At 39.4% G+C, this 180,036-nt stretch carries 181 protein-coding genes and 7 tRNA genes (1 of these 188 only partly in view); 107 read left to right on the forward strand and 81 right to left on the reverse strand.

Going from position 1 to position 180,036, the window contains the following annotated elements:
- The 14 genes from CVT14_RS00335 to CVT14_RS00400 all read left to right on the forward strand — a co-directional run.
- Nucleotides 1–970, forward strand: partial view of a DUF5309 family protein gene (locus tag CVT14_RS00335; RefSeq protein ID WP_107849404.1) — the 3' portion only. The gene continues 14 nt to the left of window position 1, outside the view; only the last 970 of its 984 coding nucleotides appear in the window; its start codon lies beyond the left edge, outside the window; it ends in the stop codon at nucleotides 968–970.
- A gap of 2 nt (nucleotides 971–972) precedes the next feature.
- Complete coding sequence (locus tag CVT14_RS00340; RefSeq protein WP_103615265.1) at nucleotides 973–1,356, forward strand: hypothetical protein; 384 nt, start codon at nucleotides 973–975, stop codon at nucleotides 1,354–1,356.
- Nucleotides 1,357–1,470: 114 nt separating this feature from the next.
- Complete coding sequence (locus CVT14_RS00345) at nucleotides 1,471–3,189, forward strand: hypothetical protein (RefSeq protein ID WP_107849405.1); 1,719 nt, start codon at nucleotides 1,471–1,473, stop codon at nucleotides 3,187–3,189.
- The gene (locus CVT14_RS00350; protein ID WP_107849406.1) at nucleotides 3,189–4,109 is read left to right on the forward strand and encodes a hypothetical protein; all 921 of its coding nucleotides are present in this window, start codon (nucleotides 3,189–3,191) and stop codon (nucleotides 4,107–4,109) included. The genes CVT14_RS00345 and CVT14_RS00350 overlap by 1 nt, the downstream gene beginning before the upstream one ends.
- Before the next feature lie 12 nt (nucleotides 4,110–4,121).
- Nucleotides 4,122–4,637 carry a hypothetical protein gene (locus tag CVT14_RS00355; RefSeq protein WP_107849407.1) on the forward strand — a complete coding sequence of 172 codons (516 nt, stop codon included), beginning with the start codon at nucleotides 4,122–4,124 and terminating at the stop codon, nucleotides 4,635–4,637.
- Entirely contained in the window at nucleotides 4,630–5,016 is a 387-nt protein-coding gene (locus CVT14_RS00360; RefSeq protein ID WP_103567420.1) for a DUF1353 domain-containing protein, read from the forward strand. The genes CVT14_RS00355 and CVT14_RS00360 overlap by 8 nt, the downstream gene beginning before the upstream one ends.
- Complete coding sequence (locus tag CVT14_RS00365) at nucleotides 5,003–5,356, forward strand: hypothetical protein (protein ID WP_107849408.1); 354 nt, start codon at nucleotides 5,003–5,005, stop codon at nucleotides 5,354–5,356. Before CVT14_RS00360 ends, CVT14_RS00365 begins: the two co-directional genes overlap by 14 nt.
- Entirely contained in the window at nucleotides 5,346–5,528 is a 183-nt protein-coding gene (locus tag CVT14_RS00370) for a hypothetical protein (RefSeq protein WP_103567418.1), read from the forward strand. The genes CVT14_RS00365 and CVT14_RS00370 overlap by 11 nt, the downstream gene beginning before the upstream one ends.
- A 143-nt stretch (nucleotides 5,529–5,671) precedes the next feature.
- On the forward strand, nucleotides 5,672–6,040 hold the full coding sequence (locus tag CVT14_RS00375; protein ID WP_103567417.1) for a hypothetical protein: 369 nt from the start codon (nucleotides 5,672–5,674) through the stop codon (nucleotides 6,038–6,040).
- Entirely contained in the window at nucleotides 6,037–6,597 is a 561-nt protein-coding gene (locus CVT14_RS00380; protein ID WP_107849409.1) for a putative peptidoglycan-binding domain-containing protein, read from the forward strand. The genes CVT14_RS00375 and CVT14_RS00380 overlap by 4 nt, the downstream gene beginning before the upstream one ends.
- Nucleotides 6,597–6,863 carry a hypothetical protein gene (locus tag CVT14_RS00385; RefSeq protein ID WP_107849410.1) on the forward strand — a complete coding sequence of 89 codons (267 nt, stop codon included), beginning with the start codon at nucleotides 6,597–6,599 and terminating at the stop codon, nucleotides 6,861–6,863. Before CVT14_RS00380 ends, CVT14_RS00385 begins: the two co-directional genes overlap by 1 nt.
- On the forward strand, nucleotides 6,853–7,503 hold the full coding sequence (locus tag CVT14_RS00390; protein ID WP_103567414.1) for a hypothetical protein: 651 nt from the start codon (nucleotides 6,853–6,855) through the stop codon (nucleotides 7,501–7,503). Before CVT14_RS00385 ends, CVT14_RS00390 begins: the two co-directional genes overlap by 11 nt.
- Nucleotides 7,500–9,341 carry a hypothetical protein gene (locus tag CVT14_RS00395; RefSeq protein WP_107849411.1) on the forward strand — a complete coding sequence of 614 codons (1,842 nt, stop codon included), beginning with the start codon at nucleotides 7,500–7,502 and terminating at the stop codon, nucleotides 9,339–9,341. The genes CVT14_RS00390 and CVT14_RS00395 overlap by 4 nt, the downstream gene beginning before the upstream one ends.
- A 375-nt stretch (nucleotides 9,342–9,716) precedes the next feature.
- A complete protein-coding gene (locus CVT14_RS00400; protein ID WP_107849412.1) occupies nucleotides 9,717–11,027 on the forward strand; it encodes an Ig-like domain-containing protein in 1,311 nt (436 codons plus the stop codon).
- Between the two features lie 43 nt (nucleotides 11,028–11,070).
- Here CVT14_RS00400 and CVT14_RS00405 read toward each other — a convergent pair whose 3' ends face one another.
- The 4 genes from CVT14_RS00405 to CVT14_RS00420 all read right to left on the reverse strand — a co-directional run bounded on the left by CVT14_RS00405 (nucleotide 11,071) and on the right by CVT14_RS00420 (nucleotide 14,849).
- Nucleotides 11,071–12,489, reverse strand: a complete 1,419-nt coding sequence (locus CVT14_RS00405; RefSeq protein WP_107849413.1) for an alanine/glycine:cation symporter family protein — start codon at nucleotides 12,487–12,489, stop codon at nucleotides 11,071–11,073.
- A gap of 88 nt (nucleotides 12,490–12,577) precedes the next feature.
- Nucleotides 12,578–13,093: an ATP-dependent DNA helicase RuvA gene (locus tag CVT14_RS00410; protein WP_107849414.1), complete on the reverse strand. Its 516-nt coding sequence runs from the start codon at nucleotides 13,091–13,093 to the stop codon at nucleotides 12,578–12,580.
- A 38-nt stretch (nucleotides 13,094–13,131) separates the two neighbouring features.
- Entirely contained in the window at nucleotides 13,132–14,298 is a 1,167-nt protein-coding gene (locus CVT14_RS00415) for a replication-associated recombination protein A (RefSeq protein WP_234403099.1), read from the reverse strand.
- Between the two features lie 20 nt (nucleotides 14,299–14,318).
- On the reverse strand, nucleotides 14,319–14,849 hold the full coding sequence (locus CVT14_RS00420; protein ID WP_107849416.1) for a pyridoxamine 5'-phosphate oxidase family protein: 531 nt from the start codon (nucleotides 14,847–14,849) through the stop codon (nucleotides 14,319–14,321).
- 79 nt (nucleotides 14,850–14,928) lie between these two features.
- On the opposite strand from CVT14_RS00420, the gene CVT14_RS00425 reads away from it, so the two are divergent.
- On the forward strand, nucleotides 14,929–15,222 hold the full coding sequence (locus tag CVT14_RS00425) for a hypothetical protein (protein ID WP_107849417.1): 294 nt from the start codon (nucleotides 14,929–14,931) through the stop codon (nucleotides 15,220–15,222).
- Nucleotides 15,223–15,229: 7 nt separating this feature from the next.
- Here the strand turns inward: CVT14_RS00425 and ung are convergent, their stop codons facing one another.
- Nucleotides 15,230–15,916 carry a uracil-DNA glycosylase gene (ung, locus tag CVT14_RS00430; protein ID WP_107849418.1) on the reverse strand — a complete coding sequence of 229 codons (687 nt, stop codon included), beginning with the start codon at nucleotides 15,914–15,916 and terminating at the stop codon, nucleotides 15,230–15,232.
- A 63-nt stretch (nucleotides 15,917–15,979) separates the two neighbouring features.
- Here ung and CVT14_RS00435 point away from each other — a divergent pair, with 63 nt between their 5' ends.
- From CVT14_RS00435 to infC, 3 genes are all read left to right on the forward strand, one after another.
- On the forward strand, nucleotides 15,980–16,555 hold the full coding sequence (locus CVT14_RS00435; RefSeq protein ID WP_107849419.1) for a YbaK/EbsC family protein: 576 nt from the start codon (nucleotides 15,980–15,982) through the stop codon (nucleotides 16,553–16,555).
- A 339-nt stretch (nucleotides 16,556–16,894) separates the two neighbouring features.
- Nucleotides 16,895–18,715 carry a threonine--tRNA ligase gene (thrS, locus tag CVT14_RS00445; protein WP_107849420.1) on the forward strand — a complete coding sequence of 607 codons (1,821 nt, stop codon included), beginning with the start codon at nucleotides 16,895–16,897 and terminating at the stop codon, nucleotides 18,713–18,715.
- Nucleotides 18,712–19,230, forward strand: a complete 519-nt coding sequence (infC, locus tag CVT14_RS00450) for a translation initiation factor IF-3 (protein ID WP_087586816.1) — start codon at nucleotides 18,712–18,714, stop codon at nucleotides 19,228–19,230. The genes thrS and infC overlap by 4 nt, the downstream gene beginning before the upstream one ends.
- A gap of 1,308 nt (nucleotides 19,231–20,538) precedes the next feature.
- Here infC and gdhA read toward each other — a convergent pair.
- The gene (gene gdhA / locus CVT14_RS00455; protein ID WP_107849421.1) at nucleotides 20,539–21,897 is read right to left on the reverse strand and encodes an NADP-specific glutamate dehydrogenase; all 1,359 of its coding nucleotides are present in this window, start codon (nucleotides 21,895–21,897) and stop codon (nucleotides 20,539–20,541) included.
- 169 nt (nucleotides 21,898–22,066) lie between these two features.
- Nucleotides 22,067–22,639: an SMI1/KNR4 family protein gene (locus CVT14_RS00460; protein ID WP_021088708.1), complete on the reverse strand. Its 573-nt coding sequence runs from the start codon at nucleotides 22,637–22,639 to the stop codon at nucleotides 22,067–22,069.
- Nucleotides 22,640–22,739: 100 nt separating this feature from the next.
- Between CVT14_RS00460 and CVT14_RS00465 the strand changes: the two genes are divergently transcribed.
- Entirely contained in the window at nucleotides 22,740–23,669 is a 930-nt protein-coding gene (locus CVT14_RS00465; protein ID WP_103606595.1) for a PQQ-binding-like beta-propeller repeat protein, read from the forward strand.
- A 41-nt stretch (nucleotides 23,670–23,710) separates the two neighbouring features.
- Here the strand turns inward: CVT14_RS00465 and CVT14_RS00470 are convergent, their stop codons facing one another.
- The 6 genes from CVT14_RS00470 to glmM form a co-directional block, all read right to left on the reverse strand.
- The gene (locus tag CVT14_RS00470; protein ID WP_004317286.1) at nucleotides 23,711–25,150 is read right to left on the reverse strand and encodes an acetyl-CoA carboxylase subunit A; all 1,440 of its coding nucleotides are present in this window, start codon (nucleotides 25,148–25,150) and stop codon (nucleotides 23,711–23,713) included.
- A gap of 116 nt (nucleotides 25,151–25,266) precedes the next feature.
- Complete coding sequence (locus CVT14_RS00475) at nucleotides 25,267–25,812, reverse strand: hypothetical protein (RefSeq protein WP_021088832.1); 546 nt, start codon at nucleotides 25,810–25,812, stop codon at nucleotides 25,267–25,269.
- Nucleotides 25,813–25,821: 9 nt separating this feature from the next.
- The gene (locus CVT14_RS00480; protein ID WP_004317437.1) at nucleotides 25,822–26,256 is read right to left on the reverse strand and encodes a CopD family protein; all 435 of its coding nucleotides are present in this window, start codon (nucleotides 26,254–26,256) and stop codon (nucleotides 25,822–25,824) included.
- A gap of 9 nt (nucleotides 26,257–26,265) precedes the next feature.
- Complete coding sequence (locus CVT14_RS00485; protein WP_087583388.1) at nucleotides 26,266–26,628, reverse strand: NINE protein; 363 nt, start codon at nucleotides 26,626–26,628, stop codon at nucleotides 26,266–26,268.
- A complete protein-coding gene (gene lspA / locus CVT14_RS00490; protein ID WP_107849422.1) occupies nucleotides 26,618–27,070 on the reverse strand; it encodes a signal peptidase II in 453 nt (150 codons plus the stop codon). Before lspA ends, CVT14_RS00485 begins: the two co-directional genes overlap by 11 nt.
- Nucleotides 27,063–28,403, reverse strand: coding sequence for a phosphoglucosamine mutase (gene glmM, locus CVT14_RS00495; protein WP_021088803.1), 1,341 nt, complete (start codon nucleotides 28,401–28,403; stop codon nucleotides 27,063–27,065). Before glmM ends, lspA begins: the two co-directional genes overlap by 8 nt.
- Before the next feature lie 157 nt (nucleotides 28,404–28,560).
- On the opposite strand from glmM, the gene rpsT reads away from it, so the two are divergent.
- From rpsT to CVT14_RS00515, 4 genes are all read left to right on the forward strand, one after another.
- Entirely contained in the window at nucleotides 28,561–28,830 is a 270-nt protein-coding gene (gene rpsT / locus CVT14_RS00500) for a 30S ribosomal protein S20 (protein ID WP_107849423.1), read from the forward strand.
- Between the two features lie 14 nt (nucleotides 28,831–28,844).
- A complete protein-coding gene (gene prfA, locus CVT14_RS00505; protein WP_107849424.1) occupies nucleotides 28,845–29,912 on the forward strand; it encodes a peptide chain release factor 1 in 1,068 nt (355 codons plus the stop codon).
- Nucleotides 29,913–30,224: 312 nt separating this feature from the next.
- A complete protein-coding gene (locus CVT14_RS00510) occupies nucleotides 30,225–30,644 on the forward strand; it encodes a TOBE domain-containing protein (RefSeq protein WP_021086663.1) in 420 nt (139 codons plus the stop codon).
- 360 nt (nucleotides 30,645–31,004) lie between these two features.
- Nucleotides 31,005–32,570: a flavocytochrome c gene (locus CVT14_RS00515; RefSeq protein WP_107849425.1), complete on the forward strand. Its 1,566-nt coding sequence runs from the start codon at nucleotides 31,005–31,007 to the stop codon at nucleotides 32,568–32,570.
- Nucleotides 32,571–32,597: 27 nt separating this feature from the next.
- Here CVT14_RS00515 and CVT14_RS00520 read toward each other — a convergent pair whose 3' ends face one another.
- On the reverse strand, nucleotides 32,598–32,825 hold the full coding sequence (locus CVT14_RS00520; RefSeq protein WP_107849426.1) for a winged helix-turn-helix domain-containing protein: 228 nt from the start codon (nucleotides 32,823–32,825) through the stop codon (nucleotides 32,598–32,600).
- A gap of 1 nt (nucleotide 32,826) precedes the next feature.
- Nucleotides 32,827–33,192: a diacylglycerol kinase gene (locus CVT14_RS00525; RefSeq protein ID WP_107849427.1), complete on the reverse strand. Its 366-nt coding sequence runs from the start codon at nucleotides 33,190–33,192 to the stop codon at nucleotides 32,827–32,829.
- A 53-nt stretch (nucleotides 33,193–33,245) separates the two neighbouring features.
- Here CVT14_RS00525 and CVT14_RS00530 point away from each other — a divergent pair, with 53 nt between their 5' ends.
- On the forward strand, nucleotides 33,246–34,004 hold the full coding sequence (locus tag CVT14_RS00530) for an exodeoxyribonuclease III (protein WP_021088740.1): 759 nt from the start codon (nucleotides 33,246–33,248) through the stop codon (nucleotides 34,002–34,004).
- Here the strand turns inward: CVT14_RS00530 and CVT14_RS00535 are convergent.
- Entirely contained in the window at nucleotides 34,001–34,558 is a 558-nt protein-coding gene (locus tag CVT14_RS00535; RefSeq protein WP_021088756.1) for a manganese efflux pump MntP family protein, read from the reverse strand. The two genes, CVT14_RS00530 and CVT14_RS00535, sit on opposite strands and share 4 nt — an antisense overlap.
- Nucleotides 34,559–34,666: 108 nt before the next feature.
- Here CVT14_RS00535 and CVT14_RS00540 point away from each other — a divergent pair, with 108 nt between their 5' ends.
- Both CVT14_RS00540 and CVT14_RS00545 read left to right on the forward strand, forming a co-directional pair.
- On the forward strand, nucleotides 34,667–35,416 hold the full coding sequence (locus CVT14_RS00540; RefSeq protein ID WP_021088817.1) for a DUF4197 domain-containing protein: 750 nt from the start codon (nucleotides 34,667–34,669) through the stop codon (nucleotides 35,414–35,416).
- Nucleotides 35,413–36,291, forward strand: coding sequence for a DMT family transporter (locus CVT14_RS00545; RefSeq protein ID WP_107849428.1), 879 nt, complete (start codon nucleotides 35,413–35,415; stop codon nucleotides 36,289–36,291). The genes CVT14_RS00540 and CVT14_RS00545 overlap by 4 nt, the downstream gene beginning before the upstream one ends.
- Here CVT14_RS00545 and CVT14_RS00550 read toward each other — a convergent pair.
- On the reverse strand, nucleotides 36,288–37,013 hold the full coding sequence (locus tag CVT14_RS00550) for a class I SAM-dependent methyltransferase (protein ID WP_107849429.1): 726 nt from the start codon (nucleotides 37,011–37,013) through the stop codon (nucleotides 36,288–36,290). The genes CVT14_RS00545 and CVT14_RS00550 overlap by 4 nt on opposite strands.
- Before the next feature lie 45 nt (nucleotides 37,014–37,058).
- On the opposite strand from CVT14_RS00550, the gene CVT14_RS00555 reads away from it, so the two are divergent.
- On the forward strand, nucleotides 37,059–37,451 hold the full coding sequence (locus CVT14_RS00555; RefSeq protein ID WP_107849430.1) for an acyl-CoA thioesterase: 393 nt from the start codon (nucleotides 37,059–37,061) through the stop codon (nucleotides 37,449–37,451).
- Here the strand turns inward: CVT14_RS00555 and CVT14_RS00560 are convergent.
- Nucleotides 37,442–37,801: a Fur family transcriptional regulator gene (locus CVT14_RS00560; RefSeq protein WP_107849431.1), complete on the reverse strand. Its 360-nt coding sequence runs from the start codon at nucleotides 37,799–37,801 to the stop codon at nucleotides 37,442–37,444. The two genes, CVT14_RS00555 and CVT14_RS00560, sit on opposite strands and share 10 nt — an antisense overlap.
- 145 nt (nucleotides 37,802–37,946) lie before the next feature.
- On the opposite strand from CVT14_RS00560, the gene CVT14_RS00565 reads away from it, so the two are divergent.
- Genes CVT14_RS00565 through CVT14_RS00580 form a run of 4 tightly spaced genes read left to right on the forward strand, consistent with a single transcriptional unit; the run spans nucleotide 37,947 to nucleotide 41,946 of the window.
- Complete coding sequence (locus CVT14_RS00565; protein ID WP_107849432.1) at nucleotides 37,947–38,855, forward strand: metal ABC transporter solute-binding protein, Zn/Mn family; 909 nt, start codon at nucleotides 37,947–37,949, stop codon at nucleotides 38,853–38,855.
- A 2-nt stretch (nucleotides 38,856–38,857) separates the two neighbouring features.
- Nucleotides 38,858–40,351: a nickel/cobalt transporter gene (locus CVT14_RS00570; RefSeq protein ID WP_107849433.1), complete on the forward strand. Its 1,494-nt coding sequence runs from the start codon at nucleotides 38,858–38,860 to the stop codon at nucleotides 40,349–40,351.
- Nucleotides 40,348–41,130 carry a metal ABC transporter ATP-binding protein gene (locus CVT14_RS00575; RefSeq protein WP_021086647.1) on the forward strand — a complete coding sequence of 261 codons (783 nt, stop codon included), beginning with the start codon at nucleotides 40,348–40,350 and terminating at the stop codon, nucleotides 41,128–41,130. The genes CVT14_RS00570 and CVT14_RS00575 overlap by 4 nt, the downstream gene beginning before the upstream one ends.
- A 9-nt stretch (nucleotides 41,131–41,139) precedes the next feature.
- Nucleotides 41,140–41,946, forward strand: a complete 807-nt coding sequence (locus tag CVT14_RS00580; RefSeq protein ID WP_103642187.1) for a metal ABC transporter permease — start codon at nucleotides 41,140–41,142, stop codon at nucleotides 41,944–41,946.
- Between the two features lie 9 nt (nucleotides 41,947–41,955).
- Here CVT14_RS00580 and CVT14_RS00585 read toward each other — a convergent pair whose 3' ends face one another.
- Genes CVT14_RS00585 through tig form a run of 13 tightly spaced genes read right to left on the reverse strand, consistent with a single transcriptional unit; the run spans nucleotide 41,956 to nucleotide 51,959 of the window.
- Nucleotides 41,956–42,267 (reverse strand): type II toxin-antitoxin system RelE family toxin, encoded by a 312-nt coding sequence (locus tag CVT14_RS00585; RefSeq protein ID WP_021088842.1) that lies wholly within the window; start codon nucleotides 42,265–42,267, stop codon nucleotides 41,956–41,958.
- Nucleotides 42,264–42,503, reverse strand: coding sequence for a hypothetical protein (locus CVT14_RS00590; protein WP_035169753.1), 240 nt, complete (start codon nucleotides 42,501–42,503; stop codon nucleotides 42,264–42,266). The genes CVT14_RS00585 and CVT14_RS00590 overlap by 4 nt, the downstream gene beginning before the upstream one ends.
- 52 nt (nucleotides 42,504–42,555) lie before the next feature.
- Entirely contained in the window at nucleotides 42,556–43,881 is a 1,326-nt protein-coding gene (locus CVT14_RS00595; RefSeq protein WP_021088746.1) for an MATE family efflux transporter, read from the reverse strand.
- 38 nt (nucleotides 43,882–43,919) lie between these two features.
- Nucleotides 43,920–44,057, reverse strand: coding sequence for a hypothetical protein (locus CVT14_RS10615; protein ID WP_021088738.1), 138 nt, complete (start codon nucleotides 44,055–44,057; stop codon nucleotides 43,920–43,922).
- Entirely contained in the window at nucleotides 44,048–44,266 is a 219-nt protein-coding gene (locus tag CVT14_RS00600) for a VOC family protein (RefSeq protein WP_021088729.1), read from the reverse strand. The genes CVT14_RS10615 and CVT14_RS00600 overlap by 10 nt, the downstream gene beginning before the upstream one ends.
- Nucleotides 44,267–44,280: 14 nt before the next feature.
- Nucleotides 44,281–45,006: a TerC family protein gene (locus CVT14_RS00605; RefSeq protein ID WP_021092554.1), complete on the reverse strand. Its 726-nt coding sequence runs from the start codon at nucleotides 45,004–45,006 to the stop codon at nucleotides 44,281–44,283.
- Entirely contained in the window at nucleotides 44,999–45,586 is a 588-nt protein-coding gene (gene purN, locus CVT14_RS00610; protein ID WP_107849434.1) for a phosphoribosylglycinamide formyltransferase, read from the reverse strand. The genes CVT14_RS00605 and purN overlap by 8 nt, the downstream gene beginning before the upstream one ends.
- Nucleotides 45,568–46,971, reverse strand: a complete 1,404-nt coding sequence (locus CVT14_RS00615) for an NAD(P)H-hydrate dehydratase (protein ID WP_107849435.1) — start codon at nucleotides 46,969–46,971, stop codon at nucleotides 45,568–45,570. The genes purN and CVT14_RS00615 overlap by 19 nt, the downstream gene beginning before the upstream one ends.
- Before the next feature lies 1 nt (nucleotide 46,972).
- Complete coding sequence (locus tag CVT14_RS00620; protein WP_107849436.1) at nucleotides 46,973–48,478, reverse strand: YifB family Mg chelatase-like AAA ATPase; 1,506 nt, start codon at nucleotides 48,476–48,478, stop codon at nucleotides 46,973–46,975.
- Nucleotides 48,475–48,993 carry a peptide deformylase gene (gene def / locus CVT14_RS00625; RefSeq protein ID WP_107849437.1) on the reverse strand — a complete coding sequence of 173 codons (519 nt, stop codon included), beginning with the start codon at nucleotides 48,991–48,993 and terminating at the stop codon, nucleotides 48,475–48,477. The genes CVT14_RS00620 and def overlap by 4 nt, the downstream gene beginning before the upstream one ends.
- 1 nt (nucleotide 48,994) lies before the next feature.
- Entirely contained in the window at nucleotides 48,995–50,029 is a 1,035-nt protein-coding gene (locus CVT14_RS00630) for a GGDEF domain-containing protein (RefSeq protein ID WP_107849438.1), read from the reverse strand.
- Nucleotides 50,030–50,037: 8 nt separating this feature from the next.
- The gene (gene clpP, locus CVT14_RS00635; protein WP_004317374.1) at nucleotides 50,038–50,628 is read right to left on the reverse strand and encodes an ATP-dependent Clp endopeptidase proteolytic subunit ClpP; all 591 of its coding nucleotides are present in this window, start codon (nucleotides 50,626–50,628) and stop codon (nucleotides 50,038–50,040) included.
- Entirely contained in the window at nucleotides 50,628–51,959 is a 1,332-nt protein-coding gene (tig, locus tag CVT14_RS00640) for a trigger factor (RefSeq protein ID WP_107849439.1), read from the reverse strand. Before tig ends, clpP begins: the two co-directional genes overlap by 1 nt.
- Nucleotides 51,960–52,096: 137 nt before the next feature.
- Between tig and folE the strand changes: the two genes are divergently transcribed.
- Nucleotides 52,097–52,669: a GTP cyclohydrolase I FolE gene (folE, locus tag CVT14_RS00645; RefSeq protein WP_004317386.1), complete on the forward strand. Its 573-nt coding sequence runs from the start codon at nucleotides 52,097–52,099 to the stop codon at nucleotides 52,667–52,669.
- Entirely contained in the window at nucleotides 52,666–53,973 is a 1,308-nt protein-coding gene (fliI, locus tag CVT14_RS00650) for a flagellar protein export ATPase FliI (RefSeq protein ID WP_004317323.1), read from the forward strand. The genes folE and fliI overlap by 4 nt, the downstream gene beginning before the upstream one ends.
- A 726-nt stretch (nucleotides 53,974–54,699) precedes the next feature.
- Here fliI and CVT14_RS10620 read toward each other — a convergent pair.
- The 6 genes from CVT14_RS10620 to CVT14_RS00675 form a co-directional block, all read right to left on the reverse strand.
- On the reverse strand, nucleotides 54,700–54,858 hold the full coding sequence (locus tag CVT14_RS10620) for a hypothetical protein (RefSeq protein ID WP_021088704.1): 159 nt from the start codon (nucleotides 54,856–54,858) through the stop codon (nucleotides 54,700–54,702).
- A 148-nt stretch (nucleotides 54,859–55,006) separates the two neighbouring features.
- A complete protein-coding gene (locus CVT14_RS00655; protein WP_107849440.1) occupies nucleotides 55,007–56,740 on the reverse strand; it encodes an ATP-binding protein in 1,734 nt (577 codons plus the stop codon).
- Complete coding sequence (locus CVT14_RS00660) at nucleotides 56,740–58,407, reverse strand: fatty acid--CoA ligase (RefSeq protein ID WP_021088766.1); 1,668 nt, start codon at nucleotides 58,405–58,407, stop codon at nucleotides 56,740–56,742. Before CVT14_RS00660 ends, CVT14_RS00655 begins: the two co-directional genes overlap by 1 nt.
- Before the next feature lie 8 nt (nucleotides 58,408–58,415).
- A complete protein-coding gene (locus CVT14_RS00665; protein WP_107849441.1) occupies nucleotides 58,416–59,648 on the reverse strand; it encodes an OmpP1/FadL family transporter in 1,233 nt (410 codons plus the stop codon).
- A complete protein-coding gene (nfo, locus tag CVT14_RS00670) occupies nucleotides 59,645–60,496 on the reverse strand; it encodes a deoxyribonuclease IV (protein ID WP_107849442.1) in 852 nt (283 codons plus the stop codon). The genes CVT14_RS00665 and nfo overlap by 4 nt, the downstream gene beginning before the upstream one ends.
- Nucleotides 60,493–60,963, reverse strand: coding sequence for a hypothetical protein (locus tag CVT14_RS00675; RefSeq protein WP_107849443.1), 471 nt, complete (start codon nucleotides 60,961–60,963; stop codon nucleotides 60,493–60,495). The genes nfo and CVT14_RS00675 overlap by 4 nt, the downstream gene beginning before the upstream one ends.
- Before the next feature lie 65 nt (nucleotides 60,964–61,028).
- Here CVT14_RS00675 and CVT14_RS00680 point away from each other — a divergent pair.
- A tRNA-Glu gene (locus CVT14_RS00680) sits at nucleotides 61,029–61,103 on the forward strand.
- Nucleotides 61,104–61,314: 211 nt separating this feature from the next.
- Here the strand turns inward: CVT14_RS00680 and CVT14_RS00685 are convergent.
- Together CVT14_RS00685 and CVT14_RS00690 are read right to left on the reverse strand one after the other, a co-directional pair.
- A complete protein-coding gene (locus CVT14_RS00685) occupies nucleotides 61,315–63,732 on the reverse strand; it encodes a GGDEF domain-containing phosphodiesterase (RefSeq protein ID WP_107849444.1) in 2,418 nt (805 codons plus the stop codon).
- Entirely contained in the window at nucleotides 63,725–64,588 is an 864-nt protein-coding gene (locus CVT14_RS00690; RefSeq protein ID WP_107849445.1) for a cytochrome-c peroxidase, read from the reverse strand. Before CVT14_RS00690 ends, CVT14_RS00685 begins: the two co-directional genes overlap by 8 nt.
- 168 nt (nucleotides 64,589–64,756) lie before the next feature.
- On the opposite strand from CVT14_RS00690, the gene CVT14_RS00695 reads away from it, so the two are divergent.
- The 7 genes from CVT14_RS00695 (at nucleotide 64,757) to CVT14_RS00725 (ending at nucleotide 66,468) form a co-directional block, all read left to right on the forward strand.
- Nucleotides 64,757–65,251: a type II secretion system protein gene (locus tag CVT14_RS00695; protein WP_413784370.1), complete on the forward strand. Its 495-nt coding sequence runs from the start codon at nucleotides 64,757–64,759 to the stop codon at nucleotides 65,249–65,251.
- A 130-nt stretch (nucleotides 65,252–65,381) separates the two neighbouring features.
- Nucleotides 65,382–65,864, forward strand: a complete 483-nt coding sequence (locus CVT14_RS00700) for a type II secretion system protein (RefSeq protein WP_107849447.1) — start codon at nucleotides 65,382–65,384, stop codon at nucleotides 65,862–65,864.
- A gap of 166 nt (nucleotides 65,865–66,030) precedes the next feature.
- Nucleotides 66,031–66,108: transfer RNA gene (locus tag CVT14_RS00705), tRNA-Pro, on the forward strand.
- A gap of 9 nt (nucleotides 66,109–66,117) precedes the next feature.
- A tRNA-His gene (locus CVT14_RS00710) sits at nucleotides 66,118–66,194 on the forward strand.
- A gap of 6 nt (nucleotides 66,195–66,200) precedes the next feature.
- Nucleotides 66,201–66,277 (forward strand) — tRNA-Arg (locus tag CVT14_RS00715).
- Nucleotides 66,278–66,292: 15 nt separating this feature from the next.
- A tRNA-Arg gene (locus tag CVT14_RS00720) sits at nucleotides 66,293–66,369 on the forward strand.
- 14 nt (nucleotides 66,370–66,383) lie between these two features.
- A tRNA-Leu gene (locus tag CVT14_RS00725) sits at nucleotides 66,384–66,468 on the forward strand.
- 1,700 nt (nucleotides 66,469–68,168) lie between these two features.
- Here CVT14_RS00725 and CVT14_RS00730 read toward each other — a convergent pair.
- From CVT14_RS00730 to CVT14_RS00750, 5 genes are all read right to left on the reverse strand, one after another.
- On the reverse strand, nucleotides 68,169–70,610 hold the full coding sequence (locus tag CVT14_RS00730) for a molybdopterin-dependent oxidoreductase (protein ID WP_103607230.1): 2,442 nt from the start codon (nucleotides 70,608–70,610) through the stop codon (nucleotides 68,169–68,171).
- A 20-nt stretch (nucleotides 70,611–70,630) separates the two neighbouring features.
- A complete protein-coding gene (locus CVT14_RS00735; RefSeq protein ID WP_107849448.1) occupies nucleotides 70,631–71,200 on the reverse strand; it encodes a hypothetical protein in 570 nt (189 codons plus the stop codon).
- 166 nt (nucleotides 71,201–71,366) lie between these two features.
- Nucleotides 71,367–72,968, reverse strand: a complete 1,602-nt coding sequence (locus CVT14_RS00740; RefSeq protein WP_107849449.1) for a flagellar hook-basal body complex protein — start codon at nucleotides 72,966–72,968, stop codon at nucleotides 71,367–71,369.
- Between the two features lie 5 nt (nucleotides 72,969–72,973).
- Nucleotides 72,974–73,681, reverse strand: coding sequence for a flagellar basal body rod modification protein (locus tag CVT14_RS00745; protein ID WP_103601812.1), 708 nt, complete (start codon nucleotides 73,679–73,681; stop codon nucleotides 72,974–72,976).
- Between the two features lie 8 nt (nucleotides 73,682–73,689).
- On the reverse strand, nucleotides 73,690–75,090 hold the full coding sequence (locus CVT14_RS00750) for a flagellar hook-length control protein FliK (protein WP_107849450.1): 1,401 nt from the start codon (nucleotides 75,088–75,090) through the stop codon (nucleotides 73,690–73,692).
- 161 nt (nucleotides 75,091–75,251) lie between these two features.
- Here CVT14_RS00750 and typA point away from each other — a divergent pair, with 161 nt between their 5' ends.
- Nucleotides 75,252–77,054, forward strand: coding sequence for a translational GTPase TypA (typA, locus tag CVT14_RS00755; RefSeq protein WP_004317297.1), 1,803 nt, complete (start codon nucleotides 75,252–75,254; stop codon nucleotides 77,052–77,054).
- Nucleotides 77,055–77,930: 876 nt separating this feature from the next.
- Here the strand turns inward: typA and CVT14_RS00760 are convergent.
- Genes CVT14_RS00760 through CVT14_RS00780 form a run of 5 tightly spaced genes read right to left on the reverse strand, consistent with a single transcriptional unit; the run spans nucleotide 77,931 to nucleotide 80,963 of the window.
- Nucleotides 77,931–78,353, reverse strand: a complete 423-nt coding sequence (locus tag CVT14_RS00760; RefSeq protein ID WP_107849451.1) for a Sua5 YciO YrdC YwlC family protein — start codon at nucleotides 78,351–78,353, stop codon at nucleotides 77,931–77,933.
- A complete protein-coding gene (locus CVT14_RS00765) occupies nucleotides 78,331–79,233 on the reverse strand; it encodes a DMT family transporter (RefSeq protein WP_107849452.1) in 903 nt (300 codons plus the stop codon). The genes CVT14_RS00760 and CVT14_RS00765 overlap by 23 nt, the downstream gene beginning before the upstream one ends.
- A gap of 5 nt (nucleotides 79,234–79,238) precedes the next feature.
- Nucleotides 79,239–79,916 (reverse strand): DUF799 domain-containing protein, encoded by a 678-nt coding sequence (locus CVT14_RS00770; protein WP_021088701.1) that lies wholly within the window; start codon nucleotides 79,914–79,916, stop codon nucleotides 79,239–79,241.
- Nucleotides 79,906–80,310 (reverse strand): DUF4810 domain-containing protein, encoded by a 405-nt coding sequence (locus tag CVT14_RS00775; protein ID WP_107849453.1) that lies wholly within the window; start codon nucleotides 80,308–80,310, stop codon nucleotides 79,906–79,908. Before CVT14_RS00775 ends, CVT14_RS00770 begins: the two co-directional genes overlap by 11 nt.
- Nucleotides 80,295–80,963 carry a CsgG/HfaB family protein gene (locus CVT14_RS00780; protein ID WP_021088791.1) on the reverse strand — a complete coding sequence of 223 codons (669 nt, stop codon included), beginning with the start codon at nucleotides 80,961–80,963 and terminating at the stop codon, nucleotides 80,295–80,297. The genes CVT14_RS00775 and CVT14_RS00780 overlap by 16 nt, the downstream gene beginning before the upstream one ends.
- Before the next feature lie 165 nt (nucleotides 80,964–81,128).
- Here CVT14_RS00780 and CVT14_RS00785 point away from each other — a divergent pair, with 165 nt between their 5' ends.
- Together CVT14_RS00785 and CVT14_RS00790 are read left to right on the forward strand one after the other, a co-directional pair.
- Nucleotides 81,129–81,908 carry an acyl-CoA dehydratase activase gene (locus tag CVT14_RS00785; protein ID WP_107849454.1) on the forward strand — a complete coding sequence of 260 codons (780 nt, stop codon included), beginning with the start codon at nucleotides 81,129–81,131 and terminating at the stop codon, nucleotides 81,906–81,908.
- A complete protein-coding gene (locus tag CVT14_RS00790) occupies nucleotides 81,895–83,052 on the forward strand; it encodes a double-cubane-cluster-containing anaerobic reductase (protein WP_107849455.1) in 1,158 nt (385 codons plus the stop codon). The genes CVT14_RS00785 and CVT14_RS00790 overlap by 14 nt, the downstream gene beginning before the upstream one ends.
- Nucleotides 83,053–83,165: 113 nt before the next feature.
- Here CVT14_RS00790 and CVT14_RS00795 read toward each other — a convergent pair whose 3' ends face one another.
- From CVT14_RS00795 to mqnP, 24 genes are all read right to left on the reverse strand, one after another.
- Entirely contained in the window at nucleotides 83,166–83,831 is a 666-nt protein-coding gene (locus tag CVT14_RS00795; RefSeq protein ID WP_107849456.1) for a hypothetical protein, read from the reverse strand.
- 113 nt (nucleotides 83,832–83,944) lie between these two features.
- Nucleotides 83,945–84,607 (reverse strand): hypothetical protein, encoded by a 663-nt coding sequence (locus CVT14_RS00800; RefSeq protein WP_107849457.1) that lies wholly within the window; start codon nucleotides 84,605–84,607, stop codon nucleotides 83,945–83,947.
- Complete coding sequence (gene purF, locus CVT14_RS00805) at nucleotides 84,604–85,941, reverse strand: amidophosphoribosyltransferase (RefSeq protein ID WP_103573969.1); 1,338 nt, start codon at nucleotides 85,939–85,941, stop codon at nucleotides 84,604–84,606. Before purF ends, CVT14_RS00800 begins: the two co-directional genes overlap by 4 nt.
- Nucleotides 85,942–86,218: 277 nt before the next feature.
- The gene (dapB, locus tag CVT14_RS00810; RefSeq protein WP_012001050.1) at nucleotides 86,219–86,989 is read right to left on the reverse strand and encodes a 4-hydroxy-tetrahydrodipicolinate reductase; all 771 of its coding nucleotides are present in this window, start codon (nucleotides 86,987–86,989) and stop codon (nucleotides 86,219–86,221) included.
- Between the two features lie 345 nt (nucleotides 86,990–87,334).
- Nucleotides 87,335–88,273: an NAD(P)/FAD-dependent oxidoreductase gene (locus CVT14_RS00815; protein WP_009295038.1), complete on the reverse strand. Its 939-nt coding sequence runs from the start codon at nucleotides 88,271–88,273 to the stop codon at nucleotides 87,335–87,337.
- Nucleotides 88,274–88,282: 9 nt separating this feature from the next.
- Nucleotides 88,283–88,729, reverse strand: a complete 447-nt coding sequence (locus tag CVT14_RS00820) for a hypothetical protein (RefSeq protein ID WP_004318021.1) — start codon at nucleotides 88,727–88,729, stop codon at nucleotides 88,283–88,285.
- Complete coding sequence (trxA, locus tag CVT14_RS00825) at nucleotides 88,729–89,043, reverse strand: thioredoxin (protein ID WP_107849458.1); 315 nt, start codon at nucleotides 89,041–89,043, stop codon at nucleotides 88,729–88,731. The genes CVT14_RS00820 and trxA overlap by 1 nt, the downstream gene beginning before the upstream one ends.
- Before the next feature lie 73 nt (nucleotides 89,044–89,116).
- Entirely contained in the window at nucleotides 89,117–89,458 is a 342-nt protein-coding gene (locus tag CVT14_RS00830; protein WP_107849459.1) for a YraN family protein, read from the reverse strand.
- Between the two features lies 1 nt (nucleotide 89,459).
- Nucleotides 89,460–90,722: a homoserine dehydrogenase gene (locus CVT14_RS00835; protein WP_103573262.1), complete on the reverse strand. Its 1,263-nt coding sequence runs from the start codon at nucleotides 90,720–90,722 to the stop codon at nucleotides 89,460–89,462.
- Complete coding sequence (locus CVT14_RS00840; protein ID WP_021085635.1) at nucleotides 90,719–91,927, reverse strand: LL-diaminopimelate aminotransferase; 1,209 nt, start codon at nucleotides 91,925–91,927, stop codon at nucleotides 90,719–90,721. Before CVT14_RS00840 ends, CVT14_RS00835 begins: the two co-directional genes overlap by 4 nt.
- A gap of 9 nt (nucleotides 91,928–91,936) precedes the next feature.
- Nucleotides 91,937–92,719 (reverse strand): hypothetical protein, encoded by a 783-nt coding sequence (locus CVT14_RS00845; RefSeq protein ID WP_103643462.1) that lies wholly within the window; start codon nucleotides 92,717–92,719, stop codon nucleotides 91,937–91,939.
- The gene (locus CVT14_RS00850) at nucleotides 92,713–93,654 is read right to left on the reverse strand and encodes a phosphatidylglycerophosphate synthase (protein ID WP_107849460.1); all 942 of its coding nucleotides are present in this window, start codon (nucleotides 93,652–93,654) and stop codon (nucleotides 92,713–92,715) included. The genes CVT14_RS00845 and CVT14_RS00850 overlap by 7 nt, the downstream gene beginning before the upstream one ends.
- Nucleotides 93,647–94,327, reverse strand: coding sequence for a 23S rRNA (guanosine(2251)-2'-O)-methyltransferase RlmB (rlmB, locus tag CVT14_RS00855; RefSeq protein ID WP_103567913.1), 681 nt, complete (start codon nucleotides 94,325–94,327; stop codon nucleotides 93,647–93,649). Before rlmB ends, CVT14_RS00850 begins: the two co-directional genes overlap by 8 nt.
- 100 nt (nucleotides 94,328–94,427) lie before the next feature.
- Entirely contained in the window at nucleotides 94,428–95,243 is an 816-nt protein-coding gene (gene rsmI, locus CVT14_RS00860) for a 16S rRNA (cytidine(1402)-2'-O)-methyltransferase (RefSeq protein ID WP_021089463.1), read from the reverse strand.
- 3 nt (nucleotides 95,244–95,246) lie between these two features.
- Nucleotides 95,247–95,447, reverse strand: a complete 201-nt coding sequence (gene rpmE, locus CVT14_RS00865; protein WP_021089480.1) for a 50S ribosomal protein L31 — start codon at nucleotides 95,445–95,447, stop codon at nucleotides 95,247–95,249.
- Between the two features lie 81 nt (nucleotides 95,448–95,528).
- Nucleotides 95,529–96,185 carry a 16S rRNA (uracil(1498)-N(3))-methyltransferase gene (locus tag CVT14_RS00870; RefSeq protein WP_021089484.1) on the reverse strand — a complete coding sequence of 219 codons (657 nt, stop codon included), beginning with the start codon at nucleotides 96,183–96,185 and terminating at the stop codon, nucleotides 95,529–95,531.
- A complete protein-coding gene (locus CVT14_RS00875) occupies nucleotides 96,186–96,587 on the reverse strand; it encodes a hypothetical protein (RefSeq protein ID WP_021089444.1) in 402 nt (133 codons plus the stop codon).
- Nucleotides 96,584–96,787 carry a hypothetical protein gene (locus tag CVT14_RS00880; RefSeq protein ID WP_021089441.1) on the reverse strand — a complete coding sequence of 68 codons (204 nt, stop codon included), beginning with the start codon at nucleotides 96,785–96,787 and terminating at the stop codon, nucleotides 96,584–96,586. Before CVT14_RS00880 ends, CVT14_RS00875 begins: the two co-directional genes overlap by 4 nt.
- Complete coding sequence (locus CVT14_RS00885; protein WP_107849492.1) at nucleotides 96,787–97,368, reverse strand: 6-pyruvoyl trahydropterin synthase family protein; 582 nt, start codon at nucleotides 97,366–97,368, stop codon at nucleotides 96,787–96,789. The genes CVT14_RS00880 and CVT14_RS00885 overlap by 1 nt, the downstream gene beginning before the upstream one ends.
- The gene (locus tag CVT14_RS00890; protein ID WP_107849461.1) at nucleotides 97,368–98,123 is read right to left on the reverse strand and encodes a 7-carboxy-7-deazaguanine synthase QueE; all 756 of its coding nucleotides are present in this window, start codon (nucleotides 98,121–98,123) and stop codon (nucleotides 97,368–97,370) included. The genes CVT14_RS00885 and CVT14_RS00890 overlap by 1 nt, the downstream gene beginning before the upstream one ends.
- Nucleotides 98,123–99,091: a GTP 3',8-cyclase MoaA gene (gene moaA / locus CVT14_RS00895; RefSeq protein WP_107849462.1), complete on the reverse strand. Its 969-nt coding sequence runs from the start codon at nucleotides 99,089–99,091 to the stop codon at nucleotides 98,123–98,125. Before moaA ends, CVT14_RS00890 begins: the two co-directional genes overlap by 1 nt.
- A gap of 132 nt (nucleotides 99,092–99,223) precedes the next feature.
- Nucleotides 99,224–99,730, reverse strand: coding sequence for a DUF6115 domain-containing protein (locus CVT14_RS00900; RefSeq protein WP_103597884.1), 507 nt, complete (start codon nucleotides 99,728–99,730; stop codon nucleotides 99,224–99,226).
- A 9-nt stretch (nucleotides 99,731–99,739) separates the two neighbouring features.
- A complete protein-coding gene (locus tag CVT14_RS00905; RefSeq protein WP_021089439.1) occupies nucleotides 99,740–100,261 on the reverse strand; it encodes a hypothetical protein in 522 nt (173 codons plus the stop codon).
- The gene (gene mqnP / locus CVT14_RS00910; protein ID WP_413784371.1) at nucleotides 100,258–101,118 is read right to left on the reverse strand and encodes a menaquinone biosynthesis prenyltransferase MqnP; all 861 of its coding nucleotides are present in this window, start codon (nucleotides 101,116–101,118) and stop codon (nucleotides 100,258–100,260) included. Before mqnP ends, CVT14_RS00905 begins: the two co-directional genes overlap by 4 nt.
- A gap of 102 nt (nucleotides 101,119–101,220) precedes the next feature.
- On the opposite strand from mqnP, the gene CVT14_RS00915 reads away from it, so the two are divergent.
- Nucleotides 101,221–102,435 (forward strand): FAD-dependent oxidoreductase, encoded by a 1,215-nt coding sequence (locus CVT14_RS00915; RefSeq protein WP_107849463.1) that lies wholly within the window; start codon nucleotides 101,221–101,223, stop codon nucleotides 102,433–102,435.
- 2 nt (nucleotides 102,436–102,437) lie between these two features.
- The gene (gene miaA, locus CVT14_RS00920; protein WP_021089434.1) at nucleotides 102,438–103,313 is read left to right on the forward strand and encodes a tRNA (adenosine(37)-N6)-dimethylallyltransferase MiaA; all 876 of its coding nucleotides are present in this window, start codon (nucleotides 102,438–102,440) and stop codon (nucleotides 103,311–103,313) included.
- A gap of 87 nt (nucleotides 103,314–103,400) precedes the next feature.
- Here the strand turns inward: miaA and CVT14_RS00925 are convergent, their stop codons facing one another.
- Nucleotides 103,401–104,393, reverse strand: a complete 993-nt coding sequence (locus CVT14_RS00925) for an iron-sulfur cluster assembly scaffold protein NifU (protein ID WP_004318029.1) — start codon at nucleotides 104,391–104,393, stop codon at nucleotides 103,401–103,403.
- A gap of 16 nt (nucleotides 104,394–104,409) precedes the next feature.
- Nucleotides 104,410–105,600, reverse strand: a complete 1,191-nt coding sequence (locus tag CVT14_RS00930; protein ID WP_021089468.1) for a NifS family cysteine desulfurase — start codon at nucleotides 105,598–105,600, stop codon at nucleotides 104,410–104,412.
- 316 nt (nucleotides 105,601–105,916) lie between these two features.
- On the opposite strand from CVT14_RS00930, the gene CVT14_RS00935 reads away from it, so the two are divergent.
- From CVT14_RS00935 to aqpZ, 32 genes are all read left to right on the forward strand, one after another.
- Nucleotides 105,917–106,576: a hypothetical protein gene (locus CVT14_RS00935; RefSeq protein WP_021089499.1), complete on the forward strand. Its 660-nt coding sequence runs from the start codon at nucleotides 105,917–105,919 to the stop codon at nucleotides 106,574–106,576.
- A complete protein-coding gene (locus tag CVT14_RS00940; protein ID WP_021089474.1) occupies nucleotides 106,576–106,758 on the forward strand; it encodes a hypothetical protein in 183 nt (60 codons plus the stop codon). Before CVT14_RS00935 ends, CVT14_RS00940 begins: the two co-directional genes overlap by 1 nt.
- An 89-nt stretch (nucleotides 106,759–106,847) precedes the next feature.
- Entirely contained in the window at nucleotides 106,848–107,606 is a 759-nt protein-coding gene (locus tag CVT14_RS00945; protein WP_021089490.1) for a hypothetical protein, read from the forward strand.
- Nucleotides 107,606–110,986 carry a hypothetical protein gene (locus tag CVT14_RS00950; protein ID WP_021089503.1) on the forward strand — a complete coding sequence of 1,127 codons (3,381 nt, stop codon included), beginning with the start codon at nucleotides 107,606–107,608 and terminating at the stop codon, nucleotides 110,984–110,986. The genes CVT14_RS00945 and CVT14_RS00950 overlap by 1 nt, the downstream gene beginning before the upstream one ends.
- 24 nt (nucleotides 110,987–111,010) lie before the next feature.
- On the forward strand, nucleotides 111,011–114,754 hold the full coding sequence (locus CVT14_RS10700) for a hypothetical protein (RefSeq protein ID WP_199907312.1): 3,744 nt from the start codon (nucleotides 111,011–111,013) through the stop codon (nucleotides 114,752–114,754).
- Between the two features lie 3 nt (nucleotides 114,755–114,757).
- The gene (locus CVT14_RS00960; protein WP_107849464.1) at nucleotides 114,758–116,128 is read left to right on the forward strand and encodes a thioredoxin reductase; all 1,371 of its coding nucleotides are present in this window, start codon (nucleotides 114,758–114,760) and stop codon (nucleotides 116,126–116,128) included.
- A gap of 18 nt (nucleotides 116,129–116,146) precedes the next feature.
- Entirely contained in the window at nucleotides 116,147–116,971 is an 825-nt protein-coding gene (locus CVT14_RS00965; protein WP_107849465.1) for a 3-deoxy-D-arabinoheptulosonate-7-phosphate synthase, read from the forward strand.
- A 3-nt stretch (nucleotides 116,972–116,974) separates the two neighbouring features.
- On the forward strand, nucleotides 116,975–118,333 hold the full coding sequence (locus CVT14_RS00970) for a thioredoxin reductase (protein ID WP_107849466.1): 1,359 nt from the start codon (nucleotides 116,975–116,977) through the stop codon (nucleotides 118,331–118,333).
- A 115-nt stretch (nucleotides 118,334–118,448) separates the two neighbouring features.
- Nucleotides 118,449–118,916: a type VI secretion system lipoprotein TssJ gene (gene tssJ, locus CVT14_RS00975; protein ID WP_021089458.1), complete on the forward strand. Its 468-nt coding sequence runs from the start codon at nucleotides 118,449–118,451 to the stop codon at nucleotides 118,914–118,916.
- 1 nt (nucleotide 118,917) lies between these two features.
- Nucleotides 118,918–120,312 carry a type VI secretion system baseplate subunit TssK gene (gene tssK / locus CVT14_RS00980; RefSeq protein WP_021086322.1) on the forward strand — a complete coding sequence of 465 codons (1,395 nt, stop codon included), beginning with the start codon at nucleotides 118,918–118,920 and terminating at the stop codon, nucleotides 120,310–120,312.
- A gap of 9 nt (nucleotides 120,313–120,321) precedes the next feature.
- Complete coding sequence (gene icmH, locus CVT14_RS00985) at nucleotides 120,322–121,086, forward strand: type IVB secretion system protein IcmH/DotU (protein WP_021086306.1); 765 nt, start codon at nucleotides 120,322–120,324, stop codon at nucleotides 121,084–121,086.
- Nucleotides 121,087–122,367: a type VI secretion system domain-containing protein gene (locus CVT14_RS00990; RefSeq protein ID WP_021089465.1), complete on the forward strand. Its 1,281-nt coding sequence runs from the start codon at nucleotides 121,087–121,089 to the stop codon at nucleotides 122,365–122,367.
- Nucleotides 122,368–122,447: 80 nt separating this feature from the next.
- The gene (gene tssB, locus CVT14_RS00995; RefSeq protein WP_012001089.1) at nucleotides 122,448–122,933 is read left to right on the forward strand and encodes a type VI secretion system contractile sheath small subunit; all 486 of its coding nucleotides are present in this window, start codon (nucleotides 122,448–122,450) and stop codon (nucleotides 122,931–122,933) included.
- A 2-nt stretch (nucleotides 122,934–122,935) separates the two neighbouring features.
- The gene (tssC, locus tag CVT14_RS01000; protein ID WP_021089502.1) at nucleotides 122,936–124,384 is read left to right on the forward strand and encodes a type VI secretion system contractile sheath large subunit; all 1,449 of its coding nucleotides are present in this window, start codon (nucleotides 122,936–122,938) and stop codon (nucleotides 124,382–124,384) included.
- Between the two features lie 8 nt (nucleotides 124,385–124,392).
- Nucleotides 124,393–124,782, forward strand: coding sequence for a hypothetical protein (locus CVT14_RS01005; RefSeq protein ID WP_012001091.1), 390 nt, complete (start codon nucleotides 124,393–124,395; stop codon nucleotides 124,780–124,782).
- Entirely contained in the window at nucleotides 124,782–126,500 is a 1,719-nt protein-coding gene (tssF, locus tag CVT14_RS01010) for a type VI secretion system baseplate subunit TssF (protein ID WP_021089462.1), read from the forward strand. The genes CVT14_RS01005 and tssF overlap by 1 nt, the downstream gene beginning before the upstream one ends.
- Nucleotides 126,497–127,393, forward strand: coding sequence for a type VI secretion system baseplate subunit TssG (locus CVT14_RS01015; RefSeq protein WP_021089453.1), 897 nt, complete (start codon nucleotides 126,497–126,499; stop codon nucleotides 127,391–127,393). The genes tssF and CVT14_RS01015 overlap by 4 nt, the downstream gene beginning before the upstream one ends.
- 77 nt (nucleotides 127,394–127,470) lie before the next feature.
- The gene (tssM, locus tag CVT14_RS01020) at nucleotides 127,471–130,959 is read left to right on the forward strand and encodes a type VI secretion system membrane subunit TssM (protein ID WP_107849467.1); all 3,489 of its coding nucleotides are present in this window, start codon (nucleotides 127,471–127,473) and stop codon (nucleotides 130,957–130,959) included.
- Nucleotides 130,960–130,968: 9 nt separating this feature from the next.
- On the forward strand, nucleotides 130,969–131,886 hold the full coding sequence (locus CVT14_RS01025) for a hypothetical protein (protein WP_103569546.1): 918 nt from the start codon (nucleotides 130,969–130,971) through the stop codon (nucleotides 131,884–131,886).
- A gap of 64 nt (nucleotides 131,887–131,950) precedes the next feature.
- Nucleotides 131,951–132,472 carry an Hcp family type VI secretion system effector gene (locus CVT14_RS01030; protein ID WP_012001093.1) on the forward strand — a complete coding sequence of 174 codons (522 nt, stop codon included), beginning with the start codon at nucleotides 131,951–131,953 and terminating at the stop codon, nucleotides 132,470–132,472.
- A 178-nt stretch (nucleotides 132,473–132,650) separates the two neighbouring features.
- Nucleotides 132,651–133,142: a hypothetical protein gene (locus CVT14_RS01035; protein ID WP_234403097.1), complete on the forward strand. Its 492-nt coding sequence runs from the start codon at nucleotides 132,651–132,653 to the stop codon at nucleotides 133,140–133,142.
- Nucleotides 133,139–133,696: a hypothetical protein gene (locus CVT14_RS01040; RefSeq protein ID WP_223228990.1), complete on the forward strand. Its 558-nt coding sequence runs from the start codon at nucleotides 133,139–133,141 to the stop codon at nucleotides 133,694–133,696. The genes CVT14_RS01035 and CVT14_RS01040 overlap by 4 nt, the downstream gene beginning before the upstream one ends.
- Nucleotides 133,696–134,136 (forward strand): hypothetical protein, encoded by a 441-nt coding sequence (locus CVT14_RS01045; protein WP_107849469.1) that lies wholly within the window; start codon nucleotides 133,696–133,698, stop codon nucleotides 134,134–134,136. The genes CVT14_RS01040 and CVT14_RS01045 overlap by 1 nt, the downstream gene beginning before the upstream one ends.
- Nucleotides 134,126–134,761 carry a hypothetical protein gene (locus tag CVT14_RS01050; RefSeq protein WP_107849470.1) on the forward strand — a complete coding sequence of 212 codons (636 nt, stop codon included), beginning with the start codon at nucleotides 134,126–134,128 and terminating at the stop codon, nucleotides 134,759–134,761. The genes CVT14_RS01045 and CVT14_RS01050 overlap by 11 nt, the downstream gene beginning before the upstream one ends.
- Complete coding sequence (locus tag CVT14_RS01055) at nucleotides 134,758–135,309, forward strand: hypothetical protein (protein WP_223228991.1); 552 nt, start codon at nucleotides 134,758–134,760, stop codon at nucleotides 135,307–135,309. The genes CVT14_RS01050 and CVT14_RS01055 overlap by 4 nt, the downstream gene beginning before the upstream one ends.
- A complete protein-coding gene (locus tag CVT14_RS01060; RefSeq protein ID WP_107849471.1) occupies nucleotides 135,306–135,857 on the forward strand; it encodes a hypothetical protein in 552 nt (183 codons plus the stop codon). The genes CVT14_RS01055 and CVT14_RS01060 overlap by 4 nt, the downstream gene beginning before the upstream one ends.
- A complete protein-coding gene (locus tag CVT14_RS01065) occupies nucleotides 135,857–138,685 on the forward strand; it encodes a type VI secretion system Vgr family protein (protein ID WP_199907313.1) in 2,829 nt (942 codons plus the stop codon). Before CVT14_RS01060 ends, CVT14_RS01065 begins: the two co-directional genes overlap by 1 nt.
- 61 nt (nucleotides 138,686–138,746) lie before the next feature.
- Entirely contained in the window at nucleotides 138,747–139,406 is a 660-nt protein-coding gene (locus CVT14_RS01070) for a hypothetical protein (protein ID WP_087583045.1), read from the forward strand.
- On the forward strand, nucleotides 139,375–139,563 hold the full coding sequence (locus CVT14_RS01075) for a hypothetical protein (protein ID WP_087583044.1): 189 nt from the start codon (nucleotides 139,375–139,377) through the stop codon (nucleotides 139,561–139,563). The genes CVT14_RS01070 and CVT14_RS01075 overlap by 32 nt, the downstream gene beginning before the upstream one ends.
- Nucleotides 139,564–139,613: 50 nt before the next feature.
- A complete protein-coding gene (locus CVT14_RS01080) occupies nucleotides 139,614–140,096 on the forward strand; it encodes a hypothetical protein (RefSeq protein WP_107849472.1) in 483 nt (160 codons plus the stop codon).
- The gene (locus CVT14_RS01085) at nucleotides 140,086–142,134 is read left to right on the forward strand and encodes a hypothetical protein (protein WP_107849473.1); all 2,049 of its coding nucleotides are present in this window, start codon (nucleotides 140,086–140,088) and stop codon (nucleotides 142,132–142,134) included. The genes CVT14_RS01080 and CVT14_RS01085 overlap by 11 nt, the downstream gene beginning before the upstream one ends.
- Before the next feature lie 97 nt (nucleotides 142,135–142,231).
- A complete protein-coding gene (gene aqpZ / locus CVT14_RS01090; RefSeq protein WP_103574900.1) occupies nucleotides 142,232–142,939 on the forward strand; it encodes an aquaporin Z in 708 nt (235 codons plus the stop codon).
- Between the two features lie 128 nt (nucleotides 142,940–143,067).
- Here aqpZ and CVT14_RS01095 read toward each other — a convergent pair whose 3' ends face one another.
- From CVT14_RS01095 to ccoG, 6 genes are all read right to left on the reverse strand, one after another.
- Nucleotides 143,068–143,295: a hypothetical protein gene (locus tag CVT14_RS01095; RefSeq protein ID WP_004318043.1), complete on the reverse strand. Its 228-nt coding sequence runs from the start codon at nucleotides 143,293–143,295 to the stop codon at nucleotides 143,068–143,070.
- Nucleotides 143,296–143,316: 21 nt separating this feature from the next.
- Nucleotides 143,317–144,699 carry an efflux transporter outer membrane subunit gene (locus CVT14_RS01100; RefSeq protein WP_107849474.1) on the reverse strand — a complete coding sequence of 461 codons (1,383 nt, stop codon included), beginning with the start codon at nucleotides 144,697–144,699 and terminating at the stop codon, nucleotides 143,317–143,319.
- Nucleotides 144,689–147,814 (reverse strand): efflux RND transporter permease subunit, encoded by a 3,126-nt coding sequence (locus CVT14_RS01105; protein WP_107849475.1) that lies wholly within the window; start codon nucleotides 147,812–147,814, stop codon nucleotides 144,689–144,691. Before CVT14_RS01105 ends, CVT14_RS01100 begins: the two co-directional genes overlap by 11 nt.
- 10 nt (nucleotides 147,815–147,824) lie before the next feature.
- Nucleotides 147,825–148,982, reverse strand: a complete 1,158-nt coding sequence (locus CVT14_RS01110) for an efflux RND transporter periplasmic adaptor subunit (protein WP_107849476.1) — start codon at nucleotides 148,980–148,982, stop codon at nucleotides 147,825–147,827.
- Nucleotides 148,983–149,089: 107 nt separating this feature from the next.
- The gene (locus CVT14_RS01115; RefSeq protein ID WP_107849477.1) at nucleotides 149,090–149,716 is read right to left on the reverse strand and encodes a TetR/AcrR family transcriptional regulator; all 627 of its coding nucleotides are present in this window, start codon (nucleotides 149,714–149,716) and stop codon (nucleotides 149,090–149,092) included.
- A 30-nt stretch (nucleotides 149,717–149,746) separates the two neighbouring features.
- Nucleotides 149,747–151,072: a cytochrome c oxidase accessory protein CcoG gene (ccoG, locus tag CVT14_RS01120; RefSeq protein WP_107849478.1), complete on the reverse strand. Its 1,326-nt coding sequence runs from the start codon at nucleotides 151,070–151,072 to the stop codon at nucleotides 149,747–149,749.
- A gap of 143 nt (nucleotides 151,073–151,215) precedes the next feature.
- On the opposite strand from ccoG, the gene rpsU reads away from it, so the two are divergent.
- The 29 genes from rpsU to CVT14_RS01265 all read left to right on the forward strand — a co-directional run bounded on the left by rpsU (nucleotide 151,216) and on the right by CVT14_RS01265 (nucleotide 180,034).
- Complete coding sequence (gene rpsU / locus CVT14_RS01125; protein WP_009294994.1) at nucleotides 151,216–151,428, forward strand: 30S ribosomal protein S21; 213 nt, start codon at nucleotides 151,216–151,218, stop codon at nucleotides 151,426–151,428.
- 103 nt (nucleotides 151,429–151,531) lie between these two features.
- Nucleotides 151,532–152,164, forward strand: a complete 633-nt coding sequence (locus CVT14_RS01130; RefSeq protein WP_107849479.1) for a DNA-binding protein — start codon at nucleotides 151,532–151,534, stop codon at nucleotides 152,162–152,164.
- Entirely contained in the window at nucleotides 152,161–152,778 is a 618-nt protein-coding gene (locus CVT14_RS01135) for a UPF0323 family lipoprotein (protein ID WP_103607312.1), read from the forward strand. Before CVT14_RS01130 ends, CVT14_RS01135 begins: the two co-directional genes overlap by 4 nt.
- 2 nt (nucleotides 152,779–152,780) lie before the next feature.
- Nucleotides 152,781–153,962, forward strand: coding sequence for a glutathionylspermidine synthase family protein (locus tag CVT14_RS01140; RefSeq protein ID WP_107849480.1), 1,182 nt, complete (start codon nucleotides 152,781–152,783; stop codon nucleotides 153,960–153,962).
- 2 nt (nucleotides 153,963–153,964) lie between these two features.
- Nucleotides 153,965–154,900 (forward strand): D-2-hydroxyacid dehydrogenase, encoded by a 936-nt coding sequence (locus CVT14_RS01145; RefSeq protein ID WP_107849481.1) that lies wholly within the window; start codon nucleotides 153,965–153,967, stop codon nucleotides 154,898–154,900.
- The gene (locus CVT14_RS01150; protein ID WP_021089461.1) at nucleotides 154,900–155,658 is read left to right on the forward strand and encodes a hypothetical protein; all 759 of its coding nucleotides are present in this window, start codon (nucleotides 154,900–154,902) and stop codon (nucleotides 155,656–155,658) included. The genes CVT14_RS01145 and CVT14_RS01150 overlap by 1 nt, the downstream gene beginning before the upstream one ends.
- Before the next feature lie 16 nt (nucleotides 155,659–155,674).
- Nucleotides 155,675–156,172, forward strand: a complete 498-nt coding sequence (locus tag CVT14_RS01155) for a YajQ family cyclic di-GMP-binding protein (RefSeq protein ID WP_021089472.1) — start codon at nucleotides 155,675–155,677, stop codon at nucleotides 156,170–156,172.
- A gap of 270 nt (nucleotides 156,173–156,442) precedes the next feature.
- Entirely contained in the window at nucleotides 156,443–157,234 is a 792-nt protein-coding gene (locus CVT14_RS01160) for a DUF2314 domain-containing protein (protein ID WP_021089487.1), read from the forward strand.
- Nucleotides 157,235–157,285: 51 nt separating this feature from the next.
- Nucleotides 157,286–158,578: a hypothetical protein gene (locus tag CVT14_RS01165; RefSeq protein WP_021089481.1), complete on the forward strand. Its 1,293-nt coding sequence runs from the start codon at nucleotides 157,286–157,288 to the stop codon at nucleotides 158,576–158,578.
- A gap of 3 nt (nucleotides 158,579–158,581) precedes the next feature.
- The gene (locus tag CVT14_RS01170; protein WP_021089476.1) at nucleotides 158,582–159,898 is read left to right on the forward strand and encodes a hypothetical protein; all 1,317 of its coding nucleotides are present in this window, start codon (nucleotides 158,582–158,584) and stop codon (nucleotides 159,896–159,898) included.
- A gap of 190 nt (nucleotides 159,899–160,088) precedes the next feature.
- On the forward strand, nucleotides 160,089–161,453 hold the full coding sequence (locus CVT14_RS01175) for a coproporphyrinogen III oxidase family protein (protein WP_021089448.1): 1,365 nt from the start codon (nucleotides 160,089–160,091) through the stop codon (nucleotides 161,451–161,453).
- Nucleotides 161,453–163,087 carry a multidrug ABC transporter permease/ATP-binding protein gene (locus CVT14_RS01180; protein WP_107849482.1) on the forward strand — a complete coding sequence of 545 codons (1,635 nt, stop codon included), beginning with the start codon at nucleotides 161,453–161,455 and terminating at the stop codon, nucleotides 163,085–163,087. The genes CVT14_RS01175 and CVT14_RS01180 overlap by 1 nt, the downstream gene beginning before the upstream one ends.
- A gap of 107 nt (nucleotides 163,088–163,194) precedes the next feature.
- Nucleotides 163,195–163,584 (forward strand): NAD(P)H-quinone oxidoreductase subunit 3, encoded by a 390-nt coding sequence (locus CVT14_RS01185; protein WP_012001119.1) that lies wholly within the window; start codon nucleotides 163,195–163,197, stop codon nucleotides 163,582–163,584.
- Nucleotides 163,566–164,078 (forward strand): NuoB/complex I 20 kDa subunit family protein, encoded by a 513-nt coding sequence (locus tag CVT14_RS01190; protein WP_012001120.1) that lies wholly within the window; start codon nucleotides 163,566–163,568, stop codon nucleotides 164,076–164,078. The genes CVT14_RS01185 and CVT14_RS01190 overlap by 19 nt, the downstream gene beginning before the upstream one ends.
- Nucleotides 164,075–164,839 (forward strand): NADH-quinone oxidoreductase subunit C, encoded by a 765-nt coding sequence (locus tag CVT14_RS01195; protein ID WP_103603159.1) that lies wholly within the window; start codon nucleotides 164,075–164,077, stop codon nucleotides 164,837–164,839. The genes CVT14_RS01190 and CVT14_RS01195 overlap by 4 nt, the downstream gene beginning before the upstream one ends.
- Nucleotides 164,836–166,065, forward strand: coding sequence for an NADH dehydrogenase (quinone) subunit D (gene nuoD / locus CVT14_RS01200; RefSeq protein ID WP_107849483.1), 1,230 nt, complete (start codon nucleotides 164,836–164,838; stop codon nucleotides 166,063–166,065). The genes CVT14_RS01195 and nuoD overlap by 4 nt, the downstream gene beginning before the upstream one ends.
- On the forward strand, nucleotides 166,062–166,292 hold the full coding sequence (locus tag CVT14_RS01205) for an NADH-ubiquinone oxidoreductase subunit E family protein (protein WP_021088253.1): 231 nt from the start codon (nucleotides 166,062–166,064) through the stop codon (nucleotides 166,290–166,292). Before nuoD ends, CVT14_RS01205 begins: the two co-directional genes overlap by 4 nt.
- The gene (locus CVT14_RS01210; protein WP_107849484.1) at nucleotides 166,289–166,999 is read left to right on the forward strand and encodes a hypothetical protein; all 711 of its coding nucleotides are present in this window, start codon (nucleotides 166,289–166,291) and stop codon (nucleotides 166,997–166,999) included. Before CVT14_RS01205 ends, CVT14_RS01210 begins: the two co-directional genes overlap by 4 nt.
- Nucleotides 166,996–169,296 (forward strand): NADH-quinone oxidoreductase subunit G, encoded by a 2,301-nt coding sequence (locus tag CVT14_RS01215; RefSeq protein ID WP_107849485.1) that lies wholly within the window; start codon nucleotides 166,996–166,998, stop codon nucleotides 169,294–169,296. The genes CVT14_RS01210 and CVT14_RS01215 overlap by 4 nt, the downstream gene beginning before the upstream one ends.
- Complete coding sequence (gene nuoH, locus CVT14_RS01220; RefSeq protein WP_004318044.1) at nucleotides 169,289–170,284, forward strand: NADH-quinone oxidoreductase subunit NuoH; 996 nt, start codon at nucleotides 169,289–169,291, stop codon at nucleotides 170,282–170,284. The genes CVT14_RS01215 and nuoH overlap by 8 nt, the downstream gene beginning before the upstream one ends.
- Nucleotides 170,285–170,292: 8 nt before the next feature.
- Nucleotides 170,293–170,931 (forward strand): NADH-quinone oxidoreductase subunit NuoI, encoded by a 639-nt coding sequence (gene nuoI, locus CVT14_RS01225; protein ID WP_107849486.1) that lies wholly within the window; start codon nucleotides 170,293–170,295, stop codon nucleotides 170,929–170,931.
- Nucleotides 170,924–171,460, forward strand: a complete 537-nt coding sequence (locus CVT14_RS01230) for an NADH-quinone oxidoreductase subunit J (RefSeq protein WP_107849487.1) — start codon at nucleotides 170,924–170,926, stop codon at nucleotides 171,458–171,460. Before nuoI ends, CVT14_RS01230 begins: the two co-directional genes overlap by 8 nt.
- Entirely contained in the window at nucleotides 171,457–171,759 is a 303-nt protein-coding gene (nuoK, locus tag CVT14_RS01235) for an NADH-quinone oxidoreductase subunit NuoK (RefSeq protein ID WP_004317991.1), read from the forward strand. The genes CVT14_RS01230 and nuoK overlap by 4 nt, the downstream gene beginning before the upstream one ends.
- Nucleotides 171,760–171,762: 3 nt before the next feature.
- A complete protein-coding gene (nuoL, locus tag CVT14_RS01240) occupies nucleotides 171,763–173,601 on the forward strand; it encodes an NADH-quinone oxidoreductase subunit L (RefSeq protein WP_107849488.1) in 1,839 nt (612 codons plus the stop codon).
- Nucleotides 173,601–175,112 (forward strand): NADH-quinone oxidoreductase subunit M, encoded by a 1,512-nt coding sequence (locus CVT14_RS01245; RefSeq protein ID WP_107849489.1) that lies wholly within the window; start codon nucleotides 173,601–173,603, stop codon nucleotides 175,110–175,112. Before nuoL ends, CVT14_RS01245 begins: the two co-directional genes overlap by 1 nt.
- On the forward strand, nucleotides 175,109–176,599 hold the full coding sequence (gene nuoN, locus CVT14_RS01250) for an NADH-quinone oxidoreductase subunit NuoN (RefSeq protein ID WP_107849490.1): 1,491 nt from the start codon (nucleotides 175,109–175,111) through the stop codon (nucleotides 176,597–176,599). Before CVT14_RS01245 ends, nuoN begins: the two co-directional genes overlap by 4 nt.
- Nucleotides 176,600–176,621: 22 nt before the next feature.
- Nucleotides 176,622–178,991, forward strand: a complete 2,370-nt coding sequence (locus CVT14_RS01255) for a tetratricopeptide repeat protein (RefSeq protein WP_107849497.1) — start codon at nucleotides 176,622–176,624, stop codon at nucleotides 178,989–178,991.
- 6 nt (nucleotides 178,992–178,997) lie between these two features.
- The gene (locus CVT14_RS01260; protein ID WP_107849491.1) at nucleotides 178,998–179,726 is read left to right on the forward strand and encodes a HEAT repeat domain-containing protein; all 729 of its coding nucleotides are present in this window, start codon (nucleotides 178,998–179,000) and stop codon (nucleotides 179,724–179,726) included.
- A gap of 235 nt (nucleotides 179,727–179,961) precedes the next feature.
- Nucleotides 179,962–180,034 (forward strand) — tRNA-Lys (locus tag CVT14_RS01265).
- Nucleotides 180,035–180,036: the final 2 nt, after the last annotated feature.

The raw sequence follows: 180,036 nt of genomic DNA on the forward strand, positions 1-180,036 counted from the left end.
TACTGGGTTTCAAGCCCCAGCAACAAAAAGAGAAGGGCTAAAGCCTTCGGTATATGACAAAATAATTTTAATAGGTGCTGACGAGACGCCTATACTTAAACTTATTGGCACTTCAAGTGTTAAAGGTATAGAGCACTCTTGGCTAACTGACAGCTTGGCTGCCCCAAAGAAAAACGCACAACTTGAAATATCTGACTTTGACGATCAGATCAAATCAAGCGTGCAAAAGACTTCAAACGCAGTGCAAATTTTCACTTCAAACGTTAGCGTTTCAAGAAGCATGCAAGCAGTGGCTACTTACGGCGGTAAAGAGTTAGAGCGCGAGACAGCTAAAAGAGCAAAAGAGCATAAGCTAGACATGGAGTATGCTATCTTTGGTCTTGGTCGTGATGCTGATGTTAAAAAGAGCGTGTTTAAAGCACCGAACGTTAGAACTGACGCAACAGCTGGCGAAATGGCAGGCTTATTTTATTTCTTGGCTAAAGGCTCAGCCGCATTTGCAAGTGGTAAGCGTGGCAATGTTGTAGCATTTGATAGCTCAGGCGATTGGAAAGGCACTCCAGCAGCACTAACTGAAACCGTGCTATCACAGCTACTTCAAAATATTTGGGATGCAGGCACAACTCCAAAAGATGTATTCATTGGCGCTGATCTAAAGCCAGCTATTAACAAAATAGCTACTCGTCAATTTGGTAACGAGAAAAGCATCAACTCTAGCGTTGTTAGCCTTGACACTGATTTTGGTAGGGTAAATTTTAGACTTCACCGCTTCTTAAGCCCTAAATACGGCTTAGGCGATTGTATCATTGCGGGCGACTTTGACTACATGAAAAATGGACTACTCGTGCCAACTGAACTAAAAGACGTGACTACTTCAAAAACAGCTATCCAAAAGAGATACTACACAGAAAGTTGTATCGAAGTAAGAAACGCAGACGCATTTGCAATAGGCGTTGGCTTAAAGGCTTAGTAATGCTTTGCACTGAAGCCAAAAAACATTTGAGCTTTAAAACGACAGCAGGGGTTAAGCTCCCTGCTGATGATATGCTTGGCTCACTATTCTTGGAGGCTATGCTTTTTTGCTGCGATAAGTGCGTACCTAACATCCTTATTAGGCGAGTGGGTAGTGAAGAGACACCATATAGAAACTTAAAAGAAGATACTTTTATTTGCGTGCCAGACGTGCCAAATTTTAGCAATCCAAAAGAGCACCTACAAATAGACGAGCCTTTGAGTTATGCAGTGATTAACTACGTAGCTTTTTTAATAAACAAAGACACTTATTATCGCACATTAGCACTTGAAGCGATAGCAGACTACAACGCAAACGAAATGAGCGACTATGACCGAATATGATCTCTATAAGGTTTTAAAAAACGCAAAGGATTTAAGCAAAATAGATCTCTTGCGTTTTTTTAAAGAATTTGCAGAAAGAATAAAAAAGATAAAAGACACAGCAAAGGCTAAAAAATGGTAACAATAGAAGAATTGAAGCTTGGGAATAAAACATTAGAAGCACTTAAATTTTTGCTTTTGCAGATCAATGAGCTTGATGTGATCCTCAATGAACTTAATTTTGAAGAGCTAAGAGAGGCTAATAACCAAGCCAAAACGCAGATAGAAGTATTAAATAACATAAAAACATTAGTGCTAAACACCGAAAAATCAATAGAGCAGGTAAAAGTTTCAATCGATAGTAGAAGCGAGGAAATAAATACTACCAAACGAGAAATAGAAGATGCAAAAACAAACATTATAAAAGCCAAAGATGATACCACTCTAATATATGAAAATATTTCAAGTAAAAGCGAAAGAATAGAGCAAAAATATAATGAGATTGGTGAGATAAAAAAAGGGGTCGATAGGAAGTTTGATGATATAAAAACCATAGAAGAACAAAGCCGAGATATGGCTAACGAAATAACTAATAATAAAAATACTATACTGAAAAAAATAGATGAAAATATAAATACTTTAAATAATACTATTTCTAAGATCAATATTTTAAAAAATGAGACTTTACAAGAGATAGCCACAACAAAAGCTGGTATAGATACAAAAGCCAATGAAGCCCTTAATACAGCTACATCATCTCTAAATGAGATTAAGACTATCCTTAATGACTTTAAAGGCAAACAAACTGAGCTTAACACTCTTAAGGCAAGCCTAGAGACCTTAAAGAGTAGCTTAGAGAACCTAAACAAATCAGGCGTTATCAACGATACCGCAGCAGGCATAGCTCAAACTTACTCTAGCAATAAGATAAATAACTTGTTGCAAGGGGTACTAAGAGAGAGTGATGCCAGTGAGGGCAACACAGCTGGTAAGCTTGTAAAAAGAAACGCTCAAGGTAATATCTATGCAACCAATGTCTATCTCAATGCTACAACTAAAGCCGAAGTGAGTGATATAAAGAACTCTTTAGCTACTGATAAGTGGAGATTTATAGTAAGAGATACTGGAGAGGGTCTGCTTAGGTCTATGTCTATCAAGGATTTTATAAGCTCCCAAGAGGTTGATGCTTATACTAAAGAGCAAGCAGACCGTTACTTTATCAAAAAAGGCGATGTATCAAATGAAAATGAAGCAAATAAGGTTGTTGTGAGAGGGCAAAATGGTTTTATATCTGTTGGAACGATAGCCTCATACACCTCCATAACGTCTCCTGCGTATGATATATTCCTTGAAAAAAATAACTATGACTATACTTTTGGTGTGTTTTTCAATAATTCACTATATAGAGTTAGAGCTCGTGACATTAAAGGATATTTAGATAATTATTATGCTGATAAGAAAATCACAGAGAAAGGCTTAAATGATATTAGAGCAAACATACCCCCTAGGAACAAACCAAATGGCTATGCAGGACTAGATGCTAAGGGAAAAATAACTCTTGACCTCTTGCCCTATACTGAGAATATTGTGGAGCTTTCTAATGAGATGAGTATTGACCCTCGGAAAGGTAAAAACTTCATAATAACCTTAGACAGCACACGTGGAGATTTTTCTTTTTGGCCAACTCAGTTTGGCGTAGGACAGGGTGGTGTTATAGTTGTTAAAGGGGCTAATAGAATAGAAAGCTGGAATAGCAGTATAAAATGGAGAGAAGTGCCAACTGATTTAGGAGAAACTGAAGTCTTTTCTTACTTCATAGCTAGTGCAAGCGAAGTATATATGGGGAGGGCATAATGAGCTTTATGATAGGTTGTGGCGGTGGCTATACAGATGGTAAGCCTGCTTTGATGACCCCTAAATATTTTAATACTCAAGCTAGCATAGAGCTAAACCTTGCAAAAGGGGAGCAGCATACCTTAACAAAAGAGGTGCTTAAAGCAAAGGTTGGGAACACTTATGAGTATAGTGGTGTTAAAAGGCGTCGCCTATACATCTCTTTAAACTATCGCTTTTTCTCAGAGGGAAGTACATTATGGCTTTTAGAAAATGGAGATTTTAGTAAGTCCGTAATTCTAGGCTATATATGGAGAAGTGAAGATAAACTTCGCTTCTTGTATAAGGGAAGCTCTAAAGAACTATCTAGCTCTATCGCAAGTGATAGAATGCAATATCCCCTCAAAGGCTATAATGTTGGAGCATCTGTGCTTCTTTCTGTAAAAGGAATATCTGCTTATGCAGAAAAAGATATGCTAGAAGTTTCTTTTTCTGAGGATTTTCTTAATGACACTAACTCTACTTTCTCTTTGGTATTTAAAAGAGGAGATAAAGGGGGAGATGATTACTTCAATACAAGAGGGAATAGCCTATATGCTAAGGGAGAGTATAACTCCTATGATAATCTTACAGCCCCTAACTTTGTTATCCCTAAGTCAAAGCGAAACGTAGAGTTTATTATAGGGGATTGGAGTGACACCTTAGCTAATAAGCGTTTTAGGGCACAGACTACCTCTTTAGGTGGCTCAGGATTTCTACAAGGGACTATCACGCTAACACCTGCTGAAAACTCAACAGGGAGTAGAGGGGCTTACAAAACGAGTGTATGGGTTTATAAAAAAGATACTTACCTTGTAATGAGAGCCACAGAACAGGCGACAGGAGGCAATAAAGAGTTTATAAACTTAACAATGTCTTCTCTTTCACTTTTAAGCCTTTAAAAGGAGGGATAAATGGAACTATATAGTTTAAAGGATGACCTTGTAGCAGAGACCCCTTACATCATAACAGATAAGGGTACGCTTTATACAAAGTTTTTAGATGATAAAGAGCTAAAAGAGCTAGGGTATCTAAAGGTATCCTACAAGGATTATCCAGCAAATGTAGATGAGTTTAAAAAGGTGGTGCAGTCTAGTGAAGTCAAAGGAGACACTTACGTAATATCTTATGAGATAGTAAGCAAGAACCTAGAGGAACTTACAGCACTTTTTAAAGAAAAGACCCAAGAGCTCCTAGATGCTAAGGCAAGGGAGAAAGGATACGATGACATCCTCTCTGCTTGCTCTTATGCAGGCTATGACAATGACTTTAGAGCAGAAGGAGAAGCCTTTGGCATTTGGAGAGCTAGGGTGTGGAAGTATGGCTATGGCTTGCTAAATGCTATTGCTGAGGGTAAGCATAAGATGCCTAAGAGCTTTGATGAGATTTTAGCAGAGATGCCAACACTTGAGGAGGTGCATAATGGCTGAGAAGTTACAAAGAATAGTAGTTAAGCCCTTTGGTAAGGATAACTTTGAGACAGCTAGTCCGTTTAAGTATAAAGACATAGACATACCTGTGGGCTACATAACAGATGGTGCAAGTATCCCTAGAATATTTTGGTGGATGTTTGAGCCTTATAGTCCTGAGTATCTAACAGCTTCTGTGATACACGATTACTTAACAGATGATGCATTAAGACTTTATATAAAGCTAGGCAACAATAGTGACTTTAAAGTGGCTGATGATACCTTTAGGGAACTCTTGGAACTTCTAGGGGTATCTAAATGGAAGATACTGCTTTTCTATTACAGCGTAAGAGCCTATCACATAATCAAATATGGGAGAGATACAAGTGCTAAGTCCTAGTTTATATCTTAGTGGCTTTTTGCTGCTTACTACACTCTTTCTTGGGTATAGGTATCAAAGCCTAGACAATGAGTTAAGTGTCACAAAGGAGAGGCTAAAGTCTAGTGATGAGATGAACCAAAAGCTAAAAGATGAGATAAACGAACAAGATAGGCTCATCTCTCTTAAGCTTGATACCATTGAAAGGGTCAGTAGGCAAAAACAGATAATAGAAATAAAGGCTAGTAAAGTCAAAGAAAGGGTGCAAAATGAGGACAAAAAGGATATGTCTGGTGCTCTTAGCATCAGCGTTTCTTATGTGCTTGATGGGTTGCGAAAGCAAGCAGGTAGTGCTAAATAAGTATGACAAGATACCAAGCTACCTTCTTGAAGCTCCTATGATAGCAGATAGAAATGTAACAAACCAAAGCGAAGCAGGAGTGCTGCTAATAGATGTTTATAGTGGTTATGAGAAGTGTATAGGACAGCTAGAGGACATAAAAAAGTATGAAGCAAAAAGAGATAAACAATAAAAACATAAGGGTGTGTAAATGGAACGAATAATAAAGAGAACAAAAGCCTTTTGGCTAAATAAAATGGTTGTAGTAGAAATAATATTATCCGTCCTAATAATGTATGTTTTTACCTATAAATTTTAAAAAAAAGGGGCTAGGTAATGGATGATCTTATGGATAGGCTAGGCTTTTACTTTTGGGTGATAATAGTTGGCTTTGTAGGCGGCGTGTTAAGCATTGCAGGGGGTAATGCCAAGGTTGCAAGCGATGGTAAGGCTATCATAAATTTTTTCGTTGGCACTATTAGCTCGACTTTTATATGCTGGGTAGCTTACGAGACGGCATTTTATTTCACAGAAAAAGGGAGCTTTAGTCTCGCAGTCGGTGGCTTTTTTGCATGGAGAGGCACAGCTTGGGTTAGTGCCGTGATCGACAAAGCAATAGACAAAAAGATAGACCACTTAAGTGATAACAACTATGACTATACGCCAAGACCGCCTCGCGACTACGATATAGGAGATGAAAAATGAACTACACAAACTACACACAAGCTTTTAATCTTTTAATGAGCTTAGAATTTAGTCGCCCTGAAAAAGCCCTACATAAAAATCCAACAGAAAATGGGCTAACTTTTATGGGCATTTATGAAGCCGCTCACCCAAACTGGCAAGGCTGGGGGCAAGTTAGGGCAGCTATCAACGCATATGGTGATCTTAAAAAGGCTAGCATCGCTTTATATAACAATGATGCGCTTGTAAATTTAGTGGCAAGTTTTTACAAGAAAACATACTGGGACGCTCTATGCCTAGATGATGCCAATAGCCAGCTAAAAGCAAATGAGCTTTTTTGCTTTGCGGTCAATGTCGGAGTAAAAAGTGCCGTGCGTGTGCTTCAAAATATGCTAGGGCTTACAATCGACGGCATAATGGGGGCAAATACACTAAAAGCGCTAAATGCTTATGATACGGTGGCATTTGATAGTGATTTTGATAGGGCAGAGATCGCCTATTATCGAAATTTAATAAGAAAAAACCCACGCCTTGGTGTATATGAGCGAGGCTGGGAGAATAGAGCGAGGAGTGTGTAATGGCTGAAAGAAATTTAGGCGACGAGATCGACGAAATAAAAACACAACTACAAACAATTACAAATAAGATCAGTAGCCTTGAAGATGAAGCTAGATCATTGCGAAGTTTTACAAACGATCTAAACAACACAATCAATGGCTTTTCATCAAGGATTAGACGAATAGAAACAAATGGATTAAAAAGTGCCGTAAGCGACTTGCGCGATGATCTTGATTTGCAAAGAATAAAAGTAACTAGACTGGAGAGAAAAGACAATGGATTTTAAAAACGCATATTTAGAAAGAACAAGAGAGTTATTAAAATTAAGCATTGGTGCTGATACGCCATATCAAGAAACACTAAAATATCTTGATGATTGTTTTGAAAAATATGAAATACCAAATCAGCATAGAATAAATGTGCTTTCTCAAATGCTCCCTCTTATTACAACACAATTTACGATCACGGCGATGCAAACTGGGCTGGAGCTAACACAGCAGGATTTGAGCTTTGAGCTATCATTAAAAAACCTTGAAAAGCAAGCAGCCGCAATGGATGCAAACATAGAGGGCATAAAAGAGCAAACAAGAAACACTAAACTAAAGAATGACGAGCTAGAGGCTCAAGCGGCGGATAAACTAGAAAATTTAAAAGAGCAGAATAATCTTTTGCGTGCTCAAATAGCAAAACTTGCAAAAGAGCAAGCACTAGCAGAGAGCCAGCAGCGCGCAGTAGATAGGCAAGTAATCGACAATAGGATAATCAAATCAATGTCAGTGCTTGGAAACTTCATCGCAGAAAATCAAGCTGGCGGTATGATAGTGCCGTCTGATATGACAAAGTATTTGTTTAATATGGTGCATGCGCTAATTAAAAACGATATAACGATCGATGAAAACAAAAACTTCACGATGACAAAGAAATGATCGGCTTAAGCGATATATTAAATTTAACAAACTCAGATACTGGCGATGACTATGAGTTTATGGCTGGCGGGCAGTTTGATTTTTACCAGGCAGGCAGCCTTGGCTACTCTGCTTTTAACACACCTTCGCCTGATCTAAGGAGCTTTTTTATCGCACAAGCTGGCAATTTAAGTGGCGCACTAATTGGGCTAAATGAGGATTTTGCCGAATACGTGCTAATGCCGATGATAGTCGCTATAAACCAGCCTGATTATGATACGAGCATAAATTTACTTATTGATAGCGTGGAAGCGGTAACAAAAATAAAATTTTCTACTCCTAAAAGCTCAAATAGGGATAACCGCTTTGGCAGGATAGACGGCAACGGCTTTGCTAGTTTGCAAAGAGGCGACTACGCAAGCCTAAAAGAATTCGTAAGTGAGCTAAGAAACGACAGCTATGCCGAAAATCTAGCTGAGGACGTTGGCAGAATGTATGGTGGTGTAGTAGGTCAAGCTTTGGCTGGCATGCTATATGATGGCATTGTGAATGGACGCTTCAACGCGATGAATGTAGCCGAGGCGATGTACCAAAATATGAAAAGTACGCTAACCTCAGTTGCTATCCAGAACACACTTTCAGCACTTGGCACGACCATATCCCCGCTTGGTATAGCTCCGATAGCTGGGCTAATCAACGCCCTTGTAACAGAAGTTTTTGAGATGGCGGTAGGGCTTGATAATAGTTTTGGTTTTGGTGGTGATCTTAATGCAGTAGTAGGCAATACAGCATTTTATGATCGCCCTATGAGTTTTGGTGAGTTTATGCAAGATACGTTTAGCGGGTGGTTTGGTATCCCTGACGCAGTGATAGGTCAAACTGACTACAACGGCAACATAACTGGCGTAAGAGTTGGCAAACAATTATATGGGTATAAAATGGAACAAACATTTAATGATGCACTACACGGCAGACCTGGCACTAAAATGCTAACTAGCCTTGACCCAGCAAGAGCAGCGATGCAAAATTTCGCACGTAATAAACTAGACAGCATAAGATCGCAAAGCTCACTAATGACAAATATGCGCATGGATAGTCTAGGTAGGCTAAACTACGAGATAAACACTCGCACATCGCTACAAAATGCAGGGTTTGACACAACATTATCAGATGTGGCATTTAGTGCGACACAGCAGATAACAAAGTCACTGCTTGATAAAGTAATAGCCTTTGATTTGAATGCTTTTAATATCGCACCAGCTGGAGCGTCAGAAAGTAATCACGCTAACGCTAGCACAACAGCAGAAAATACATATAGCGGCTCAGATGCTTGGGCTGCAACGGCAACAAAGTTGGCTTCAATAATGAAGAGTGGTCGTGAGGGGCTGGGGGTGTCGGTTGATAAACACGGCAATTTTAGTTTTTCAAATACCCCAGCAGGCAATATGGTAGAAGCAATGGGCTTAGTCGGCTTTGGTGGGGCAAAAATAGACTATGGGTTAGCGATGAGAGTAGCAGCTGAACTCGCAAAACAAAAAACAGCTATCGAAAAACAAAAAGCAGCAGAAGCTGCCGCTAGCAAAAATGGAGGAAGTGGTGGTAGAGACTTTAGTCACAGCGTTGGAAGTGCCAGCCACACTGCTTTTGACGATAGAAACTTTAGTGATAAATTTTCTGGTAGGGACTGGGGTGGAAATAAAAAACAAGCAGGTGGGCGTAGTGCTGCTAGCCGAGAAAGGCAGGCAAATAAAAATGGGGGCGGTCACAGCAGAGGGTCGAGAGATTATAGCGGTAGCAGAGCTGGGGGCAGAAGTGCAAGAAGTAGAGAAAGGCAGGCTAACAAAAACGGACGAAGATAATTTTTTTGTAAAATAAAAAGCGTGTTTAAAACCAAAAAATGTATAAAAAAATGTATAACTAAAAAATCTAAAGTATTTATTTATAGGGCTATATAAAGATTTTTTTGGCGTCATTCGGGGCCACCATTTTTATATAAAATTCCCCAAAACACAAAAAACTAAAAAATAAAATTTAAAAATATTTTTTGTAACTCTGCCATTTTTAAATTTTAAACTAAATCCCTAAAATACGGCAAATTTTTACTAAATTTAACTCAAAAATTTATAACTTCATATTTCTAAAATGTCACAACTGTACCAAAGTACAATAGCAAAGAACTAAAATATTTACTTATAATTGCAGCATAAAATCCAAAAACATAAAAAGGAAATGTTATGAGTAAAATTAAAGGATTAATAAAATCAATAATCGGCACGGATGCCATCGTCGCAGTTGATGCTAATGGAAATCAAAGATCTCTAAAAGCTGGTGACGTGATCTATGACAACGAGGTCATAAAAGAGCAAGATGGCGTAAAGGTTGAGTTGCAGCCTCTTAATAGTGAAAATGAAAAACCTGTCGATGAGACCAGCAAAGAGATCGCCTCACTTCAGGAACAACTATTGAATGGTAAGAACATCGCTGATCTTGAAGAGACTGCGGCTGGTGGCACTGCTTCAACTGGAGGCGGCGCAAGCACAAATGGCGTGAGCCTTGGCGCTGCTGGCTTTGCGCAAGGCGGTCACTACTCAAATGTAAATGCAAATTTTGGCGATCTAAGCTCTCAAGCAAATGCTAGCGCAGAGGCTTTTACAAATGTAAGCGGTGGCGCAAGCGAGGAGGGCTTTAGTCTTGATACACTTGCAGCTGCGATAGATAATGCATATAACAATATATTGCCACAGACCCTAGAAGTATCTGTCACGGCAGTCGATGATAACGTAGTGACTGGTAATACAGATCAGGCAGTAAGCAGCAACCTTGACATCGAGGGCAATATCTTAGAGCATGAAAATTCACAAAGAACAGGTCTGCATATCACAAATGATAACACTCCAACTTTGGTAGGTAAGGCTACTTCAAACGCTACTATAAGTATATTTGATGGCGAAGGTGAGAGCGCACCGCTACTTGGTACGACAACTACCGATAATGATGGCAACTGGTCATACACACCAAATTCGCCTTTAGCTGATGGAGATCATAAATTTACGATTGAAGCTAGCAAAGTAGCTACAAACGGCGAAGAGCTAAAAGCTACAAGCACGCAAGAGATAACTGTTGATACAGACAATAGCACCTTGTCTATCACAAAAATATCTACTGATGATTTTTCGAACCTAAAACACTATAACACAATGTATGATAGCAATAAAGAATATGACTTCTCACCGACCATCGAGGGCAAGGCAGAGCCATTTGCTGAAATAAATTTAGTTATCACAAAAGCTGAAGTTATTTATAATACCTTTGACTATTCTTGGGTAGAAAAACCGGCTCATGTGGTTGAAAAACTAAGTGCTAAGGCTGACGCTGAAGGCAACTGGAGAGCTGAGAGTAGTGTGTTGGATACTCTTGACACTAACGAATACACAGTCCAAGCATCATCAGTAGATGAGGCTGGCAACAAATACTCTGAGCCACAAGCAACGACATTTTATATGCCACTTGAGCCTATAACTGTCGCTCCAACAGACCACCTATAATATTAAATTTAATGTGGAGAGATCTCTCCACTCACTCTTAAATTTACTTCAAATACTCTTTTACGTCGTACTCTTTGCCAGCGTCGTGATCTTTTAAAAGTTTAGCCACGACAGGACTTAGAAGTATTATGGCGATCAAATTTGGCACAACCATAAGACCGTTAAACATATCTGCTAAACTCCAGACAAAATCGACCTTTTGCAAGCTGCCTAAAAAGACAAAAACAACAACTAAAATTTTAAAAATTTTAACCGCTTTTGCACCAAAAAGGTAGCGCACGTTGATCTCAGCGAAGTAATACCAGCCAATGATCGTCGTAAATGCGAAGAAAAATAGGCAGATCGCCACGAAGCTATAACCGCCAGTTTTGCCAAATATATGTGACGAGAACGCCTCTTGCACCAAGGTGATGCCAGTAAAGACTGCCTTGCCGTTTTCAAAGCTTATGACGTTTGCGGTTAGCACCACAAAAACGGTTATATTTAAGATGACAAAGGTGTCTATAAAGACGCTCATTATGCCAAGGACGGCTTGATCGACCGGGTGTTTTACGTTTGCAGCAGCGTGTGCGTGCGGAGTCGAGCCCATGCCAGCTTCGTTGCTAAAAAGTCCCCTTGCGATGCCGTATCTCATAGCAGCTGCGATGCTAGCGCCAGTTGCCCCGCCCCAAGCAGCCGAAGGATCAAACGCAGCTTTAAAGATTAGTGAGATCGCCTCTGGGATTTGGTGAAAATTTAAAGCGATGATAACCACGCCAACGATGATGTAAAGTAGCGCCATTAGTGGCACGATCTTTTCAGCGACCCTTGCGATCGCTTTTACGCCACCTATGAAAATTAGTGCGCAAATGAGAGCCAAAAACGCCCCTGTTAGCCACTGTGGTATGCCAAAAGCGCCGCTAAAGCCGTCTGATATGGAGTTTGCTTGAACCATATTGCCGATAAAGCCAAGTGCGATGATGATAGCGATAGCGAAAAATCCAGCTAGAAATTTCGCCCATTTGCCCTTTAATCCACGGCTTATATAAAATGCAGGACCGCCTATCGTATGGCCGCTGTCATCTTTGGTGCGGTAAATTTGAGCGAGGCAAATTTCAGCAAAATTTGTAGCCATGCCCAAAAAGGCTGCGCACCACATCCAAAATATGGCCCCTGGACCGCCCATGATAAGAGCTGTCGTCGCACCTACTAGGTTGCCAGTGCCAACTTGCGCCGCGATCGCCGTTGCGACTGCTTGAAACGAGCTCATACCAGCCTTGCCAGCAGCCTCGCCGTGAAGTGAGAAATTTCCAAAAAGCTTGCCTAAACCCATCTTAAATTTAAAAATCTGAACAAAGCCAAGTCTAATGGTGAAAAATAGTCCAGTGCCGCAAAGTAGGGCGATAAGGAAGTATGGACCCCAAAGAAATGAATTTATACTTTCAACGCAGTTATTTAAAATTTCAGCAAAATTCGTAGGCATTTTTTAACTTTCGTGATTAATTTGGATTTGAGAAGTATATTTGAATAAATATAAAATTTAAATTAACTACTAAAAAATCATGGCCAAGCTAAATTTTTACAAAAGCACCCTGTAAAACCATGCGTGAATAGTAATAAAAGCTGTAAAATTGCCTATCGTCATAGCTTAGCTCGTCTTGATCAATGATCTCGAGATACTTTGGCTCTAGCATTTGCTCCATTTTTGTAAGCGGCTCTGCATGATCCATTTGTTCTATTTTTTCGCAAATTTCAAGCATAAATTTAAAAAAGAGTTCAAGCTTACGTGAGATAAATTTAGCTGTTTCGCCTTTTTCGCCTAGTGCACTTTTATAAATTCGCACCAAAAAAACGAGCGCAAATGGCGTTGCGTGCCAAAATGTCTCTTGATATTCACACTCACCAAAGATTTCATCAAGCAGCTCGCTAAGCTCTTTTTCATCAAATTTAGCCTTTTTCACAGCCTTTGTAAGTGTGTTTAAAATTTGCGCAAAAAGCTCCGCCGTGCCGTAGCTGCAGCTTAGCCTATCCCACGGCACATCTTTTATCTTTAAATTTACGATATATGTTAAATTTTGCTCGTTCATGCGCGTACCTTTTTAAATCAAAAGAGTAAAGCCTAAATTTAGCCCTTTGACCTTATCTTTTCTAGCCACTCATTTAGCGTTTTTTCAAAGCCTATGCCCTTGCTTTTGTAAAAAACGAGCGGTTTTTCTAGGTATTTTTGCTCGACCCAGCCGCCAAAATCATGCGGATAAAGGTAGTCTTTGCTCTCTTTTGTGTGATTTTTTAGATATGGTGGGATCTTTAAAATTTCTTCGCTTTGCACGTATCTTAGGGCGGCATTTATCGCGTTGTAGCTGGAGTTTGACTTTGGTGAGCTGGCTAGATAGACGGCGCACTGAGCCAGTATGATCCTAGCCTCTGGAAAGCCTATCTCTTTTACGATGCTTAGCGTGCTGGCAGCTAAATTTAGCGCATTTGGGTTTGCATTGCCGATGTCTTCGCTGGCAAATATCGCCATCCTTCTAGCGATGAAGTCAGCGCTCTCGCCAGAGTCTATGAGCCTTGCGAGGTAGTATATGACGGCGTTTTCGTCGCTTCCACGCAGGCTTTTTATAAAAGCACTTGCTAGCTCGTAGTGCGTGTCGTCCTCTTTTGCTCCCTCTTTTAGGGCGTTTTGTCGAAGTGTTTTTAAATTTTCTATGCTCACATTTTCATCAAGCGTGATGGCAAATTCGAGTAAATTTAGCATAGCTCTTGCGTCACCACCGCTACTTTTAAAGAGATACTCCTTTGCCTCCTCGTCAATGCTAAATGAAATTTGCTCTCTTATCTTGCCAAGAAGCTCCTCAAAATCGCCACTGCTAAGCGGTCTAAACTCAAAGAGCATCGAGCGGCTTCTGATGCCTGAGCTTAGCGTGAAAAAGGGATTTTCCGTGCTAGCGCCGATGACTAAGGCTTTGTAGTTTTCCATGGGGATGAGTAGCGCTTCTTGCTGGGTTTTGCTAAGCCTGTGGATCTCGTCTATGAAAAAGAGCGGCTTGTTTAGGGCATTTTCGTAGTTTTTTAAAATTTTGCGAAAGTCATCTATCTTTAAATTTCCGCCGTCAAACTCGTAAAAGTCGTAGTTTGCCCCGCTTGCCACGGCTCTTGCAAAGCTCGTCTTGCCACAGCCTGCTGGACCATAAAATATGGAGTGCGGGATCTTGCCTGTGGCTATAAATTTTAAAAAGGCCGCCTTAACCGCCCTTTGACCGCAAATTTCATCCAAGTTTTTTGGTCTAAACATCAGTGCAAGCGAGCTCAAATTTACTCCTTTACCGCTTTTGGCAAAATTTTGGCCTTTGCGCTAAGGTTCTCTATCTTTAGCTCGTAAATTTTCATATTTTTTAGCCCATACTCTGCCGCCACGTCAAAGGTACTCATCGCGTAGGCGGTGTATTTTTGGCTGAGAATTTTTAAAATTTCATATCTTTTTGCATCATCTGTCACTTCGTAAGCTCTTGTTTTTGCGATGGCGCTTTTATACTCAGTCGTAAAGACTTTGCCGCCAAGCGCCTTGCCGTCGTCCTTTATCGCCTCTAGCTCGCTATCATTTAGGTGCGGGACTTTATTAAAGCTAACGCAGACAAACTCCACTTTTCGCCCATTTTGAAGTAGTTTTGCCTTGCTACCAGCGGTCGCTCCGTGCACAAAAATGCTCTCACCAACTCTAACAGGCGAGATAGGCACGCTAAAAATTTCTCCCTCATCATTCACGCATGAGATCACGCCGTATTCGCAACTATCGATAATGTTAAGCGCCTCGTCAGGGCTTAGTTCTCTATCTTTTCGTCTCATTTTTCATCCTTTTTTTGCAAAATATTTTAAAATTTAAGTGCTTAAAGGCTAGTATAACGCAAAAATTTCAAGGAAAAATATGAAAAAGTTTGTCATTTTTGCCCTTTTTCTGGGCGTAAATTTATTTGGTGCAAATGAAGTTTGCAAGGAGTATGTAAAGCAAAGTAGGCTCTATCTTGATGAGCTTTACGCCAAAGAGAGCAAGAAGCTTGCAGGTGATGAGAAAGCGCTAAGGCTTTTTGAGCTTAAATTTGATGAGTTTAAGCAAAGGCAAATCGGCCAAGAAGCGATGATAATGCAAAATAACGATGAGAAATTTTGCAAAAGCGAGCTAGAAAAGGTAAATAAGCTTCTTACTGAGCTTAAAAAATAGCTCAAATTTAAGCGTTTAAGTCCCACTCGATGGGCGTTTTGCCGTGGTTTGCTAGGTAGATATTTGCCTTGGAAAAGTGTCTGCAGCCAAAAAATGCCCCGCGCGCTAGCGGACTTGGGTGCGCTGCTTCTAAGATGAGGTGCTTGCTGGCGTCTATTAGCGGCGCTTTTGCCTTGGCTGGGTTGCCCCAGAGCATAAAGACTACGTTTTGTAAATTCTCACTTATCTTTCTTATAACTGCGTCTGTAAAGCCCTGCCAGCCAAAGCTAGCGTGAGAATTTGCCACTCCAGCACTTACGCTTAAAGTGGAGTTTAGAAGCAGCACGCCTTGTTTTGTCCACTTTGTAAGATCGCCGCTATTTGGCTCTTTTATGCCAAGATCGGCGTAAATTTCTTTATAGATATTAACAAGGCTTGGTGGTACCCTCACGCCGCTTGGCACTGAAAAGCTTAGCCCCATGGCTTGATTTGCACCGTGATATGGGTCTTGACCTAGGATGACTACTTTGACGTCGTGAAATGGCGTTAGATTAAATGCGTTAAAAATGAGCCCACTTGGTGGATAGACGACGCCAGTGCTCTTTGCTTTTAAGAAATTTTCTTTGATGCGTGCGAAATTTTCACTCAAAAACTCATCTTTTAGCACCTCTTTCCAGCTTGGCTCGATCTTTACGTCATCTAAATTTATCTGCATTTTCCTGCCCTTTTTTGGTTTTAGCGGTATAATTTTAACTAAATTTATCCAAAGGAAAGAGCTGTGTCAGAGCAAATTTTTAATAAAATCCACGATCTTCTTAGCAAAAATGGGGCTAAATTTAGAGTGATAGAGCATGAGAGCGCGAGGACTTCAGAGGAGGTCGCTAAGATAAGAGGCACTAAAATGAGTCAGGGTGCAAAGGCGCTGGTCTGCTCTATAAAAGGCGTTAGCGAGGAGAAATTTAGGCACATTTTTAAAGATGAAAATATGCTAGATGGCTACTTGTTAGATGACGAAAAGCCAGCGATGAAGGCTGGTAAAATTTACTTGCTTGCGGTTTTGCCAGCTGACGAGCAGGCTGATCTTGACGCGCTTACGCAAAAATTTGATGGTAAAAGAGCAAGCCTTGCTAGCCCAGAGGAGGTTACAGCGCTTGCTGATTGCGTATTTGGCTCGGTTCCGCCATTTAGTTTTCATAAAAATCTGCACCTTGTCGTGGATGAGAGTTTGCTGGAGCGAAACGAGGAGATCGCCTTTAATGCAGGGCTTCTTGATAGATCAGTCGTTTTAAACGCAAAAGACTACGCCAGGATAGTAAAGCCGGTGTTTGTTAAATTTGCAAAAGAAAAGTGCTAGGCTAACCACTTCCTAGCACTAAATTTGTCGGGAGAAAAATGAATTTAAGTAATGCAAAGACGAGAAATTACTAAATTCATTTCAGGAGCAAATATTATCAGGGATAATCTTAAAGTATAATAAATTATATTGATAAAATATGCATATTTTAGGGATATTTATCTTTATATAAAAAAATATATTTTAAAATCTAAAAATTTTGGCTCAAATTTTACTAAATTTAAAAAGAATTTATAAAAATTTGCTTAGCAATTATTAAGTTTAGCTTAAAGCCCATTTCGATAAAATCCTTAATCGTTCTTTTATCGTAAAAAAGACAATTTGATATAAGGAAAAACAATGAGCGATATCATCGCATACAAACTAAATGGCGAAATAGTCGATACTCAAAGTATCGCAGGGCGTGAGAGTAGTGCTGAGCCTATCTATTTTGACAACTCAAAAGAGGCACTACACGTTATCAGACACTCCTGTGCGCACCTCATGGCACAAGCTATCAAGTCACTCTATCCAAAGGCAAAATTCTTTGTCGGACCAAACGTAGAAGATGGATTTTATTATGATTTTAGAGTTGATGATGAGGGCACGAAGCTAGGCGAGAGCGATCTAGCAGCGATCGAAGATAAGATGAAAGAGCTTGCTGAGAAGAAATTTGACATAGTTAAAACTTGCTCAACCAAAGCTAATATGAGCGATAAATTTAAAGATGACGACTTAAAACAAGAGGTCTTAAAAAGAATTCCAGATGGCGAAGTGAGCAGCTACGCACAAGGCGATTTTGAAGATCTTTGCCGCGGACCACATGTGCCAAATACTAAATTTTTAAAATTCTTCAAGCTTACACGCGTGGCTGGCGCATATCTTGGCGGCGATGAGAACCGCGAGATGCTAACTAGAATTTACGGCACAGCTTACGCAGACAAAGAGAGCCTAAAAGAGCACATCCGCATCATCGAAGAGGCTAAAAAGCGCGATCACAGAAAGCTTGGCGTCGAGATGAAGCTATTTACATTTGATGAAGAAGTGGGTGGCGGTTTGCCTATCTGGCTACCAAATGGCGGACGCTTAAGATCAAAACTAGAGCAGCTCTTATACAAAGCTCACCGCGACCGCGGCTACGAGCCAGTGCGTGGTCCTGAGCTTTTAAAGGCTGACGTGTGGAGAAGAAGCGGCCACTACGCAAACTACAAAGAAAATATGTACTTTACAACGATCGATGAGACAGAGTATGGCATCAAGCCGATGAACTGCGTTGGTCACATCAAAGTTTATCAAAGTGACATCCGCTCTTACCGCGATCTCCCGCTTAAATTTTTTGAATACGGCGTCGTTCACCGCCATGAGAAAAGCGGCGTGCTTCACGGACTTTTCAGGGTGCGTGAATTTGCACAAGATGACTCACATATCTTTTGTATGCCAAGCCAGATAAAAGAAAATATCCTAGAAATTTTAAAATTTGCTGGCACGATAATGGAAAATTTTGGCTTTCATTATGAGATGGAGATTTCAACCAAGCCAGCCAAAGCTATCGGTGGCGATGAAATTTGGGAAACTGCTACAAAAGCGCTAAAAGAAGCTCTTGATGAAAACGGTTTTAAATACGGCATCGACGAGGGCGGCGGCGCATTTTATGGACCAAAGATCGACATTAAGATAACTGACGCACTTAAGAGAAAGTGGCAGTGCGGCACGATCCAGGTTGATTTTAATTTGCCAGAGCGCTTTGATCTAGGCTACATCGATGCAAATAACGAAAGACAGCGCCCTGTAATGCTTCACAGAGCCTTGCTTGGCAGTTTTGAGAGATTTATAGGAATTTTACTTGAGCACACTGCTGGTGAGCTGCCATTTTTCATAGCTCCAACGCAAGTCGTCATCGTGCCTATTAGCGACGCGCATTTAGACTATGCAAAAGAAATTTCACGCGAGCTAAGAAAGATCAACGTCGATAGCGAGATCGCAAGTAAAAATGAGAGTTTAAATAAGAGAATAAGAACGGCAGAAAAACAAAGGGTGCCTATGATAGTCGTGCTAGGAGACAACGAAGTAGCGAACAAGAGCGTTGCATTGCGCGACAGACAGGCTAGAACGCAGAGCGATATGAGCTTGGCGGAATTTATAAATTTAACGAAGGAGAAACTTAGTGAGGTACATTTTTGAGTAAGGAAAATGAAGTATTGCTCAATGAGGACATAAGGGCGAGAGAGGTAAGATGTGTAGGGGATGATGGCACAGCATACGGTGTCATCTCAAGAGAAGAGGCTTTAGAGATCTCAAATAAGCTCGGGCTTGATCTAGTGCTTATAGCGCCAGACGCGAAGCCACCAGTTTGCAAGATAATGGACTATGGTAAATTTCGCTATCAGCAAGAGAAAAAGCAAAAAGAGGCCAAGAAAAAGCAAAAAACCATCGAGATAAAAGAGATAAAACTCTCTGTCAAGATCGCCCAAAACGATATAAACTACAAGGTTAAACACGCAAGCGAGTTTTTGCAAGATGGCAAACACGTTAAATTTCGTGTATTTTTAAAGGGTCGCGAGATGAGCACCCCAGAGGCTGGCGTAGCCATGCTTGAGAAGGTCTGGGAGATGATCAAAGATGAGGCTGACCGCGACAAAGAGCCTATAATAGAAGGTCGTTATGTAAATATGCTTGTAACTCCAAAAAAGGGTTAAATTCTTCACAAAGAGCAGGCCAGGGCTTGCTCTTTTACTAAATTTTTAATACAAAAACTTATAAATAACTATTTCTCAAAAAATCTCATTTTTATATCTGCTAAATTTACGCTATGGCGTTTGCGGTTGATGTGGTTTGTGAGTTTGTAAATTTAAGTGTTTGCGTGGGTGTTTTAAACCAAATTTTGTCTAATTGCAGGCTAAATTTGGTAAGAAATTTGATTATTTGTAGCTTAAATTTAGCAAAATTTAATCATTTGCTATCGCTTGCGTGAGTGCTTTGCTGAAATTTGACCAAGCAAACGCAGCCTATTATAGTAAATTTAAACTTCTTGTGAGTTTATAAATTTATGGTGCGTGTGCGAGTGCCGTGAGCTAAATTTCATCTAATAGGTTGCTGAACTTGATGAGAGAAATATAGCTTTAATAAGTGCCCTTTGCAAATCTTTTGGCTGCTTTTATTTTATTTGGAGCTAAATTTAGCAAGAAATTTCTTTGTTTATAGCTTAAATTTATAAAATTTTAATTTTTGCTTGCTGGAATTTGTTCTATTTTTTATCGCTCGCATGGATGCTGTGCTGAAATTTGACTGGGTAAAGCCACCTTGTTGGAGTAAATTTGATAACTTCTTTCGAGTTGTAAATTTATGGTGCATGTGCGATTTTAGGCTAAATTTAGTAAGAAATTTGCTTGTTTGTGTTTTAAATTTATAAAAGAGATTTTAGTATGGAGCGAGCCTAAATTTGACAAGCCGTTTCTTGTCAAAAAAAGTACTTTTTTATCTGCTTGAGAAATTTTAGGTTTTGCTCGCTTTTTGGTAAGATTTTGTCATTTACCTTACTATGTCGAATTTGCAAGTGCTATGAAAATTTTTCGCTAGAAATGCGTCTGCTACAAAGCTTTTTATCTTCAAGTAGCCACGCATAGAACGCACCACTCGTGCAATCAAGCAAAAACATCCACAGCAAAAACTTTCAATTCTACTATAAGAGCCCCGCCGCTCCACCATTTGCCGTCATATCAGATCTTTTAGCAAAATTTCTGCTAAAAGATCTAAAAATAGCGATCTACTCACCATCCTGATGAAAATTTAGCCAAGCTTCAGACCCACACCCACATTCGCCACGCCAGCAAAAATTTGTCAAAACGAACGCTGCACAAAATACTTCAAGCTAGCGTAAATTTGATAGCTTGCTAGTAAAATTTGCCGTGCAAAAGGCAAAATCCTCTTTTAGCTAAACCAAGCCAGCCTTATATTGATTTACGTCCAAATTTAGCTTGGACGTAAATTTACAAAGTCAAATTGGCTTACACATATCCTTGATCTATCATCGCATCAGCCACTTTTCTAAAGCCAGCGATATTTGAGCCAAGCACCAAGTTGCCCTCATCTCCAAACTCTTTACTTGTTTCGTAGCTTAGTTCAAAGATGTGGTTCATGATGCCATGAAGTTTGCGATCGACCTCCTCAAAGCTCCACGAAGTCATGCCAGCATTTTGCATCATCTCAAGTCCGCTTGTGCCTACGCCGCCAGCATTTGCTGCTTTTGCTGGAGCAAAGTGAAAGTCTTTTTGCGCAAGCATGAAATTTATCGCATCAAGCGTGCTTGGCATGTTTGCACCCTCAGCCACGAAGCGGCAGCCATTTGCGTAAAGCACTTTTATGTCGGCTAGGTGAAGTTCGTTTTGTGTCGCGCATGGGAAGGCTCCGTCGCATGGCACGTCCCAGACGCCGTTTCTGCCCTCTTTATATTCGCTCACGCTTACATATTTTGCGTTTGGTCTAAATTTGGTGTATTCGCTAAGGCGAGCGCGCTTCACTTCTTTTAGCTCTTTAAGCACCGCTAGATCGATGCCCTCAGCGTCATAGACATATCCGTTTGAGTCAGAGACGGTGATAGGCAGTGCGCCTGCTTGATAGAGCTTTTCGACTGTGTAGATGGCGACGTTTCCGCTACCGCTGACGCTGCATTTTTTGCCCTCTAGATCAAGTCCAGCTTTTTTTAGCATGTTTTGAGTGAAATATACTAGTCCGTATCCAGTGGCCTCTGTGCGCGCTAGGCTGCCGCCCCAGTTTAGCCCCTTGCCAGTTAGGATGCCATCAAATCTGCCAGTTAGCTTTTTATACTGGCCAAACATATAGCCGATCTCTCTAGCGCCCACGCCGATGTCGCCTGCTGGCACATCCACGGTGTTGCCGATGTGGCGGTAAAGCTCGCTCATAAATGCTTGGCAAAAGCGCATTATCTCGCTCTCGCTCTTGCCCTTTGGATCAAAGGTGCTGCCGCCTTTTGCGCCGCCGATATTTACGCCAGTGAGCGAGTTTTTGAAAATTTGCTCAAATCCAAGAAATTTTAGCACGCCAAGATCGACGCTTGGGTGGAGCCTTAGACCGCCTTTGTATGGGCCAACGGCTGAGTTAAACTGCACGCGGTAGCCGTTATTTACCTTTGGTCTGCCATCATCGCCCGTGTATGTCACGCGAAAGATCACCGTGCGCTCAGGGATGACGATGCGCTCTAGGATCGCGTGTTTTTGGTACTTGCTCTCTCTTTTGATAAGCGGCTCTAGGCTGTTTAAAACCTCAGTCGCAGCTTGGACAAAGACGCCTTGACCTGGGTTGGTCTTCTTTATCCACTCCATCGTTTGTTCGATGTACTCGCTCATTTTTGCTCCTTTTTCCTTTTTTTGTAGTTAAATATTAACTCGGCTAGAAAAAATTTTTATTTAAAGATATTTTAATATTTTTATTTTGGGCAATGAGTGTTACATATCGAAACTAAATTTATAAAAAGTGGTTTTTGCTTTGGTTGCTAGGATAAATTTATAAAATTTACTAAATTTGCGCCATCTCTTGCCAAAAATCAAGTGCCACGCCGTCTGCTTGGACAAAATTTAGGATTTGCTGGGCTGATGGCAGGGCTTCATCATTTAGCCTTGCTATATAGGTGCTAGCAAGCGCTATGAAAAATTTTTCAAAGTCGCTCGCAACGCGCCTGCTACAAAGCTCTTCATCTTCAAGTAGCCACGCATAGACCGCACCGCTCGCGCAATCAAGCAAAAATATCCAAGGATCACCCACGGCAAAAACTATCAAATTTGCTGGACGAGCCTCACCACTCCACCATTTGCCACCAAACTCATCTACGCTGTTTAGGCGCACTAGTTCGCTCGCGTAGTCGCCTCTACAGCCAAAGCTGACATTGCAAATTTCAAAGTTGCCAAGGTCAAATTTGCTTAAAAGCTTTGTAAATTTAGCTGGGAAATTTACGCCAAGGCTATTTTGCACTTGTATAAACTCCAAATCATCCTTTTGCGGCAAAAGCCTCATACCAGTTATACCATCTTGCTCTAGCGGCAAGAAAATTTGATCTAGTTTTCTAGCGATCTCATCTAGTTTTAAAAACATATCGGTCCTTAAATTTGATAAATTTTGGCAAATTTTATCAAATTTAGCCCAGTGCGCTTTGAAATTTGGGTTATAATCGCCATAAATTTAAGGAGCTAGCGTGGTTAGATCATATCCTCTTGATATGCCTGGCGTGGAGTTTCGCGGGCACGGCGTAACTGGCATTTACGAGATGAACGAGCGCATTGCATTTGTGCATTTTGCTTTTGGGGTGCCTAGCGAGTTAGAGATAGCTCAAAAGCTAACGCCAAACTACGTGCTACTAGATACATTTTCACGCGACTTTAGCGAGCATAAAAGATCAACGCTTGCTTATAAACAAAGCGAAATTTTCATAGCCAGCAATGCGCGTTGCTACCCAGAAAATGGCTACTTCGTGCTAAATACTAGATACTACAAGGGCTACATAAACTCCCCTGCAAAGCTTATAAAGATAGATAACGGGCATATGAGCGAGCTCGGCGTTGCTAATGAGCCCATAAAAGAGATATATAACGACGCTAAAACGTATGAATTTGATGGTTTTTGCGTGCGAATGAGCTCGCCATTTATGATGGAGTGCAAAGAAATTTTGGGTGGTGCAGTGTTTAATTGCGAAGCAAAAGATGAAAATTTAAACGCTAATTTGCCGCCCAAAGAGCAGGGCGCAAGGATAGGCAAGACCATCTGGCGGCTAAAGCTTGGCGCATATCTCTACACGCCAGTTTGCCTGAATGATGGGGTGCTTTACTTTGGCACCGCTGGCAAGGGCGGAGATCTATACGCCGTGGATGCAAAAAGTGGCGATGTGGTGTTTAAGTTTAAAACCAGTGGCACGGAGCATTTTGTTTGGGTCAAGGATCAAATTTTACTCGCAAACCGCAAAAATAAGCCAGTTTTGATAAGCGCCAAAGATGGCTTACTTTTAAAAGAGATAGAGTTTGAGAAATTTAGACTTAGCGCAGATCAGATCATGCTAGCAAGCGGTGGCAGGCTCTATGCCGTGGCAAATGACGGAGCTAAAATTTACGCAGTTTGTGCGGAAATTTAGCTTTGGCGAAATTTATCGCCAAAGCCGTAGCAGAGATAAATTTATCTCTTCTTCTTATATCTTTTTATCGCCTCTACGATGACCTCTTCTAGGTCGTCATTTGGCTCTTTGTTCATATCATCATAGGTGTTTTCAAGGATAGTTTTTAAGTTTTTCTCGACGTAGCTAGTATCGAAAAATCCTCTTCTAAACTCCTTACTTTTGCTGATCGTTAGCAAAAATGGGATGATCGTTCGCACACCCTCGATGGTAAATTCTTCAAGTGCTCTTTCAAGCTTATTTACCGCTAGATCGTAGTCAGTCGCCTTGACGATTAGTTTTGCGATAAGTGAGTCGTAAAATGGCGGTATGGTGTAGTCTTTATAGACGTGGCTATCGACGCGCACAGATGGGCCAAGAGCTGGGTAGTAGCCCTCGATCGTGCCTGGTGCTGGGATGAAATTCTCCCAGACATTCTCAGCTGTGATCCTCGCCTCTATCGCGTAGCCGCGTGGTTTGATGTCGCTTTGCTCGATCTCTAATATTTCACCCGCAGCGATCCTTATCTGCCTAACGACTAGGTCGTGGCCGGTAATCTCTTCGGTGATGCCGTGCTCCACTTGGATACGAGTGTTCATCTCCATAAAGTAAAAGTTGTTGTAGTCATCTAGCAAAAACTCGATCGTTCCTACGTTTGAGTAGCCCACAGCCTTTGCAGCAGCGACCGCAGTCACGCCCATGATCTTTCTTAAATTTTCACTAATCGATGGGCAAGGTGCGATCTCGATGATCTTTTGGTGGCGCCTTTGGATAGAGCAGTCACGCTCGCAAAGGTGGATGATGTTGCCGTAGTTATCGCCTAAAATTTGAAACTCGATGTGGCGAGGATTGACAACAAGCTTCTCCATAAAAACTTCGTCGTTGTTAAAGTATGCTTTTGCCTCTCTGGTGCATGATTCAAAGGCATCTTGCATATCTTCTTCTTGCCAGACCTCCCTGATGCCACGGCCACCACCACCACCGCTTGCTTTTAAGATGACTGGATAGCCGATGCGTCTAGCGTGCTCTTTTATGGCGTCCATGCTCTCATCATTTAGCTTTTCAGTGCCTGGAACTATCGGTATGCCGTTTTTCTTCATCAGATATCTAGCGATGTTTTTATCGCCCATTTTCTTGATGACTTCAGCCTTTGGACCGATGAAAATGAGCCCAGCATCCTCAACTGCCTTTGCAAATTCGTAGTTTTCGCTTAAAAAGCCGTATCCTGGGTGTATCGCGTCAGCCCCGCACTCTTTAGCAAGCTTTACGATAGCTTTGGCGTCAAGATAGCCCTTGATCGGATCTTCACCCACTTGATAGGCCTCATCAGCGATCCTGACGTGTAAGCACTCGCTGTCTGGTGCTGTGTAAATTCCTACGCTTTGGATGTGTAAATCCCTACAAGCTCTGACTATCCTAACTGCGATCTCACCACGATTTGCGATAAGAATTTTATGTATCATAGGCTATCCTTTTTGAGTTTTTCTTATCATATAACTATTCGTTTTATTTTTAGATAAATTTGTTAAGTCTGGTTTTAAAATTTGAGTGTAAAGGCTAAATTTACACTCAAATTTCTTTATTTGCTGATGATTTGTGGGAAAGGTGTGGCTAGGGCTTTTTTGCTAAAGTCTTGCGACTCGATCGTGAAATTTGTAGCAAATCTTTGAATGCCCTCTTTTTTATAAGCACGCCTTTGGATGGTAAAAAGGACTAAATTTCCGCCTTGTTTGGTGTAGCGATATATCGAGTGCTCGGCTGTTGGAGTGCCATTTAGGTTTGAAAATATCGTGATATCAAGATAAATTTCATTTGCGAGCGAGCCCTTTTTATAAGCCACTTTTAGCCCTTTTGCTTTTAACTCTTTTAGATCATTTATCTTTTGCTCGACCGCTTGCTCTGGTGTAGCGTCAAATTTAAGGGTATTTAGCGAGAGCATGTAGCTAAAACTATCTATCTTCTCGCCAGGGAGCAAGTACTCCTGCGTGAATAAATTTGGCACAGGCTTGGCTGAGCCTGCTAGAGAGTAGAGTCTGTTGTCAAATTTTATCTGCATCGGCTCAAAATACTGAGTTGCTGCGAGCAAGAGCGCCGGCAAAGCGATAAATGCTAAAAATTTCTTCATCAAATTCCTTTAAAATGGATTTACTATCATTACCCAGATGATGATGAGCATCGCGATAGTTGGCACTTCGTTGTAAGCTCTAAAGAAGATGCCACTTTTGTTACAGCGCTTTTCTTTGAGCTGCTTCATGTAGCGTCCAAGGTCTAGGTGATAGATAGCCATTAAGATGACAACTAAAATTTTGACATGGATGTGACCAGTTTTTATAAGATCAGGCATCGCGATAAGTATCAAAATGCCAGTGACAAATGAGCCGATTAGTGCGACCCAGCCGATGTAGTGATACATCTTATACTCCATCACCTCAACCACTTTTACAAAGTCTGGCTTGTCCATATTTTCTACGTGATAAACGTAGAGCCTTGGCTGATAAAACAGCACTGCCATCCACGAGATGAAAAACAAATAGTGGAGGTATTTTAAGTAAAGATAATATTCTGCCATAACGTCTCCTTATCTAAAAAGTATCTCTTTTCTAGCTTCAAATTCAGCCTTGCTGATCGCACCACTCTCAAAAAGCTCGTAAAGCCTTTTTAAGTCGTCCTCTTTATCTTTTAGTTTTAGTCTCTCTTTTAGCTCGACTTTTTGTAAATTTTTCTCGACATAAGCGCCAACCAAAAATGCATCTATAAGCCACCAAATGCCCCAAATTATTAAAAATGGTATGCCTATAATGAAATAAAACGTAGAGTAGCCAACGAAAAATAGTCCCATCATCAAAAAGCCAGTGATAAATTTACCAAGGTAAATTCTATGTGCTCCAAGCCAGCCAGTAAGTAGCCAAAGCGCGTATGCGACGTAGATATTATTTCCCACTCTCTCTCCTTTTTATAAAACTTTGCCAAAGTATCATCACGACACAAAGATCAATCATCACATCAGCGAAGTTAAAGACCGCAAAGTTAAACCACTTGTGCCAAAAGACGTAATCCACGACGCCGCCATGGATAAATCTATCTGTGATATTTGAGCTGCCAGCTCCTAGCAAAGCTCCAAGCCAAATGGCATGCGAGCAAAGCAGTTTTTTTTCAACGACTAGATAGACAAAAACGCCTAAAATGAGGGCGATCTGGATAAATTTAAGCCACTCATCTAAAAAGGCAAACATCGAAAATGCAACGCCCTTATTATATGTAAGAACTAGCGAGAAAAACTCGCCCTCCCACGAAAAACCATCTATAAATATCATCTTTATCGCTTGATCAACGATAAAAATGAGAAAAAACGCGATAAAAAATTTAATTAAGTTTTTACGCATTTAGGGCTTTTACAAAAAATTTCTCAACTTCATCCATGCGTTTTTCAACTAAAGTTTGATTTTTACCTTCAAGCAAAAGTCTGATCAAATTTTCAGTACCAGAGTATCTAAAGAGCGATCTTATGCCCTCTTTTGCGAGGTTAGCCTCAAGCTCTTTTAGCCCCTCTATCTTATCAAGCGGCTTTTTCTCTGTGATTTTTAAATTTAGTAAAATTTGTGGATACGGCTTTAGCTCACCAAAAATTTCACTAGCTTTTTTGCCTTTTTTAAGCATCATCGCGACAACTTGCATCGAAGTAACAAGGCCGTCGCCAGTCTTAGCATAGTCGTTAAATATGACGTGACCGCTTTGCTCGCCACCAAAATTTATGCCATTTTCTTTCATCATCTCAAGCACGTATTTATCGCCTACGTTTGAGCGAAGTAGCTTGATCTTGTGAGCTTTTAGATAGTCATCAAGTGCGGCATTACTCATCACCGTAGCCACGATGGCTCCACCTTTTAGTGCCTTTTGTTCGTGTAAAAATGCTGCAAGTGAGCCAAGTATCGCATCTCCATGCACAACTTCGCCGTTTTCATCGACAACGACAAGTCTATCAGCATCGCCGTCAAATGCAAAGCCGATGTCAGCACGAAGCCTTTTTACCTCGCTTGCTAGATCTTCTGGGTGAAGTGCGCCGCAGTTTTGGTTGATGTTGCTACCATTTGGTTCGTTGTTTATGACGATGACATCAGCTCCAAGCTCGCTAAATACAGTTGGCGCGACCTTGTAAGCAGCTCCGTTTGCCACATCTAAAACTACTCGTAAATTCTTTAAATTTAGCTCTTTTGGGAATGAATTTTTGATCTGGACGATATATCTGCCGATAACATCGTCGATCCTCTTGTTTGCACCGATTTCTGTCATCGTTTTTTGGGCATTTGCGATAAGCTCATCGTCGTAGAAGATTTTTTCTATCTCGGCCTCTATCGTCTCATCAAGCTTGTTGCCAAAGCTATCAAAAAATTTGATGCCGTTATCGTAGTATGGGTTGTGTGAGGCGCTTATCATTATGCCAGCGTCACAGCGCATATTTTCTGTTAAAAATGCGATCGCAGGTGTTGGCATAGGGCCTATTTGAAGGACGTTGTAGCCAACTGCAGTTAGCCCTGCAACGATGGCAGTTTCTATCATATAGCCACTTTTTCTAGTATCTTTTCCGACTAAAATCACATTTGTCGCTGAGGTCTTTCTAAAGTAAATTCCAGCAGCCATTGCAAGGCGCATAGATGTTTGAGCTGAAAGCTTTTCGCCAGCCTTACCACGAACTCCGTCTGTTCCAAAAAGTTTCATCAATTTATCCTTTTTATTATAAAATGGTGCTATTTTATCAGAAATTATCAAATTTAAAATCTAAAATTTTATTTGTTTTAAAGCTGACTTAAATTCAGTTACAATTAAATATATTTTTCATATAATCACGGACTAAAATTATCAAAAAAGGTATATTATGGCAAACCATAAATCTGCTGAAAAAAGAGCTAGACAAACTATAAAAAGAACAGAAAGAAACAGATTTTACCGCACTAGACTTAAAAACATCACAAAAGCAGTGCGTGTAGCTGTAGAAGCTAAAGATCTAAATGCTGCAAATGAAGCTTTAAAAGTTGCTAACAAAAGCATCCACAGCTTCGTAAGTAGAGGCTTTTTGAAGAAACAAACTGCTGCTCGTCGCGTTAGTCGCCTTGCTCAATTAGTAAATACTCTAAAAGCTGTTTAATCTATTAAATTTTAATGTTTGCTGATAAACTTCATCCATTTTTGGATCGCTATGATGAAATTTCTACGCTTCTAAGCGATCCAAATATAGCAAACGATATCGAAAAGATGACAAAGCTCTCAAAAGAGCAATCATCTATCGAACCAGTCGCAATTGCTGCAAAAAAATATCTACAAATTCTAAACGACATCGACGAGAACAAAGCCCTACTTGAGGACTCTGAGCTTGGTGAGCTTGCAAAAGATGAGCTTAAAAATTTAGAAATTTCAAGAGAGAAGCTTGAAGAAGAGATCAAAATTTTACTTCTTCCAAAAGATCCAAACGATGACAAAAATATATTCTTAGAAATTCGCGCAGGCACTGGTGGTGACGAGGCTGCACTATTTGTTGGAGATCTTTTTAACGCTTACATCAGATATGCAGAACTTCGTGGATATAAATTTGAGATCGTTAGCCAAAGCGAGGGCAACACTGGCGGCTTTAAAGAGATCATCGTGCTCATAAAGGGCAAAGGCGCTTATTCAAGGCTAAAATTTGAAGGTGGCACACATAGAGTTCAGCGTGTGCCAGAGACTGAGAGCCAGGGTAGGGTGCACACCTCGGCTGTGACTGTGGCCATCATGCCAGAGGTCGAAGACAGCGAGATCGAGATCAATCCAAACGATATAAGAGTTGATGTTATGAGAAGCTCGGGTCACGGCGGTCAGTCGGTAAATACAACTGATAGTGCCGTTAGGATCACGCACATACCAACAGGACTTGTTGTCACAAACCAAGATGGCAAGAGCCAGCACAAAAACAAAGAAGCCGCGATGAAGGTCCTAAAAGCTAGACTTTACGAGATGCAAGAGCAAGAGAGGCTTGCTAAAGAGACTAGCGAGCGCAAGAGTCAAGTCGGCACTGGAGACCGCTCAGGCAGGATAAGAACTTATAACTACCCGCAAAACCGCATAAGCGATCATCGCATAAATTTAACACTTTACCGCCTTGATGCGATCATGGCAGCGGGATTATTTGACGAGATCATCGAGCCGCTTATCACTCACTATCAAGCAGAAGCTATGCTTGAAGCTGGCATCTAAGCGCAAAATTTATAAATTCTTACTAAATCACTAAAAATCAAAAATCTACAAACTAAGATCTAAAGTCATCTGATCTTGAAACAATCTTAGTTTGTCTGTTTTATAATAAAAAATAATATTTATTCAATATATTTTTCAAAAATATTTTAAATTAAATTTTTAGATTTTAGTTCATTTTATGCGATATTTTGGGCTTTGGTAAATTATAAATCTTTACTTGTGATATTAAAAAATTTTATTAATTGATCATAAGTTCGCATTAATAATAATACTCTATAATACCCAAACATTAAATCAAAATAAGGAGAAAATATGTCACTAAGTGCAAGAAATCAACTAAATGTTGAGATATCAGAAGTAAGAACAGGTGCGGTAAATTCGTTAATAGCTGGCAAACTAGCAGGTGGCGAGGTGCTAAAAGCAACTATTACAGTTGATAGCGAAAAAGCTCTTGATCTTAAAGTTGGTAAAAAAGCTATATTCTTATTCAAAGCTTCAAGCGTTATCGTTTCAAAAGACGACAGCATCAAGCTTAGCGCAACAAATCAAATAAAAGGCGTTGTTAGCGAGATAAAAGACGGCGCTGTAAATGCTGAGGTTATCATTGATGCAAATGGCAGCAAAATTTCAGCTATCATCACAAGAGAGTCAGTTCAAAATTTGGCTTTAAAAGCAGGCGACAAAGTAACTGCTATCATCAAAGCAACTCAAATCATAGTTGGTGTTAAATAATTTTTCGGAGCAAATTTGCTCCGACTCTCTCTTTAAACTAATATTTAAATTTAAGCTAATACCCAAAATAAACCCAAATTTCCTTTATAAATTTAGTTAAACAAAAATTTGATTAATATTTATTTTTCTCAAATTTAAAAAATAAATTCTCCAAACTTTATGCCAAATTTACTTTAATTGCCTATATAGCGTAAATATAAAGTCAAATTTGAATAAAAATAGTGTCAATAAATATTACCAAACTACGCTCTAATCGCACTTAGCTTTAATAAAGTTTAATTTAAAAAACTAATTAGACTATTTTAATAAAAAAGTCGTATAATCTAGTTAGTGAATATCTTACTTCAAAGGAGAGAGAGCATGAAAAATTCAGGTTTATCTAGAAGAGATTTTGTGAAATTTAGCGCTATCGGAGCCACAGCACTTGGCATGGGCGCTACAAATTTAATGGCAAGCCCAATGAACGAAAAAGATGTCAAATGGGACGAGGAGTATGACGTAGTCATCATCGGCTCAGGCTTTGCAGCTCTTGCTGCTGGCGTCACATCAGCCAAAAAAGGCAACAAAGTCGTCTTGATCGAAAAGATGGGCCGCACAGGTGGCAACTCTGTCATCAACGGCGGTATCTTTGCCGTTCCAAATAGTGACATGCAAAAGAAAGCTGGCATCAAAGATAGCACAGAGCTATTTATCAAAGACTGCTTGAAAGCAGGCCGCGGCATCAACCACGTTGATCTTTTGGCAAAGATCGGCGAGAGAGCGCAAGACGCATACAAACTCACACTTGATTGTGGTGCAAAATATATCGATCAGATCACTCACGCAGGTGGTCACTCAGTGCCAAGAAGTCTTCAAACAGAAGTTGGCAGCGGCGCTGGCATCGTGCTTCCTATGACTGCGACATTTGAAAAGTTAGAAGGCGCATCGATCAAAAAAAGGACAAAATTTGATGATTTTGTCTTTGACGACAAGGGTGCAGTTGTGGGTGTCATCGTCAGAGAAAACTACAAATTTGATGGCAATTTGATGAGTGACGACGTCGAAAACAAAGGCGGCGATACAAAATATATAAAAGCCAAAAAGGGCGTTGTGCTAGCAGCTGGCGGCTTTTGTAGAGATAAAATTTTTAGACGCCTTCAAGATCCAAGGATCACACCTGAGACAGACTCGACAAACCAACCAGGCTCAACAGCAGGCGCGCTTCTAGCAGCATTTAGAGCGGGCGCTTATCCAGTTCAGCCAAGCTGGATCCAGTATGGACCATGGGGATGTGCCGATGAGACAGGCTTTGGCGTGGGATCGATGTTTAACGTAAATGGCGCTTTTCCGTTTGGAATTTCAGTCAATCCAAGAACTGGCAAACGCTACATGAACGAGCTAGCTGACCGCAGGACAAGAACTGAAGCGATGTTTAAAGTCATCCATGAAAAGGGCGAAGACGATAAAAATTTCCCTATCAACTTCTGCGATTCAAGAGCACTTCCTCACATGCTTCCAGCTCACTATGAAAAGGCTATCGCAGCTGGAATTTGCAAGAAATTTGACACACTTGATGCTTTGGCAGCTGAGTATAAGATCCCAGTTGATGAGCTCAAAAAAACAGTCGCAAGATACAACGAATTTGTCAAAAAAGGCATTGATGAGGACTTTGGCAAGCCAGTTGTTGAGACTACGACAAAGGGCATTGATATCTCAGTTCCGCCGTTTTACGCAGAGCGTGGCACGCCAAAAGTTCACCACACAATGGGCGGTCTAAATATCAACACAAAAGCCCAAGTCATGAACTCTCAAACAGCTATGCCTATACCAAATTTATATGCAGCTGGCGAGATCACTGGTGGCGTTCACGGAGCAAGCCGCCTAGGATCAGTGGCTATAACTGATTGCTTGACATTTGGTATGATCGCTGCTGAGACTATCGGCTAGAAAGAGGTGGCAGGCATTTGCTTGCCACTATAAATTTTTAAATCTATAAACTCCGTTTTTTACTCGCTCTAAAATTTTCTTCTCTTCAAGTAGCTTAAACGTGCTTATCACGGTTGGTTTGCTCACATTTAGCTTCTCGCAAATTTCTGAAATTTTAAGCACGATAAAGCCATTTTCATCGCTTAGCTCGCAAAGTAAATTTATGATCTCTACCTTTTTCTCGCCAAGAAGCGCCTTATAAATTTGCTCTTTCACGCTAGCTCCAAATTTTATAGCACACAGCCACGCACCAAAGCGTGCCACATAAGAAATTTGCGATCATCACAGCCGCACTTCCAGCGTCCTTTGCCGCTTTTGCTAGGGCGTGATAGTCTGGGCTTGCAAGATCAGTCACTCGCTCTAGGCCAGAGTTTAGGCACTCGCAAACTAGCACAAATGCCATGCTAAAGATCAAAAATAGGTTAAAAATAAGGTCAAATTTCCAAAAAAATAGCGAGATCGTAGCTACCAAAAATATGCAAATTTCTATCCGAAAGCTCTTCTCGTTTTTAAAAATTTCAGCCAAACCCTCTCTTGCGTAGCCAAAATTTTTAAAAAATTTATACGTTGGCTGGTTTCTCATAACTTTCCTTTTTGTGATTTTTGGCATAATTATAATTAAAAAAAGGATGAAATTTGAAACTTATTAGCTGGAACGTAAATGGTCTGCGCGCAGTCGTGGCAAAAGATGGCTTTGGCTGGCTTGATGAGGTTAGGCCTGATTTTTTGGGACTTCAAGAGATCAAGGTCAAAGAAGATGACGTGCCAAAAGAAATTTACAACCTTGGCTTTAAAGATATCAGTGTCAACTCAGGCGCAAGGGCTGGCTACTCTGGCGTGATGAGCCTTGCTAAATTTGACGTGCAAACGCAAAAAGCGGCCTTTTTTGACGACACGGAGGGGCGAGTTTTGGAGCATAGATTTGATGATATCGTGCTTTTTAACATCTACTTTCCAAACGGCCAAAAGGACGATGAGAGACTAGCTTACAAGATGGACTTTTACGAGAAATTTCTAGCTTACTGCAAAGAGCTTGTAAAAAGCGGCAAAGAGGTGATATTTTGCGGCGACGTAAATACCGCTCACCGCGAGATCGACCTTAAAAATCCAAAGGCAAATGCCAAAACTTCTGGCTTTTTGCCTATCGAGCGCGCGTGGATAGATGAGGTGCTAAAAAGTGGCTTTATAGATACATTTAGAGCTGTAAATGGCGACGTTGCGGACGCTTACTCGTGGTGGAGCTACCGCTTTAACGCAAGGGCGAAAAATGTCGGCTGGAGGATTGATTATTTCTTCATCTCACAAGGGCTAAAAGATAGGCTAAAAGACGCCTTTATCCTGCCAGAGATCACTGGCAGCGACCACTGTCCAGTTGGCATAGAGATAGAAATTTAGAGCACTCCCTCTTCTAGCAGGTGGGTGATTAGGATTTTAAAGCCTAAAAATATAAGTATCGCTCCACCTAAAAATAGTGCCTTTTTCTCTAAAATTTCACCCATAAATTTACCGATGTAAAAGGCGGCTAGGCTTAGTACAAAGCAGACTACGCCGATGATGAGCGCACTCTCAAATATACTAACCGCCTCAAAGCTAAGTGTGACACCGATGGCGAGTGCGTCGATGCTCGTGGCAAATGCACCCACAAAAATGGTCTTAATATCCATGCTTAAGGACTCGCTAGCCTCGCTACTACAGGCCTCTTTTAGCATTTTAAAGCCAAGAAAACAAAGTATAAAAAATGCGATGAAGTGATCGATAGAGCTTATAAATTTAGCAAAGCTAATGCCTAGAAAATAGCCAAGAAGCGGCATGAGAAACTGAAAAAAGCCAAGCATAAAAGCGATAAATAAAATTTTGCCAAAGCCAAGGCTTTTATACCTTGCGCCGTTTGCCATATTTAGAGCCGCGCTATCCATGCTAAGAGCGAAGCTAAGAAGTAAAAGCTGCATAAATTCCCCTCAAAAAAGGGTGAATTCTAGTGCAAAAATATTAAATTTATTTTAAGCGTTTAGATATTTTTTGTATGATTTTGCTTTAAATTTAAAAAAGGAGAGAAGATGAAAAGATCTCTTGTTATTCTTTGTGGCGCGCTTGCTTTAAATTTACAAGCCGCAAGCATGGATGATATGATAAATAAAGGCGTCAAAATCGCCACTCACGCATCAAGCGGCGACTACAAAAGTCTAGTTAGCGAGGCACTAAATGCTGCTGTGAGCGAGCTTTCAAAAGAGGGCTTTATAAACAACGCCACAGCTAAAATCCCACTCCCAAAAAGCCTTGAAATGGCGTCAAATTTAGCCAAAAAAGTGGGCGGCGAGAAGTGGGCGCAAGACCTTAGCAAGTCGATAAACAACGCTGCGACCACGGCCGTGCCAAAGGCTGCTGAAATTTTTAGCGAGAGCATAAAAAATATGAGCGAGGCTGACGTGAAAAAGCTCTTTAACGGCGGTAGCGACAGCGTTACGAAGTATTTAGAGAAAAGCTCCAGCCAAAAGCTAAAGGCGGCATTTACACCGATAATTGAGAAAATGATGAGCGATAATAGCTTTGCGACTGCCTATAATGGGCTAAATTCTTTCATCGGCGGCTCAGTAAAAAACAACGAAACGATAAAATCAGTCAAAAGCCTAGCTAAAAATTTAGGCGCAAGCGAATATGTGCCAGATGACGGCGAAGACCTAAACGCATATATCACGAGAAAGACGCTAGATGGGCTATTTAACGTGATGAGCGAGAAGGAAAAGGGGCTAAGAAGCGGCTTTAGCCTAGATAGCGGCAAAAAGGTGCTTGACTCGATCTTTAAATGAGAAATTTAAGCGCTCAAAACAAAGCTGACATCGCTCTTATCGTAGTTGCCATCGTTTGGGGCGCTACGTTTTTACCCATGGCAAACGCGCTAAAGACAAATGGCGTCTTTGTCATGCTTTTTTGCCGGTTTTTTCTCTCATCTATCTTTATGGGCTTTGTCGCGCTTAAATTTGCTAAGAAATTTGACAAAAAGAGCGTCATCTACGGCGTTATCCTTGGTGCGGTGCTGTTTTTGTCATTTGCCACGCAGACTTACGCCCTAAAGCTTACATTTAGCTCGAGCGTCGCCTTTATCACGGGGCTTGAGTGCGTGATAGTCCCTTTTATGGCGGCGGTGTTTTTTAAAAATAAGATAAGTATTTTTGCAATTTTAGGCGCACTCGTCGCTATCTTTGGGCTTTGGCTCTTAAGTGGCGCCACGCTCGCACTTGGGGCTGGCGAGGCACTAGCGCTTGTTTGCGCCATATTTTACGCACTTTACACGACGCTAAATGGCCACTTTGTAAGAAAGAGTGAACTTTATATGCTTGTCTTTGTGGTCTTTCTCACAAATGCCCTGCTCTCGCTTATCTTCGCGCTTTTTCAGGGCAGTATCGTGCCAAATTTTGATAGAGAATTTTTCATAGCGATATTTATCACGACGGTGATTGGCACCATTTTTTGCTACTTTGTCCAAACGATCGCCCAAAGATATACGACCGCTAGCAAGGTGGCCTTGTTTTTCTGCCTAGAGCCAGTCTCTGCAGGGTTCATTGGCTACTTTTTTGCAGGCGAGATACTTAGTATCTGGCAAATTTTTGGAGCCGCGCTCATCATCTTTGGCGTCATTTTTAGCGAATTTGGCAAGCAAATTTGCTCTAAATTTAAGCCCTAAAAGACAAAAAGCTTCATTTGAGAGTCAATTTTCTCATCTATAAACTCGCCGTCAAATCTCTCTTTTAACATCGCTAAAACCGCCTTTTCATCGTAGTTTTTAGCTCCGTTTATCTCAAGGTGCCAGCAGATATTTTCAGCAGCTTCTTGCACGCTTCGTCTAGCGATCCTAGTTTCGTTTAAAATTTCACTCTTATAAGCGATGCCTTGCTCATTTAGCCACGCTTCAAGCCTATCTACTACGTTTTTTTGCGAGAGCGTGCGGCCAAATTTTTCAAAAAATGGCTCAAGTAGGTCAGAGCTTCTAGGCTTGTCCCAGCCAAGATAGAGCTTTTGCTTGGCGCAGTTTTGAAATTTATCAAAGTCCCAGTCGTTTGCAATCGCTGGACTCATCGTGCAAATAGCGATATCAAAGTGCCCTTTAGGCTTAAATTCTCTCCACGAGCAAACCTCGCTACTTAAATTTGTCACGCCAAATTTCTTTGCATCTTCGTTTAAAATTTCTATCATCTTTTCTGAGCTATCAATGCCTGTTATATGTTTAGCCGTTTTTGATAAAAATATACTCCAAACGCCCGTTCCACAGCCTATATCTAAAATTTCTTTGCCGTTAAAGTCTATCCCCCAAGCCAAAGCTTTGCTATAAATTTGCTGCTGGATAGCGCTGATCTTGCCGTCAAATCTTTGGTAGTTTGACGCCTTTTTATCCCATAAATTTTGCATTTTAGCTCCTCTTTTTGGTTATAATTTTAGCAAAAAAGGTCAAAAATGAGAGATTTTATATATCACGTCACTATCCCGCCACAAGCCATCGACATGCACGGACATATGAATAATGTCTACTATTTCACGCTTATGCAAGAGGCCGCATTTGCCCACTCTGCCGCAGTTGGCGACACGGTCGAGGCGCAGTATAAAAGGGGTGAAATTTGGCTCATTAGAAAAAATGAAGCAAAATATATAAAGAGTGCAAAGCTGATGGATAAGATAGAAATTCACACCTACACGCAGGCCGATGGCAAGGCCACTTCGAGCAGATATTTTGAGTTTAAAAAGGATGGCGAGCTAATAGCAACTGGCAAGACCGAGTTTGTCTATATCGATCTAAAGACAAACCGCCCAAAAGCGATCCCAGCTGAGATCATAGCGCTTTACTCATGATCACACTCGTCGCAAACGCCCTTTATCACGGCACTTTTTATATTTTTAGCGACGTTTAGGTGGGGCATATCGATGTTTGTCACCTTGTGGCAGACGTCGCAGATGAAGTAGGCTTTGGCTTCATTTGCCAGCTCGTAGTAGCTCTTGTGGTTGTTTTCGGTTTTTATGATGAGATTTTCTTTCTCGAAAATTTCCATACTTCTATAAAAGGTCGTCTTGTTTGCATCAAGAATTTGCAAAATTTCATCATAGCTTAGCGGTGCTTTGGCGTTTTGTAAAATTTCAACAAGCTTTATGCGAAACGTCGTAGCCTTGATATTGTGCTCTTCTAGGAAATTTCTCGCGTTCATCTTTGCCCTTTTTATTTTGCGTATATTAACGCTAAAAGATTTAAACTATATTTAAAAGAAAAGGCTAAATTTAGGCTTTTGAACTTTAAGTTGCAACCAAGTTGCATTTTGCTAAACTTCGCAATTATTTTTTAAAGGAGAGATAATGAGAAAAATTATCGTTTTATTAGCTGTTTGTGCTTTGTCTCTTTTTGCAAAGCCGGTTGTGACTACTAGCATACTGCCAACGAAATTTTTCGTCGAGCAGATCGCTGGAGATACGCTAGATGTAAATACGATGGTTGGCAAAGGGGCTGATCCCCACACCTACGAGCCAAAACCAAAGCAGATGAAGGAGCTTGAAAAGAGTGAGCTTTACTTTGCTATCGGCATCGAGTTTGAGGATGCGTGGCTGGATCGCTTCTCAAAGACATTTAAAAATTTACGCATCGTAAAGACGCAGGAAGGTATCGAAAAGATCGCTATGAGCGAGGAGCATGAACATGAAGAGCACCACGAGCATAAGCACGATGGAGAGCATAAGCATGAGCACCATGACCACGAGGGAGAGCACCATCACCACCACCACGACGGCCTTGATCCGCACATCTGGCTTGACCCTATCTTGGTAAAAACTCAAGCTGATAACATCGCAAAGGCGCTAATAGAGAAATTCCCGCAAAATGCAAAGCTTTATGAGGAGAATTTGGCTAAATTTAAAGCTAGCCTTGACGAGCTTGATGGCTTTATCAAAAATGAGCTAAAAGATGTCAAAACTCGCGAATTTATCGTATATCACCCATCTTGGGGCTACTTTGCAAAGCGCTATAACTTAGAGCAAATAGCCATTGAAATAGAGGGCAAAGAGCCAAAGCCAGCTGAGCTAAAAGAGCTTATAGAAGAGGCTAAAGAGCACGGTATAAAGGTCATTTTCGTGGCTCCACAATTCCCAACAAAGGCTGCAAATTTGATCGCAAAAGAGACTGACTCAAAGGTCGTCACGATAGACCAACTACCTGAAAACTGGCTAGCCGAGATGAAAAAAACGGCTGAAATTTTCGCAAAAAGTCTATAAAAATGTTAGCACGCCTGATCGTCATTTGCCTACTAGCCATAAATGCCTTCGGGTGTGCTCTATGCTCGCTTTACAGCCCAACTGCTCACGTTAGTGCGAAATTTGTCGCACACGAAAATAACATCACGCAGATAGCTTTTACTTGGACCTTTTCGCAAAATTTCTCAGATCTTATGAAGCAAAATTTTGACCTCAATCAAGATGAAAAGATAGATGATAAAGAGCTTAGAAAGATCCGCTTAAATTTGCTAGACTACCTCGTGCCAAGGCACTATTTGACGCAGATTGAGTATTATTACAAGGACGAAAACGCCACTAAAATAGAGCCAAATTTAAATGAATACAAGCTCTACTTTGACGAGGGCAGGCTTAAATTTGATGTTAGTTTTAAGACAAATTTAGTGATCGCTGACGGTCTTGTCGTGTCGGTTGATATGGAGGATAAAGAGGGCTATTTTAACTTCAAATTTACGCAAAATAACGCATTTTTGGTGGGTGAAAGCTTCTGGGCGATACCAAATTCAAACTCAAATTTGATATTTTTTACATTTTCAAGCAAAGAAGCAGCCAAAGCTCACAACCAAAAGCCAGCGCTTAAAGAGCTGCTAAAAGAGCCAGTAGCCAGCGTGAGCGATGAGAATTTAAGCCAGATAGATAAGATCGATGAGGCGAAATTTGACATCGTCTCAAAAACTAGCCTAAGCTTGCTTGATAGGCTAAAGCAAATTTTAAGAAGCGTGGATTACAAAAGTCCGCTTGCGCTGCTACTCTTGGCACTTATCTCATTTGGCTATGGCTTTTTGCACGCTGCTGGAGCAGGCCATGGCAAGGTGCTAACAAGCTCATATTTTGCCGCAACTGGAGGCAGCTACAAAAGGGCGTTTTTATTTGCACTAAAGATCGGCTTTTTGCACGTCGTGGGCGCATTTGTCTTTGTCTTTGCTAGCTTTTTACTGCTTCGTGAAGTAAGCAGCGACCTCACAAGAGATACTGCTAGCATAACGACTGCATTTTCAGGCGTCGTGATCTTTTTTGTGGCGATTTTTATGCTCGTTAAAAAGATCAAATTTTACCTTTCAAACAAAAATGAGACTAAATTTTATATTTTTAGATCAAATCTAAGCCAAAATTTGAGTAAAAATACAAAATTTAAAAGTGAATGTGGCTGTCAAATTTGCTCAACCAAAAAGCCAAAGAGCAAAGAGGAGTGGCTAGTAGCGGCTGCTGCGGCTCTTGTGCCCTGTCCAGGCACGATACTAGTTTTTGTGCTGGCAAATGAGATAGGTAGCTACTTTGCAGGCATGATAAGCGGCGTATTTATGGCGCTTGGCATGAGCGTGGTGATATTTGTAGCGGCAGTTTTTGGCTCAAAGATCAGCACGAACATTAAGCTAAAAAAGTTTAAAATCTACGCAGAATTTGCAGCCCTTGGCATCATGCTTTGGCTTGGACTTTTCATTTTTGTCACGACATTTACGCAAAAGAGTCTGTTTTGAAAGATATTATAAAAATTAGAAATTTAAACTTTAGCTACGATAAACAAGTCGTTTTAGAGGATATAAATTTAGACTATAGTAGCGACGAGTTTTTAGCGATAATTGGTCCAAATGGCGGAGGCAAAAGCACGCTTTTAAAGCTCATTTTGGGCCTACTTAAGCCTCAAAGTGGCGAGATAAAGCTCTTTGGTAAAGAGCCAAGCGAGGTTAGTAAATTTATAGGCTACGTGCCGCAAAATTTCCTCTCAAATCAAAGCTTTCCGATGATGGTTTTAGAAGTCGTTTTAATGGGGCTAATCGATAAAAAAATCTTTGGCTTTTACTCAAAAGATGAAAAAGCTCTAGCACTAAGCGCCCTTGAAAAGGTCGGCATGAGGGAGTTTGCAAACGCAAGGATCGGCGAGCTAAGTGGCGGTCAAAGGCAGCGCGTCTATATCGCTAGAGCGCTTTGCGCAAACGCAAAAGTACTCATCTTAGATGAGCCAACAGCCAGCATCGATACAAAAGGGCAAGCTGAAATTTATGAAATTTTAAAGGGGATAAACGCAAACGGCGTGGGTGTGGTTCTAGTCAGTCACGACCTAAATATCGTGCTAAATTACGCTACAAAGATCGCTTACGTGAGTAAAAATTTACACATTCACAAAACGCATGAAAACCTTGCAAAGAGGGAATTTATCGAGCATCTAGCTAGAACGCACAGCCATTTTTGTGATGTCGAGATCGCACTTGGCGAGTGCGGTTGTGAAAAAACAAAGAGCAATGTTTTTAAATTTTAAAGAGAGAAAATGAGTGAAATTTTAGAGTTAAATTTTATGCAAAATGCCTTTATTGCAGGCATTTTAGTAAGCATAATATGCGGCATGATAGGCTCGCTTGTGGTGATAAACAAGATGACTTTCATCGCTGGAGGCATCGCACACGGCGCGTATGGCGGCATAGGGCTTGCATTTTTCTTCTCACTCGAGCCACTTTTTGGAGCGAGCATATTTTCGCTACTTCTAGCGCTCATCATCGCCACGATCACGCTAAAAGACAAGACAAACATCGACTCCGTAATAGGCGCTATTTGGGCGATTGGCATGGCTATTGGCATTATATTTATCGATCTAACGCCTGGCTATAACGCTGATCTTATGAGCTATCTTTTTGGCTCGATCCTTGCAGTTAGCGGCACAGATATCGCATTTATGAGCGTTTTAGACCTCTTGTTTTTGGCGCTCATCGCGCTTTTTTACCGCCAGTTTGTGGCGATCAGCTTTGATGCGGAGTTTGCAAAACTTCGCGGGGTAAATACGACATTTTTTCACTATTTGCTAGTTTGTATGATGGCGCTTTGCGTGGTGGCTACGATCCGCGTGGTGGGGCTAATACTTGTCATCGCTCTACTTACCATACCGCCTTATATTGCGCAAATTTTTGCCAAAAGGCTGGGGCTAATGATGCTAATCTCAACTATTTTTTCTATCATTTTTTGCTTTATCGGCCTTGTGATCAGCTTTTATTTCAACCTCACAGGCGGAGCTAGTATCATCTTAGTCGCCTCGCTTTGCTTTTTTGCATTTAGCTTTAAATTTAAAAGTTTGAGGAGTTAAATTTAGCTCTTAAGAAGGTTTTTCTGCTTTTTCTTTGAGCTTTAAAAGTAGTTTTACGTTTTTGTCTAAGTAAGCTTCATCTCTTTTTACGATATTTAAAAGCAGGATTATTAGTTCGTCGTCTTTTAGCAAGCAAATCAAGCGATAATCGCCAACTCTATAACGCCAAAGTCCGCTTAAATTTGCCACTAGAGCCTTTCCGCTATCACGCGGGTCTTTTAGGGTTTCTAATTTTTCGAGAGCCTTGATGATTTGCTTTTTAACAGAACCATCAAGCTTGTTAAAATTTACCTTTGCTTCATCGGTAATGATAACTTTCATAAGCAGTTTTCTTTTTTGAGTTCATCAAGCGTTGTGCCTTTGCTGTTATTTGCTACAAATCTAGCATAAATCTCTTCAGCCTCTTTTGCATCTTTTATATCCAAAACATTATCGATCAACTCATCATCTATCTCTACTACTTTGATCTTTTCGCCAAAAAGCTGTTTCATAGCGCTGATGATTTCGCTTGTGATTATAAAGCCATTTTGCCCTTGAAGCATTACTGTGTTAGTCACTTTAGCCCCTTAAAATTTATATTTTGCGAGATTATATCATAGATGTTTGCAGCTAAAATTTATTAGCTCTTTTTAACCTAAAAAGCGTCCAAGCCAAAAAGCAAATCGCCGTAAAATAGACGCTAAAAAAGAGCGCTAGCCACATAAATTTGATCTCAAGTCCTAGCCAAAAAACTACCACGTAAAAGAGCGAGCATTGAAGCACGAGCTGTCTAAAGCCATTTAGCAAAAAGATCGCTACTGGGCGTTTTACCGCTTGTAGGGTGCTGCCTGAGATGTTGATCGTGCCGTAAGCCATGTAGGCAAGTGAGTTGATGCCAAGGTAGAGCTTTGCCACTTCTAGCACGGCTGGCGTGCTGTCAAAGAGCTTGATAGCGCTCTCGCCAAAAAGCCTTATAAAGATGTAGGCAAAGGCGCAGTAGATGAGCAAAAAAAGAAGCGATAGTTTGTAGCACTGCATCGCTCTTTGAAAGCTCTTAGCGCCGTAGTTTCTTGAGATGATGCTAAGCACTCCTGCTGCCATGCCGATGGTTGGAAGCACTAAAATTTGCTCGATCCTTAAGGCTATGCCATAACCTGCCACTGCATTGACGCCGTAAAAGCTCACAAATTTTAAAAGCACAAGCGAGCCAAGCGACATTGAAAGGTAGTTTAGACAAGCTGGCAAGGCTTGCTTTAGTATCTTTGCCCAGACGGCGAAATTTGGCACGAAGTAGCCTAAATTTCTAGGCTCTATCATCTTGCTTTTTCTAACTTTAAAAAAGAGATAGATCATGCCTAAAAACTGCACGCTAGCTGTTGCTAGTGCAAGACCTTTTACGCCAAGAGCAAAGATAAAAGCAAAAAGATAGCAAAAAAATGCATTGATAAAAAGGCCGCAAAATAGCCAGTTGCGGTAGCTTTTAGTATCGCCAAGTGCGACAAGTATGCCATTAAGCGATTTTATAAGCAAGAAAAATGGAGCTGCAAGAAAGATGACGCCAGCGTAGTCAAGTGCCTCTTTGATGTAGTGATGATCAGCACCTAAAATGACTAGTAAATTTGGTGCTAGTAAGTAGCCACAAAGCCCCATAAATAGGGCAAAAAGAAGCACAAAAACGATGCCATTTGCCGCATAAAGTTTAGCCATTTTTGGTTTGTTTGCGCCTAGGCTGTTGCCTATTAGCGCGGTGAGTGCCGAGCCAAAGCCAAGACCGATGCCTACGACACTTAGATAGAGCAAAAAGCTCATCGCCATGCCAGCAACTGCAAGGGTAGAAATTTTAGCGGCGAAAAATGTGCCAGTGACGTTGTAAAGCGTGTTAAACATCATGCCCACGCCAGCTGGCAGCGAGAGCGAGATGATTAGTTTATTTAGCGGGTCTTTTAGTAGGTCCAAGCTGCCTTCTTGTTAAATTTCATATGAGCTAAGCCCTATCAAATTTCTGCCACAAATGTATAAATTTTCATTGCTTTAAATGCTCCGTTTCGCTTCACGACGCCAAGCTCTATTTTCACATCTTTTGCAAGAAACTCCAATCGCACCTCCTCTATGTCATTTTTAGCTAAAAACATATATCAGCGCTACCCTTTGTTGGATGCTTTGCCGCAGGTAAAAACTCGCCCTTAAACCTATGTAAATTTATCTTTTTTGAGCCAAAATTTAGGCTAATGTGACCGTCTTTCTGAGCTGGTCGCATGCCTAAAATGTCGCAGTAAAATTTAAGCGCCTCTTTAACGTCGCTTACGACTATAACGATGTGATCTAAATTTTTTATCTGCATTTTGGCTCACATTTTTATTTTTGATCTCTTGATGCCCTTTTTCTAGCGTAGATATTTAGGCACTCAACCGCTAGCGAGAAGCCCATCGCAAAGTAGATGTAGCCTTTTGGCACATGCACGCCAAAGCCATCAAGCACGAGCGCAAAGCCAACAAGCACCAAGAATGCTAGTGCGAGCATTTTTATCGTTGGGTTGTTATCGACAAATTCTGAGATCGCCTTTGAGGCAAACATCATCACGCCAACTGCGATGATGACGGCAAGTATCATGATATCGATGTGCTGAGCCATGCCAACTGCAGTGATAACGCTATCTAGTGAAAAGACTATGTCTAAAATGCCTATTTCTAGGATAGTCGCAAAAAATCCTGGATGAGACTTGCTCTCGTGAGCCTCTTCATGCTTGCCAGTGACGTTTGCGTGGATCTCCATTGATGATTTTACTATCAAAAATAGACCGCCTATTATGAGCACTAGATCGCGTCCAGTGATGCTAAGCTCGCCTATGCTAAAGAGCGGCTTTGTAAGCTTCATGATCCAAAATAGCGAAAGTAGCAGGATGATCCTAGTGATCATCGCAAAGCCAAGCCCTAAAATGCGGCCTTTGCCCCTTTGTTCTGGTGGCAGTTTGCCTACTAAAATAGCGATAAATATGATGTTATCTATGCCTAAAACTATCTCCAAGCCAGTTAGCGTAAGTAGCGATATCCACGCCTCTGGCGAACTCAACCATTCAAACATTTACTTCCTTTGTTAAAATTTTTATTATGCTTTGGGGCAAAATTTCATGCTCTATGGCGTGAATTTTAGACTCCCAAGCCTCCAAGCTCATACCGTCCTCTCGCTCAAACGCCCTTTGCGCGATCAGTTTGCCCCCATCAAGCTCCTCGCTCACGTAGTGCACGCTCACACCGCCTATCATCATATCGCTCTCAAAGCTCTCCTTTATCGCATGCGCGCCCTTAAAAAGCGGTAGGATAGATGGGTGAAGGTTTATGGCTTTTATCTGCGTCGTAAAAACTGGCGTTAGTATCCGCATAAAGCCAGCAAGCACCGTTAGATCGGCCCCGCTTTTTAAAATTTGCTCCACCAAAACAGCGTCAAATTCCTCACGTTTGTCAAATTTAGCGCTCTCTATTATCGTCGTTTCAAGTCCAAATTTCTTAGCTCGCTCGATGCCAAAAGCACCAGGCTTGTTGCAGATACAAAGGCAAACTTCGATCTTTACGCCGTTAAAAATTTGATTATGAACTTTTTTAAGTATCGCTTCTAAATTTGAGCCACTGCCGCTAAAAAGCACGGCTATCTTTTTCGTAAGCATTTTACTCCTTTGATGATGTCTGTTGGCTCCAGCGCGTAGCTGTTTTTGTCAAAATTTCTAAGACTAAGCGCATGAGCTAAAGTGGCTGAGATGGCAGCATTTAGTGGCTCATAGCCTTGAGCCAAAAGTGCTAACACAAGGCCGCTTAGCACGTCGCCGCTGCCGCCTTTTGCAAGCGTGCTTTTACCATAAGGCATGACGTAAATTTGCCCATCTTTGGCGATTATGGTGTTTGCACCTTTTAGCACAAGAACGGCATTAAATTTCTCGCTCCAGGCCCTCGCGTAAGCGTGTCTGTTTTCTTGCAAGGTTTGCACATCTATATCGGCCATTTTGCAAATTTTTAAAAGCGAGCAAAACTCCTTTGGATGAGGCGTCAAGACGCAGTTTTCGCTTAGTAGGTCAAGCACTTTTGGGCTGTAAAAGATATCAGCGTCAAGAACGAGCTTTTTGCCCTTTAAAATTTGCACCTCAAGCTCTTCTACGCCCTTTTTGCCAAGCCCCATGCCAAGGGCTCCAGCGTTAATTTTCTCACTTATCTTGCTAGCTTGCATGATGTGCGTTGGTAAATTTAAACCTTGCTCGCCTATCACGCTAACTAGCCCAGCCCCAAAGGCAAATGCCGCCTTTGCACAAAGCTTGCTAGCTCCTATGTGCTCGCCAGATATGATAAATGCGTGGCCAAAGTCGCCCTTATTTACGCACTGTTTTTTTCTATTTGGAAGCATGAGGTCGCATTTTTCAAGTAGATGATAGTCGCTCTCGCACTCGTAGTTTTGTGCGCTTATGCCAAGAGTAGCGAGCTTTATCTTGCCCACGTAGTCTTTTGCCGCGTCACTATAAAGAGCTAGCTTTCTAGCTCCCATCGTGATAGTAGCGTCTGCTTTTACGCAAGCGCCAAGCACCTTACCCTCGCTACTTAGTCCGCTTGGCACGTCGCAAGCGATGATGTAAGCGGGGCTAGCGTTTATTTTTGAGATGAGCTCTATGTGCTTATCGTCTAAATTTCTATTTAGCCCTGAGCCAAAAAGTCCGTCTATGAGGCATTTTGCGTTATTTAAGCTATTTTCTATATCTTTGCTCTCTCGCACGCCAGCAAATTTAGCACGTTCGAGCTGTTTGGCGGCTAGTGGCTTTAAATTTTTACTAGCTAGGATAAATTCACATTCAAACTCGCCCTCTAGCATCCTTAAAGCACAAAGCACATCAGCGCCGTTGTTTCCGCCACCGCAAATGCCAAGCACCCTCTCGCCTTTTTTAAATTTCTTGCGGATGAAATTTGCTATGGCTGCGGCTGCATTTTCCATCAAAAGCTCTTCGCTAAGGTCAAATTTCTCGCTTGCTCGCTCGTCTAAAACTCTCGTGTCTAAATATAATTTTTTCATTCTATGCCCTAAAACTAAGCGCCTCTAGGATGTGGGGCTTTAAAATTTGCTCGCTCTCATCAAGATCGGCGATGCTTCTAGCTACTCTAAGCGTCCTTTTTATGCCCCTTTGAGAGAGGTTGTACTTCGTGGCGGCCTTTTGTAAAATTTCACTCGCCTCGGCGTTTAACGTGCAAAATTTAGCCACCTGCGCGTCATTTAGCTTGCCATTTAGCTCATCTTGACCCCGCTTTTTTTGAAAGATAAAGGCTTTTAAGACCATCTCGCTCATCTGCTCTGAGCTTAAACTTGTCTTGTCGCCTGGCGAGCTCTCGTCCATCGCGACTTTTAAGTCTATGCGGTCAAGCACTGGGGCTGAAATTTTGGCTTTGTAGTTTTTTATCTCATTTTCGCTGCATTTGCAGTTTAGGTTGCGAGAAAATAAATTTCCACAAGGGCAGGGATTTTGAGCGGCTACGAAGATAAATTTAGTCTCATAAGTCACTTTTGAATTTACCCTTGCGATGTGGATTTGATTGTCCTCAAGTGGCTCTCTTAGGCTTTCGATCACCTGTTTAGCAAAGTGTGGGAACTCATCAAAAAATAGCACTCCGCCATTTGCAAGTGCTATCTCGCCAATCTTTGCGACGTTTGAGCCACCGCCAAATATCGAGCTTTTAGTCGAGGTGTGATGAGGCGAGCGAAAGGCTCTAGTGCTTGTAAATTCGCTATCTTGCAGGTTTAGCGAGCGGTAGGCGGCGGACTTTAACACCTCTTCTAGGCTTTGTGGTGCCATGATATAGACGAGGCGTTTTGCGCACATGCTCTTGCCGCTGCCTGGGCTGCCTTCAAATAAGATATTGTGCATGCCAACGGCTGCGACGACGCAGGCTCTTTTAGCTCTTTCTTGACCCAAAACGTCCTTAAAATCAAGCTCGAAGCTTAAATTTGGAACATATCTTTTGCCGCCAACTTCTATCACATTTGAAAATAGCTCGTGCGTGGCGCTAAAATGCGTGCTTTTAGCAAATTCTGCGTCGCTAAAAAACTTTATCGCCTCTTCTAGTGTGCTAACGCCATAAACCTCTAAATTTGGGATCATCGAGGCTTTAGCAGCCATCTCTTTTGGCACTAAAATTTTAGCCTTTTGCACCTGCGTGCTTAAAAAAAGTAGGATTGAAAACAAATTTGCCGTGCTTTTTACGCTCCCGTCTAATCCAAGCTCGCCAAAGACAAAAATTTTCTCCAAGCTTTTTGCCTTTTGAAGGGCGATGAGAAGGGCGATGCTGAGGTCAAAGTGTGAGCCACTTTTTGGCAGGTCTGAGGGGGATAAATTTATGGTTATTTTCTGAGCAGGAAAGGCAAAGTCAAGCGCTAAAAGTGCCGCCTTTACACGCTCCGTGCTCTCTTTGATACTGGTGCTTGCAAGACCCACGATACTAAAGCCAGGAAGCCCACGAGAAAAGATCGACTCAACATCAATGATCTTTAGTCCGTCGCCGTAAGTAGCACATTTTAGGGACTTCATGATGTCTTTTCTTTTTTTTGCTTTTTGTATTCCTTGTCGAATTTTTTGCGTTTGTTAAAGCCTATTTTTTCTATAAAAAGATGTCCGTCTAGGTGGTCATTTTCATGCTGGATAGCGATCGCTAGTAGCCCATCAGTCTTTAAGGTCTGCTCTTTGCCAAAGCGGTCTTGAAATTTGATGCTAACGACCTCACTTCGCTTAACGTCCTCGTAGTAGCCAGGCACGCTAAGGCAGCCCTCTTGATAGACGCACTCGCCCTCACGTAGCTCAAATTTTGGGTTTATGATCTCGATTAAATTTTCTTTATCTTGCACGCCCTCTTCGTTGGCTAAATTTATGATGAAAATTCTCTTTGCAACGCCTATTTGTATGGCCGCAAGGCCGATGCCTTCTTTTGCGATCATCGTCTCATACATATCATCAAGAAGTTTGTGAAGCTTCTCATCGAAGACTTCAACCACTTTTGAAATTTCATAAAGTTTTTTATTTGGATAGGATAAAACTTCTAGGATCAAACTAATTCTCTGCTTTCTCGTCTAAAAATAGTGGCTCATTTAGGTCTTGGTTGTTCTCTAGCTTGTCAAGTGCGTGAGAGAGCAACTCTTCGGTGCTTTTCGTCTTTGAGATCATGCTTGAGACGATCTGCACTTCGAGCTTGCACTCTTCGTTGTCGATCTTCCAAGGCATAGATGAGAGCATGTTTAAAATTCTAGCGCACGCTTGCTTTGTGCCGTTTTCGTCGGTGTATTTCATCACCATAGCAAAACAGCCATCGCCGTAGTGTGCGACTATATCACTTCTACGTGAAGTCCTTAAAAGAAGCTGCGACATGCTTTTAAACATATTGTTTCGCTCTTTTAAATTTTTAACGCGATTTGCAAATTTGTCTTTTATCTTGACTAACAAAAATGAGGCATTATAGCCGTAGCGCCTAACAGACTCGATCTCGCTGCTTATGGTCGCTACTAGAAATTTCTTGTTATAGACCTCATAAGTCGTATCGTAGATCGACTGCTCTTCGATCGCCTTAAACATCTTGCCGACCTCTTCATAGCTCATCTTGATGACGTCAAGGTGCTTATCCATGAGGTCGTTTAGCTTGATGAGGTCTTGGTTAAAGGCGCTTAAAACATTTTGAAGCGCAAGGACATTTGTGTTGTTTTTAAGCCCATCCATACGCTTTTGCACTAGGCCTCTCATAACGCCTAAATTTTTGTAGATGAGCACGACTGCTTGAAGCATGCTCTTTATCTGGATAAAGCCTTGTTTTACCTCTTTTTCGATAGAGATGTTGCCATTTGTCGGCACTGAACTTTCAGAATTTGCCACGATGATATCGCCGATCTCTTTTCTAAACTCATCTGACTGCCCATCAAGCATCTTTTCAAAGTAGATAGAGTAGTTTGTCGGCGTAGATGGGACGTTGTCGTCACTTAGCTCGTGCAAAACGTCCTCTGAAAATTTATAGATATTTACCTTTTCTTTTTTGACAGCTGGTTTTGTTTCGGCTGCTTTTCTTTTTGGATCTGGTGCGTTATCTATCTTTATCACTTTGGACCTTATTTAAAACTTTTCTCCAAAATTTTATCGACAAGTCCGTACTCTTTAGCTTCAGCTGAGCTCATAAAGAAGTCACGCTCAGTATCTTTTACGATCTTGCTTAGTTTTTGACCTGTATTTTTTGCCAAAATTCCATTTAAAATTTCTTTCAAACGTAAAATTTCGCGAGCTTGTATCTCGATATCAGTCGCTTGTCCTCTAGCACCGCCGAGTGGTTGGTGTATCATGATGCGAGAATTTGGCAGCGCATATCTCTTGCCAGGTGCGCCACAGCTTAGTAAAAATGCACCCATACTAGCGGCCTGACCGATGCAGATAGTGCAAACATCTGGCTTTATGTAGTTCATCGTGTCATAGATGCTAAAGCCACTTGTTATCACGCCGCCTGGTGAGTTTATGTAAAGGTAGATGTCTTTGTCTGGGTCTTCAGCCTCTAAAAATAGCAGCTGAGCGACGATAGAAGCAGCCATGCCGTCCTCTATCTCGCCACTTAGCATAACGATCCTGTCTTTTAAAAGACGGGAGTATATATCATAGCTTCGCTCACCTCTACTAGTTCTTTCAACTACGACAGGAACGTAATAGCTCATTACTCAGCCTTCTCTTTTTTGCTTGCTTTTTTCTCGTCTTTTTCTTTGTTAAAAAGCTCGCTAAATAGCTTCTCTTCGATCATCGACATCTTTATGGCTGGTAGCATGCCTTGGTTGCGGTACATCTCAAGGTGTGCTTTTGGATCTTGACCGCTTCTATATGCCTCAAAATAGATCGCTTGAACGACCTCTTGATCGCTCACTTTCACGCCTCTTACGCGAGCTAACTCATCGATGATGAAAGTTAGGCGAACGCTATTTTCAGCATCTTTTCTATACTCGTCACGTTTTTTAGCTAGAGCATCTTTGTCTTCTCTAAATTTCTTCATATCGTCTGGAGTAAATGAGCTCCATGCGTTTCTAAACTGCATATCGATCTCTTGCTCGACGATATTTTTTGGCACATCAAATTTAAATTTCTCAACCGCAGCTTCAGCAAATTTTGGTTTTAGCTCTTCGTTTATAAGTTTATAAATTTTCTCTTGGCGAATTTGCTCTTTTATGCGCTCTTCAAGTAGCTCTTCAGTTGGTTTTTCTTCGTTTGGAAGGATAGTTTTTAGCATCTCTTCGTCTAGCTTCTCAGGGATCTTTCTCTCTTGAATTTCGTGAAGTTTGACTTTAAAAACAGCGTCTTTGCCAGCTAAATGTGCAGCGCCGTAGTTTTCTGGGAATTTAACGTTTATATCTTTTTCTCCGCCAGCTTTTATGCCTACCATGCCATCTTCAAAGCCTGGGATGAATTGATTTGAGCCGATCTCAAGCACGTAGTTTTCAGCCTTGCCACCTTCAAATGCAACACCATCAACAAAGCCCTCAAAGTCAAATTTAGCAAAATCGCCCACTTTTAGGCCTCTTTTGCTATCTACTTTTTCAAGCGGAGCTATCATTTTTAGAAGCTCAGTTTTCTTCTCATCGATATCTTTTTTCAAAACGCGTGGGTTTGAAAACTCAGGTATCAAGCTCTCATAACCGCTCACATCGACACTTGGCTTAAATGAAACTGTTAGCTCAACGTCGATCTTGTCATCTTTTTTGTCAAATTTTGAAACGATAGGCTCGCCGATAAGGTCGTCATTTTTTTTGCCTGCTTGTTTGATAGCCTCTTCGACTACATCTCTTAAGACATCTTGCTCAGCGTCGTTTGTTAGCTCTTTTTCGTAGCGTTTTAGCACAACAGCGACTGGCACATGGCCTTGTCTAAAACCATCTACTTTCATAGTTTTTGCCGCTTTTTTTGCTAGTTTTTCTACGCTAGACTTTATAGCATCTGCACTTACAGTTGTGCTTGCTAGGGTATTTACGCTATCTAGAGCTTTGATTTTGATTTCCATCGAATTCCTTTATGAATACAAATTTTTAGCCCAAAATATAGCAGAATTTTCCTTATTTCATTGTAAATTTGTAAATTTTTATAGATATAAAAGGCGTTTTAACGTAGAATTTGGCGATAAAATTATGGAGAAAATTTATGCAAGAGAGTTTTGAAAATTCAGTTAAAAATATGCTAACTATTATCGGCGAAGATCCAAACAGAGAGGGGCTTATTAAAACCCCAGAACGCGTTTATAAAGCTTTTAAATTTCTAACTAGCGGATATGATCAAGACCCAAAAGAGGTGCTTGGTGACGCGCTATTTACTAGCTCAAATAACGAAATGGTTTTAATGCGAAACATCGAGTTTTACAGCCTTTGTGAGCACCATTTGCTGCCAATAATTGGCCGTGTGCATGTCGCATACATTCCAAACGGCAAGGTTGTTGGCCTTAGTAAAATTCCACGCATGGTAAATATCTATGCCAGACGCTTGCAAATTCAAGAGCAGATGACCGAGCAGATCGCAAAGGCGCTTGAGGACGTGATCGCTCCAAAAGGCGTTGGAGTAGTCGTCGAGGCTAGGCATATGTGCGTTGAGATGAGGGGCGTGGAGAAGATAAACTCAACTACCACGACCTCGGCGCTTAGAGGCTGCTTTATCAAAAATGCAGACACAAGAAGGGAGTTTTTTTCGCTGATAAATTCGCCTAGGGAAACGCATTTTTGAGCTTAGAGCGTATAAATTCAAGGCTTAAAGAGGGCGTGAAGCTCTCAAATACCTTCGGCGTCATCACAAAGATCACAGCTACTACGATAGAGATCACTGGACTTCGTCCAAGTATCGGCGACATCGTGCGCATAGTGGCAAAAGACAAGAGCAAAAACGGACTTGGCATGGTCACGCAGATAAAGACAGACGGCGCTTATATTAGCCCATTTGGCTTTGTCGAGGGCTTTAGGATAGGCGACTTTGTCTATGAGAGTGATCAGGGTATGAGCATACCTGTGGGGCCAAATTTACTAGGCCGCGTGGTCGATCCATTTATGAAGCCCATTGACGGCAAAGGGGCGATTGATACGACTGAATATATGCCGATCATGAGAGCGCCGATAGATGCGATGAAAAGGGGGCTTATAAACGAGCCTTTTAGTGTTGGCATAAAGACGATAGATGGGCTACTTACTTGCGGCAAGGGGCAAAAGCTGGGGATTTTTGCAGGTTCAGGCGTAGGCAAATCAACCCTTATGGGGATGATCGTAAAAAACACTCTTGCGCCCATAAAAGTAGTCGCACTAATAGGCGAGCGTGGCCGTGAGGTGCCAGAATTTATCGAAAAAAACCTAGGTGGCGACCTGGAGGGCACGGTCATCATCGTAGCGACCAGTGATGACAGCTCACTCATGCGAAAGTACGGCGCATTTTGTGCGATGAGCGTGGCTGAGTACTTCAAACAGCAGGGCAACGACGTGCTTTTCATCATGGATAGCGTCACACGTTTTGCGATGGCGCAGCGTGAGATTGGCCTTGCGCTTGGCGAGCCACCGACCTCAAAGGGCTATCCGCCAAGCTCGCTCACACTCTTGCCACAGCTAATGGAGCGCGCCGGCAAAGAGGAGGGCAAGGGCAGTATCACAGCGTTTTTCACCGTGCTAGTCGAGGGCGATGATATGAGCGACCCGATAGCTGACCAAAGCCGCTCTATCCTAGACGGCCACATCGTGCTAAGCCGCGAGCTAACGGACTTTGGCATCTACCCACCTATCAATATCCAAAACTCGGCCTCGCGTGTCATGGGCGACGTCATCGGCAAAGAGCACAAGCTAAATGCGATGAAATTTAAGCGCCTTTACTCGCTTTTAAAAGAAAATGAGGTCCTGCTTCGCATCGGCGCATATCAAAAGGGCAGCGACAAGGAGCTTGACCTTGCTATCTCAAAGAAAGAATTTATGGAGAGCTTCTTAAAACAAAGCTCGGAAGAGGCCTTTGCGCTTGAAGAGGTCGAAGAGCTGCTTGATAAGATCAATCAGTAAATTTTTGTATAAATTTGACTACTAAAATTTCATAGCCTTTTATTAAAAAGATCGGTAAATTTTGCTTTTTTTGGTGCGAAAGTGTTGTTATAAAAATCGCAGAAGTAAATTTGAAATTTATAGGGTTTTGCTAGGTTAAATTTCACGGAGTGGGCGATTTTTTGTGTTAGGTAAAAAACGATAAAGTGTTATAAAAAAGCAGTCACGCCCACGCTTCAAATGGCAGATAAAATTTAAAATTTTTGGTTTTTTGGATAAAAAATACCATTTTACAGAGGCTAAGGTAGTAAATTTATGCTAGTGCCTATAAGTTGGCATCTGCCAAGCTGTAGTTTTTCGCTCAAATTTAATTTCACACTTTGACCCGCAGGAAACATCTTATGTAAAAATTTATCTGACTAAACGTAAGTTGCAGAGCAGATAGAATTTTAAAATTTAAAGCAAGTAAGCGAGCGAAATTTATACAAAGAACCTATGAGTGACAGCATCCTGTCGTAGTTTTTTGCTAAAAATTAATTGTGAAAATCCCACATTTAGTTTGGCAAGTACCGATGTTTTAGACTTTGCTTTGTGACGCAAAGCGTATATTTAAAAAAAGCGCAAAAGAAAAACCTCTTTCTGCTTTTGCCAAAGATCGAATTCGCTTCACATTTTTTATAACTTTTAATTGTAGGCTTCTTTTAAATTTAATAGATAAAAAGCAAATTTGATATCCGCACTTTGTTTTTATGGCTGCGTAAAGCCTGCAACATACTTTAAAAATCTAAGAGCAAAATTTATCTTTTCATTCTCATCAAAGCTCGAATTTAGCTCACTTTCCCTGTCACTTCTAAGGACATGCTCCGTATAAAAATAAAATTTAACACTCTCGGTACTTATCTGCATTTTTCATCGCTAAAGCTTAAATTTATCTCGTGCTTTTCATGTTTTTAGCGGTAAAACTCGTCTAAATTTTTTATTGAGTGAAGCAAATTTATTATCAAACCAGCGATTTTTTGTAGCGCAAAGTCAAATTTATAAATTAAGGGAAAAGCTAAGAGCCAAATCCCATCTTTTTATCCTCGCCAAAGCTTGAGTTTAGCTCGCGCTCTATCGTGGTTTTGAAGTCCTCAAAGGTAAAGATCCCATCATCTTTTATAGCCACTTTCAATGCGGTATTTTTTAGCGCAAGGACGATCTGCGCGCCACTTAGGTTAAACTCAGCCAGCCTTTCTACGCTAAAGCCATCTTCAAAGCTCGCATTTTCAGGCAAAATTTTACGCCAAATGGCGAGCCTGCCGTTATAATCAGGCTTTTTAAACTCGATCTTATAGTCAAATCTTCTAGAAAATGCCACATCAAGGCTTTGCAAGAAATTTGTCGTGGCGATCAACACACCCTCAAAGCGCTCGATCTGCTCTAAAAAGATATTTTGCATTTGATTATGCATCTTCTCAGCCCCACTTGAGCTCTCCACTCTCGTGCTTAAAAACTGATCAGCCTCGTTTAGCAAAAGCACTGGCTCGCTGCCACTTTTTTTGCAAATTTCTTTGTAAGTGTCAAAAATTTTCCTTACATTTTGCTCGCTCTCGCCGACATATTTGCTTAAAATTTTTGAGCAGTCAAAGCTTAGAATTTGCTTCTTTAGGCTCTTTGCAAGCCCAACGGCGCTCATGGTCTTACCAGTGCCAGGCTCGCCATAAAAGATGATTTTTGCGTCTATGTTTTTTCTAGTTTTTATGCCCCAGCTGCTAAGTCTAGCGAGCACTTTTTTATCGACTTGCTTTAGTATCGTGCTTAAAAGCTGCTTTGTTTTTTCGTTTAGCACGACGTCTTCTAGGCTCGTTACTGGCTCTATTAGCTCAAAAATTTCTTGCTCTTTTACCAGGCTTTCGATCTTGATTTTCTTGCTGTTTTTGTCATTTTTTGGGTGCATTATGCTTTGCAAAATTTCTTCGTTTATAAAAAAGCTCTTGCTTACGTTGCCATAAGCGTTTAAAACCTCGTCGTAGTCGATTAGAGCGCCCTCGATGAGCCTTGAGCCATCCTCTAAAAGAGTGCGATTTTTGATGCGTTCAAGCTCATCTTTGCTTATTAGCCCAACTAGCGTGTTTAGGTCGCGACCATTTTCAAAGTCGCCCGCGTACTCCTCTTTTAAAAGGGCTAAAAATATGATCTGTTCTTTTTCATCAAGCGAATTTTCTTTAAAAATTTGCTCTATTTTTAGGCTGATCTTGCTTAGTTTTACACGCTCGTTTATGCGCTTTGTTAGCTCAGAAATTTGCTCGTTTATGCGCTTTTTAGCGTCATTTGAGCCATCACCAAAAATGGCAGCCTTTGAGTAAAGCTCTATCTTTAAAAACTGATCTTTTAAATACTCCAAATGATCTTCATAAGGCGCAAGCTCTGGTAAATTTATATCAGCGTTGCCATCTTCTAGAATTTTTAAAAATGTACTAGAGAGTGAAATTTCAGAGTGAAGGAGCGAGAGTAGCCCTTGGTTAGAGCTTTTTTGCGAGTTCTCTGGCATTTTAAAAAGTCCGTAGTTTTGCACTATCCAGCCACTATCCAGCAAATTTTTTATAAATTTAAGGTATAAAAGCTGCTTGTCGTTTTGCGTGCCAAAAACAGCTCCAAGTAGCTCAAAAACGCTCATACTAGCTGTGCCTTGCACGTAGGCTTTGCTTAGGTATTTTAAAATTTCTCCCTCTTCATCGCCGCATTTTATAAGCTCGTAAATTTTACTTTTTTTGAGGTCTTGGTTTAGAAAATCAAGCAAATACTTCACTAAATTTTATCCTTTATCTGCTCTTTTAGCACGCGTTTTAGCACCTTGCCAGTTGCGTTTCTAGGCAGCTCCTCGGCAAAATAAATGCTTTTTGGAATTTTGAAATTTGCTAAATTTTTCTTTAGATGCTCTCTAACCGTCTTTTCATCAAGATCCATACCCTCTTTTACCTGTATGAAAGCTACGACCTCTTCGTCTGCATGCACGTCCTTTACACCGATGACTGCTGCAGCCTCGACGGCTTCAAGCTTATAGATCACCTCTTCGATCTCGCGTGGATATATGTTTATGCCCTTTGATATGATGAGGTCTTTTTTGCGATCAACGATGTAGATAAAGCCCTCTTCATCGATCTTGCCAAGGTCCCCTGTCTTTAGCCAGCCATTTATGATGGTTTCATCAGTCACGCCTGGCATGCCGTAGTAGCCTTGCATGACGCAGTCGCCTTTTACGATGATCTCGCCGATCTGGCCGACTGGTAGCTCCATCATCTCATCATCTACGATCTTGACCTCATAGCCATTTAGCGCGGGACCCACGCTTAGAAGCTTTTGCTTGTCAAATAAATTTGCCGCTACGACTGGCGAGCATTCGCTAAGGCCGTATCCTTCAACTAGCGTTGCACGCGGGAATTTCACTCTAAAATCATCGATCGTTTGCTTAGCAAGCGGAGCAGCGCCACTTACAAATAGCCTTATGCGGTTAAACCATCTAAAATACCAAGGAATTTTTGCCTTGCCGATGGCTGTATAGATGGCTGGGATACCCAAAAATACAGTGACTCTTTTAAGCAGCGTCTGCTTTAGCACATTTGAAAATGGAAAGACCGATCTTACAAGCACCATCGAAGCGCCTGCATATATCGGTAAAAGTACCATAGCTGTGAGCGTAAAGCTATGAAACATCGGCAAAAATACGATAAATCTATCGCTTTTTTTAACCTTAAAACGCTCATGAGCGCCGATGACGTTTGAGAAGATATTTTTATAGCTTATCATCGCGCCTTTTGGCTTGCCTGTAGTGCCTGAGGTGTAGATGATGTGCATGAGATCGTCTATTTTAGGGTATTTTGTGATGCTTAGGGTGTATTTGTGATTTAGCGCTTCGCTGAAATTTACATTTTTTACAACGCCGTTATTTTCGTAGCCCTTGCTCATATCCTCTTTTGAAATTTGTGGTGTTGAAGATAGATAGGCACTCTCGCCATACTCCTCATCAACGCTTACATAGTCGTCTTTTGAGGCACTTTGAAGTTTTTTTGGCGTTTGCCCGATCCAGATGATTTTTCTTAAAATTTCAAGCTCGTTAAGTGCGATTAGCTCCTTTGCAAGTGAGCTAGAGGCGAAAAGCACCCTTGCGCCGCAGTCGTTTAAGATATACTCAAACTCATTTGTTTTTAAAAAGGTGTTCATCGGCACTGCCACCGCACCGATAGCGGTGATAGCAAGGTATGAGATGATAAATTCTTTCGAATTTGCCACCGCCATAGCCACTTTGTCGCCAAAATTTACCCCGCAAAGCTGCAAGTAAGCCGCCACTTTATCGACGTTTTGCTTTAGTTCGTGGTATTTTAGCTTCTCTTTTTCATCAAAGATCGCTATCTGGTTTGGACTTTCTTTTGCTACTTTGGTCAAAATTTCATAAAAATTATTATAAGAGTATTGCATTTTTAGCCCTAGAAAGAGTATTTAAACGTCATTGCAGCTATCTGAACGCTACTTGCGTCAAATTCGCCAGACATTGAGCCAGTGCCAGTTTTTATATCTGTCGCACGCTTTTTGTCTCTGTGCTGATAGAGATAGCCTAGTCCTAGCTCTAAATTTGGCGTAAATTTATAGTTTGCCCCAAACGAATATGCCTGAGAAGTTGTGTTTGGAAGCTCTAAGCCAGTGTGTTCGCTGCTAGTTATATCCTCATCGTATGAAAAGCCAGCCATTAGTCTAAGTTTTTCATTTACGTCGTAAGCAAGGCCTATCCTATATGTGTTTGTATCTTTTGCGTTTTTAACGACTGGATCGTCCATAAACATTTTAAAAGCAGGATGGTGTGAATGAATAGCCGTCTTATCATCATATTCAAAGTCATAATCTTTAAATTTAGACCAGTAAGTCCTCTCAAAAGCTAACAAAAGGGTAAAGTCGCTAAATTTATATCCAGTCGCAAGCACTAGCTGAGCAGGCAGCGGGATCTCAACTCTTGTTTTGCCATGATAGCTTATAGGTGCTAGAGCTCCGTTAAAATCAGCATCAGCGCTACCTTTAAGCTCTAAATTTACCTTCGAGCGGTAAGTCACCGCAAAGCTTAGATCCTCGATAGGTCTATATGTAAGAGCGACGTTGTAGCCGTAGTTTATACCATCGCCTTGTATCTCTCTGTAGCCAAAACGTCCAAAATCGCTTGCTATCTTGCCTTTGCTATAAACGCCTCTAGCGCCCAGAGCAATGGCAAGTTTGTCATTTATGCGGTAAGCTACGGTTGGATTTAGCTCGACAACTTGTAGTTTAAACCTCTTGCCAGTAAAAGCAGTCTCTGGATCCTCCCACGAGATGCCAACAGCAGCAGGCACGGCAAGGGCTAGTCCAAATCTCCAGTTTTCATAAATTTCTGGCGTTACAAAGCTAAATGTGCCAGCTAGTGAGTCAAATTTCTTTGAGCTGTAGCTCTTGCCATCATCGCTTTTAAAGTCGATGGAATTTATATGAAACCAACCGAGCGTGCTTTCAAAATGGTGAAGCCCGTCTAAAAACATCATATTTGCAGGGTTAAAATAAGCCGCATCAGCCCCAAAACTAAAGGCTACGTTACTAGCAGCAAGCCCTAAAGAGTCAGCACTTTGCTCAGGGACCTTATAACCCCCGGCATTTAATAAAGAACACGTCGCAACAATGCTTAAAAGCACTCTTTTCATAGCTTTTCCTTTTCTAGGTTTCTTAAAATTTTGATCTCATCTTCCCAAATACTCTCGTCAATCGTCTCTAAAATCAAGGGAATTTCGCCTATTTTATCATCATTTATTATATTTTCAAAAGCGCCAAGCCCAAGCTCGCCCTTGCCAAGGCTCTCGTGTCTGTCTTTTTTTGAGCCAAGCCCAAATTTAGCGTCATTTAGGTGCATGCCAGATAGAAATTTATAGCCGATGATCGCGTCAAATTCGCCCATCGTCTTAGCGTAAGCCTCTTTGCTTCTTAGATCGTACCCAGCGGCAAATGCGTGGCAAGTATCGATGCAAACGCCAACTCTGCTCTCATCATCCACTCGCTCGATCAAATACGCCAGCTGCGTAAAGTCAAAGCCTAAATTTGAGCCTTGTGCGGCTGTGTTTTCGATGACAAGCTTTACGCCGCTTGTTCGTTTTAGCGCTTCGTTTATGCATCTTGCGATGTTATCTAGGCACTCATTTTGGCTTATTTGCTTTAGGTGTGAGCCTGGGTGAAAATTTAAAAGCTTTAGTCCAAGCTGGCTAGCTCGCTCTATCTCGTCGATAAAGGCTTCAAGGGACTTAGCTCTTGCCTCTTTTTCTGGATGGCCTAAATTTATGAGGTAGCTTGCATGTGGCAAGACGTGATCGGCGCTTATGCCAGAGGCTTTTAAATTTGCTTTAAATTGCTCTATCTCGCCCTCGCTCAGCTCCTTTGCGCTCCACTGGCGCTGATTTTTTGTAAAAAGCGCAAAGGCATTTGCTCCTATTTTTGCAGCGTTTATCGGTGCGTTAGATACGCCTCCAGCCGCGCTTACGTGAGCTCCAATGTATCTCATTTTAACTCTTTTATTATCACTTTTATTTTATTTTTGCTATCGATAAATTTGACGTAGTTATCGCAAACTTCGTATTTTATAAAATAAGAACTTAGATCTTGTCTAAAGCCGCACTCTGTGGTGTTTAGATCTTTGCCGTCATAAATTTTTTGCCTTTGCAAAATCTCTTCAAAAAGGCTCTCATAGTGCGGCGCTAGAAAAAATTTCTCGTTAAATTCAGTCTTTTTAAAACAAGCGCTATTTACGCAAATTTTGTCCTTTATATTGATATTTGCGGTATTTACGCCAGAGCTATAAATTTGCAAATTTAGATCATTTTTGTATGTGTGAAAAAATCCAACATCATTTATCTTTATCATCGGAGAAAATAAAGTTACCTGAAAAGCTTGCGATCTTTGCGGTGTTTTAGTCGCAACACAGCCTGAAAAAATGAGAGCAAATAATAAAACAAGTGAAAATTTCTTCAACGATTTGTCCTTTTATGTAAATTTAAGTTAAAAAGTAATATAATCCCAACTTCATAACCGACAGTGGCCCATTCGTCTAGCGGTTAGGACATCGCCCTTTCACGGCGGTAACACGAGTTCGAGTCTCGTATGGGTCACCACTTCTAAAAGACAAAATCTTATCCACATAAGCTTTAAAATCTAGTTAATCCAAATTTTCAGCTTTTTTAAAGACAAATTCTTAAATTTAATTGTTGTAAAAAAGATCAAATTTCACGTCTAGCAAAATTTAAAAAAGAGGTTTTGCGCGAGTATAAAAGCAAAAAGCAGTTAAATTTAGCCTTTTAATAGGCTTTAAAGTAACTGCAAAATTTACATCTGATGTGGCTTGCCTAGCAAAAATCCCTGCGCATACGAAATTCCAAATTTCTTTATATACTCTAAAATTTCTTCATTGCTCACAAACTCAGCCACTATCTTATAGCCTTGTCTTCTAGCAAAGCTCACGATAGTCTCAACCAAAACTCTTGCGTTTTCATCGGTTGGTAGCTTTTTGATGATCGAGCCATCTATCTTGATGTTATCTATATCAAGCTCTAAAATTCGGTAGTAGTTAGAGTAGCCAGAGCCAAAGTCATCGATTGAGATTTTACATCCATATTTCTTAGCTCTTTTTATAAATTCATTTGCCATGCCGTAGTCGCTAAGCTCTTCGCTCTCTAGCATCTCAAAGCAAACTCTACTTGGATCTGGGCAGCTCTCTAGCTTTTCGTCTAAAATTTCTCTCACGCCAGGATCAGTTAGATCCGAGCTTGAAAGGTTGATAGAAAATGTATAGTCTGGATATTTTTTAACTAGATCAAAGGCTAGAGTGATCACTTTTTTTGTTATCTGAAGATAAAGTTGCGTTTTCATCGCGATCTCTAAGAACTCGCCTGGGTAGCGGATCTTGCCGTTTTGATCGACTATACGAACCAAAACTTCGTAGTATTTTGCCTCTGTCTCATTTTCATGCACGTTAAAAATTCCCTGACACTCGACTATCACCTTGTCGTTTTCTAGGGCATACTCGATGAGTTCGGTTATGAGTTGGTTTTTATAGTATCTCATCTCGATCGCATCGTTTTCTAGGTAGTAGTAGATCTCGTTGCCACTATCACTTGCTTGTTGATTGGCTAGGATCGACTGCATTAGGCGGTTTGTTTGCGGTGTGTCATTTGATAAAGATACGCCAAGAGTTATCTTGATGCCAGGTAGGTTTTCAAATTTACCATCTATCTCGATATTCATCCTGCTAAAGTTAAAATACTCTTTTATAAAGCCAATATCTCTAACGATGTCATCGCCTTGATACCAGATGTAAAACGCATCATCTTGAAACCTAAATAGCTCAGCATTTATAGAGTAGGTATCAACACAGAGCTTTAGCGTATTTGCCACCGCTTTTAGCATGGCTTCGATGACCTTGTTTTGGTAGAAAAATCTTAGCATCTTATAGTTTTTGATGCTTATGCTGATCAAAATTCCATCTTTTTTCGCCTCTATCATCTCAGTTAGGGCAAAGTAGTTGCCAAAGCCAGTTAGCTTGTCGATTGAGGATTGAATTTTTATCTGCTCATTTTTTTGAGTTAGCTCTTTAAGCATGCTAAGCTCTTTCGTCCTATCAAGCTTTATAGCCATGTAGCCCTCTAGCTTGCCTTCAAAGAAAAATGGCGCAAAACGCACCTTCTCATAGAGCAGTTTGCCACTTTTTGTCCTGCTTATTAGCTCGTCGCTCTCCCATGAGATGTGCTTATTTATAGCATTTCTTATCTCAGCGTAAAAGCTCTCTGGGTGCATATTTGATTTTAAAATTTTAGGACTTTTGCCGACAACATCTTTTAGTTTATAGCCAGTTTTTGACTCAAATGTTTTATTTACATATAAAATTTTATTGTCATTGTCGCAAAAGACTATCGAGCTGTGTCCTGCATCCACTGTCGTTTTTAGTAGTTTTATCTGCTTTAGCTGTTTAGTTAGCACCCTTGCTTGGTAAAAGGTCAGTGCGCAAAATAGCACGAAGCTGATAAGACAAAGCACTTGCATTATCACTATATTTCGTATCATTATGCTGTAAGAGGCTAGGGTATCATCTCTAAATTTTCTTAGCTCTTGTCCAAGTTTTAGATCAACAGAGTCTTTAGCTATGGAGCTTAGGTTTTTTGCAAATTCAAGCGCGTAAGTTGCCTTATTTAGCACCAAGATCGCTTTTGTGTCGTTTTTGTAGGTATCTTTATATTTTTGTATCTGCTCTTTTGTTTGATTTAGCGTCTCAGGGCTGATTATGGCTGAGCTTTTTATCGCGTGAAATATCACATTAAGTGCATCTAGCTTCTTCTCTGATGCTATTTCAAACTCACCTGATAAGATATAAGCAGCCATTGATGAGCTAGCGTAGTTTGACCTATCTACAAGCCTTTGTTTTTTTAAAAAGTCGTCGTTTATGACCTTTAAAGTTTTGGCATTTTTCTCTTGGTAAAAGACATGTATGATCTCGTTTAGCTCATCAAGTCTGGTTAAATTTTGATCAAAACTTTTTAAATTTTTATTTACATCGTCGTAATTTAGGCGAAGTACGTTATTTTCTAAGCTAAAGCTTAGCTCGTTATCTAGCAAGATAAGGCTTAAGATCGTATCGTTAAATTTACTAACAGCAGTAACTGCTCTATTTGCCATATAGATGTAAGCTGAGCTAAAGAAAAAGATGATCGCTAGGACGATTAAGATGATATTTGCTTGTCTTTTATTCATTTAGTATCCTAGGTCTGCGTCCATTTAGTGTTAGCAAAAATTTATAAATTTGCTCCAGCTCTTCGCTACTTAGTGTGTGGATCAGCTGATGATAGCTCACAAAGCCTATGACCTCTTTTAGATCGCTCATTTCGCCACTGCTTAGATATGGAGCTGTTCTTGCTACATTTCTAAGCGAAGGCACACGCATGAGGCGTCTGCTCTCACCTGCATCTTTTAAGCCCACGTTTTGCATCAAATTTCCGCCTAAATTTCTACCATTGTGGCATGCCACACAGCCTACTTTATTAAAGAGCTCAAAGCCATTTTTTGCCTCAGCATTTATGGAGTCATCATTGCCAGCTAGATACTCATCAAATGGCGAATCAATACTTAAAACAGCCTTTTCAAATTCCACCAAAGCATCTACTATATTCTCGTAGTTTATGCCATCATCGTATGCGTCATTAAATAAAATCGCATACTCGCCTATGCTTTTTACCTTTTTTACTATCTCATCTTTGTTTGAATTTAGCTCATTTCTAGAATTTATCGACTCTTTTACTTGATCTTTTAAGCTTCTTACTCTGCCATCAGTAAAAAATAGAAAATTTAAAGCTGAATTTAGCACGCTAGGCGGGTTTATGACGCCCTTTTGGCTGGTGTAAGATGAGTTTGTGCCACTTAAATTCCAGTATAAGTTGTGGCAAGTTTCGCATGAGTAGTTTTCGGTGGTGCTTAGTCTTTTGTCAAAAAAGAGTTTCTTGCCGATGTAGGCTTGTTTTTCGTCATATTTTGATGAAAGCACTGGCTCAAATGATGAATTTGCGCTCAAAATACAAAAAGATACTACCATCCAAAATAAAACTTTTTTCATAAAATCTCCATATTCTTGAGCGTCATTATAGCGGAATTCTTTTTTATAACTACCAAATCGGCTAATTTGTAAAAAATTTAGCTTTTATTTGCCTTTTGAAAAAAATGTTGTATAATCCGCGAAAAATTACACAAATTTCAAGGAGGAACCATGAAAAAAGGTTTTACAATGATCGAGTTGATCTTCGTGATCGTGATTTTAGGCATATTAGCCGCAGTCGCTATACCAAGACTAGCTGCAACAAGGGATGATGCAGAGATAGCTAAAGCCGCTACAAACATATCAACTTTACTAAGTGATATCGGTGCATATTATACTTCGCAAGGTAAATTTGCTGATGATATCAGCACAATGACAAACGTACCATTAGAAGTTGATGGAGCTAATAAAAAAATTGGTCAGATGACAGTTGCTAGTAAAAAATGTATAAAATTTACTTTAGCTGGGCCTGTAACAGACGCTGGTGATACCAAAGGAAAACCTGCTGTTATAAAAGTCGAGAATGGAACGGATAGTACCGCTGGTCTTTGCCCTAAGGTACTAAGCAGTAGTGCTGTTACAAAAATAAAAACTAGTAAATTTAAATTTGTAAATGCTTCTGGCGTTGAGAAAGAAAGTGCGGAAGGTGAGTATCCAGTTAGCGGTCTTAGCGTAGCTTTCTAATTTTTCAAACTCAAACTTCTTGGCAAGGAAGTTCCTTGCCATCTCTCTTTAAATTTCACTTAAAAATTTATTTTTCATTTATAAAAAATCTAGCTATAATCTCCCAACTTCAAATTTCAAGGATGAAGTGGTGAAAAAAGCTTTTACAATGATCGAGCCAATTTTTGTAATAGTCATCATAGGTATATTAGCTGTAGTTGTTATCTCCAAGATAAGTGCCACAAGAGACGACGCGAAACTGACAAAAGTCATGTCAGAGATAACGGTCGCCATACAAGATATAAATACCTACTACATATCAGAAGGCAAGCTAGCCATTGATACCAAAAACAACAGAGTTGATTTTAGAGCGATGACAAATGCTGGAGTTATAGACACTTCCGGCAACCTTGGCTTTTTTGTTAATGATGATGAATGCTTTTTTATATCAAGTTTTTTAAATGCTGGCCATGATGATGAAAACTACCTAGAGGTAAATATTGGTGAAAATGGCTTATGCAAAAGGCTTTGGGAAACTCCAGAATTTAAACAGCTTGGACAAACTATGCTAAGATCAGCTGGAGGAACATCACCAGATTTTATCAGTTTTGGCGCAACTCGCGTTATTTTTTAACTATATAAATTTACTAAAACTTCAAAAGTCTGAAATTTACACTTAATTCTTGAAATTTTATAAAAATAAAGTCCAAAACTAATTTTTTCTTGACAACAATAACATTTTTAGATACAATGCGACTTTTTAATGAGGTAGTGGCATAAACTTACAAACACGACTCAGGCGGGGTGTAGCGCAGTCTGGTTAGCGCATCTGGTTTGGGACCAGAGGGCCGAAGGTTCGAATCCTTTCACCCCGACCATGTTAAATGGTGAGTGTAGCTCAGTCGGTTAGAGCATCAGATTGTGGTCCTGAGGGTCGTGGGTTCGATTCCCATCACTCACCCCATTTTGGGCGCTCGTAGCTCAATTGGATAGAGCGACAGACTTCGGATCTGTAGGTTATGGGTTCGACTCCTATCGGGCGCGCCACTTAAAAGACTTTATGCGCTCATAGCTCAGCTGGATAGAGCAACGGCCTTCTAAGCCGTAGGCCTCAGGTTCGAATCCTGATGGGCGTACCACTTATTATTGTTGTGCGGATGTGGTGAAATTGGCAGACACGCCAGACTTAGGATCTGGTGCCCCACGGCGTGGAGGTTCAAGTCCTCTCATCCGCACCATCTTTTTAAATTCCGTTTCAAACTTACAAAAACTCGATTTTCATTTAAATTTATCAAATTTACTTATTTAAAATTTAGTAGAAATTTTCATTTATCAAATGACCTGCATTAAATTTATAAAATTTATATATCAAATTCTTAAATTTACACTTTTGGTAATAAAAATTTAGAAGCGAGTGTAGTAACGTTGCTGGCTGTCGCTTTTAGTAACGCTTAAAGACGCGCGCTGTTTGGCTTGATGAGCATTTTGAACCATTTTTGACGAATTTTATAACATACTTTTGACTTAAACAAGATCGATTGGTTGCAGACGAAGCACTATTACTAAATTTGAGTGCAAATTTTAAAAATCTAGGGGTCAAATTTAGTCATTTTGGGCGTAAATTTAAAAACGTTAAGGCTGTGATGCATTAGATAAGCATATTCTTGTGCGATTTGTGGCAATTAGTCGTAAAGTCTAAAAACATAAAAATTTAGGGCTAAATCTAGTTTTTGGGTTTAAATTTAAAAATTTTGACGCTACGATTTCAAATAATAAAATAAGCCAAATTTGAAAGGCGGGCGGTAAATTATCGGGTAAAGACGGCTTTTGTAGGTTGTATGAAGGCAATGTCTATCAAATGTAGCGTAAAATTGGTTGCGTTTGATATAGCTTGCCAAATTTAACTACAAAACCAAATGAGATAAAAATTTATGGCTAAATTTGTTTGTTGTGGCTTAAATTTTAGAAGCTGTGATGTTTAAAAAGAGAGTAAATTTACAATGAAAGCGCTAAATTTGAGCTACCAGAATTATGGTTTATGTTCTGGCAATGTCCTAATGGCTCGTGATAATGGTGGATAGTTGCATTTGATACGCGCTTACTGAATTTGACTATAAATAGAAATTTACGTCTAAATTTAACCATTTCGGGAGCTAAATTTAAAAAGATAAAACAGGGTAAATTTACAAAAAGAAGTAATAAATTTGAACTACTAGAAAATGCTGATATTATGTGCGGGGGCATTGCTTGTGGCTATCGACAACGCAGTTGGTTATAGTTGATGTATTCTCATCAAAATTTTTTAATAACATAGAATTTACGACCAAATTTAACCATCTCTGGAGCCAAATTCTACTCATAAATTTATATCTTGAGCTAAATTTAAAGAGTAAAAACATGGTGGATTGTGAATTTGGGCTATTAAAAATAGTTATCTTTTGTTGGTTGCAGTGTTTTAAGAACTAGCGACAATGAAGCTAACTATGATTGCTCTTCTCTCATTAAATTTGACGAGAAAACTTAGCAGCACGAAAATTTACGACGAAATTTAGTCGCTTTGGACTTAAATCTAAAATTTACTAACAAATTTTTAGTCAAATTTACACTGACTACGAAATTTACTCTGCAATCATCTTGATCTAAAAGCACATCTAGGTAGCATTTTGCCTTTTTTAAGTATTGGAATTTGGCTGCTTCGTAGCCTTTGGTTAGGCGATAAAGTGTGCTTAAATTTTACGAAAATATAAATTTAATAGCGATCATTTTGATTTTATAGATAAATTCTAGCGCCAGTTGTTTTCAATAAGTGATATTTAACGCCTTAGGGCAGGTTGATTGACTAATTATGGATCAAATTTAAGCCACAAGATGATTTTGATTAAAAACAGCAAATGATCAAATTTAGCCCCCCCCCAAGCGAGGGCTAAATTTATAAACTCTACAAAGATTGTAAAATTTTTGGTTTAGAAAACGCAGTGATCGGTTTGATCTCGCCTTTATATTTTTCTAAATTTACAAGGATCGTGTGTCCGCAGTTGCTTTGAGCGATGCTAGATGTGCCTTTGTCACGAGTTAGGACATTTACGCAACCATGCTTGCAAAGGCTCTTTTCGCCTAGCACTTCAGGATCGTACCACGCACCCTCGCAGATGGCGATGACGTGCTCTGGGATGATGTCAGTGACAAGCGCGCCGACCAAAATTTCGCCCCTGTCGTTAAATACTCTCACCACGTCGCCAGTTGCGATGCCTTTTGCTTTGGCGTCATTTACGTTTATGAGCATTGGCTCTCTTGCGCATACTTCAGCGTAGTTTCTGATTATTGAGTTATTTAGCTGTGAGTGGAGGCGGTATCTTGAGTGCGGAGTCGTGACGCTAAATGGATACTTTTTGGCTTTTTCGCTGCCAAGCCACTCAAACGGCTCGATCCAAGCAACGTGCGGCGCAAAGTCTTTGTAGCCAAATTTGGCGATAGTTGGAGAGTAGAGCTCTATCTTGCCAGATGGCGTGCCTAGGCGGTTTTTGTGAGGATTTTCTCTAAAAGCGCTAAGCCTTGTGTAGTATCTGCTCGCTTCGTCATCTTGCTCAAATCTAACATATCCCTCTTTCCAAAACTCATCAAAGCTTGGCATCTTGACATTTATGCCCTTAGCTTGCTCGGCTGCGTCTGCGTAAAATTCTTTCGCCCAGCCAAGCTCATCTTTGCCCTCTGTAAAGACCTCTTCTCTGCCCCAGCGTTTGCAGATTTGTGAGCAGATCCAGTAGTCACTCCTGCTCTCGCCCATAGGCTCTACGACAGGCTTGTAAGCTACGATGTATTCGTTTGTAGGCACGCTTTGGTTGATGTCGTTTCTTTCTACTTCAAGGGCTACTGGCAAGACGATATCACTTAGTTTTGCTGTGCTTGTCCAAAATGGCTCAGCGGTTATTACAGTGTCAAATTTACGCCACGCTTTTACGGCGTTATTTACGTCTTGATGCCTTGTAAACATCGATCCAGACGCCATGTAAGCCACTCTCATGTGTGGTAGCTTGATCTTTGAGCCGTCATAGTCTATCTCTTTGCCAGGGTTTTGCAAAGCCTCGATCGATCTTGAAGATGGGATGGTGACGTTTTTAAATTTCTTCCAAGGAGCGCCATCTACGTTGTCGTATTTCTCGCTTATGCTAGTGCTGATGCCTTTTAGTGACGGAGCGATCTTGTCTGTAGCGCCATTTGAGTGGTAGAGGTTAAACTCGAAGCCAAGTCCCTCTTTGCCTATCTGACCTAGCATCGCGCTAAGTGTTACGATACCCCAAAAGCTCATCTCGCCGTGATCTTGTCTTTGAAGTGATCTGCCTGCGATGATGACGCTTGGCTCTTTTGCAAGTGCTGTTGCAAATTTTGCGATATCCTCAGCTTTTACGCCGCAAATTTTGCTAGCCCAGTTGATATCTTTGACTACCTTGTCGGTTGTGCCAAGCAGGTAGTCTTTAAATTTATTAAAGCCAACTGTGTATTTTTTGATAAATTCCTCGTCATAAAGCTTGTTTTCATATAGATAGTGGCACATGCCAAGCATCATTGCTACGTCGGTATTTGGACGAACGATGATAGCTTCAGAGTCAAGGTATCTTGTGGTGTCGTTTTTAAAGACGCAAACGCTATAAGTTTTTATGCCTGCCTCTTTTATCTTTTTGATGCCAAGATAGCCATCATGTGTTGGTGGCTGCCATGAAATTTGATCAGTTACAAGTGGGTCAGTGCCCCAAAATACAACATTTTTAGCGTTTTTAGCGATAGCCTCCCACTTTGTCGGAGCATCATAAACGGCGCTGTTGCCTAGGACGTGAAGCATGATAACAAGGCCAGCTCCAGTTGAATAATCGCCACTCTCTTCGACGTATCCGCCAAGCACTTTTAGCATCCTGTGACCAACAGTCCTGCCCCAGCTGATCTTACCGCTGCCGCCCCACCAGTAGCACTCACCGTAGATGCTCTCAGGGCCATATTTGTCGAAATTTTCTTTTAAGGCTTTTGCTGCTAGATCAAGTGCTGTCTCCCAGCTAACGCGCACAAATTCCTCTTTGCCACGAAGCTCGCTCTTTGCTGCGCCTTTTGCCTTTAGGTAGCTCTTTCTCACGTATGGATAGAGCACGCGGCTTTCGTTTTGGATGAGGTCTGGCAAGCTGTTGTTCATGGTATTTGGGAATTTATCACCCTCAAATGGATCAACAGAGACGATTTGGTTTGAGTTGGTATTTGCCCAAAATAGCCCAAATCTATTTGCGCCAAAGGTTTTGTTTTGGTCAAAAATGGTCTTAGTCACGCCCTCTATCTTGTTTGCTTGCGCTGCTGTGGCAGCAAGTGCAGAAAATTTTATAAAATCTCGTCTTTTCATATTTTCTCCCTTATGAAAATTTATTTTACTTTTTTGGCATTGTGTTGTAAGTATTTAAGCACTAAATTTAGGTCGGTTTCGTCAAGTGCGACAAATTTCGCGTCTACCATGCCTTGTAAATTTGCTGGCCACTGCGCCGCTGTAAAGCTGTTTGGTTCGTGCAGCCTGTGACAAGCAGAGCAGGTCTCTTCATAAATTTTCTTAGCCTTTGCGTAAAGCTCTTTTTGGTTGCCACCAAGTGCGTCATTTGGCACTTCATAAACGCCATCAGCTTGGTACCAAACCTCGCCGTAGTCATCTTCAAGATCTTTTACTTTTTTAAAATTTGCCTCGCTCTCGTTATCAAAAGCTACAAAAACTTCAGGATCTTCTACGCTTCTTTGAAGCTGAGCTAAGTAGTTTGCCGACACGACGCCACTAACCTTGATCTTGCTCGTTTTATCGCCTTTTTCTAAGACTTCAACTGGCGTTAAAATCTCGATCTTACCGATCATCTTGCCATCAAGTGTTATGTTCGCATCTTTTGCGATCACATCAGCACCAAAGGCAAGACTACATGCTAGCACTGGGGCTAAAAATAGCATTTTCATTTGACAATCCTTTAAAAAATAAATTAAATGAATTTTATAACCAGCACGCTTAAAATTATATTGCTATATTTAGAGAAAAGTGAGTATTTTAGGGGATTTGAAAGAGATAAAGTAAATTTAAAGTTATAAAAATAGGGCGATTACTCGCCCAAATTTACTTTAAGGATTATTTCTTCATCTGGATAGCAGTTTGTATCATCTCATCGCTTGTTGTGATGCTTTTTGCACTCGCTTCGTAGGCCTTTTGCGTGACGATCACCTCGCTTAGTGCTTGACCAAGATCGACGTTACTCATCTCAAGCTTGTTTGCTAAAATTTTCGCCCCATAAACGGTCTCGCCAGCTTTGTTTTTGTAAAAAAATGGCTCGCCAGAGTTGGCTGTGGCTTCATAGAGATTATCGCCAACCTTTGCCACGCCTTGGTCATTTATAAAGTGATAAAGCGCCACTTTTGCCACGGGGAATGCTCGAGTGTTGTCAAAATTTGCCATGATGTTGCCACGATCATCGACGCTATACTTTGAAAGTAGCCCCTCAGCGTAGCCATCTCTTTTTATGTTGAAATCTTTTCTAGCGTTTGCTGAGCTTGTCATGCCGTTATAAACGTCCGCATCGCCGTCGCCTTCGAAGTTTAAATTTACGCCGCCAACGCTTGTTAGTGTATTTGCCACAAGCCTGCCGCTGCCATTAAATGTAAGCGAGCCCATTGCGGTATTTTGCACGGCTCCGCTAGCGTCAGTTATCGTTGCCACCGCGTCCCAGATAGTCTGGTCGCCAGCTTGTGGGATCTGCTTGGTTAAATTTATAGTGACCAAGCTCTTTGTGCCGTCTGCGTTGTAGATATCAGAGGTTAGTTTTTCTTTGTTTGGCACTTCAACGAGCGAGGTGACTTCAGCATTTACCTCTAAATTTGCAAAATCCATAAATTTAAGGCTCTTGTCGTTTATCTGCCAAGTGCCATCACCCTCGAGCGTGGTTGAAAACTCGCTAAATTTACCATCGCCATCTTTTACTTTTACGACCACGCTGTCGCCAGCTTTTGCGCCAAGTGATGTGGTGCTTAGCGGGATCTGCCCGTTTAGTGAGATCGTCTTGTTTGTATTATCAAGCGTGTAGGCGTATTCGCTAGCATCAAGGGCTGTTGTTTTTTTATCTGTTATGCGGGTTGAGTTTAGATTGCCTTTTAGGCTGATGTTTGTAGTAGCCTCAGCTGGCATAAATAAAAAATGAGGCAGTGTTATGCCCTTTTGTGAGCCAGGATCGCCAAGACTTAGCTCCTCTTGCGAGACCGTGTAAGCTTGTGGGGCGCTTGAGGTTTGACCATATTTTTTAAGAGCGGTTGCGCTTGGCGTGGTCGGAGTGAAATTTGCAAGCGTGCCAAGGAGTAAATTTCCCCTAGTATCTACTAAATTTCCAGCCGCGTCTATGTCAAAAGTGCCTGTTCTTGTGTAGTAGTTTTTGCCTGTCTTATCAACAACGCCAAAGAAGCCATCTCCGCCTATAGCAAGGTCAAAGTTGTTATCAGTGCTTTGAAAGCTACCATTTGACATATCAAGTGCAGTCGTTTGTTTGGTAGCTCCAAGCCCCACTTGATCGCTAGTTGGGCCACTTCCTGCTGAGACTAGGTTTTGGTTTATTAAATTTTTAAACTCAGGGATTGAAGCTTTGAAGCCGACATTATTTATGTTTGAGATGTTATTTGACCAAACATCCATGCCAAAGCTTTGCGTCTTGATGCCGCTAACCCCGTTGTAAAAACCTCTCATCATGGCTTTTAGCCCTCGTAATATTCAGATACTTTATCCATTGAAACGTATTCGCCAGCTACCTTCATCATAGCCTTGCCATCTACAAATTTCACCGCCTCGACTGGGTAGTTGCCTACTTGCGTTTTATACTCTTTGCCATCTTTGCCAGTGTAAGTCGCTGAGATAGTATATGAGCCATTTGGCACTTGGTTGCCAGACGCGTCTTTGCCGTCCCAAGCTAGGTTATGAACGCCTGCATTTGTCTCGCTTAGATCGGTTGTCCTTACGACTTGACCATTTGCGTTTTTGACCTCGATTTTGCCATTTGCAAGATCTGTCTTAAAGTAAAGCGCAAATTTTGCATCTTTTTTCTCATCTGTTAGTGTGACTGCATTTGAGCCAGTTGAGACCATCTTGCCAAGGGCTGAGATAGCGTAGGCGTTTGCGTTTGATTTTAGCTGATTTACTAGCTCTTTCATCGCTTTGTTTGTATTTTCTTGCATCTCGACTGATGCTAGCTGGCTAGTTTGCGTTAGCATCTTTTCAGTATCCATAGGGCTTGTTGGGTCTTGGTGCTGAAGCTCGGTTAAAAGTAGCTTCATAAATGCATCTTTGTCAAGCTGTGAATTTGGGTTTGTGCCTGTGCCTTTTGCCGCGTCTATTCTAGAGTTAGCCTTTTTCTCGGCATTTTTTTGTTGCGTTGTTTGTGTAGTTATATCTGAAACTGAAGCCATAATCTCTCCTAAATATATCTTGGTATTACTAGCTCAAGCAAGCTTTGTTCCGCTTGAGCGTTTTCGCTCTCGTCGCTTTGATTTGAGCTATATTTGTTCTTTGCTTGTTCTCTTTTTTCTTGTCTTTGGTTTTGATCTGAGAAATTCATCTCAAGCTCGGTAAATCCCATATTTACAAGGCTGTTTTTAAACTCAGCTTGGTTTTGTAAAAAGAGGTTCATCGTAGCCGTTGTAGAGTTAAAATTTACATGCAAATTATTGCCGCGATTAACCATCGTGATCTCGACTTCGCCTAAATTTAGTGGGTTAAGTGTGATGTTAAAGCGAGTGATCGGTGCTTTGTAGTTTTGCACCTGCTCTTTTAGCGTAGAAGAGAAATTACTAAGCGTCTCCTTTATCTCCGCCTTTGTCTGAAGCTGGTGTTTAGCGCTATTTGCGATGTCTTTTACCATTTGATTTAGCTCTGATTTATTATCGCTGCTAAAGGTCTCCTCGCTTGGCTCAGTCTCGCTCATCTGCTCTCTTTCTGGAAAGAGTAGCGACTCAAGAGTTGGGGCTTTTTGCGCCTTTTGCTCGTGTAAATTTACCTTTACTTTTGGCTCTTTTGGCTGCTCCTCTGGCTCAACATCCACTAGCTCATCATCAAGCTTTACTTCACTATCATCTAGTTTTTTAGGCTCTTCTTTGACTAAATTTTTAACTTCATTTGTTGGATTTGCCACCACCTCTTTTAGCAAAGTATCAAGCTTTACGACCTCTTTTGGCTCGTTTTTGATGATAGTTTGCTCGACTTCGTTTTTTAGCTCTTTTAGGTAAAAAGGCTTGTCCTCAGTCTTTATCGGCGTGAAAAATTCCTGCTTGCCCAAATTTTTAAACATATCGTTTAGTTTTGGCACATCTTCGTTTGAAATTTCTATATTTTCAAGGCCAAGGTCAAATTTCTTAGCAAGGTCGATAAGATCGCCAACGCTTTTAACGTTGCTAAGCTCTTCGACGTTTTGGGGCACACTTAAGAAATTTGCTATTTTGTCGCTGAAATTTGGAAATTTGCTTACTTTTTCATTGCCATTTAGAATTTCTAAAACTTGCAAAAGCTGCATGAAATTTGCATTTTCATAGAGCTCATTTTTTGTATCTTCGTCCAAATTTTCTTCAAGTGCGGCTGAAATTTTTGCCACGCTTTCGTTTTGCGCCTTTTCTATCGTCTCTTTTTGGATATCAACAGTTTTTACTATCTCTTTGACATCCTTTTCGGTGATCTTTTGACCGCTATTTGCCTTGCTCGCAGCCGCATCCAAAACCATCGACAAAAACTCGCCGTTGTTTTGAGACTTCTTCGCAGCCGCAGGCTTTTTAGTAGCCGCTGGAGCTAGCAAATCTACGTTGTTTTTCGCTGTGTAAGCTTGCATTTAATCCCTTTAAATTTAAAAACTTAACGCTTACATGCAAAATCTATTCCAAAAATTAATTTCTTGATATCAGCTTAAAATTTATAAAAATTTGGCTATAATCTGCCCCTATTTTAAAACTGATAAAGCGAAAAATATCAAACTAATAAACGGAGAAAAATTTGGAAAAGATACGAAATATAGCCGTCATCGCGCACGTCGACCACGGTAAAACAACAATGGTTGATGAGCTTTTGAAGCAGTCAGGAACATTTAACGAGCATCAAAACCTTGGCGAGCGTGTAATGGATAGCAACGACATCGAAAGAGAGCGTGGCATCACGATCCTTTCTAAAAACACCGCCATTCGCTACAAAGATACAAAGATCAACATCATCGACACCCCGGGCCACGCTGACTTTGGTGGCGAGGTTGAGCGTGTTCTTAAGATGGTTGATGGCGTTTTACTACTTGTCGATGCGCAAGAAGGTGTTATGCCACAAACTAAATTCGTCGTCAAAAAGGCGCTATCTCTTGGACTTCGCCCAATCGTCGTCGTAAATAAGATAGACAAACCTGCAGGCGATCCAGACCGCGTTATAAATGAAATTTTTGACCTTTTTGTCGCACTTGACGCAAATGATGAGCAGCTAGAATTTCCAGTAGTTTATGCCGCTGCTAAAAATGGCTACGCAAAGCTAAAACTAAGCGATGAAAACAAAGATATGCAGCCACTTTTCGAGACTATCCTAGCTCACGTACCAGCTCCAAGTGGTAGCGACGAGAACCCACTTCAGCTTCAAGTTTTCACGCTTGATTATGACAACTACGTCGGCAAGATCGGCATTGCGAGGATTTTTAACGGCAAGATAGCTAAAAACCAAAATGTTATGCTTGCAAAGGCTGATGGCACGAAGACAACTGGTAGAATTTCAAAACTCATTGGCTTTATGGGACTTGACAGGATCGATATAAACGAGGCTGGCACTGGCGACATTGTAGCGATCGCTGGCTTTGACGCGCTTGACGTTGGCGATAGCGTCGTTGATCCAAACAACCCTCATCCGCTTGATCCTCTTCATATCGAAGAGCCAACACTTAGCGTTGTATTTTCTGTAAATGATGGCCCACTTGCAGGCACTGAGGGCAAACACGTCACATCAAATAAGATCGATGAGCGCCTTGCAAACGAGATGAAGACAAATATCGCGATGAAGTATGAAAACATCGGCGAGGGCAAATTTAAAGTAAGCGGTCGTGGTGAGCTTCAGATCACCATTTTGGCTGAAAATATGCGCCGCGAGGGCTATGAGTTTTTACTTGGCAGACCTGAGGTCATCGTAAAAGAGATAAACGGCGTAAAATGCGAGCCATACGAGCTTTTAGTGATCGACGCGCCTGATGATACGACAGGCACAGTCATAGAAAAACTTGGCAAAAGAAAAGCTGAAATGGTCTCTATGAACCCAACAGGCGACGGCCAAACAAGGATAGAATTTGAGATCCCAGCTCGCGGCCTTATCGGCTTTAGAAGCCAGTTTTTGACTGATACAAAAGGCGAGGGCGTTATGAACCACAGCTTTTTGGAGTTTAGGCCACTAAGCGGCACCGTCGAGCACAGAACAAACGGCGCACTAGTTTCTATGGAAAACGGCGTAACGCTTGCTTATTCGCTATTTAACTTGCAAGATCGTGGCGTGCTATTTCTTGATCCGCAGGCAAAAGTCTATGTGGGCATGATCATCGGCGAGCACAGCCGTCCAAACGACCTTGATGTAAATCCAATAAAAGGCAAAAACCTAACGAACGTGCGTGCAAGCGGTAGTGACGATGCGATCAAGCTAGTACCGCCTAGAAAGCTAAGCCTTGAGCGCGCGCTAGAGTGGATCGAGGATGACGAGCTAGTCGAGGTTACGCCTATAAATATCCGCGTTCGCAAGCGCTATTTAGACCCAACAGAGCGCAAAAGAAAAGCAAAACTATAATCAAAATTTGCTAGTAAATTCCCTTTGGTGCCAGCCAAAGGGGCTAGCAAGTAAAATTTAATCCAAAAACCAAATTTAATAATCAGCTTGTAAATTTATCTATTTATGCCAAGTGGAGTGGGCTAAATTTAGCCAAATTTAGGGCTTGGCTGCTTTAAATTTAGAAAGACTGTTTTTTTGGGTTCTGGCGCTTCAAATTTGTAAATTTATGCTTGATAAGTAAATTTGTCTGATCTGATGTAGTCACGAGAAATTTATAGAGTAGTTTGCGTTTTACAAAGACTATTTTTGCCCGTGAAAAAGCAACTAGCTGTGGTGACTGAATTTGCAAAACGGCTAAATTTAGGTTTTGAAGGCTGTTAAATTTGCTTATTTGACTATCTCTGCATCTAAATTTTGATAGTGGCTAAAATTTTAAATTTGTGGCTTGACTGATTTTTCTTGCGTAGTTGTAGTTGTGTTGCGTCGAATAGCTACTTTACCCGCACAAATGAGCTAAATTTAATGAAATTTAGTCCTTTCTTGCTCTAAATTTGTAAATTTATGCGAGTTGGCAGAGCCTGAATGACTTAAATTTGGTCTTAGTGGGCAACTTTAGATATTGGCTCAAATTTATATCAGCCAGTGCTTGGCTAAAGCATCTGGCAGACTTTAAATTTCAAAATATAGTCTAGGGTGAGGTTTATAGCAAGTGAAGGGCTAAATTTAGTTTGGATATTTGTAAATTAAATTTATATAATTAGTAGATTAAATTTAGACCTTGTCTAAAAAACTAGCTTTTAAAACCGCTCTTGTTAGCTGTGAAATTTAGCAAATTTATCATTTCAAACTACAAAAACCACCTAAATTTAAGAAAAGTGCATGGCGCAAATTTAACTAGCGGATCTTTTTTAGTCTGCTCTTTGAAATTTTATAAATTTTTGATGGCATATCTTCAAAAAAGTGCTCATCAACAACTTCATCAGCCACACTTCTAGCCCAAGTTTCATCAAATTTCATACCATTTTTGTTTGCGCTGCTTGAGTAGAGCCAGTCAAATTTGCTTAAAAATTTCTCATGCTCGCACTCTTTTACGACCCTGATCGCCTTTAAATTTGGATATAAAAATGTCGTTTTTCTTGAGTGGCGGATGAAATTTTTATACTTTTTTGGCGCTCTAGCAAGCTCACGTAAAACGCTAAATTTAGCCGTCGTGATGAGGCAAGGTTTGCCCTCGCTTCGCATTTTAGCGTGGTTTATCTCTTTGTAGTCTTTGCTTAAAAAGCCAGCCGTCGTGTCAGTTTGCGCTAGGTATATCATCTCTCTTCTTTGAAAGTAAAAATATGCATGATATGATGAGAGCAAAGCCTAAAAAGTCCCAAAAGACAAACTTTGTCCCAAGCCAAAAGTAGCCAAAAAATGCGGCACTTAGTGGCTCTATGCAGGCTATCATGCTGGCCTTTGAGGCGCCTATGAGCTTAACTCCAGTCATATAAAGGCTAAATGCAAATATCGTGCCAAGCGTGATGACGGCGAGAAATGCCAGCCACTGTGCCGTGCCACTAAGCCCCGCAAACTCCCACACTCTAATATAAAGGCAAAGCACCACGCCACCTATCACCATGCCCCAGCCAAGCGTGAGCGCGACTGAGTATTTGGCATTTAGCCTTGCGGGAGCTAGGTTATAAACGCAGACGCAAACAGCACTTACTAAGCACCAAAATAGCGCTTCTGGCGAGATGACAAGGGCTGAAATTTGCGCGTGCGTGGCCAAGAAAAAGACCCCAAGCATCGCGCAAAGCAGAGCCAAAATTTCAAGCGGTCTTGGCGCTCGCCTCTCTTTTAGGCAGATGATGGCTAGGATGAGAACTGGCGCGGTGTATTGAATGACGGTCGCAACTGCGGCGTTTGAGAGCTCGATCGAGTAAAAGTAAGCATACTGCGTCATCATAAGTCCAAGCAGGGCGTATGTGAGAAGCTCGGTCATCAGTTTTACGTCAGTAACTGGCGCAAAAACGGCCTTTGGAGCCTTAAAAGCGTAGTAGAGCACGATAAAAGCGCCAGCTAGCAAGAGCCTATAAGGCACTAGAAAATCAGCGCTAATGCCTTGCGAGAAGAGATACTGCCCACAAACTCCGCTAAATCCCCAAAGTACGCCACCAACTAGCGTAAGAAGCACTCCAAGTTGATGGCTGGACATTAAATTTATCTATCTTTATGTAGCTGGGCGTCTTTGCCGTAGTGAGGCGAGTATGGCCCATAAAGTATGCAGTCGTGGCAGTTTCTAGAAAAGAGGTAGGCATCAGCTCTTACTGCTAGGTCGTATGATCTGTCTGAGATGGTGTTTGCTACCTGCGTGATGACGGCCGAGACTAGCATGCCAAGCAGGCTGTTTTGCCCGCTGCCGCTATCCTCTGCAGCTGCTGCCTCGCCTTGCCAGAGCGTCGCGCCACTTTTTATATCGACTAGCTTTGCTTCAAGCACTACCTTTGTCGAGCTTGAGACCACGACGTAGCTCGTGCCATAGTCTTTTATGTTGATGTAAAGCACGCTATCGGCGTGAAAAATTTTATCAAGCTTATTCAGTGGCACGGCTGCGATCTCGCTTGGCTCGGTTATGCCATTTTGCTTAAATGTATCATTTACAAGAGCCACTGGAAATACATAGTATCCAGCCTCGCTAAGTGGGGCTACTGAGTTAGCTAGAACGGCTGCTGAGCCGCTTACTTCGGTGCTATCGTTTGTTGGCATGAGCACTAGGATGGAGCGTGGCTTTTTTTGCAAAAAGGCTGAGTAGTCGTATGGCTCAGGCTCTTTGAAAGAACAACCCGCAAAAAATATCGCAAGAAGCGTCACAGCTATAAATTTCAGGCTATTTTTCATCTTTCGCTCCCTCTTTTTTGCTCTGCTTTTTTGGGGTTAAATTTTTAGAGCCTTTTATGAAATTTATATACTCCCTTGACTCTGGGAAATTCTCTACTTCTTTGTCAAAATTTGCATTTGCAGCGCCTAAATTCCCATTATTTAAGTATAAAAGTCCAAGGTGTGCGTATAGCCCTGGCGCAACCTTGTAGCCCCTTTTGGTTGAGTTTTGCACTAAATTTTCTAATCGTGAAATTTGCTCGGTTGCGTCGCCATCTTCGTTTAGATAGCTATATAGCGAGCTACTATATGTGCCGTCCCAGTAGTAAAGCGACCTTGGACCACTTGCGTTGCTGCACCCTGCAACTAAGAGCGCAAGAGCGCCAAGGCAGGCAAGCTTTATTTTACTTGCCATGCTCCGCTTTCTATGCCATTTACTAGGTTATTTACCGCTTCAACTATCGCTAGGCTTAGCACCTTGCCATTTAGCGTAGAGTCGTATCCAGCGGTGCCGCCAAAGCCGATTATTTCTCTGTTTGAGAGGGTGTATTCGCCAGCGCCACTAACTGAATAGACGACCTCAGCTGTTTTGGTATCGACAACGTTTAAATTTACCTTTGAGTAGGCGGTTTGCTTTTTGCCTTTGCCAAGTATGCCAAATAGCTGGTGATCGCCTGTTGTTTTGCGGCCAAATTCGGTCACATCGCCAGTTATGACGTATCTTGAGCCTTTTAAATTTTGAGTCTCTTTGCTTAGCTCGCTCTCTTGTTTGAGGACTGACATATTTGATCTCTCAAGCACTGAAAATCTACCGCTTTGCTGTAAATTTGTGATTAGGATGCTTTGAGCTTGGTTGCCAAGTCTATCCTCGTTATCACTAAAAACGCCATTACCGTAGTTTGATTGATTATTAAAGCGGCCAATAGAAACTGAGACCTTTTTGCCGTTATAGACTGAGCCATAGCTTGCTACTTTTGGAGTTTCGACCACTCTTGAGCTCTCGCTTGCGCACCCTGCAAAAAGCGCTGCGATCACTAGAGCTGCACTAAATTTTAAAACATTTTTCATCTTTATCCTTTGTGACAAAATCGTGTGTATATTACTAAATTTCCTTTTAAATAGCTTTAAAACTAATCTAGCTCTAAATTTAGTCTTATTTATTGACAAATTTGTCTTAAAGTGAGTAAAATCACGCCAGTTCTAAGTTTTAGAAAGACCTTTTTTGGATACAAAATGCACTCAATCGGTATTGATATAGGCTCAACTTCTGCAAAAGTTGCCGTCATAGAGGCAAGTAGCGGCGAGATAAAGGAGCTGTTTTTACTCCCAACTGGCTGGAGCAGCGCAGATACGGCCATGCTTATAAAAGAGCGAGTTTTATCTTTAAACCTTGGCGAGCTATATTTTACTGCGACAGGTTACGGCAGAGTTTCGGTGCCATACGCTGATAAAACCCTTACAGAGATCACCTGTCACGCGCTTGGGGCGCACTACTTTTGCAAAAGCGACTGCACAGTTATAGACGTGGGCGGACAAGATACGAAGGCCATCAAGCTTGAAAATGGCTCAGTGACGGACTTTACGATGAATGACAAGTGTTCAGCTGGCACTGGTAAATTTCTTGAAGTGATGTCAAACCGCCTTGGAGTTAGGTTTGATGAGCTTACACGCCTTGCTAAAAATAGCGACAAAGATATATCCATAAGCTCGATGTGCACGGTCTTTGCGGAGTCTGAGATCATAAGTCTCATCGCTCAAAACGTATCACGAGAAAATATCGCAAAAGCGGTGATCGTCTCAGCTATAAATAAAATTTCAAATTTGGTCAAAAAACAGGCAAATACGAGCTATTTCTTAAGCGGCGGCTTTAGTAAGAGCGAGTATGTGAGAGAAAATTTAGAAGTGTGCTTGCAAGCTAGCGTCAGCACGCACGAAGATGCGATCTACTGCGGTGCGATAGGCGCTAGCCTTGCAGGGATAAGAAATTTAAGGAGAGAAAATGGCGATAAATGAGAGTATGAGTTTGAGCGAAATTTTCGCTACCTATGATGGCGCTAAGAAAAATTTAGCCCAAAACGTCGAAGCAGTCAAAAATAGCGGCCAAAAGATCGCGGCTATCTTTTGCACCTACACGCCAAGGGAGGTCATCCACGCAGCAAACGCTTATAGTGTGAGCGTCTGCGCAACTGGCGATAACGCCGTGGTCGAGGGCGAAAAGTACCTGCCTAAAAACCTCTGTCCGCTCATAAAAGCAAGCTACGGCTTTGCAAAAGCGAATAAGTGCCCATTTGTGCGAAATTCTGATATCGTTATCGGTGAGACGACATGCGACGGCAAGAAGAAGATGTATGAGCTAATGGGCGAATTTAAAGATGTGCATGTCATGCATTTGCCGCATTTCAAGAGCCAAAAGAGCTTGGAGATTTGGCAAGATGAGGTCAGGGAGCTAAAAGAGCGTTTGGAGGCTAAATTTGGCGTGAGCGTAAGCGATGAGGAGCTTAGAAGCTCTATCAGGCTATTTAACAAAGAGCGCGAGCTAATGGGGGAAATTCAAAATTTCATGAAGCTAACACCGCCACCGATGAACGGCAAAGAGCTACACGCACTGCTATATGGAAATGGCTTTATCTTTGACAAAGAGGAGCAGATAAGCGACCTTGAGATCATCGTAAGTAAGCTAAAAGAGTGCGTGAGAGATAAAATTTCACCCGTGCATAAGGACGCCAAACGCATCATCATCACAGGCTGTCCAAGCGGCGGGGTCTATGATAAGATCGTGCCAGCCATAGAAGAGGCAGGTGGCGTCGTGGTAGCTTACGAAAACTGCACTGGCACTAAAAATTTTAGCAACCTTGTCGATGAAAATGACGATCCAATTAGCGCCATAGCAAAGCGCTACATGGCGATACCTTGCTCGATCATGTCGCCAAATAAAGATAGAGAAAATGTGCTTCAAGAGATGATAAAAGAGTATAAGGCGGACGGCGTGATCGACGTTGTGCTGCAAGCCTGTCACACCTATAACGTAGAAACTACCAATATAAAAAGGGCGTGCAACGACGTAGATACGCCTTATATGGCGCTTGAGACGGACTTTTCTACAAGCGACGCTGGGCAGATCAAGACAAGGCTCGAGGCATTTATAGAGATGCTTTAGGATAAATTTAAAAGAGCAGGGGGGGCTAAATTTAGCTTTAAATTTAAAATAGCTGACTTGAAATGCAGTGAAATTTACAAGTCAGCTAAAGCGAAAGAAAATACTTTATTTAATTACTTTATCTTTTCTAAAAGCAACCAGCTTGAATAACCACCGTGGATATATCGCATGTGCTTATAATCATAAAGAACCGAATTCCACTTCTCATCACCATTTTTCATTTTGTCGTTATACTCTTTTGTCTTTTCTTTGTTACCTAAATATTTATACATATCGCGTAGATCTCTACATATATAGGCACTTTTTAGTTCATTGCAGCCATATTCAAGCATTTTTACGTCTGCTTTTGACTCAGAAAGGACTTTTGCATAATCAAATTCTTGATTTTTTATTTTTGTGTAATCATCACTTCTTTTTGAAAAATAAACTATTTTATATTTAATTAAATCAATAGCTGGTATATTGCATGCTGGAGCAAATTTTTTATCGTAGCAGTATTCTGGAATGGTTTTTTCGTAGAATTTTACAACTTTTTTAAGGTCTTTACTCTCTAAAGCTTCTAATTTTTCTAGCGAAAGACAACCTAAATCATTGCCTTTATCAAAACACCAATATTTCGCATTATCAGTGCTAATCGGTCTAGTATTTATTTCTATAAGCTTTTTATCAGCGCTATAATCATAATTTGGCTTTTCTCTACTACTCCCAAAGCCCCAAGCATATACGCTACTTGTGGCTAACACGCTGGCTAATACTGAAGCTAAAATTTGCTTTTTCATCTTGATATCTCCTTTTTGATTTAAAAAGGCATTCTACCCCCCCCCGTACTTAAAATAAATTTTAAAAGGGTGCTGGCCCATGAAAAAGTATAAATTTAGCGTGTAAGTGCTTGCTAAAATGTGCAGAGCATGTCAAGCAGTCTGCCAAGCTTTTGCATATCGTTTAAGAAAAGCTGGTTTGATTTTTGTGTAAATTCTTTAGCTTCTTCTAGGATTTTGGGCTCAGATATGCTATAAGCAAACTCCTTTTTTAGTATCTTTGCACCCTTTTTATAAACAAATTTTGCATCAATTAAACTTGCAAAAAAGCTATCGTCTCTTAAGTAGTAGTTGGTGTTCGCATTTACAAAAACTGGCTTTTGAGCCAAAAACTCGCCACAAACGCCATTTGGTGATCTAAATTTAACACTCTCAACCACATCAGGCCTTATCTCATAAAACCTTATCTCGCTAGATTTTTTAAGAGCCAAAACGTCACTAGCTTTGTTTAAATTTATAGAGGCATTATCTGCTTCAATGACGTTTATAAGGCCTTTTATAAGAGAGTAGGCACTTGTCGTTTTGTTTTGATCAAGAAAATTTATCATGCCAAAAAATGGCATACTGGCATTTTTATCAGCCAAATTTGGCATGCTCTTTATGAGTAGTTGCTGCTTTTTGCCATTTAGCTCAAAGTAGCTCACCATGATGGAAATTTCATCCTTTTTACTAGGCGTCTTTTGCGAGCAGCCCACAAAAAAGAGCACCCCAAGCAGTAAAACTACTAAATTTCTCATTTTATAAAATAATCACCATCAAAGCTAACAAGCGAGTATTTTCTCTCATTGCCGATACTCTCTTTAAGCTCATCAATGCTTAAAAACTCCAAACTGTCAGCTCCGATGTACTCTCTGACCTCTTCGACGCTTTTTTTGGCGCTTATTAGCTCCTCAAAGCTTGGTGTGTCTATGCCGTATCGCTCAGGATACTTGAGCTCAGGGCACGCAACTCTGAAGTGAATTTCTTTCGCCCCTGCGTGTCTTAAGAGATCGACCACCTTTTTAGAAGTGGTTCCACGAACGATGCTGTCATCGATCACTACGATGCTTTTACCAGCTAGCACGCTCGACATAGGGTTTAGCTTTAGTTTGACCTTTAAATTTCTCATCTCTTGACTTGGCTCGATAAAGGTTCTGCCCACATAGTGATTTCTGGTGATGGCTAGCTCAAATGGGATCTTGCTCTCATTTGCGTATCCAAGAGCCGCTGGCACGCCACTATCTGGCACTGGCACTACAAAGTCAGCCTTTATCTTGCTCTTTCTAGCAAGCACCTCGCCCATCTTTTTTCTCACTTCATAGACGCTTTTGCCCTCTATCACGCTATCTGGGCGCGCAAAGTAGATGTACTCAAAGGCGCAAATTCTAGGCTCTGGCTCGAAAATCTGCAAGCTTTGAAACTCGCTTTTGCCATGCTCAAAAACTATCATCTCGCCAGGTCTAACATCTCTTATAAATGTTGCTCCCACAAGATCAAACGCGCAAGTCTCGCTAGCTACGATATATCCGCCGTCCTTTAGCCTGCCAAGGCTTAGCGGCCTAACACCCCAGCGGTCTCTGATGGCAAAAGTCTTGTGGCGTGACTGCACGAGCAAGCAGTAAGCACCTTTTATCTTGTCAAGTGCTGCGATGATGCGGTCTTGCAAGTGTTCGTCGTGGTTTCTTGCGATGAGGTGGATAATGTTTTCGGTGTCCATATTTGTCTGAAATATCGCGCCATCTTTGATGAGTTCGTCTCTAACCTCGTCTTTATTGACCAAATTTCCGTTGTGAACGATCGAAATTTGACCTAGGGCGTAGTTGGCGGCTATTGGCTGGGCGTCACGGCCTGAGTTTTTGCCAGCTGTTGCGTAGCGATTGTGGCCGATCGCCATGTCGCCTTTTAGAGAGCTCAAGATCTCCTCATTAAAGACCTCAGTGACTAGACCGTTGCCCTTGTGAGTGGAAATTTCGCCGTCGTTACAGACGCTGATGCCACTTGCCTCTTGACCGCGGTGTTGCATAGAAAATAGCGCATAATACGCCGTTTTCGCCGCATCTTTAGAATTTATGATACCAACTATCGCACACATCTTTTATCCTCTTTTCATCTTTTTAAATTTCATCTTTACAGTTAAATTTGATCTCACTTTTAACGCCTAAACACTTTTTGTAAGTGGCGTGTTATCCAAAATTTGGCACATTCTTCGTTATTTGCACCATTTATAACAATCCAAATACGCTAAAACTAAATTTCATCATCTCAAATCAAACTCGTCAGCTCTTAAATTTTGGCGCTTTTCGCGCTTTGGCAGGTAGAATTTATCGCCAAATTCTAGCTTGTAGCTCTGCGCGTCATCAAGGCTAAATTTAATCATCAAGCCCCAAACTATCATCTATTGAGTAAAGACCGCTGCTTTGATCTTTTAGCCAGATGGCAGCCTTGATCGCACCTTTTGAAAAGGTCGCTCTGCTAGTTGCGGTGTGGTTTAACTCGATAAATTCGCCGTCATTGTAAAAGCCAACCGTGTGACGACCGACCACGTCGCCTCCACGAAGCGCCATAACCGCGATCTCATCTTTGCTTCTTGCGCCCACCATGCCAGCTCGTCCAGTTACTAAAACATCTTTTAAATTTAGATCCCTTGCCTCTGCCACGCAGCCAGCCAAGGTCATCGCAGTACCGCTTGGAGCGTCCTTTTTGTGTCTGTGGTGCTGCTCGACGATCTCGATATCAAATTCTCTTAAAACTTTCGAAGCTATCCTTGCTATGCGGTTTAACACTGCTACGCCTAGACTCATGTTTGTTGCGTAGAGTATTGGCATAGTGCCTGATGCTAGATGAAGTAAGTTTTTCTCGTCGTCATTTAGCCCAGTCGTGCCGATAACTAGTGGTTTTGGGTTGGTCCTAGCGTAGTTTAGCAGTGCTACGGTCGCCTCTTTTTGGCTAAAGTCGATGATGACGTCGCACGCTTCAAAAAATTTAGCAAAGTCGTTTGTCAAAAGCTCACTGCTTAAATTTTCAACCTCATTTTTTTGGCTAAAAGCGACGCTTAAAGTGGCGTCTTTTTCATCTTTTAAACAAGAGATAATGCTTTGAGCCATCTTTCCGCTAGCGCCGTAAAGTCCTATTTTTACCAAAATTTATCCTTTGATTTTTGGTTGAAATTTAACATAAAATTTATTATAGAGAGATTACGAAATGGCTTTTGAAAAAGAGCTACTTTAGGCAAGAATTTAATAAAAAATTATCATTGTGGTAACTGCTGCGATCAGAAAAATGGATATTGATTATATTAGAGCATACTTTTTGCCTATTTTATGCAAAAGAGGTTATGTTCTACCCTAGAGTTATTTTCTTAATGCAATTTTTGAAAAAATGTTCTGATAAGCCTAAAAAATCAAGCACTTTTAAAATGTAAATTTTTGCTAAAAGGTTTATTTTGAAAGAGAAATTTAGCCAAAAAATTTGGCTAAATTTGAGTATTAATGCAAGCTTTCTATGTAGCTCATAGCGCTAAGTGCAGCCACAGCGCCGTCACCTGCTGCTACGATGACTTGCTTTGGAGCGTCCTCTCTGATGTCGCCTGCCACAAAGAGCCCTTTTAGGCTAGTTTGCATTTTAAGGTTAGTCTTTACCTGTCCGCCATCAGCCATTTCGCAGATAAATTTGCCGTTTTCATCTTTTAAAATTTCGTTATTTACATTTAGTCCGACAAAGGTGAAAATGCCCGGCACATCAAGCACGCGCTCGCCATTTTTGGTATCAAGCACGATCTTTGTTAGACCCATCTTATCGCCAAGCGCCTCTTTTACAGTCGCACTTGTTATAAACTCGATCTTCTCATTTTTTCTAGCTTTTTCAACGGTTGTTGGCGCTGCTCTAAACTCGTCACGTCTATGCACAAGATAAACTTTTGAGCAGATATTTGCTAGATAAAGTGCCTCTTCAACAGCTGTGTCGCCACCACCAAGGACGGCTACCTCTTTGTTTTTGTAAAAGAAGCCATCGCATGTTGCGCATGTGCTAACGCCTTTGCCAAAGAACTCGTCCTCGCCTTTAAAGCCAGCACGTCTTGGGGTTGAGCCAGTCGCTACGATGACAGCCTTTGCCTGCTCGCTCTTGCCGCCTTCAAGTAAAATTTCAAAGCTGCCGTCACTATTTTTTCTAACGCCAACGACGTTTGCCCACTTATGAACTAGTCCAAATGCGCTGCACTGCTTCCACCAAGTGCTCATAAAGTCAAAACCGCTCTCGCCAGGGGCTTTTTGGCCTGGGTAGTTTTCTATCTCTGAGCTAGAGGTGATCTGACCGCCAGGCTCGCCTTTTTCAAACATTACAACATTTTTTAATCCGCCTCTAGTGGCGTAAAGTCCGGCGCTTAGTCCTGCTGGACCGCCTCCGATGATCGCTAAATCAAGCATAAATTTCCTTTATTCTAAAACATTTATGGACGAATTTTGTTTGTAAATTTCGCCCCTTTGATGAACTATCTCAACACTGCTAGGTAGCTTCGTGATGCTTAAATTTCGCATAAGCTCTAGGACCGTATTTATATCTGAGCTTATGTATTTTAGTGTTGAGTTTGACTCATATCTTTTTTGAAAGATATCGATCGCCACAACTGTTTCATTTTTGGTTGGTAAAATTTCGTCTAATTTTGATTGATTTGAACTGAAGATTAAAAGCGTGTATTTTGGCTCTTTTGGAGTGAAAATTTCGCTTTTTTCGTAAAAAACTAGCTTCGCAAAATCAACAAATTTATATTGTGAAAAACGATAGTTGCTATACGCAAATGCAGCCGCTATCATAGCTGCACCAAAAAATGAACCAAATATATAGGTAAGAGGAAGCAGACTTCCTCTTCTTTTTTCGCTCATTAAAGAAGCGAATTTAGTTTGTCAGTTAGGGCTTGTTTTGACTGCGCACCGACCATTTGCTCAACTAGCTCGCCATTTTTGAAAAATAGCAATGTTGGGATCGATCTGATGCCAAACTCAACTGCAAGATCTTGCTCTTCATCAGTATTTACCTTGCAAATTTTCGCTTTGCCCTCGAAGTCTTCAGCAAGCTCTTCGATCACTGGAGCTAGCATACGGCAAGGTCCGCACCATGGAGCCCAGAAATCTACTAGAGCAACGCCTTCTTTTGTTACATCAAAATTTTCTTTTGTGAGTTCGATGTATTTTCCCATTTGTTCTCCTTATTTTCAAGATGTGGCAATTATACAAAATCAAATTTAAATTTTAGCTAAATAATAAATTTTATTATAAACTAATATTTTCTATCAACTCAAAGCCTTCGTTTTTCACAACTAGCAGATCGAGCTGAAAGTCCCTGTTTGGCTCATTTTTCATCATATAAAAATTTATAGTTTTTAAAATTTTCATATATTTTGCCTTGTCTAGGCGATACTGGGCTTCGTATCCTCCGCTAGTTGCTTTTACTTCAATAAAATGTAAAATTTTATCGCTACTTAGTGCGATGATGTCGATCTCGCCAAATTTAGAGTGAAAATTTCTCTCCAAAATGACAAAACCAAGCTTACGCAAAAACTCGCAAGCCCTATCTTCGGAGCTCTTACCAAAGAGGTATTCTTTTAGCCCCAAACTACTCCTCGATCCTCATCATAAATGGCTCTTCTTTTATATACTCTTGCTCTTTTAAAAGCTCCATCGTTCGCTTCGCATCAGCCTCCAAGCTCGTGTGCGTCGTGAAAAATAGCACGGCATACTCGCTCTCATCTTTTGGCTTTTGCAGCAAGCTATCGATTGAAAGATTGTTTTCGCTCATTAAATTTGTTATCTTTGCTAGCACGCCCATTTTGTCTTCGACTTTTAGCCTAAAGTAATACTTCGTCTTTATCCTGTCGCGATCAAGAAGCTCTAAGGTGTTTAGCTCAAATGGCGCTTTGTATCCAAGCATCGGCGACTTGCTATCTCTTGCGATGTCGATGAGATCGCTAATTACCGCGCTTGCTGTCGCGTCGCCGCCAGCTCCAGGCCCATAATACATAGTCTCGCCAACGACCTCGCCAACGACGCTGATCGCATTTGTCACGCCGCTTGCCTTTGCTATCATTTTATTTTGCGGTACAAGCGCTGGATGCACGCGTAGCTCGACCTTGCCCTCGCTTTTTTTGGCTATGGCTAGAAGTTTTATTGAGTATTCAAAATCTTTTGCGAAAAATATATCCTCTGGCGTGATGCCTTGTATCCCCTCGATCAAGATATCCTCTGGATCGCCGTGCACGCCGTATGCGATGCTAGCAAGGATGAGAAGCTTGTGAGCCGTGTCAAAGCCACCCACGTCAAAGGTAGGATCGGCCTCAGCGTATCCAAGCTCTTGTGCTTTTTTAAGCGCGTCTTTGAAATTTGAGCCCTCATTCATCATCGAGGTTAGGATGTAGTTGCTGGTGCCATTTAGTATGCCATTTATGCTTAAGATGTGGTTGGCGCTAAGCCCCTCTCTTAAGGCTCTGATGATCGGTATACCGCCAGCTACGCTTGCTTCAAAGCCAAATGGCGTGTTTTTGGCTAAATTTTGCAAAGCATATCTGTGATAGGCAAGAAGCGCCTTGTTTGCAGTGACGACCGCTTTTTTGCGCTTTAAAATTTCGCTCACCACTCTAAAAGGCTCTTCAACACCGCCCATAAGCTCGACAAAAACGTCGATATCATCGCGGTTTATGACGCTATTTATATCGTCAGTCAAAGGGATGCCAGCGTCTCTTTTTTTATTTAAATTTCTAACCACACCGATGACTGGCACTATCTCTTCGCCACATCTTGCTGCGATTAGCTTTTTGTTTTTTAGTAAAATTTTCGCAACCGACTCACCAACGGTTCCAACGCCCAATATCGCTACATTCATTCAAATTCTTTCAAATATTTTTTTATATTTCTTGCTGCTTGTCTTATCCTATTTTCATTTTCGATAAGAGCTAAGCGCACATAGTCGTTTCCGCCCTCGCCAAAACCAATGCCCGGACTAACAGCAACTGAAGCCTTTGTAAGAAGCTGCTTTGAAAACTCAAGACTGCCTAAGTGGCTCACCTTTGGTGGAAGTTTCGCCCAGATAAACATGCTGGCATTTGGCTTTTTAAGCTCCCAACCAGCCTGAGCAAAGGCCTCTATCATCACATCTCTTCTTTTTTCATAAATTTGGCGTATCTCTTCAACGCAGCTTTGATCGCCGTCAAGCGCGACTGTGGCTGATACTTGTATCGGCGTAAACATACCGTAATCAACCCATGATTTTATCTTTTTAAGTGCGGCACAAAGCCTCTTGTTTCCACACATGAAGCCAACTCTCCAGCCAGCCATGTTGTAGCTTTTTGAAAGAGTATAGCACTCGACTGCGACATCTTTTGCGCCTTCTACTTCAAAGATGCTTGGAGTTTTGTAGCCATCAAATGTAAGATCGGCGTAGGCGATATCTGAGATGATGTAAAATCTCTCTTGCTTTGCGATGCTTACAAGGCGCTCGTAAAAGCTCTTTTGTACGGTCACGGTCGTTGGATTGTGAGGGAAATTTACGACTACATATTTTGGCTTTGGTGAGCTTGCGTGTATCGTCTGGATTAAGTTTTCAAAAAATTTATTCTCGTCTAGCTCAAATTTATCATTGTAGTGAAGTGGCATCTTTGCGACGCTTCCGCCAGCAAATAAAAACGCTTGCGTGTGTATCGGATATGCAGGATCAGGCACGATAGCCACGTCGCCTGGGTTTATTATGGCTTGAGCAAGATGCACAAAGCCCTCTTTGCTGCCCATTGTGGCTACTGCTTCAGTTTCTGGGTCTAAATTTACGCCGTATTTGCGCTTATACCAGTTGCAAATGGCAAGGCGGAGCTTATAAATTCCAGCACTGGCTGAGTAGCCGTGGGTCTTGTCTTTTTGTGCGCTTTCGCATAGTTTATCGACGATGTGCTGCGGTGTTCTGCCCTCTGGGTTGCCCATAGAAAAGTCGATGATGTCCTCGCCAGCTCTGCGTGCTGCCATTTTTATAGCATTTACTTCGGCAAAAACGTAGTTTGGCAAACGCTCAATTGTATTAAATCTTATCTCATCAAACACTGTTTGCTCCTATTTTATAAGCTTGATAATTATCTCGTTTTTAATGTTAGTTATGTCGTTATTATCGCTAATTAACGCATATTTTGCGTCATTAGCTAAATTTATGGTGTAGTTAGTTTTTATCTCGTTTTCTCTTTTTAGATCGATTTGGTTTAAATTTTTATCATAAATTCTAACAAGTGGCACCCATTTGTTTGGCTCGTTTGAGATGATATTTAGGCTACTTGCGCCTGCCACGTCGACGATATAGACGCCGCCACTCTTTACAAGCGGGCTCTCTTCGTTAAAATTTACTTTTGACGCATCAAGGCTCATATTTTTAGCGTCCAAATAAAGCGCTAAATTTCCATCAAGCCTATCAAATCCCATGATCTTAAAGCCACTTTTACTAAGCGTGAAATTTAGTAAATTTGGATCTATGCCGCCACTTTTTAGAGCTAAAATCCCATAAGAAATTTCACTGCCATTTTTTAGAGAATTTACTCTTGCCACGCTTATATTTGCATCTTCAAGAGCTAAATTTATCGATTTTACAAATAGAGCTGAGGGGACTTTTTGCGTGCTTATAAATTTTAAATTTAAGCTATTTGAGCTAAATGAGAGAGCATCGTAGTTTGAGCTTTGCTTTAGCCTTGAGACTAGCTCGCCGACGTTTAGCGAGCCGTTAGTGTCTAAATTTTCTAAAGAAATTTGCAGATCTTTTCCGCTGCTTAGTGCATTTGCGCTGCTATTTAGATCAAAAGCGTATGAAAAAACGCTAAAAAGAAGAAATATGGCTAGTTTTTTTACCAAGATTTACCCTTATTCATCTCGACAAACTCGTCATAAGTTAAAAATTTCATATCGCCATTTTCTACTAAAAATCTAGCTGGACGGCTTGGGTTATATCTTGTCACTTTATCGCCGATCTTAAGCTCGATGTTGCCATTTCCGCAAACGACTAGCTGTCTTTGGTCTAAATTTATATTGACACTTTTGCTTGTGTCGCTTGATGTTTTTTGTCCATTTTCAAGGTTGATGATGCCTATCCAAACGCGTTGTTTTGGTGTGATGATCGCTTCATTTAGTGGCTTTGTCACGTTTTGCTCTACTTTTGGAGCTGGTTGGGCTGCCATGCTAGGTTTTAGGGCATTTTGATCAACACTAGCAGGACTTACAGTCACGTTTTGCTCAGCTGGAGCTGAAATTTTCACGCTTGAAGCGTTTGCATCGATCTTTGGAGTGTTTTGAGAGATCGTTACGTTTGTGTCGATTATATTTTTCTTCACTTCATTGACGATACTTGATTGCGAGTAGCTCACGCTTGTGTTGTCTTCATTTAAGCTTGCTATGAAATTTTGGACATATTTGTAAGCGTCAAAGTAGTAAGCGCCGCCAGCGATGATAGCTAAAATGATGATCCAGAAGAAAAATCCAGCCCCGCCACCACTGCTTTGCCTTTGGATAGAGACATCTTCAGGCGTGTAAGAAGAAATTTTTGGGCTAACTTTTGTTTTTTTGCTCTCATCAGGCATATTTTCTTGCATGAAAGCGTCGTATTCAGCGAGAAGTTCGCTAAGATCGACACCGTACTCACGCTGTAAAATTTTGGCATAGCCTCTCATGTTTAAGCGTGATAATTTTTCAAAATTTTTGTCAAAAATGTATTGTAAAAAAGTGGGTTCAATGTGCGTTTTACGCGAAATTTCTTTTATGCCTATCTCTTTTAAATTTTCTAATTCATTCATCTATCATCCTATCACAAATTATCGCAAAAGCTGCACTTACATTTAGGGAGTCCCAGCCATCTTTTAGCTTGATACCGACGCACTCATCGCACTTTGCTAGAGCTTTTTGCGGTATGCCTTCGCCCTCTGAGCCCATCACCAAAGCCCTTTTGCCAGCAAATTTCATCTCTTTTATATTTTTGCCGTTGCTTGCCGTCGCGTAGAGCTTAAAACCACACTGTTTTAGCTCGTTTAGCAGGCTAAGTCCATCTTCAAAGATCGCTATTGGTATCTCGTAAGCAGCACCGCTACTTGACCTTAAAACGCCTTGCATATTTACACTTTTTGTAACGATGACAAGTCCTTCGCAGCCTAGAGCATAGGCGCTTCTAGCGATGGCACCGATGTTTCCGACGTCACTTATGCCATAAAGCACGGCGATGAAATTTAGCTTTTTGAGCTCACTAAAGTCTGAAAACTCAAACTCGCTAACGCTTGCTAAAAAGCCTTGATGGTTGCCGCCATGCGCCATCGACTGAGCTTTTTGATTATCCACGCGGATGATCTTCTTGCCAGTACCACAAATTTTAGAGAAGAGTTTTTTATCACACTCTTTTGAGAGATAGATCTCTTCTAGGATCTGTGGGCGCTTGTTCAAAATATGTAAAAATAGCTGTTTTCCGTATATTATCATGGTTGCTTATGGTAGCTAAAGTCAAGTAAAATTTAACTTATTTTGCTTCTAAATTTGAGTGAATTTTTGAAACTTTTTAGCAAAATTTGAGCTTTTAAATTTATGCTTTTATGAGCTCGTCGTAGATCTTTTTGACGTCCTTGCCAGTTATTTTGCTAAGCAGTTTTGCCTTTGCTTTTGGGGCTATGTCAAGCGAGATGATCTCATCTTTTGTGATGTTTTGAATGGACGCATTTGCACTTTTTGAGATGACAACAGCCCATTCGCCGTTTAAATTTGCCTTTTCTAAAATTTGGGCTAAATTTTTGGCTGTACCTTTAAATTTAGTCTCAAATTTTTTGGTGGCCTCTTTTATAGCAAAAATTTCTCTCTCTGGTTCTAAATTTGCGATGCTTTGCACTAAGCTTAATATGCGTTTTGGGCTTTCATAGATCACAGCTGGATAGGCTAAATTTAAAGCATTTTGTATAGCTAAAGCTCTCTCTCTGCCAGTATTTGGTAAAAAGCCTAAAAAAACAAACTCTTTATCGCAAAGTCCGCTGGCGACTAAGCTTAAAAGTGCAGCGTTTGCTCCGCTTAAAATTTCATATTTGATATCATTTTTTTGAGCGTATCTTACTAGGCTAACGCCTGGATCGCTTATACCTGGCATGCCAGCGTCACTCATGTAAGCTATATTTTTGCTTAAAATTTCATCACTTAAATTTGCAAAAAATTCATCTTCGTTGTGGGTGTGAAGCGGGATAAAATTTGAGATATTTATATTTGCGTCAAAGCGTTCGTTTAGTAGATTTACAAGGCTTTTGCAAACTCTTGTATCTTCGCAGATAGCTATCTCGCATTCACGCAAAATTTTGATCGCACGAAGCGAGATATCTTCTAAATTTCCTATTGGAGTAGGAACAAAGTAGAGCAAGGCTTATTTTTGAGCGTATTTTTTCTTAAATTTTTCAACACGGCCAGCGCTATCAACTATCTTTTCGCTGCCTGTGAAAAACGGGTGGCACTTGTCGCAAATGTCAATTCTGATTTCGCTTTTGTTTGACTTTGTCTTAAAAGTGTTGCCACACGCGCAAGTTACGGTGCACTCTACATATTCTGGATGGATCTCTTTTTTCATCATCTTTCCTTTATTATTTTGGGCTATTTGTTACCTTAAAAGTTGCTGATTATATAAAAACTAATCTAAAAATCAAATAAATCAGGCAAGAAATTTTGCCGCTAAAGAAATGACTGCGGTCTGTGATCTTAAGATATTTTTTGTATTTAGGCCGTAGATATTTTTAAATTTAGCCGTCTCATCCTCGCTAAATCCGCCCTCTGGACCGATTATTAATATCTCATCATCTCTTTTTTCATTTAAATTTTTACCGCCAAAATTTATAGCTGAAATATTTTTATAAACGCTCATTAGCTCGTCTAAATTTTTATAAATTTCAAACTCTATTAGCGACGTTCTCCCGCACTGCTCGCATGAAAGTGCGTTTATGTAGTTTAGCTTTTCAAGGTCGATCTTGAAATTTGCTTGAGAAAATTTAGTATAGACAAAGGCGATCTTGCCAACGCCAAGCTCATTTAAAAATGGCAGCGCCTTTTCGATCGTCTTTGGATCAACTACCGCCCAAGCGATGGTAAAGTCAAATTTGTTTTCGCAGTTTAGGCTGGCAAATACGAGGCTTAAATTCGCACTTCTGCGCTCTATCTCATCGATCTCGTAGATGTACTCTTTGCCGTCACGTAAATTTCTAACACTTATGCGCTCACCTGTCTCAACCCTTCTAGCTTTTAGGTGCAAAAAGGCCTCATTTACTATTTTTAAGCGCTCTTCGCCAGCGTTTTTATCATATAAAAATTTCATCTAAATCCCTGCAATGATGATCAAAATAATGTCGCAAATGCCTTTAATAAGGGCAAATTTTTTAAATTTCTCTAGCTCGCCAGCAACGGCATATCTCTTTAGTCTTTTGTATCCAACGGCGCTAAGTGCGATTAAGACTATTAAGATAAGAAGCATTTTTATGGCATTAAATTTTGGCTCGTAACTATAATATGCCCACAAAATAAGCCCAGTTAGCACCAAAAAGCTAAGCAACATATGATAAATAGGCAAAAAATACCTTATACGAAGCACGTAATTTTTAGTTCTCACTCCAAACTGAGTAAGCGCTAGATAAAGCGCCGCTAAAGCAAGTAGCGCATAAAAAAATGTCACGTGAAATGGCAAAGTATAAGCATAAAGCGAGCTTAAGTGTTCGTTCATTTTTTATCTTTAGGAGGCTCGTTTTCTTCGACGACCGGCTCAGGTGGCAGCTGCTCGTCGATAGTTACATTCGCATCAGGCTGAGCTATCGTAACATCACTAGGGACTGGCTCACTAACGTCACTTTTGGCCTCTTCTTTATCTCCACATCCCAAAAATACGCTAGCTATAAGCAAAAAAGAGGTTATAAATTTTTTCATTAAACGTCCTTTGGATTTTCTATTTTTATCTTATTTATCATCTTTTCAAGCAAATTTTTATCTTCCCACTCGTCTATAATGGCCTCTGAAAATTTGATATCACTAAGCCTTATCTCACCCATTTGTGGGTTTGTTACGTCCTCTTTGAAGCACTGCGCATAGCCAGTGTCGGTCTCGTGCACGATGACGCTGTGAAGCTTTACTTCGCGCTCGCCGTTGTTCATCACGCTAAGCTCAAGTATCCGCTCGATCATGACAAAAAATATACGGCAAAACTGCTCTGCGCTGGGATTTAGCGGGATCTCGATCCACCTTGCAGAGTGCTTTTTAAGGTCGTTTTTGTATTCGTCGCTATCGCCTGAATATATGGTCGTGGCGTGGTCAAAGCTATCGATGATCGTCTTTATGTTTTGCTTCATCAGCCCAAAGTCATAGACCATGCCAGCGTTATCAAGAAAATTTGAGCTAAGTAAAATTTCTGCTACGTAGCTGTGACCGTGGATGCTCGTCCTGCAGCGCTTTGAGCTACAAAATCTCACGATATGTGCATTTTCAAATCTAAAAAGTTTTCTAATAATCATCAAACACCCTCTTTGTCGCCCCAAAGCCTGATGTGGATACGCTCTGAGTAGTTAAATCCATGCTTTATGGCAAACTGCGCTGTTTTTAGAGCATTTTTGCTTAGCTCGTCCTCATTTGCGCCCATCGCCATGCACCAAACTGGCAAATTTGCTCTATTTTTTATATATAAAATTTCCTCCAGCTCGCTTTTATCAAAGCGCGAGAGGACAAATTTTAAAAAGCTGCTTTTTGCGTTATTTTTGATAGCCAAGATGGCATCTAAATTTATGCGTTTTTGCTCGCTAACTCCGCTATTTGCTAGCTTTACGCCAAGTGCAAAATGGCAGTTTTTATAAATTTCAAATTTATCAAAATCAACCAAGATCGTGCCATTTGTCTCAAAATGCACCTCGTAATTTATAAGCAAATTTCTTACCAAATTTATGAAATTTTCATTTTGATGCCAGATGAGTGGCTCGCCGCCTGTTAAAACGATGATCGGCTTTTGCTCTAAGCCTTTACAAAGCCCATCAACTAGGCTTAAAATTTCATCTGCGCTATATCTTTTGTGGTGAAAATGTCCCTTAAAAACGGCTCTTATGCTATCGCATCCCAAAAGCTCTTCGCCTGTTTTTAAAGACCTTGTCTTTACGCCAAAGCCAGAGCAGTTTAGGTTGCAGCCCAAAAAGCGTAAAAACACAGCGAGCCTGCCCTGATAAGCGCCCTCGCCTTGGATGCTTAAAAATGCCTCAACTAATTCTAGCTCTTTGCTCATCAACCACCAGTTTGGTAAAAGGCCCTTGAAGAGGTTTCATTTTCAGCTCCTAGAGCCCATTTGTTCTCTTTTGGCTTGTTAGCAAGTACTTGCCTTAAGATCTCGCTTGCTGCGACGACGTCGCCATTTGCAACTGCTTTTTTGATACTTAGCGCATCTTCAAAGTAAAGGCAAGGTATCAAAAGCCCCTCAGCACTTAGTCTGATGCGGTTGCAACTCTCGCAAAAGTCGTGTTTATGTGGGTCAATGATGCCAAATTTATAGCCGTCATCAAGCCTATAAATAGACGCAGGTGCGTTTGGTAACTTTTCATCTTTTGTGACATTATATTTTTGCGAGATGATATTTAAAATTTCATCGCTTTTTAGCCCTTTTAGATCCTCTTTGGCGTGCGAGTTTTCCATATATTCGATAAATCTGATCTGAGAGTTTCTAAATTTAGCAAACTCAAGCAAATTTACGAGTTCATCGTCGTTAAAGCCTTTTAGAGCGACCGTGTTTATCTTGACCTTTAGCCCAGCATCAAGTGCTGCTTCAAAGCCAGCCAAAACCTCGTGTAAGACGCTCTTTTGAGCGATAAATTTAGCCTTTTGCTCATTTAGCGTATCAAGTGACATATTTATGCGCTTTAGACCAGCGTCTTTTAGCCTTTTGGCAAAGTGTGGCAGCATAAAGCCATTTGTCGTAAGCGCTAGATCGATGTCTGGCTTGTAATCGCTTATCATCTTTATAAAGACGTCCAGATCCTTGCGCACGAGTGGCTCGCCGCCTGTGATCCTGATCTTTTTCACACCCTCGTCGATAGCTACTTTGACAAATAAAAATAGCTCTTCAAATGTCAGTAAATTCTCTTTTGGTGTCCAACTAAATGGCGTCGTAGGCATGCAATATCTACATCTAAAATTGCAGCGCTGCGTCACGGAAATTCTTAAATAATCAACAACCCGACCATATTTATCTATTAGCATAAAGCACCTTTTTTAAGCTTGGTTAGAGCTTTTTAATTTTCAATTATATGTTAAAAGATTTAAATTTAAATAAAAATTTAAGCTAATTTTTGTAGTTTAAGAGTAGTTTTGTCTTTTAAAATTAGCCCAAATTTAGGCTAATTTATGAAATTTAAGCACAAATTCAACTCTCCCCATACCCACGTGAAGATCTTTAGCGATCATGGCTGCACTTTTGCCATCTTTAAACATCTTTAATATCTGCTCTTCTTCGTTGATGACGCTTGGGGCGATTTTATTGATATCTCTTGTTCGCTCCTCGAGGTTAAACATCCTATCTTTTTGCTCGTTTGCAAAGTCATCGATCACTCGCTCTATGCTCTTTATGGCGCGGATTATCGGCACGATTTTTTCATTTATCTGCTCGTTTATCTGCTCTTTTAGCTCATCTTTTACATCTTTTAGCTGCTCGTCATCATCAGGCTTAAAGCTTGCAAGTGCGGCTAGCTGTTTTTTGAGATTGTAGTTTTCTTGTATGGTGCTCTCTATGGCACGCTCATACCTTGCAAATTTCTTATTTGTCTCGCTATCTTTTATAAATATCAAAGCTATTATTATCGCTAAAACGATGCCAAAACCTAAAAAAATGTAAATTTCCATATTTTTCCTTTACGAATTTGCCCTAAGCTCTCTTATCATCACACGCTCTCTAGCCGTCACGTAAGCGTTCCAGTCGGCCTCGTCCTCTTCGTGCATGTTCTCTATCTTTGCTAGCCTCTCATCCTCCGCCCTTAGATAAAGGCTCAAATTTCTCTTTGGAAAGATAGGCATCGCGATCCTTGCGTAGTAAATTTCATCTTTTTTAAATTTATCTTCGCTTATTTTTATATGCGTAAAGCCGATCTCATCGATATCTGCGCTCTCTTTTAGTGGCAGATACTGCTTGTGTTCATTTTTTATATAATCACTAAGCGCATCGATCTTTCTATGAAGCTCGATAACAAGCGTTAGCAAGACTTGGTCGCTCTCTTTAGTCTCGCCGCGTGATTTGGCTCGCTTTAGCCACGCGCCAAGTGCATCTTCGTCACCTGGCAAGATAGAGTTAAATTCTCTTAAAAATTTCTCATCTCCACTTCTGTCGCACTCATAAACCATGCTAAGAGGCGCTTTAAAAAGCCTTACTTCGCTCATAATACACTGATCCAAACAAAGATGAAAAATAAAATTCCCAAGTAGCCATTTAGCGTGAAAAACGCCCGATCTATCTTGCTAAAGTCGCGCCTTACGATCCTGTGCTCGAAAAATAAGATCACGCCACTTACCACAATGCCAAAAAATGCCATCGCTCCAAGTCCAGCCGCCCAAGCAAAAAGTAGCCAAAGTATAAAAGCTAGAGCGTGAAAAATGGCTGATAAAAACAGTGTCGCCTTGTCGCCATAAATGGCTGGTATGCTAAAGAGCTTGTTTTCTTGGTCAAATTTAATATCTTGAAGCGAGTAGAGCAGGTCAAATCCAGCCACCCAAAATGTCACACCAAGGCAAAGTAGCACGCTCCAAAGCGGTATATCAGCGCTTACTGCGACCACGCCAGCGATAGGAGCAAGTCCAAGACTAAGGCCTAGCACCAAGTGCGCTAGCTCGCTAAATCGCTTAAATAGCGAGTATCCGCCAAGCACGGCAAGGATGGGGAAGCTTAGCCAAAATGCGAGCGAATTTACAAAATAAGCGCAGATGATAAATATAAGCGCGTTTGCTGTGATGAAAAGCTGCATATTGCCCTTGCCGATGCGTCCATCTACGCTTGGACGGCTTGCAGTTCGTGGGTTTAGCTTGTCGATGTCCTCGTCTTGGTATCTGTTAAACGCCATGGCAAAATTTCTAGCGCTGACTGCGCAAAGAGTGCCTAAAATAAGCAGTTTAAAGCCAAACCAAGCTGAGCCATTTTCTATCTTGCTCGCAACTATCATCGCCACAAAGATAAATGGCAGGGCAAAAACCGAGTGCTTAAAAACGATGAGTTCTGCGATATCTTTTAGCTTTTTGATCATATAAATTTCCATATTTTTAAAAAGTGTCTGATTTTACACCATTTTGCTTTAAATCTAAATTTATATTATCATTGCGAGAGTAATTTAAAATGAAGGGTTATGATGAGTAAAATAGCGATTATTGGAGATGGTTTTAGTGCGTTATTTACGGCGCTTGAGCTAGCTAAAAAGGGCGAGGAAATTTTAGTTATTAGTAGCCAAAAAGATGAGTTTGAAAGCGGAATTTTAACCCCATTTAACACCCCAGCGCTTGCAAGAGATGGAGCGATATCTAGCTCGTTTTTGGGGCTGGTTAGCAAAAAAAGCGAGCTAGATATAGCGCTTTGCTTAAATGAAAACTTTAGAGCATGGATGGCAAATTTCACGCTTAAATCAACAAAGGCTCACGACAAAAAGATGAGAGTTTTGTTTAAAAAATTTGGACAAAAGAGCTTTGAAATTTTAAGAGAGCTAAACGAAAAATATCCGCAGGTAAATTTTGATGAGAGCGGCGTTTATCTCATCTTTAGCGAGGATGAGAGCTTTAAAAAGAGGCTTGATGAGACAAGGGTCGCTGATAGCGAGCAAGAAATTTTAAGCGTGGATAGTGAGCTAGCAAATTTTGGTCTAATAAATAAAAACATAAAAGGGGCGCTAAATTTAAGCAAAAACGCAAGCATCGACACAGCTGAGCTAAAAAAGGCGCTTATTAGCGAGCTAAACGAGCTTGGAGTGCAGTTTATAAACGATGAAATTTATGAGCTAAAAACGCAGGGGCAAGCCGTGCAAAAGGCTGTTGGCAGGACTGGCGAGTACGAGGCTGATAGTTTTGTTGTGGCTAGTAGAAATTTGGAGCTTTCAAGCAAGTTTGGGACAAATTTAAGTGCCATTTTGGCTAAATTTTACACGATCGATCTTGTGCTAAGTGAGGGTCAGATCCCTAAAAAACCGATAATTTTAAATGATATGTTTGCCAAAATTTATCCAACCAAAAATGGCGTCACTATCATCACAAATTTACAAGTGGGCGCGATCGATACGCTCGTTAAAACAGAGAAGATCAACGCATTTTTAAACGAGCTAAAAAGACACCTTGGCATAAGCGAGCTAAAAGAGCCTAGTTTTAGAGCAAATTTCGTGCTTCTTAGCTCAAACGACAAACCAGCGATCGGACGCGACGAGACATATGAGAATTTACTCTATAACCAAGCGTACGGGCTAAACGAACTAAGCTTTGCACCGCACTTTGCAGGCGTTTTGGCTGATCTTTTAAAAGAGGGCAAAAGTAACGAGCAAAGTGATGAAATTTTGCTATTTAGCTCACTTTATGAGGGCTAAGTTTGTTTGGCGAGCTAGCACTAATTGGTACCACAGCAAGCGGCAAGAGCGACCTAGCCTTTGAGCTAGCAAAGGAATTTGGCGGCGTCATTTTAAGCCTTGACTCGCTTGCGCTTTATAAAGAGATAGATATCGCCAGCGCAAAGCCAAAGCCCTGGCAGCTAGCAGCTGTGAGGCACTTTGGGGTGGATGAAATTTATCCTGATGAGGATTTTAGCGTTGGGGCATTTTTTGAAATTTACAAAAATGCAAAGGAATTTGCGCACTCACAAGGCTGCCCGCTCATCATCACAGGAGGCAGTGGCTTTTATCTAAAGGCGATGCTTAGCGGTCTTGCGCCAGACGTGCCAAAATGCGAGCTAAATTTAAGCAACGAAGAAATTTACGAGCTAGCTTTACAAAACGACCCTGAGTTTGCAAGTAAATTTAGCCAAAACGACTCTTACCGCCTCGAAAAATGGTATCAAATTTATAAATTTAGCGGCAAAATCCCAAGCATCTGGCTAAAGCAAAATACCAAAGAGAGCGTCATAAAAGAGCTTGCGATATTTGAAATTTTGTGGGATAAAGAGGAGCTTAGAGCTCGCATCGCAAAGCGGACGAAAAATATGCTAGATGAGGGCTTGATAGATGAGGCGAAGTTTTTATTTGACAAGTATAAAAGCGAGCCAAAGCCACTAAAATCGATAGGTCTAAAAGAGTGCAAGCAGTTTTTGGAGGGTGAAATTTCAAAAAGTGAGCTAGAAACGCTTATCGCCACGCACACAGCCCAGCTTGCTAAGCGTCAGAGAACCTTTAACCGCTCGCAGTTTGAGAAGAAATTTGTGGGCGATTTGGCGCAGACTAGAAGTGAAATTTTGAAATTTTTAAAAGGCTAAATTTGAGCTTGGTTAAATTCAGATTGTCTAGGTGGTAAATTTAATTTAGTAGAGGCGAACAGCTCCAAAAGAAGCCGTTCGATAAATTTATATAGGCATGACCCTGATTTTTGGGCTTAGGCTCTCTTGTAAGACATTTTCTATCGCATAAAGCGTGCCGGTCGAGCCACTTGAACAGCCTGAGCAAGCGCCAAGATAGCGGATATAAACGTCGATATTTTCGCCATTATCGTTTCTGATGTCTATGATCTCTAAATTTCCGCCATCCATCATAAGCATCGGGCGGATCTCTTTATCGATGATCGACTCGATCGCTTTTAGCTGGCCAACCATCGTCATGCTCTCAAAGCTAACGTCGCTAAGCGTGTTGTTTGCTTGAGCATTTGCCTGAGCTTCTAGCCTCTCTTGCTCCATCTCAGCCCTAGTATCGCGTAAGATATCAACAAGGTAGTAGTCCTTTTTCTCGTGTCCGCCAGGTCTAACGCATGATTTACAAAATGCGCCTGCTTTGGTGTATTGTGTGATCTCCTCAACCGTATGAAGGTCGTTTAGTCTTATCACCTCTTTGATCGTGCCAAGGCTCACTCTAGCGCACTCACAAACGATGATCTCATCTTCAAAGTGCTCTGGGTCTATGCCCTTGTAGCTTGCAGCAGCTGCCTTGATGACGTCGTATGCCATAACCGAGCAGTGCATCTTTTGAGGTGGCACAGCTGGGGTGTCTGGGTTGTCACGCATAGCTCTTTCGACATCTAAATTTGTTATCTTGACTGCTTCATCGACTGTTTTGCCGATGCAAAGCTCAGCCATCGTATCAGAGCTAGCTATAGCCGTACCACAGCCAAAGCTTTTAAATTTAGCGTCTATTATCTTGTCTGTTTTCTCATCAACGAGCCAGTAGAGCCTGACCGCATCGCCGCAGCTCTCTGCGCCAAAGTCAGCGATGATAAGTTTTGCGTTTGCTTTTTTGGCGTCCTCTTCGGTTAGTTCGCCCATGAATTTAGGATTATTCATCCTATCTTGCACTACCTTTGAGTATTCATCCCAGATAGAGCCGCCGATTAAGTTATTTTTTGCCATGTTTTTCCTTTAAATTTTATAATCCACTCTTATGCCACTCTGGGGCGTATGCAAATGTGCTTGATATGCCTCTTAGCCTATTTACGGCCTTTGTTATCTGCTCGATCGCATAGTCGATCTCTTCTTCTGTGTTAAACCTAGAAAGTGAGAGTCTAAGTGCGGTGTGAGCTAGCTCTTTGTCAGCTCCGATCGCCTCCATGATAGGATTGCTCTCTAGCGTCTCGCTCGCACAGGCTGAGCCAGTAGAGGCCGCTATGCCAGCTCTGTTTAGGTCCCAAAGCATAGCCTCGCCCTCGACGCCTTTGATAGATGCCAGGATGGTGTTTGGCACGCGCTGCTCTTTTTTGCCAACGACGCTAACGTCAGGAATTTGTAGTAGCGCGTCTTCAAGTTTGTCACGCAAACGACGAACGTGCGAATGCTCGTAATCCATAAATTTATTTGCTAGTTCAAGCGCCTTGCCCATGCCAACGATGCCTGGTACATCAAGCGTACCGCTTCTGCGTCCGCCCATGTGCTCGCCGCCGTGAAGCAAACTGCTTAGTGGCATACTATTTTTTATAAATAACGCTCCAACGCCCTTTGGTCCGTGAAATTTATGTGCTGAAAAGCTTAGAAAATCAACGTCTAAGTCTTGAACGTCTATCTTTATCTTGCCGACTGCTTGCACGGCGTCAGTGTGAAATAATGCGCCGTATTCGTGGGCAACTTTGGCAAGCTCTTTTATAGGAAAGATCATGCCAGTTTCGTTGTTTGCGCTCATTATGGCGACAAGTGCGACGTTTTCGTCCATGACGGCTCTTAGCTGCTCTGGAGTGACGATACCATCGCTATTTACGTCTAAAACCGTAAGATCCACGCCATGCTTTTCTAGAAATTTACAAGTTGCTAAAATAGCTGGGTGCTCGACTGCGGTGGTGACGATGCGTTTTTTCTCGCCAGTTGCTATTTTGTCAAAGTAGATGCCTTTTATGACCCAGTTGTTGCTCTCGGTTGCGCATGAGGTAACGACGATGTCATCGCTATCTTTTGCATTTAGTCCGGCGTAGAGCTGATCAAGCGCTGTTCTTAGCGCTGGGTGGGTTTCTGAGCCAAATTTGTGAAGTGAGTTTGGATTGCCGTATTTTTCGCAAAAAAACGGCTTCATAAGTTCAAAAGCTTCTGGATCAACCATCGTTGTGGCGTTATTGTCTAAATATACTCTCAAATTTAAAACCTTAATTCGGATAAAAAATATCCCTTTTATTTTTGATGGGATATTATAACAAAAAAGTTAAAAGCAAGTTTAAAAAAATGCTTTAGTTTTTTCAATATTTGGCTCATTTTGATAGTAAAAAATATTGAAATTCTTTATCAATATTTGGCAGATACGCCATTTGCGAAATTTCGCCTAAAAGAGCCTATTTTACTCTTAATATTAATTCTTTTTCTTAAGGATTAAAATTTAAAAGCGAGGTAATTAATCGTAACGTAAATATTACGACAATAAAATAAGCAAAATAAAATTTCTAAAAGGATATAGGATGAAATTTGTTGCAATTATACTTATACTACTAACAAGCATATTTTTAATAGCTTGCTCTGCAAATCAAGCAAGCAATAATATAAGTAACTCTGAACTAGAGAATTTAGCTAGTAAATATGGTGGAGTTTATGTGTTTAATCAAAAATTTGTTGAAGAGATAGAGAAAAGAGAAGCGGAGAGAAAAGAGCTAAGCAAATCGCTTGGAGATAAGATAAGATCAAATCCTAGAAAAATAAAGCAAGGGGATAAGATTATAATAGTATATAATACAGACACAACCCTCATTGATAAACAGTTGCCACGAACTCTATCTAACGGCAAACGATACTACACTCTTTGGACAACCTACGAAAACGAAACTGGCAAGAAAGTTAAAATTTCAAAAGAATTTACGGATAAGATTAAAAATTTTATAGGGCTAGAAAATTACAAAAATGCTGGTGCTAGCATTGATATGAGTTATTTTTATATAGACAAAGACAATATAGCAATACCCATTAGGCTAACTCTAAATTTTTACAACGTTTCAAAAAGCTATGGATTGTATGGAGATGAAGGAAGAGGTATTTCTTTTTCTAAAGAAAGACTTATAAATATAGCAGGAGATAATGTATTTTACTTTGATAGCTCTAAAAACACTTTCGTTAAGGAAAAATAGTGGAAAATAGCAATAACAACCCTAAAAATAAATCTGTAAAACAAATAATCTCTGATATAAAAGATCATGCTGATATGGTTGACGCCTCTTACTCATTTTATGAATTTATAGACAAAAATGAAAAATGTAGCAAGTCAGATGAATTTTATAACTATAAAATACTTAAAAAGCCTAAATTTTAACAATCTACAAATAAAGCATAATAAATTAATAATATTATAAATATAATGACAATAAAATAAGCAAAATAAAATTTCTAAAAGGATATAGGATGAAATTTATAGGCATTATACTTCTACTACTAACAAGCATATTTTTAATAGCTTGCTCTGCAAATCAAGCAAGCAACAAGATAAGTAACTCTGAACTAGAGAATTTAGCTAGTAAATATGGTGGGGTTTATATATTTAATCAAAAATTTGTTGAGGAGATAGAGAAAAGGGAAAAAGAAATAAAACTATCAGAAACAAATATGAAAGCAAATAAAGACAACTATAGAAATGAGCTTAATAAGGAATTTAAAAATACAAATTCTTTGTTATATAAACAATGGCAGCTTAAAAAAGATGAATATGCAAAAATGGTCTATAAAAAATATGGTATGAAGGATGATTATTTTACAGCCAAAGGAATTTTTATAGAAGATATGGTTAGAGAGAAATTTCGTAGTTTAGATAGAGTTCTATCTAACGGCAAGCGATACTATACGCGCTGGACAACCTACGAAAATGAAACTGGCAAAAAAGCTAAAATTTCAAAAGAATTTGCAGATAAGATCAAGGGTTTTATAGGGCTTGAAAACTATAACAAATTTAAACCACACATGCTTTTATCAGAATTTTATATAAGTAATGACGAAATAATACCTATATCAATATCACTATATTATGATGTTGTTAAAAAAAGCTATGGAATATATGGTGATGAAGGAGCTGGTATTAGTTTTAGCAAAAAATACATAGTTGATATAGGTGGAAATAATGTATTTTACTTTGATAGCTCTAAAAACACTTTCGTTAAGGAAAAATAGTGGAAAATAGCAATAATAACCCTAAAAATAAATCTGTAAAACAAATAATCTCTGATATAAAAGATCATGCTGATATGGCTGATGCTTCTTACTCATTTTATGAATTTATAGATAAAAATGAAAAATGGAGTAAGTCAGATGAATTTTATAACTATAAAATACTTAAAAAGCCTAATCCTAGGTGGGTCTATGCTGATAATATAAAACAAGGTTTTATTAACCCAGAAACAGAATCAATGACAGCCTATGCTCTTTGTGTAGAAGCTAGGTTTATGAAGGATAAAGAGATAAAAAAACCACTTCAAGAAGGTGAAGCTGAGCCGGAAAAGGTAAAAATAGATAACAATATAAAGAATTTTATATATATAGATCATAAGACCAACGAGCAGGAGCTGTTTTATAAACCAACCTCCCTATCTCACCGCACAAAAACATTTGTAAATAGATATGAGCTGATATCTCATCAGCAAAATACCGCAATATCTGGCTTTTCTTACACGATATTTAAGGATACAGAGCCTACTATGAGTAGCGACAAGCCAAGATATATCATAGCATTTAGGGGCACGGAGGTTGGCGGTGCTGAGCTCTTAAAAGACTTGGTGCTTACTGACGTGTTTATAGCTGCATTTGCTGGACTACCTCAGATCATATCGCTCTTTACGATGATAGGCGATATAAAAAAGGCTATCAGAGAGGATAGTGGTAGTGACGAGAAAACGCCTAACTTTAACGTAAGTATATGTGGTCACAGCCTTGGTGGACATCTATCTCAGGTATGTTGCTTGTTTTACAAGAGTTTAAATGTAGATGAGCTTTATACATATAATGCCCCTGGTATAGGTGGTCTTGCTATCAGTGCTTTGCATTTTGTATTTAGGGTGGTTAGGCTGATAGTTAAGCTGATCAAATTTTGCGTACATAAGCTGCTTGATCTTTTTGGATTTACCAGAAAGGTCATAGACAAATGTGTAGATAAGATATATAACGGCTCAAAAAGTACTGATACTCTAATAAGCGAGTGCAAAGAGCACAAAGACGAGCTAGACCCTAACTTGCTAGAGGAGAGTGCTGCTAGTTGCAAAACTATATACAAAGACCGCATACCATTTGAGATACATCACTGCGAGACTATAAAAAATACTGTGACTTGCGAGGAATTTGACATAGGCAATGACTTTAATAGAGCCATAGAGCCTACTGTGTCGGTGATAGCTGATCTAGGCTATAAACTAGGGCTTACCCCAAATGATAGGATAAACTACAAAAATACGCCTAGGCTTCATCTGCTTCATATAGGCCAACTCGACGGCAATTACTATAAAAACTCACACTATATGACTAGTATAATATATGCCATATATCTATATGACTACCTTTTAAAAGAATATAAAAATTCTAAGAAAAAGGCGCTAAGTGAGGACATATCCTATGCGCTAACGTATCTTGATAAGCTATCTGCCATACTAGTAGACAACATAGAGGGCAATAAATACAAGCTCAGCGATAAAAACGAAAATATAAAAGATGGTAATCAAAACTATATAAGTATCATTTTGGGAGAGCTTTATCACATACTAGAGAGCCTTGGAGATGAGGAGTATCAAGAGATAATAGACAAATACTCTGCCGAAAGTGAAAATAAGCTAAGTAAAGTAACCTTGGTGGATATGCTGATGGATCTGGCAGATAAGCAAATTTATGCAAGGATAATAGACAAAAACGATATGGACGATAGTTCAAATATACCTTTAAATCAGATAAGATCGCTGCAAAAGATGTATCCACTGGAATTTATACATAATGAAAATGAGCTAATAAAAGATAAAACTGATATCACAAAAGCCTACACCTACGGCTCAAATCTTACAAAGTGCTATTTGCCAAAAGAGAAAGAGAAAGATAGCTTGTTTATAAAGGCCAAAAAGGCTCAGTTTAAAAATGCTATGTTTAGCGATAACTTTACTAGCATTTATATAAGAGACAATGGGGCTAAAGAGAAATTTAGCCTAGATAGATCAAGCTCTACGGCGTTTGCTGACACTGAGAATAAGCAGCTTTATATATTTTTAAACGATAAGGATGTCGTGGACTGCGATGAAATTTATAATAAGATAGAAGATAGGCTAAATATAGAGGATATTAGGTCTTATACGCCAAACGTCTTTTTAAACTCTATGCCATTAAACACCGCCACAGAGCAATCGGACTATCCACTATACTTTAAAAAAGAAGAGGATGGGGAAGAGTCAAATTCTAATGCTCTAAGCTTCTCTCATCAGCCAAGAGATGAGGAAAAAGACAAAGGAAGACTAAGTGTTAGCTATAAAAACTCACAGGCTAGCATACTAAACTACTCTTTACTAAACAAGAGCCTAAACATAGATCTAAAACCAACAAACAAAGAGACCAAAGAGTCGCTTGAGAAGGCAAATAAGAGGCTAAATTTAGAAAAGAAAAGTAGCACGGTAAGTGCTGGCGGCACTGCCTTTGCTAATCCAATAATAGAAGATGACGTGGTAGTTTGCCCACATGGTGGCCATGTGATATTAAAAAGTAGAGCAGGCAAAAGCATAAGATCGGACGATCAAGGTGTGATACTTGATGTTGATTTTATCAACTCACCCATAGTTGGCTGCTCAGCTAAAAACCCTTGCACAAAGGTGGCATACGTGCCAAGAGCGGCTCTTAGTCTAAAAAGTATGAATAACCACTATGCTGTTATGCAAGACCTAGTGCCAGCGTGCCTAAGCAACACCAGCTCACCGCTAAGGTGCATAAAAAAAGAAAATAGGATAAAGCTAGCTCATAGCATAGGTAGTCCAACATCTGAAAACGATAATGCAGCGGTGCTAAATCCAAATTTAAATAAGCCAGTGATAAGACTTCATGTGAAGGCTTTTGCTTCTCAGAGTGATAATCTTTTAGTGGCTACGTACTATCTATTTGATAAAAAATTTGAAGATAAAAATGGTTTTAGTAAGATCAAGCTTAACTTAGATGAGGGAAGAGACGTAGAGGATAAGAATTTAAAAGCTCTATTGGCGGATAATTATGACGATAAGCGTTATGATATAAAAGAATTTAAACTAAGATACGGGGCGGATAAGCTAAATTTGGTATTTGTTGCTCCAAAGAATTTTAGCGCACTTGATAAAGAGAACTATAAAAAAGCAAATAGTCCTGAAAGTGGTGTGGGATTTTATGCTAGTTTAGACGAGTTTAACAGCTCTAGCACAGATAAAAACAAGCAAACTTATACAAATGTATTTTTAACTCCAACTGGCGCTAAAAGTATAGAGCTTGAGATAGCTAAAGGGCTAGATAGTGGATATGAAAACGACATAAACACAACTAGCTTTACAATGCTTGTTAGTTGATAAATTTAAAGAGAAGGATCGTTCTTGAGATTAGATAATACGAAAATTATTAGAAGCATAGAGGAATTGCTTTTCGAGTTTGGTGTTAATGGTGAGACATACAAAAATATAACCTTTTATTGTCGTGATTTAAATCATTTCTATAATACAAATATACTAAACGGAGATGCCTTATATAATAAGATATTTACTAAGCTATATGATCAAAAAAAAGCGGGCAAAAACGTTAGCATAAAGACTTATAAGTACTTTGATAAGCTTAGTTTATTTAAAAATGAGCGTGGTTTTGAAAGAACTGATGAAATAAAAGTCGCAAACAGTAGTATAAATTTAGAGGTGCTTAGTCAAGAAAAGGATATTATAGAAGAATTTACTAAAGAGTTAGCAAACCTAGCGAATTCATTTAGGGATAAAGATGATAAGGTTAAAAATTTCGAAGAAGCATCTAGTGAGCTAGTGAGCAACTATAAAAAATTAGATCAACAAATTAACTCATTGTTGGACAAGCTACAAAACGCACTAATAGAAAAAGTCATCATAATACTAAACCATGAAAATTTTGATAAGGGAAAAGAGAGCATAGAGGCAATCAAGAGCGGATTTACAGAAATCAAAGAAAATCTTGAAAAGGCTTCAAAGGATGGCAAGCTTTACATAGCAAAAGAGATATTTAAATTTCTTTTTAGCCTTATTGATATAACTGATTTAAGGTCTACCTTTAAACCACTAACACTACTGCTTGCCGTGCCAGATGCTCTTTCTGCTATAAAAAATGTAAGTGAATTTCTTCAAAAAAGAGGATTTTATGCTTTTTCTGGTCCGGTTATGAGTTTGCTAGCTACTAAGTTTGGCTTTACACTAGGGCTATTAAATACAGTATCGTTTAATAATATCTTAGTTTTTACAAACGACGATCAAAAGCGTGGAGCATTTATAGACTTTTCAGGGTTTGATATAACAGCGACTAAGACAAAAAGTAACTATGACGAGTACATTGGAATTTGTTCTGATTTTTCATTAGAAGGCGATGAAAAAAGTCTATTTGATGCAAGGATAAGCAAATATGAAAATATAGATAAAAAGAATAATATATCAATATGTAAAAATGATAAGGATAATACTGAAGAGAGCTTACTTAAAAGGATAGAAGAGTGTGTGATCGCAAATAGAGCAAATTTTGTCTATATGCAATATCCATTTTTTAACTCTTTAAAATTTGCAAATCTTTTAAGAGACAAATCCTTAACCACAAAAGACAACACTCATAATACAAATAATAGTAGCGGTATCTCTAAAAACTATCTTGTTATTTCAAATGCCCCAATAAGAGAAAATGCAAAGCTAAACGAACACCTTTTACAAAACGTATTAAACTATAAGATAGTAGATAGTCTAAATAGAGCAGATGATAAGAAGATAACCGATCCTAAACAACTAAAAGGCATAAAAGACTATAGTCAGTACTCTATACAAATAGACGCCAAAAACGATGAAGATCTATATCTGTTAAGCTTAAGTCCATTTACAAGGGTTAGCAAAGAGAAGATCGAGAAATTTAAAAACAATATTTCAAAGAATTCCATATTTGACACACCAATGGGTAAAGAATTTTTTGGAAACACAGATAGATTCTTTGAATTTACACAAGCTACCGACTATTTAAGTCATATAGATAAGCACTTTAAAAACGCTAAAGATATGGAAGAGATAATCAAAAATGAGAAAGAATTTTTAAAGGCAAATATAGAGGAATTCAAAACCTTCTTTTTAAATTTGAATTCAAATACGGAACGAGATCGCATTGTTTATGCTCTGGGTAAACCAACCTCAATACCAATCGATGATAGAGGTATGATGCAACTACTAGCAGAGGAGTCTAATGATGCAATTAAGATAGAAACAGAATACTATTATCCAGCTACAAAAGTATTTTTATTAACGATGGGATATTTTATATTAAGACAAATATTTGATAATTCCATAATTAAACCAGAGCCTTATCTTGAGGGTGAAGCCATAAATTTATACGGCGAAACGCTTCTAGTTTTATCTAAAAATACCTATTATCTAAAAGAAGATAGAACAAAAGTTCCTATATATTTCTTTAAAAAAGAAAAAGAGGCAAAAGCTAGAGAAAAGGATACAATCTGTATAGAAGAGATAGTGGAAACAATAGAAAAAAGTCATGTGGCGGATGATGATCATATATTGGATGATGATACATATAGTGAGTTAAAAAAGATACTTGAGGAGCCAACAGCCATAGACACACATGATATTAGTAATGAGGAATTTGCAATTGAATTCAAAAAAGAATTTTCTTTAAGTGACGAAGAATATAAAGATCTTAAAGAGACACTTGGTAATCCTAATAATATAGATACGAGCAGTATAGAGGATGAAAAATTTAAAAGATATATAAAACAGATAAATGATGATGAGTATAAGGATATGATAGATTTTTCATTAAAGTCTATAATGAACGATATATTATCCGATATATTTCCATTTTATGGATTTATGATAGATAAATGCGGTGAAACTGTATGGAAAAGTGTTATAAGGACAATGTTTTACGTAGGGAAAGACGCTACTCCTCTTAATGTCGTTAAAGGTATATTTATGGCAACGGGTGGAGAGCTTAGATTGGCCACACTAATAAAAGAAAAACCTTATTTGATATTCATCGGCAAAAATGATAAAAAAAATCTAAAACTTCATGAAAGTCGCGAATTTTTTAAGATGCAAAAGCTAAAAAGCAATGACTACCTTTTTTCTTACTTTGGACAAAAAGCAGAAGACAAAGCTCAACGTCTAAATCAAGAAAAATTAGCACAAGAGTATAAAGGCACCACAAGAAAACTTATAACTTTAAGGATAGGTATAGAATTTGCAAAAAATGCAGGAAAAGCAGTAATATCCAATCTCGCAAAAGCTGGCTTTAATTTTTTTCTAGATAGTGCTTATACTTCATCTTATGAACAACAAAAAAGATCTTATGAACTAATACTTCATAAGTATTTCACAAATAAATTTAATGACGCTTATGCTGTTAAGAATATATCTTATGAACCTTATTCAAATGAAACAAGTGAATATACCTACTATCCTATAGAGATATACTCATCTTTTATAAATATAGATCTAAAAAGAACTATCATAGGAGGAAGACTATCTAGTGGAGGACTAGACTACCATAACTTCTTCTACTATGATATAAACACTACTACAAACAAACTAGACTCTAACCTATCTAAAGATATAAGTCTAGATACTATGATATCTTATCTATGTCTAGATGAACTAAGAACAGATAATAAAACTGATGAAGAGTTCTTTAATAACCTTAACAAAAGAAACAAAAAACTAGCATATTCACCAAAAGAGCTTATGCTACAAGGAGTTAAAACATTGCTAACAATAAGTCCATCAAACTCAATAGATATAAAACAAAGAGGTGAAATTTATGAGATGTATAAAGCAAATAAAAGCACCTCAAAACAAGCCCTACCAATAGACAAATACAACGAAGCTATGGAGATACTAGAAGACTTTAAAAATGGAAATTTAAACACCTTTGGCTCAGAAGTAGATAATAAATCAAGAAGACTACTAAAAGCACTAGATGTTATAGGAAACAACAATGTCAAGGGTATGTATGTGGGGTGTAAAAAAGCAAACGCCGATAGTGATCGTACAATCCCTCCTCGCCTAATCGGTCGTCTAGCCACCACCATAGTTATGGAAGATGGTCTATATATAGGATAAGAGATGAAGAAGATTGTATTTATAACTTTAGCTATCTTAGCAGTCGCAGTAGTAGCAGTAATAAGTAAAGGAAAATTACAAGATAAAGGAAATTTAATGGATAACACTAATACATATACGGTTATAGCGCCCAATGAAAAGGAAGTCTGGCTTGATAAAAATACAAATCTAATAGTACCAAAGCCAGATAGTAAAATAGATGTTAAAGACAGAATTGCAAACAAAGAGGCCTCCGAATTAGTTATTCAAGCCCGCTCCATCCTAGACTCATCTTTATATAAAAACTATAAGCCCCTATACTATAACCCTAAACCAAATTCTCTAGGTCAGACAGACTATTTAGCATTTAAACCATGGCTAGACATTAGCTATAAACCAAGCTCTACTAAACTATCACCTTGGACTAAATCAGAAAAAGCCTACTATGAAAGTCTAAAAGATAAGAGAGATAGATATATCTATCTAGTAAAAAGAAGCAATCTAAAATGCACTATGATAGATATACCAGATGATGCCATAGGTAGAGTAGATAGCAATGGCAAACTAACAAAGCCAGAGTATGCTGAAATTTATGATGAAGTAGATAGAAATAAAAATACACTTAAATCAGAACTCTTTATAGGAGAGTGGGGAATTTGTGCTGGAGTATTAGGAGATAGTGAATCACTAGGTAATGGAAATGAAGGTGGATTTAAAGCAAGAGAATTTCAAGCAGTATTTCTAGCAGCCCAACTAGGAGTAGTGGAAGCACTACATGTACTAGCAGATTGCTTTAAATACTATACATATACAGTTGGAGTAAATAAAAATTTAGATACCTACGAAAAAATTATTAAACTATATAAAAATCCCCCACTAGATGAATATGGAATGATACCTTATCTTGATGAGATAGTGGGAAGCTATTTTGTGATGGATTTTAATAGGGGCGGGGTTGTTAACAATCCAGACGGCTCAATCCATAGGCATTTAAGAAAATTGGTAGAAGATGAAGGTAAACTACTAGACCCTAGAGACCTAGATGCAAACGAGACTACAAGGGAAGAATTTGTAAAATATTCAAAAAAAGTATTAGAAGATTATAAGGAAAAGTTTGACGAAGTTGGCTATCCAAACACATGGGACGATCACGATTTAAGTCTCTACATCGACTCCACCCTCCTAGAAGCTAAAATAATGTCCCTAACCCCACCAGAGGGATATCCTAATGCACCATACTACAACACACCAGAAGAGCTAACAAGACTATATGAGGCTGGTAAATTAGATAAAAAGCTAAACCCTTTAACACCAGTGATGTATAGAGATAGCTTCCCAGAAGATCTTAGGCAAAAGATATTAAGCTATGCTAAAGAGCATAATATAAAGGATTAGAAAATAAGCTTAATATATATGGCTCCAAACGGAGCCACCTACGAACAACAAAAAAGATCTTATGAACTAATACTTCATAAGTATTTCACAAATAAATTTAATGATACTTATGCTGTTAAGAATATATCTTATGAACCAAATTCAAATAAAACAAGTGAATATACCTACTACCCTATAGAGATATACTCATCTTTTATAAATATAGACCTAAAAAGAACTATCATAGGAGGAAGACTATCTAGTGGAGGACTAGACTATCATAACTTCTTCTACTATGATATAAACACCACTACAAACAAACTAGACTCTAATCTATCTAAAGATATAAGCCTAGATACTATGATATCTTATCTATGTCTGGATGAACTAAGAACAGATAATAAAACTGATGAAGAGTTCTTTAATAACCTAAACAAAAGAAACAAAAAGCTAGCATATTCACCAAAAGAGCTTATGCTACAAGGAGTTAAAACATTGCTTACAATAAGTCCATCAAATCCAATAGGCATAAAACAAAGAGAGGGAATTTATGATATGTATAAGACAAGTAAAGGCACCTCAAAACAAGCCCTGCCAATAGACAAATACAACGAAGCTATGGAGATACTAGAAGACTTTAAAAATGGAAATTTAAACACCTTTGGATCAGAAGTAGATAATAAATCAAGAAGACTACTAAAAGCACTAGATGTTATAGGAAACAATAATGTAAAGGGTATGTATGTGGGGTGTAAGGAGAGCTGGAAAGAAAAAGAAAATTTAGAAGAAAAAAATATCCCTCCTCGCCTAATAGGTCGTCTAGCCACTACCATAGTAATGGAAGATGGTCTATATATAGGATAAGATATGAAGAAGATAATATTTATCATCATAGCTCTTTTAGCAGCAGGAACACTATTAATAATAAACAAAGGAAATTTAATGAGTAAAGAAAATTTAATGGATAATACTAATACATATACGGTTATAGCTCCAAATGGAATGGAAATACCATTTGATAAAAAGACAAATTTGATAATTGCTGAAAAAAATCCAAATATGCAGCTAGCTCCAGACCTTGCAGCCAAACTAGTCCTAGACTCCCGCTCCATCCTAGACTCATCTCCATATAAAAACTATAAACCCCTATACTATAACCCTAAACCAAATTCTCTAGGTCAAACAGACTATCTATCATTTAAACCATGGCTAGATATTAGCTATAAACCAAGCTCTACTAAAATATCACCTTGGACTAAATCAGAAAAAGCCTACTATGAAAGCTTAAAAGATAAAAGAGATAGATATATCTATCTAGTAAAAAGAAGTAATCTAAAATGCACTATGATAGATATACCAGAAGATGCCATAGGCAGAGTAGATAGTAGTGGCAAACTAACTAAACCAGAATATGCTGAAATTTATGATGAAGTGGATAGAAATAAAAATACACTAAAATCAGAACTCTTTATAGGAGAGTGGGGAATCTGTGCTGGAGTATTAGGAGATAGTGAATCGCTAGGTAATGGAAATGAAGGTGGATTTAAAGCAAGAGAATTTCAAGCAGTATTTCTAGCAGCCCAACTTGGAGTAGTAGAAGCGCTACATGTACTAGCAGATTGCTTTAAATACTATACATATACAGTTGGAGTAAATAAAAATTTAGATACCTACGAAAAAATTCTTAAACTATATAAAAATCCCCCACTAGATGAATATGGCATGATACCTTATCTTGATGAGATAGTAGGTAGCTATTTCGTGATGGATTTTAATAGGGGTGGGGTCATTAATAATGCAGATGGCTCTTTTCATAAGCGTTTGAGGAAACTTGTAGAAGACGAAGGAAAACTACTAGACCCTAGAGACCTTGACGCAAACGAGACTACAAGAGAAGAATTTGTAAATTATATTAAAAGCCATATGAGTGAATTTCAAGAAGAATATGGGAAAGGTGCTTTTCCTAATAGATGGAGCGAAAAAGATCTTTCTCTTTATATTGATTCTGCTCTCCTAGAAGCAAAAATAATGTCCCTAACTCCACCAGAGGGATATCCAAATGCACCATACTACAACACACCAGAAGAGCTAACAAGACTATACGAGGCTGGTAAATTAGATAAAAAACTAAACCCTCTAACACCAGTGATGTATAGAGATAGCTTCCCAGAAGATCTTAGGCAAAAGATCCTGAGCCATGCTAAAGAGCATAATATAAAGGATTGATTAACGCTCATTAAAGTTTTATTTAAGAACATTGATTTTAAAATAAGTTTCTTCTAAAATAACTTTAGATAGAATTACATAAAAATAATATTATTAACGTGAGGTAAAGGAAACCATGAAGAAAACGTTTAAATTTCTTTGTTCTTTAATTTTTATGCTATTTATCGCAGGATGTGCAAAAGATCTGATAATAAGCAACACTCCAAATTCAAACTTAAACTACCACGGTGACAACGTACCGGTCACTATCATCGCTTATAAGCTAAGAGATGTGGCAAAATTTCAGCAAGCTAGCATAGTTGATCTAGCTGAGAAAAATGGCGACATACTTGGTCAAGACAAGATAGACTCGATAAAAACGCAAATTCAGCCAAATACAAACAGATACGCTTTTACAAATGTCGATCCAGACGAAGTGCCATACGTAGGCATTTTGGTGCTTTATGCTGATCAAAGCAAGACAAATATCAAAGCTTACAAATCAACAAAAGAAGCAAAAGAGAAAAATATAGTTTTTGAGATAACTAAAAATGGCGTAAATACCATAGACGCTAGCAGCTCTAAGATCCAAGCAAGCAAATAAAATGTCTGATAAACTAAAAGTTGTCTGGTACAACGGGATGAACGTTGATAAGGTTCATTTCGAGCAGCAAGAGAGGTATTTTGAGAGAAATTTAAACCTAAAAACCGTCTCGTCTTTATCAAATTTATATGGAGTTTTAGAGCTTGAGATCTCAAGTGAGCTTTTGCTTCAAGGCAAGATAGGGCTAAATAAAATTTCTTGTATCTCGCAAGATGGTACGATATTTAACGCCCCAGATCAAGATGACCTACCAGAGCCTCTTGAGATAAGTCCTAGCGAGCTAAATTCTGCTGTCATAGTGCTAAAACTACCAGTTAGCTCAGGACTTGTTGATGTTAGCTTGCAAAACAACCTGCCAAATCTAAAATTTACTGCCAAGCAAGCGCTCATTAGCTCAAGAGTGCATGATGAAGCTAGCAACGATATCCTGAACGAGCTAGATGACAAAGACGACTTTGAACTTTCGTCTGCTTTTACGCAGGATAAAGAAAATTTGATCCTAGCAAGCCAAAGATCGGCTCTAGGAGTGCTTGGCTCAAAGACGCCTTATGAGCTTAGCGTGCCTATTTGCAGGATAAAAAACATTGACCTCAACAAGCAAATAACGCTTGATGAGAAATTTATCCCAACTTGCATCGATATCAGTAAAAATTCCTTCATAACCAGCTTTATAGATGAGTTTAGCTTTGCTACAAAGCAGCATCAAGAGAGCTATACTGGGCTTTTAGGCGGTATAGATCAGGCTAAAAATAGGCTTGATATTTCAACATATTTGACGCTAAATATGCTAAAAAAATGGCACTTGATATTCTCATATCTTTTCAAAAGAGATAAAATTCATCCAGAGTATCTATATGAAAAGCTGGTTGATTTTCAAGCTGATCTGCTAGCCCTAAGTCACGATGATAGTTTTAGCGAATTTATCGCTTATGATCACAACAACTTAAGTCAAACTTTCGTACCGTTAATAAACAATCTTAGACTTTTGTTCTCGCATATCTTGTCGCCAAAATACGTCATGGCACAGATCGTTAAAAACAATCACGGCTTTTTTGACTGCGTCTTTGATAACCCAAGCATCATAGAAAACTCAGAAATTTACTTTGCTATCCATAGCGATACAAAAAATGAGTACCTGCTTAAAAATTTCAAAGAGCAGTGCAAAATCCACACCCAATCAAACATCAAAAGTATCGTCTCATCACAGCTTCGCGGCATAAATGTAGAGCAAATTTCAGCTATACCTAGTACATTGCCAAAGCTAAATGACTATATCTACTACAAGATCGATAAAAAAGATGAAATTTTCAAAAGCTTCGCAAATCAAAGCGTTATTAGCGTCTATATAACAGCAAATTTATCAAACGCTGACATTAAGATGTGGGCTTTATTATAAGGATAAAAAATGAGTGAAAATCAAAATGACATTTCAGTTTTAAGCCAAACAAAGCTTCTAGGGCTTGGCGCAAATCCTGCCCTAGATCATGTGCTACCACTGCTTCTTTTGGCAAACAGAGTATCAAAACTACAAAATTTTTCACAAAGTGAGATGCAAAATTTACGTGAAAAGCTGATAAATGATATATTAAGCACCACTTCAAAGATCTCAAATTTAGGCATTTATGAAGAGGATGACATCATTAGGCTTAGATATTGCCTTTGCGTTTTTATCGATGAGAGCTTGCTTAAAAATGAAATTTTTATGAATAGTTTTTGGGCGAACAACACCCTAACTACAAGATTTTTTAATGAAAATTTAGGTGGTAACAAATTCTTTGGCATCATGGATAAATGGTTTGAAAATGTTGGCAAAAACAAGGACTTTTTAGAGTTTATCTACGCATGTTTGGTGCTTGGCTACAAGGGTAAATACGAAGCGCAAGAAGATTGCAACGAGAAAATTTCATACCTTTGTGAAAATATAGCCTCAGCCGTTTCACCACTTATCAAAGCTGATGAAAATGTATTTGAAAAGAGCTATTTAAAAACTAAAAAGAGAAGCTTTTTTGAGATATTTTCACTAAGGCATTTGAAATTTTATTTTATCCTTATAGCGCTTGCAGCTATCGCGGCTGCGTTTTTATATAGCACCTACTCGATGGATCAAAACAACGTTAAAAACGACAGCGTTCTAAACAATAAGATAGAAAATTTTATGGACAAAAAGTAAGTGCAAGATAAGTTTTTCAACAAATTTAACGAAAACTTTTCAGAAAACGAACTCTACATCAGTCTTATAGACGAGATGTCAAAGTATAAGACTTTGACTCACGATACGATAAAATGGGACTTTGTCTTTAGCTCGTCTTTAAAGGCATTAAGCGAATTTAGCCTCGATGTAAAGCTTTTAAATTTCTTAGCGATCTCTGCTATAAATTTAAATCAAAAAGATAGCTTTAAAACCCTGATCGAGGCCTTTTCATTTTTTCTAACAACTCTAAAACAAGAGCCAAATTTATTAGCAAAAAATGAAAAGCAAGTGCCTGCTAAAAAAAAGATATTTGCCCAAACGATAGAGCTTTTTACGCAAGCGCATAGGGATGGTATAAATTTAGACGAAGCAGATGCAAGAGCTTTTAATGAGCTTGTACCTGAGCTTTCACGCGAGCTTAGCACGCACTTTGACACGCTTTATATAGAAGAAAAAAGCGAGCAAGCTCAAAAAGTAGAGGAGCCAAAACAGCCGCAAAAGGTAGAGCCAAGCTACTCACAAAGCGTCTCTTTTGGCAGTAGCGACATTAGCACATTTAGCGATAGAGAGTTTAGGGAGTATTTTGTAAATTTATCCATCTCGCTTTTAAAAAATGATATAAAAAATTTGACCGCTTACTCGCTTATTTTTGAGGCGATGTGGGGCAGGATCAAGGCTTTGCCAGTTAGCAGCGAGCAAGTGACGCAAATACGCTATCCTGATGAAAATTTGATCTTACTTTTTAAAAATATGAAAGAAGCAAACCTTGGTAATTTAGAGAAATTTATAAGAAATTTAGCTCTTAATCCATTTTGGATAGATGGCGTTAGGATATTTTATGAGTTTTTAAGATCATCTGGACTAAGCGAGCAAGGCGAACTAGTTTCTAGTATGACTTTAAATTTTATAGAAAAATTCCCAGATATGAAAAAGCTCAAATTTCAAAGTGAAGAGGCATTTTTTAACGAAGAGAGTGCTAAATTTTTTAGTAAAAAAGAGAGCGCAAATTTTATCTCTAGTGACGAAATGAAAAAAGATATGAGCTTTGAAGAGCTGATAAAAGCCCTTGATAGAAGCAAATATACAACAAATTCGCAAAGTGAGCTTAGCTTTTTGTTAGAGCTTTCCAAAATTTTTACAAGCCAAGGCATGGACAACAATGCAAAAGTTGTATATTCGCAAATAGTTAAATTTATAGAAAACACCGAGCTTAAGGATTATTTGTCAGATATTTATATAAAGGCAAAAACATTTTTGTGATAAAATATGTTTTTTTAAAACTTCTTTAATTTTATTTAATTATAATTCTTAAATCATTTACTCAAAAAAAGGATGTTATTATGGCAGAGAATTCAATCCCACCAAAAGAACGTATAAACATTGTTTATAGAACCAAAACAAACAACCAAGAAGCAGATGTTGAGCTTCCATTAAAGCTGATGGTAGTTTCAAATTTAACTGGTGAAAACCAAACTCCACTTGAAGATCGCGAAGTTGTCTCTATAAATAAGATAAATTTCGATCAAGTTATGAAAAGTTTAGACATTCATACTGAATTTTCAGTGAAAAATAGACTAAATTCTGGTAGTGAAGATCTAAATATCGATCTAAATTTTGAAAGCATTCAAGACTTCAATCCAGACAATATCATCAACCAAGTACCTGAGCTAAAAAAGCTATTACAGCTTAGAAAAGCTTTAGTTGCGTTAAAAGGACCTATGGGCAATATGCCTGATTTTAGAAAAGCAGTTTTAGAGGCTATTAAGGATGAAGATAGTAGAAAACAGCTTCTTTTAGAGCTTAAAGACGAAAAAGATAAGGAATAAAAATGTCTGAAACTAAAGTAAAAACTCCTATCATTGAAAGCATAATGCAAAGGAGCAAATATACAAAAGATGATGAAAGTTATAGCGTAGTAAAGCAAGGAGTTGCCGAGTTTATCTCAAATATCATCACAACAAACAACGCTGAAGAGAAGATAAACAAGCTAGCACTTGATGAGATGATAGCCCATATAGACACGCTTTTATCAGCTCAGATGGATGAAATTTTACACAACAAATCTTTCCAAGAGCTAGAGTCTACTTGGCGTGGCATTAGATTTTTGGTTGAGAGAACAAATTTCAACGAAAACGTAAAGATCGATCTTTTAGACGCTACAAAAGAGGAAATTTTGGATGACTTTGAAAACAATCTAGATATAACTCAAAGCACACTTTATAAGCAAATTTACTCAGCTGAATATGGTCAATTTGGTGGTGAGCCAGTTGGTGCTATAGTTGCTGATTATGAGCTAGATAAGTCAAATCAAGACATGACTTTCTTAAACAAAATGTCATCAATTGCAGCGATGAGCCACTCTCCGCTTCTAACTTCGCTATCTTCTAAATTCTTTGGACTTGATAACTTTGGCGAACTTGAAAACATAAAAGATCTAAAGAGCCTACTTGAAGGTCCTCAATACACAAGATGGAGAACTTTTAGAGAGAACGAAGACGCAAAATATACAGGTTGTATGGTAAATAGATTTCTTACTAGATCTCCATATATCCCAGAAGATAACCCTATAAAAAGCTTTAACTACCGTGAAAGCATTGATAAGCACGATGATATGCTTTGGGGTAATGGCGCTTATGCGTTTGCTACAAGACTTACAGAGAGTTTTGCGGACTATAGATGGTGCGGAAACATCATCGGACCAAAAGGTGGCGGCGCTGTAAAAGACCTACCAACTTACACTTATGAAAACTACGGAAGCGTTCAGACAAAAATTCCAACCGAAGTTTTGATCACAGATAGAAGAGAATTTGAGCTTGCAGAAAACGGCTTTATCACACTTACGCTAAGACGTGATAGCAACAACGCAGCATTTTTCTCTGCAAACTCAGTGCTAAAACCTAAAGTTTTCCCAAATACTCCAGAAGGCAAAGCTGCCGAGACAAATTTTAGACTTGGCACACAGCTTCCATATGTATTTTTGATCTCTCGTTTGGCTCACTATCTAAAAGTACTTCAAAGAGAAGAGATCGGTACTTGGAAAGAGCGTAGTGACGTTGAGCGCGGCTTAAATGAGTGGCTAAGACAGTACATCTCAGACCAAGAAAACCCACCAGCTGATGTAAGAAGTAGAAGACCATTTAGAAGCGCAAAAGTCATCGTTAGCGATATAGCTGGCGAGCCAGGCTGGTATAAGATAGAGCTTCTAGCTAGACCTCACTTTAAATTTATGGGGGCAAATTTCGAGCTTTCTTTGGTTGGTAAGCTGGATAAAGAGTAAATTTAAGCATGTCGCTGATAGATAAAATTTTATATGAATTTAGTGATGAGTCAAAATTTCGTCCCTACTTCAAAGACCTAGACAGCGACATCAAAGATCATATCGATACTATCTTAAACTCAAGGCTTGGAAACTACGGCCGTTTAAATGATAGTATCATCGATCTTTGGTCGGTCGGGGTCGAGATAAACGAGCTTGGCCATAGACTTGGCATGGCGATATATGAACTAATCACCTCAAACGAAAATAGAATAGAAATAACTTCTATCGGCTATGATGACTCGCTAAAGCCTTGGCGCATCATCTTTAACATAAACTATAAGCATAAAAACGACAATTTCAAAGAGTATTTGCTAAAGGTTATTTTTAAAAACAATAGATATTGTGAGATTTTATAATGGATTATAATGAAAATAATTTAGCTTATTTTCAAAAAGAGATGGCGTATCTTGATGAAACAAGAGCTCTTTTTATAAAGAATTTCCCAAAAGTTGCACCATTTTTAGATACTAAGAGCAAAGATCCTGATGTTGAGAGTATCATAGAAAATATGGCTATTTTGACATCAAGGATTAGGCAAGAGCTAGATGAAAATATTCCCTTAATAGCTGAGTCTTTGATAAATATCTTAATGCCAAGCTACACAAATCCTTTCCCCTCAGTTTGCATGCAAGAATTTGCTCTAAGAGATGACTTTTCAGAAAAAAAAGAATTTATACCAAAGGGCAGCATCATAGAGTCAAATCCAATAAACGGCGTGGCTTGTAAATTCCAGACGATATATGACGTAAATTTGCTTCCTTTAAAGATATCAAAAGCTTTCATGTCAAACAACAAAAGCGACTATCTTTTAAATTTAAACATATCTATCACCAAAGATGAACTTAGCACCAAAGAGCTTGATACCAGCTTTTTAAATTTATACCTTGGCGATAACATATACTTCTCTTCAACTCTTTTGATGTGGCTAAAAAACTACTTAAAATTTATAGTCATAAGCTTTGAAGATAGCGATGAGGAGATAAAACTTGGAGCTGACAAGCTTAGCTTGGATGAATTTGATGAAGCTTTGATAAAGAGTGATGAGTTTGGTTTTGAGGCGTTTGAGCTTATAAAAGAGCTTTCATATTTTTCATCTAAACTAAATTTCATCCGTATAAATGGACTTGGTTTTTTAAAGAGATTTGACGCAAAAAGCTTTAACATCAAATTTGTCTTTTCAAAAGATATGCCAAATGGCTATGTGCCAAGGCTAGAGTATTTCTCTCTCTTTGCCACGCCAGCGATAAATTTGTTTGCAAAAGGCGCTGAGCCTATACAAAATAACAACAAACGAAGCGAATATAGAATTTTCATCGACCGCTCAAACATAAACGCTTACGAGATAGTCTCTATCACAAAGGTTGTCGCTCACAGTAGCAATAATGAAAAAAGGATACTTAAAAACTACAAAAGCTTTGAGAGGTTTGAGTTTTTAAATAGCCAAAGATCAAAGGATTATTACTTTGTAAGCAACAAAATAGATATGAAGCTAAACTCTTACAAAGAAATTTCATTTTTTAAAAATGACACCAAAGAGCAGACCGTGAGCATCGAGACGCTTTGCTGCAACGGCGACTTGCCAACTAGTCTAAAACTTGGCGAGATAAACAAAATCCAAAATCACCAAGGTGTAGTAACCAAAAATTTAACTATCCCAACTAGTGTAAAACGTGTAAATGTAGATGGAAATTTACTCTGGAGGCTGGTTAGTATCTTGTCATTTAGCTATCAAAGCATACTAAACAAGGGCTCTTTTCTAGCACTGCTTAATGCCTTTATGCTGCCTGATGATGAGTTTTTGAAGAAATTTTCTAGCTCGCTTCATGAGATAAAGACAAAACAGATCCACAGGGTCGATGGCGGCTTTGCAAAAAGAGGAGTGCTTTGTATATTTTATATAGATGAGAGCGAGTTTGAAAGCCTTGGAAATGTCTATGTTTTAGGTATAAATTTGGCTAAGTTTTTATCAAAATTTGCTTCTATTAACTCATTTTGCGAGCTTAAGATCAAGTGCGTAAAGAGTAAAATTTTATTTGATTATGGGTTTTTAAGTGGCACGAAAGAGCTAGTATGAGCGAAGAGATAAACCAAGCTTCATTTTTTAAACTGATAAAAAACATCCTAAAAGATAGGGATAGAAGCGAGATATTTTTAAAAAATAGCTCGAGTTTTGCCTACCCGATCAAAGAGCTCGAGAGCTTAGATGAGCAGGAGCTTACAAAGATAATTGTAAATTTTATGGGTCTTTTAGGAAGCGGCTCGCACCTAACAAGCTACATTTTAGAGAAAATTTCAAAGACTAATGACAATAGCTATGAGTTATTTTTTGATTTTTTTGACAACTACTTGCTTTGGCTATTTTTTGACAGCATTAGTCTAAAAAATTACGCAAGATCTTTTGAAGATGAGCTTGATGATAAAATTTCAAAGATCTTACTTGATATGCTTAACATAAAAGAAAAGCTGCTGGCAAAGAAATTTCTGCCATTTTCGCCACTTGCAGTTAGCCAAAGAAGGCCAAAAAAAGAGGTTGAATTTGCGCTTCAGAGCCACTTTGGGCTAAAAGATAAGCTTTTTATACTTGAAAATTTACCAAACCAAATTTTCATAGCACCATCAAATTTAAACTCTTTAGGCCATAAAAATAGGACACTTGGTAAAAATTTCATCCTTGGCAAAAAGCTTTTTGAAAAACAAACTAAGATCGCAGTCTTTATAAACGGCATAGAGTACGAAGAGGCTGTAAATTTCTTCCCCAAAAAAGATAAATTTAAAGAGCTTCAAGAGACTCTTTCTTATTTTACTAATGATGAATTTGTTTCTGATTTATATTTGAAGATAAATTACTCTCACAAGATGCAGTTTAAGCTTGGGTCAAAATATACAAGTAGTCAAATTGGCTTTGGTTCAAGGCTTAAAAATGATAAAAAAATGTCAAATTTTATAAAATTTAGACTTTGTTCATAAAATTTAACTCCAAAATCAAAAAAATCTGATATAATTACATAAAAGAAATATATTTATTTGTAAAAGGATTTGCAGCTATGGCATTTATCGACTACTTACGCAGATTTTTCACATTTTTTAGGTTTAAACACAGTGTTGTTTTAGTAACTTCTATCGCTCTTAGTGTTTTGTTTTGGCTCTATGCCCCACTTGTAGCATTTAACGATATATACAGCTTTGCTAGCGTTAGCTCACGAGTTAGCGTGCTAGTTGCTTTTTGGGCAGTTATATTGTTTTTTGTCTTGCTTAGACCGCTGATGAACTATTTTGCATCACGCAAAGATGAGAAAAACGACAAACTAAAAGAGATAAAAAAAGAGTCAATGGATAGTTTTGGCAAAGCAAAGAGAAATTTCTTACTTTCGCTAAAAGACGCCAAAACGACTTGGAAAAAAGATATAAATTTCAAAAAATTGCCATTAATAATGATAATAGGCAACGAGGGCGCTGGCAAAAGTGCTTTTATAAACTATTCAAATATCGAATTTCCTCTATCTGATAGCCTAGATACTTATAAAAAGATACACCAAAGTACGACAAATTTTAACCTTTATGTATCAAAATTTGGAGCACTATTAGATACTGAGGGCATTCACTTTGCGCAAGAGAGCCTCTATCAGCCAACTGCGACAGAAGAGCTTCCTGAAGATGATGTAGAGAAAAACAGAGACTATCTACTTAAAAAAGGCGTTTGGAACGAGTTTTTACACTTTTTAAAGAGAAATGACTTTAACTCAAGACTAAGCGGCGCCGTGCTTATCATCGATACGAAAAAATTTCTAGAAGGCACTCAAGAGTATTTTGACGAGCTTATAAGATATATGGTAAAGAGGATAAATGACTGTGAGAAGCACCTTGGCATTAAATTTCCTATCTATGTGGTCTTTAGTAAGCTTGATCTTATAGATGGTATGGGTGATTATTTTAAATTATTTAATGAAGACGTGGCAAACAAAGCACTTGGTATAAATTTAGACTCAAATTTCACCGCCCAAACACTTGAGACAGAGCTTAAGGGCTTAAGCGACTCACTATTTAAACACCTAATGAGCAAAAACTCGATCTCGCACATGCTAGAAGATAAAAAACGCTCATATTTGTTCTTAAAACAGCTTGAAAATTTCTTCGTGCTGGTAAAAGATTTTGTTACAAAGCTAAGCTCTCAAAATGCCCTTAAAAACACATCTGTTATAAACGGAGTTTATTTTGTAAGTGCATATCAAGAAAACATCCCTATAAACTATCTTACAAATACAATTTGTGATAAATATAGCATCAAAAAACCACTTCTTAGAGCGGTAAATAATTACAGCAAACAAAGCTATTTTGTAAAATCATTTTTAAAAGAGATCGCTTTTAAAGCAAATGTAACGAAATTTGGCGCTCAAAATAGATTTATTAAATTTATAAATTTCGCCCTAGTGGCTGCACTTTGTGTGGGAGTTTATTTTGGCTCTAGTTATATTTTAAATATCAAAAATACAAAAGAGCAAATTGCGGCTAACAACGTAGATAAAATTTCAAACTATCTTGATAACAAAAAGTATAAAGATCTTACCGCTACACAAAAGATCGAGCTTTTAAATCTGCTAAAACAAAGTCTAAACGACTATCCAAGGATCTTTAGCGGTGATACTAAATTTGAGTACATCACTCTTGATACCTCTTATAAAGGTTTTACGCCTGTTAAAGCGCTTTATTACGACCTTAGCGCTGACTTTTTCAAAAATACAGTTTTAACTGAGATGGAAAATATCCTAAAAACAGAGAGCGATCCAGATAAGCTTATAAAAGCCTTTTATATGTATGATTCACTTTTTGATAAAAACTATACAAATGTAGATCTATTTAAAATTTGGATAGCTGCAAACTGGGATAAATTTGAAAAATATGGTGTTGCTAAGGACGAGTTTTTAGCACACATCGAAGCTATTTTAAATGCTAAAAATTTAAGCATTTCAGCAGATCAGAGCGCCCAAAGTGCAGCAAATACCAAGCTAACACCTGTTCAAAGAGCAAAAAGGCTCTACTCGATACTTGAGTTTATATCATTTAAAGATGAAAAATCATTCTACGACATCAAAAAAGAGGTTGAAAATTTAAACCAAGTAGTTCAAGAAAAAGAGGCGTTTAATCCATTTAATAAAATTTATACAAAAGAAAATTTAAGAGACTTCTTGGCTAAACTTAGCTCAAACATCGATGAGACCGCAGGCATCGAGTCGTGGCTAATGGATACCAACTCATCTTTAAAAGATATCAGCTCAAATGAGAAAAAAGAGCTAAGTATCGCAGTTGTAGAGCTTTACTTGCAAAACTATGCTGATAAATGGAACCAAATTTTAAGAGCGATCGAGCCAAATGAATTTGCTACTAAAAAAGAGGTCATAGATGAGCTTGAAATTTTGTCAAAAAGAGAAAACCCACTAAATTCTCTTATAAAACTAACTAATCAAAATACAAATTTAAATGATGAAAATTTACTAAAATACATCTACTCTCTAGGTTTTGCTTCAAGCGAGATAAAACGTGTATTTACAGACTTTAGCACTAAATTTACAAACTATCATGCGCTAAATTCTGACGGATCGCTAGATCTTATCAGCAATGACGTCACAAATGTATATAAAAAAGTTAGCGACTATAACTTTGAGATGCTTCAAAGCAGTGACGACAAGATAGTTTATGCGATAAATGGCATAAAAAATGAGAATGATCCATTTATCGTGCTAAATAATGACGCTAAAAAGCTTCCAGATGAGCTAAACGAGTACTATCAAAAGCTATCAAAGCTTGCTTGGAAACAGGTAGAAAACGGAGCTTCATCGCTTTTAGCAACAGCTTATAAAGATGATGTTCTTGATGACTTTGAAAGTCTTATAAAACCTTATTACCCATTTAATGAAAACTCAGCAAAGGCCGTTAGTATCGAAGAATTTAAGAGATTTTTTGGCAAAGACGGAACTTGGAATAGCTTTTATGATAAATATCTAAAACAAATTTTAAGCAAAACAGGCAGTGGTTATAAGGTAAGACCAAAATATGCAAAAGAGCTAAGATTTAATAAAAGTTTCCTTGAAAATATCGCTTATATCGATAGAATTTCAAATTTGATGCTTGATTCAAATGACGAGCTAAAACTAAACTATAACTTAAAAGCGGTTGATCTATCGGCAAATTTCAGCCATATAAATATAGGCTACGGAAATAACTCTTTGGCGTATGATCACACGATCCCATCAAATTTACTTGTCTCAAGTAAAAGCTTTGATATCTCAACACAGTTTAAATTTAATGCAGTTTCAAATGCAGGCAGTGATAAAAAAGAGATCAGCTTTGATGGCGAGTGGGGCTGGTACAAGCTCTTAAAGGCTTCAAATTTCAGCAGCATTGGCGTTAGCACGCTTAACTTTGATGGTAAAAAAGAGTCATATTTTGGCTTTGAAGTTACTCCAAATGGTGGAGAGCTTTTAGAGCTTATGAATATCATACCAACTATTGATTTACCAAGAAAGATGCTTTATTAAGGAAAAGATATGCAAGAAATAGCAGCGGTTATACAAAATTTCGATAAAGCCTCGAGCTTTTTGGCGCAGTATGTCATTTTTGATGAAAACGGCGGAGACATAGGCTCGCTAGATACGGTTAAATTTCCATGCAGCGATACAAGTGGCTCTATAGCTTCAAAGCACGCTCATATAGGCTTTGAAGAGGGTGTTTTTACCATTTGCGGATACGAAGGATGCGAGATATTTTATAGCGATTCTTATTCGAAGTTGCCTGATGATTATGAAAGTGTGATAAATCCAGGAGATATTTTTAGGATAGGCGAGCTTAAATTTATATTTATAGATCCTTCTAGGATAGACGAATATGTCGGCAAAGCCCACAAGATCATAGAAAATACCAAAAATTTTGATGAGCTTGATAATAAAGAATTTGAGCCAGTTGGGAAAATATCAAATGTTGATTTTAAAGAAGAGCCAAAGATAAATTCTCTCATAGATGAAGAAAAAGATATCACTTTAAATGAGAATGTTAATGATGTGCCTTTAAATTTAAATGAGAGCGCTCAAAATTTCGATGAAGAAGATATAAATAGTCAAAGGATGCTAACAGCAAAGAGCATGGATGAACTTTTGATGAATTTGGTTGAGAGCATAAAAGTGCAGCCAAACATGAGCCCTATAAGCGAGCAGAGCAGGACGTTAAATACAAAAGATATGGAAACTATTATAAAAACGCTGCCTCTAAGTGACAACACGACGCTTGTGAATGCTGTTTTGCTTAAGCTTATTTGCAAAGAGCTATATAGTCAAATGTACGATATAGTCGAGAATAATTCGTTTTTCAAATATCTCTCTGGTGCTGTAACAAAAAGCACCAGAGAAGATAAAGAGGCGTTTAATTATTTATTACATAAAGCACTTGAAAGCTATATGTTAAAAAAGTAATGTTTTTAATAAAATAGAAAGTTAATAAAAGTTAAAATAACCAAATTTTTTAATAGGAGTAAATATGTCACAACCAGTGTATATTAAGGTGAAAGGTTCTACTCAAGGACTTATCTCAAGTGGTGCTTCAACAGAAGCTAGTATCGGTAATCGCTATCAGTCAGGTCACGAAGATGAGATCATGGCACAAGAGGTTTCTCACATCGTAACTGTTCCAGTAGATCCACAAAGTGGCCAACCATCAGGACAAAGAGTACATAAGCCATTTAGCTTTACAACATCTTTAAACAAAGCTGTTCCACTTCTTTACAATGCATTAACTCAAGGCGAGAGACTTCCGGAGGTTGAGATCCACTGGTATAGAACATCAACTAGTGGTGGCGCTGAGCACTTCTTCACTACAAAACTAGAAGATGCAACTATAACAGATATCACTCTGGTAAGCCCAAATGCTCAAGACAAGCTAAATAGCGACAAAACTGAGCTTTTCAAAGTTTCAATGAACTATAGAAAGATAGTTTGGGAGCACGTAGCTGCAGGTACAAGCGGAAGCGATGACTGGAGAGAAGCTACTAAAAAAGCTTAAAAAATAACCTAGGGATCCTCCCTAGGGATATCAATCTTCTCGTTGGAAGGACACAAATGAGCCCTTTTTATCATTATCTTTTAAAATACCATGATATGTGAAATGCGATATGAAACACTTAGCTATGATCATATTTCTCATAACATCTTTATATTCACACGAAGCAAACTGCACGGATATGTTTGGACTCATTTTCAGTAAAAATTTAAGTGACGCTGAAGCAGCTAAGTACATCAAATACTACATAGATGATCTTGGATGCGATGCTAATATGACTATTGAAATTCCAGATCTTTCAATAAGATCAAATTTATTAGAGTATGCTTATGATACAAATAAAACAAAAACTTTTGATACTCTTTTGGCAAAAGGAACAGCTGCTAATGCAAGCTTAGCAACGTCTATAGGTATGAGCTTTGCATTTTTCTTTAGAGAAAATGGTGTCGGTATAGACAACAAAAAAGCAAGCCCTGAGCTACTAGAATTTATAAAAACTCAAAAATATAAAGAATTTAAAGAAGAGAAATTTAAGCTAATCAAAAAACTATTAGAACATGGACAAGATCCAAAAGACTATAAAGTTTTAAAGATTATTCTGAAAATTATAAATGAAGAAAAAGATTTAGAGAATTTATTAAATAATGGGAATAAAAAGGAATTAGTACAATGAGGCAATTAGCAATAATCATATTTCTTATAACATCTTTATATTCACAATATTCACATACAATAAATTGTGCTGATATGTTTAACATAATAGCTGATAAAAATATAAGCGACAATGATACAAGAAAATATATTGAGGAATATATTAAAAAATATGGATGTACGACAGATATAACTTTAAAAAATAAAAAGCTTTCTAATAGAACATATGATTTACTCGAATTTGCACATGATTATAAAAAAAATGAGACTTTCGATCTGCTTTTGGATAATGGTGCTAAGCCAAATATGCAATTAGCTACATCTATAGGATTTGACTTTGCATTTTTCTTTAGAGAAAATGGTGTCGGTATAGACAACAAAAAAGCAAGCCCTGAGCTACTAAACTTTATAAAAACTCAAAAATATAAAGAATTTAAAGAAGAAAAATTTAGGCTAATCAAAAAACTATTAGAGTATGGACAAGATCCAAAAGATTATGGCTTCTTAAAAAATATATTAATGCTCATAAATGACGAAAAAGATCTAGAAAAAATATTAAATAGAAAGAATAAATAATGGATTTTTTAAATATAAATAAAAAGAAGTTAGATATAAAAAATGAAAATAATGAAATAGCAGGCGTTGATAAAAAAAGTAAATATGGAGATGCAACAAGAGCGACAAAAGCCGCTGGTGGTGCATTTAGTACTATTGCTGGACCTGGCGGCTTTGTTTATAAGAAAGTTGCTGATATGGCCGAAAGGCAGATTGATATCACAAAAGATAAAGACTACAGAGAATTTAAAGAAATTAAAAAAATGGATCAAGTGGAGTGGTTTAAAAATTACCGTAACCTCACTGACGCCGATATCGAAATGTTTGAAAAGGCATTACAAGAAGAAGAAAACGAAAAAAGATTGAAAGAGCAACAAATGGACAAAAACATAACATCACCAACATCATCACTAACTAAGCCAGTTTATCTAGTATTTCATGGACAAACCAATGAAATTTAATAAAAATATAAAAGAAAATATAATAGGTAATTTGCTTAAGAGATACTATGAAGCTCATGATAAGAAGCTTACTATTTTTATTTTGGTAAGTTATTTTATTTTTTCTTTAGGTATCTTTATATTGCCAAGTGATTTGTTAAGCAAGTTTCAAATATGCCAAGAATTTGTAAATTTTATGAAGCAGTATTTTATTAATATAGAAATTTTTAGCGGAGTTAGCTCTTTTAAAGAAGAGATAGAATTTTATGTAAGTTACATGTGGATAGTTGGTTTATTGTGGGCTTTGGAAACTATTTTTTATACGATATGTCGCTTCTTTATTTTTTTTAACAATGAAACATCAGAAATGATAAAAAGACTTGATTTTAAATGGCTGATTTTTGGATTTTCATTTAGTATTTTTGCTATTTATGTATATTACACTGGCTATATAGTTACAGATGGCATAAGCTTTTTTGCTTGGGACTATAGCGTAATGTTTCAAAGCAAGCTTGAAATTTTTATAGTTATCTCTCTTTTTCAAGCTCTTTTTTCAGGGTTTGGGGTTTATTTATTAGCAGTATCGACATCTATGCTTTTTTATAAGATTTTTTGTGTCAATACACAAAAAGGAAGGATACTATGAGGCTTCTAGTAATAATATTATTCATAACATCTTTATATTCACATGAAGCAAATTGTTTAAATATGTTTGCTGTGATATTTGACAAAAATACAACCGATGAAAATACAGCTAAAGACATAGAATATTACATAGATAAGATTGGTTGTGATGCTAATATTACTTTAGAAAATGATAAATTGCATTATGAACCAAATCTACTTGACAGTACTTATGCAATGAATAAGCCTAAAACACTTGATTTACTTTTACAAAAAGGTACCTTCCCTAGTAAGTGGCTAACAAGAGACATCGCAACAGAATTCCTAGTCTTTTTTAGAGAAAATAGCGATGGCATAAAAGATAAAAAAGCAAGCCCTGAGCTACTAGAATTTATAAAAACTCAAAAATATAAAGAATTTAAAGAAGAAAAATTTAAGCTAATCAAAAAGCTTTTAGAACATGGTCAAGATCCTTATCATTATGGCTATTTGAGGGTTATATTAAAGATAGTAGGAGATGAAAAAGATTTAGATAGACTACTAGAGCAATATAAAAAGGATAATAAATGAGCATATTGATTTCATTTATTATTAATATAGCAATCATCAATTTACATTATCTTGGATGCGTAAATTCATTAAACATTGTAGCAAACAAAGATATAAGCGATGAAAAAACAGCAATGTATATGAAAACATATATAGAAGATTTTAAATGTAGTCCAGATATCGGTGTAAAATCAACAAAACTGACATCTACTTGGATTGATTTATTGTCTCTTTCTTATGTAGTCGATAAGCCAAAAACCTTTGATTATATTTTGTCTAAAAAACCTACTATAACAAGAGAATTAATTGGTGAAATAATTTCAGATTATATAATTTTTTTGGCAAAAAATGGCATTTCAGTATCTAAGAAAACACCGAATACTTTAAAGTCTTTAGAATTTCTAGAAACAGAGCAATATAAAAGATATAAAGAAGAAAAAATGACTTTGATTAAAAAAATATTAGACAATGGAGCTAAATTGGATCTATTTAAATATTTGCTTGAGACACTAGAATACATAAATGATGACAAAGAATTAAGAAATTTGCTTGAAAGTAGGAATAAATAATGGATTTTTTTAATACAAGCAAAAAGAAACTAGATATAAAAAATGACAATCTAGAAGTAAAAGACTTTAACAAAACTACTTATGAAAATGCTAAGGATACAATGAAGTTATTCGGAAGGACCCTTGGTTTAGTATATGAAAAGGCTGCAGATATAGCTGAAACTGGGGTCGATATTATTAACATTAGACATTATAATGAATTTAAATTTTATAAGGGAATGGATATGGTTGATAAATTTAGGGAACTACATAATTCAACCGATACCGATATCGAAATGTTTGAAAAAAGATTACAAGAAGAAGAAAACGAAAAAAGATTGAAAGAGCAACAAATGGACAAAAACATAACATCACCAACATCATCACTAACTAAGCCAGTCATGCTAGCATCTGGCAACTCGGTGGCAACAGACGGCTTTGTAGATTATGGCGTATCTAACGATGCCTTCTCTACTCTTCAGATAGCAAACGATAAATTTATAGTCACAAGGGCTGATATAAATGAGAGTTTAGAGGATATATTTAGCATAGAGTGCTTTGCCTATATAAATTTAGTCAAAAATCCGCTTTATGAAAATTTAGAGAGCATTTATAACGATAACGCTCAAACTGGCATATATAGATACCTTGATAAAGGCATGAAGCTAAGCATAAAAAGACCATCTTCTACAAACAAGAGTATCATCCCAAGCAATAATGGCAGCGACTATATCTACTTTAGCGGCATAGTAAGCGATGTCGAGTATCTAGGCGTTGATGACGATAGTAGTACAAATATAGACAAAAAATATTTCTTCAAATTTAAACTCACATCTTCGCTATATAGACTAAGTATCAATAGAGCAAATAGAATTTACACAGATCAAAGCGTGCTTGAAGTAGTAAAAGAAATTTTGTCTTTTAACAAGCAAAGGCTAACCAAAGAGCTAGACTTCTCAAATATCAAAAATAGCTACAATAAAAAAGAATTTATAGCGCAGTACAACGAAAGTGACCTAGCCTTTATAACAAGACTTTGTCATGATAGTGGCATATATTTTTACGAAGATAATGAGAAAATTTACTTTCATGATACCTTTATCCTAGCTTATAGCAACCAAGCTGAAGGCCTAGCACAAAGCGAACCGAGCAAAGGTAAAGAGGCTAGAAAAGTAAGCTTTAATGTAAATTTAAACAACAACCTTGCAAGCGAACACATAAATAAAATCACAAAGAGCGAAACTCTAAAAGCAAATAGCTTCACCCACTCTTTTCAAAACACAGCCTATCCAAACGTACTAGAGAGCAAAAACGAGAAGATATTTGACGAGCAGGTAAATATCTATGATAAGCATATAAATTTAGATGAGTATTCATTTAGTGATACGAGGTTGCTTGAGGTCAGCACCTATCTTAAAAAGCTAAGAAGCGATATGCTTTTGAAAGAATTTGTCGCTAGCTCAAACGTCTTTGCTCTAAATTTAAACGACAATATCTCAGTCGCCATAGATCAAAGTAGCGGCGAGTATGAGTTTAAAATAATAGCTATAAAACACACTTATATAGACGAAAGCGTTTTAGAAAATACTCTAAATTTAGGTGACAATGTCCCTTTAAAAGATAAGAAATTTATAAGCTCATATACAAATGAACTAAGCATCATCCCAAGCAGTGTGAAATTTGTACCAAGTTACAAGCAAAAGCCAAAAGCGCCTGACATCACTCTAGGCCTTGTTGTAGGACAAGATGGGCTAAATAGCCAAACAAACACCATCCATACGGATAGCTACGGCAGGGTAAAAGTAAGACTAAATGCCTTTAGCACACAAGAGCAGATAGATAAAGACGACACCATAAACGCAAGCTATCATAAAAGTGCCTATCTAAGAGTGATCACACCTATCGCAAGCAACAGCTCTGGCTTTTTTGCGATACCTAGGGTCGGCGATGAGGTGATCATCTCATTTTTGCAAAACGACATAGATAACCCAGTGGTAAGCGGTAGCCTCTATAATGCCTCAAATATGCCACTAGTAAATGTAGATAACAACTACCACCAAACATCGCTTAGCTCAAAAACGATAGGTGCAAACGAGACCGGCATAAACGAGATCACTTTGTCAAACTTAAAAAACAAAGAGCAAATTTATGTAAAAGCCGAGAAAGACTACGACGAGCTAGTAAATAACGATTTTTCTCAAACGATACTAAACGACAAAAGCTCTCAAGTGCATGGTAGCTACACTGAAAGGGTCAAAAAAGCGCATATCCAAACGATAGATCTTGCTAAAAACGTAAATGTCGGAGGCGAATATCTAACGACGGTCGGACTTTCAAAAGATACGGTAGTAGGCGTCTCAAACACGTTAAATGTAGCTGTTGATGATACAACTAGAGTTGGTCAAGATAGACATGAGTTTGTCGGTAATGACAAATTTGTCGAGATAAAATCAAACCTCAACACAACCATACACAACGATGAGACTAAAGAGATAAAAGGTACCAAAGAGCAAAACATAGACGGTAGCTACAAGCTAAACTCTCAAAAGGGCATAAATGAGTTTTCTAACGAGCACATCGTGCTTCAGGCAAACAACTACATCGACATAAATGCTAAGTCAAATTTCACAACAAAAACAGCCGCGCAGCACACCGAGATGGCTGACTCAAAGTTTAGCGAGATCGAGACGACATACGAGGTCAATGCTAAAAATGAGATCATCCACCAAGTAGGCAGCACCAAAGTAACTATAAATGGGGCAAGTGTTGTGATAGAAGTTGGTGGCATAAAAGCGATATTTGACAGCATGGGACTAAGAGTCATCGGCGGAGATATCAAGGCGTTGTAAAAATATAAAAAGCAAAGAGGTCTTAAAATAGTATAGAGTAGCTAGGCAAGCAAGGATAAAATTGAGAGATTATGATAAAAGACCGATAGTTATAAAAGACTACAATTCAATATTTATGTTTTTATTACATATCCCATTAGTAGCTATATTGTTAGCATTTGGGGTATTTAAAGGCGCAACGTTTTTGATATGCTTAATGATATCGCATATATTTTTTATTTACATTCGTCCATACCTTTTTTATGGACGTAAACGAATAGTAAAATTAACTAATGAAAAGATAGAATTTCTACAAGATGGTCATTTAATAGAGAGTATAAATTTATGTGAAAAATTTGAAATTTATAAGACTTATGACGACTATTATCATAAATCTCAAAAGTATAAAGGCATCCAAGAGAAACTAAGAAAGTGGCTTTTGCCTATTGCCTTAATATCAGTGCTTAAAATTTTTAAATTTGTAAAATGGCTATTTTATTTGGTAAAAACAAAGGGTTCTTACTATAAAAGCTATGATGCAGTAATTATATTTCAAGAGGATAAAGTGCTAAATATACTCGCTACTTCAAGATTTGAGAGAGCATTAATAAAAAAGTACTTTCTAAACAAGTTTAAAATAGATATAGATGAGTTAGAATTTTATAAAGAGTTAGGTCATAATTACGAGAGTATTAAAATAGGAGAACAATTTGGACAATCTAAATCAAGCAAAAAGAGATAAATTCTTAAATAATCTTGACGCAGCTAAAAATTTACTGACTGTGACCGGTGATATTGCAACATCGGTTTCTCCTTTGAAAAATATAAGTAGCGCTAAAGGTCTTATTTTGATGCAATTAATTACCAGAGAAATTATGGTTGATAATGACAAGAAATAAATTTATCTCATAATAACTAAAGTAAAATTTTCGAATAAGGAGTGAAACTCATGGACAGTAATCAAGAAAAACCCATTTTAGTAATAAAGCGAACAAGAATATTTGGCTCAGTTTTTAACGCTTTTATTGGATTTTTAACCATTTTTATCTCTATATTTTTATTGCTATCAGAGGAAGTAAGGTTAGCTATCTTTGGTGGAATACTATTGCTACTAGCTTTTTTTGCGTATATATTACCTCTTATGCTCCAGAGTGTTATTTTTTATGATAATTTTTTTATTGCAAAATATAAATTTTGGTCGAAAACTATAAAATATACTGAAGTAAAGTATCTTTGGTATTATAAATATTTTACGAATAAATTCTTTTTCATAAGATTAAAATTTGGTGTTAAATTTTTAGAGTGTTTGGGTTCAATCATAATAGATATATACTCTTTTGATAAATGTGATTTAAAAAAAGTAATAAATATTTTTCAAAATAAAAATTTATATAAAGAATTTTGGTATACAGGTAATTTAAATGAAATTTGATAATAACAATACTGCCGACTATACAATAACTGTAGTCAATTACGTTGATAAAAATACTAGCAAAGAAAATTTTGATAATAGTAGAACCTATGCATTAGCAACATTTAGTGGGTATTTGGCTTTTACAAGCGGCTTGCTTGACTATGGAATAAAAATAGCAAATATTGCTGCCAACACAACACCATACGGAAAGATATTTTCAGTAGTTGATGGTGTTATAAACGGAGTATTTGACAAAAATGGTAATCCCGATAAAAGTATGGAAGACGTTATTGGAACTGTTATTACATCATATTTAACCAGTGCAGCATTAGGTGCTACTACTGGTATCTTATTGGGTCCTATCGGTTCTATAGTCGGTGCTACAGCAGGAGCAATTATTGGTGGTTTCTATGGCAGTGATGTATTTAAATTTTTTAAGCATAAATTCTTAACAATAATAGATATATCCAAGTCCATTGAAAAAGAAGGCACCATAAATCCAAATGACTTATCGTTTGAAGCAGCTCTTGATCTCTTTTCTATACTAAATTTACCACACTCTTGGTCTAATAATGATAAATACAAAAGCTTACCAAACTATGAAGATAGCAAACAAACCTTGCTTGAATTTCAAAAATCATTAAATGATTTTGATATAGGGATTTTTGAACCATTTTGTAAAAAAATAAATTATATGTTATCTAAGAGTTTCTCCTTAAATAATATCTATGTAGTTAGCATAAGCTCTGACGGAACTAATAACATCTCAAAGATAAATAAGGCATTAAAAAAGCGAGAAGAAAATTCTGAGTTTAAAGCAGGTAATAAAGAAGAAATTTTACTGATATGCCCCTATCATTCAGCGCAGATCATAGCACCATATCAGCCTAAAAATACAAAACTTACCATCATCTTGGCAGATAAGACATACCTAGACTGTATAAATTTAAACCCACAAGGAAGTAAAGATGAAAGTAAGCTTATGCTAACTAACTATAAATTTAACCCATACGAAGCAAACAGCAAAGAAGAAGATATAAAATTTGTAGATTCAGCGACAAGCGGAGATGTCACGCTTTACAAAGATAGCAACAATAAATTTATATCACAAGATAAAAAATACTCTTATGATGGCTCCAAAGTAACTTTAAATTTCTTTAATAATCTAAACTTTAACCTGCTAAATTTTGCTAAAGAAAATGGCTTTAGCCTAAGAAGCGATAAATCCTCAGCCATGTTTGATGTAAGACTAAAACTAGCAGATAAAGAAGAGAGCAAACCAACTACAAATAATGGAAATTGTAATCTCATAGTAAAAAATCTAATAATCACTGATGAAAATTTAAATAGTAGCGATATCAAAGAAATTTATTTGCATAACTGCGAAGACAAAAGGGTATATCGCTCATGCTCACTTGAGAAAAATGATAATGAAGAAGCAGATAAAAACTCATACACGGCTAAATTTAATATAAATCTTATTCTAGACAAAGACCAAAGTGTCTTTAAAAGAACAACTAAATTTATATTAGCCTACCGTGATCTAAGTAAAGACTACTCAACTAGCGATATCCATAGCATGAGTGATAATGGCGTTATATCACTTGAGGCAAAGAAAAAAGCAGAAGGTAGTATCACATATGATCTAAAAACTTCACTTATTGAGGTGGCAAATAATATAACCGGCGTAGTCGTAGATATACAAAACATAGATCAAACAACCATACAAGACACTATAAATTTAAAAGCTGTCTATAAGCCAAATAAGGGTGATGATAATTATAAAGAGGTGAATTGGTCTTATAAAATTATCAAGCAAGGCGAGTATAACAAAGAAGTAAAGTCAAATTTTGTAGCAAATGACATAAAGCTGGAGGGAGAGAAATTTAAAGGCAAAGAGATAAGCTTCACTCCACAAACTGATATAAAAGATCAAAAGCTACTGGATAAGCTAAAAGAAGGCGATAGTACATTAGTGTTTTTTGCATATCTAAAAGCACCAAGATATACGACGAGATATGGTAAAACTCATGGAAGGGTTGATATAAAAGCCTAGACTTTCAAATTTATACAAAACTTTACCTTTACAATATTTTGTAATGTCACACGTTTCTGCTAAAATCGCCCCTTTTAATTTACCTAAAAGGGAGAAAATGAAGAGATATTTAGCCGAGTTTTTTGGCACATTTTGGTTAGTTTTTGGAGGTTGCGGTAGCGCGATATTTGCAGCAGCTTTTCCAGAGCTTGGTATTGGATTTGTAGGTGTTGCGTTTGCTTTTGGTCTTACAGTTCTTACGATGGCTTATGCAGTTGGTCACATCAGTGGCGGACACTTCAACCCTGCTGTCTCAGTTGGCTTGCTAGTTGGCGGAAGATTTGATAAAAAAGACTTCGTGCCTTACGTCATCGCACAAGTTATCGGAGCGATCGCAGCTGCTGCTGTGCTATATCTTATCGCTTCAGGCAAGGCTGGATTTGACGCTACTGCAAGCGGTTTTGCTAGCAACGGATACGGAGAGCACTCACCAAATGGCTACAGTCTAGTCTCAGCACTAGTTGCAGAGATAGTTCTAACTGCGTTTTTCCTTATCATCATCCTAGGTGCTACTGATGAGCGTGCTCCAAAGGGCTTTGCACCGATCGCTATTGGCCTTGGTTTGACGCTGATCCACCTTATCTCGATACCTATCACAAACACATCGGTTAATCCAGCTCGCTCAACTGGCGTTGCGATATTTCAAGGCACTTGGGCACTAGAGCAGCTTTGGCTTTTCTGGGTTGCACCTATCGTTGGAGCGATCATTGGAGCTATCATTTATAGGATTTTAGGCTGCACATGCGGTTGCAAAAGCGCAAAATAATCAAATTTTATACTTCAGGGGGCGATCTTCGCCCTTTCTACTCTTTCAAATTTAAATAAGTAAAAAGAAATTTATAAGATATTTTGAGGGATCATCTAAGAAATTTAATTCTTAGATGAAAAGAGGATTTAGGCCTTTTTTGTCATCGCCCTAATAGGTATAACAAATATCGCTGCGATAAGGTAAAAAACGATACCAAAGACAGCTGCCATCATAAATATCTCGCCGATATCATAAAAGCTTGACTCAAGCCTAATGGTATCCACGTAATTTATCGCAAACCATAATGCTACGCCAAGAGCGATAGCAAAAACAAAAAATCCCCAAGAAAATAAAAAATTTAAAATCTTAGTCATCAACTTTTCTCCTTTTTGAGTTTATTTATCTACTTTAAATCCGCCGCCAAGTGCTCTGTAAACTTCAACCGCGCTATCTACCTCATCAAGCTTAGCTGAGATATCTTGAAGCTTTGCTTGAAGCAAATTTCTCTGTGCATCAAGAAGCTCTAGGTGGCCGATATAGCCAGCATTATACTGATCTTTAGCAAGCGAATAAATCTTTTGCTGCGATTGTAGCAAATTTTTTACCTGATCCAAAGAGAGCTTTGCGTTTTGCCTTGATATAAGGGCATCTCTAACCTCGCCAAGGGCCGATCTAACAGTCGCTTCGTAAGTGATAGCTGCGATTTGCTCGTTTGTCTCAGCAACACGGACGTTGTTTTTTGTCCTGCCATAGTCAAATATTTTTTGCGCTAAAGAGCCACCTATATTCCAAGTATTGGCATTTCCTACAAATATATTTTCAAAATCAATACTTGTAAAGCCCAAAAGTCCAGTAAGTGAGATTGTAGGAAAATAATCAGCCTTTGCCACGCCCACAAGGGCATTTGTAGCTTTTAGATCTGCTAGTGCCTTTGCCACATCACTTCTTCTAAGCAAAACATCTGAGCTGATGCCAGCCTTTATCTCAGGTGAGCTTGGTAAATTTTGCGCACTAGCAATGGCTCCTTTTAAAATTTCGTCATTGCTCTTGCCAGTTAGGATGGCTAGCGAAGTAAGCGCTTGCGACTTTGAGTTTAGCACTGAAGTTAGGCTAGTCTTTGCCCTTTCAACCTCAGCTTTACTTTGCAGATAGGTCATCTCATTTATGCCGCCAAGATCAAGCTGCGTCTTGCGAAGCGCTAGCGTATCTTCGTAGGTTTTTAGTGTCTCTTTTAGCACCGCTTCTTGCATGTTTAGTGACACTAGAGCAAAGTAGCTTTTTGCCACACTTGAGCTAAGGCTTAGTCTGGCGCTATCGTAGTCAAATTTACTCGCATTTAAATTTTCATTAGCTGCAAGCACGCTATTTCGCACTCTACCCCAAAGATCTATCTCGTAGTTTAGTCCTAAATTTATGCTCGAGCTTCTATAACGTGTTTGAGGCTGCTTGGTGTAGGTTTCACCACTGCTTTTTGCTTTGGTATAACTTGCGTTTAAATTTACTCCCGGTAGCAAGTCAGCCTCAGCAACGCCAAGGCTTGCCTTTGCCTTCTCTAAATTTAAATATGCAATGCGTAAATTTGTATTTTTCTCAAGCGCACTTTCGACTAGAGAATTTAAGTTTTCATCGTGAAATTCTTTCCACCAAAGATCTCTTATATCGCTTGTCTCGAAAGTGTATGTTGAGGTGAAATTTGTATCCACATTTGGCATATCTGGGCGAAACGAGCAACCAGCCAAAAACGCCGCTGTTATAAGTATAAACGCCTTATTTCTCATCTTTTTTTGCTCCCTTTTTCCAGTATTTTTCATTTAAATTTTCAAGCAAATAGTAAAACATTGGCACGAAAAATATCGCTATCGTGGTAGAAGCGATCATGCCGCCAACTACGCCAGTTCCTAGTGAGTGACGAGATGCAGCGCCTGCGCCCGTGCTTATAACCATCGGGAAAACGCCTAGAGTAAATGCGATCGAGGTCATTACGATAGGTCTAAAGCGAAGTTTGGCCGCATTTACAGCTGATTCAAATATGCTCTTTCCACTCTCGCGCTCTTGCATAGCAAATTCTACGATCAAAATAGCGTTTTTGGCCGCTAGACCGATGAGCAGCAAGAGTCCGATCTCAAAGTAGATATCATTTGTTAGCCCTCTTATCCAAACAGCTAGCAACGAGCCAAATACCGCAAACGGCACGGCCGTGATAACAGCAAGTGGGATGAGCCATCTTTCGTACTGAGCCGCAAGGATCAAAAAGACAAAGACCATACCAAAGATAAAGGCGACTGTGCCTGTTCCTTGAGAATTTACCTCTTGATACGCAGTTCCTGCCCAGCTTATAGCGTAGTCCTCGCTGCTTAGTGTGTCATTTACGACCTCTTGGATCGCTCTGATCGCATCGCCTGATGTGTAGCCAGGTTTTGGATCGCCCATGATCTTAGCCGCTGGAAAGAGGTTAAATCTATCAACGATATCAGGTCCGATCGATCTTGTAAGCGTCGCTACTGAATTTAATGGCACCATGCCACCATCATTTGAGCGGACGAAAATTTTTCTTAGATCCTCAGGGTTGTTTCTAAAGTTATCGCTTGCCCTTGCATATACGCGGTATGATTTACCTGCAAGGTTGAAGTCATTTATGTAGTAAGAGCCAAAGCTAGCTGCTATCGTGCTAAAAATTTCGCTCTCGCTTACGCCAAATAGCCTTGCTTTTTCTTTATCAACCGTTATCTTAAACTGGCGGTAGTTTGTCTCAAGCGTCGTTCTTACACCAGTTAGCTCAGGTCTTGCATTTGCTGCTGCAGTTACCTTTCTAGCGTCCGCTTCTATCTCGTTGTAGCTCTTGCCGCTCTTGTTTTGTAGATACATTTCAAAGCCACCAGTCATCGATAAGCCCATGATAGGAGGTAAATTTACAACAAAGGTCATTGACTCTTTTGAGCCCCAAAGCATGCCGTTAAATTGCCCAGCCAAAGCATCTGCGCTATCTGCAGCGCCTTTTCTCTCGCTCCAGTCTTTTAGTTTAATAAAGCTAATGGCTGAGTTTTCTCTAAGTGAGCCAGCTAGCATATCATAGCCTGCAAATCCCATGGTAAATTCGACATTTGGGTTGCTCAAAATGGCGTTACTAATAGATTTTACCTCTTCTTTGGTCTTTAGCATATTTGTTGAAGGTGGAAGCGAGGTGATAACCAACAAAGCGCCCTTATCTTCTGAAGGCACAAGCCCTTTTGGCACCTTTTGAAAAAGGCCATACGTCGCAAATCCCATTATGCCAATGACTATAAAGCTAATGATGACGTGTTTTAAAATTTTTGCCACGCCTGCTGTAAAGAGCCTAGTGCTAAAGTCAAAAAAGTCGTTAAATTTCTGAACTATCCAAAATGGCTTGCTCTCTTGCCTTTTAAGCATAACACCACAAAGTGCTGGCGTAAGAGTAAGAGCAACAAAGCCAGAGATACAAACAGAGACGACAAGTGTTAGCGCAAACTGCTTTTGTATAACGCCTACAAAGCCCTCCATAAAAGATACTGGCACGAAAACAGCACAAAGTACTAGCACGATAGAGATGACTGGAGTTTGCACCTCCTCCATCGCCTTAAATGTCGCGTCTTTTACGCTTATATTTTTATCTTCGTGCAAAATTCTCTCAACGTTTTCTATAACGATGATGGCGTCATCCACGACGATACCGATGGCAAGAACTAGGGCGAAAAGCGTGATCAAATTTATACTAAAGCCCATGATATAAAGTCCGCCAAATGTACCTATGATAGAGACTGGCACGGCGAGCATCGGTATGATGGTGGCTCTAAAGCTCTTTAAGAAAAAGTACATTACGATAAGAACAAGTAGCATCGCCTCGATGAAAGTTTTGATAACCTCGTTGATAGAGACGGTGATAAATTCAGTTGGGTTGTAGGCTATGGTGTGCTCTAGGCCAACTGGGTAGGTTTTCTTTAGCTCTTCAAGCTTTGCAGCTACTGCCTCTGCAGTTGCTAGTGCGTTTGCATCGTTTTGCAAAAATAGCAAAAGTGGCACTGCTGGCTTGCCATTTAGCATAGCATCTGATGCGTAGCTAGCAGCTCCAAGCTCGACTGTGGCGACCTCTTTTAGTTTTACGACGCTGCCGTCCTCACTCTTTATCAAAATTTCGCCAAACTGCTTTGGATCTTTAAAACGACCTTCAGAAACGACCGAGTAAACATAGGGATTTTCACCTTTTGATGGTTGCTCGCCGATCTTACCAGCGGCGTATTGTGAGTTTTGAATTTTTACTTGAGAGATGACGTCGCTTGGAGTTAGTTTAAACTGAGATAGTCTGTCTGGCTTTAGCCAAATTCTCATTGAGTACTCTTTGCTGCCAATGAGCGCTGTATCGCCGATACCATTTACTCTTTTGATCTCGTCAGCGATGTTTAAATTTACATAGTTATATAGCTCCACTAGGTTCATATTTGGGTTTGAAAAGCCAACTACTTGAAGGATCGAGCCACTTCTTTCGCGCACCGTTACACCCATGTTTTGCACCTCTTGAGGCAATCTTGAAAGGGCAGCTTGCACGCGGTTATTTACATCGATCGTAGCTTGCTTTGATGATGATCCGATCTTAAAATATACACTTATATTCATAGTGCCTGCTGAGCTTGATGTGCTTTGCATATAGAGCATATTTTCAACACCATTTATCTGATCTTCAATGGCACTTGCGACTGAGTCAGCGATCGTCTGTGCATCAGCACCGCTATATGTCGCAGTTACAGAGACAGTAGGCGGTGTAAGACTTGGATACTCCTCTATAGGAAGCCCCTTGATACCCATAAAACCTGCTATAACTATGATGATAGATATAACAGTTGCAAATATCGGGCGGTTTATGAAAAATCTTGAAAACATCTATCTGCCTTTACTTGCTACTTGTAGCGTTTGCATCTTTGTTTAAGAAATTTGCGCTTAGGTCTTTGTCAGTTTCAACTGGTGCGCCAACTCCGATTTTAAGGAAGTTATTAACTATTATCTTATCGCCCTCTTCAAGGCCCTCAGTCACTACGACCATATCCTTTGTTTGGTAGCTAGTTTTTACATTTTTTTGGCTTACTTTGCCATCTTTTACAACTAAAACATAAGTGTTCGTAGCGCTTTGCTGAAGGGTAACTTGCGGGATATTAAAGGCATTTTTTTGAACAAATCCGCTCATCTTTATATGACCAAACGCACCTGGTAAAATTTTACCTTCGCTGTTATCAAAACTAGCCTTTGCCAAAACGCTGCCAGTTGCGGTATTTACGACGTTATCTATAAATGTCACTTTGCCAGTGAAATTTTCATTGTTTAAATTTAAGACAGCCTCGCTATTTAGTTGCTGCCAAGCGCCGTTATCTAAATTTGCTTTTCTACTTAGATTATCCACGTCTGCGATGTAAAAGTCAGCCTCGATCGGATTTATCTTTGTTAGTCTTACAAGCTGGGTTTGGCTTGCTGTTACAAGTGAGCCAACATCTACTTTATTATCGCCAACAACGCCGTCAAATGGAGCCGTGATAGTTGTATAGCCAAGATCGATCTTGGCATTTTTTAAAGTTGCTTTTGCGCTTACTAAAGTTGCATTTGCGATATCGTAAGCAGCAACAGCTGCGTCGTAGTCTTTTTGAGAGACGGCATTTTTCTTATAAAGGGCAGAAATTCTTTTAAACTCAGTCTCGGCATTTTTTAAATTTGCATTTGCAACGCCAACGGCTGCGTCAAGTGAGTCGTAGCTAGCTTGATATTTCTCTGGATCTATAAGAAATAGCTTCTCTCCAGCCTTGACCTTATCGCCAGGCTTAAAAAACTGCTTTATGATCGTGCCGCCAACCTTTGGATATATGATGACATCTTGGTTGCTAGTAACCGTGGCTGTGTAGTCAAAGCTAATAGGCACATCCGCTTTTTGTGCAACAAATATATCAACATGAGATGTCGGCATCTGGCGGCCTGCAGCAGCCTTTTTGTCGCCACTTTCAAAGCAGCCAGAAAGCAAAAAAACGGCAACTGAAAGCACAAGAAAACTCTTAAATTTCAACATAAAAACCCCTCTTAATTTTAAATTTTAATCCCAAGTTTAGTTTTGTAATTTTCATTACAAAATTTTAAATGCCGTGAATATAACCAAAAATAAATTAAAAGTCAATTCTACTTCTTAATAATGCCATTTAAAAACAGCTCCACGCACAAAGCAACGTGCTCTTCACGCTCTTTTTTGCTTAGTTTTGGCTCTTCGTTTATCATAAGCGAGTCGAAGTAATAAAGACCAATTACATTTTTCATAAAGCACTTTGCGGCAAATTTGACTGGAAATTTTGGATTAAGCTCGGCTTTTACCTCATCTCTTTCAAAGAAATTTATAAGTACAAGGTCGATCTTGTTTAAAATTTGATCTAAAAACACCCTGCCAAGTTTGCCGCCATTTTTAGAGCTCTCGCTTATCATAGTCCTGCTAAGCAAGACGCTTTTTTTTGTGCAGACGATGGAGAAGATGATGGTTGCAAATTTGGTTAAAAACTCCTCCAAGCTATGAGAAATTTTAAGATCTATCTTCTCATCGATCTCTTTTATAAAGTCATCTATCTCTTGCTCGATGATCGCCTTAAAAAGCCCCTCTTTATTCTCGAAAAATGTGTAAATACTAGCAAGCGAGCCCCCACTTATCGCCACGATATCGCTAAGGCTTGTCTTTTCGTAGCCATTTTTTAAAAATAGATCAAGCGCTGTTTTTACGATGAGTTCGTATCGTTTTTTGCCTTTTTCTGAGATCGCCATTTTACTTCCCGCTAAATTTTCGCCATTTTATCATCTTTTAGGATAGATAAAGGTGCTGGCTCTTTGCACGCTGATAGTTGGCTCGTCAGTCGCGTAAGCTTTTATATTTATATGTTTTAAAAGATCTTTTTCGCTCGTGTTTTCATTTTTTGATTTTAGAGTGACGATGACCTTTTGTTTTGCGCCAGCTTTTAGCGTAAAAGGCCTATTTGGACGCGAAATTTCTATACTTTTATCATCTATCTCAAAGAAAAATGTATGCTCTTTATTTTGGGTGTTTTGCACCAAAAAGACGTAAGAATTTTCAACTTCATCTTGATCTAAAACCTTGTAAAGTTCGCTAGTTCTATTTATATTTAAAAGCATGCTCTCTTTTTTACCACTCATCAGCGCCGCAGCTACTAAGACAACGCATAAAATGACAAGATAAGCAACCGTTCTAAATCTAAAAATTTTCACCTTTTTATTTTCATTTTGAGAATTTATGCTTCTCCACTCTATAAGCGAGCTTTCGTTAAAATGCCCCATCACTTTAGCGCACGCGTCGCTACACTCAAGGCAGTTTATGCACTCAAGTTGCATGCCTTTTCTTATATCTATATGCGTTGGGCATATCCTCACGCAGGCCTCGCATCCAGTACAAAGTGCGCCTTCTTCTTTTGGCTTTTTAAATTTCTCTTTGCCATCAAATATGACGCCGCCTCGTTTTTGATTGTAGATGACTTGGATCGTGTCGCTATCAAACATAACTGACTGCACCCTCGCATACGGGCAGACATAGACACAGAAATTCTCTTTTAAAATGACCACGTCATAGACTAGCCAAGCAGCTATGCTAAGCCAAAATGCAAGTAAAATTTTATGTTCGCTTGGCTCGCTTATATAGGCTAAAAACTCAAATGGCGGCACAAAAAACCACATAAAATTTGCAGCTATGATAAGAGCTAAAACGCACCAAATTCCAACAGCTAATGCACGCTTAAAAATTTGACCTTGTGGCTCATTTTGTTTGTTTTGGATATTTTTTCTGATCTTTAAAATTTTAGTCTGCAAAAGGTCACGAAAGAGCGTTCTAAAAATGGTCTGCGGACAGCTCCAACCGCACCAGACACGCCCTGCAAGCGTTGTTAGAAAAAATATAGTCAAAAACAAAGTGATAAACAAAAATGGCAACAAATATAGCTCTTGCATATCAAATTTTGTAAAAAATAGATCGACTCTGCTCTTATCAAAACTTAGCAAAAATAGCTGCGCGTCATTTATCCTGATAAATGGCAAAATAAATACAAATAGCGTGATACAGGCAAAAAAAATGTAACGCCTCTTGGCGTAGCTAAAATGAATGTCCTTTGACATGGTGAGCCTTTTTTGAAATTTCAAGATTATAAATTTTGGGTTATTAAAAAAGTATTAAATATTTTAAATTTGCCTAAAAGCTTAAATTTATGAAAGTTAAACTATACTCACGGCTTATTTTAATCTGAAAGGTGGTGAGGACGTTGCCTGGTATTAAGGTACATCCTAACGAGTCATTTGACGAGGGTTACAGAAAGTTTAAAAAACAAACTGACCGTAATTTAGTCGTTACTGAAGCAAGAGCTAGACGCTTCTTTGAGCCTAAAACTGAGATCCGCAAGAAACAAAAAATTGCAGCTCGCAAGAAAATGCTTAAACGTCTTTATATGCTTAGACGCTACGAGTCAAGACTCTAAAACCAAGACAAAGAGGGCTTTGCTCTCTTTGTTTAACTCTTCTTTTAGCCTTATTTTTTTATAATCAAAGCAATTTTTTTATTTTATTTTAAACGGAAATCCGATGCAAAAGCTAGCTGTAAATGAAGCTGCAGAAATTTTAGGCATAACAAAAGAAGCAGTCTATAATAGAATTCGCCGAGGCTCATTAAAAACGGTCATTGAAAATGGCACAAAATTTGTCATCCTTGACGAGGAACCAAGTAGCGAAAAACCCACAAAAACCGCCTCAAAAAGCACAAAAACTAAATCCCAAAACGACGAGTTTGTAAGCTATTTGCTAAATGAACTAAATGAGCTAAAGAGCTTAAATTTAAACTTACAAGCCGATAAAGATAGGCTTTTTAAAGAAAAAGAGCAGATGCTCATCGAGCGCAAAAATGAAATTTTGCAAATTTACAAGGATAGGGACGAGAAGCTCATGCAGTTTCTAAATGCTATGCAAAGGCCGCTTTTAGCGCCTAAAAACGAAAGTGCCTCAAGCGAAGTGGCGATAGATGCGCAGATAGAGGACGAGTCAAAATGGATAAATTTAAGCGAATATCTAAAGGAGTTAAATTTAAAGCCAAAAGCGACAAAAAAGATCAGTGAAAAGATAATAAAAGCGATACATCACTCCAAATTTATCAAATTTAAACGCGGCGTGATACTTGTTAGAAGACATAAAAATTTAAAAGAGTTGATAGGAGAGATATGAAACACATTAAAAAGATAGCAACATATGCTGCGGTTGGAGGATTTGGTGCCATTATAATGGCTGGACTTGCAGGTTGTGGGAGCGACGATGGCGGTAATGAAAACGCACTAAACGAAGTTGCGCAAAAAAACGGTGCCTTTGTCATCATCGAAGAGAGCGCACCTGGCGTTTATAAAATCTTAGAAGAGTATCCAAGCACCGAAACTAGGGTCGTGCTAAAAGATATAAACGGTACTGAGCGCGTGCTAAGCAAAGATGAGATCGATAAGCTTCTAGCGCAAGCAAACGCAAAGATCGACAATAACACTTCAAATTTGACAAGAACTAGCGACGCACAGCTAAGTAGCGGCGGGCTAAGCCTTGGCGAGACGATCCTTGCCTCAGCAGCTGGCGCGATACTTGGTAGCTGGATAGGCAGTAAGCTCTTTGGCAACCAAAATTTCCAAGCAAATCGCCAAAGCACATATAAAAATCCAAGTGCCTATACAAGAAGTGTGGATAGTTTTAACAAGCAAAAAGCGGCAAATTCTGCTGCAAGAAGTAGTGGTGGCAAGAGTGGATTTTTCGGTGGTGGCTCAAAGTCAGGCTCTAGCTCATCAAGCTTTGGAGGCTGAAAATGATAAATTTAAAAAAGATAGAACCATTAAACAACGAATTTATGGAAAAAATCGGCTTTGCATGGCATACAGATAACGACAACAGCTCGTATATCGCAGATGAGATCGTGCAAGTAAGCGAAAAAGAGGCAAATGCCTACTACGAGGCGGCAAACGAGCTATATGATATGTATGTAAATGCCGCTCAGCACGTGATCGACAACAACCTTTTTCACGAGATAGGCATACCATTTAACCTTGTCGATATCATAAAAAATAGCTGGGAAAATGACGTTCATTGGCACCTTTACGGCAGGTTTGACCTAGCTGGAGGGCTTGATGGTAAGCCTATAAAGCTCATTGAGTTTAACGCCGATACGCCAACGGCAGTCTTTGAGACGGCGATCATCCAGTGGGCTATGCTAAAGCTAAATCACATGGACGAGGCTGCCCAGTTTAACGACCTTTACGAGTCGCTAAAGCAAAATTTCAAACGTCTCATCACGCTTGGCGACGAGGATGCGGACTTTGACGATCTTTACGAGGGCTGGGGGATACTCTTTAGCAGCATCGCAGGCAGTATCGAGGATGAGCAGACCGTAAAACTACTGCAATACATCGCAAAAGAGGCTGGCTTTAAAACAGACTTTGCCTACGTTGATGAGGTCGTTTTTAACGATGACGAGGGCATTTTTAAAGGCGATGCAAATTTCGAGTATTGGTTCAAGCTGGTCCCTTGGGAGAGCATAGCGATCGATGAGGGCGAGCTGGCTCTCATACTTTCAAACATCGTCAAAAATCAAAAAGCTATCATCATAAATCCAGCCTACACGCTGCTTTTCCAAAGCAAAGGGATCTTAAAAATCCTTTGGGATCTTTATCCTAATCACCCGCTCTTGCTTGAAACCTCAAATGAGCCACTAAAAGGCAAAAAATATGTGAAAAAGCCGGTATTTGGTAGAGAAGGTGCAAACGTCTCGATATACGATGAAAACGGCGCACAAATAGCAAGCAATGATGGCGAATACGACTCAAACAAAGCCATCTATCAAGAATTTTACGAGTTTAATCAAGATGAGAGGGGCGAGAGCTATCAAGCAGGGGTATTTTACGCTTATGAGGCGTGCGCGCTTGGATATAGAAAGGGCGGCAAAATTTTAGATAACTACTCTAAATTTGTAGGACATTTCATTAAGGATTAAAGATGAAGATCGTTTGTTTAGACGCAGCAACACTTGGAGAAAACGTAGATCTTAGTGTTTTTAAGAAATTTGGCGAGTTTATCAGCTACCAAAAAACTAAAAGCGATGAGGTCGTGCCTCGTCTAAAGGGCGTTGATGTGGTCATCACAAACAAGGTCATCATCGACAAAGCCGTGATGGACGCGACAAATTTAAAGCTCATCTGCATAAGCGCAACTGGGATGAATAATGTCGATCTTGAGCATGCAAAAGCTAAAAATATAGCCGTTAAAAACGTCGCTGGCTACTCAACCGCAAGCGTCGTGCAGCACACATTTGCCTTGCTTTTTGAGCTAACAAATCGCATCAAATTTTATGATCGCTACGTAAAAAGTGGCGAGTGGGTGAAGAGCGAAATTCTCACCTATCTTGGCGCAGATATCAGCGAGATCGCTGGCAAAGAATTTGGCATCATCGGACTTGGCGAGATAGGACGCGGCGTGGCGGCAGCGGCACGTGCATTTGGCGCAAACGTGAGCTACTACTCGACAAGTGGAGCAAATAAAAATAGCGAGTTTGCGCAAAAAAGCCTATATGAGCTACTAAGAAGCAGCGACATCATCAGCATCCACGCACCGCTAAATGAAAAGACTAGAAATTTACTGGGCACAAACGAGATAAATTTGCTAAAAGATGATGCGATAGTGTTAAATTTAGGGCGTGGCGGCATAGTGGATGAAGTAGCGATGGCAAGGGCGATAGATGAGAGAAATTTACGCTTTGGCACCGACGTTTTAGAAAGCGAGCCAATGAGCAAAAATAGCCCATTTTTAAATGTAAAAAACAAAGAAAATTTACTCATCACGCCGCACGTAGCATGGGGCAGCTTGGAGGCTAGAAAGACGCTCATCGCAAAGATCGTCGCAAACATCGAAAATTTCATAAATGAGAGCAGATAATGGGCTATGATATAAGCTATCACGCCATTAGCGAAGATGAAATTTCAAAGTGGTATTTTGAGGCACTTGAGCTTGCAAGGGCTGGTAAATTTGACAAGGTTTTAGCACTTGCTAGCAAGGCTGGCGTAGAGGAATTTTACGCGCAAAAGTACAAAGATACACTAAGCGCTGCGTTACAGTATGAAGACGATGAAATTTTTAACAAAACTCACGGCTTTTGTATCGCTGTCACGCAAGGTTTTTTTAGAAAGTATTTCTACACTCGTGGCACATCGCTAAGCTCTTTGGCGCGGCAAAATGAGAAATTTAAAAACTACGTCAGCAACTGGCGAGAAATTTTACCAAGCGATTTTTTGGATAAATTTAGTGGTGAAATTTATAATGAGATCACCGAAAACTACTGTTGTGGCGCTTATGTAAACGCTAAAAACGTAGCTAAACTAAAGGCTGACTATGAAGCAGGTGGTGAGATAAAAGATGCGATTGATGGCTTTTACGCTCAAAATTTACCTGCATTTTTAGATGCGCTAAACTACGCATGCGAGCTAGAAATAGGTCTGCTCGAGGCCACTGAGGTCGTGGAGCCAAATCCACTTGATCTAAACAAATCAAGCTCATATTCAAACCTCTTTAACTGCGATACAAAGGGAGCTATCATCTACGCACAGACTGCTGTGCAGCAGATTAGAGAGGCAGTAGAGCAAGAAGAGACTGGCAAAAAGTCGATTTTTGAGAAGATCAAAGGGCTATTTAAATAAATTTGAAAGGATAAAAATGGCAACCGAACATAGCTTTGATATAAGTGCCGAGGTCGATATGATGGAGGTTAAAAACGCTCTTGAGACGGCTAAAAAAGAGATCGCTGCGAGGTATGATTTTAAGGGGCTTGCGGCTGAGGTAGAGCTAAATGAAAAAGAGAAATTTATAACGCTTCTTAGCTCAAGCGATAACAAAATCGACGCGCTAAAAGACATCGTCATCTCAAAGCTCATCAAGCGCAACATCCCGCCAGTAGCGATCACAGAGACAAAAAGAGAGCCAGCGAGCGGTGGAAATTTAAAGGCTACGCTAAAGCTAAACGACACGCTTGACGGCGAAAACTCAAAAAAGATAACCAAAGCGATCAAAGACTCAAAGATCAAGGTGAGCGCGCAGATCAGGGGCGAAGAGATCAGAGTGACAAGCAAAAGCATAGACGATCTGCAGGAGTGTATAAAGCTCGTTAGGGGGTTAAATTTAGAGCTTCCGATAAGCTTTAAAAACCTAAAATAGCGCACATTTTCGCTTCATTATGCGTTGTTGATTCAAATTTTTGCTCGGTCATTACCCGCTCGGTAACTCCCATCACAAAAATTTAAATCGCCTAGCCTAATTTTGCGAAAAAGACGCTTGATTTTCATGTTTAAATTTGGTAAGTTGCTTGGATAAATTTGTGAAATTTTACATGGTTTTTATATCTAAAATTTGGCGTATTCGTGGGTGAAATTTCGCCTTATCGTTTTATTTAAATTTGATCTATCTAAATTCTAAAAAGGAGTAAAAATGGGCTTTTTTGAAAAAATTCTTGGTAAGCAAATAGACCTTGGCGAGCAGATGCCGATCTATTTTGTAAGTAGCGACGAAGACTACATGCAGCGCGCATTTGAGCAAGCCAGAGAGAGCTTTAAGTATTTTTGGCGTGAGCTTTACTGGGAGCGCCGCAGGATCGCGCCTATGCTTGATTATGCGATGGTAAAAATTTGCTTTTTAGACGTCATAAACGGCGAAGAGGTGGGCGAGCACATGTGGGTAAATGATGTTGAATTTGACGGCGAGACGATATATGGCACGCTCGTAAATGAGCCAGATAGCGTGCAAAACGTCAAAGTTGGCGATCAAATAAGCGCAAAATTTACCGATATGAGCGACTGGCTCTTTGCGATAGATGGACGTGCTTATGGCGGATTTAGCGTGCAGGCGATGCGCTCACGCATGCAAAAAGATGAGCTAGCCGAGCATGATGCGGCTTGGGGGCTTGATTTTGGCGATTTTAAAGATATTTTGGTGGTTTTCGAGCAAAAAGAGCATCCAGAAAATTTGATAGAGCATCCGATGAGCAAAAATATGCGCGGCCAGGTGGAGCAGTATATAAAAGCGCATCCAAGCATGGTCGCAGACACCGACGAGCTTGGTTTTACGCAGCTTCACCATGAGGCACTTGCTGGGAATTTAACGATCGTAAATCTCTTGCTAGAAAACGGCGCTAGCAAAAACGCCCGCACAAAAAGTGGCAAAACTGCAGCCGAACTTGCTAAGCAAATAGGCTGGAGCGAAATCGCAAAGGTGCTTGGATAGTTAAATTTGTAAATTTTAATAGGCGTTTTAAATAAAAAAAGGTTTTGAAATATGAAAAGCTTTGAGAGATTAGTTGAAGATAAAAATAGAGTTATTAAAGATTGCGACAATTTTATTAAAGAACTCAAAGACATTTCATTGCAAACTAGTGGTATTTCAACTTTAATTAAGTTACTTTCAGAGAAGAAAGAAAAATACTTAGAATTAAAGTATGATAATTATAAAGAATCAACACTATCCGTAGAGAATCTTGATGAAAAAATTTATAGGCAAATTGTTATATTAGAAAAACAAGGTATTCCTGAAAGTAATACCACAAAAAAACAATCATTGGATAGATTTTTTATAGAGTATAAAGATCAACAAAAGTTAAAATTTATTATAGAAAAATTTAACTTTATAAAAAATCACTATAAAAGCATAATAACATTTTTGGGATTGACTCCTTTTATAATATATTTTGTGCTTAACAAAAATATAGGTTATATTCCGATGCTTGAAAGTGGCGATATTTTTTCACTTTTAGTTTCGCTAGCTTTAGCGGGCCTTAGTTTACTATTTATATTATATATTATGCCGATAATACAAATAGGTATTATTTTTTGTATGCGAGATATTAAAGGTATCTTGTCAGTTTTTCTTTTTTCGATATTTTTATCGGTATTATTAATTATTTTGATACTAAAAGACATTAGTTGGGTTTCAAAAAATTCAGAATTATGTTTTATTGTTTTTTATGCTATTGATGTTCTTGTTATATACATTGGTTTGTGTGTTAAAACAGAAAGTCATAAATTAATGATTTTTAAAACTGAGCAGTTTTGGCTACTAGCTCTTCATGGTTTTATATCTATATTTAGCCCATTTGTAATATTTTTATCGATTTATATCAGAGTAAGTAATGATTCTATAGAGAGTATAGTTATAGCTTTTATACTATTGGCAATAATATTACTTATTTTTCTAGTGTTAGAAAAAAATTTGTATTATTTTAGGTTTTGGTTTTATGCTTTTATTGCTATTAATTTTATATTGCTTTGCCTAATAAATGACAAAGTTATCCAAATTTCTGATCTTGGAAATATTAAATACAAATATTTAAGTATTGAAAAAAGCATAAAAGAGACTTTACCGGTAGAAATTTGCAACAAAGATTGCAATGTCAGCAAGACATATTATAATGAAAAAGAAGCAGATAATATCATAAAAATTTATAATATTAAAGCACTTTCAACCCTTGGAAAATTTTATTATTTGGAAGCAGATAATAACACAACAGATAAAAAAGTAAAATTCAAACTTGATGCTAGTAAAATTACACCAGGTCCTATATTAGAAAGGTAAAATTTGAGCTATCAAGACATTTTAGATGAAAAAGATGAGAGCGTAAAAGAGGCTAGTAAATTTATAAATTTCATTAAGGCTAGATTTTTAAACTCTCATATCATAGGCAGCAAACAAGGTAGGCTAATAGCACTTTTAGAAAGCGAATGCGAGCTTTATTTAAAGCTAAATAGGACAAATTACACTGAAATTTCAAAGGAGTTAAAGGAGCTAAAAGAGCGAATTTGCTTCGTGATCTTAGATATAAAAGATGAGATCACAAAGGATTTTGAAGACAAAAACTATGAAATTTATAAAGACGTAGCAAATAGCGACGAGGAGCGCCTTGAAAAGATAAAAAATGAGCTGCTTTTTAATTCGTATTTTGAGAGCCGTCTTGGCGAGCACTCGGCAAATTTAAAGGCAAATTTCATAAAAGAGTGCGCTACAAATTTCTTTAAGCACTCAAATTTCATCGTCCCAGTCGTCAGCATGCTTTGCTACTTTTTGTATTTTGGCTTTGAGATCGGCTATTTTCCGAGTTTAGATAGCTCAGAGATGATATTTACAGGCATCTTACTATTTTGTGCGACCGCGATCGTGACGGCTTTTGAGATCGCTATCTTGGTCTTTGTCTCCTACCTTTACCAAAATGACGATAAAAAATATAAATTTAAAAAGCCGAAATTTCTATTTTTTTATAGCTCAAATTTCATCTATTTTTTAACGCTCATCTCATTTGCTATTTTAGCCTTTGCAGCATTCAAGCTAAACTACAGCTGGGGTGCCATTTTATCGCTACTTTTGCTCTCTTATACTGGGGTAAATTTGGCAGTTTTCTTTAAAGATAGATCAAATTTCATCATCTATCTTTTGTCATTTCTCATGCTTTTGCTCTTTATCATTTCGGTTGTCGTCTTAAAAGATGGCGGATTTTTGGCACTTTGGATACTCTTTTGCTCGTTTATGCTCTCTTTTGTGCTAGGCGTTGCTAGCATCAAAGAGACAAAGGATTTTTCATTTGTTTTTTACGCTGCGCTTTTGCTTATGATCGTTTCAAACTCGCTTTTGTTTATCAAATACACAGCAAAAACCTTTAACATAGGCGATGTGGATTATAAATTTTTGCTTGTAGATAAAAGTGCGTTAAAAGCGCTACCTAGCTCACTTTGCGAGACAAAAGGCAAAGAGCAAACGCCTTGCGAGATAGATGAAAAGGCGGTTAAAATTTATGACGTGAAGTCACTTTGCAATATCGGTAAATTTTACTACTTGCAGACAAAAGATGGAGTGAAATTTGAGCTTGACTCAAGCAAGGTCATTTCAAGGGTAAAAGAGTAAGTAGGTTAAGCTTAAATTTATAGAGCAAAAGCGAGCTAGATATGTAAAAATCGCAGGTTTATAAAAATAGAAAATTTAAAAAATGATTGCATTTTTTACTCAAAATTTACGTTAATGCAAGGCTAAATTTATTAAAATTTGGCTATCCTAATGGATTAAATTAAAACTAACTTATTTAAGGCGATTAATTATGATTTTTAAAAATATTGTTGAGAGTTTTGCTGTAAATTACGCTCATAATTCTATACAAAAATCGCTATATAACGAATTTAACATAGACATTTTAAACACGACTTATACCAAAACTCCAAAAAAAGACAAAAAATATATGCTCTACGCGCACGTGCCATTTTGTCACACATTTTGCCCGTATTGCTCGTTTCACAAGTACCACTACGAGCAGGAGCTTGCGAAAATTTACTTTGAAAATTTACGCGAGGAGATGAGGCAGATAAAAGAGGCTGGCTTTGACTTTACATCGCTTTATGTGGGCGGTGGTACGACGCTTATAAACGAGCCAGAGCTTGAAAAGACGCTAAAACTCGCAAAAGATCTCTTTAGCATAGAGGACATCTCAGCAGAGAGCGACCCAAATCACATCTCACCAGAGAGTTTAAGCCGTTTCTATGGGCTCATCAACCGCTTAAGCGTAGGCGTGCAAAGCTTTGATGATGAGACTTTAAAAAGGGTTGGCAGATATGAGAAATTTGGCTCAGCTAAAGAGACAAAAAGAAAGCTTGAGCAGGCTATCGGCAAGATACCAGTCATCAGCCTAGATCTCATCTTTAACCTACCAAATCAAACAAAAGAGCAGCTAATAAACGACATAAACACTGCAAAATCGATCTCTCCACAGCAAATCACCTTCTATCCGCTAATGAAATCAGAGCTAACAAGAGAGAACATCGCTCGCGCACTTGGCGTCTCAAACGTCGATAATGAGCGCGAATTTTACAAGATCATCGTGAGTGAATTTGCTAAGGGCGGATATAGACAAAGCAACGCTTGGGCATTTTCAAATGAAAAAAGCGCAGACCTTCGCGACGAATATGTAGGCTCAAATTTAGAGTACGTGGGCGTTGGTAGTGGCGCATTTAGCTTCTTAAACGGCGAGCTTGTGATAAATGCCTTTAACCTACTTGACTACGGCAGAAAGGTCAAAGAAAGACAAAGCCCAGTCATCGCAAAATGCGCATTTAGCAAAAAAGAGAGACTAAAATATACATTTTTAACAAGGCTTTTTGACGGTGCTGTTGATATCAAAGCCTACAATGAGCAAAACAACGCAAACATCAACAAAGACCTATTTGTCGAGCTTAGCTTGCTAAAACTAGTAAATGCGATCTACGAAGAAAATGGCGTTATCAAGCCAACATTTTTTGGCAAATACATCTGCGTCGTGCTCATGCGTGACTTCTACGCTGGCATGGACAAGGTGCGCGCGATATTTAAGGATGACGCGAAGATCAAACGCAGCAAAGTGCTTCACATCATGAGTGAAAATACCGAGCAAAAATTTGATCAAAACATCATCCAGCCACGTGCTGCCATGTAATGCTTGCGAATTTAATAAAAAGCAATCTTCTTTCAATAATCAAAATAGTGATCCTGACGCTCGCCTTTAGTGGGCTTGGCGTCTGGACGCTCTCTTTTATAAACAACGAACTTGTAAATTTAAAAGAATTTAACGCTCCTTTGGCGGTTAAATTTATAGTTGTTTTGCTCCTCTTTTTTCTAAGTGCCATTGCTGCAAACATCTCACTTACAAATTTTGGGCATAAATTTATCTACGAGCTTAGATATCAAAGCGTAAAGCAAATTTTAGACACGCCAAATAGCGTGATAAACGAGATCGGCAAGGCAAAGATCATAGCAAGTCTAAACAACGACATAAAAACGATCACATTTGCCTTTATGAGCGCTACTGGCTTCATACAAAGCCTAGTTTTCATCATTTGTGCTAGCATCTATCTTTGCGTGATCGCGCCAAAAGTTTTTATATTTCTAGCCGTTTGGATCGGTGCGACACTTTTTATAAACACGCTTTTTATGAAGAAAATTCACTTCTATTTTAAAGACTCAAGGACGCAAGATGACGCGCTGCAAAGGCACTACGACGACATCGTTGAGGGACACAGAGAGCTTAGTCTAAACAGAGCAAGAGCTCAAATTTGCTTTGACGAGCTAAATTTAACTGGCGACAAGAAGCGCCAAAGCATGGTAAAGGCTGACGTATTTCACGCACTAAGTGATAATTTCACAAATGTAATGCTTCTTGGCGCGGTCGGTCTTTGCGTATTTTTGTGCGTGGCATTTGGCTGGGCGAGCCTGCAAACAGCACTTAGCATAAGCCTTACGATACTCTTTTTAAGAGGCTCATTTATGAGCATGGTTGGCTCCATACCGGCCGCACTTAGCGCAAAGGTGAGCTTAGAGAAGATCATGAACTTAAATTTAAATGAATTTAAAGAAGGCTTTAAATTTGACGATAGCCTAAGCGATGAGTGGCAAAGCATCAGGCTAAAAGATATAAATTTCAACTACGACCACGGCAAATTTAGCCTAAATGATGTAAATTTAGAGATCAAACGCGGCGAGATAACATTTATCATCGGTAAAAATGGCAGCGGCAAAAGCACGCTTATAAACATTCTTTGCGGACTTATCCGCCCAAGCAGCGGCGAAATTTACCTTGATAGCACAAAGATAGATGAGGCAAATTTACAAAGCTACCAAGCAAAGATAAGCGCTATTTTTGCTGATTTTTATCTATTTTCACAGACACTCTCGCATGATGGTTTTGCCAGCCAAAGTGATATAGATGAGCTTTTAGCCATGCTTGAGATCGACAAAAAGGTAAGTGTCATTGATAATAAGCTTAGCACTACGCAGCTCTCAACTGGTCAGAGAAAGCGCCTAAGCCTGCTAATAGCCATATTAGAGCGCCGCTCTATCCTTATCCTCGATGAGTGGGCGGCCGATCAAGACCCATTATTTAAGCGTAAATTTTACAAAGAAATTTTGCCGTTTTTACAAAGCAAAGGCATAAGCGTCATCGCCGTAAGCCACGATGATAGCTACTTTGACGTGGCAACTAGGATCATTTTAGTAAAAGATGGCTTTGTGCGCGAGCTTGATGAGGCTGAGCGCATAAGTGCTGCAAAAGACGCCGTTGAGAAGATAAAATAAGAGTATTTTTTACACAAAAAGAGATTTGAGTGCGCTACTCTTGAGCTATTTCAAGATCAAATAAATTTAAATTTAGTAGAATTTTGAAAAATTAAAAAAGGCGAAGTATGTCACACTCAGAGCTTGACAGCACCTATCTTGGCGCTTTTATCATACTTTTGTTAGCTACTTGTTCGTTTAGCTTGATAACATTTTTATCTTCAAAAATAAGCAAAAAGCTAGCCAATCGCAACACCGAGCGCCTAAAAGTGGGCTTTTACGAGTGCGGACCGACAACCGTAAAACAGCCAAATAAGATAAATATCCACTACTTTTTTTATGGAATTTTATTTATTTTATTTGACGTTGAGGTCATTTTTATGTATCCGTGGGCGGTGGATTTTAGGCTGCTTGGGCTATTTGGGCTCATCGAGATGTTGCTTTTTGTAGCGATCTTACTCATCGGCTTTGCCTACGCTTGGCAAAAAGGAGTCTTTAAATGGCAAAGCATCAGATAAACTACGCTGCAAATGGCGGTCTGCCAGTAGTTTTAACAACCGTTGATAAGCTCGTGCAGTGGGGCAGGAGCAACTCGCTTTGGGCGCTTAGCTACGGGCTTGCATGCTGTGCGATCGAGATGATGGCAAGTGGCGCTAGCAGATATGACTTTGATAGATTTGGCACTATTTTTCGTGCTAGTCCAAGGCACTCAGAGGTGATGATCATAGCTGGCACGTTAACTAAAAAGCACGCTGAATTTACAAGGCGCCTTTACGATCAGATGCCTGAGCCAAAGTGGGTCATCTCGATGGGTAGCTGCGCAAACACTGGAGGCATGTTTAACACCTACTCAACCGTTCAAGGTGTCGATCGCATAATACCTGTTGATATCTACATCCCAGGCTGTGCCCCGCGCCCAGAGACGCTTCAGTACGCACTTATGATGCTTCAAAAAAAGATAAGAAAGCAAAGTGCATTTAGGGCGCAAAAGCCAAGAAAGCTTGAAATATGAGAGAATATAAGCCAAAAAACGACCTGCAAAAAAAGCAGTACTACAGCGAGAAATTTTATATCGCCAAGCAGACGCCAAAAGAAGCAGCAAGTGGCTCTAAATTTGACGAAGAGCTCGCGGTTTTAGAGCGAAGCGGAGTGCAAATTTTATCTAGCTACGTGGAGTTTGACCAACTTGTTCTCTACGTAAATTCTAGTGAAAATTTTAAAGCACTTGAAGCGTTAAAAGGCTTTGGCTACGAGCAGCTTTGTGAGCTTGCTGCGGTTGATTATATAGCTCAAAAAGGCGGATACGAGGTATTTTATCAGCTTTTAAGTGTTAGCAAAAATAGGCGCACGCGAGTAAAGTGCTTTGTAAAAAAGGACGAAATACTAAAAAGCGTCTGCGAGCTTTATAAAAGCGCAAACTGGGCTGAGCGCGAGATGTATGATCTAAGCGGTGTTCTAATCAAAGATCATCCAAATTTAAAGCGTCTTATAATGCCTGATGACTGGCACTCGCACCCGCTTTTAAAAAGCTATCCGCTAGTTGGCGACGAGGCTGCTAAATGGTACGAGGTGGATAAAATTTTTGGACGTGAGTTTAGAGAGCAGATCGGCGAAGAGAACCGCGACCCAGCCTTTGTGGATGAGAAAGATACCTTTGGATTTTCAAGAGTGTTTGATGAAAATGAAGAGTACGAGTATCAAGAAGAAGGCGGCGTGAGATTTGTCAAAAAGGCTAAATTTAACCAAAGCCAGATAGTAAAGGAAAGACCTTGAGCCAGGCACCAAACCGCTTAAAACCATTTTTTGAAAATTTAGAATTTGAGCAAAATGACGGCAAGATGATACTAAATTTTGGCCCGCAGCACCCAAGCGCACATGGCCAGCTAAAACTCGTGCTTGAGCTTGACGGAGAAAAGGTCGTGCGCGCTATGCCAGAGGTTGGCTTTATGCACCGTGGCGTTGAAAAGATGGCTGAAAATATGACCTATCAGGAATTTATCCCAGTAACTGACAGGGTCGATTACATCGCATCGAGTGCGAATAACTACGCATTTTGCGCGGCCGTGGAGAAGCTTTGCGCCATAGAAGTGCCTCGCCGTGCGCAGATCATTAGAGTGATGCTTTTGGAGCTAAACCGCATCAGCTCGCACCTTTTATTTTTAGCTACGCACGCCCTTGACGTGGGGGCTATGAGCGTCTTTTTATACGCATTTAGAGAGCGCGAATATGTCCTTGATCTCATAGAAAAATACTGCGGCGCAAGGCTAACGCATAGCTCCATAAGGATCGGTGGCGTGCCGCTTGATCTGCCTGATGGCTGGTGCGAGGAGCTGCTTAAATTTTGCGAGAAATTTCCAAGCGACATCACGCTTTACGAAGATCTGCTAAGTGAAAATAGAATTTGGCAAGCAAGGCTAATAGATGTGGGCGTAGTTAGCAAAGAGCTAGCCCTTAGTAGCGGCTGCTCTGGCGTCATGCTAAGAGCAAGTGGCATCGCGCACGACATCAGAAAAGAAGAGCCATATCTCATCTACGACGAGCTAGAATTTGACGTGCCTTACGCCACCAAGGGCGACTGCTACGCAAGATATCTACTTTATATGAAAGAGATGCGCGAGTGCGTGAAAATTTTAAAGCAGTGCGTTAGCAAGTATCAGACAAGTAGCCCCGCTATCATCGCCGACGCACCAGAGTTTGTTAGCGCCTCAAAAGAGCAGATAATGAGCCAAAACTACTCTTTGATGCAGCATTTTGTGCTGATAACTCAGGGGCTAAAGCCACCAAAGGGCGAAATTTACTTTGCTAGCGAGTCGCCAAAGGGCGAGCTTGGAATTTATATAAACTCAGACGGCAGCGCAAGCCCGTACCGCTTAAAAATTCGCACGCCAAGCTTTTGGCACTGCGCTATTTATGAAGATATGCTAGTTGGGCAGTACGTGGCAGATGTGGCTGCAATAATTGGCAGCACAAATATCATCTTAGGCGAGGTTGATAGATGAGAAGGGTCGATCTTAGGCATCTAAAGGGCGAGTTTTTAAGCGCTCTTGGACAGCAGATAAAGGCTAGCGAGCCAGGCGAAGTGGTGATATTTTTGTTTGAGATAGGAGATTACAGCGGCGTAACAAAGGCCGTAAATTTGGCTTATAACCTAAACTGCGAGGTGATGAACTCGCTTAAATTTAACCAAGTTGATTGGGCATTAACGATAAAAAAGGGCAAGATATGAAATTTAATGATCTAGTAGCAGGCAAGAGCCTAAGTATCGCAAATTTACTAAGTTTGAGCGACAAAAATTTAGCAAAAAAGATAAAAGAGCACGAGTTTAAATACATCTCATGCTTTGAAGATAACGAGCTTGGCAGTAAAAATTTGATCCGCTGCGAGATAGGATCGATAAGCTACGTCTTGGCGCTTCTTTGCAAGTATGCAAATTTGGTGCAAAATGAGTTTTTCGAGGAGCTTGATGATGGGCTGATAAGTGGCGAGTGCAATGTGGGAGAGGAGGAGTTTGAGGAGCTTGGCGAGTGGATAAAGGACGTTAAAAACGTGATCATCGATGACTCGTTATTTACTCATCCAGATAAAGATGCGATCTTTTGGCTACTTGAAATTTTAGGTAAAAATGTCGTCTTAGCAGGCGGCGAAGTGAGAGAATTTGCAGTAGGCGGCGAAGTTGGCGAACTAAGAGAGCTTGATAATTTTGACGGAGCGGTCGTCTATCTAAACAAAAACGCAAGCGATGAGATCGTGGGCGGCGTGCAGTTTGGCATCGTGGCAAAGGCAAAGGATGGCGAAACATTAAATTTAAAGGCAAAAGACTTTAATGTGAGCGCTAAATTTAGGCTTGATCGAGCGCTAAAAGGCACGGTTGCCCTGCTTGGCGCAAAAAATTTTGATGGATATGTATTTAAACAAGTAGTAGTTAGCAAATGAAAATCACCATAAACGATCAAATTTTAGAGGCAAACGAGGGCGAGAGCATCCTAAACATCGCAAGGTCAAATGGCATCTACATCCCTGCGCTTTGCTACCTTAGTGGCTGTTCGCCAACGCTTGCTTGCAGGCTTTGCATGGTCGAGGCAAACGGCAAAGTGGTCTATAGCTGCAACGCCAAAGCCAAAGAGGATATGCAAATTTACACAAACACGCCTGAGATAGCTGCTGAGCGAAATGCGATCATGCAGACCTACTGCGTCAATCACCCCCTTCAATGCGGTGTTTGCGACAAAAGTGGCGAGTGTGAATTGCAAAATTTAACAACGCATTTAAATGTAAATGAGCAAAGTTTTGCCATTACTGACACGCACAAACCGCACAAAAAATGGGGGCTAATAAACTACGACCCAGCCCTTTGCGTGGTCTGCGAGAGGTGCGTGACGGTTTGCAAAGATAAGATCGGCGAGAGCGCGCTAAAAACGGTGCCAAGGGGCGTTGAGGTGCCAAAAGAGCTAAAAGAGAGCATGCCAAAAGATGCCTACGCCGTCTTTAGTAAGATGCAAAAGAGCCTAATTGGTTCAAGTGTGGGCGAAAATTTGGACTGCTCATTTTGCGGCGAGTGTATCAGCGTCTGCCCTGTTGGCGCACTTGTTAGCTCAAATTTCCAGTATAGCTCAAATATCTGGGAGCTAAGCCGCGTCCCAGCGGCAAATCCGCACCAAAGCGACTGCGAGCTCATTTTTTATGACGTAAAAGAGAAAAGCACTAGCGATAGAAGCAAGCAAATTTATCGTGTCAGCAACGACTTTCACTTTGGTGAGATCAGCGGTGCAGCAAGGTTTGCTTACGACTTTCACAACGAAAATGCCCGCAAAAATGAGACGAAATTTAACGAGCTCATCTCAAATTTAAAAAACGGCAACATAAAAAATATAAAATTTAATAGCTTCATAACAAACGAGGAGGCGCTTATTTTGGAGCGCTTGAGAGAGAAATTTGATCTAAATTTATTAAACGATGAGGCTTTTAAATTTCAAAATTTCTTAAATATTTTTAGCGAATTTAGTGGTCTTAGCTCATATAATGCAGACTATGAGAGCCTAAAAAATAGCGACTTTATCATCTCTGCTGGTAGCTTCTTGCGCCACGAGAGCCCAGTTACAAGCTATAAGCTAAATAACGCTCTTAAGATGAATAAAGCTAGTGGAATTTACTTTCATCACATCGCTGATGAGGTGGTGAAGAAATTTTCAAAGAATTTCACCTGTGTGAGCTATGAGGCTGGGGATTTGGAGCAAATTTTACTCTTTGTGCTTAAAAACTGGGGTGAAAATTTACCAGCAGCACTTCAGGCAAGAGTTGAAAAATTTGATGAAAACTTTGGCTTAGAAGTGGCAACTCTTAGCGAGGGTAAGGCTAAATTTATGCTCATTTTAGGTAGCGACTTTTACGCTCATGAAAATGCAAATTTACTTGCAGCTCTTGCTGGAGTGATCGCAAAAGCTACGCCTTTTGCTGTGATGCTCATACCGCCTCGCACAAACTCGCTTGGCGTGGCTAAAATTTGCACGCTTTCATACGAGAAAAAGCCTGGCAAGACGCTAGGATACAACGAAATGGGCGAGTTTAAATTTAGCATTTTTGAGGGCGATCTTGACGCTGGTGCGCTAAATCAGCAAGAGGGCACATTTACAAGTATAAATAACGAAGTAGTGCCGACAAATGCGGCTTTAGCTCATAATGGCTACTTCTTAAACGATATCGCAAATGCGCTTGGACTGGTGGCTAAAAATACGATTGATTATACAGCACAGCTACCAAAGGAGAAGGGCTATAAGGGCGTTAAATTTGATAATTTAGAAAATTTTTACGCAAATGACGGCACAAGCCACAGAGGCTACAAGCTTGAAATTTCAAATTTCACGCCAAAAGAGGACATAGAGCCACTTTTTAAAGAGCAAAATGGGCTAAATTTAAAAGAGGACGAAGTGCTAATAAGCCTTGCAAATCCTATAAATCTGCCTTCATTTTTTGCAAACTATGCCAGCCAGACAGCTAAACGCGCAGTGCTTTACGCAAGTAGCGAGTTTATGGCTAAATTTGAAATTTCACAAAATGAAGCGGTTATTTTAGAAAAAAATGGGCAAAAGCTTGCCATTTGCGTGGAGCTTGATAGCGAGCTAGGAGGCGTGGCAGCCTATCTTGGCGACTACGATGATAAGCTTGATGTAAGCGCCATTTTTGAGGGCAAGAGTTACGCAAGCGTAAAAATAATAAAGGCAGAGAATGAGTGAAATGCTATTTTTTGTGATAACAACTATTGTTAAAGCAGTCGTCATCTTGGCCGTCATGGCTAGCCTTGCAGGGCTTGCGACTTATGCTGAAAGAAAGGTGCTAGCCTACATGCAGCGCCGTGTGGGGCCTGATATGGTGGGGCCTGCTGGCGTGCTTCAGATCGTGGCTGACATGATAAAGCTCTTTACAAAAGAGGACATCGTGCCAGCAAATGCAAATAAATTTATCTTTCTAATAGCCCCTCTCATCTCTGCTATCGCGGCATTTGCAGCGCTTGCGCCCGTGCCATTTTTGCCAGAGTTTGAGGTTTTTGGGCATACGATTAGACCGATACTTGCAGATATAAACGTGGGCGTTTTGTATATCGCTGGCGTGGCAGCGGTTTGCGTCTTTTCGCCACTTGCAGCAGGCCTTGCAAGCTACAATAAATTTGCACTAATCAGCGCCGCTCGCGCAGTTGTAGCGCTTCTTAGCTTCGAAGTGGTCGCTGGCATGGCACTTTTAAGCGTTGTCATGGTGACTAGCTCGCTCTCACTAGTTGATATAAACAACTACCAAAAAGGCATCTTTAACTGGCTCATCTTCAAGCAGCCCCTTGCTTTCGTGCTTTTTGTGATGGCAAGCTTTGTGGAGTGCAACAGAACGCCATTTTGTCTAACAGAAAACGAGACTGAGATCGTAGCAGGTTACGGCACCGAGTATAGCGGCATGAGATGGGCGATGTTTTTTATCGGCGAATACACCAACATGATCGCAGCAAGTATCATCATCACGCTTTTATTTTTGGGCGGTTTTAATGAGTTTTTATTTATCCCAGGCGCTTTGATGATCATCTTAAAATCAAGCCTAGTCTTTTTCTTTTTTCTTTGGACGAGGGCGTCGTGGCCGCATCTAAGGGTCGATCAGCTTAGCATGCTTTGCTGGAAAATTTTACTTCCGCTTGGCATCTTAAATGTCGTAATCACCGGCTTTGCACTACTTATCTAAGGCGTAAAATGAGCGAGAAAAGATATATTTTGATAGACGAAAAGATAGAGCCAAAAGGGGCATTTGATAAATTTAAGCACTTCATCGCCGCTACTTTTAAGCTTGATCTTTTGGTGGGGCTAAAGATCACGCTAAAGCAGATGCTATTTAGCAAGTCGCACACCCTAAAATACCCTATGCAAAAGATGCAGCTAAACGCCAGATATAGGGGAATTCATAGACTTTTAAAATTTGTTGAAAGCGAAAATGAGCGCTGCATAGGCTGTGGATTATGTGAGAAAATTTGCGTTAGCAACTGCATCTCGATGAAGACCTCACTTGGCGATGATGGCCGCAAAAAGGTCGCAAGCTATACGATAAATTTAAGCAGGTGCGTCTATTGCGGATTTTGCGCTGATGTCTGTCCTGAGCTTGCCATAGTTTGCGGGCAAGAGTACGAGGTCGCAAGTGAAAACAAAATCCTCTTTGGCACAAAGGCTGAGTTTTTAACAGATGATAAATTTTTAAAAGATCAAGCTGAGTTTGAGGGCTATGGCGCACTACCTAAAAATGCTAATAGCCTAGTAAAAAAGACGCCAAATGCGCTTACAAATGAAGATAAGGCAGAAACGATGGATATAAATTTAAAAGGGTCAAGCGATGTATGAGAGCTTTGCATTTTATCTTTTTAGCGCCCTTATATTAGTTAGTTTTTCTTTTAGTGTGCTTTGTAAAAACGCCCTAAATGCAGTCTCTGCGCTAGCTGCTGGCATGGTTTTTATATCAGCTATATTTTTCTTGCTTGGGGCTGAGTTTTTAGGTGTGGTGCAAATCGTCGTCTATACAGGCGCGGTGGTCGTTTTATACGCATTTGCGATGATGTTTTTTGACACCAGCAAGGAGTGCGAGCCAAAAAGTGGCAAAAAAGCAAAGATCATCGTCTATCTTTTAAGCAGCTTCATAGCGCTTCTTTTGATATTTATCTTTTTAGCGCCGATTTATAGAGCTAAGCAAGAGGTGGTAAATTCTACCCTCGCTAATCTTGGCAACATCGAAGCGGTTGGAATTTTACTCTTTAGCAAGTATCTGCTAGCCTTTGAGATGTGCGCTATCATGCTACTTGTAGCGATGGTGGCTGGCATCATCTTGATACACAAAGACCTAGACGCGCAAAGCAAATTTGAGGAGATGCTATGATAGGCCTTACTCACTACCTCATCCTAGCAAGTCTGGTCTTTGTCATAGGGCTAGTTGGCATAATGAGAAGAAGAAATTTGATAATGCTATTTTTCTCAAGCGAAATTTTACTAAACTCAGCAAACATCGCGCTTGCAGCTATCTCAAAATACTACTTTGACCTAACTGGGCAGATCATCGCTTTTTTCATAGTAGCTATCGCCGCTAGCGAGGTCGCTGTGGGACTTGGACTGCTTGTGCTTTGGTATAAAAAGACTGGCAGCATCAGTTTAGATTCAATGACAAATATGAAAGGCTAAGAGATGATTTTATTTTGTATTTCGCTATTTTTCCCGCTTCTTAGCTTCATCATAGCTGGTATCTTTTCGCATAGCAGTAAGAATTTATTTATCGGTCTTTTTTGCTCGCTTCTCATGATCGTTAGCGCCACAGCTTCACTCATGCTAACGGCTAGTCTTAGCGTAGATGAGCCACTAAATTTAACCCTAAAAGAGTTTATAAACTTAGGCTCGCTCGATCTTAGCTTTAGCTTCTACCTTGACGCGATCAGCCTTGTGATGCTTAGCACCGTGGGCGTGGTCGCTAGCATCGTGCATATCTACTCCATTGGCTACATGAGAGATGACGCGAGTTTTAACCGCTTTTTTAGCTACTTGGGGCTCTTTGTCTTTTGCATGAACGTCCTTGTCTCAAGCGATAACTTCATAGGGCTCTTTATCGGCTGGGAGGGCGTTGGACTTTGCTCGTGGCTGCTCATTGGCTTTTGGTATAAAAGACCTAGCGCAAACGTCGCTGCAAACGAAGCCTTCGTGATGAACAGAGTGGCTGATCTTGCCATGCTTGTTGGCATCTTTTATATATTTTATAGCTTTGGCTCGCTTAAATTTAGCGAGGTTTTTAACGCTAGAAGCGACCTTTCTGGGCTAAATTTAGGCGTCATCGCCACACTTCTTTTCATAGGCGCCATGGGCAAAAGTGCGCAGTTTCCATTTCACACATGGCTTGCAAACGCCATGGAGGGACCAACGCCGGTTTCTGCGCTCATCCACGCTGCGACCATGGTAACAGCTGGCGTCTATCTAGTCATACGCGCAAATTTCATCTTTGCAAACGTGCCTGAAGTCTCGCACTTTATCGCCTGCCTTGGCGCATTTGTAGCGATATTTGCCGCAAGCATCGCGCTAGTGCATAATGACCTTAAAAAGATAATCGCCTACTCGACGCTTTCACAGCTTGGATATATGTTTGTAGCCGCTGGACTTGGGGCGTATAAGATCGCACTTTTTCACCTTGTCACGCACGCATTTTTTAAGTCACTTCTCTTTTTGTGCGCTGGCAACGTTATGCACGCGATGAATGACGAGCTAAATATCAAAAAAATGGGCGGACTTTATAAATTTATGAAGCCAACTGCACTTCTTTCTATCATCGCAAGCTGCGCGTTGGCTGGATTTTACCCATTTGCTGGCTTTTTTTCAAAAGATAAAATTTTAGAGGTCGCCTTTAGTGAAGATCAAATTTTGTGGGCCGTCTTGCTCTTTGGCGCAGTACTTACGGCATTTTATAGCTTTAGACTTGTCATGCTAGTATTTTTTGCAAGGCCAAAGAGCGACACTCACGCACATGAAGCCAAAAACTACATGCTTGTTGGTATGAGCATGCTTGGCGTTCTCTCAGTCATCAGCGGCTTTTTCTGGAGTAACTTTAGCGAGTTTTTGGGTGCTAGCCTTGGGGATTTTAAACTAAATTTATCTCACAGCAGTGAAATTTTCTTACTCGTTTTAACGCTTACTTTAGTGCTTGCAAGCGCTGGCTTTGCTGTGTTTGCCTATAAAAAAGAAATTTTTAAAGAGAGCATTTGTGAAAGTAGAGTTTATAAAATTTTGCAAAATGCCTACTTTATACCAAAATTTTATGAGAAATTTTTTATAAATGGCTACGCTTTAATCTCTAAAATTTGCAAGAAAATTGATGAGATGATAGTTGATAGAGGTGTCGATTTTGTCGCACTTTTGGTAACTAAATTTGCATATCTTGCAAACAAAATGCAAAGTGGCGATCTAAGCATCATGCTTAGATTTATGGTCGCTGGATTTGCCTTGCTTTTAAGCTTTATATTTTTATTAAACGGAGCCAAATAATGCTAAGTGTCATCATATTTTTCCCAGCCATAAGCGCAATACTTGGCTTTTTGATAGAAAATAAAAGCATCAAATTTTATGGAGCAAGCATCGCGCTAATCGAGCTTTTACTAGCTATTTTTATCTGCGTAAATGTTGATTTTCAGGGTTATGACTTTGTTTTAACGCATCAAGTCTCGCTCATACCAGGCCTAAATATCAGCTACTTTGTGGGCATCGACACCATTTCGCTTGTGCTTATAGTCCTTAGCGCATTTATGAGCTTCATCTCTATCGCCGCACTTAGTGATGATGGAAATTTAAAGCACCTGGTTATTAGCGTGCTATTTTTAGAGAGCACGATGATGGGCGTCTTTAGCGCGCTTGATATGATCTTGTTTTACAGCTTTTGGGAGCTTAGCCTCATACCGCTTCTTTACATCATCGGCGCATTTGGCAGTAAAAATAGAATTTACGCTGCGATTAAATTTTTCATCTACACATTTTTAGGCTCTGTCTTTATGCTAGTAGCGATCATTTTTATCGGATATCTGTGCTATCAAAAAAGCGGCGTCTTTAGCTTTAACCTGCTTGATTGGTACAAGCTTGGCATCGGAGAAAATGCTCAAATTTGGCTATTTTTAGCATTTTTCTTTGCTTTTGGCGTGAAAACTCCGCTATTTCCATTTCACACGTGGCTTCCTTACGCGCACGGACAGGCTCCTACGATCGGCTCAGTGCTACTTGCTAGCGTGCTTTTAAAGATGGGTACTTACGGCTTTGTGAGATTTTCACTCCCACTTTTTCCAGATGCGAGCCTGCTTTTAAGTGGCTTTGTCTGCGTCATAGCCATCATCATGATCATCTACGCAGCCCTCGTTGCCTACGCGCAAAGCGACATGAAGCAAGTGATCGCTTATAGCTCCATTTCACACATGGGCGTCATCATGCTTGGCATTTTTTCACTAAATTTAATAGGCCTTGGCGGCTCGATATTTTTAATGATAAGCCACGGTATCGTAAGCGGCGCACTATTTTTGTTAGTTGGCGTCATCTACGAGAGGGCTCACACCAAAGAAATTTGCGAATTTGGCGGCCTTGCTAAGGTGATGCCAAAGTATGCGCTTATATTTTTTATAGCAACTCTTGCAAGTATCGGCCTGCCGCTAACGATCGGCTTTGTAGGCGAGTTTTTGAGCTTGCTTGGCGTCTTTAAGCTAAACAAGCTCTTTGCGCTACTTGGTGGCTTTAGTATCATCGTGGGCGCTGTTTATATGCTGGTGCTTTATAAAAGGGTCTTTTTTGGCGAGTGCAAAGAGAAAAATTTAAGCCTAAAAGATCTAAATTTTAAAGAGCTAGCCGCTCTTGTGCCACTTTGTTTGCTCATAATCGCTCTTGGTATCGCACCAAATTTGATCCTAAAACCACTTGAGCCAAGCGTGCAAAATATCATAAGCAAAATGCAAACTAGAGCTGTAAATAGCGGCACAAAGGATAAAATTTCATCTTTAAATGGTGGGAGCAAACTATGAACGAAATAGCCTTTTTAGACCTAAACGAGATCTCGCTACAATCGCTCTCACCGATGCTAAGCATGATGGTTTTTGCACTTTTTATTCTCATAGTTGGAGCGATAAAAAAGGATCTTTCGAGGAATTTCTACTGCGTATTTTGCATCATCGCCATATTTGTAAATTTAGGTATTACGCTTGATTTTAACGGGCTTAGCCTAAGCTTTTGGGATATGCTTTTAGTTGATGGAATTTCTATCATCTCGCAGATCATTATCCTAATCGCCTCAGCTCTTTTCATCCCGCTGGCACTTAGCACAAAAGAGTATTTTGAGTATAAAATTTACGAGTACTACGCGCTATTTTTATTTATGATCGCTGGATTTTTGTTTATGGTGAGCTCAAACAACCTACTCATCATCTTTTTAGGCCTTGAGATCAGCTCGCTTTGCCTCTACACCCTAATCGCCCTTCACAACAAGGCAAAAAGCGTCGAGGCTGCCATCAAATACTTCGCAATGGGCTCGCTCTCAGCTAGCTTTTTTGCGATGGCGATAGCGATGTTTTATCTCGCAACAAACTCAATAGACATCGCTCGTATCGGCGTTGTCATAAAAGATCTTAGCCTAAATCAAAATTTAATAATCTTGCTTGGTTGCGTTTTCATCGCTTCAGCCATTGGCTTTAAGCTCTCACTCATACCATTTCACACATGGATCCCAGACGTTTATGAGGGCTCAAATGCCCCACTAGCTGGCTATATGTCGATCGTGCCAAAGGTGGCGGGCTTTATCGTCGCGTTAAGAATTTTTGCGATGCTTGAGGGCTCTGGAATTTCATGGATAAAAGATATGCTCTACATCATCGCCGTGCTTACGATGAGCCTTGCAAACATCATGGCGCTAGTGCAAAAAGACGTCAAAAGGATGCTGGCCTTTAGCTCCATAGCTCACGCTGGTGTCGTGCTTTGCGCGCTTGTGGCAAATTCTCACGAGGCAAATGTCGCCTTGTTTTTCTACTGGATCATGTTTTTGTTTGCAAATTTGGGCGCATTTTCTATGCTCTGGGTCGCAAGGTGCGACGACGTCGTCTGCTGGGACAAGCGCTTTAAGCACCCGTATGAGAAATTTTCAGGCCTTATTAAAATTTTGCCAAGTTACGCCGTGATAATGGGAATTTTCATGATCGCCCTTGCTGGCATACCACCTTTTAGCGTATTTTGGGGCAAGATGGTGCTTATCTCATCGCTCATAAAGTCTGATTACGTCGTGCTTAGCCTCATCATCATGATAAACTCAGCGATTGCTATTTATTACTACCTAAAGCTCATCGTCTTTATGTTTTTAAAAGAGCCTATCGTAAAAGATAAAAATATCTACATCTCAAACGTCTCGATGGCGCTAAAAGTGATCGTTGGAGTTGCCGTTGCTGGCACGGTCTTTGCCTTTTTATTTTCTGGAGCGATTTTGGAATTTATCGAGCATTTTGTCTTTGCTTCAGGATTTTAGAAAATTTAACTATAATGGCGGCATGAAAAAGCTCTTAACCATCTTATTTTTACCGCTTTATCTATCCGCCTTTAGCCTTAGCCTAAACAGCGGCGCAAACGCAAATAAGCCTTATAGCGTCCTTCAGCTAAGCGACGAGAAAGAATTTGAATGTGTGGAGCAAATTTTAGCCTATGATACGAAGCGCTACGTTTGTATGCTCGATGATGGGATCTTGCCAAAGATCGAAGATACGACGCTGCCTTTAATGGACATAAAATATAAAAAGCAAGACGGCAAGCTCTTCATCGTTATCATGCCAAAAGCACCCTCAAAACTTCTAAATGTTCAAACTGAGCTTTACAGCAGTCCAAGCGTGCAAGATACGCCAAAGACGACCATCTCAAAGCACTTTAGCATCATCATCGACACTTCGCTTAGTGAAAATAACAAAAGAGTATCTGGGCTAAATTTTTCGCCTGATTTTAGAGATATGCTAAGTCCAAGCATCGGAGCGCTTGATCTTAACAAAGCACCTATCACTGGGCTTGATAGCAATGATATAGACATCTACATAAATATAAAAAGAGCTTACGAAAAGGGCGCTTATGAAAGCGTGGTAAAAGATACGCAAACAGCGATGAAAAGGCACCCAGCTAGTCTTTTCTCAAGTGAGTTTTTACTTTTTAGACTAAGAGCGCTTGATAAAATTTTTGAGACAAAGAGCGAGTTTGAGGGGCTTGAGCCAAAGGACATCGTAAGCGAGGGCAGAGCTTGGATAAGAAAATTCCCTTCTGATGAGAACTACTCTGAGGTGCTATATCTCATCGCCAGAGCTTACCTCAAAGATAGCATCGCAAGTGATGCAAAATATATGCTTGACATACTAAGTGAAGAGCACGCAGAGTCTAAATTTACAAAGCTTGCCACGCTTGATTATGCTGACTACCTATATAAAATAGGCAGGCAAAAAGAGGCGCTAAGCGACTATGAAAAGGTACTCTACTCTACAAACGACATCGACCTCGCAAGTAGAGCTGCACTAAGCCTAGCGGACGCAAATATCGATAAAGAGAAATTTGACGAGGCGAAGAAATTTGTACTAAAGATCGCAAATGCAAATGAAAAATTTTTCATGAACGATCCGACAAAATCGATGAATTTAGCCTATACATTTGCCAGCAAAGATATGCCAGACGTGGCTGCTAAAATTTATGAAATTTTGGTAAATAATAGCGACAGGACAAAAGACTTTTACGAGGCAGCATTAAAAAATTTAGCGCTAAATTTAGCCAAAACCAAAGATGAAAAAAGGGCGTATGAGTATCTAAACAGATATGAAAAAGAGTTTAAATATGGCGATTATATCGATGAGGTCGCTAAGGCAAAGGATGGGCTATTTTTTGAAGAGGACGACAAAAATGCCACCGCACTTCACGCAAGATATAAAGATCTCATCGAAAAATATGCTGGCACAAATATCAGTCAAAAGGCATTAATTAGCGAGCTTGAGCTTGATCTAAAAGAGCGTAAATTTGCCGATGCGCTAGCTTATAACAATCTCGCAAAAGATGAAAATTTAAGCAAGGCGGTGGAGCTAGTAAATGAGGCCGCGCTTGAGCTAACAAAAGAGTTTTTCATAAAAGATGACTGCACAGCGGTTGTAAATTTACTAGAAAACTACGATGTGAGCAAGGTCTCTTTGCCACAGTTTAAGCTATTTAACTGCTACTTTAGAACGGCGCGCTATAACGACGCGCTAGAGCTTGCAAAGGCACATGTTAAGGATGAAAATTTAGAAGATAGGGTCGAGTGGCTGGTAAATTTGAGCAAAATTTTATATAAAAATAAAGACTACGAGCATGCGATCACTGCGGCAAATGACGCGCTCTCGCTTGGCTCAGCGGTCGAGTACTCAGATCCTACGCCATCGCTTTTTGATAGATTTTACTCGTTGCTTGCGCTAAAGCGCTTTACCGAGGCAGTCTCTACGATTAGCGCGATCGAGCAGCTAAGAGGACAGGACTTTAAGATCATCGAGGCGTATGCGGCTATATGTGACTACGCGATGAAGAGCAACGACTATGCTATCGCTGCAACCTACGCTAAAAAGGCGCTTGAGCTGCAAACTAGGGCCAAGATAAATACCTTTTCGCCAAAGCTAAATTTTGACTACTCAGAGGCTTCGCTAAAGACAGATAATCTTGACGAGGCGCTTGATGAGGCGAAATTTATACTAAATATGAAGCTTGAGCCAGAAGACCGCTTGCATGCTCTAAATTTAGCAAGTGAAATTTACATCAGACAAAAGCAGTATAAGCTAGCTAAGCCTTATCTAAACGAATGCGTTGGCTCAAATTTCACAAGTGCTTACAAAGATGCCTGCAAAGCCAAACTTGAGATGATAAAGTAAAATTTAGTGCTAAGTTTAAATGATCTTGAAAGAGAGTATCTAGAGCTTAAAAAAGAGAATTTCTTAGATGGCAAAAGGATCAAATTTATAGCAAATTTAAGCGCAAGTGATGAGATAGCGTATCACTATGAGCTCATTTGCAAAGAGTGGCAAGAGGGCGGGCAGTTAAATTTAGAGAGTAGCTTTGATAGGCATGGAGGCGCTGGGCTAGAGTTTTTGTTTGAGCGTTTAGCCAAAAAGAGCGATCAAAAACTAAAAATAGAAACCATCTATCTTATAGCGCAAATCCTTACTAAATCTAAGCATAGAGACTTTTATGCCACATTTTGTGACCGCCTTATCCCTCAAATCACCTCTTTTTTAGGGACAAATGATGCCTTTCGCCGCAAGCTTATAATAGCGCTTGGTTGGGTTGGCACGTTAGAGCAAATAGATATTTTGATAAGCGAGATGTTAAAAAGCAAAGATAGCCTTTGCAGGGGTTGGGCAGCAGCTAGCCTTATGCAGATGTCGTTTCACAGAGTTAGCCAAGAGATCTTGCGAGATAAAACAAAAGCTGCATTTTTGCAAGGCATCTCTAGCGAAAAAGATCTATACGCCTGCGCAATTATGATAGAAGCAGCCCAAATTTTGTTTGATAAAAAGTGGATATCTTCTAGTGCAGTCCAAAATCAAGACGCCAAAAAGATAGAAAAAGCAAGAAGAACAGCTGTAAGATTTTTAGGCGAGAATTAAATTTGCCACTAAGCATATTGTGTGCTCAAAGGAGTTTTGCTTGTTGGGTTACAAAGCAAAAATGGTTTAAATTTATAAGAATTTTTGGCTTTAAATTTATAAAATTTAAAAATAAAATTTTATATTTTTCGCTTAGAAACAGCGGACAAAATAGCTTTAATTTGATTTAAAATTTAATTTTTTCTTGACATATAATAATGTTTTTTGTATAATCTCAATTCTTTTTTAAACAAATGTCTTGCTAGCTCAGTCGGTAGAGCATCTCACTTTTAATGAGGGGGCCGTTGGTTCGAATCCAACGCAGGACACC

Source organism: Campylobacter concisus, assembly GCF_003048445.1.
Classification (GTDB): Bacteria; Campylobacterota; Campylobacteria; order Campylobacterales; family Campylobacteraceae; genus Campylobacter_A; species Campylobacter_A concisus_BF.

Coding starts and splice junctions, on each gene's coding strand:
- CVT14_RS00340 (WP_103615265.1), top strand. CDS start 973: ATGCTTTGCACTGAAGCCAAAAAACATTTGAGCTTTAAAACGACAGCA.
- CVT14_RS00345 (WP_107849405.1), top strand. CDS start 1,471: ATGGTAACAATAGAAGAATTGAAGCTTGGGAATAAAACATTAGAAGCA.
- CVT14_RS00350 (WP_107849406.1), top strand. CDS start 3,189: ATGAGCTTTATGATAGGTTGTGGCGGTGGCTATACAGATGGTAAGCCT.
- CVT14_RS00355 (WP_107849407.1), top strand. CDS start 4,122: ATGGAACTATATAGTTTAAAGGATGACCTTGTAGCAGAGACCCCTTAC.
- CVT14_RS00360 (WP_103567420.1), top strand. CDS start 4,630: ATGGCTGAGAAGTTACAAAGAATAGTAGTTAAGCCCTTTGGTAAGGAT.
- CVT14_RS00375 (WP_103567417.1), top strand. CDS start 5,672: ATGGATGATCTTATGGATAGGCTAGGCTTTTACTTTTGGGTGATAATA.
- CVT14_RS00380 (WP_107849409.1), top strand. CDS start 6,037: ATGAACTACACAAACTACACACAAGCTTTTAATCTTTTAATGAGCTTA.
- CVT14_RS00385 (WP_107849410.1), top strand. CDS start 6,597: ATGGCTGAAAGAAATTTAGGCGACGAGATCGACGAAATAAAAACACAA.
- CVT14_RS00390 (WP_103567414.1), top strand. CDS start 6,853: ATGGATTTTAAAAACGCATATTTAGAAAGAACAAGAGAGTTATTAAAA.
- CVT14_RS00395 (WP_107849411.1), top strand. CDS start 7,500: ATGATCGGCTTAAGCGATATATTAAATTTAACAAACTCAGATACTGGC.
- CVT14_RS00400 (WP_107849412.1), top strand. CDS start 9,717: ATGAGTAAAATTAAAGGATTAATAAAATCAATAATCGGCACGGATGCC.
- CVT14_RS00405 (WP_107849413.1), bottom strand. CDS start 12,489: ATGCCTACGAATTTTGCTGAAATTTTAAATAACTGCGTTGAAAGTATA.
- CVT14_RS00410 (WP_107849414.1), bottom strand. CDS start 13,093: ATGAACGAGCAAAATTTAACATATATCGTAAATTTAAAGATAAAAGAT.
- CVT14_RS00415 (WP_234403099.1), bottom strand. CDS start 14,298: ATGTTTAGACCAAAAAACTTGGATGAAATTTGCGGTCAAAGGGCGGTT.
- CVT14_RS00420 (WP_107849416.1), bottom strand. CDS start 14,849: ATGAGACGAAAAGATAGAGAACTAAGCCCTGACGAGGCGCTTAACATT.
- CVT14_RS00425 (WP_107849417.1), top strand. CDS start 14,929: ATGAAAAAGTTTGTCATTTTTGCCCTTTTTCTGGGCGTAAATTTATTT.
- ung (WP_107849418.1), bottom strand. CDS start 15,916: ATGCAGATAAATTTAGATGACGTAAAGATCGAGCCAAGCTGGAAAGAG.
- thrS (WP_107849420.1), top strand. CDS start 16,895: ATGAGCGATATCATCGCATACAAACTAAATGGCGAAATAGTCGATACT.
- gdhA (WP_107849421.1), bottom strand. CDS start 21,897: ATGAGCGAGTACATCGAACAAACGATGGAGTGGATAAAGAAGACCAAC.
- CVT14_RS00460 (WP_021088708.1), bottom strand. CDS start 22,639: ATGTTTTTAAAACTAGATGAGATCGCTAGAAAACTAGATCAAATTTTC.
- CVT14_RS00470 (WP_004317286.1), bottom strand. CDS start 25,150: ATGATACATAAAATTCTTATCGCAAATCGTGGTGAGATCGCAGTTAGG.
- CVT14_RS00475 (WP_021088832.1), bottom strand. CDS start 25,812: ATGAAGAAATTTTTAGCATTTATCGCTTTGCCGGCGCTCTTGCTCGCA.
- CVT14_RS00480 (WP_004317437.1), bottom strand. CDS start 26,256: ATGGCAGAATATTATCTTTACTTAAAATACCTCCACTATTTGTTTTTC.
- lspA (WP_107849422.1), bottom strand. CDS start 27,070: ATGCGTAAAAACTTAATTAAATTTTTTATCGCGTTTTTTCTCATTTTT.
- glmM (WP_021088803.1), bottom strand. CDS start 28,403: ATGAAACTTTTTGGAACAGACGGAGTTCGTGGTAAGGCTGGCGAAAAG.
- rpsT (WP_107849423.1), top strand. CDS start 28,561: ATGGCAAACCATAAATCTGCTGAAAAAAGAGCTAGACAAACTATAAAA.
- prfA (WP_107849424.1), top strand. CDS start 28,845: ATGTTTGCTGATAAACTTCATCCATTTTTGGATCGCTATGATGAAATT.
- CVT14_RS00510 (WP_021086663.1), top strand. CDS start 30,225: ATGTCACTAAGTGCAAGAAATCAACTAAATGTTGAGATATCAGAAGTA.
- CVT14_RS00515 (WP_107849425.1), top strand. CDS start 31,005: ATGAAAAATTCAGGTTTATCTAGAAGAGATTTTGTGAAATTTAGCGCT.
- CVT14_RS00525 (WP_107849427.1), bottom strand. CDS start 33,192: ATGAGAAACCAGCCAACGTATAAATTTTTTAAAAATTTTGGCTACGCA.
- CVT14_RS00535 (WP_021088756.1), bottom strand. CDS start 34,558: ATGCAGCTTTTACTTCTTAGCTTCGCTCTTAGCATGGATAGCGCGGCT.
- CVT14_RS00540 (WP_021088817.1), top strand. CDS start 34,667: ATGAAAAGATCTCTTGTTATTCTTTGTGGCGCGCTTGCTTTAAATTTA.
- CVT14_RS00545 (WP_107849428.1), top strand. CDS start 35,413: ATGAGAAATTTAAGCGCTCAAAACAAAGCTGACATCGCTCTTATCGTA.
- CVT14_RS00550 (WP_107849429.1), bottom strand. CDS start 37,013: ATGCAAAATTTATGGGATAAAAAGGCGTCAAACTACCAAAGATTTGAC.
- CVT14_RS00555 (WP_107849430.1), top strand. CDS start 37,059: ATGAGAGATTTTATATATCACGTCACTATCCCGCCACAAGCCATCGAC.
- CVT14_RS00560 (WP_107849431.1), bottom strand. CDS start 37,801: ATGAACGCGAGAAATTTCCTAGAAGAGCACAATATCAAGGCTACGACG.
- CVT14_RS00565 (WP_107849432.1), top strand. CDS start 37,947: ATGAGAAAAATTATCGTTTTATTAGCTGTTTGTGCTTTGTCTCTTTTT.
- CVT14_RS00570 (WP_107849433.1), top strand. CDS start 38,858: ATGTTAGCACGCCTGATCGTCATTTGCCTACTAGCCATAAATGCCTTC.
- CVT14_RS00580 (WP_103642187.1), top strand. CDS start 41,140: ATGAGTGAAATTTTAGAGTTAAATTTTATGCAAAATGCCTTTATTGCA.
- CVT14_RS00585 (WP_021088842.1), bottom strand. CDS start 42,267: ATGAAAGTTATCATTACCGATGAAGCAAAGGTAAATTTTAACAAGCTT.
- CVT14_RS10615 (WP_021088738.1), bottom strand. CDS start 44,057: ATGTTTTTAGCTAAAAATGACATAGAGGAGGTGCGATTGGAGTTTCTT.
- CVT14_RS00600 (WP_021088729.1), bottom strand. CDS start 44,266: ATGCAGATAAAAAATTTAGATCACATCGTTATAGTCGTAAGCGACGTT.
- CVT14_RS00605 (WP_021092554.1), bottom strand. CDS start 45,006: ATGTTTGAATGGTTGAGTTCGCCAGAGGCGTGGATATCGCTACTTACG.
- purN (WP_107849434.1), bottom strand. CDS start 45,586: ATGCTTACGAAAAAGATAGCCGTGCTTTTTAGCGGCAGTGGCTCAAAT.
- CVT14_RS00615 (WP_107849435.1), bottom strand. CDS start 46,971: ATGAAAAAATTATATTTAGACACGAGAGTTTTAGACGAGCGAGCAAGC.
- CVT14_RS00620 (WP_107849436.1), bottom strand. CDS start 48,478: ATGAAGTCCCTAAAATGTGCTACTTACGGCGACGGACTAAAGATCATT.
- clpP (WP_004317374.1), bottom strand. CDS start 50,628: ATGAGCTATTACGTTCCTGTCGTAGTTGAAAGAACTAGTAGAGGTGAG.
- tig (WP_107849439.1), bottom strand. CDS start 51,959: ATGGAAATCAAAATCAAAGCTCTAGATAGCGTAAATACCCTAGCAAGC.
- folE (WP_004317386.1), top strand. CDS start 52,097: ATGCAAGAGAGTTTTGAAAATTCAGTTAAAAATATGCTAACTATTATC.
- CVT14_RS10620 (WP_021088704.1), bottom strand. CDS start 54,858: ATGCAGATAAGTACCGAGAGTGTTAAATTTTATTTTTATACGGAGCAT.
- CVT14_RS00660 (WP_021088766.1), bottom strand. CDS start 58,407: ATGCAATACTCTTATAATAATTTTTATGAAATTTTGACCAAAGTAGCA.
- CVT14_RS00665 (WP_107849441.1), bottom strand. CDS start 59,648: ATGAAAAGAGTGCTTTTAAGCATTGTTGCGACGTGTTCTTTATTAAAT.
- nfo (WP_107849442.1), bottom strand. CDS start 60,496: ATGAGATACATTGGAGCTCACGTAAGCGCGGCTGGAGGCGTATCTAAC.
- CVT14_RS00685 (WP_107849444.1), bottom strand. CDS start 63,732: ATGAATAAAAGACAAGCAAATATCATCTTAATCGTCCTAGCGATCATC.
- CVT14_RS00690 (WP_107849445.1), bottom strand. CDS start 64,588: ATGAAAAAAGTTTTATTTTGGATGGTAGTATCTTTTTGTATTTTGAGC.
- CVT14_RS00695 (WP_413784370.1), top strand. CDS start 64,757: ATGATCGAGTTGATCTTCGTGATCGTGATTTTAGGCATATTAGCCGCA.
- CVT14_RS00730 (WP_103607230.1), bottom strand. CDS start 70,610: ATGAAAAGACGAGATTTTATAAAATTTTCTGCACTTGCTGCCACAGCA.
- CVT14_RS00735 (WP_107849448.1), bottom strand. CDS start 71,200: ATGAAAATGCTATTTTTAGCCCCAGTGCTAGCATGTAGTCTTGCCTTT.
- CVT14_RS00740 (WP_107849449.1), bottom strand. CDS start 72,968: ATGATGAGAGGTTTTTACAACGGGGTTAGCGGCATCAAGACGCAAAGC.
- CVT14_RS00745 (WP_103601812.1), bottom strand. CDS start 73,681: ATGGCTTCAGTTTCAGATATAACTACACAAACAACGCAACAAAAAAAT.
- CVT14_RS00750 (WP_107849450.1), bottom strand. CDS start 75,090: ATGCAAGCTTACACAGCGAAAAACAACGTAGATTTGCTAGCTCCAGCG.
- CVT14_RS00760 (WP_107849451.1), bottom strand. CDS start 78,353: ATGATATACCTAGCGCAAACTGACACGACGGCTGGCTTTTTAAGCAAA.
- CVT14_RS00765 (WP_107849452.1), bottom strand. CDS start 79,233: ATGTCCAGCCATCAACTTGGAGTGCTTCTTACGCTAGTTGGTGGCGTA.
- CVT14_RS00770 (WP_021088701.1), bottom strand. CDS start 79,916: ATGAAAAATAGCCTGAAATTTATAGCTGTGACGCTTCTTGCGATATTT.
- CVT14_RS00775 (WP_107849453.1), bottom strand. CDS start 80,310: ATGGCAAGTAAAATAAAGCTTGCCTGCCTTGGCGCTCTTGCGCTCTTA.
- CVT14_RS00780 (WP_021088791.1), bottom strand. CDS start 80,963: ATGAAAAATGTTTTAAAATTTAGTGCAGCTCTAGTGATCGCAGCGCTT.
- CVT14_RS00785 (WP_107849454.1), top strand. CDS start 81,129: ATGCACTCAATCGGTATTGATATAGGCTCAACTTCTGCAAAAGTTGCC.
- CVT14_RS00790 (WP_107849455.1), top strand. CDS start 81,895: ATGGCGATAAATGAGAGTATGAGTTTGAGCGAAATTTTCGCTACCTAT.
- CVT14_RS00795 (WP_107849456.1), bottom strand. CDS start 83,831: ATGAAAAAGCAAATTTTAGCTTCAGTATTAGCCAGCGTGTTAGCCACA.
- CVT14_RS00800 (WP_107849457.1), bottom strand. CDS start 84,607: ATGAGAAATTTAGTAGTTTTACTGCTTGGGGTGCTCTTTTTTGTGGGC.
- purF (WP_103573969.1), bottom strand. CDS start 85,941: ATGTGTGCGATAGTTGGTATCATAAATTCTAAAGATGCGGCGAAAACG.
- CVT14_RS00815 (WP_009295038.1), bottom strand. CDS start 88,273: ATGCTTGATTTAGCGATCATCGGAGGCGGTCCAGCAGGACTAAGCGCC.
- CVT14_RS00820 (WP_004318021.1), bottom strand. CDS start 88,729: ATGAGCGAAAAAAGAAGAGGAAGTCTGCTTCCTCTTACCTATATATTT.
- trxA (WP_107849458.1), bottom strand. CDS start 89,043: ATGGGAAAATACATCGAACTCACAAAAGAAAATTTTGATGTAACAAAA.
- CVT14_RS00835 (WP_103573262.1), bottom strand. CDS start 90,722: ATGAATGTAGCGATATTGGGCGTTGGAACCGTTGGTGAGTCGGTTGCG.
- CVT14_RS00850 (WP_107849460.1), bottom strand. CDS start 93,654: ATGAATGAATTAGAAAATTTAAAAGAGATAGGCATAAAAGAAATTTCG.
- rlmB (WP_103567913.1), bottom strand. CDS start 94,327: ATGATAATATACGGAAAACAGCTATTTTTACATATTTTGAACAAGCGC.
- rpmE (WP_021089480.1), bottom strand. CDS start 95,447: ATGAAAAAAGAGATCCATCCAGAATATGTAGAGTGCACCGTAACTTGC.
- CVT14_RS00870 (WP_021089484.1), bottom strand. CDS start 96,185: ATGAAATTTTTATATGATAAAAACGCTGGCGAAGAGCGCTTAAAAATA.
- CVT14_RS00875 (WP_021089444.1), bottom strand. CDS start 96,587: ATGAACGAACACTTAAGCTCGCTTTATGCTTATACTTTGCCATTTCAC.
- CVT14_RS00880 (WP_021089441.1), bottom strand. CDS start 96,787: ATGAAAAAATTTATAACCTCTTTTTTGCTTATAGCTAGCGTATTTTTG.
- CVT14_RS00885 (WP_107849492.1), bottom strand. CDS start 97,368: ATGATTATTAGAAAACTTTTTAGATTTGAAAATGCACATATCGTGAGA.
- CVT14_RS00890 (WP_107849461.1), bottom strand. CDS start 98,123: ATGAGCAAAGAGCTAGAATTAGTTGAGGCATTTTTAAGCATCCAAGGC.
- moaA (WP_107849462.1), bottom strand. CDS start 99,091: ATGCTAATAGATAAATATGGTCGGGTTGTTGATTATTTAAGAATTTCC.
- CVT14_RS00900 (WP_103597884.1), bottom strand. CDS start 99,730: ATGGAAATTTACATTTTTTTAGGTTTTGGCATCGTTTTAGCGATAATA.
- CVT14_RS00905 (WP_021089439.1), bottom strand. CDS start 100,261: ATGAGCGAAGTAAGGCTTTTTAAAGCGCCTCTTAGCATGGTTTATGAG.
- mqnP (WP_413784371.1), bottom strand. CDS start 101,118: ATGATCAAAAAGCTAAAAGATATCGCAGAACTCATCGTTTTTAAGCAC.
- CVT14_RS00915 (WP_107849463.1), top strand. CDS start 101,221: ATGAGTAAAATAGCGATTATTGGAGATGGTTTTAGTGCGTTATTTACG.
- CVT14_RS00925 (WP_004318029.1), bottom strand. CDS start 104,393: ATGGCAAAAAATAACTTAATCGGCGGCTCTATCTGGGATGAATACTCA.
- CVT14_RS00935 (WP_021089499.1), top strand. CDS start 105,917: ATGAAATTTGTTGCAATTATACTTATACTACTAACAAGCATATTTTTA.
- CVT14_RS00945 (WP_021089490.1), top strand. CDS start 106,848: ATGAAATTTATAGGCATTATACTTCTACTACTAACAAGCATATTTTTA.
- CVT14_RS00960 (WP_107849464.1), top strand. CDS start 114,758: ATGAAGAAGATTGTATTTATAACTTTAGCTATCTTAGCAGTCGCAGTA.
- CVT14_RS00965 (WP_107849465.1), top strand. CDS start 116,147: ATGGCTCCAAACGGAGCCACCTACGAACAACAAAAAAGATCTTATGAA.
- CVT14_RS00970 (WP_107849466.1), top strand. CDS start 116,975: ATGAAGAAGATAATATTTATCATCATAGCTCTTTTAGCAGCAGGAACA.
- tssJ (WP_021089458.1), top strand. CDS start 118,449: ATGAAGAAAACGTTTAAATTTCTTTGTTCTTTAATTTTTATGCTATTT.
- tssK (WP_021086322.1), top strand. CDS start 118,918: ATGTCTGATAAACTAAAAGTTGTCTGGTACAACGGGATGAACGTTGAT.
- icmH (WP_021086306.1), top strand. CDS start 120,322: ATGAGTGAAAATCAAAATGACATTTCAGTTTTAAGCCAAACAAAGCTT.
- tssB (WP_012001089.1), top strand. CDS start 122,448: ATGGCAGAGAATTCAATCCCACCAAAAGAACGTATAAACATTGTTTAT.
- tssC (WP_021089502.1), top strand. CDS start 122,936: ATGTCTGAAACTAAAGTAAAAACTCCTATCATTGAAAGCATAATGCAA.
- CVT14_RS01005 (WP_012001091.1), top strand. CDS start 124,393: ATGTCGCTGATAGATAAAATTTTATATGAATTTAGTGATGAGTCAAAA.
- tssF (WP_021089462.1), top strand. CDS start 124,782: ATGGATTATAATGAAAATAATTTAGCTTATTTTCAAAAAGAGATGGCG.
- CVT14_RS01015 (WP_021089453.1), top strand. CDS start 126,497: ATGAGCGAAGAGATAAACCAAGCTTCATTTTTTAAACTGATAAAAAAC.
- tssM (WP_107849467.1), top strand. CDS start 127,471: ATGGCATTTATCGACTACTTACGCAGATTTTTCACATTTTTTAGGTTT.
- CVT14_RS01025 (WP_103569546.1), top strand. CDS start 130,969: ATGCAAGAAATAGCAGCGGTTATACAAAATTTCGATAAAGCCTCGAGC.
- CVT14_RS01030 (WP_012001093.1), top strand. CDS start 131,951: ATGTCACAACCAGTGTATATTAAGGTGAAAGGTTCTACTCAAGGACTT.
- CVT14_RS01035 (WP_234403097.1), top strand. CDS start 132,651: ATGTTTGGACTCATTTTCAGTAAAAATTTAAGTGACGCTGAAGCAGCT.
- CVT14_RS01040 (WP_223228990.1), top strand. CDS start 133,139: ATGAGGCAATTAGCAATAATCATATTTCTTATAACATCTTTATATTCA.
- CVT14_RS01045 (WP_107849469.1), top strand. CDS start 133,696: ATGGATTTTTTAAATATAAATAAAAAGAAGTTAGATATAAAAAATGAA.
- CVT14_RS01050 (WP_107849470.1), top strand. CDS start 134,126: ATGAAATTTAATAAAAATATAAAAGAAAATATAATAGGTAATTTGCTT.
- CVT14_RS01055 (WP_223228991.1), top strand. CDS start 134,758: ATGAGGCTTCTAGTAATAATATTATTCATAACATCTTTATATTCACAT.
- CVT14_RS01060 (WP_107849471.1), top strand. CDS start 135,306: ATGAGCATATTGATTTCATTTATTATTAATATAGCAATCATCAATTTA.
- CVT14_RS01065 (WP_199907313.1), top strand. CDS start 135,857: ATGGATTTTTTTAATACAAGCAAAAAGAAACTAGATATAAAAAATGAC.
- CVT14_RS01080 (WP_107849472.1), top strand. CDS start 139,614: ATGGACAGTAATCAAGAAAAACCCATTTTAGTAATAAAGCGAACAAGA.
- CVT14_RS01085 (WP_107849473.1), top strand. CDS start 140,086: ATGAAATTTGATAATAACAATACTGCCGACTATACAATAACTGTAGTC.
- aqpZ (WP_103574900.1), top strand. CDS start 142,232: ATGAAGAGATATTTAGCCGAGTTTTTTGGCACATTTTGGTTAGTTTTT.
- CVT14_RS01095 (WP_004318043.1), bottom strand. CDS start 143,295: ATGACTAAGATTTTAAATTTTTTATTTTCTTGGGGATTTTTTGTTTTT.
- CVT14_RS01100 (WP_107849474.1), bottom strand. CDS start 144,699: ATGAGAAATAAGGCGTTTATACTTATAACAGCGGCGTTTTTGGCTGGT.
- CVT14_RS01105 (WP_107849475.1), bottom strand. CDS start 147,814: ATGTTTTCAAGATTTTTCATAAACCGCCCGATATTTGCAACTGTTATA.
- CVT14_RS01110 (WP_107849476.1), bottom strand. CDS start 148,982: ATGTTGAAATTTAAGAGTTTTCTTGTGCTTTCAGTTGCCGTTTTTTTG.
- CVT14_RS01115 (WP_107849477.1), bottom strand. CDS start 149,716: ATGGCGATCTCAGAAAAAGGCAAAAAACGATACGAACTCATCGTAAAA.
- ccoG (WP_107849478.1), bottom strand. CDS start 151,072: ATGTCAAAGGACATTCATTTTAGCTACGCCAAGAGGCGTTACATTTTT.
- CVT14_RS01130 (WP_107849479.1), top strand. CDS start 151,532: ATGCAAAAGCTAGCTGTAAATGAAGCTGCAGAAATTTTAGGCATAACA.
- CVT14_RS01135 (WP_103607312.1), top strand. CDS start 152,161: ATGAAACACATTAAAAAGATAGCAACATATGCTGCGGTTGGAGGATTT.
- CVT14_RS01140 (WP_107849480.1), top strand. CDS start 152,781: ATGATAAATTTAAAAAAGATAGAACCATTAAACAACGAATTTATGGAA.
- CVT14_RS01145 (WP_107849481.1), top strand. CDS start 153,965: ATGAAGATCGTTTGTTTAGACGCAGCAACACTTGGAGAAAACGTAGAT.
- CVT14_RS01150 (WP_021089461.1), top strand. CDS start 154,900: ATGGGCTATGATATAAGCTATCACGCCATTAGCGAAGATGAAATTTCA.
- CVT14_RS01155 (WP_021089472.1), top strand. CDS start 155,675: ATGGCAACCGAACATAGCTTTGATATAAGTGCCGAGGTCGATATGATG.
- CVT14_RS01160 (WP_021089487.1), top strand. CDS start 156,443: ATGGGCTTTTTTGAAAAAATTCTTGGTAAGCAAATAGACCTTGGCGAG.
- CVT14_RS01165 (WP_021089481.1), top strand. CDS start 157,286: ATGAAAAGCTTTGAGAGATTAGTTGAAGATAAAAATAGAGTTATTAAA.
- CVT14_RS01175 (WP_021089448.1), top strand. CDS start 160,089: ATGATTTTTAAAAATATTGTTGAGAGTTTTGCTGTAAATTACGCTCAT.
- CVT14_RS01180 (WP_107849482.1), top strand. CDS start 161,453: ATGCTTGCGAATTTAATAAAAAGCAATCTTCTTTCAATAATCAAAATA.
- CVT14_RS01185 (WP_012001119.1), top strand. CDS start 163,195: ATGTCACACTCAGAGCTTGACAGCACCTATCTTGGCGCTTTTATCATA.
- CVT14_RS01190 (WP_012001120.1), top strand. CDS start 163,566: ATGGCAAAGCATCAGATAAACTACGCTGCAAATGGCGGTCTGCCAGTA.
- CVT14_RS01195 (WP_103603159.1), top strand. CDS start 164,075: ATGAGAGAATATAAGCCAAAAAACGACCTGCAAAAAAAGCAGTACTAC.
- CVT14_RS01205 (WP_021088253.1), top strand. CDS start 166,062: ATGAGAAGGGTCGATCTTAGGCATCTAAAGGGCGAGTTTTTAAGCGCT.
- CVT14_RS01210 (WP_107849484.1), top strand. CDS start 166,289: ATGAAATTTAATGATCTAGTAGCAGGCAAGAGCCTAAGTATCGCAAAT.
- CVT14_RS01215 (WP_107849485.1), top strand. CDS start 166,996: ATGAAAATCACCATAAACGATCAAATTTTAGAGGCAAACGAGGGCGAG.
- nuoH (WP_004318044.1), top strand. CDS start 169,289: ATGAGTGAAATGCTATTTTTTGTGATAACAACTATTGTTAAAGCAGTC.
- nuoI (WP_107849486.1), top strand. CDS start 170,293: ATGAGCGAGAAAAGATATATTTTGATAGACGAAAAGATAGAGCCAAAA.
- CVT14_RS01230 (WP_107849487.1), top strand. CDS start 170,924: ATGTATGAGAGCTTTGCATTTTATCTTTTTAGCGCCCTTATATTAGTT.
- nuoK (WP_004317991.1), top strand. CDS start 171,457: ATGATAGGCCTTACTCACTACCTCATCCTAGCAAGTCTGGTCTTTGTC.
- nuoL (WP_107849488.1), top strand. CDS start 171,763: ATGATTTTATTTTGTATTTCGCTATTTTTCCCGCTTCTTAGCTTCATC.
- CVT14_RS01245 (WP_107849489.1), top strand. CDS start 173,601: ATGCTAAGTGTCATCATATTTTTCCCAGCCATAAGCGCAATACTTGGC.
- nuoN (WP_107849490.1), top strand. CDS start 175,109: ATGAACGAAATAGCCTTTTTAGACCTAAACGAGATCTCGCTACAATCG.
- CVT14_RS01255 (WP_107849497.1), top strand. CDS start 176,622: ATGAAAAAGCTCTTAACCATCTTATTTTTACCGCTTTATCTATCCGCC.